Origin of the sequence: Actimicrobium antarcticum (genome assembly GCF_039536745.1) — a bacterium.
Taxonomy (GTDB): Bacteria; Pseudomonadota; Gammaproteobacteria; order Burkholderiales; family Burkholderiaceae_D; genus Actimicrobium; species Actimicrobium antarcticum.
In genome coordinates, this window is the sequence record NZ_BAAAZE010000001.1 from 1 (window position 1) to 230,686 (window position 230,686).

A 230,686-nucleotide genomic window follows, 5' to 3' on the forward strand; every position below is an offset into this window, starting at 1 on the left:
CGAATCTGTTTACAACCGGATCGCGCATAAAAAATGCCGTTCAGGGCTTATCTGAACGGCATTACGCTCCGAGCGGCTTTTTTTACGTCTGGTGCAACGTCACCATCAATGCCGATAGGCAGCCCGGAAAAACTCCTTGAATGCCGACACCGTCAATGCCACATCGGCACGTGATACATCCAGATGCGTGACCAGTCGCATGTGCGGCGAAACACTGGCAAGGATGCCGCGATTTTGCAAATGTTTTGCCAGTGCCACGCAGTGGATTTCCGCCATGTCGGCATACAGGATGTTGGTTTGCGGATCCGTCACAACGAGTTTGTCGATGTCCGCCAGGCCGGTTGCCAGCAAGATTGCGTTCTCGTGATCTTCTGCCAGTCGTTCGATATTATGGTCGAGGGCATACAGTCCGGCGGCTGCCAGTATGCCGGCCTGGCGCAGGCCACCACCCAGCATCTTGCGCCAGCGCAGCCCGCGCTGGATCATGTCGCGGCTGCCACACAGCACCGAACCGACAGGAGCTCCCAGACCTTTTGACAGGCAGACAGAGACCGAATCGAAACCGGCGGTGGCAGCCCGCAAGCTGATGCCCTGTTTGACTGCCGCATTGAAAATACGCGCACCATCCAGGTGGGTGATCATGCCACGCTCATGCGCCAGCGCGGTGGCGGCGTCCAGGTAGTCGCGGGGAAGTACTTTCCCGCCGATGGTGTTTTCCAGCGCCAGCAAACGTGTTTTTGCAAAATGAATATCATCCGGCTTGATCGCTGCCGCGATATCCGCCAGCGCCAGCGAGCCGTTTGGCTGATGCGGCAATGGTTGCGGCTGGATGCTGCCAAGGACAGCGGCGCCACCAGCTTCGTATTTGTAGGTATGGGCCTGCTGGCCGACCAGGTATTCATCGCCGCGGTCGCAGTGCGCCATCATCCCGATTAGATTGCTCTGGGTGCCCGAGGGCGCAAACAGCGCGGCTTCAAAACCGAATAGTTCTGCCGTGACCAGTTGCAGTCGGTTGACGGTCGGATCGTCACCGTAGACGTCGTCACCGACCTCTGCATTCGCCATGGCGGCACGCATGGCGTCGCTGGGACGGGTTACGGTATCGCTGCGCAGATCAATAGTTTTGTTCATGAGGCTCCTTGTTGTCGCGTCGGCGACGAAATTCGTATTGGGTCTACGTGTGTCATCAAGTTGAGTACGGCGTGCTGTTCCATCACCCGTCGGCGGGCTTCCAGCGCGATATCGTGACCCTGTTCGACGGTCATGTCGGCGTCGATTTCGAGGTGGACATCGGCCAGGATCAGGTCGCCGGCCTTGCGGGTTTTTAACTCATGCCAGCCCAGCACGCCGGGTGTTTCGGTCAGCGTCTGGCGAATTGCCTGCATGGTTTTTTCGTCGACGGCGCGGTCCATCAGGTCATGTAGCGCATCCCACGCAAACCCCCAGCCCATCCGCGTGACCATGAATCCCACGATCATCGCAGCAAGCGGGTCCAGCATCGGATACCCGAGCAGGCTGCCCCCGATCCCGATCGCCACGACCAGCGACGCCGCCGCATCCGAGCGGGCATGCCACGCATTGGCAATGAGCATGCTGGAGCGCACTTTCTGCGCAATATTGAGCATGTAGCGAAACAGTGTTTCCTTGGCGGCCAGCGCACCCAGTGCAACCCAGATTGCAATGCTCTTGACGGGCTGGATGGCATCGGGCTGTTGCACTTTCATGAACGCGCCCCAGAGCATGCCGACACCGACCGCCAGCAGTAATATGCCTAGCGTCAACGAGGCGGCATTTTCGTAACGCTGATGGCCGTAATGATGGTCGTCATCGGGGGCTTTCTGGCTGTGATGGTTGGCAAACAGAACCACAAAATCTGCCACCAGATCCGACAGCGAATGGATGCCATCAGCAATCAGGCCAGCCGATCCGGCCAGGATACCGACGCTGACCTGCGTGATGGTCAGGCCGATATTGACAGTCACGCTCACCAGCGTGCTGCGCTTTGCTGCCTCCTGCCGCGATGGTGTATCGATATCACCGTGTTCATCCTGGTCATCCATTGATTGCATGCTTCATTCCTGTTTTTTTATTCCTGCCGTTCGAGCGCGATGCCGATGCTGGCCAGTACGCGTTCTGCCAGCGAGCGACGCGACCAATCTTCCAGCGAGACAGTATGACTTTGCCCGAGATAGCTGCCGATCACCAGTTCCAGCTGGTGTGCGAGAGTCACATCCCGCTGTGCCAGATTGACTTCATTGTTCAGCCCGAACGAGCGGTTGTCGAAGTTGGTCGAACCGATCACCGACCAGAGCCCATCGACCAGCATCACTTTTGTATGTGTCATGCCGGGCTGATATTCGTGAATCGCGATACCGCCGGCAATGAGTTCGCCATAATGCCGGCGGCTCGCGAGGCGGGCAATCGGGTGGTTGTTGTGCACGCCGTTGGTGATGATGCGCACCCGCACGCCGCGTGCCGCTGCCGCCAGCAGGGCCTGACGCATGGACAGATCGGGAACGAAATACGGCGAGGCTATCAGCAAGTCCTTGCGCGCTGCACCAACCATCAGCTGAAACAGCACCCGCGCGCGGGTCGAGCGGCCGCCGGTCGGGGTGCTGCCCACCGTCATGGCGACCGGCGTGTCGACTGGCAGTCTGGCAAGCTGCACGAGTGGCAAATCGGCCACCGGAACATTGGATGCGATCTCACTATCGATCAGGATTTCGCCGTGACTCTCCAGCCAGCTTTGGGCAAAGACCGACTGCAAGCCGCGCGCCGTTGCACCATCGACCTGCACCATCACATCGCGCCACGGTGGCAACGGCGCGTCGCCCGTATCCCAGGCCGAACCGATTCCGGCGCCGCCAACGAATGCGGTATGGCCATCGATGATCAGCAATTCGCGATGGGTGCGATTGTTCCAGCGCTTTAGTGTGTACCAGCGAAATGGCTGATACCACGCAACCTGTCCACCGGCGGCGCGCAATCCATCAAAAAAATGATCCGGAGTCGGCAGGCTACCGACGGCATCGACCACCACGCGCACCCTGATGCCGGCTTTGGCGCGCTCGGTCAGCGCCGCCAGAAAACGCCGGCCGACCGGCGTGTCATGAAAAATGAAGGCTTCCAGATCGATCACGGAGCGTGCCGACCGGATCTGCGCCAGTTCGGCGTTATAGAACTGGGCACCCTGTGCAAAAACCGTGCTCTGACCAGGTTGCAGCGGCGCCTGTTCAAGCGCGCTACCCAGCACATTCAGAAAGTCGCGCGTGTCGGATGCGGGCACCGGACCTTGCGTTTTATAGGCCAATCCCGGCTCGAACAGAACAACGAACAGCAGGGCCATGGTCAACGTCGCGGCGAGTGTCATCACGATGCGCAGCACGACGCTCAGCCGCAGGATGCGCTGCATGTCAGGTGCTCACTTGGGCTGGATGACACATGGATTTTTGGCGTGGAGTGATGGTTGCAAGGTCACTGTGGAAGCGCAGACGGATGGTAGCACTGTCCCATCGAACTGATTGATGCATTGCCGGATAACAACCGACACGCTGAAGCACATGAAGTCACACCAGGATCTGCTGGCTGCGACAGCAATTGCCGCCGCAGCCATGGCGTTCAACGATGACCTGGCATTACATCAACCGACCAGTCGCGCATTTTGCGGAAACATCTGCGCACGGGCCGCGTCATCCATCTCTGCCTTGAACGTGAACTGTGACTTCAACGCTTCAGCGCGTTGCGCTGCCGGCCGCGCATTGATTTCATCGAAGTGACGCTTCAGATTCGGCAACGTTGCCCAGGCATCGGCACCGAGGATGAAGGGCAGCGCACGCGCCCAGCCCCAGACTGCCATGTCGACCAGCGTGTAGGTATCGCCCAGCATGTAGCGATGCTTGCCCAGCTGTGCTTCGAGGATGGCGAAATGGCGCTCGGCTTCGAACAGGTAACGGTTGACCGCGTACTCTTTCGGCTCCGGTGCAAAGTGTTTGAAATGGACTGCCTGGCCCGAATACGGACCGATTCCACTGGCCACGAACATCAGCCAGGAATACATCTGTGCACGCGCAGCTGGCGTGTTTTCGGGCAGGAACTGGCCGGTTTTTTCGGCGAGGTACAGCAGGATGGCATTGCTGTCGAAGACGATCGCATCGCCATCGACTAGTGCCGGAGTCTTGGCATTCGGATTGATTGCCAGGAATGCCGGCAGGTGTTGCTCACCTTTACGGGTGTCGACAGGGATCGTTTCGTAGGGCAGGCCGGCTTCTTCCAGAAACAGCGCAACCTTGAGCGGATTTGGCGATGGATGGAAATAGAATTTGATCATGGAGGATTCCTTTTCATGGCGAGTGCTGGGGATTATCGGGAGCTTGATGCACTCACGGCTGGCCGATGGTACAGGCATCTCTGAAACATGTCAGGCGACCTGCTTGCTGACACGACATGAGCGTATTCAGGCACACTTGGCGTCCCCATTTATCGAGTTCAAAAACAGGAGACGCAAGATGATCAAAGTCAGTGTGATGTACCCGAACACCCCCGGCGCGCGATTCAACCATGAGTACTACCGTGACAATCACATGCCGCTGGTGAAAGCGCGCATGGGCGACGCCTGCAAGTTCTACACCGTCGACAAGGGGCTGTCGGGCGGCGCACCAGGAACACCGCCCACCTACATCGGCATGTGCCACATCTTCAGTGTATCGGTCGAGGCGTTCCAGGCTGGCTTTGGTCCGCATGTCGCCGAAATCATGGGTGACATTCCGAACTACACCGACCTGGCACCCGTGATGCAGATCAGCGAAGTCATGGTTGGCTAGGCAGCCTGCTGCGAGACGTCGTCGAGATCGTCAGTCGGGTGGATATTGACTGACCGGATCGGCAGCATCGATCCCGTCTCGCGATACCGCGTGTGCCACGAAAACGCTTTTTCGAGCACATGCGGCGTATGTCCGCCGCGTTCGCCGGCTTCGGTCACATATTCCTGCAACAGGCCGCGGTACGGTTGCGCCACACAGTTCCGGATGATGGCTTGCGCACGTTCGCGCGGTGCCAGTCCGCGCAGGTCGGCCAGGCCGACTTCCGTGACGAGGATATCGACGTCATGCTCGTTGTGATCCACATGCGACACCATCGGCACGATGCTGGAAATCTTGCCATCCTTGGCAAGCGACTTGGTTGCAAAGACGGCCAGATACGCATTGCGCGCAAAATCACCTGAACCACCGATGCCATTCATGATGTGCGTGCCCAGCACATGGGTCGAATTGACGTTGCCGTAAATGTCCGCTTCCAGCGCGGTATTGATCGCGATGATGCCCAGACGCCGAATGATTTCGGGATGGTTGCTGACCTCTTGCGGGCGCAATACCAGACGTTCTTTGTAACGCGTCAGTTCGCGAAACACCTGCGCGCCTTTCTGCGACGACAGCGTGATCGATGAGCCGGAGGCAAAATCCAGTTTGCCTGCGTCGAACAGATCGAAGGTCGAGTCCTGCAGCACTTCGGAATACATCGACAGATGCGCGAACGGGCTATTGATGAAGCCGGTCATCACTGCATTGGCAATCGTGCCGATGCCAGCCTGTAGCGGCAGCAGGCTGTTGGTCAACCGGCCACAACGCACTTCTTCCTCGAAAAATTCCACCAGGTGCGCCGCGATCGCATCGGTCTCGGCATCCGGTGGCAGGATGGTGGACGAGCTGTCCTGCTTCTCGGTGATGACGATGGCGACGATTTTTTCCGGCGCAATGTTGATGGTCGTCGTGCCGACACGGTCGCTCGGCGTCATCAGCGGCATTGGCTCGCGCTGCGGCCGGTGCTTCGGAATGAAGATGTCGTGCAAGCCTTCCAGTGCGAGTGACTGGCTCAGGTTGATTTCGACGATCACCTTGTCGGCCAGAATGGCGAAGCTGGCGCTGTTGCCGACCGATGTCGATGGAATGATCGCACCGGTTTCGGTAATCGCGATGGCTTCGATGATTGCAATGTCGATCGGTGCCAGCTGTCTGGTGCGTAGCATTTCCACGGTTTCGGACAGGTGCTGGTCGACGTACATGACCTCACCGCGGTTGATGGCCGCGCGCAATACCGGATCGGCCTGAAAAGGCATCCGACGTGCCAGCACGCCAGCTTCGGTAAGTAGTTTGTCGACATCATTGCCCAGCGATGCGCCGGTGATCAGCGTGATCTGGAAAGGGGTATGACGGGCCCGTTCGGCCATGGCCAGCGGAACCATTTTGGCATCGCCCGACTTGGTAAAACCGCTCATGCCGACGGTCATGCCATCTTTGATCCACTCGGCGGCCGCAGCGGCGGTGGTGATGCGTTCGCGCAGCGCTGGCAGGCGAATGCGGTCCAGATGGTCATCGTGATGCGGTTGCGACATGGTGATTCCTTTGCAATTTATGTCAGGCAAAAATTGACCGGCACAACCGGTGGCGGCACGAAGTCGTCCTGCAGTGATGCACGCAGGTCAATTTCAATGGCGCGGCAGATCGCGTCGAGCGGCAGGTCATTCGATGCGGTACCGAATGGTTCTTCGATTTCGTCGCCCAGTGCATCCAGCCCGAAAAACGTATAGGCCACGACCGCCACCACGAACGGCGTCATGAAGCCGATCGAATCGACCAGTCCGAACGGCAGCAGAAAGCAGTAAATGTAGGCGGTACGGTGCAGCAACAGCGTGTACGAAAACGGGATCGGCGTATTGCGGATGCGTTCGCACGAGGCGGCGGCGGCCGTCATTGCCGACAGCGTGGTATCGATCGCGACGACCAGGCACGGGTCGATGCGGCCTTCCTTCATGCACTGGCGTAAATCGTCGCCCATGCGCAGCATCAGGAAATCCGGTTTGTTGGAATAGCTGGCCAGTTGCTGCCATTCGGCGTCGGTCAGTAGCGCTTGCAATTCGTTCGTCATTGGCTGCTGACGCAGCAGGTCGCGCAACGCATGGGCAAAGACGATGGCGCGATAGATCATCCGTACCCGCAGATCGGTCAGGCCAAGACGGGCGGTCGCCGGTTCGGGATACTCGATCAGACTCTGGCACTGGCGTGAGAAATTACGGCTGCGCAGAACCAGTTCGCCCCATAGCTTGCGACCTTCCCAGAAGCGGTCATAGGCGGCGTTATTCCGGAACCCGAGGAAAATCGCAATCGGCAGTCCGATCAGCGTGAACGGAATCGTGGTCAGCGTGATCTTCAGGGTGTAGAGGTCGCCGTGCGACCACGTCACCAGCGTGGCAATCACGATATTGATAATCAGCGTTGGCAGAATGCGCGGTAGCACCGAGCCGCGTAGCAGGAGGAACAGCCTGAATCCGGAAGGGCGATCCCTGATGATCATGGATGGTTCCCGGGATGGAGGTTGAAGGCAGGATAGTTTGCTAACATGTGAGTGATATTAATTGCTAATATGTAAGCGAGTCAAGCGCCTGGTGGTCGTGAGTCAGTGCGCAATAGTGTTCCTGTCATCAATCGTGTGATGGCTGCAAGTCGGTGTACTTACAATGAAATCGGACGACCCCATGAAAAAACGCATTGCCCACCGCAACTTACCCCAGGTCTTCCTGCGCGCCCGCGAGTGCCTGATGTCGCATTTCAGACCTATCCTCAACCACTTCGGCCTGACCGAGCAGCAGTGGCGGATCCTGCGGGTACTGGATGAGAACGAGCAACTCGAACCACGCGAAATGTGCCAACTGTGTCAGATCACCAGCCCGAGCATGACCGGTGTGCTGGCACGGATGGAAGAGATGCAACTGATCTTGCGCAGCCGGGTGTCGGAGGATCAGCGCCGGATCATGGTCCGGCTGGCAAAAAAAGGCGATCGCCTGATGGCCGAACTGGCGCCGCTGATTGAAGCGCAGTACCAGCATATCGAGCAGGCATTAGGGACACAGATGTTCCGGGATTTGTCGACTGCGCTGGAGGCGTTTATTGCCGCAGAGAGTCATCCGGTCGAGCGGATTGCCTTGCCGGCAAAAGCGAAAGTGGTGGCCAAGCGACGTGCTGCCCGACTCTGAATCGGCAGGCACATGAAAAGCGATTTCCGGAAACTGTCCGGGCTGGCGCACCATTGAGTTCTAATAAAAATTCCGGCTTTCCACGGTCAGGCTTCCCAGCAATGCCGAATGGTCCAGCACCTGTTTCGCAATCAGGTGCCGCACCTCGCCGACGCGTTGCCAGACACCGTATACCGTCAACAGACTGGCCTGTAAAATTTCCCGGCGATGGCGTTCCTGCACGTCCTTCCAGACGATCACGTTAATCACCCCGGTCTCATCCTCCAGCGTGATGAACATCGTGCCTTTGGCCGTGCCCGGTCGTTGGCGCATGGTCACCAACCCGGTGGTGCGTACCAGCTTGCCGTTGGAAAAGCCTTTCAGTTCCAGTGCGGTCGACAGCTTCATCTGCTTGAACTTTGGCCGCAGTAGCGCCAGCGGATGGCGGTTCAAGGTCAGGCCAAGGCTGTGATAATCCGCCACGATCTCGTGACCCTCGGTGGCTGCCGGCAGCATCAATGCCGCTTCGGTGATGGGCGCATTGCGCAGCAGCGCAGTCACGGGCAAGAGCGCGGCTACTTCCCATTTGGCTTGCCGGCGATGGCCGGACAGTGCTGACAGCGCATTTGCATCGGCGAGTGCTTTCAGGTCCTGCTGGTCGAGTTCGGCGCGGCGCGCCATGTCGTCGACGCTGACAAACGGCATCATGGCCCGTACTTCGACCATCCGCCGTGCGCTGTCGCGCGCGAGTCCGCGTACCAGGCACAGACCGAGCCGGACATCGGGCTGGGTGGCATTGCGTTCATCGCCATGTTCTTCCAATGTGCAGTCAACGTCGCTGACCATCACGTCGACCGGTAGTACGCGCACTCCGTGGCGCCGGGCGTCCTGGACCAGTTGCGATGGTCCGTAAAATCCCATCGGTTGTGAATTGAGCAGCGCCGCCAGGAACGCCGCCGGTTCATGCCGCTTGATCCATGCAGAGACATACACCAGGAGCGCAAAACTGGCGGCGTGTGATTCGGGAAAACCGTATTCGCCGAAGCCTTCGATCTGGCTGAAAATGCTTTCGGCGAATTCCAGTGCATAGCCACGCGCCAGCATGCCGCTGATCACCGGCTCACGGAATTTCTGTATGCCGCCTTTGCGTTTCCATGCGGCCATCGATCGACGCAGGTCATCCGCCTGGCCCGGTGTGAAACCCGCTGCCAGCATCACCACCTGCATCACCTGCTCCTGAAAAATCGGTACTCCCAGCGTACGTTCCAGCGCGGTTTTCATGTCGGCGTTGGCGTAGACCGGTTGTTCCAGCCCTTGCCGGCGACGCAGGTACGGATGCACCATGCCGCCCTGAATGGGGCCCGGCCGCACGATCGCGACTTCGATCACCAGGTGGTAGAACTTGTCGGGACGCAGGCGCGGCAACATCGACATTTGCGCACGTGACTCGATCTGGAATACGCCCACGGTATCGGCGGCACAAATCATAGCGTAGGTCTCCGGGTCTTCGGCAGGTACATCCTGCATCGTGAAGACTTCGCCGCGCCGCAAGCCGACCATATCCAGCGCGCGCCGGATTGCCGACAGCATGCCCAGAGCCAGCACATCGATCTTCAGGATACCCAGTGCATCGAGATCATTCTTGTCCCATTCGATGACGCTGCGGTCCGGCATCGATGCATTTTCGATCGGGACCAGTCGGGCCAGATTGTCGCGTGCAATGACGAACCCGCCGGGATGCTGGGACAGATGGCGCGGAAAGCCGATCAGCGTTTGCGTCAGGACCATCAGTTTTTGCACCACCGGCGCATCCGGGTCGAAGCCGCATTCGCGCAATCGCTCACCCATGACTTCGCGCCCATCCCACCATTGATGCGAGCGCGATAGTCGATTGATCTGTTCAAAGTCGATGCCAAGCGCCTTGCCTACATCTTTGAGTGCCGAGCGTGGCCGGTAAGTAATGTGCACACCAGTCAGTGCAGCGCGATGGCGGCCGTATTTCTGGTAGATGTACTGGATCACTTCTTCGCGCCGCTGATGTTCGAAATCGACATCGATATCCGGCGGCTCGTTGCGCTCTTTCGAAATGAAGCGCTCGAACAGCACCGACATCCGGTCGGGATCGACTTCGGTAATGCCGAGGCAATAACAGACCGCCGAATTGGCCGCAGAGCCGCGGCCCTGGCACAGGATGTCCTGACTGCGCGCAAAACGCACGATGTCGTACACCGTCAGGAAATACGGCGCATAGACCAGGTCCCGGATCAGTGCGAGTTCATGTTCGATCTGTTCCTGTACCTTGGCCGGCATGCCGCCGGGGAAGCGCCGCATCGCGCCTTCATAGGTCAACCGCCGCAGGTAGCCGTCTTCGGTTTCACCGTCAGGGACGATTTCAAGGGGATATTCATAGCGCAATTCATCCAGTGAAAACGTGCAGCGTTGCGCGATCACGAGTGTTTGTTCCAGCAATGCGCGTGGATACAGCTGGCCCAGGCGCACGCGCGAGCGCAAGTGCTGTTCGGCGTTCGGTTGCAGGTCGAGGCCGCATTCGGCGATCGACTTGCCCAGCCGGATGGCGGTCACCGTGTCCTGCAAAGGCTTGCGCGAACGCACATGCATGTGGACATCACCGCTGGCCACCAGCGGCAAGTCGCTGGAGTGCGACAAGCGGGTCAGGCGTTGCAACCACACATCATCCTCAATGTGGTGCAACAGCTCTACGCCGATCCAGCTGCGGGCAGGGAAAACACGTCCCAGCCAACCCGCCTGTTGCTGCATCAGTGCGTCGGAATGGGTGTGTTGCGGCAGCCAGATCGCCAGGCAGTCCGGCAAACCATTGAGCTCCCCAGTCATGAAATCAGGCATGTCCAGCTGATAAAAGCCCTTGCCGGAACGCCGCCGTCCGTCGGTAATCAGTTGGGACAGATTGCCATAGCCGTCGCGACTGGTTGCCAGCAGTAGCAACCTGATGCCGCAGTCGAGCGTGACTTCGGTACCGATGATCAGGGGCAGGGCGCATTTTTTTGCGGCGATATGGGCCCGCACGACACCTGCCAACGAACATTCATCGGTCATGGCGAGTCCGGCATAGCCAAGGTCGCAGGCTCGCTCGACTAGTTCTTCGGGATGCGAGGCACCGCGCAGGAAGGTGTAGTTCGACAGGCAGTGCAGCTCGGCATAAAGAGGGAGGAGAAGTGGCATGACATGAATAATACTGTATATAAACACAGTTAAGTTGCGATGATTTTTCTCAATCTCTCCCTACTTTTTTCAGTGGCGGCATGGTTTTACCGAGTGGCTGGAGCTTTCCGGCGTGCACCATGCACGATACTTTGATGCACCGCTTCAGGGCGTCGACCGCACCAGCGCAAGTCATTTCTTTTTGGAAGCTTCATTGCTTGCGCAAGAGTATTTAGTTGCCCTATAGTCATAAATGACGAATACCAAAAGTAGTTATTTGTTCCAATAGTTGGTCATGCCTTGCGCCCCGTCGCACATTGAACACCGACTTGTTACCCGTTCCGAGCAGCCCGATGTCAACTTGTGCGAGCCCCCCATGCCTACGCGTGATTCTTTTCCCATAGAGCCGTTTCTTCCCTACATGCGTGATGTCGCCAAATGCGAACAGGCCTTGCATGAAGTAAATCTGATGTGGCACATGATCGAATCCTCGGCGCGGATGAATTGTCCGCGCGAGGCGGGCACGATTTTGCCGACGATGGCCGCGACCCGTGCCCGCTTTCGCCAGCTGGAAGAAGAACTGGTCATCAATCTGGCCCGTGAAAAGCTGCGCAATGCCCACGCCGCACTGGCCACGACTGCGGGTTATATCATCGAGATCGTGGTACGCAACCTGTTCGAGCGCACCGCCGATGTCGGCTTCCTGGCCACCGATCGCGAGCTCTGCCTGTTCGTGGCCGGCATCACCAGTGATACCGATGCAGTGCGGCGCCGATTGTGCGCTTACCGCGACAAATACACGGTCTATGACGAGATCATCCTGCTCGACACCAGTGGTCGTGTGCTGGTGCAACTGGACCCGCAATCCGCACTCGATAGTAGTCGTGACGCACTGATTGCCCGGACACTTGTTTGCGATACCTATGTCGAAACCTTTCGCGCCAGCGACCTGTGTCCGGACAAGCGCAATGCGCTCATCTATTCGCGTCGGCTGTGTCATCCCGATACCGGGGCGGTGATTGGTGTGCTGTGCCTGAGCTTTGCCTTCGAGGAAGAGATGGGACGGATTTTTTCGACGCATGGCGACCCCGGCGATCGCTCGAACATGCTGTTGCTCGATGGTGATAATCGTGTCATCGCCAGTGCCGATACGTACTGGATGCCACTGGGAACGCTGGTGCCGGTCAATGCCAGTGACGTGCCGGGGTTGATGATGTTCGGCGGCCGCGAGTATCTGGTGTGCACGATCAGCTCGCAAGGCTACCAGGGTTACCCGGGGCCAGCCGGCTGGCAGGGCCAGGTCATGATTCCTGTCGATATCGCTTTCGGTGGCAAGCAGGCAACGTTGCTTGACCAGCTTGCGCCGGCGCTGGCAAATGGCGTGCTGTCGCATGCCCATGCATTCTGCCCGCCGCTGTTCGGCATCATGCGTGCCGCCGATAGTGCGTCCGAAACCATCCGGCGGGTGGTATGGAACGGTCAGGTCATGACCACCGGACAGGATGCAGGTCTGGGCCGTCTCAAGACCATCCTCGAGCAGATCAGTGAGACAGGAGCGCGCAGCAATGCGCTGTTTGCGGAATCGATCCGTGATCTGTTCGATACGGTACTGGCATCGGGTCTGCGTGATACAGAGTTCGTCACGCACCTGTTGGTCGATCTGCTGGACCGCAATCTGTATGAGCGTGCCAACGATTGCCGCTGGTGGGCGCTGACGCCTGAACTGCGCCGCTTGCTGGCAGTCACGCAGCGCAGTGCCGGGGATATCGACAACATGACGCGCATCCTGGCGACCATCAACGGGTTGTACTCGGTCTACACGTGCCTGTTCGTGTATGACCGAAATGGGATGATCATTGCCAGCACCGGGGAGGGTATCGGTACGACCATCGATGCGGTATCGCTGGGCCAGGTGACGGCGTTGCGCACCGGTCAGGATTATTACGTATCGCCATTCGAGCCGTCGACCTTGTATGGCGACATGCCGACGTATGTGTATCACGCGGCGATTCGGCATCCGGATCGCGATACCGAGGTTATTGGTGGCATTGGCATCGTGTTCGATGCAGGACCGGAATTCTCGGCGATGTTGTGCGGCGGCCTGGGTGGCAAGACTGAAACCCAGGCCGATACCCGGGCGTTTTTCGTGGATCGGCGCGGCGTGATTATTGCCAGTACCGATCCGTCTCGCCCGGTGGGCGGCACGCTGGATGTCGATAGCAGTTTTCTGGCGCCGGGCAGCGGTTGCAGCACGTCGCGGATCGTGACACACGATGGCAGCTATGCACTGGTGGGATGCACGGCGTCGCATGGTTATCGCGAATTCAAGGTCTCCGATGCGTATTCCGGGGATGCGAGTGCCGATGTCATTGCTGTCGTGATTGCCGCGGTTGGGCCTGTCGCCCAGGGCAGCGTCGGGAACACTGAACCAGTAGCGCGCTTCACGTCGGTGCCGGGGATGCTGGATGGTCTGGAATTCGCCACCTTCTATCTGGACAATGCGTTACTCGCGATACCTGCTGAACACGTGCGTGAGGCATTGCCCGCCGCGGGTGTGTCACCGATGTCGATCGGCGCTGGCGCTGGCTGCCTGGGTATTCTTCCGGTGGTGGGTAGTCAACCCGGCATGTCGGACGACTTTGTCTGGGTCTTCGATCTGGGTGCATTTTTGTCGGGCAAGCCGACCGTGCAGGACAGCCGAAGCCAGATTATTGTCGTGCGCTTAGGCCAGCGCTCGATCGGTTTGCTGGTGACGCAATTGCACGGCGTCGGCAGGTTCGATCCGGCACAACTGGTGGCTACGCCCATGGGTGGCCAGGCCACTGGCAATGGCATGCTGGTCCGGCAGGTTATTCAGGCCGAGGAAGATAACTTGCTGATACAGGTGGTCGATCTTGCCTATCTGTTTGGGGTGCTGATGGCACCGGCGAACGCCGCGCCAGAGTTGCCGGACAATGTGTACGCGCTGCAGCCGGCAGGGTATTCATCGACCGGCGGCAACGCCCAGAAGGCCGGATCGCATTGACATCGACATGTCGGGCAGGTGTTGCGGGCTAACCGGCGCTTCTGCCGGATAGTCCGGGCACTGCTATAGTCGGGCGCAGTGCGGCGCAACCCTGCCGTGTACGCACTGCGGCAGCCGTTCGCATTCCCACTTCTCCCACCCTTGCAGTCAGGATCGACATGGCGAACTCCATCGGAATACGTTCTGCAGTGCTTGTTTTTGCGTTACTTGCCTCGCATGGGCCGCTAGTTCATGCCGACGAAATCGACCTGGTTGAGATCGTGCGCAATCCGGTAATCGGCAACTACAAGGGCTACGCCGAGTTCAAAATGGCGCATTACGATAACGCACGCATGATCTGGGAAGCGCTGGCGCAGCGTGGTAATGCCGATGCGAGTTTCAATCTGGGCATCCTCAGCGAAGACGGACTGGGCGAACCCCAGAGCATGCCGGAGGCGCTTCGCCATTACGAACAAGCCGCCGAGGCCGGTAGTCCTCGCGCCCAATATCGGCTCGGCCTGCTGTATTCGGCCGGAGTAAAAATTCCGAAAGACGATGCGCGTGCAGATCGCTGGCTGACTGCGGCAGCTGCGCAGGGAGATACCGATGCGGCAGCGCGTCTTGCGCTAAGGAATGCTGCACACAGAACGCCGCGCGACCAGGCTTTTTATGATGCAGAGACCTTGCATGCAGCCGGACAATACAGCGAGGCGGCGGCAATTTTTCAGCGTCTGGCGCAGGCCGGCGACACCCGTTCGCAATCCCGGCTGGGCTGGATGTTCGAGGTAGGTCAGGGTGTGCCGCGTGATCTTGACCAGGCTGCAGTACTGTTCCGTCAGGCAGCTGAAAGTGGCGATGCCGACGCGCAGTACGCCCTTGCCGTGATGCTGCAGACCGGGAAGGGGCAAACACGCAATCCCGAAGAGGCAGACGCGTGGTTGCACCGCGCTGCGGCGCAGGGGCACGTATTGGCTACCAGTGCGCTGAAAAAAGGCGTCGCCCGCTGATTCTGCCGGCGAGCGGCTTGCGTCGCTATTCTGCGCGTTACGGGTTGAACTTTTCCCGCGCGGTGTCTGTTTGCACACAATTGATTTCTGGTCCCATTGGCCAGATTGTCCGGCTGGCAAGATCATTGCCAGCCGAATCCGACTACAACCACAGCGGTCAGGCAGCGTCTCACAGCGTCATCAGCTTTCGCACTGCCTGGCGCGCCTGCGCCCTCAATTCCATGACGTCAACGTTGTTGAGTGCATCGCTATCCACCACCTGCCGACCGTTCACCCACAGGCCTTTTAACATTGGCCGTCCCCCACTTGCGACCGGCCCCACTGCCACATCGTGCAAGCCGAAGTAGCGCGGGTCTTCCAGCGCGTAGAGCGCAATGTCTGCCGACATGCCCGGTTCCAGCGTACCGATCGCGTCCAGTCCCAGCACTTTCGCACCGCCCGAAGTGCCCCAGGACACCACGTCGTCGGCGCTGACTGCGGTGCGGTCGTCTTCGCCCTGGCCACCGCGGTATGTCGGCAAGCTGCGTTCGCCCGCAGCGGCGCGCTGCATCAGCCATGCGGCGTGCACTTCCGAGATCATGTCGGCGGCCTCGTTGGACGCGGCACCGTCCACGCCGATGGAGATCGGTACGCCCGCCGCCTGCAGCGCCATGATGGGTGCGATGCCGCTACCCAGGCGGCCGTTGCTCTGGGGGCAGTGGGCGATGCCGGTGCCGGTGCTGCCCAGCAGGGCAATCTCTTCCGCATCCAGCTTCACCAAATGGGCAAACCAGACATCGCTGCCCAGCCACTCGTGCTCGGCCACGAAGCGCACGGGGCTCATGCCGTGCATGGAATGGGTGGTGTCCTGGTAGCTCACGGTTTCCGACAGGTGCGAGTGCAGGCGGATGCCCAGGCTGCGCGCGGTGCGGGCGCACTCCACCAACTCGGCGGGTGCCATCGAGTAGGGTGGTGTGGTGGGGGCCATCACCACGCGGCGCATGGCGTTGGGGGAGGTGTCGTGATAGCGCGCAGTGAGACGCTGCACATCGCCCAGGAATGCATCGAGTGTTTCGGGGCGCAGCGCCTGGGGCAGCTCGGACTCCAGCTGGCGGACCTTGGTCGCGCCACCGCGGCACAGCACCATGCGCAGGCCCATGCGCTCGGCCTCGTCAAACAGAATGGCCGAGCTGTCGAACGGCATGCCGGGGTAGTAAAGGTAGTTGTGGTCGGCCACGGTGCCGCAGCCCGACAGCGCCAGCTCCAGCAGGCCAACGCGTACGGCGGTGCGAAACATTCCTTCATCGAACGCGGCGCGAAAACGGTAGGGCGTGGCCGCCAGCCAGGCCGTCAGTGGCAGGTCCAGACCGTGCGCGTCGCCCTTGAGGAGCGACTGGAACAGGTGGTGGTGGGTATTGATCCAGGCGGGGTAGACCACGCAGTCGGTGGCGTCCACCACGCGCTCGCCGGGCTCGGGCGTGAGCCGGCCAATGGCGTCGATCAGGTTGCCACGAATGCGGATGTCGGGCCCGGCGGTGCGGGATGTAGCGCCGCGCTGGCCGGTGACGATAGCGGCGGCGTTGCGGATGAGGGTCGAGGTCATGGGTAGTTTTCGCGTGATGTTGATGATGTTGGTTAGGCGCCTTGCGCGCTCTCATGCCAATGGCCCAGCGCTTTTCTTGAAAGCCAATCCATGCTGACAAACAGCGCCACGCCGGTGAGCGAGATCAGGGCCAGCGCGGCAAACAGGCGGGGAATGTTGATCTGGAAGCCTGCCTGCAGGATTTCGTAGGCCAGGCCGGTACCCGTGCCACCGGTGCCGGCCACAAACTCGGCCACCACTGCACCAATCAGCGCCAACCCGCTGGAGATGCGCATCCCGCCAAAAAAGAACGGGAGTGCACTGGGAATGCGCAGGCGCACCAGCGTTTGCCAGCGACTGGCGCGGTTGAGTTTGAACAGGTTCAGCAGCCCGGGATTCACACTGCGCAAGCCCAGCACTGTGTTGGAGATGATGGGAAATACGGTCACCAGCGTGGCGCAAATCACCAGCGCCAGGGTAGGTTGCTTGACCCAAATGATGATGAGCGGTGCCACTGCCACCACGGGGGTGACCTGCAACAGGATGGCGTAGGGGAACAGGCTGGCCTCGATGAGCCGGTTCTGTACAAACAGAAACGCCGCCACCACGCCCAGCACCGTGGCCAGCGTAAACGCCAGCACGGTGATCTTGAGCGTGGTGGCCAGCGCCAGCAGCAGCGACGGGCCATCGGTCACCAGCGTGCGGGCAATGTCGCTGGGCTTGGGCACCAGATACACCGGTACCTGCCAAGCCGTGCAAAGTCCTTGCCAGAGCAGCAGAAACACGGCACCCACGATGAGCGGCGCCAGCCAGTTGAGAGTGGAAGCGTGGTGATCGGAAAGCGTTTGCATGGTGGTGGCTCCTCAGTGCAAATCGATGGTGTCGCTGGCGGCCATCAGCAGGCCGGACAGCGTGCGGCAGTGCTCGGAAAACGGCGGGGATAGGCGGTACGCCTCGGAGCGGTCGGTCTCCTCCAGCGGCACATCAGCAACGATGCGGCCGGGGCGCGCAGCCATCATCACCACCCGACTGGACAGAAACACCGCTTCGTAGATGCTATGCGTAACAAACACCACCGTCAGCCCGGTGGACTGCCAGAGGGCGCGCAGGTCGGTGTCGAGCCTGTTGCGGGTGAACTCGTCCAGCGCGCCAAAGGGTTCGTCCATTAGCAGCACATCGGGCTGCGTGACCAGGGCACGGGCAATCGAGGTACGCATTTGCATGCCACCCGACAGCTCACGCGGATAGGCGTGGCCAAACTTTGCCAGACCGACCTGCGCCAGGGCTTTCCCGACCCGTGCGTCGGATTCGACGCGCGGCACTTTTTGCAGGTCCAGCGGCAGGCGCACATTGGCCGCCACGGTGGCCCAGGGCATGAGCGTGGCCTCCTGGAACACCATGGCCGAGGTCAGGCCCGACTTGGCAGGCGTATCCGCCCCGGCCCAGCGGATGTGACCATGGCTGGGCTCCTCCAGCCCGGCAAACATCTTGAGCAGGGTGCTCTTGCCGCAGCCCGAGGGGCCGAGCAGCGAGACAAAGTCGCCGCGCTGAATGCGCAGGCTCATGCGCGCCAGCGCGTGGGTACCGTTGCCATATGTCTTCTCGACCTTGTTAGCGTGCAGCACGGTTTTGGCATCGGGCATCTGCAGGGCCGGGACCTGTTCGTCCACGGCAAGCGTATCGGTGCTGGTTTTCATGAGCATGCTCACTCCTTCACGAGGGCTTCGGGGTAAATCGGCACCACGGTGCGGCTGTTGCCTGCGTGTATTTCCACTTCGCCATGCGCGGTCAATACGTCCATCAGCATGCGCCGGATCAGCAGGCCGGGCTTGTCGGAGGGCATGTGGAATTCCTGGCGGCGACGCGTGTCGATGCAGGTGTCGAAATCGGTGGCTTCGAGGATGTCGCGGTCTTCGGCGGTGATTGCCGCGTCCCAGTCAATCAGCTCCTGCGCGCTGCACTGTTCTTCGGTGTCGCTGCGGTACAGCCACTGCACCAGCATCAGGCGGTCGTCGCTGATGGGGGTGGCGCAGTTGTAGATGATGTGGTCGATGCCGCTGTCGGGATAGCGGCAGCCAAAGCGGCGCGAAAACGGCAGGTAGTACTTGTTGGTCAGGTGGCGCGTGGTGGTGGGCGTGGTGGCACCAGTGACGCGGTGACCTGCGGGCGGATTGTTGATGGGGATCAGCGTTTCGCCCTCAAAGCCGAAGTCGGTTTCCACCAGTTCGTATTTTTGCGGTACGGGCTGGTTCAGGATGCCGAAGTTAGCCTTGTGCACAAAGCTGAAGTGCGAGTTGTCGAACGAGTTTTCCATCACGCGTACCGGGCTGGTTTTCCACTCTTCGTAAAACTGGAAGATGCGGCGGTAGCCGGGGGCACCGTCTTCCGGAAAGTGCGGGATCGGGCGCAGCGGGTCTTCCAGCGCAACCCACACGTAGCCGTATTTTTCCTGGCAATGGAAGGACGGCACCTTGGCACCGGCGGGGATGGCGGCGTCGGGGTTTTGCGGTATCCGCACGCAGCTTCCGCTGCAGTCATAGGTCCAGCCGTGGTAGCCGCAGACGATGTTGTCGCCTTCGACAACACCTTTGGAGAGCCTGGCCGTGCGGTGGCAGCAGCGGTCGCGCAGGGCGGCCGGTTCGCCATTGGTTTTTTTCCACAGCACCAGGTTTTCACCCAGCAGCGTGAAGGGCTTCGGGCCATCGTCGAGATGGCTGATGGGCATGAGTGCGTACCAGAAGCGGCGCAGAACGGGTTGTTGAGTGACCAGCATGGTTCTCTCCAGATTGGCTGCTTCGCTTTTTTGCGCAGCGGAGCAGCACTGGCCGGCGCGCCACTATGGTCGCCTTCGCCAGCAGGAACAACGATCAGACGGGTTCAGTGTTCAGTGTTCAGGGCATGACCTTGAGGTCTTTGACGAACTGCGTGGTGTAGGCTTTCTTCCAGTCGGTGTCGGCCTTCAGCAAGCCGGCACCCACCATGAAGTCATACGTCTGCTTCCAGCGCGCATCGGTCATGACACCGGCGCCCAGTTTGGTGGCGTCGCCACCGTCAAACACCTTGAGTTCTTTCATGCGCTGGATGGCAAAGGTGATTTGCTCATCATCCATTTTGGGGTTGTCCTGCTTGATGAGCACATTGCCTGCTGCCGGGTTGGCCAGATAGGCTTTCCAGCCTTCGATGCTGGCGCGTACGAAGCGTTGCACCAGATCGGGTTTCTCTGCCACCAGTTTGGTGGTGGCCACGATGGTGGTGCCGTAGGGCGGGTAACCTTCATCGGCAAACAGGAAAAACTTTGTTTTTACGCCCGCCTTGTTGGCCTGGTAGGGCTCGGACGAGGGATAGGCCTGTTGTACCGTATTGGGATCGGCAAAGAAAGGCTGCAGGTTGAAGGTGTAGGGGCGTGCCTGTGCTTCGGCGTAGCCGTATTTGGCTTTCATCCACGGCCACCAGGTGGGGCGACCCGAGGTGGACACCAATATGGTCTTGGTCTTCAGATCGCCCAGGCCGTTGACGTTCTCGTGTGTCATCAGGCCTTGCAGATCTTTCTGGAAGGACGTGGCTACCGTCGTCACTGGCAAGCCCTGTTCCAGAGACTTGAGCACCTGCAAGTCGTAACCCATGATGAAGTCGGCCTGGCCTGCGGTCAGCAGTTGCATGCCATTGACCTGGGGGCCGCCCATTTTGATGGTGACATCCAGACCATGCTTTTTGTAGATGCCTGCGGCCACTGCCTGATAGAAGCCTCCGTGTTCGGCTTGCGCGTACCAGGAGGTGAGGAAAGTCACCTTGTCCTGCGCCAGGCTAGCGGTCGACAGGGTCACCAGTGCGATAGCGCAGGTGAGGCGGGTGAGCTGTTGTGTCAGTTTGCGTTGCATTGTCAATTTCTCCAGAGTTGATATGGAAAGACGACAGTGCCGGGCCAGAGACAGCCGGAAGGCTGCCAGTCTCTGCTGTACTCGCACCATCAAACGGCGCAAACACAAATGCTGAAGGACCGAACCTCAGCATGCGACGGCACTAGCGTCACCAGAGCAATGACCGATAACCTGGGACGGGTGCCCGGCGGTTACTGACAGCTTCTACTCTTGAAGATTACTATGCAAAGTTTGTGCCAGGCAATTTACGGGGTATCCAGCCTGCGGTTCACCAAAATGAGGATGAATGGCCGGATGACCATCGCCTCAAAGCGAGGCGGTTCGCCCCAGGAATTGGCGGACACGCTGAGTGTTGCGGTTCTTGGCACGGATGCAAAGGTCGCTACCTAGCGTGATCATCGGCAGATAAAAAGAAATGCTGTTCAGGTTGCACTGAACGGCATTACCGAATGTCGGGATGACCATACCGTTCCCCAAAAAAAAGCGCTCCGAAGAGCGCTCTCTGTTGCTGGCTGAACGACGACTTATTGAACTTTGGCCTTGGCGCGCAGTTCCTGCTGATATTCCTGCAGTTTTTTCTGTTGCAGGCTTTCGCTGATCTGTGGCTTGACTTCTTCCAGCGCCGGCACTTTTGCTGCGCGGGTGTCTTCAAGCTTGATGACGTGGTAACCGAACTGGGTTTTGACCGGGGTTTCCGTGTACGAACCTTTTGCCAGGCCGACCATCGCATCCGAGAACGGCTTCACGAACGAAGCAGGGGAGGCCCAGTCCAGATCGCCACCATTGGCAGCCGAACCTGGATCTTTTGATGCCTTGGCCAGCTCTTCGAACTTGGCGCCGCCTTTGAGCTTGACGATGATGGCTTTTGCTTCGTCTTCTTTTTCTACAAGGATATGGCGGGCGCGGTATTCCTTGTCGCCAGCGGTTGCCTTGAACTTGTCGTATTCGGCTTTGATCTCGGCGTCGCTGACTGGATGCTTTTTAACGTAGTCGGCGACCAGTGCGCGGATGACCAGTGACTGGCGGGCGATTTCGAGTTGGGTTTTGACGTCGGCTGAATTACCCAGGCCAAGTTTGTCGGCTTCCTGAACCAGTACTTCGCGATTGATCAGTTCTTCCTTGACCATCTTGCGCAGTTCTGGTGTATCGGCTTGTCCCTGGGTAGCCGCTTGTTTGGCCATCAGGTCAGCACGGCTGGATGGAATGGCTTTGCCATTCACGACGGCGATGTTCTGTGCCATCGCCGGGAGTGCGGCTACAGCGAGAAGCAGTACAAGCAAACGGGCAGGTTTCAAAGTCATTATCAGTTCCTAAAATGGAAAATAAAAAGTGGATGTTAAGGTGTGTTGCGGAAGTCGATACCGCCATCAAATTCAGGTCGCGTGGATTGCCTCGGAAGGGGTTTCGACGCTCAGTGCGAGTGCGTGGATTTCGTGCTGCATCATATCGCGAAGGCAATCATACACGAGCCGGTGGCGGTTCACGCGTGACTCGTTCTCAAAACGCGACGACACCAGATGCAATCGGTAATGGCTCCCGCCGGAGGCTGCGCCGGCATGCCCGGCATGCGCAGCAGATTCATCCACCAGTTGACAAACCGTTGGTGAAAAGGTTTCAAGCAGACGTGCCTTGATGCGGGTTTCGCGGTCGCTCATTTTGGCTCCTGCATGTGTTTGGACAAGAACAGGCTCTGCGCCAGGATGAACAGGAACATCAATCCCATGCCGCCAAACAACTTGAAATTAACCCAGGTCGCGGTCGAAAAAGTGAACGCCACATACAGGTTCAGGAATCCCATGACGACAAAGAATATCGCCCATGAGACACCCAGTCGTGTCCACACCGCAGCGGGCAAGTCGACCTGCTCGCCCATCATGGTCTTGATGAGGTTTTTCTTCATCACGAACTGGCTGACCAGGAAGACGGCAGCAAATGCCCAGTACAGCACCGTGGGTTTCCATTTGATGAAAGTTTCGTTATGAAAATAAATGGTCGCGCCACCAAACACGCCGACGATCAACAGCGAGACCCAGAGCATGACATCGATCTTTTTGCGACGCGCCAGCAGCCAGCCGATCTGGGCGAGCGTGGCAACAATGACCACCGTCGTGGCGAGCAGGATAGGCGCCTGGGCTGCGGTCACCACGCCGCCAGAAACCAGTCCCGACAGATACTGGCTTGCCAGTTCTTGCGCGGCGACCACGTTGCTCTCGCCCCATTTGAACATGGCGAAGAAAAGGATTACCGGGAACAGGTCAAACAGAAACTTCATGCTGGCTTCTCGTGGTGGGTATCGGCAAGGGTATCCGGAGTGGACTCGAAACTGAGCGAGGCGGAGTTGATGCAGTAACGCAAACCGGTAGGCTTTGGCCCATCCGGAAACACATGTCCGAGGTGCGCATCGCAAACATTGCAGATGATCTCGGTACGCGCCATGCCGTGGCTGCGGTCCACCACTTCCTTGACATTGTCCGGATTGAGCGCCTTGAAATAGCTGGGCCAGCCACAGCCCGAATCGAACTTGGCATCGGATTCGAACAGCGGTGTCTTGCAGCACACGCACGTATAGATGCCCTGTTCGTGGTGATCCCAGAAGCGGCCGGTAAAGGCGCGCTCGGTGGCAGCATGGCGGGTTACTTCATAGTCCATTGGCGCCAGCGCGGCACGCCATTCGGCATCGGTTTTTACGACTTTGTTTGTCATGATGAGCAACTCACTTCCAGTTGGCTGGCCCAGTCGGGTGGCAGGGCCGCGTAGGCTTCGTGTTCCGGTTGGTCGTCAAACGGCTTTTCCAGAATGGCGAGCAGTTTGGCAATTTCCGAAAAATCCTTTGCCTCGGCTTTTTCGATCGCCACTTGCGCAAGATAATTCCGGAGTACGTATTTGGGGTTGACTGCGTGCATTGCAAGACGGCGATCTGCATCGGTCCGGTCTTCAGTCTGCAGTCTTGTGCGGTACTGGAGTGCCCAGGCATCAAAGGCGGTGCGGTCGATGAACAGATCGCGCAACGGTGCGTCGGTGGCCGGGTTGTTCATCTGCAGTTCGCCGAGCCTGCGGAAAAATAACGTGAAATCGACGTGACTGGCTTGCAGTATCGCAAACAGGCTATCGATCAACAAGCTGTCGTCAGCCTGTTGCGTGGTCAGTCCCAACTTGGCGTGCAGCAGCGCGGCCATTTTGGCGTCGTATTCCGGTTTGAAGCCTGCCAGCGCGGCTTCGGTATCCTCGACCGTGCCGATCAATGGCAGCATGGCCTGGCCGAGCGCAAAGCAATTCCAGTGGGCGATCTGTGGCTGCATGCTGTACGCGTAGCGTCCTTGCTGGTCGGTGTGATTGCAGATATGGCCAGCATCGAAGGCTTCCATGAAGCCGAACGGACCGTAATCCAGTGTCAGTCCAAGGATCGACATATTGTCCGTATTCATCACGCCATGCATGAAGCCAACCGCCTGCCAGTGCGCCACCATGTGGGCGGTGCGGCGCGTGACTTCGGCGAGCAAGGCGGCGTAGGGATTGGCTGCGTCGCGCAAGTCCGGGTACAGCTGGTCGATGACGTAATCACCGAGGATGCGCAACTGCTCCGGTTTTTTGTTGTAGAACCAATGTTCGAAGGAGCCAAAGCGAATGAAGCTCGGTGCCATGCGGGTTGCGACCGCAGTCGATTCCGGGGTTTCGCGCATGACCAGTTGGTCGGAGCCGGTCACGCACAACGCCCGCGTGGTCGGGATGCCGAGTCCGGCCATCGCTTCCGAACACAGGAACTCCCGAATCGAGGAGCGCAAGACGGCGCGGCCATCCCCCATGCGCGAGTACGGCGTCGGTCCGGCACCTTTGAGTTGCAGCTCCATGCGGGCTGGTGCCGGCTGGCCGGCCGCCGGCACATCGCCCAGCAGGATGGCGCGACCATCGCCCAGTTGACCAGCCCAGACGCCGAACTGATGCCCCGAATAAACGGCGGCAAGGGGTTGGGCATGGTCCGGTATCCGGTTGCCGGTGAAGGTCTCGATGAACTCGTCGGTGGAAAATTGGGCCGGGTCCAGATCAATCAATGCCGCTGCCGACGCGCTGGCACAGACCAGATACGGTTGCGGCAAGGCGGTCGGCTGCAAACGCATAAAAAACGGCGGCGGCAGCGCGGTGAACGCTGTGCTGAATGGCAGCGAGTCAACGCTGTGGTGCTGCAGGGGAAGCGGAGAATTCATGGTTGTCGTGTGGATGCGGTTAGCCTGCATGGTAATGCAATCATTGCCATGCCGTTCAGGCCAGGCTGGCATGAACCAGATTGCGTACCAGCTGGCGATAGCGGTCGCGCTGCTCCGGCGCCTGCATCAGCCAGATCGCGATCAGGTCCTCTTTCGGGTCGATCCAGAAGTAAGTGCCAGCCAGTCCGCTCCAGTGAAAGTCGCCCACCGAACCGGGTGTATAAGCTGCGCCGGTTGCGGTGCGCACGGCAAAGCCGAGTCCGAATCCGTAACCCGGCCCCGGCAAATACATCGCTGCGCTGCTGGCCTGATCCATCCCGACCAAGTGATCGCTGGTCATGAATTCCACCGTCTTGCGCGACAGCAGACGCACACCCTCCAGTTCGCCGCCATTGCGCATCATCCGCGCAAAGCGCAGGTAGTCGCGCGCGGTCGATACCAGGCCACCGCCACCAGACAGGAAGTCCGGTCGGCTGCGCACATCGATCAGGCGTACCGGCTGGCTGGTCACGGGATCAATCGCAAAGGGTTCGGCGATGCGGTGGTGCTGTTCCGGTGGCACCCAGAAACCGGTGTCGTGCATCTGCAGTGGCTGGAAAATCTGCTCCTCCAGATACACATCCAGCGTCTGTCCCGAAATCCGTTCGAGCAGTGCGCCCAGCAAATCGGTCGCACGGCTGTACTCCCAGGTCGTGCCGGGCTGAAACGCCAGCGGCAATGTAGCCAGGCACGCGATCAGTTTGGCATTGGTGACGTGGCGGCTTTCGATGCCACTGGCGGTGTAGGCCGACTTCACCAGTGTTGGCGCGCCAAATATCCCGTAGGTCAGTCCGGCGGTATGGCGCAGCAGATCCTGTATCGTCATTTCGCGCTCGCAGGGCACAAGTTGCATGGTGCGACTGCCATCTGCGGCGACGGTTTCCTGCGCGACCTGCAGGTTGGCAAGCTCCGGCAGATAGTGCGAGACCGGCTCAGAAATCAGCAAGCGGCCTTGTTCGGCCAGCATCATGATGGCCACCGAGACGATCGGTTTGGTCATCGAATAAATCCGGAAAATCGCGTCGGTGGTCATCGCCACAGTGCCGTCAGGCCGCAAGCTGCCATAGGCTTTATCGAGACCGACCTTGCCGCCGCGTTCGACCAGCAATGTGGCGCCGGGGATGCGTCCGGCTGTGATTTCAGATTGAATCACGCGGTCGATGCGCGCCAGTGCGGCGTCGTTGAAAGCAGGTTGTTGAAGGTCATTGTCAGCGGGCATGGTCATCCTTGGCAGAGGTGCATTGATCGACTTGGTTCGTGTACATTGCATTGCAAGCGGCGTACGGATCAGGAGACCCAGCAGCAGGCACATCCCGATTGCGGAAACTACTTAGCCATCACAATAAATGGGCAACGCATGCTATGTTGCCTTAAAAATAGAGGAGACACGAATGAACGCACCTGACAAGTTAGGGATCCCTTCGCTGCAAAACAAAGTTTCACCGGAAGAATGGCAGACCCGCGTAGACCTCGCCGCCTGCTACCGGCTGGTCGCGGATTATGGCTGGAGCGACCTGGTGTTTACCCATATCACCGCCCGTGTTCCCGGTATCCACGATCAGTTCCTGATTAACCCGTACGGCATGATGTTCGACGAGATCACCGCGTCATCGCTGGTGAAGATCGATCTCGATGGCAACAAGCTCGACGACTCGCCGTTTCCGGTCAATCCGGCCGGCTTCACGATCCATAGCGCAGTCCACGCTGCACGTCACGACGCCCAATGTGTGCTGCATGTGCACAGCGTGAATGGCGTAGCGGTATCGGCGCAGAAAAAAGGCCTGCTGGCGCTGTCTCAGCAATCCATTTTTATTCTGTCGAGTCTGGCCTATCACGACTACGAAGGCGTGGCGTTGCGTGACGACGAGAAAGCGCGCCTGGTCGCCGACCTGGGTCGCAATCAGTATTTCATGCTGCGCAATCACGGCTTGCTGACGCTGGGGTCGACCATCGCGGATGCATTCCTGAACATGTACACCTTCGATACCGCCTGCAACATCCAGATCCGCGCCCAGTCCGGCGGCGGGGAGTTGATCACGATTCCGGATGCCATCATCAGTACCGCGCAGGAGCAGGCGCGTGCTGCGACGAAGTCGCTGGGCGGCATGCTCGCTTGGCCGGGCTTGCTGCGTCGACTGGATCGCGCCGATCCGTCTTACCGGAATTAAATTTTTAATGGAAGCAGCGCGCACTTTGTGCCGCACTGCAGCATCGAAAGGCGTTGACGGTTTCCGCACGGTCGTACGAAAATCGCCCGCATCAGATAAAAAGCAACCCAGGAGAACAGATGTCGCCGTATCCAAAGAGCCCGTTGATGGGTCAGATGATGGACCAGCCATTGCTGATTTCCAGCATCATTCAACACGCCGACCGCCATTTCGGGGATAACGAAATCGTCTCTCGCCGGGTTGAGGGTGATATCCACCGTTACACCTATCACGACTGCCATACCCGCTCACGCCAGCTGGCCAACGCGCTCGGCACCCTCGGCGTCAAGATGGGTGACCGCGTCGCCACGCTGGCTTGGAACGGCTACCGTCATCTGGAAGCCTATTACGGCGTGTCCGGTTCCGGTGCCGTGCTGCATACGGTCAATCCGCGCCTGCATCCGGAACAGATCGCTTACATCGTCAACCACGCCGAAGACCAGTACCTGATGTTCGACATGACCTTCCTGCCAGTGGTGGAAGCGTTTGCCGCGCATTGCACGACGGTCAAGGGTTTCATCGCGCTGTGCGACCGTGATCGCATGCCGGCCGACAGCAAGATTCCGAACCTGTTGTGCTACGAAGAGTTGATTGCCGCCGCTTCGACCGACTACGAATGGCCGCTGTTCGATGAAAATTCCGCGTCCAGCCTGTGCTACACCTCGGGCACCACCGGCAACCCGAAAGGCGCGCTGTATTCGCACCGTTCCACCATCCTCCATTCCTTCGCATCGACCATGCCGGACAGCTTGAACGTTTCGGGCCGTGACTCGGTCCTGCCAGTCGTGCCGATGTTCCATGTGAACGCCTGGGGCCTGCCATATTCGGTACCGCTGACCGGCGCCAAGATGGTATTCCCCGGACCTGCACTGGACGGCAAATCGCTGTATGAGCTGTTCGAGCAGGAACAAGTCACCTTCTCGGCTGGCGTACCGACCGTCTGGCTCGGCCTGCTGAATTACGTGGCCGACAACAATCTGACCTTCTCCAGTTTCAAACGCACCGTCATCGGTGGCTCGGCCTGTCCGCCGGCGATGATGAAAACCCTGCGTCATCGCTATGGCATCGAAGTGGTCCATGCCTGGGGCATGACAGAGATGTCGCCATTGGGTACCTCCTGTACGCTGCAATCGAAGCACATGGGCTTATCGGAAGATGACAAGCAGGCGAAGCTCGAAAAGCAGGGTCACGCCATTTACGGTGTCGATATCAAGATCGTTGACGATGCCGGACTGGAGCTGCCATGGGATGGCAAAACCTACGGCAATTTGCTGGTCAAGGGACCGTGGATCATCAGCAGTTATTACAAACAGGAAGGTGGCAGCGTCCTCGAAGACGGCTGGTTCCCGACCGGCGATGTGGCCACCATCGATGGCGATGGTTACATGCAGATTACTGATCGCAGCAAGGACGTCATCAAGTCCGGCGGCGAATGGATCGGCACCATCGACCTCGAAAATATCGCGATGGCACATCCGGCCGTGTTACAGGCAGCCTGCATCGGCGTATTTCATCCGAAATGGGATGAGCGGCCACTGCTGATCGTGGTCAAGCGGGCATCTTTTGACGTGACACGGGAAGAATTGCTGGCGTTTTATGAAGGCAAGATCGCCAAGTGGTGGACGCCCGACGATGTCGCTTTCGTCGATGCGTTGCCGATAGGCGCAACCGGGAAATTCCTGAAAAACAAGATGCGTGAACAGTTCAAGGAGTACAAATTACCGACCGCATAAATCATAAAGGCATTGAAGCAGCATCACCGTTCAACGTAGTTAGCACCGTAGTCAGATCGCAGTCATACCTATAAAACCCTTAGAGGAAGAGACAAATGACAATCCAGTTCCGCCCGCTCGTACTTGCCCTGTCCGTCGCCGCAGCCTGCGCGACACCAGTTGCCTTTGCCGAAAACGTCAAGGTCGCTTTTATTGATACCTTGTCCGGCGCCTTCGCACCGATCGGCCAGAATCAGCTGAAAAGTTATCAGATGTTTGCAGAAACCGCCAACCAGCAAAAGCTGGCCGGCGCCAATACGCTGGAATTCGTCGGCTTCGATAACAAGGGTAGTCCGCAAGAATCGCTGACCCAGCTAAAAACCGTGATTGACCAGGGTTATCGGTACATCACCCAGGGCAATGGTTCAGGGGTGGCACTGGCGCTGATCGATGCGATCAACAAACACAACGAACGCAATCCCGGCAAGGAAATCGTTTTCCTGAACCATGCCGCGATCGATCCAGACCTGACCAACAGCAAGTGCAGTTTCTGGCACTTCCGCTTTGATGCCAATTCCGACATGAAGATGGAAGCGTTGACCAGCTTCATGGCCAAGGATCCGTCGATCAAAAAGGTCTACATCATCGGCCAGAACTACGCCCATGGTCAGCAAGTCACTCGCGCTGCCAAGGAATACCTCAAGCGCAAGCGTCCGGATATCCAGATCGTCGGCGACGATTTGCATCCGATCGGACAGGTCAAGGACTTCTCGCCGTACGTGGCGAAGATTAAGGCTTCCGGCGCCGACACTGTTATCACCGGAAACTGGGGTGCCGACCTGGCGTTGCTGATCAAGGCCGGCAAGGATGCGGACCTGAAAGCCAACTTCTATACGTATTACGCAGGTACCACTGGTGTGCCGACAGCGATGGGTGCGGCAGGCGCCGACCATGTCAAGCAGGTCAGCTACTGGCATCCAAACAACGAGACCTTCTCCGGCAAGGAAATCGTCGAAGCGTACAAGAAGAAGTACAACGATGACTTCTACACGCTGGCGACTTACAACATCGTGCAGATGCTGTCCAAGGCCATCAAGGAAGCCAAATCCACCGATCCAACCAAAGTGGCCTTTGCGCTTGAAGGCATGAAGTTCAACAGTCTCAATGGCGAAGACGAGATGCGCAAGGCGGATCACCAGTTGCAGCAGCCGCTGTATATCGCAACCTGGTCCAAGGTCGATGGAAAAACCGTCAAGTACGATCAGGAAAACACCGGCTACGGCTGGAAGACGGATCAGAAAGTCGATACCTATATCGCTGCACAGCCAACATCGTGTGTGATGAAACGGCCTGAAAAGTCGTAATTGTCGTGTAGTTGAAATGGGTCGCTGAAGTGTGCACCTGAGCTTCGCACCCGCACCATCATCGCCGGCCGCCGTGACATTCCCGACGGCCGGTTTTTTATGGCGGGTCCGGAACGGGCATCACGCCGCAACCGGCTGTTCCGGTTCAGCGTTTGTGCGAACTTATTGCCGCTTGTCGACTCTGTAAAAATCCATCAAATAAAGGTTTCCCCCCGTGGAGTTCACGCTAATCACTTTGCTAAACGGCTTGAGCTACGGGCTCTTGCTGTTCATGCTGTCGTCGGGCCTGACCCTGATCTTCAGCATGATGGGTGTGCTTAATTTTGCACACGCCAGCTTTTACATGCTCGGTGCGTATCTTGCGTACACGATTTCAACCATGTTCGGTTTTTGGCCGGCACTGATTCTGGCCCCACTGTTGGTCGGCGTGCTGGGTGCGATGGTCGAGCGCTACGGCCTGCGTTCGGTACATAAGTACGGTCACATTCCGGAGCTGTTATTCACCTTCGGCCTGTCCTACGTGATCGTCGAACTGGTGCAGCTGATCTGGGGTCGCAGCACGGTTCCCTACAAAATTCCGGCGGAGCTGGATGGCCCGCTGTTCACGCTCTACACCACCACATTCCCGATCTATCGCGGCTTCATGATGCTCATTGCGCTCCTGATGCTGCTGGCGATTTACCTGGTACTGACCCGTACCCGTATCGGTCTGGTGATTCAGGCTGCGTTAACCCATCCCGACACCGTCGAAGCACTGGGCCACAACGTGCCGCGCGTGCTGATGCTGGTGTTTGGTGGCGGCTGTGCACTGGCCGGTCTGGCCGGTGTGATTGGTGGCAATGCGTTCGTGACCGAGCCCAGTATGGCCGGTACCGTGGGCAGCATCATTTTCGTGGTGGTCGTAGTTGGTGGCATGGGGTCGCTGGTGGGTGCGTTGATGGCGTCGTTGCTGATCGGTGTACTGCAGACGTTTGCGGTGGCGATCGACTATTCCTTCATTAGTCTGCTGTCGCAGTTCGGGGCGCAAATCACCTCCATGACGCCGGGGTATGCGGTACTGAAGTTGACCGTGTCGCAGGTGGCACCGATCATGCCGTACCTGTTGCTGGTATTGATACTGATCTTCAGGCCCAAGGGCTTGATGGGTACACGAGAGGGATGACGCCATGACCTACCAACCTCTTAATTTGTCACGCTGGCTGATCTGGTCCGGGTTTGCCTTGATGCTGATCGTCGCCCCGCTGGTGTTCACCAAGGGTGCATCGCTGTCGTTGCTATCGCAAATCGGCACGGTGATGATCTTTTCGTTGTCGTTCAACATGCTGCTGGGGCAGGGCGGCATGCTGTCGTTCGGCCATGCCGTGTATTCCGGCCTGGGTGCTTTTTTCGCCATCCATGCGATGAACATTGCGGCTGCCGGTGCGCCCATTCCCGTGGTGCTGATCCCGCTGATCGGTGGCATTGCCGGGATGGGTTTCGGTATCCTGTTCGGTTACGTCACGACCAAGAAATCCGGCACCACGTTTTCCATGATCACCCTCGGGCTGGTCGAGCTGGTGTTTGCAGCGTCGCTGATGTTTCCGGAGTTTTTCGGCGGCGAAGGCGGTGTCTCGACCAACCGCGTGATCGGCGAGCCGTTCATGGGCATCACGTTTGGCCCGCAAATCCAGGTGTATTACCTGATTGCGTTCTGGCTGTTCATCAGCACCATCGGCATGTATGCGTTCACGCAAACGCCACTGGGCCGACTGGCCAATGCAGTACGCGACAACCCGGAGCGGGTCGAATTCATTGGCTACGATACGCAATGGGTGCGCTACATGACATTGATCCTGTCGGCTTTTTTCGCAGGTATTTCAGGTGGTCTGGCAGCGATCAATTTCGAAATCGTCAGTGCTGAAAATGTCAGCGCCCTGCGTTCCGGCGGCGTGCTGCTGTTCACGTTCATCGGTGGAATCGGCTTTTTCTTCGGTCCGATACTTGGTGCCGTGGTCGGTATTTTCATGACGGTGATGCTGTCCGATTTCACCAAGGCATGGCAGTTGTACCTTGGCGTTTTCTTCATCCTGATCGTGATGTACGCACCGGGTGGGCTGGCCAGTCTGCTGATGATAAATGTGCGGATGGTTGCCTACGGCATGTTCCGGCGCATCGCACCCATGTTGGCGGCAATCTGTGGTGCTGCTACGGTCATGTTTTTCGGTGCAGTGAGCTTGATCGAATTGCTCTACCACGTCACTCTCGGCGCCGGTGCCGGTCCCATGATGCGGTTGTTCGGTTTCGATGTCGATACCGGTGCACCGACCGCATGGATCGTTGGTGCCGTGTTGCTGGTCGCAGGCGGTATCGCGTTCTATCGCGTCAAGGCGCCTTTCCAGCACGTCTGGGGCGAAGCCAATACCGACATCGAAGCAATTACCAGGAAGGTGCAAGCATGAGTGCGTTTTCCCTCGAATTGAAAGATGTGCGCAAGAGTTTCGGCAAATCCGAGATCATTCGCGGCACCAATCTGCAAGTGCCGACAGGCGAACGCTTCGCAGTGATCGGCCCGAACGGCGCCGGCAAATCCACCTTGTTCAACCTGATCTCGGGACGCTTCGGCATCAGCAGTGGCGACATCCTGCTCAATGGCGCCAGCACGGTCGGATTGCGGCCGTTTGAAATCAACCGGCTTGGACTGTCGCGCAGCTTTCAGATCACCAATATTTTCCATCGCCTGACGGTGTATGAAAACCTGCGTTGCGCGGTGCTCTGGTCGCTCGGCTACAAGTACTCGTTCTGGCATCGGCTCAATGGCCTGAAGGATGCGCATGAACGGGCCGAGGCGGTACTCGAACAGATCGGCCTTCAGCGTCGCCGTTCGGTGGCAGCCGGTTTGCTGACTTATGCAGAACAGCGCGCACTGGAGATCGGCATCACTATCGCCGGTGGCGCCGACGTGATTCTGCTCGATGAACCCACTGCCGGCATGAGCCGCTCCGAATCCGACGCGGCGGTCGAACTGATCCGCAAGGTCACGGTCGGCAAGACGCTGCTGATGGTCGAGCACGACATGAGCGTGGTGTTCGGTCTGGCCGACAAAATTGCGGTGCTGGTGTATGGCGAGATGATCGCCTGCGACACGCCGGCCAATATTCGCGGTAATGCGAAAGTACAGGAAGCCTATCTGGGCAGCCACGCGCCAGAGGAGGCGGCATCATGACAGCACTGCTGGAACTCAAAAATCTGCATGCGTACTATGGCAAGAGCCATGTACTGCATGGCGTCGACCTGGTGGTCAATGAGGGCGAAATCGTCAGCCTGCTGGGGCGTAACGGCGTCGGTCGGTCGACTACCGTGAAAGCCGCCATGGGACAGGTCGATGCAACCGGATCGATCCTCTTCAAAGGCGAAGAAATGATCGGCTTGAAGGCCTTCCAGATCGCCCACAAAGGGCTAGGCTACGTGCCCGAAAACCGCGACATTTTTCCGTCGCTGACGGTCGAGCAAAATCTGATCCTCGGTGAAAAGAAAGGCCGAAAGTCACGCTGGACGCTCGATGACATGTACACCATGTTTCCGCGCTTGCGTGAGCGGCAGCACACCGCCGCTGGCGTGATGTCGGGTGGCGAACAGCAAATGCTGACGCTGTGCCGCACCCTGATGGGCGACCCGGATCTGATCATGATCGACGAGCCGACCGAAGGCCTGGCACCGAAGATTGTCGATCTGGTGGCCGAGTATCTGAATGCGCTGAAGAATCGGGGTATTTCGATTTTATTGGTCGAGCAAAAACTCGCCATTGCGCTGGAGATTTCCCAGCGGGTCTATGTCATGGGGCACGGCTCGATCGTGTTCGAGGGGACGCCGGCGGATTTGCGGGCGAATGACGCGATACGCAAGGAGTGGCTGGAGGTGTGATCGGCGTCGGGGTTCGGGTGCCTGTGGTCGGGTGCCGGTTCGCCGGATTGCTTGCCTGTGCTGTGTCTGCAGTGTGTTTGCGGTGTAAATCGGCTTTGCATCCCGATGCGTGGCGAACAGGCCGACTGGCGTGGAAAACCAACATTGTTCTCTCTTTTTCTATTGCTGTACCGGAGTCACTTTAGAATCTGGACAATAGCGATAACAACGGAGATACCGGCGATGAAGCTTTCCAGACTACTAGGCGCAGCCTTGCTGTCAGCCTCCACGGTAATGCCCGCACGGGCACAGATCGGTCCGTCGCCGACGATCCGCATCGGGGTCTCCGGTCCTTTTTCCGGTGGCTCCGGTCCGCTAGGCGAGAGCATGCGCAACGGCATCCGGCTGGCAGTCGACGAAATCAACAATATCGGCGGTATCAATGGCCAGAAGTTTGAACTGATCGAGCGTGATGATGAAGCTAGAGTCGATCTCGGTGCAAAGATCGCCGATGAACTGGTTCGTCAGCGTGTCACTGCAACCATCGGCATCGCCAATACCGGCGTCGGCCTGGCCTCGATCGACGCTTACCAGAAAGCCGCCATTCCGCTCCTGATCGCCGTCTCTACCGGCACCACCCTCACCAAAAAATACGCACCCCCGGCGACACCCGCCAATTATATTTTCCGCATTTCGCCAACGCTGGACCTGGAGGCACGAGCTCTGGTGATGGAGCTCAAGCGCCGCAAGCTCACCGCGGTATCGTGGCTGGCCGACGCGACCGCCTACGGCGACGCCGGTACTGCAGCGTTCACACAGGAAAGCCTCAGTGGCGGGATCACGCTGAGTTCGCACGAGCGCTTCAAGGTTGGCGATACCGACATGAGTGCCCAGGTTGGACGTGCCATGCAGAGCGGCTCGCAGGCGCTCGTAGTGTGGGGCATCGGGCCTGAACTGGCCGTGATTGCCAGGAATCGGGAGGCGCTCAAATGGAAGGCGCCAATGATGGGCAGCTGGACTTTTTCCAGCCGTAATTTTATTGATGGGGCCGGCAAGGCAGGCGAGGGCGTGCTGATGCCACAGACGTTCATTCAGGATCTGGGCTCGTCCAGCAAGAACAGCTTTTTGCTCGCGTACAAGCGCATGTTCAAGACCGACCTGATTGCCTCGCCAATGAGTGCAGCCCAGGGGTATGACGGCATGCACTTGCTGTATCGCGCCATCCGTCAGGCCAATTCTGGCGACGGCAGCAAGATCCGCGCAGCAATGGAAAACCTGGAGACCCGCTATCAGGGTGTCATCACCAGCTACAGTCACCCGTTCACGGCCTTGGACCATGACGCCATCACGTTGAACATGCTGTGGATCGGCAAGATCGCCGGTGGTCGTATCGACTACGCTGATAGCGAGGACCAGCGCCGCGGTGCGGTGTTGCGTTTCAAGGGGAAGTAATGTGTTGCCATCGGGCCATCGCTCTTCGACTTGCCCGGATGTTTCGCTGTTTGTTTGATCGATGACGTGCTATGACGGCTGCAAAAACTGTCTTGCAAACATATCAGCGGTCAACGCTTTGCTGGAGTAGTAGCCCTGATATTCGTCACAGCCATGCGCCTGCAGAAAACGATATTGTTCCTGCGTCTCGACGCCTTCCGCAATCACGGTCAGATTCAGGCTCTTTGCCATCACGATGATGGCATTGATGATGACGGCGTCTTCCGGATCGACGGTGATGTCACGCACGAACGATTGATCGATCTTGAGTTTGTTGATGGGAATGCGCTTGAGATAGCTGAGGCTGGAAAAGCCGGTACCAAAATCATCGATGGCCAGTCGGATGCCAATATTGCGCAGCACCCGCAAGGTGTCGATGCCACCCTTGGCTTCATCCATCAGAATACTCTCGGTGATTTCCAGTTCCAGGAATTGCGGTGCCAACTGTGCCTGCTGCAAGGCGTCAACGATACTTTTTAGCAGGCTTTTTTGATGAAATTGTGCCACTGAAAGATTCACGGATACCACTAGCGGATGCCCATTGTCCTGCCATGCCTTCGCCTGCAGACAGGCAGTGCGCATGACCCAGTCACCGATGGGCACGATCAGGCCGCATTCCTCGGCCACGGCGATGAACCGGCTTGGCAGCATCAGACCCAGCGCCGGATGGGCCCAGCGTATCAGTGCCTCGACGCCAACGATCTGGCCGGTTCGCATGTCCATCTGCGGCTGATATTCCAGCACGAACTCACTACTCTTGAGCGCGCTGCGCAAACTGTTTTCCAGCAAGGTGCGTTCCACGACCCGCCGGTTCATCTCGTCGTCAAAAAACTGGTAGCGGTTGGTACCATTTCCCTTGGCGTGGTACATCGCGGTATCGGCATTCTTGATCAGCGTATCCATATCGGTGCCATCGTTCGGATAGGTACTGATACCGATGCAGGTGGTAATAATGAAATCGTTACCGTCAATCGAGTACGGCATGCTGACCGCATTGAGCACGTTGTCCGCGATATGGGAAATCGGTTCGCCTCGGCCCACATCGACCAGCATGATCACGAATTCGTCGCCACCGAGCCTGCTGACGGTATCGATGGCGCGAACGCACTTGGTAAGTCGTTCGGCGATGGCCTGCAGCAATTTGTCGCCCACATGATGGCCAAACGAATCGTTGATATGTTTGAACCGGTCGAGGTCAAGGAACAACAGGGCCAGTTTTATTGCGTTGCGCTCGGCCACGGCGATGGCCTGCTGCAATCTGTCCAGCAACAGCACCCTGTTAGGCAGGCCGGTCAGGAAGTCGTGTTCAGCCATGTGCCGCATCTGCTCTTCCGACGCTTTGCGGTCCGAAATGTCGGTCATGATCGCGATGTAATTAACGACGTTCCTGTGGCTGTCGCGTACTACTGAAATGGATAGCCAGAGCGGGAAGCCGCGACCGTTGCAATGGCGGCCCCACAGTTCGCCTTGCCAGCGGTCGTGCGCATGGACTTCATCGGATATGGTCTTGAACTGCGCCTTGTCACGCATGGCCACACACAGACTTTGCGGCTCCTTCCCGACGACCTCGTCGATCGTGTACCCGGTGATGTCGGAGAGTGCCCGATTGATGGACACGATGCGCTGGTTCATGTCTGCAATCAGGATGCCCTCCTGACTGTTTTCAAATACTTGTGCAGCCAGTTGCAAGGATTGTTCCGCGTGTTTGCGTTCGCGGATGTCACGCACCACGATGTAGAGCAAGGCCTTGCTGTCGATCGGAATTTCGGTACACAGTACCTCCGTCCAGAAGGTCTCTCCTGATGCATTGACGTGCAACCAGTCGAAGCGATAATTGCCGTTTTGATGGGCCAGTTCAAGCATCTGGCTGAATTTTTCTGACGATGGCTTGCCATCCGGTTGCGTCGTTGGCGAAATATCGTTGCTGTTGCGACCGACCAGATCGGATTTTCTGGCGTAGCCAAACAGCGTCAGCGCAGCCGGGTTGACCTCCAGAAAGTAGTTGTCTTCGATAAGCAGGATGGCGTCGGCGGATCGGTCGAAAAGTGTTCTGAAATTGGCGCCCAGTGCCAGCAGCGCCTGTTCTTCACGCTTGCGCAGGGTGATGTCGATATCCATGCAAAAGATCTGATGGATTTTTTTCTCCCGGAAGACCGGGAACATGGTCGAGTACACCCAGAGATTGGCGCCAGCAGAGGTGGTGATTTGCCAGTCCCGTGGCAACACGGCTTGCCCGGTTTGCCAGATATGGTCAATGGTATCGGCGAACTCCGGTTCTTTATCCTGATGCTGCAGCAAATCCGACAAGCGCCTGCCGATCGCCTCTCTGGCCGGAATTCCGTAAATGGTCGTACTCATGCTGTTCCAGAACCGGACGATACCCGTGCGGTCTATGCTCTGGATGGCCACCAATGGCGTGTATTCGATGGCCGAAACAAAGCGGGACAAGACATCGATGGCTTCGTTACCGGAAGCGATGCGCCTGGTGCTGTTCTCGTGAACGAGGGCATTGGATAAATTTCCCGACAAGGCCCGCTCGTCGTGACGCTGTGACTCGGGATGCTGTGACCCGAGCTCTGACTCTGGCGTTGAACCGGGCTTTGGAGTATCGGCCATTGCAGACTGTTTTCCGCTGATTGAATTGCACTCTGCGCCGTGCGTGCGCAGCGAAACTAAATCATGAACGTGAACAGAGGCGGGGTATTGATGTGGCGCATGGCAGATCAAACAACGACACCGTGATTCAGCGTCGAACTGCTCCGATGACGCGGCAAAGCGGAGTCAGAAAAATGCCGGCCATAGCTGGCCCGGCGGAGGTTGCGGGCTGACTCTCGCGGGTTGCCGGTCGAACCCGGCCGCGTTCTACAACCAGTATTCCAGCGAACGCGCAGCGAATTCCTTGATCCGGCTGACCAGTGGCCGCTCGCTCCAGCTGGCCCGGGTAATCTCGGTCGAATCGCGTAAATCTTCGTTGAAGGCACTTTCCATGCTGGCACCAAAGGCTTCGCCCAGCACAATCACGTTGACCTCGTTGTTGTGCAGGAAGCTGCGGGTGTCCAGATTGGTCGACCCCACGGTCGACCAGACGCCATCGATCACTGCAGTTTTAGCATGCAGAACTGATACGTTCAGCTGGAAAATTTTCACGCCGCTGGCCAGCAAGTCGTCGTAGTAGGATTCGCCGGCATGCTTGACCAGTCCGCTGTCGGTGACGCCCGACAGCACCAGCCGCACATCGACACCGCGCGCGGCGGACTGTTTGAGCGCATTGACGATCTGGATATCCGGCACAAAATACGCCGCGGTCAGATAGATCGATTTGGTTGCCTGCTGCATTGCCAGCACGTAAGCGCGGTAGATTTCGTGATCGCTCTCGGGACTACTGGCCAGTACCCGCAGGATGCGGTCACCTGCGTTGGACAGCGGTGGAAAATAATCGCCTTCGGCCATGTCGCCGGCTTTCTGGCTTTCCCACCCATCAATAAAAATCGCCTGCAATGCGGCGACGGCCGGACCTTCGATCTGGATGTGCGTGTCGCGCCAGCCAGTTTTCTGGCCTGGCCGTGATTTCGAGCGGAACAGCGAACTACGTGAATAGGTGTCGCTGATATTGACGCCACCAGTGAACGCAACCTTGCCATCAACAACAAGGATCTTGCGATGGTCGCGGCTGTTCAATTCCCAGCTGCCGAAGCGTTTGGTCGGGTTGATCGGATTGAATGGCATCAGATGAATGCCGGCCTGTTTCATCCGATCGAAAAAGGCGTCGGGCGTGCCGATCGTGCCAACGCTGTCGTACATGATGTTGACGGCGACCCCTTCGCGTTGCCGTTCGATGAGCAGGTCGGCAAACTTCAGGCCCAGCTCGTCCTGGTCGAAGATATAGGTTTCGAGATTGATGTGGCTTTTTGCTGCACGGATCGTCGCCATCATCGCGTTCATGGTTTGCGGTCCGTCGTACAGTAGCGTGACACTATTGCCGGCGATGAGCGGACTCCCAGTGACGGCTTCTTCCAGGGCGGCCCGGGCGCGCAGGTCGATGGTCGAATTGCGCAGGCGTCGGTCCAGCATGGCCTTCACACGGGCCTGTGACAGTTTGTTGCCGCGGGCGTTTTCAATGCTGACCTGGGCGGCAGGCGTGAGTGGCTTGTCGACATACTGCACGTTCGGCAGGTTTGCACAGGCAGGAAGGCATAACGGACCAAGCAGCGCCAGCAGGCGAAGCATCTTGAAGATGTTGGGGCAGGCAGCGTGCATGATGATCAATTCCGTGGGGGGGGTGGCAGGTGCAGGAACCGAGATTGTACAACTGGGCAATATCCGCTGTATGTGATCCCGGTCACAAATAGTCGTTAAAAGTTGCTTTTATTAAAGATTTGATTTGAGATAGCGTCTTGATCATGTTGAATCAACACATCACGGAAAACCATGCTGACAGAACGTGAAGTCGAAAGCTCCTACCTGGGGCAATTCATTCCTCTGCACTATCACCACAACATGCTGATGGATCAGCGCCGCATGAAAAGCTTCAAGGCGGCTATTCAGCAGGTCGTGTTCCCGGGCGCAAAGGTTCTTGAGCTCGGCGGTGGTACCGGTGTGCTGTCATTTTTTGCTGCGGCTGTTGCCGACAAGGTCTGGTGTGTCGAATTTAATCCGGACATGGTGACCGAGGCACGCCGTTTGCTGGACCTGAATGCCAACGGCCACAAGGTTGACGTGATCCAGGCTGACGCATTCGACTACCTGCCGCCAGAACCAGTCGATGTGGTGATCTGCGAAATGATTCACGTCGGGATGCTGCGCGAGAAACAAGTGGACGTGATCACCGCATTCAAGCGCCGCTATCTGGAAAAATTTGGTGGACCTTTGCCGGTGTTCGTGCCGGACGCTGTCATCATGGCGGTGCAACCGCTGCAGGTGGAGTACGACTTCGAGGGCTTCATTGCGCCGATTGTCCAGTTTCGCGATCTGGCAATCGCCGCGGAAGACACGCGCGAGATGGCGCCACCGGCGGTCTACAGCGTGCTGGATTTCCAGCGCGACATCGATCCGGAAATCGACTGGCGCGGCAACTTTACGATGGCGCATAGCGGCACCGTGACGTCGCTGCGTTTCGTGACGAAGAACATACTCGCCGTCCTGATGCAAACAGGCACCACCATCGACTGGCTCAACAACTACATGATCCTGCCGCTCAACGAACCGGTTACAGTGCTGGCGGGGGAGGTGTTGCAGGTCAGTTTTCGGTATCGGGCCGGCGGTTCGCTGCCGTCGTTGCAGGTGACGATGAAGGCTTGTTTGCTTGCTGGTGGGGTAAGTGCCGGTGTCGGGTCGCGGCTGGCAGGCAGCCCTCGCAAGGGGGTATAGGGTTAAAAACACAACCTGATTTTCGTTACCGGGTCGTAGGTTGAGCTGCGCAGCCAGCCCTTTCATGGTGTACGTCGGACAGCCAACACAGTGACGGTGACGTTGCCGAATCGTTGGGCTGCGAAGCCCAACATGCGTCAGGTTGCTTTGCGGGTCGCCGTGACGCGCGGTCGGCGGGCTGCGGTCTGCGGTAGCTAAAACGGGTTGCGCTCCGTTGAGGCAAGCCGGGGGCGGCCCGGCAGCCGGTCACTTCTTTTTGCTTCGCCAAAAAGCAGTAACCAAGAAAAAGGCGACCGCAAGACCGCTGCCCTGCGGGTTCCCAAAAACCGGGTACGGCAAGAGGGAAGCCCGCAAACTCGCTACCCTTGCAGGGCGCAGATCCGCTTGCAAGCGGATCCCGTTCCGCAGGCGGATCGCATGCGATCCGAAACCCCTGCTACACCTCAGACAGTGCGGGCTTCTGATCCTCTTGCCGCACCCGGTTTTTGGCAGCGGCCTTTTTATGCGGAATTCAAGGTCAAGACCAAGCCCAGCCTTGGTGATTGGTTGATGGTCAGGCTCGCTTTGCGCGAGAAAACTTCCTCGTCGTGATCGACATCGACTTCAAAACCAACGTCAAAACCAACGTCAAAACCAACATCAAAACCAACGTCAAAACCAGTTTCAAATTCAGTATCAAAATCAACGCCAAACTCAAAATCTACAAGGCTTTTACAAGCCATCTTTCTCGCGCAAAGCGAGCACGACCATCAACCAATCACCAAGGCTGGGCTTGGTCTTGACCTTGAATTCCGCATAAAAGGCCGCTGCCAAATACCGTGTCCGGGCAGGGGATAAGAGGGCCGTACTGTCTGAGCGTAGCGAGTTTGCGGCCCTCCCCCTGACCGGGCACGGTATTTGGGAACCCGCAGGGCAGCGGTCTAGCGGTCGCCTTTTTCTTGGTTACTGCTTTTTGGCGAAGCAAAAAGAAGTGACCGGCTGCCGGGCCGCACCCGGCTTGCATCAACGGAGAGCAACCCGTTTTAGCTACCGACGACCGCGCGCAGTGGCGACCCGCAACGCAACCTGACGCATGTTGGGTTTCGCAGCCCAACGGACGGTGGCGTAGCGAGTTTGCGGCCCTCCCCCTGACCGGGCACGGTATTTGGGAACCCGCAGGGCAGCGGTCTAGCGGTCGCCTTTTTCTTGGTTACTGCTTTTTGGCGAAGCAAAAAAAGTGAGCGGCTGCCGGGCCGCACCCGGCTTGGCTCCACGGAGCAGCAACCGTTTTAGCTACCGCAAAACTCACTGCGCAGGAAGCTTGACGCATGTTGGGCTTCGCAGCCCAACCTACGATTCGGCAACGTCACCGTCACTGTGTTTGCTGTTCGATGCCCACCTTGCGAGGGCTGGCTTCGCAGCCCAACAGTCATGCAGCGCACCTTGCGGCGCCCTGAACAATGAAAGAAACTGGCGGTACGAGACGCCGTAATGCAGGGATGTCATTCGAATGGCAGTGTCGACCTGCAAAGCGCTCAATTCGTTTTACTTCACATCAACCCACCGCATCGCTGTCGGGCGACGGGAGTGCGCGGCCGAACGGCTGATATCTTTCACGGCAACCTACGATTCTGAAGTGTGAAGGTGCCGCGCCCTCATGCCGGATGCAATTGCCTCGCGGCTGCCTCAAAAGAGCCTGTCGAAATATCCGGCAAGTCGATGACCAGCGCCTGTCCATACTGCCCGAAATTACGCTCGATCGATTTGAGGTAAGCCGGGTCATAGTGCTGGACCAGCAATTCATCCACCAGCGTCGCCAGATCGCCGTTACGCGCCTGCTCTTGCCACAGCCCGATACGTTCCTTGCCATACATCGTCACCAGGCACTCCAGTTGTTCGACCAGCGTGGCGGGATCACGGACGAAGTTGTCATATTCCTGCATCAGCAAGGCGACGCGATGAGTTTGCGACAAACCGAGTGCGATACACGGAGAGGCCCGTACCCGTTCCATCAATTCTTCCGGCACGCGCACGTTGCCGACCTTCTTGCTTTCGGATTCGACGAAGACTTCGCGTTCCGGATCGAACTGGCGCAGAGCTTGCCAGAGCCGCGTTTCAAACATTTTCTGGCTCGGTTGCGGTGCACTGGGCCAGCCACCTAATACCGAACCGCGATGTTCGGCGAGCTGTTCGAGGTCGAGTACCTGCGCGCCTTGCGCGGCCAGTGTCTGCAACAAGCGGCTTTTGCCGCTACCGGTGGTGCCGCACACCACGCGGTAGTGCAACCGTGCAGCGAGTTCCGGCAAGCTGGTATTGACGTGGCGGCGGAATTCCTTGTAGCCGCCGTCGAGCTGTATCGCGGGCCAGCCGATCTTCGCCAGAATATGCGCCAGCGCGCCGCTGCGGTTGCCGCCGCGCCAGCAGTACACCAGCGGTTGCCAGTCTTTCGGCTTGTCGATGAAGAGGGTCTCGATGTGGCGGGCGATGTTATGTGCGACCAGTACCGCGCCGGTTTTCTTGGCTTCGAAGGCATTGACTTGCTTGTACATCGTACCGACGCGCACGCGCTCGGCGTCGTCCAGTACCGGGCAGTTGATGGCGCCGGGCAAATGGTCTTCGGCAAATTCGCCGGGGCTGCGTACGTCGATGATGGCGTCGAAGTCAGCCAGGCGTGGCAGCAGGTCCGGAAAAGCGAGCAGGGCGGGATACTTCATGAGCTCACTTGGTTAAGAGGGGTTTGAGATGCGGCCAGATATTGTCGAGAATAATCGGGTGCGCGGCGGCGGTCGGATGAATCCGGTCGGCCTGGAATAACTGCGGTTGCGTCACAACGCCTTCCAGCATGAACGGCACTAGTGCGGAGCGGGTCTCTTTGGCCAGCGCCGGAAACTGCGCGGCAAACCGCTTCGTGTAATCAGTGCCGTAATTGGGCGGCAATTGCATGCCCACCAGGACGACGCGGGCATGGGCTTTTTTGGACGTGTTGATGATCTCGCGCAGATTCTTCTGGGTGTCCGACAATGCCAGCCCGCGCAAGCCGTCATTGGCACCCAGTTCGACCACCACGACCGCCGGCCGGTTTTTTGCCAGCAGTGCCGACAAGCGACTTTTTCCGCCGCTGGTGGTCTCGCCGCTAATGCTGGCGTTGACTACCGTGGCGTCGATTTTTGCTTCGGCCAGGCGTTTTTCAAGTAGCGCGACCCAGCCATCGCCACGTGATAAACCGTATTCGGCCGACAGGCTGTCGCCGAGCACGAGCACTGCTTTTGATGCAGAATAGGCGCTCGTTGTACACACCGCCAACGCGATGACCATTGCCGCGCGCGCCGCTCCGATCATACTGATCCACTTTCCTGACTTATTGCGCATGCCTGACTCTTCCACTGCGATTACTCCTTCATTTCCTGCCGCTGCGGCTGTACCAGCCGCTATCGAAGCAAGACAATTAACCAAACGGGTTGCCGATGCAACCGGGGAACTGACCATACTGGACGGCGTCGATTTTACCGTGCCGGCCGGGGCGACGCTGGCAATTGTCGGTGCATCCGGATCAGGCAAATCGACCTTGCTGGGCCTGATGGCCGGGCTGGATACACCCACCAGTGGCACCGTACTGATCGACGGAATTGATCTGTTCGCCCTTGATGAAGATGGCCGTGCCGGATTGCGCATGGCCAAATTGGGTTTCGTATTCCAGTCATTCCAGTTGCTTGCGCATTTGACCGCACTTGAAAACGTGATGTTGCCTCTTGAGTTACGTGGTGACGATAACGCGCGGGACAAGGCCGAAGCCATGCTGGGCCGCGTTGGTTTGTCGAGCCGCCTGAAGCATTATCCAAAATTTTTGTCCGGCGGCGAGCAGCAGCGCGTGGCATTGGCACGTGCCTTCGTGACCGAGCCACCGCTGCTGTTTGCCGACGAACCCACCGGCAGCCTCGATGCCGCCACCGGCGACGCCGTGATCGGCCTGATGTTCGAACTCAATCGCGAGCGCAAGTCGACACTGGTGCTGGTCACGCATGATCCGTCGATCGCGGCCCGTTGCGCCAGTACTATTACGATTTCAGCCGGGCGCCTCGTTTGAGCTGAGCTCTGTGGCCGGCACCAACCGGTTCAATTCACGCCGCACCTGCAACAACAATTCGCTGGCTGTCAGACCGACCGGTCCGTGACCGTTTTTTACCAGCACATCGGCAGCATGCCCGTGCAGCCACACCGCACCGGTTGCGGCTTCCCAGGCCGGCCATCCCTGCGCCAGCAAGGCGCCGCACAAACCCGCCAGGACATCGCCGGTACCGCCGCTGGCCAATGCCGGATTGCCGGTCGGATTGATGGCGAGCTGGCCGTCGGGGCGGGCGATGATGGTGCCAGACCCTTTCAGTACGACGATGGCATTGCAGTCGCGTGCCAAGGTCATCGCCGCGTGGAGCCGGTCGGCTTGCACGGTGCCTGCAGTGCTACCCATCAGGCGTGCCGCTTCGAGCGGATGCGGTGTCAGGATGACCGGAGCGGGGTGGCGTGCAACGCGCGCTTTCAGGTCCGGTTCGGCGGCGATGAGGTTGAGTGCGTCGGCGTCCAGTACCAGTGGTCGATCCGTGTTCAGGGCTTGCAGCAAATGGCCCCGTGCCGGGTCAGATTGCCCGAGTCCCGGTCCGGCCACGATGACCGATGTTCCGTAGTCGACCGTTGCGGCGCTACGGCACATCAGCTCGGGATGCAGTGCATCGTGACTAGGCACTGTGCCGACGAATGCGGCAAAGGTTTTGCCAGCGCCAGCAAGCAATGCGGCCCGTGCTGCCAGCAGCACCGCGCCGGTCATTCCGTCTCCGCCACCGAGCACCACGACTTCACCGTAGGTTCCCTTGTGCGAGGCCTGCGAACGACGCCGGATCGCATTGGTGAACAAGGTGGGTGCGGACAGCTGCATTGTCGTTGGCGGGAACCGATCCGGGCCGATGTCCAGATCGGCAACGTCGACGGTGCCGGCCTGTTCTTGTCCGAACCCGGTATGCAGCCCGGGCTTGTCGGCAATGAAGGTGATGGTGCGGGTGGCGCGGATGGCGATGCTGTTGATGCCGTCGCCACCAACAATGACGCCGGTATCGGCATCCAGTCCGCTCGGTACATCAATGGCCAGTAACGGACCACCATGCTCATTGACACGCGTGATCAAAGTACGCATTGCGCCTTCGATGGGTCGCATCAGGCCAATGCCGAACAGGCCATCGATGATCAGCGACCAGTGTGCGGGAGGCAGTGTCGTGATGAAGTTCATCGGTGCCAGGCGCGCGCGTTGCAAGGCCTGTTGGGCATCCTGTGGCAAGCGATCCGGCTCGGCGCACAACAAGACACTCACCCTGGCACCGGCATCGGCCAATCGCGCTGCTGCATCGAGCGCGTCACCACCATTGTTGCCCGGACCTGCCAGCACCAGGATCGTCGCCGCGGCCGGTTTGTGGGCCAGCATCCGCAGTGCGGCCTGGGCCGTCGCCGCGCCAGCGCGCTGCATCAGGGTGCCGGCTGGCAGCGTCGCCATTTCAGCCTGTTCGATGGCGCGGATCGTGGCGACCTTGTAAAGAGCGTGCATCGACCTCATCCGAAACGTGACAGGGTCAAGCCATCCAGATCGATGTCTGGCGCGCGGCCAGAGACCAGGTCGGACAAAATCTTGCCGATGCCCAGCGATGCGGTCCAGCCGTTGGCGCCGTCATCGAGCCCGACATAGACATTGCGCATCGGGGTCGCGCCCATCACCGGCACGCCGTCCGGCAGCATCGGCCGTATCCCGCTCCAGAGCGTGGCATTGTTGTAATTGCTGGCATTCGGAAACCAGTCGGTGGCGACTTTACGCAGCGTGCGTTGCGCCGCTTCCGGCACTTCCGGCGTACGTGCCCGCGGGTCCGCGACACCGGCGATGCGGACCCGGTTGCCAAAGCGCGTGATGGTGGCTTTGTAACGGGTGTCGCTCAGCGATGCCAGCGGCGCTTCCTCAAAATCTCGGATGGTACAAGTGGCCGAATAGCCCTGTACTGGCAGCACCGGAATGCGTACGCCGATGCTGGCCAGCAAGCGCGGGTTGTCGTTGCCGGCTGCCAGCACCACCGCATCTGCCGAAAAAGGCATGTCGGCGATCTGCAGCGCAACGCGGTTGTCGATGCGGTCGACGCGGGCCACCTGTCCGCCAAAATGAAAGGTGACACCGATGGATTGCGCAATGGTTTTAAGATGCTTGGTGAACAAGGCGCAGTTGCCTGCCTCATCCAGCGGCAACTGCAACGCCGCTGTCATGGGCGTTGTGGCGGCCAGTGCCGGTTCGATCTCGCGTGCGGCAGCCGGCTCCAGCAGCGCATGCGCGACCTCGGTTTCTGCCAGCAGCGCCAGCAGCGGTTGTGCCATCAGCAGGTCGCGCTCGGTGCGCAGCAGTTGCAGGTGCCCGCCGGTTTGTTCGTAGTCGATGTGGTAATGCAGTCTGAGGTTTTGCAACAGATCACGGCTGTAAAAGCCGAGCCGCTGCAAACGCAGTTTGTTGGTGTGAAAGCGTGTCTGGTCGCACTCCGAAATCCAGCGTCGGGCCCAGCCCCACAGCGCCGGATCGAACCGGTGTCGCAGCAATACCGCTGCTTCATCCTTGAACAATTGCGACATGATCCTGCGCGGCATGCCAGGCATCGCCCACGGCGCCGCGACTGCCGGTGCAACCAGTCCGGAGTTACCGAAGCTGTTCTCTTCGGCGACATTGCTGCGCCGTTCAATGACGACCACTTCATGACCGGCTGCAGCCAGAAAATAGGCCGTACTCACGCCCAGGATGCCTCCGCCTACGACCGCTACTTGCATGCACTCAATCCTCTGATTGGTCGACCCGTTCGGGTGGCTGTTGACGCGATGCTGGTCATTCCGGCTTTACTCCGATTTTTGGGGCAATGAAAAAGTCCAGTGGCCGATGCACCAGCCGTGACAGCAACGCCCTGACCAATGTCCAGCCTTTGGTAAAGCGCACCTGCCGCGAGCGCAATGCGACGAACAATGCCAGTCCAAAGCTTACCAGCAGATTTGCGATGCCAATACAGAGAATGCCCACCACCGACGTCAGCATGGTTTGCCAGCTCACCAGAAAATCGAGACCGACCCAGGCGATCGCCAGATTCGTTGCCGAAAAGGTGATGTGCCGGATATCCAGAGGCAGCCCGACCAGCTGGCCGAAGGTGCCTATCGTCCCGAGCAGGATGCCGAAGAACAAATTTCCCATCAGGCCGCCGAGATTTTTTTCGATGTAATGGGCGATGCGCGCATGCCGTCGTTCGCCGAACAGGCGACGCAATCCGTGCAGCCGAAGCACGCGCTGCGCCATTTTGGTATAGACCGCACGGTTATCGAAATAACCCGAAATCATCCCCGCCAGGAACAGGCAGACACCGGCAATCGCGGCGTAGAAAATTGCCAGGCTACTCAGCGGGTCGATATCCGCCAGCATGTGGCGGGCCTTGTCGGGCGACACCAGATGGTGACCCTTGATGCTGATCCAGACACTGGCGATGGCCAGTGCGGTCGGAAAAGCCGTCACCAGGTTGCCAAAGACGGCAACGAATTGGGTGCGCAGCACCTTGACGATCAGGTCCGCCAGACTCTCGATGTTGATGTTGCGGCTATCCGGTGTTTGCAGGTCGGTGGCGATGCGCGCTGCAGTCATCGCCGGTTGCTTGGTGGCGACCGTGAAATGCAGCAGATGGATCAGCATGAAGCCGAGCGAATAGTTCAAACTAAAAAGGAATGCCTCGACCAGTGGTGCGGCGCGCAGGTAGGACGCCAGGATTTTCAGCATCGCCATGAAGCCAATGATGAAGCCTGCACCGGCCGATGAGCGGAACATCGCGCCATATTCCCTGCGGTTTTCGGCGATGTAATGTTCGCCGGTGTGGCTGGCATTTTCGGTGACGTTGCGGGCCAGCAGATTGATGTTGGCCGTGAACAGTTCGCGGATGGCGTATTTGCGGTTGTGCGCTTTCGCCAGGTCCATGGCCAGTTCCAGCGTCTGCTGCCGCCGCACCTCGGTCCAGGGTTGCGCCACGGCAGAGGGTGTGACGTCGACCAGCAACAGCAGACGACGCAGGCGTTCGATGTTCTGGGTCAGGCGTACCAGCAGATAGGTCAATGCGACTGTGGTCCCAAGGAGCAATGACTTTTTACGGATGCGGGCAATCACGCTGTCGCACTGGTCCAGCATCACCAGCAAATGGTCGGCATCGACGGGCGGTGTCGTGGCCTCGTTCTCTGGCGGCGCAGCGGTGGTCGCTCTGGCGTCGGCCGCGTCGCGTCGGCGCAGCGCGCTATCCAGGAATCGATGTGCTTCGACGTTCTGGACCAGGAATGGCGATTCGAATTTTTCGAGATCGGGATGAATGCGCACCAGGTCGGGTTCCAGGCCCATGGCGCTGATGCGATGCGACAGCGTTTGTATCGCCTCCAGCAATTCCATGTTGGCCAGCCGGTGCGCTGCCTGATCGGTGCGCAGGGCTTCGCCTGTTCGCAGGTGCGTGGCACCACTGGCAATCACATCCAGCAGCGCTTGCCAGTCGCGCGCGTCGATCGCCTGCAGCCATTGGTAATCGGTATCGACACTCAGGATGCGGTCGAGGCAATCGCTGAGGTACAGCTTGTCGATTGCTGGCGGCAATATCCGGTAAGACAAGCGGCGAAACAGTTCGCTAAAAAAGCCATAGCTGGGCAGGATGCCGATGTCCGTGTACACGGTGGTGTGCCGCCGGATCGACAGCACGTGCAGCAGGTAATGGCGCAACGCGGCAGCATGTGCCGGATTGCCTTTCAGGAGTTGCACCAGCATGCGCACATTGGCGGCGGCGAGTTTGCCCTGTGCCGGACTGGATGGACGAATCAATGCAACAAGGTCGACCAGCGCATCAATGTCGTCGTTGACAGGATCGGCAGTAATACGTTCTAGGAGAGTCAGCATGCGGTCAGATGATTGTTCAGGGGATAAGCACGAGGCGGAGTCTGGCCGCGCAGTGTAACTCCTCGGGCAATTGCGCTCGGGATCAGTATTCAGGTATCGGTAATGAAGAGTGGGCGGATGTCTGCAGCGTTGTGCGGTACGCCGTTGGCCGGTACGTCACCAGGTCGCCCGATCTTCGCAGTGACGACACTGCCAAGATCGGGCGATCCCCATTGAATCCTGCCCAAGTCTGACCCGTCACGCAAGGCTTACCGGCTCGTTACCTGACGACTCGCAAGCCAGGCAATAGCCGACACCATCAATGACTTAGCGTTGCTGCTGTTCCGCGACGTAAATTTCAACACGGCGGTTGCGGGCACGGCCGTTGCTATCGTTGTTTGAGGCAATCGGGTCGTTTTCGCCCCGGCCTTCAATCGTAAAGCGGTTCGGCGAGATGCCGCGGCTGGTCAGGTAATCGCGCGTGCGGGCTGCGCGGTCGACCGATAGCGGATTGTTGATCGCCGGGCTGCCAGTATTGTCGGTGTGGCCGATGATGGTCACCGCGGTGGCGGGATTGTCATTCAGGCTGGCTGCAAACCGGTCCAGCACGGGCCGGAAATTACCCTTGATATCCGACCGGTTGGTATCGAACGAGATATCGCTGGGGATTTCCAGCTTGAGCCGGTTGTCGGACGTTTGTGTGACCTGGATACCCGTGCCCTGGGTGGCCTGTTCCATCGTGCGTTTCTGGTTCTCCATGCGGGTAGACCAGATGTTGCCGATGGCGGCGCCTGCGGCGCCGCCAAGCAGGGCACCGCCAGCCGCGCGGCCACCGCCGCCGCCGCCGGTGGAGGCACCCAGAATGGCGCCGAGGCCGGCACCGATACCTGCACCGGTGGCCGTGCCACGCTGCGTGCCGGACATGTCGGCACAACCGCTGATGCCCAGAATGGCGGCGGTCGCAATGATTGCAAATGTGCGCATAATTTTGTCGCTTTCATCAGTTGTTCGTGAGTGGATGATTATTTGCTTGAACAGCAGTGTGCTTACTTTTTAAGCACCGCGTGCTCGCCCAATTCGTCTTTGTCGACTTTGATGCCGACGGCGGCTTTGGCCATGGTGACCATGCGTTCCATGGCAGATTTGTCGGAATCCCAGATGTCGGCCTTTGCGATCTGTACACGCAACAGGCACAGCGCAGGGTCATCCACGCCTGCAGGGAAAAAAGTGGTGTACGCCGGTTTCCATAGTTCGCTGATCAGCGCCTTGTCATGGGACAGAGTGGCTGTTCCTGATGATGAAATAAACCGGTTTTTTGACGAGTCAGCATAACAAAGCAGGACGTTCTCATCTCTGCGAATGTCGGCGACGACGTCGGAATCGGTTCGGGTAAAAAACCAGACGGCACCTTCGCGCCCTGCTACCTGCGTTGTAAATGGCCGTGCCTGCATCAGGCCGGCTTCGTCGTGCGTTACCAGCATCGTGAACTTGATCTCGTTGATCGCTTCGTAAAAACTTGGCCAGTCAGTCATCGTTCTCTCCTAGTTCGAGCGTAGTGTGGATTGCGCGCAAGCCGCGCTGGCAATCCGGTGAATTCAGTACAGATTACTGCTTCATGCCACGATGCAGCGAGGCCAGTTCGTCGGCGTGTTCTTCCTCGACTTCGAGGATTTCGGCCAGCATACGGCGGGTGGTCGGGTCGGTGTCACCGATGAATTCGATCATTTCGCGGTAGCTATCGATGGCAATGCGTTCGGCCACCAGGTTTTCCTTGATCATTTCTTCGAGGTTGCTGCCTTCGACATACTCGGCATGGCTGCGCGCTGTCAGAGTCGATGGCGAAAAATCCGGCTCGCCGCCGAGCTGCACGATCCGTTTGGCGATCATGTCGCCGTGTCCGGCTTCTTCATTGGCGTGCGCGAGAAATTCGGCGGCCACTGCGGATGCATGAATGCCGTCTGCCATGAAGTGATGCCGCTTGTAGCGCAACACGCAGACCAGTTCAGTTGCCAATGCTTCATTGAGCATTGCCAGAACAGCAGTGCGGTCGCCCGCGTAGCCGTCGGTTACTGCACCGTCATCGATGTGCTGGCGTGCGCGTTGGCGCAGCGTCGCAGTGTCAGTGAGTTTGGTGCGGGTGGTGGTGGTTTTTGCAGGGAGAGTGACGCTCATGCTGGATTCCTTGATTGGGGTGGAAAGAGCCTATGTCGCTGGGAATAATGCGGATCACGGTTGTTGGGCAACCGGCTTCAGAATGCTGATTCGCAGGGAAATAGGTTCGGAGACGCGCGCGACCGCGCTCAGCAGAGCGCGGTCGTTGAGTACATTTAGAGCGGCTTGCGGCCGGAAATGATGCGAAGCAAAATCACCACAACAGCGATCACCAGCAAAATATGGACGAAGCCGCCCAGCGTGTACGAAGTGACCATGCCCAGCAGCCACAGAATGATCAATACAACTGCGATTGTGTACAACATGATGGATATTCCTTTTATTGATTGATAGGGGCGCTCCCGGCGGGACGTGGTGCTTGTCTCACCCGGCCGGGGCTGCTGCTTCTGCTTCTGTAATTCAGGTGCGGACGGTGCCTTCCGGGCCAGGCTGGCCGTGCCACGCGACTTGCGTTTGTTCTGATTGCATGTCGTGCTGCTGGTGAGTCAGTTATGATGATTCTGTTTCAACATCACGACGGCAATTGTGCCCTCGGGGGTGGCTGAACTTCTGTGCGTCAGCGTACATACCCTGGCAAGTTTGTTGCGTAGCCTGTGCAACATCTGACCACGTCGTCGCACGGGGATCCAGAGTGACCGAGGCCAAGTTGAAAACTGTACCAACAGCTGAATTGACAGCACGAATACCTAACCACCTGCTTGCTGCGCTTCCTGCCGCCGACTACGCCGAAATCGCACATGATCTCCATCCCGTCATCGTGTGCATGGGGCAGGTCGTGCAACATCCGCATCAACCGGTCAAAACAATCTGGTTTCCGGTCGACTGTCTGATGTCCCTGCGCGCGGTCAATGAGTCCGGTGCGGCACTGGAAATCGCTCAGGCCGGAAACGACAGCGTGATTGGTCTGATGGGCATGGGCATGGGCAACGTCGGCACCAAGAACGAGCCGGGATTGATCGCGGTGGTGGAAATTGGCGGAAGCGCGATGCAGATCGATGTCGTGATCCTGAAAAAAATCCTCGCACATAGTTTTGCGCTGCAAACGGTGCTCTATGACGCTTTGCGTGACCTGATGCTGCAGGCCAGTCGTAATGCCTTGTGTACGCATTACCATTTTGTCGAGCCACGCGTGGCGCGGGCGCTGCTGCGCATGCGTGACCGCATGCACATGAATAAATTCCAGATGACCCAGGGCTTTCTCGCACAGGCGCTCGGAGTGCGCCGGGCTGGCGTGACCAAGGCGGCGAGCGCGTTGCAGTTGCAAGGACTGATCCGTTACTCGCGCGGTGCTATCACAATCCTCGACGGTGCGGGGCTGGAACGAGCTGCTTGTGCCTGCTATGCGACAGATCGCCGACTTCAAACAAGCTCACGCCAGAAATTGTCTGAATAGACAGAGCTATGTACGGTGCCGCACAGAGCATTGATTGCCGTGCCGCTACAGTCCGGCTACGACTGGGGTGTAACCAGGAAGACAGTAAGCCCATGAGGCAAACTGATTCGACGGTATACCGCATCACTGTGAGTCGCAGCGCCACAGAGCAACGGGCCTGTGTTTTTTTTACAGATTCTTCGATCGACCACTTTTTACAGGGATATACACCATGATTTTTTCCAAACGCATCAGCACATTTTTCCTCGCCGCTTCATTGATCGCTGTAGCAGGTTGCGCGTCGACATCGACCAAAGAAGGCACAGGCGAATACATCGATGACAGCGTCATCACCACCAAAGTCAAGGCGGCCTTCGTCAATGAGCCAACGTTGAAAGCAACAGAAATCAACGTCGAAACGTTCAAGGGCGTGGTTCAACTGAGCGGTTTCGTCAAAGACCAGAATGACGCCACCAAGGCAGCGCAAATTGCGCGCGGCGTCAAAGGCGTAATGTCAGTCAAGAACGACATCCGCATGAAGTAAGACTGGCTCCTGCCGCGTTCGGCAGCGGAATCACCGAACGCGGCACAGGATTGGACTTAGCGGCACCGCGATGTCCGATGACAGACGGTCAAACGGCCCGGCATTGATTGCCGGGCCGTTTTGCGTGTGTTACGTGTAATGGCTAATTTGACAAATCAATTCAACCGTTTTCAGTGAGATCGTGATGACGACTTCCCCACCCGTTGCTGCGCCCAAGCCACTTCCTGACGCTGTTTCCGCCGTCATGTCCCCGCCCGAAAAAATACCGTTCGCCCCGCGCGTGCATGTGGATGCGCGCGGGCTGTCGCTGGGTATCATCGCCATCGTGGCAACCTTGTTTGCCTTGCAGGCGGCACAAAAATTCCTGATCCCGCTGCTCTGCGGCATCTTCATTGCGTACACACTGAATCCGCTGGTGGCATGGCTGGAGCGCGTACGTATTCCGCGCATGGTGGGCACCGTGCTGGTTATGCTCGCGCTGACAGGCGGCATGGCCGCTGCGGCAAACACGCTTACCGATGAGTTCCAGTCGATCGTGCAAAGTTTGCCGGAGGCCTCGCACAAGGTGTCGCGCGCGCTGCAGCGCAGCCAGACCGGACAGCCCAGCGCTTTACAACGGATGCAAGCCGCCGCCAGCGAAATCGAATCGGCCACGTCGGGCAACAAATCCGGACCGCGTGCCTTTCCGTCCGGTCCGCCGTCGGTGCGGGTCAGCGACCTGCTGCTGGCGGGCTCGATGGGTGCCGCCGGCTTGCTGGGCGAAGCAGTGGTTGTGTTGTTCCTGGTGTTCTTCCTGTTGCTGTCGGGCGATACCTTCAAGCGCAAGCTCGTCAAGCTGACCGGGCCGTCGATTTCCAGCAAAAAAATTACCATCCACATCCTCAATGACATCAACTCGTCGATTCAGAAATACATGTCGATGCTGCTGGTGACCAACTCGTTGCTGGCCTTCCTGATGTGGATCGCATTTCGGGCGATCGGCCTGGAAAACGCGGGGGCCTGGGCCGTGGCAGCCGGGCTGCTGCATGTCATCCCGTACTTCGGGCCGCTGCTCATTACCGTTGCCACGGGCTTGATGGCGTTCCTGCAGTTCGGGACCTTGCCATCGGTATTTCTGGTGGCCGGTGCATCGCTGGGGATTTCGACGCTGGTCGGGACGCTGGTAACGACCTGGATGACCGGCCGGATTGCCCGCATGAACGCCGCGGCCGTCTTCATTGCCTTGTTGTTCTGGGGCTGGCTCTGGGGAATCTGGGGCATGCTGCTGGGCGTGCCGGTGGTTGTCATTATCCGGGTAGCGGCGGAACACATCGAGGGCATGCAGGCGGTGGCGGAGTTGCTGGGCGAGTAGCGCTAAAAAAAAGGGGAGGCGACGACCAGCGTCGGTGCGTGAGCCGAGGTGGGCTGTTGATGTTTTTAAGACTTTCTATGTTGCAATGCAGTATAGTTCCTCTCGCGGAACTTTTTTAACAAGCGCGAGCGCCAGTCCGCGGGTAGCTCAGGCACATGTCCCAATGTGTCGCACGCAACCCAGGACGGCCGTATTATGTGGCGCAAACTCCCCCGCCTGATTGGCAGCCTGACCGTCGGCCGCAAGCTGGCGCTGATCTATTTTCTTGACCTGGTCACGGTGATTTTTATCTCCGGCATCCTGATCCACGAAAAATACATTGCGATCGATTTTGCCCGCAAGGAAATTATCGGAAACAACTACATCAGTACCGTGCGCGAAGCCTTGCTGGGCGTGGTCGAGCAGGGCATGCTGGCGCCGCTGCAACCCGCGGTTGGCGCACGACAGGAGGCCAACCTGGTACCCGCGGCTCAGGCAATCAACACAGCAGAAGTCCGCTTTGGCCTGCAAATGGGCAGCGACGTACTGAGTCGTCAGTTCAGCGACGCGCTGGCGGCATCAGGTCAGATAACGGTCGGGCAGGCACGCACGGTGACGTTGGGACGCGACTTGCTCACACGAATCGGAAACCAGTCCAACCTGATTCTTGATCCCGATCTCGATAGCTATTACACGATGTCGCTGGTGGTTCTGCGCTTTCCGGAATTGCTGGAGGTGATCGCCAAAATGCAGCAATTGGCAACTGTCATGGCACGATCGCCGGAACCGCTGCGCGCGATCGAACAGACGCAATTCCTGATTCTGGAGGGCCGTATCGATGCCATCGAGGCCGGCATCGATAGCGACTACCGCGAAGCTTACACGGCCAGCAGTCCGCAACTTCAGACTGCGTTATTGCAAAGTCAGCAGACATTGGCACAGGCGCTTACACGCTTTCGCTCTAACAGCAAATATCTTGCCGGCATGGCCGAAGCCAATTCCGCGCACACGGCCAACACCGAAGTCAATGCCAATGCTGCTGCACCTGTTCTGGTAATCAGTGCACTGCGCAACGCCTGGTCGCTGACCCATCAGCAACTCCAGCGTCTGCTGCAAGAACGTATCGACGAGGCGTTTCAGCGGATGTGGCTGCACCTCGGCACCGCACTGTTATTGATGACAATCATCCTGACGCTGGTGTTTTTCGTGGCACGCCAGATCGCGTTGCCGATCAGTCAGCTGGCAGGCGTAGCAGACCGGGTGCGCCGGTCCGGCGACTACGCGCTGCGCGCCGACTGGCACAGCAATGACGAAATCGGTCGGCTGGTTGTCGCGTTCAACGGCATGCTGCTGCAACTGAACCAGCAACGTCTCGAACAGCAGGACCTGATTGCCCAGGCCAGTGCCGCGCTTGCCCAGCGTGCGCTGATCGAAGCCATTCCAATTCCGTTGATGGTGACCTCGATTCCCGACCATCGCATTTTGCATGCCAACGAGGCCGCGCGCGATTGGCTGGATGGTCGCGAGCGCGACCCGTGGCAAAGCGGGATGACCTCGGAATCGCGCGCGCGCTTTTTTCAATTGCTCAGCGATACCGGTGCCGTTGATGAATTCGAAGTCAGCTGGACTGCCGGCGTAGTGCCATCCTGGGCACTGGTATCGGCCCGCTGCCTGGACTACCAGGGGCAGCCTGCGGTGCTAACGACCTTCACGCCGATGAATCGCATCAAGCAAATGGAGTCCGGCCTGGCACTGTGGGCCAAGGTGTTCGAGGCATCTTCCGAAAGCATTGTCGTGATGGATCAACACGGTTTTGTCGTGACCGTGAACCGGGCATTCCAGCGCGGCAGCGCGTTCGAGATGCATGAGCTGATCGGCAAGCTGGCCGATGGATTTCTGTCGGACCGCAATCCACCCGACCTGTTTGAGACCGTGCGCCACACCACGTCGTCGAAAGGTTCGTGGCAGGGGGAAGTCTGGCTTAACCGCAAGAACGGTGGCGCCTATCCTTCCTGGCTGGTCATGAATGCAGTGCGCGACAGCAGCGCCGTCATTACCCATTTTATTGCGATGTCCCTTGATATCAGTGAGCGCAAGGCCAGCGAACAACGGATTCATTACCTTGCCCATCACGACGCGCTGACCGGCTTGCCGAACCGGTTTTCCTGTGACGAGCGACTGACGCTATCGATCCAGCAGGCCCGTCGCCAGCACGGCAAGGTGGCGGTGCTGTTTGTCGATCTGGACCGTTTCAAGAACATTAACGATTCGCTGGGACACCATGTTGGTGACCAGTTACTGTGTTCGGTGGCCGGCCGGCTGAGCGCGGCGATTCGCGATGGTGATACGGTCAGCCGGCTGGGCGGCGACGAGTTCATCATCATCCTCAACAATGTGGACACTGTCGAAGAGATCGGCAAGATCGTCGAGCATCGCCTGATTCCTGCCGTGCGCCTGCCGCATCTGGTCGACGCGGTCGAACTCTACATCTCGTGCAGCATCGGCGTGGCGGTCTATCCGGATGATAGCGACGACATCGACGGTCTGAAGCGGCATGCCGATTCCGCCATGTACCAGGCCAAGAAGCTGGGCCGTAACAATGCCCAGTTCTTCACGCCGGCACTCAACGAACGCGTCACCCTCCGCCTGCATCTGGAAAGCGACCTGCGCCACGCCACCGAGCGCAATGAACTGGTACTGCATTTCCAGCCCCGTATCGACGCGCGCAGCGGACGCATCGCCGGGGTCGAAAGTCTGGTGCGCTGGCAGCACCCCACCGAGGGGATGATTCCGCCAGTGCAATTCATACCGCTGGCCGAAGAGTCCGGCCTGATCATCGAAATCGGCGCCTGGATCATCGACGCAGCTTGCGCGCAGCATCAGCACTGGCGCAAGCAGGGCGTGGGACCGATGCCGATTTCGATCAATCTGTCGGCCCTGCAATTGCGGGATGCCAATTTGCCGACCATCCTGAGCCAGGCGATTGCGCGCCATGCGGTACCGGCTGCCCAGATCGAACTGGAACTGACGGAGTCACTGCTGATGGATAACGTCGATGACATCTTGCTGGTACTGAACAGTCTCAAGGCGCTCGGTTTTTCGTTATCGATCGATGACTTCGGCACGGGGTATTCCAGTCTGAATTACCTGTACCGCTTCCCGATCGATAAGCTCAAGATCGACCGCTCGTTCATCCAGAACATCCACACGTCCGCCGACAACCTGGCCGTTACCCGCGCCATCATCGGCCTGGGCCATACGCTGGGGCTGGAAGTGGTGGCGGAAGGGGTCGAGCTGGCCAGCGACGTGCAGGTGCTGCAGGACGCAGGTTGCGACGAATTGCAGGGCTACCATTTTTCGCGGCCGTTGCCAGCGGCGCAGTTTGCGGAGTGGCTGGTGGCGCATCGGGAAACGGTGGGGTAGGGGAGGTGGTGTGGTGGGCACACCATCGTTGGCAATTGAAACGGTTTTTGCTTCGTCGCGACCGAGCAGGGGAGGCCCGGCAGCCGGTCTGTACATCCAAGAACGACATGGAGATCAATCAGGTCAGGTCAGGCCAGGCTAAAAATGGTCGAACCACATGTACAGCAGTTGCAGAAATAAAAACTCGACTTGTTGATGGCATTGAAGTGCACCGAGGTTCCGCCAACGTGTTTTTTGACCATGGCCTGCCTGATCCAGACGAGCTCAAGATGAAGCGGGTTTGGTGATCGACATCAGAAAAGCCGTGCGCAGACTTGGTCTGACACAACCGGAAGCCGCCAAACACATGGGTATCACACAATCTAAAGTGTCCGAGCTGCCAACTCCAAAATCGGGCATGTGATGTTCACGGTTTCGCGACCTCAGGCAAAGGAAAAAGCGGACTTCCGATACGTCGCAGGGCACGGCACAACAGCGGGTGTTTATCGTCCGTTTATCGTCCATGAATTTGCGCTTCGTCTCTGAAATGCATTTGTTCATCAATTAACAGCGCCCGAATTCATGCAGCGTCACGAGTTACGCCAAGAACGCTGCTGGTGGACCGCTCAAGGCTGAACCAGCTATTGGATGGCGGCAAATCCGTGGTCGAGGACCAGCAAGTCCCGCTCCAGCACAGAGGCGCGGAACAACACATCCGTATCCTGCCGCCAAATTTCGGTCCTGATGGTTTCGCCAGGAAAAACCGGCGCCGAAAACCGTGCATTGATCACACGAAGTCGCGCCGCCTCGTAATCGCAGCACGTCTTCAAAATCGCATGGCCCACCACGCCGAACGTTGCGAGTCCGTGAAGGAGGGGGCGCGGAAAACCAGCCGCCTGAGCAATCGCCGGATCGGCGTGCAAAGGATTCATGTCGGACGATAGTCGATATATCAGGGCCATGTCAGGCCGGGTCGGTAGATCGCAAATGATGTCTGCCGGCGTCGACGGCATTATCGGCATCGCCGATGCAATCAGATCGCTGGGCTGACCATGTTCACTGTAACCGCCATTGCCGCGACAGAAGTAACTCACCGTCACGGTGGCCAGCAGCGTGCCGGATGGCAGGTCCGCTACCTGCGTTTCAAACACGATCAATGCACCCTTGCCGGCACCCTTGTCGGTAATGCTCTTCACACGGGTGCGTCCGATGATGGTCGCCGCGATGGGCAGGGGTTGGTGCAACGTCAGATACTGCTCCCCGTGTAGTGCTTGTAGCCAGTCAATACCGGTACCGGAATCCCGAATCCAGAAACCCGGAGTTCCCAGGATCACGGCCATGGTCGGCAACGCTTGCAGATTTTTTTCGTAGACAAACTTCAACCGTGCAGGATCCAGCGGGTCCGCACCCACGCCAAGGCTGAGCGCGTAGCGCATCGTGTCTTGCACGGAATACGCATGCCGGACCTCCGGGAACGGCCAGTGCATGAGCCTGTGATAATTAAATTGCATGGCGCGTTCCCTGAGTGCGGGGCAGCGCTGCGTCGACGCACTCGCCACCCCGTCATTCATCGGCTTGAACCTACAGCTGCACCAGCTTGCACTTCGACTCCGACAGGGGCAGGGCGGCGTCGGCGGTCGGGATCACTTTCCGAACGTGATAGTAGTCCCATGGCTCGGTCGACTCGCTCGGCTTCTTCACTTCGAGCAACAGCATTTCATGCGCAAACTTGCCGTCGGCCCGGATGCTGCCTTTGAATAAACCATCATCGATCGGAGTCGACTTGAGATATTTCATGACGGTGGCCATGTCGTCCGTGCCGGTATTGGCGACGGCGTGGAGATAGTTCAGCACGGACGAATAGACCCCGGCTTGCGCCATGCTCGGCATTTTCTTTGACTTTTCAAAAAACCGTCGCGACCAGGCCCGACTCTTCTCATCGCGATTCCAGTAAAACGACTCGGTCAGCGTCAAGCCTTGCGCAACCTTCAAGCCCATCGCGTGTACGTCATTGATGAATAACACGATCGGCACGATGCTCTGGGTTTTCGAGATGCCATATTCGGCGGCCTGCTTGATCGCCAGAATGGTGTCCTGGCCGCCATTGGCCAGCGCAATGACATCGGCTTTGGATGCCTGTGCCGTCAGCAGGAATGATGAGAAATCGGAGGCAGGGAAGGGGTGCTTCGTCACCCCCACTACCTTGCCGCCGTTGGCAACGACAACCTGGCTGGCGCTATTGGTCATCGCCACGCCTGCGGCATAATCGGTGGCGATGAAATACCAGTTTTTCTTACCTGATTGCACGATCGCCTTTGCCGTACCGGAAGCTAGCCCGTAACTATCGTAGACCCAGTGCACGGTGTTGGCGTTACAGCGCTCGTTGGTAATCGGCAGGGAGGCGGCGCCCGAGATCAGGACGATTTTTTTCTTTTGCTCTGCCACGTCCATGACCGCCAACGCGACATTGGTCGTGACCAGTTCGACGATGACATCCACCTGTTCCTGATCGAACCACTGACGGGCACGCGAGGCACCGATATCGGGTTTGTTCTGGTGGTCGGAATAGACGACTTCGATCTTTTTGCCGAGTACCATGCCGTTTTTTGAAAAATCCTCTACCGCCATTTTGGCAGCGGTGACCGCACCGGTGCCGGTGAAATCCGAATAGGCACCCGACATGTCGGTGAGCACGCCAATCTTGACCACGTCATCGCTGATTTTTTGCTGTGCAGTCGCACTGCCGGCAAGCAGGACGGCGCTGGCGAGGATGCCGGCTTGCACCAGATTTTTTCTGGTCGTATTTCGTGCTGGATTTTTCATGCTTGTCTCCATGATTTGCCGTTGTTCCACGGCGGTTGCCTGTAAGAGAATTTTCCCTTACGGTTTTTATAAAGTCGTACGCGTTGCAGCAGCACCGCAAGGCCTGTCGTTGTCAAAGAACAGGCGAGTCGTGGATTGCGGCCAACCTCAGATTTCGCCATCGGCCAGCATCTGGCGCAGCCGGAATTTCTGGATTTTTCCGGTCGGCGTGGTGGGCATTGCGTCGCGTACGATCAGCTTCTCGGGGATGTACTGGACCGCGATCTTCTGTTCTTTCATGAACGCCACAATAGAAGGCAGGTCGATGCGATGGCCCGGCTTGGTCACGACGATCGCGCAGGCGCGTTCGCCGAGCCGCTCGTCGGGATACGCGACGACGACCGCAACCGCAATGTCCGGATGGCGGTACAGCATGGTTTCAACTTCCACGACCGGATGTTTTCGCCGCCGCGGATGATCACATCCTTGCTGCGTCCGGTGATGCGGACATAGCCCTGCGCATCGATACGCGCCTGGTCGCCGGTATCGAACCAGCCGTCGGCATCGGTTGCATTGAACTGCGGCCGATGCAGGTAGCCGCCGAAATTGGAGCAGGCCTGCAACAACAACTGGCCGGGCATACCCGCTGGCAGCTCTGCACCATCGGCATCCACCACTTTCAGTGCAACGCCAGGCAGCGGCAATCCGTCGCTGTTGACCGAGCGCTCGTCGTCGTCATCGCATCGTGTCAGCGTGACCGCGCCGTTTTCGCTCATGCCCCAGGCCGAAATGATCTTGGTGCCCATCGCCATCCGCGCTTTTTCTACCAGCGGCCCCGGAATTGGCGCGCCGGCGCAAAGGAAGGTACGCAAGGTCGGAACGGTATTGCCGGTGTCGGCAACGGTACGGGCCAGGTCACTGAGAAAGGGCGTCGACGCCATCGAAAAGCTGACGCCGTATTCACGGATCACGGCGACTGCCTTGACTGGATCCCAAATATCTTGCACCACCACGCTGGCCTTGAGCATGATCGGCATCAGCAGCCCGTACATGAATCCGGTCTGGTGCGCCATCGGCGAAGCCATCAACACGACGTCATCAGCATTCAGCGCCAGCCGTTCGGCATAGGGCACGATGTTGGACATCAGCGTGTTAGCCGAATGCATCACTCCCTTTGGTTCACCCGTTGTGCCGGAGGTATAAATCAATTGCGTGACGTCATCCGGCCCCGGTCGTTGCCGGTTCAGGATGTCTGATGCATCAGGCGCCTGCTCCCATGCCGGCTCGCTGAGGAGAACCTCGAAGCTGTTGTTACCACTGCCGCCCACCACGACGACATGCTGCAGATCCGGCAAGGACGGTTGCAAAGCAGTCAGCATCACGTCGAAGTCGCAGCCGCGAAATGTTTTGGGAACGATGATGAGCTTCGCTGCCGCATGCTTGAGCATGAACGACAGCTCGCGTTCGCGAAAAATATGCATCAGCGGATTGATCACTGCTCCGATGCGCGAACAGGCGAGGTAGGTCAGCGTAAATTGCCACGAGTTGGGTAACTGGCAAGCCACCACGTCATTGCGGCCCACGCCCAACCGGGTCAGGCCGACGGCAATGCGATCTGCCATCGCCGCCATGTCGCGGTAGGTAAAACTGATCGGTGCTGCACCCTCGACGTGGATGGCAGTGAGGGCGATTTTCTCGGGGAAGCTGGCGACGCACTCATCGAGGTAATCGTTGATCGTTTTGTCGTGCCAGAGTCCCCGGGCAATGCAGGCAGCGCGCCGCGGCGGAATCAGGACAGTATCGAATTCCATGACTTGTCTCCTCTAGTTTTCGTGATTGTCTGTCGTGCCAGTACTAAATCGGAACGGCCGCCCGTCCGGCGCGGGTCCGGGCAACGATCGTTTTCATGATCTGTGCCGTACCATCGCCGATCTGGAAGCCCAGTACGTCGCGCAAACGCTGCTCCATCAGGCCATGGTCGTAGCCGCCATGGCCAAACATCAGCAGGCACTGATGAATCACGTCGTACGCCAGCTTCGGACCCCACCATTTGCACATGGCCGCTTCGGCGGTATGCGGTGCACCCTTGTCCTTGAGCCACAGGGTTTGCAGGCACAGCAGGCGTGCGGCCACGACCTGGGTATCCCATTCCGCGAGAGGATGCGAGACGCCCTGAAAGGCCGATAGGGGTTGGCCAAAAGAGTGTCTTTGTGCGACGTATTCCCAGGTTTCTTCGAGTGCCACGCGCGCCACGGCGAGCACCTGCAGTCCGATCAACGCACGAGAGAAGTCGAATCCCTGCATCACCTGAACGAAGCCTTTTCCCTCCTGGCCCAGCAAGTGGTCGACAGGCACTTTCACGTTTTCAAAGAACAGGGAGCCGCGACCAATGGCGCGCTGGCCATGGCAGTCGAAGCGGTTACGCGTGATGCCGGGCAAATCCATCGGCACCAGCACGGCTGATACGCCATGTGCGCCGGATTCCACGGTGCCGGTACGGGCGAACACGACAGCAGCATCGGCCTGGTCGGCCGCAGAAATCGAGGTCTTTTCGCCGTTTAGCACGTAGTGGTCCCCGACGCGTTCCATTTTCAGGCGCAGGCTGCCTGCATCCGACCCCCCGCGTGGCTCGGTCAGCGCGATGGCGATCAGTGCCTCGCCTTGTGTCAGCTTTTTCAGCCAGTGCTGGACCACTTCCGGTTTGCCATGGTGCGCCAGGATTTGCCCATTGAGAGACGCCAGCAGGTTGATGTACGACAGGCTTAGGTCGGCGCGCGCAATTTCTTCATGGATCACCCCCGCAGCCAGGCAGCCCAGCCCCTGTCCGCCTGACTGCTCCGGTAACTCCGGTGCGATAAAGCCCATCTGGCCCATCTCGCGCATCAGGGTGCGGTCCAGAACGCGGGTGGTATCGCGTTCGAGGAAGCCGGGCGCCACGCGTCCGACGGCAAAGCGACGTACGTGCTCTGCCAGCGTCGCGAGATCATCGTCAATGTAGGGATTCATGTTGTCTCCTGTCTGACACCGCGCTGCATGGGCGGGTGCGGATTTTATGGGCGTGTTATTTCGCAAACTTGCGGAAGTCGGGTTTGCGCTTTTCCTTGAGGGCATTGACACCTTCGCGCGACTCTTCGGTGTCGTAATACAGTTTGAGTGCGTACATGCCCAACCCGGCAATGCCGGCCTGGTGTGCGGTGTCGGCGTTGAAGCTGCGCTTGGCAATGGCCAGCGCGGTCGGACTGCGTTCGCAGATTTCTTCGGCCCACTTCTGCACTTCGGCATCGAGCTGGTCATGCGGTACGCAGATGTTGGCCAGGCCCATGGCAACCGCTTCGGCTCCAGAGTAACGACGATTCAGGTACCAGATCTCGCGCGCCTTTTTTTCGCCGACCACGCGGGCCAGGAAAGCAGTGCCGTAGCCCGGATCGACCGAACCCATCTTCGGGCCAACCTGACCGAACTGGGCCTTGTCGGAACAGATCGTCAGGTCGCAAATCGTGCAGATGACGTTGCCGCCACCGATGGCAAAGCCCTGGACGCGGGCGATCACCGGCTTGGGTACATCACGGATTGCGTTGTGTAATTCTTCCATCGGCAACCCGATGGTGCCGCGACCGTCGTAATTGCCGTTGTGGGCAGACTGGTCGCCACCGGTACAAAACGCCCGGTCGCCGGCACCGGCCAGTACGATCGCACCGACGCTGCGGTCGTAGCCGGCCTTGTTCAACGCCCTGATGATCTCATCGCAGGTCTGGCCGCGGAACGAGTTCATCTTCTCCGGGCGGTTGATGGTGATCCAGGCGGCGCCATTGCGTACTTCGTAAAGAATGTCTTCGTATTCCATGGTGATCTCCGATGATTTGTTGAAAGTATTGGGGCGGCGAACCTAGCCGTTCATCGTCAGGCCGCCGGACACGCTCAGGACCTGGCCGGTGATGAATGCCGCGTCGTCGCTGGCGAAGAACGCAATCGCGCCGGGCAAGTCGTCGGGCTGGCCGATGCGGCCCAGCGGAATAGCGCGGGTGAAGGCTTCCATCAACTTCTCCGGGTTGCCGGCGCCTTCCTTGTAGTCGGCAAACAGTGCGGTATCGGTCGGACCCGGACACACGACGTTGACGGTGATTCCGTGCCGCGCATGTTCGCGGGCGATGGTCTTGGAAAACGAAACCAGGCCACCCTTGCACGCCGCGTACACCGCTTCGCCGGAAGAGCCGACCCGCGCCGCATCCGACGCGATGTTCACGATGCGCCCCTTTTTGCGCGCGGCCATGCCGGGCAAGACTGCGTGATGCATGTGCAGTGCGCCGGTCAAATTAATCGCGATCAGCCTGGCCCATTGCGCCGGCTCGGTCTTGGTAAACGGTTTGAACACGTCCCATCCGGCGTTGTTGATCAGGATGTCGATGGGCCCGAGCTGGCTCTCGGCTGCGGCGACGGCTTCATCGACTTCGGCCCGCTCGGTGATATCGCATTTGAACGCCATTGCCACGCCACCCGTTTCGACGATGCCTGCGGCAACGCGCTGCGCCGCTTCGATGTTCATGTCGAACACGGCTACACGGGCACCTTCCTGCGCAAAGCGCCGGCACGTCGCGCCACCGATACCGCCGCCGCCGCCAGTGACGATTGCCGTCTTTCCATCGAGTCGTTGCATCGTTTTCTCCACCAAAGTTATCGAGGTTGACATGCTGAGGCACTGCGTAATAGTTGCGTCAAAAATACGTCAATACCTTGACGTATATTAGGTGACCGTATTTGTTTAGGCAAGAGGTGCGATAGAATTAACGTAAACATATTGACTAATTAAATCGCGCAGCCAATTTCGCAGGAACAACCCAATGAAGATGCCATGAAGCCAGTCAACACCAGCGTTTCAAACAATGCCACCCGCAACGAACTGGCCAATCGTCTGTTCTTCCGTTTATACCAATGTGCAAATATGTTGCATAAAACAGGCACCCGTGCCGTTGAGGATCTCGGTCTGACGACGCAGCAATGGGCCGTGCTCGGCGCGTTGTCGCGTCCCGATGTGGCGGACGGAATGAGCGTGGGTGATCTCGCCCGCTACCTGCTCGTGAGTCGTCAGAACTTGTCAGGCTTGATCAGCCGGATGGAGCGCGACGGCCATCTCAGCAGTGATCAGGACGGACGCGACAAACGCTCACGACTGATCACCATGACCGCATCCGGACACGATGTCTGGAACAACAAAGCGATACCGAGAATCAACACCTACTACGAGCAAGCGCTGGCGGACTTTTCGGTGAGCGATATGACCCACACCTTGCACTACATGCTCAAGATGCTGGACAACATGAAGCGAGTAGATGAGGAGGGGCCGGCGGGAGACGCAGGGTAGCTTTACCGCACCTGCACCTGCATTGCCTTTCACGACCTGAGACCGGAACAAGGCAGGCAATCTCATGCAATCCCAAACGCTCGGTTATACTTGCCGCCCCTTGAAGTCCGTAGTGAACCGCAATGAAGTGAGGCAAGTGCAGTGACGTACAGCGTGAAAGAAATTTTCTATACCTTGCAGGGCGAGGGCACGCACGCCGGTCGGCCTGCCGTGTTTTGCCGCTTTGCCGGGTGCAATCTCTGGACCGGCCGCGAGAGTGATCGCGCCACGGCGGTCTGCCAGTTTTGCGATACCGATTTCGTCGGCACCGATGGCGTCATGGGTGGAAAATTTGCCGATGCAGCATCGCTGGCCGCCACCGTCAACAGCTTGTGGCCGGCAGATTATCCGGCCAGCAAATTCATCGTCATCACCGGCGGCGAACCGATGCTGCAACTCGATAGTGCCTTGATCGACGCCTTGCACGCGCAGGGATTCATGATCGCCATCGAAACCAACGGCACCTTGCCGGTGCCCGCCGAGGTCGACTGGATTTGCGTCAGCCCGAAAATGGGCAGCAAGCTGGTTCAGCGCAGCGGCAACGAATTGAAGGTCGTCATTCCGCAGCTCGGGCAGGATTTGCTGATGTATGAATCGCTGGACTTCGAACACTTTTATCTGCAGCCGATGGATAGCCCGACGGCGGCCCGCAATACCGAACGCGCAATCGATCATTGCAAGCGCCACCCGAAGTGGAAGCTGAGTGTGCAAACCCATAAAATCTTACAGATACCGTAACGCCATGCTGACTATTACCCGCAAACTCGAATTCGACGCCGGTCACCGGATTCCCGACCACAAGAGCCAGTGCCGCAATCTGCATGGCCATCGCTACACACTCGAAATCACACTTACTGGCGGTGTGGTTGCCGCCGATGGCGCTTCCGATAACGGCATGATCATGGATTTTTCCGATGTCAAGACACTGGCCAAGCAAGCGCTGGTCGATGTCTGGGATCATGCCTTCCTGGTCTATGAAAAAGACGACGCGGTACGCGCGTTCCTTGACAGCCTGCCAGATCACAAAACCGTGGTGCTGCCGCTCGTGCCCACGGTTGAAAACCTGGCCCGGATTGCCTTCGATATATTGAAGGCGACCTACACCGACAACTTCGGTACCGGCCTCACGCTGCACAAGATCAAGCTCTACGAAACACCGAACTGCTGGGCCGAAGTCGTCCATGGATGATGCGGTTTACATGCGCCTGGCCATGGATCAGGCCCACAATGCCTGGGCGTTGGGCGAGGTGCCAGTCGGTGCGGTGCTGGTGAAAGACGGGCAAGTGGTGGCGACCGGCTTCAACCAGTCGATCGGCACCCATGACCCGACCGCGCATGCCGAGATCATGGCCTTGCGCGCCGGCGCTGCATTGCTGGGCAATTACCGGTTGCCGGGCTGCGAATTGTTTGTCACGCTGGAGCCCTGTGCGATGTGCGCCGGTGCCATGATGCATGCGCGCCTGGCGCGGGTGGTCTACGGCGCCAGCGATCCGAAAACCGGTTGTTGCGGTTCGGTCACCGACCTGTTCGCGCAGCAACAACTGAATCACCATACCGGCCTCGTCGGCGGCGTACTGGCCGACGCCTGCAGCAAGCTGCTGAAGGACTTTTTTGCCGAACGGCGACTGGCGCAAAAACCGGCTGCCACAGGAGTTGCCAGTGACTGAATCGATCGGCATTGCGCTGGTTGCACCAAGCGGTTACGCGCCTGATGCCGAGTCTGTCGAGCGCGCCATCGTGCGTTTGCAGGTGGCAGGTTTTCGCGTGATTCGCCATTTCGCGGCGGCTGAAAAAAGCGAGCGCTTCGGCGCTACCGATGTGCAGCGGGTGGCGCACCTGCATGCGGCAGCCAGCGACCCGGCGGTCGATCTCGTGCTGGCCCTGCGCGGAGGGTACGGACTGTCGCGCATTTTGCCGCAACTTGATTGGCCATTGCTGGCAGCGAGCGGCAAACTCTTCGTTGGCCATAGCGATTTCACCGCGTTCCAGATGGGTTTGCTGGCACAGACCGGCGCGATCAGTTTTGCCGGGCCGATGTTGTGCGATGACTTCACGCGTGCGCCGGCCAGCCAATTCACGCAGGAGCATTGCTGGCAATGTCTGACCAGCCCGCGCACTGTGGTGCAGGTCGATCAAGACGATAGTCCTCCTGTCAATGCCAGCGGCACCCTGTTTGGCGGCAATCTGGCGATGGTCGCCCACCTGGTCGGCACGCCGTACCTGCCACGGATTGATGGCGGCATCCTGTTTCTCGAAGACATCAACGAGCATCCGTTCCGGGTCGAGCGCATGCTGCTGCAACTGCTGCATGCGGGGGTGCTGGCGAACCAGAGTGCCATCGTGCTGGGCGACTTTTCCGGCTACAAGCTGAGCGAGATCGACAATGGTTTTTGCTTCGAATCGATGTTGGCGCGCCTGCGCGCAATCTTGCCCGTGCCGGTCCTGACCGGCCTGCCATTCGGGCACATCGTCGACAAGGTGACCTTGCCGGTCGGCGCACCGGCCACGCTGGTGGGCAACGCCCGCGGCTGGACGCTATCGGTCTCCGGCTATCCCACCTTGGCGCCGCAATAGCCCGGATTGCGGCGGCCGGCGATGGTAAAATGCGCCCTAAATTTCAAATACGTTCGTAAGGATTTCTTCAGTGCTCTCTACCGCTAACATCACCATGCAGTTCGGCGCCAAGCCGTTGTTTGAAAACATTTCCGTCAAGTTTGGCGATGGTAATCGCTACGGTTTGATCGGCGCCAATGGCTGCGGCAAATCGACCTTCATGAAAATCCTCGGTGGCGATCTGGATTCATCGGCCGGCAACGTCATGCTTGACACCAACGAACGCCTCGGTAAATTGCGCCAGGACCAGTTTGCCTTTGAAGAAATGCGCGTGCTGGATGTGGTCATGATGGGCCACACCGAGATGTGGGCAGCGATGGCCGAGCGTGACGCGATCTACGCGAATCCTGACGCCACCGATGACGATTACATGAAAGCCGCCGACCTCGAAGCGCGCTTTGCCGAATACGACGGTTACACCGCCGAAGCCCGTGCCGGCGAACTGCTGCTCGGCGTGGGCGTTGCGATCGAACAGCATCAGGGTCCGATGAGCAACGTCGCTCCAGGCTGGAAATTGCGCGTGCTGCTGGCGCAGGCGCTGTTCTCGAATCCGGACATCCTGCTGCTCGATGAGCCGACCAACAACCTCGACATCAACACGATTCGCTGGCTCGAAGATGTGCTCAACGAGCGCAACTCCACCATGATCATCATTTCGCATGATCGTCACTTTTTGAACCAGGTCTGCACGCACGTGGCCGACATGGACTACGGCACGCTGAAGGTGTATCCGGGCAATTACGACGACTACATGTTCGCGTCGTCGCAAGCGCGCGCGCAGCAGTTGTCCGTCAATGCCAAGGCCAAGGACAAGGTCGCCGAACTGCAGGAATTCGTGCGCCGTTTCTCGGCCAACAAATCGAAAGCGCGTCAGGCCACATCGCGCGCCAAGATGATCGACAAAATCAAGGTCGAGGATCTGAAACCATCGAGCCGCGCCAACCCGTTCGTGCGCTTCGATGGCGAAAAGAAACTGCATCGTCAGGCCGTCGAGATCCAGGGCCTGTCCAAGACCTACGACCGCACGCTGTTCAAGAACTTCGACATCATGGTCGAAGCCGGTGAGCGCATCGCCATCATTGGTGCCAACGGTATCGGCAAAACCACGCTGCTGCGCTGCATGGGTGGCATGGCGCTGTGCGGACTTGAAGGCGATACCGGCAAAGTGAAATGGGCCGAGCACGCCAATGTCGGCTACATGCCACAAGACCCCACCGAAGATTTTGCGACCGACAAGACCCTGACCGAATGGATCGACCAGTGGACCAAGGAAGGCGATGACGACCAGGCAGTGCGGTCGATTCTGGGTCGCTTGCTGTTCGGTGGCGATGACGTCAAGAAGCCAGTCAAGGTGCTGTCCGGCGGTGAGAAGGGACGCATGATGTACGGCAAGCTGATGCTCGGCCGTCACAATGTGATGCTGATGGATGAACCGACCAACCACATGGACATGGAGTCGATCGAATCGCTGAATATCGCGCTGGAAAAATATGCCGGCACGTTGATTTTCGTGTCGCATGACCGCGAGTTCGTATCGTCGCTGGCCACGCGTATTCTTGAAGTCAAGGAAAACGAAATCATCGACTATCCGGGTTCGTACGAGAACTATCTGAGCAGCCAGGGTATTGATTAATTCCTGAGCAGTCAGGGTTGTGACTAACCCGGAACGACTTCAGCCGATCGACTTGCAGGGCCCCGCTCAAGGCTTGCAATTCGATCGGCTGATTTATTTCTTGCATCCAGTTTGAGAATAACCAGGCTTCCATTCGATGGATCTGCGCACAGTCCACCGCGATATGTTGTCATGACTGTACGTGCGCATGCCAGAAATAGCCACCCTTGATACCTGCTATTGATCGGTATATATTCAGGATAGATATCAAATAGGAGGTGCACATGTCATCCACTGCCAAGCTGTTCACCACAGGACGTAGCCAAGCTGTGCGGTTGCCAAAGGAGTTCCGGTTTCAAGGAACGGAAGTCTTCATTCGGCGGAATCTGGCAACCGGCGAAGTCGTTCTTTCGCCTAAACCAACATCGTGGCAAGAGTTCTTTGCACTCGCCGACCATACCGTTATTCCATCCGATTTTCTGGCGGATCGTGACGATTTGCCGGCTGAAGAAAGGGATCTTTTTTGAGCCGCTTCATGCTCGACACCAACATGGCGAGCTATGTCATCAAGGGCCAGCCGCCGGAAGCGCGTCATCGACTGGCTGAGCTGCCGATGGAAAGCGTCGTCATCTCTGTCGTAACACAAGCCGAACTGTTTTACGGCTTGGCTCGCAAGGGGCATCCGGCGGCCTTTACAAACCTTATCCGTGAATTTTTGCTTCGGGTTGAAGTACTACCTTGGGATGAGGCGGCCGCGATCGTCTACGGCGACTTGCGATCCTCCTGTGCGGCTTCCGGCATTACGCTTGGTGCGCTCGACATGATGATTGCTGCGCATGCGGTTGCGGCTAAAGCGACGCTCGTGACGCACGACAAGGCTTTTTTTCTGATTCCCAACGGTATCATTGCCATTGAGGACTGGATTATCCCGGTGCGTTGAAGTGGGATTTAGCCGGATTTGCCTTTGCTCCCGGATTGATCGCTGCTGGATTTCTTCCGCTCCAGCGCAATCGTGAATCGTTGCAGGCGAGGCCGCAACCGCAGGAAAAAGCGGTACATCAACTCCAGCACGGGCGTCACGCCGGGCAATCTGCCGAAGCGACCGAGCCAGCGCCATCCCGGCAAGGCCGACCACAATGCGACGAACGCTGCCGCCCCGCTGAGCATCGTGCCGTCCGCTTGCCGGACATGGAAACGCGCCATGTAGGTCGCGCGGTCGGCTCCCTCCGGAAGTTGTGCATCGAGTGCGCTGACATCAAGCCAGCGCAACGGCTCCAATGGGTCGAGATCGCGGTACACGCCAACCTCGCGGCGGCATAGCGGACAAGCGCCGTCATACAGGACAGTCAGCGCATCGCAGGAATCGGGTGGGGGAGTTTTCATGGGGTCGATCATGACAGACTCGACCGGATGTTGCTGGCACCCAAAACAGTTGATGCCATCCTACGAGTGCAGTGGCGCCCGTCGATGCGGAGACTGATTTTTCAGCAGCCGGATCATCATTGTCGCAAGTGCACAAAAGCCCATTAAAATGACGGAACTCCTTGTTGACGGCTTTCGCCGCAACATGCTTACCGATTTTTCTGACGCCTCCGACCATCATGCCAAATCCAGCCATCAAGACCATCGAATTCGAACGCCCGCAAATGCAGGTCGGCACCAGTTGCAGTGCGCAAGCGTGGGCCCGTGTGCCGGCCACGCCAACCGCTGCCGAAAAAGTCGCGCTGAAAGAGCGCATCAAACGTCTGCTGATTGAAAAACAAGCGGTACTGGTTGCGCACTATTACGTGGATGCCGACCTGCAGGACCTGGCCGAAGAAACCGGCGGCTGCGTCTCCGATTCCCTCGAAATGGCGCGCTTTGGCCGCGATCATCCTGCCAGGACGCTGGTGGTCGCCGGCGTGAAATTCATGGGCGAAACCGCCAAGATCCTCAGCCCGGAAAAGACCGTACTCATGCCTGACCTCGACGCGACCTGTTCGCTCGATCTGGGTTGCCCGGCCGATGAATTTGCCGCTTTTTGCGACGCCCATCCGGATCGCACCGTGGTGGTCTACGCCAATACCAGCGCAGCCGTCAAAGCCCGCGCTGACTGGATGGTAACTTCGTCAATCGGGCTCGACATCGTCGCTCACCTGCATGCCCAAGGCAAAAAAATCCTGTGGGCGCCTGACAAGCACCTCGGCGGCTACATCCAGAAAAAAACCGGTGCCGACATGCTGCTGTGGCAGGGTTCCTGCCTGGTCCATGACGAATTCAAGGGTGTCGAACTGGAACTGCTGAAGCAGGAACATCCGAATGCGATGGTGCTGGTGCATCCCGAATCGCCTGCTGCAGTGGTGGCGCTGGCCGATGTGGTCGGCTCGACGTCGCAACTGATCGCTGCGACCCTGACTCCGGATGTACAGGAGTTCATCGTCGCCACCGACAACGGCATCCTGCACAAGATGCGCCTGGCCGCACCCGGCAAGCGCTTCATCGAAGCGCCGACTGCCGGCAACAGCGCCACCTGCAAAAGCTGCGCACATTGCCCGTGGATGGCGATGAACGGTTTGCAGAATCTGGCGGATGTGCTGGAGTCCGGCCGCAATGCCATCGAGATCGATGCCGAGACTAGCCAGAAGGCCAAGGTCTGTATCGATCGCATGCTCGATTTTGCGGCGCAAAAAAACGCCAACGTACGACCGTCATCAGATCTAGCGCAGGAACAAACGCTGTTTTCGGGGATCGGACCAGCATGAGCAATCTCATCAATCCTTTCGGCCCCTTCGACCCTGCATTGGCAGCCGCATTACAGGCCAACGTCGCACTGGCACTGACGGAGGACGTCGGCACAGGTGACGTCACTGGCAAACTGGTTCCGGAAAACGAGCTGGTACAAGCGCGGGTAATCGTGCGCGAAGCTGCCGTACTGGCAGGTGCGCCCTGGTTCGAGGCCGTCATGCTGCAGCTCGATGGCCGTATCCAGATCACCTGGCAGTATGCCGAAGGCGAACTGATGCGCGCCGATAGCGAAGTCTGCAGCATCATGGCGCCGGCCCGCGCGTTGCTCACTGGCGAGCGCAGCGCATTGAATTTCTTGCAGCTGCTGTCGGGCGTGGCGACCGAGACGCGCCGCTATGTTGACCTGATCGCCGGCACTTCAGCGAAAATCCTGGATACGCGCAAGACCATGCCCGGACTGCGACTGGCGCAGAAATACGCAGTGCGGGTGGGTGGTGGCGCGAACCAGCGGCTGGCGCTGTACGACGGCATCCTGATCAAGGAAAACCATATCGCCGCTGCCGGTGGCGTACGACCAGCCATGCAAAAGGCATTCGCGTTGGAGACGGGCGTGACGATCCAGATTGAAGTCGAATCGATCGACCAGTTGAAAGAGGCATTGGCGGCAGGCGCGGTGTCGGTGCTGCTGGATAATTTTTCGCTGGAACAGATGCGCGAGGCGGTGGCCTTGACTGCCGGCACGGCCTTGCTGGAAGCCTCCGGGGGCGTGAATTTCAGTACCGTGCGAGCGATCAGTGAGACAGGTGTGGATCGGATTTCGATTGGTAGTCTGACCAAGGATGTGCGGGCTACGGATTATTCGTTGCGGGTTGTTGGGCAATTGGTGTAGGCGTCGATGAGATCCGAAAAGGGCAGTTGCATGGGCCTGCTTGGGCGAATCGACCGCACCACCGAGAAAGCCGTTCGGCGCTTTCTCTCCATGATCGTCAATCGCTACGCGATAGCGGGTTCACTTATTTACGGCAGCCGCGCACGTGGTACGCATCGTCCCGACAGCGATGCCGATGTCGCCGTGCTACTAACCGGCGAGCACAAAAGGTTGCTGCCAACGACGCTGGCGATGGCCGATGCGGCGTATGACGTTCTTCTGGAAACGGGCATCACTATTTCTCCGCTGCCCGTTTGGATGGATGAATGGGAGCACCCGGAGCGTTTTTCAAATCCGGCTCTGCTGCTCAACATCGCCCGCGAAGGGATCAGGTTGTGAAAGCGCAAGGTCAGTTGCGCTGCATTCAACAACACGGACAAGAACCATGGCGCGCCTATCCCCGGCCGGATCCTTTGGTGCCGACCACTGCACACGCCATGTGAACGATTTTGCTGTTTCCTTTGACGCCTTAATAAACGACCTGCATCCATTGCGTTGAATCCATTTCAATTCATCTGGCGAATATCGTAAGACAAAACTACAATTCGTCCTACGATTGGTGTCTGTCCGGCGCCACCCTCCATCAGTTCATTTCATGAGCACAATCACCATGCGCAGATCGCCACGCCCGAAGCTTCGTCTAGTACCCCGAACACTCTTGGCGTCGGCCGTCCTCGGCAGCCTGTTTGCAGGCACGACAGCGCAGGCTCAGCAAGAAAAGAAAGAGCCACAAGAACAGGCAGTCCAATCGGTCGTAGTCGAAGCGTCCCGCGTAAGCCAGATCGGTATCGCCGACACCGCTAGTGCCGGCGTGATCACGCAAAAGCAGCTTGAGGCCCGCACGGTGTATCGCGCCGGCGAGTTGCTCGAAGCCGCCCCCGGCCTGATCGTCAGCCAGCACAGCGGCGAGGGCAAGGCCAACCAGTTTTATTTGCGCGGATTCAACCTCGATCACGGCACCGACTTGCGCACCACGGTCGATGGCATGCTGGTCAATCAGCGTAGTCATGCGCACGGGCAGGGCTGGACCGATCTGAACTTCATGATTCCCGAACTCGCGACGCGGCTGGAATACCGCAAGGGACCGTACTTTGCCGACGAAGGGGATTTCTCGTCAGCCGGTGCCGTCAGCGTGCGTTACGCGAATGTCCTGCCGGAAGGCATCGCCAGCGTCGGCATCGGCAGTAACGGCTTTCGTCGCACCTTGCTGGCGAATTCGCCGGTAGTCGGCAATGGTCATCTTTTGTATGCGCTGGAACTGTTTCGCAACGATGGCCCGTTTCTGGTGGGTGACGACTATCGCAAGATCAATGGCGTGCTGCGCTACAGCGAAGGCAATGCTGCCAGCGGTTTCAATCTGAGCGCGATGGGATACCACGGCAGCTGGCATTCGACCGATCAGGTGCCGTCGCGGGCGGTGGCCGATGGTAGCCTCGGCCGCTACGCTGCGGTCGACCAGACCGATGGTGGCAGTGCGTATCGCTACAGCCTGTCGGGAGAATGGCATCGCAATAGCGAGACCACGTCGACGCTGGTGAATGCCTACATGATCCATAACCGGCTCGACCTGTTTTCCAATTTCACGTACTTCCTCGATGACCCGGTCAATGGCGACCAGTTTGGCCAGCCGGACCGGCGCGTCACCACTGGCATCAACGCCAGCCAGCTTTGGCGCACGACGCTGCTCGGACGCGAGTCCGAGAACAAGGTCGGCGTGCAGCTGCAAAACGACAATATTTTCAACGGGCTGTACAGCACTGTGGCGCAGCAGCGCATCTCCGGCACGCGCGACGATCACATCGTTGAAAGCAGCGCAGCCCTGTTCGTCGAAAACACGACCCGCTGGACCGACACCTTCCGCACCATCGCCGGATTGCGTGCGGATTATTTCCGCTTCGATGTCAATAGCAAGCTCACGCCCGCCAACTCCGGCAGTGCCAACGACAGCAAACTCAACCCGAAACTGAACCTGGTCTTCGGGCCATGGAACAAGACCGAATATTATTTCAATGTCGGCGGTGGTTTTCATAGCAACGATGCGCGTGGTGCCACCATCAGCGTCGATCCGAAAACCGGGGACGCGGCCGATAAAGTGTCACCGCTGGTGCGCTCGAAAGGCATCGAAGTCGGCTTGCGCACCGAGATCATACCGGGCCTGCAAAGCTCGCTGTCGCTCTATCGGCTCGATTTCGATTCCGAGCTGACCTTCGCCGGCGATGCTGGTACTACCGAGGCGGGTCGTCCCAGCCGTCGCACCGGGTTTGAATTCTCCAACTATTACAAGCCGACCAACTGGCTGACGATCGATGCCGATGTCGCCTTTGCACGAGCGCGCTTTCGTGATGTGGATGTGGTGGGGCAGCGGATTCCGGGTGCGGTCGAGGGCGTTGCTTCGCTGGCACTGGCGGTCGATAACCTGGGCCCGTATTTTGGCGCGCTGCAGTTGCGGTACTTCGGACCGCGTCCGCTGCTCGAAGACAATTCGGTGCGCTCCCAGGGCACCGCCACGCTCAACGGCCGCTTCGGTTACAAGCTCAATGCCTCCACCAAAATCGAGCTGGAAGGCTACAACCTGACCAACCGGCGTGACGCCGCCATCGATTACTACTACGCGTCGCGCCTGCCCGGCGAACCGGCTGCTGGCGTCAACGACATTCACTTCCATCCGATCGAATCGCGCTCGTTTCGTGTGAGCCTGAACACCACCTTCTGATCAGGAGCCCGGCAGCAGGTGTACGTGCCGGGTGCGTGATGGCATGTCGACCTGTACCGGCACGATGTGGATATTGCCGTGCCGCACGCCGCTCTGCGCAATCAGGCTGTTTGCAAATGGGCTGACTTCCTTGAACTTGCCGCGCAGGACCAGCGTTTCGAGACAGTTGTCGTGATCCAGATGGACGCGCGTGGAACTGATGCACAGATCATGGTGATCGTGCTGGGCCGATGCCAGCCGGCTGGCCAGTTCGCGTTCGTGATGGTTGTAGATGTAGGTGACCGTGGCCACGCAATACAGCGTCGTGTAGCTGACCTTGCGTTCGCTTTCGATGTGCTCGCGCAGCAAATCCCGAAAGGCTTCGGAGCGGTTTTGGTAGCCGCGTCGCTCGATCAGGTGATCGAACTGGTCGGCCAGCGATTCTTCGATGGAGATGGTGATGCGGCGCATGGGGCAACGTCCCTGTTGAATGATGAAACGGACAGGGAATCTGCATTCCCTGTCCGCCATTGAACACGACTTGCCTTCAAAAATCTAGCGCCAGTCAGGCGACAGCACCGTCGGCAATGCCTTGGGCAGCGTGTCCGGAAAATCCCGGCTGAAATGCAGGCCACGGCTTTCGCGTCGTGACAGCGCGCTATGCACGATCAGTGACGCCACCTCAACCAGATTGCGTAACTCCAGCAAGTCGCGGGTGATGCGAAAGTGCGCGTAATACTCGTCGATCTCTTCCTTGAGCAGGCGAATCCGGTGCTGGGCCCGTTCCAGCCGTTTGGTGGTGCGCACGATGCCGACGTAATTCCACATGAAGCGCCGCAGTTCATCCCAGTTATGCGAGAGCACGACTTCTTCATCGGCATTGCTGACGCGGCTTTCATCCCAGGCGGGCAACTGGGGCGATTTCTGGCTTGGTTGCTTTTCGATGAACTGGGCCGCAGCGCGACCCAGTACCAGGCATTCGAGCAGCGAATTGCTGGCCAGCCGGTTGGCACCATGCAAGCCGGTGTACGAGGTCTCGCCGACCGCATACAGGCCCGGCAGGTCGGTGCGACCGGACAGGTCGGTGACGATGCCACCGCAGGTGTAATGAGCCGCCGGCACTACCGGAATGGGCTGTTTGGTGATGTCGATGCCGAGTTCGAGACAGCGCGCAAGAATGGTCGGAAAATGTTCCTGCAAAAATTCCGGTGACTTGTGGCTGATGTCGAGATCGACGTAATCGAGACCGCGCTTTTTCATTTCCGCATCGATGGCCCGGGCCACGATATCGCGCGGCGCGAGTTCGGCCCGTTCGTCCTGTTCCAGCATGAAGCGGGTGCCCGCGGCGGCACCGGCCGCTGCCGGTAATTTCAGCATGCCGCCTTCGCCACGTACCGCTTCCGTGATCAGGAATGACTTGGCATACGGGTGATACAAACAGGTCGGATGGAACTGGATGAATTCCATGTTGGCGACGCGGCAGCCAGCGCGCCACGCCATGGCGATGCCGTCGCCGGTAGCGGTGTCCGGATTGGTGGTGTACAGATAGACCTTGCCGGCACCGCCGGTGGCCAGCACGGTGTGATCGGCGTCGATGGTGATGACCTTGCCGGATTTCACGTCCTGCACGTACAGGCCGAGGCAACGTGGCTCGGCGGTGCCGCCGGGAAGTTTGTTGGACTTGATCACATCGATGGCGTAGTGATGTTCCAGCAGCGTGATGTTCGGATTGCTGCGCACGATCTGTTCCAGCGTGACCTGGACTGCGTGGCCGGTGGCGTCCGCCGCATGGATGATGCGCCGCTGACTGTGGCCGCCTTCGCGGGTCAGGTGAAAACCCAGTTCGGCCGAGTCGTCGCGGGTAAATGGCACGCCTTGTTCGATCAGCCATTCGATGGCTTCGCGACCATGTTCGACGATAAAGCGGGTCGCGCTTTCGTCGCACAGGCCGGCACCGGCAACCAGCGTATCGGCGATATGTTCGGCGTAGCTGTCGCCGGAATCCAGCACGGCAGCGATACCGCCTTGCGCCCAGTTGCTGGCGCCGTCGAGCAGTTCGCGTTTGGAGATGATGACGACTTTGCGGGTTTTGGCGAGATGCAGGGCGACGGAGAGTCCAGCCAGTCCGCTGCCAACGATGGCGACATCAAATTTCATGGTGTGTGTTTTTATTTTTGAAGGGAACAACGACTATAAGCCTTTTTCGATTTGCAAGCCGGTAACTATCCAGCCGCAAATCGATGAGGATCTCGTTCAGTCGGTGATGACCGGAATGACTTTCGATGCGGCCAGTTTCGCATTGCTGCGGGCGGTCTCGATGTCGGCCGCCACGGCCAGCGCGACACCCATGCGGCGGCGGGCAAATGACTCCGGTTTGCCAAACAGGCGAATGTCCACGCCGGGAACGCGCAAGGCATCGGCGACACCATCGAAGGCGATGCCTTTTGCATCGTGCTGTCCGTAAATGACGGCTGAGGCACCCGGGGCTTTCAGGGACACATCGACCGGCAGGCCGAGGATGGCTTTGGCATGGATTTCGAATTCGCTTTGCACCTGGCTGGCCATCGTCACCATGCCGGTGTCATGTGGGCGCGGACTGACTTCCGAGAACCAGACCATGTCACCCTTGACGAACAGTTCAACGCCAAACAAACCGCGTCCGCCGAGGTTGTCGGTGACGTCTTTGGCGATCTTGCGGGCGTTCTCCAGCGCGATCGGTTGCATCGGATGTGGCTGCCAGCTTTCGACGTAATCGCCATTGACCTGGATGTGGCCGATCGGCTCGCAAAACGAGGTCACGACGGCGCCGGAGGCATCCATCGAGCGTACGGTCAGCAGTGTAATTTCATACTCGAAATCAATGAACCCTTCGACGATCACGCGACCGGCATCGACCCGGCTCCCGGCGGCTGCGTAATCCCAGGCGGCATCAACGTCGGCGGCGCTGTCGAGTTTCGATTGGCCTTTGCCTGACGACGACATGACCGGCTTGACGATGCACGGAAAACCGATCTCGCCACAGGCGGCCTGCAGTTCGGCCTTGCTATCGGCAAAGCGGTACGGCGAGGTGGGCAATTGCAGTTCTTCCGCGACCAGCCTGCGGATGCCTTCGCGGTTCATCGTCAGCCAGGTAGCGCGCGCGGTAGGAATCACGGTGACGATGCCGGCCTGTTCCAGTTCCATCAACCGAGTGGTGGCGATGGCTTCGATTTCCGGCACGACCAGGTCCGGTTTTTCAAGGGCGATCAGCGCTTCCAGTGCATCGCCGTCCGCCATGTTGATGACGTGGGCGCGATGCGCGACTTGCTGGCCGGGTGCATCGGCATAGCGATCGACGGCGATCACTTCCACACCGAGGCGCTGCAGTGAAATGATGACCTCCTTGCCCAGTTCGCCGGAGCCGAGCAGCATGACACGGGTAGCGTTGGGGGACAGCGGGGTGCCGAAGCGGACGGGAGTTTTCATGGATCGATGGCGCGAGGCGTTGAGAATAAAGGTGACCCGAATGATACCGCTTGCGGCGAATCATTCCTGAAAAACACATCAGGTCCTACTTGAAAATGCATGAAAAAAGCCGCCGGGGTGAGCCGGCGGCTTTGCGGGTTAGTGCGTGTTTCGGTTAAAAGTCAGCTGCGTAAATATCGTTGTCCTTGGTTTCCTTGACGAACAACATACCGATGACGAAGCAGACTGCAGCGATCACGATCGGGTACCAGAGACCGTAGTAGATGTCGCCCTTGTAAGCCACCAGTGCAAACGCCGTGGTTGGCAACAAGCCGCCGAACCAGCCGTTACCGATGTGATACGGCAGCGACATCGAGGTGTAACGAATACGAGTTGGGAACATTTCGACCAGCATTGCCGCGATCGGGCCGTAGACCATCGTCACATACAGCACAAGGATGGTCAACATCAGCAAGACCATTGGCTTGTTCATCTGGTCAGGATCGGCTTTGGATGGATATCCTGCGGCCTTGATCGCATCGCTCATTTCTTTTTTGAATGCTTTGTCCTTGGCAGCGGCATCGTCTTTCGAGAGACCGTTGGCATCATAGCTCTGGATGACTTTGTCACCAATTTTCACGGTGGCGACCGAGCCGGCCGGACCTTCGACGTTGGTGTAGTTGACCGATGCATTGGCCAGTACGGTGCGTGAGACGTCACAGGAAGACGTGAACTTCTTGGTGCCGGTCGGATTGAACAGGAACTGGCATTGTGCCGGATCGGCCGTGACGACGACTGGCGCATTGGTCAGTGCCGTTTCGAGAGCCGGATTGGCGTAGTGGGTCAGCGCAGAAAAAATCGGGAAGTAGGTCAGTGCAGCAATCAGCATGCCGCCCATGATGATTGGCTTGCGGCCAATCTTGTCCGACAGCGAACCGAAGATCAGGAAGAACGGTGTACCGATCAGCAGTGATGCGGCGATCAGCAGGTTGGCGGTGGAGCCGTCGACCTTCAGGGTTTGCGTCATGAAGAACAGCGCATAGAACTGACCGGTGTACCAGACCACTGCCTGGCCGGCGGTCAGGCCGATCAGTGCCAGGATCACGATTTTCAGGTTTTTCCATTGGCCGAAGGCTTCGGACAATGGTGCTTTGGAGGTCTTGCCTTCGGCCTTCATTTTGGCAAAGGCAGGCGACTCGCTCATCGACAAGCGAATCCAGACTGACACGGCCAGCAGGAACACTGACAACAGGAACGGAATGCGCCAGCCCCAATCGGCAAATGCGGCTTCGCCCATCGCGGTCCGTGTACCCAGAATCACCAGCAGCGACAGGAACAGGCCCAGTGTTGCCGTGGTCTGGATCCACGCCGTGAAGGCGCCGCGCTTGTGGTCCGGAGCGTGCTCGGCGACATAGGTCGCTGCGCCGCCATACTCGCCGCCGAGCGCCAGGCCCTGCAGAATGCGCAAGGTCACGAGGATGATCGGTGCAGCAATGCCGATCGATGCATAGCTTGGCAGGATACCCACCAGGAACGTCGAGCCGCCCATCAGCAGGATGGTCACCAGGAAAGTGTATTTGCGGCCGATCATGTCGCCGAGGCGACCGAACACCAGCGCGCCAAACGGGCGCACGATGAAACCTGCAGCAAATGCCAGCAGGGCAAAAATGAACGCAGTATTGGGGTCGGTGCCGGCAAAGAACTGCTTGGCAATGATGGATGCGAGCGAGCCGTACAAATAAAAGTCATACCATTCAAAGACGGTACCCAATGAGGATGCAAAAATAACCTTGCGTTCCTCTGGTGTGATCTTGTGGGGGATCGGTGTTGCAGTAGCCATGCTTGTCTCCAGATTTCTAGTTTGTTTGTCGTTACGCTTTGGCAGGTGCGTACGGGTTTGGTACCGGTGTGGAGTGTGCAGGCCAAAACTTACGGGATTCTTGCGAAAAGCGGAAGAAACCTCACTGCTTTGCGAATTGTCGAAAATACCTTTAAACGCGACTTTCAAGATTTGCGAACGACCGTACTAAATCATGCTATTCTCGAATCCCGCTGCCGCAGGAAGCTGGAGCAGCCCGGCGCGTGGTATCGGCATCACGCTTGTCCGCGCAATTAGCCAGGTTCGTTGTCAATACTATTTACTTGCTTACCTATTTACCCATTTACTCAACCACGCAGCCCACCCATTTCAGGAGACTCACATGACCGACGCAGTCATCGTATCTACCGCACGCACCGCATTAGCCAAGTCCTGGAAGGGCGCCTTCAACTTGACCCACGGCGCTACGCTGGGGGGCCATGCACTGCAACACGCGATCGAGCGTGCGCAGATCGAATCCGGCGAGGTCGAGGATGTCATCATCGGTTGCGCCACGCCTGAAGGCGCAACCGGCAGCAACATTGCGCGCCAGATTGCTCTGCGCGCAGGCTGCCCGGTCACCACCGGCGGCATGACCATCAACCGCTTCTGTTCTTCCGGACTGCAAACCATCGCCACCGCGGCACAGCGCATCATTGCCGGCGAAGGTGACATCTACGCTGCCGGCGGCGTCGAGTCGATTTCGTGTGTTCAGCAAGAAGCCAACACCCACATGCTGATGGAAGTCTGGCTCAAGCAAAACAAGCCGGAACTGTATTGGCCGATGCTGCAAACCGCCGAGACCGTGGCCAAGCGCTACAACATCAGCCGCGAGCGCCAGGACGCTTACGGCGTGCAAAGCCAGCAGCGCGCTTTCGCAGCCCAGCAAGCCGGTAAATTCGATGCAGAAATTGCGCCGATGACCACCATCATGGGTGTTGCCGACAAGGCCACCGGCATGCTGGTCAGCCGCGAAGTCACGATCTCTGCCGATGAAGGTATCCGTGCCGACACCACTCTCGAAGCCGTCTCGAAAATCCGCAGCGCAGTGCCGGGTGGCGTCATCACCGCCGGTAACGCCAGCCAGTTTTCGGATGGTGCTTCGGTCGCCATCGTCATGAGCAGCAAGGTTGCCGAAGCCAAGGGATTAAAGCCGCTGGGTATTTATCGCGGCTTTGCCGTGGCCGGTTGCGAGCCGGATGAAATGGGGATTGGCCCGGTCTATGCGATTCCGAAACTGCTGAAAAAAGCCGGTCTGAAAGTCGAAGACATCGGTCTGTGGGAACTCAACGAAGCCTTTGCCGTGCAAGTGCTGTATTGCGCCGATACGCTGGGCATCCCGCTGGACCGCCTCAATGTCAACGGCGGCGCGATTGCAGTTGGCCATCCGTATGGTGTGTCCGGTGCGCGCCTGACCGGTCATGCGCTGATCGAAGGCAAGCGTCGTGGCGTCAAGTACGTGGTCGTGACGATGTGTATCGGTGGCGGTCAGGGTGCGGCAGGCTTGTTCGAAGTCCTGTAACAGCCGGCACCTGGCGGGTCACGCATGCGTGACCGCGCTGTAGTTTCCGAGGCTTCCTGCTCGCGCAGGAAGCACAGCCCCTTCGTTGCCCATCATCGGAGCCATCGATGCAATCCAAAATCCTGTCACGTCGTGATCTCGACTTCCTGCTGTACGAATGGCTGCATGTCGAAACACTGGCCTCCCGCGAACGCTTCGCGGATCACTCGGCCGAAACCTTCAACGCCGCACTCGACACCTGCGAGCAGATCGCTACCGAACTGTTCGCCCCGCACAATAAAAAGAACGACCAGAACGAACCGCATTTCGACGGCAATCACGTACACATGATTCCCGAAGTGCAGGTCGCGCTGGATGCCTTTTGCGCAGCCGGCCTGATGGCAGCCGGCCAGGACTTCGACAACGGCGGCATGCAGTTGCCGTGTGTGGTCGAGAAAGCCGGCTTTGCGTATTTCAAGGGCGCCAATGTCGGCACCTCGTCGTATCCGTTCCTGACCATCGGCAATGCCAATACGCTGATGAAATGCGGCACGCCGGAACAGATCGACACCTACGTCAAGCCGATGCTGACCGGTCGCTTCTTCGGCACCATGTGCTTGTCCGAACCGCAGGCCGGTTCCAGCTTGTCCGACATCGTCACCCGTGCCGAAGCACAGGCCGATGGCAGTTATCGCATCACCGGCAACAAGATGTGGATATCGGCCGGTGAACATGAACTGGCAGAAAACATCGTCCATCTGGTGCTGGCCAAAGTTCCCGGCCCGGATGGCAAACTGATTCCGGGCGTGAAGGGCATCTCGCTGTTCATCGTCCCGAAAAAGCTGGTCAATGCCGATGGCTCGACGGGCGAGCGCAATGACGTCGTGCTGGCCGGCCTGAATCACAAGATGGGCTATCGCGGCACCACCAATTGCCTGCTCAATTTTGGCGAAGGCAAGTTCACGCCGCAAGGCAAGCCGGGTGCGATCGGCTATCTGGTCGGCGAGGTCCACAAGGGTCTGGCCAACATGTTCCACATGATGAACGAGGCCCGTATCGGGGTCGGACTTGGCGCCGTCATGCTGGGATATACCGGCTACCTGCATGCGCTCGATTACGCCCGCAACCGTCCGCAGGGACGCGCGCCACAGGCCAAGGACCCGGCCATGCCGCAGTTGCCGATCATTGCGCATACCGATGTCCGGCGCATGCTGCTGGCACAAAAATCGTATGTCGAAGGTGGTTTGGCGCTGGCGCTGTATTGCTCGAAACTGGTCGATGACGAGCGCACCGCGCCGGCATCCGAACAACGCGCGCACGCCACCTTGTTGCTCGATATCCTCACGCCGATTGCCAAGTCGTGGCCGTCGCAGTGGTGCCTCGAAGCCAACAACCTGGCAATTCAGGTGCATGGCGGCTATGGCTACACGCGTGAGTACAACGTCGAGCAGTTCTATCGCGACAACCGCCTCAATCCGATTCATGAAGGCACCCACGGCATTCAGGGTCTGGACCTGCTCGGACGCAAGGTGGCCATGCAACATGGCGCAGCGTTCGCGGCACTGGCAGCCGAGGTTGGCAAGACCGTCGAACGCGCCATGGCTACCCCGGAACTGGCGGCCAATGCCACCGATCTGGCAGCGGCCTGGCAGCGCATCGCCGTGGTGACGCAAACCCTGCACGCCGCTGGCGACCTGAACAAGACACTAGCCAATGCCTCGCTGTATCTGGAAGCATTCGGCCATGCCGTGGTGGCCTGGATCTGGCTGGAACAGGCGCTGCTGGCAACCGGCAAATCGGCCTCGCACGATGCCGATTTCTATCGTGGCAAACTGCAGGCCTGCACGTACTTTTTTCAATGGGAACTGCCGAAGATCCAGCCGCAACTGGACCTGCTGGCACGCCTCGATACCACCACGCTCGACATGCAGGATGCGTGGTTCTAAGTAAAGACAAGATGATCAAACATATCGTGATGTGGACCCTGAAAGACCAGGCCGAAGGCAACGACAAAGCGACCAATCTGCTGCAGATGAAAGTCCTGCTGGAAAGTTGCAGGGACATCGTGCCGGGGATGCGGAAGTTCGAAGTGTCTCTGGCCCAGCCCGGCCTTGAATGTACCTGCGACATTTTGCTGGATTCGGAATTCGATACGGCGCATGCGCTCGACGATTACCAGTCCCATCCGGTCCATCTCGCCACCAAACCATTTATCGGTGCAGTACGCGAAACGCGTCACTGCATGGATGTGCTGTCCGAAGCGCCAGTGAGCGCTGCACCGTAACAAGTTCTTCCCAAAACATAACAAGCACCTAACCCGCAAGGAGACCGCATGCGCACCATCCAGCAACTCTTCAATCTCGACGGCAAGACCGCACTGGTCACCGGCAGCTCACGCGGCCTCGGCCTGCAAATCGCCGAAGCGCTGGGCGAGCAGGGCGCCACCGTCGTGCTGTCGTCACGCAAGCAGTCCGAACTCGACGAAGCCATCGCACATCTGAAAAGCCGCGGCATCACGGCCACCGCAATTGTCGCGGACCTGTCCAAAGATGCAGCGGTTGACGAGCTGGTGACCGAGGCCCTGAAGCGTCTTGGTCACATCGATATTCTGGTCAACAACGCCGGCGCGACCTGGGGCGCACCGGCCGAAGACCATCCGGTGGCGGCATGGGACAAGGTCATGAACCTGAACATACGCAGCATCTTTCTGCTCTCGCAGGCAGTCGGCAAGCGCTCGATGATCCCGCGCAAATATGGCCGCATCATCAACGTCGCCTCGATCGCCGGCCTGTCCGGCAATGCGCCGGGCACGATGCAAACCATTGCGTACAACACCTCCAAAGGCGCGGTGGTCAATTTCACTCGTACGCTGGCGGGCGAGTGGGGCCCGCATGGCATCACCGTGAATGCGCTGGCACCAGGATTTTTTCCGTCCAAGATGACCAATGGCTTGCTGGCCATCCTCGGCAAGGACGAACTGGCGACCCACGCTCCATTGCAACGCATCGGCGACGATGAAGACCTGAAAGGCGCCGCGCTGCTGTTCGCATCGGATGCCGGCAAGCACATCACCGGCCAGATCCTGGCGGTGGATGGCGGTGTCTCGGCGGTCTGATGGACTGGACCACTGCCAAGCCTTTTCCGGTCGAGATTCCATTTTTGCAGGAGCTCGGGGTCGAGTTCCTGGGCATGGAAGACGGCCAGGCGCAGGTTGCGCTGACACTCGCCGAACGCCACATGAATAGCTGGCACGTCGGCCATGGCGGCGTCACGATGACGTTGCTCGATGTCGCCATGGCGATGGCGGGCAGGTCGCTGGAACCAAGCGCCATCGGTGCCGTCACAGTCGACATGAACACCACGTTCATGCGTCCGGCCGGCCAGCCCGGCACCCGTCTCGTTGCCAAGGGCCGGGCTTACCATCGCGCCACCACGCTGGTGTTTTGCGAAGGCGAAGTCTGGAGCGGCCAGCAACTGGTGGCCAAAGCCATGGGCACCTTCAAATTTTTGAAGCGGGCGGACGCCGCCCGCAAGATCGACCACACATCCACCCCCTGACTCTGGAGACCCAATGACTACTTACCAAAAAATCGTCCTCGCGTCGCGCCCGAAAGGCGCTGTCTCTGCCGACAACTTCCGTCTCGAAACAGCACCCGTGCCGACCATCACGGATGGTCAGGTATTGATCCGTAACCATTACCTGTCGCTTGATCCGTACATGCGCGGCCGCATGGAAGACACCAAGAGCTACGCCGCGCCACAAGCCATCGGCGAAGTGATGATCGGCGGCACCGTTGGTGAAGTCATCGACAGCAAGAATACAAAATTTTCGGTCGGCGACAAGGTCGTCGGCGGTTCGGGCTGGGCCGAGATGTGTGTTTCCGACGGTCAGATGCTGCGCAAGGTCGACACCGCGCATATCCCGTTGTCGGCCTATCTGGGTTCGGTCGGGATGCCCGGCATGACCGCCTGGTATGGCCTGACCCAGATCATGCAGCCAAAAGCCGGCGAAACCATCGTCGTCTCGGCCGCCAGCGGTGCGGTTGGCAGCGTGGTCGGCCAGCTCGCCAGGATACGCGGCTGCCGCGCCGTCGGCATCGCCGGTGGCCCGGAAAAATGCGCCTACGTGGTTGATGAACTCGGCTTCGATGCCTGCGTCGATTACAAGTCGCCAACCTTCCTCGCCGACCTCGCTGCTGCGACGCCGGATGGCATCGACGCGATTTTTGAAAACGTCGGTGGCGTGGTGTTCGATGCCGCACTGGCACGCATGAATCCGTTTGGCCGGATTGCCATGTGCGGCCTGATCGCCGGCTACAACGGCGAGCCGATGGTGATGAACAATGTGCGCATGATCCTGACGATGCGCCTGACGATACGTGGCTTCATCGTCGCCGAGCACCTCGAATTCTGGCCAGAAGGCCTGAAGGAACTCGGCACGCTGGTCGCCACCGGAAAACTGAAGTTCCGCGAGTCGGTGGCCGAGGGACTGGCCGCTGCACCGGAAGCCTTCATGGGTCTGCTGAAAGGCAAGAATTTCGGCAAGCAGCTGGTGAAGCTGGTCTAGCGCTCCGAATCTTAGGCAGGGAAGCGCAGGCACATCATGCTGCCTGTGCTTCCGATTGAATGAACGTCAACGCAACAGCCAACCTGGAGCCATGAATGCCAGACCTGATCCTGCACCACTACCCCAATTCTCCGTTCGCGGAAAAAGCCCGACTGCTGCTGGGCTACAAACAGCTCGCCTGGAAGTCGGTGATGATTCCGGCCATCATGCCAAAACCGGATGTGGTCGCGCTGACCGGTGGCTATCGGCGTACGCCGGTGCTGCAAATCGGCGCGGATATTTATTGCGATACCGCGTTGATTGCCGACGTGCTGGAACGTCTGGCACCGACACCGTCGCTGACTCCGCCAGCCAGCGCCGGGGTGGCCCGCACACTCGCGCAATGGGCCGACACCACCTTGTTCTGGACCGCGATTGCGTATGCGTTCCAGCCCGCCGGACTGCAGGCAATGTTCGGCAGTCTGCCACCCGAACACCTGCAAGCCTTCGGCGCAGACCGCGCTGCCATGCGCGGCAATGCACCGCGCATGCCGGTCCAGGAAGCCACGGCCAGCCTGATCGATTATCTTGATCGGATCGAGGCGATGCTGGCCGACGGCAAGCTCTATCTGCTTGGTGCGCAGCCGACGATAGCTGACTTTTCTGTGTACCACCCGATCTGGTACGTGCGTCGCATCGCCGGCCTGTCGGCGATCCTTGAGCGCGCGCCGCGCTTGCTGGCATGGGCCGACAGGATGGCCGCCATCGGCCATCATCAGTACGACAAGATGACCAGCACCGAAGCGCTGGAGATTTCGCGCAATAGCACGCCGATGGCCGTTGAAGCCGCAGGCGAAGCTACGCTGTTGCACCTGCACGGGATCGCACTGGGCGATCGCGTAACGATCACGCCCACCGACTATGCGTTTGATCCGGTCGAAGGCGAACTGGTCTTCGCCAGTGCCACCGAACTGGCGCTGCGTCGCGTCGATGAACGGGCCGGACTGGTGGTTGTCCACTTTCCGCGCATCGGGTATCAACTCAAATCGGCGCTTGAAAAAGCCGCAGCCTAAAACAACAAACAACAAACAACAACAAGCAATAACAATCCATCAGGAGACAGCATGAAAAATTTCAACGGTAAGGTCGCCGTCATCACCGGCGGCGCCAGCGGCTTCGGTCGGGAGTTTGCCTTGATCGGCGCAGGTCTGGGCATGAAACTGGTGCTGGCCGATGTGCAGCAGGATGCGCTGGACCGTGTCAAGACCGAACTCGAAGCGCTGGGTGCCGAGGTGCTGGCGCTGCGCTGCGACGTGCGTCACGCCGAAGAAGTCCAGGCGCTGGCCGATGCCACCATGGCCCGCTTCGGTGCGGTACATCTGCTGTTCAACAATGCCGGCGTCGGCTCCGGCGGACTGGTCTGGGAAAACACCCAGGCCGACTGGGAGTGGGTGCTGGGCGTGAACCTGTGGGGCGTGATTCACGGCGTGCGCATCTTCACGCCGCTGATGCTGGCCTGCGCCAGACAGGACCCCGATTACGAAGGCCACATCGTCAATACTGCCTCGATGGCCGGCTTGCTCAATGCGCCGACGATGGGTGTCTACAACGTCTCCAAGCATGCGGTGGTGTCGCTGACCGAGTCGCTGTATCAGGACCTGAAACTGGTCGAGGCACCGATCAGTGCCTCGGTGCTGTGCCCGTATTTTGTGCCGACCGGGATTTCGCAATCGCATCGCAATCGTCCGGAAGATGTCGCCAATGCGGCACGTCCGACCACCAGCCAGCTGGCCGCGCAAGCGATGTCCGACAAGGCGGTCAGTTCCGGCAAGGTCACGGCGGCTGCGGTCGGGGCGATGACCTTCGAGGCGATTGCCGATGGTCAGTTCTACATCTATTCGCATCCGCAGGCGCTCGGTCATGTGCAGAAGCGGATGGAAGAAATCATCTCGCAAACCAATCCCGGTGACCCGTATGCCGGCGCCGAGCATGTCCGAGAGATGCTGCAAGCCAAGCTCAAAGCCGGAGCCTGACGCGATGACCGCCACCGTCAGGTCGGGGCAGTTTGCCGCATTGTCGAACGGAACCCGGCTGCATTACGCCAGCGCCGGCGAGCCGGGCCAGCCACTGGTGCTGTTCGTGCATGGGTTTCCGGAATGCTGGTTCGAGTGGGAAGCGCAATTGCAGGAGTTTGGCAGCACGCATTTTGCGGTTGCGCCGGACTTGCGTGGCTTTAATCTGTCCGACATGCCGCCGAATCTGGCGGACTACAAGGCGCGTCACATCGTCGATGATCTGCGTCTGCTGATTGCACAATTAGGTTACGAGCAATGCATTCTGGTGGCGCATGACTGGGGTGGTGCAATCGCCTGGAATCTGGCGATCGCGATGCCGCAGTTGCTGCACCAGCTGATCATCGTCAACTCGCCGCATCCCTACCTGTTCATGCAGGCGCTGGCCACCGATCCGCATCAGAAAGCCTCCAGCGACTACATGAACTGGCTGCGCGCGGAGGGCTCCGAAGCGGCGCTGGAAAAGAACGATTTCCTGTTGCTCGACGGCTTCTTCAATGGCATGGGACAACCGCCTGCGGCGTGGTTCACCGATGCAGTGAGGGAGCGCTATCACGCCTGCTGGCGGCGCGGCTTGCGTGGCGGTGTCAATTACTATCGCGCGTCGCCGCTGCATCCGCCGACCGAGGCGCACCCCGGGCCGCTGAAGCTGACCATGAATCCGGCCGACTTCCGGATCACGGTGCCCACCCGGGTGATCTGGGGCGAGACCGACTTCGCGTTGCCAAAAACTTTGCTCGATGGACTGGATCAGTTTTGCGATGATCTCCGGATTGAACGCGTAGCCGATGCATCGCACTGGATCATCCATGAGCAACCGGCGCTGGTGAATCGCCTGCTACGCGGCTTCATTGATGAAAAAGCAAACGGTGCTTGAGCGCAAGTCCTCTATGACTGCGCGCCAAGCTTGTTATCATTCGTCACCCCAACGGCAAACAGGATCAGGTAAGCGCCATGTTAAAAAAAATCCAGGTGGAAGAGCTCAGGCCTGGCATGTATATTCAGGAATTGTGCATCGCCTGGCTGGATGCGCCGTTCTGGAAAAAATCCTTCCTGCTGGAAGATGCAGAAACACTCTCGAAAATCCATGGCAGCCTTGCCGAGGAAGTCTGGATAGACACGAGCAAAGGACTGGATGTTCTCGCGCCCGCCAGCGACGACCCCGACGCTGAATCACCTGCGGTGGCAGTTGTCGCGCCGCCCCGGCTCGCCTACCGCGAAATCAGACGGGTCTCCATGGCCGACGAAATCGGCAATGCCACCACCATCGTCAACAAGTCCCGCGCAGCAGTCGTGTCCATGTTCAGCGAAGCCCGCATGGGCAAAGCCATCGACGCCCGGAATGCCATGCCGCTGGTCGAAGAAATCGCGGCCTCGGTCATGCGTAACCCCGGTGCGCTGATTGGTCTGGCGCGACTGAAGACGGCAGACGATTACACCTACATGCATTCGGTGGCGGTCTGCGCGCTGATGATTGCATTGGCGAACCAGCTCGGTCTGGATGACAACACGACCCGTGAACTCGGCCTGGCCGGTTTGCTGCATGACATCGGCAAGATGGCCGTGCCATCGACCATCCTGAACAAGCCTGGCAAACTGACTGATGAAGAATTCGTGTCAGTCAAACAGCACCCTGCAGCCGGCCACAAAATGCTGCTTGACGCCACCGGCATCAGCGACATCGCGCTCGATGTATGCCTGCATCATCATGAAAAAATGAACGGCAGTGGCTACCCGGACCGGTTGGCCGGGGAGCAGATCAGTCTGTTTGCGCGCATGGGAGCGGTCTGCGATGTGTACGACGCGATTACCTCGAACCGTCCGTACAAGCAGGGCTGGTGCCCATCCGAGTCGCTGAGCAAGATGGCGGAATGGAGCAAGGGACATTTTGACGAGGTGGTGTTCCAGGCGTTCGTGCGCAGCATCGGAATTTATCCGGTCGGCACGCTGGTGCGGCTGGAGTCGGGACGGTTAGGCGTGGTGGTCGAGCAGCAGGAAAGCAAGTCGCTGCTCAAGCCGAAAGTGCGGGTGTTTTTTTCATCGAAGGCCATGAGTCACATCAAGCCGGAATTGCTCGACCTGGCCAACCCCGCCACCAACGACAAAATTGTCTCGCGCGAAGAGGCCGGCAAATGGGGGCTCACTGACATCAATCGCTATTGGCTGGATGACGGTAGGGGTAGCGCCTGAACTGGGTTCAGTGCACGTTATAGTCCCGGCATGCGCAGCAGGGCCACGACAGGATCGCTGGTTTCGGTCTGATAAGTTGACGCGTCGGTCATGTCCCATTCGTCATTCTGGCGATTCAGCAGCCCGGCAATGATCATGTCCCGTGCAAACTTGCGCCGCGCCAGCGCGGCTTCGGTGGATTGCCGGGATGAGGTTGCCAATGCGCGTACATTGACGACACTATTGGCACCCAGTGTCGGACGCAATGGCTCGGCGACACCGAGTGCAAGGATCAGGTCGGCAACCGCCTGGTCGAGCAAGGCATGGGCTTCGTTCTGGATGTTGCGCAGTGCCTCGGTGTGGGCCGGATCGGCAACCAGGCTGGAGAAAGCGGCGGGGTCGAACGGAGTGTCGGCGGACTGGTCCTGGACGACCAGGGTGTTCGTCTGGGGTGCGGAATATAGGTGCATTGGGGTATTCCCGTGCTGGTTAATGTCGATAGATTTCAGCAAATCACGTCAATAAGTCGATGGGAGATGCGGTCATATAGTCGGATATCCCGCTGGCTTCGGACCGTGATACTTTCCCGCCGGATATCCTATTGCCGGCTGTACGTGCGGAGCTTCATAGGGCTCGCCTTCTCCGGGACCGGACATTTCCTGGTCGACGTTGTCCTCTGCTTCAGTTGCATGAGCATTAGCGAACTGCATCAATTTCTGCGTTGTTGCCATGCCGGCACCAATGCCGAGCAGTGAGCCTAGCAAGGGTCCCAGAAAAACTGTCGCCAGTCCGGCAACCACGTGCCCGACTACAAATCCTGCAATCATCGATCCACCAATAATGGCAATTTTCGGAAACGCTTTTCGGATTGCGCTGAACATTTTCTTTTCCGGGCCAGGGGACGCCGGGATAGTTTGCTGCGAAGGCACCGTGTAATCTTGAGAGGGAAACTGGCCAGGACCCCCAACAGCAATGCCAGGCACTTGACCATGATTTGCCTTGCCGTTTGCCGGTCCGGCAGGATAGCCAATCGATTCGTGCTGCTGGCCCTTTTCAGGCAGGGCCACATGGCCAGTCGATGTCTGCTTCGGGCCAAGCTGGATGACTTTGTTGACCAGGCTGGCGAACTTGTTCGCATAGACACCCGATACATTTGATACGGCTGCCTTGCCATCTTCAGGCAAGGCTGCCGCCTGTGTGGATACTTTTGCCTGGTCTTCTGGACTTGCAGTGAGAATTGGCTGCGGTGTGTCGGCAGCTTTGACGTGAAGGGCGGAGGCATTGTTTGTTTTGGCAGCGGAGGCAGATCCTGTTGCCTCCTTCTCTTCCTGTATCGATGGTAATGTCGGCGTAAATAGATTTCGGGAGATTGGTGGTGCCATGATGGTTTTCTCTAATGAGTACTGTGCCAAGTATCCAGACAAACGGGCAAACCGCTAACCAAAGCCAGACCACCCCCCTTTTCTTTCAGTCGCTCTACAAGAAGCCTGGTTCCATTGTGCGTGCCGGATGCCGACCCCTTCAGTCTCCATCCCTGCCTCAGCAAATCACCACACGGCTACTTCCCCCCGTCAGCCGTTCAACCAGTATCGTCGTCGCAATCCGCTCTGTCATCTCCTGCACATGCGAGATCACGCCTACCTTGCGGCCCATCGATTGCAAGCCATCCAGCGCCGCCATCGCCACACTCAGCGTATCGGCATCCAGACTGCCGAAGCCTTCATCGATGAACAGCGATTCCACCCGTACCCGGTTTGATGACAGCGAGGCCAGACCGAGTGCCAGCGCCAGCGATACCAGAAACGACTCGCCACCGGAGAGCGAATGGACCGAACGCATTTCGTCGCCCATGTCCTGGTCGATTACCACCATTCCCAGCATCTCGGGGATACGCTGCAACCGGTATCGGCGCGACAGGGCATTGAGGTGATGGTTGGCGTAACCGAGCAGTACGTCGAGCGTGAATTGCTGGGCGTAGTTGCGGAATTTTTTGCCGTCTGCCGCGCCGATCAGGTCGTTGAGTTGCGCCCAGACGCGGGTAACCGCTTTTTGTCGGGTCAGCGCATCGAGCAGGTCCGCGGCGTGGACGCGCCGTGCCTGGTCCTGTCGCAGTGCCAGCTGGAATTCGGTGACTCGGACCTGCGCTGCTTCGCGCTCGGTGGCGGCCGCTTGCAGTGCTTGTCGAAGTGCATCGATGGTCGTCGCGTCAGTGCCTTCCTCGGACGGTTTCTGCTGCTGGTGCGCTTGTCGCTGGCTGCTGCGTTCCTGGTGTACCGAGTTTGCTTGCTGGACCGCGACGTCGATGGCGTGCAGTGCTGCGCGCTCGGTAGAAATTTCAGCCATCGAACGGGCCAGCAAGGCATGCAGCGTGGCGGTGCTTAACGCCGCACCATCAGAGGCTTGCGGGAACCGGGTGATCCAGTCGGCAAGCGTGTCCGACGCCGCCCGTGCCTCGCCCGCATGGTCTGCCTGACGCGTTGTTGCCTGGTCGAGGGCTTCAGCATGGCGCGCCTGTAACTGGCTGCTGTTGTTGCTGAGCTGGGTCAGCTGTGCCAGCGTGGTTTTGGCGGTAGCGAGCTGGCTGGCCAATTGGCTTTCGACCTGTTGCACCGGGTCGCCACTGAACAGCTGCTGGCGTTCCGCCTTGAGCGCATCGAGTGCATTGTCGCCCGCCGTAAAAATACGGGTCGCGCTGGTTTCTTCGATCCCGGCCTTGGCGACTGCAGCGAGCAGGTCGGTGGTTTCTTTGGTCAGCGTGGCGCAGTTCTGGTGCGACAGGTCGAGTGCGCCATGACGGGTTTGCCATTGCCCGACCCGATCGGCGCACTGTGCATGAAAGGCTTGCGGATCGGTGTGCCAGTCGCGCCGCCAGTCGGCGGTGGCTGCGGTGGTTGATGTGGCAAATCCGGCATCGAGCTGATTCAGGCTGGCGGCCAGCCGTTCTCTGCATTGCGCCAGTTGCGCTGCCATCGCCTGATGCGCCGATTCGATACCGGTCAGCGCGGTCTGAATAGTCTGTACCGAGTCCTTGCAGATGACATGCCGGCTGGTTGCGACATCGAAGGCAGCTTGCGCTTCGTCGCGTAGTGTCACGGATTGCTGCCAGGCCGTTTCTTGCTGGCGGTAGTCCAGCAAGGTTGTGTCCAGCGTGGCGCGCTGGCTTGTGAACCAGTCGGCCCGCTCGCTCGCCGCCATCTCTGTCAGTTCCACCGAGATGGCGTGCTCCTGCCATTGCCTGACGAACCCGTCCAGCCCGGCCCGGACTTGCTGCTGTTCCAGCGCGAGCGCCGTGTGGCGTGCCTGATGACTGGCCGCAAGGGCGATCTGGATACCGTGCTGCTGTTGCGCGTGCTGGTGCTGCTGCCGACAGTCGGCGACATCCTTGTGCAGGCTGGCGAGCAGTGCATGCAGTTGCGCGCTGGTGTTGGCGTAAGGGTGTTCGGTGGCACCGCAGACCGGGCAGGGCGCCTGGTCGTCGAGCGCGTCGCGCAAGGTTTCGACGCTGGCAGCGCAGGCGGCTTCGGCGTTCCGGAGCGCGCGTTCGGCTTGTGCCAGTGCGGCGGCAAGCGGGATGATTTGCGCGCTGATCTGTCCGCACGCGGTGTCCGCCGCAGTCGCCGCTTGCTGGCTGGCGCGGGACTGTTGGTCCAGTTCTTGTGCCCTTAGCTGTCGTTCGACCAGGTTGCGCCAGAGCTGTTCGCCGTCGGTCAGCTGGTCGCGGCGTCGCTCTGCCAGCATTTTGCGTGCGGTGATGCTGGCAATGTCGATGCCGGCGTGCTGCCGCAGGATTTGCTGGCGCTGCTGATCGGTGCGGGCCAATACGTTGCCGGCGTCAGTCAGCGTCTGGTTGGCGACGCTGAGCAGTCCACGCTGTTGCACGGCCTCGCCGGAGAGCGTCACCAGTGCCGCCTCGGCCTTGCCGATATCGTCACGGCTGGCAGCCGATTGCGTCAGCAGCACGTCCCAGCGTGGCCAGTCGTGGGCCAATGGCTGCAGCGCCGTGTGCAGCGCCAGCCACTGTTCGGTGTCATGCCGCAGGTGCAGCGCGTTGTCCAATGCGCACTGGCGTTCCTGATGCTGATGGCGTAACAGTGCGGTGGCATTCTCGGTATTGGTCTTTGCCTGCAATGCCTGCCGGCGTACTGGCAGAAGCGCATCGATGCGGGCGTCGAGTGCCTTGGCGCGATCGAGCTGCGGGGCTGCGGCGAATTGCGCTTGCTCGGTGTCCAGCAACTTGCGCCGGGCAAGCTCGGCGGCCAAGTCCGCTTCAACACGCGCAATGCCGGCGCTCTCCAGCGCAGTGCGGCAGGCGGTCAATGCCAGCTGGTTTGCGGCAATGCTGCGCGTCAGGCGATCGACGTCAGTGACCAGCGCACGCGCCGGCTGGACCGCATCGATCCGTTCCAATTCCGTGCGTCGAGATTGCGCAGTGTCGTGCTGTTCCCGGGCCAGGCGCAGTTGTTCGTGCGCGCTCTGCTCGTTCTGGCACAGTTTGTCATCGTCCAGATGCCAACGCAGCCGCACGTCAAGCTGATGATGTTGCACACCGAGATTTGCCAGCACGCTATCGGCAGCAGCGGATTGCTGCTCAAGCTGGCTGCGGGCCTCGTCATCCAGCGGAGACTGGTCGGCCAGACGGTCGTTGAGCCGCTGCAGTCCGTCCTGTTCCAGTCGCGCGCGTGCAAAGGCGCGTTGCGACAGCGTGCTGTAAATAGTGCTGCCAGTGAGGGTTTCGAGCAGCTCGCCACGGTCGTTGTCATCGGCTTTCAGGAATGCGGAAAACTCGTTTTGCGCCAGCAGCACGGCACGCGTGAACTGCTCGAACGTCAACCCGATACGCTGGACGATTTCTGCCAGAACTTCCTTGCTGGTGCCGCCTATCGGTTGCAGTCCGGGCAGGCGGTGGAGGCTCATGATGGTCTTTTGCAGACCGCCATCGACCTTGCCGCGCGCGCGCCGCACGCTCCAGCGCGCACGATAGGCGTGATCGTCATTGCCCACAAAATCGACCTCGGCATAGCCTTCGGCGGTGCCGCGTCGCAGCAGGTTGCGGGGGTCTTGTTGCGTGACGGTCGTGTTGCCGACATCCGGCAGATTCTTGTTGCCGGCCTTGATCAGGCGCGGCGTATTTTCGTACAGTGCCATGCAGAGCGCATCGAGCAGGGTACTTTTGCCGGCCCCAGTGGGGCCGGAGATGGCGAACAGGCCGGCCGACTTCAGCGGCTCCTGCTCGAAGTCGACTGCAAAATCGCCCGCCAGCGAGGCCAGGTTGCAACCGCGAATTGCCAGGATTTTCATGCGATGCCTTCGGCAGGATTGAGTACCAGTTCGGCAAAGACGGCCCGCAGTTCGCTCGGCGCATCGTCATTGAACTTGCTGCGATAAAGCTGGTTGAAGATGTCTTCCGGTTGCAGCCGATCGAACTCGTCGAGCGACAGCGTGACGGTTTCGGTGGCGCTGCGTGCGGCAAAGCGGGTGTCTATTCTGGCGAGCCGGACCGGCTTGCCTAGCAGTGCGGCCTCGATGCGGGACCGCAGTCCGGGTTCGGGCGCATCCAGGCTTATCCGCACTTCCAGATACGGATGGCGCCGGACATCGTCGGTGGCGGGCAGGGCGAGTGTGGCCAGTGCTGCCAGTACGACGTCGATCGACGCAGGCTGCTTTGGTACGCGCAGCAGGTCAACTGCGCGTGGCACCTGCAGCGGCGTGATTGCAGCCAGCAGTTCGCCGTCGAGGTCAACCCGCAATACCTGATGCGGATAGTCCACTTCGGCAAACGACATCGGAATCGGACTGCCGCAATAGCGCAGACGGTCCTGCTTGCCGACGCGCTGGGCCAGATGCAGGTGTCCGAGCGCGGCATAGGCAATGTCGGGACCAAACAGACCCGCTGGCAGTGCCTCCGTGCCACCGATGACAATGCGCCGTTCGGAATCCTCGGAGGTTTCGCCACCGACCATGTGGCAGTGGCCCAGCGCAATGATGGCCTGACCGGGCTGGCGCAGGGTCAGCGCATGGTCCAGCGCCTGCCGGTACAGCAGCGCGATACCGGCCATGTACGGATCAGCGACGCCGTCATCGGCAACGCGCGGCACATCACCCGGTCGCAGGAATGGCACCGCCAGGCACCATGCGGCAACCTCGCCGTGACGGTTCTTCAGCGGCACGACCAGGCGTGCAAGATCGATCGTCCCATCGACCAGTCTGGGGACGAAGCCGATGACGTGGGCATCCAGGGTTTCCAGCAATGGGCCCGGTGCCTCCAGTCGTCCGGGAGAGTCATGGTTGCCCGCGATGATGACGATATCGAGATGCGGGACGCGTGCTTTGGCTTGCTGCAGGAAGCGGTAAAACTGTTTTTGCGAAGCTGCAGACGGATTGGCGTTATCAAAAATATCCCCGGAAATCAGCAACGCCTCGGCTTGCTCGGCGGTCAGGGTGTCGAGCAGCCAGTCGAGAAATTGCTGATGTTCGTAACCACGTTCAAAATTATGCAAGGTCTGGCCCAGGTGCCAGTCCGAGGTATGGATGAAGCGCAAGTTGGTGTCCTTTGGGTGCGTTCGATGGGCAATGCAGGTATTGTCGTCAGCCGGAGAATTTGTGGCTGGTGTGGAGTATACCGGGCTACGTGATGGCCGATGTCGGGGAGCGCGGACTAATTGGAGTAGAAGCGGTACACGAGCGTGGTCGGACGTGTTTCAGCTAATGCGACGTCAACATGCGGAAAGAGACCCGAAACGGCGTTGTGAAAAGGTCGCGAGCGGCGCCTTCAGATTCTATCAAAGTTGCGCTGGGGTACGGCGGTGCGGAGATTCGAAAGACTCCCCCTCAATGTTGTCGGGTGGCGGTTACGTTGACAGCGCGTGTTTTCCTTGCGGATAACCGGTGACGATTTTTTTGGGCTGTATCGGTTTCGTATCTGGCTCGAACTCCTCCAATGGTGGTTCGAGCTCATCTTCTTTGGTTTTATCTTCCGGATCGTTGAGCTCATCCGGTTCATGCGGACGGACTTCCTGATCTGCAGGATTATTAGTCTGGTCGTTCGCATAGATCGAGTGAATGAGGCCAGCGCCAAGCGCAAACCCGACGAGGATCGGTACTGCTGCTTGCAATAACGTCCCAAGAACAAGCAGCGCTGGCAGTCCGACCGGAGTGACCATCAGTGCCAGAGCACCAACGGCCAGACCGGCGCAAACAAGCCCGGCTACCGGTTTAACGAAACAGTTTTTGACGGCCCAGCTGAGTTTTTTCATGATACCGGGCGAATCCCCGTCCGCTGTCCTGTTGCTTGAGGTTTCTGACTGCAACTGTCCAATATGCTGATGCTGAGCCGCAATGTGATGTTGAAGTTCGTCTATCTGCTGACTGAGGTGATCAATGGCTTCATGGAAGGGAATGGCAGCCCGGGCCACCTCCTGCTGTACTGCCTCGGAAAACTTCAGATCGTCTGGCGGTTGCGGGTAGCCGATAGGCTTAATTACCGGCTGCGACAAGTCGCAGTCTGGCTGCTGATAGTGGTTCGGCGCTGGTTCGCCCTCAACCGCTCCAAGTCCGGTCCGTATCTGTTTAGCGCCAGATGTTCCGCCTACTGGATCGGGCATGCGATGTAACTCCTCTAATAATTAAACCCTTGGCACAATCGCCAAACCTGGATGAACTCGACGGCTGGGCTGTTGTCATCGCACAGGAACCGACCATCATTGAGTCGTCGTCACGCCATGTCAGGTTCCACAAATAAATTTGTCAAAAAAAATCCGGCTGCCTCGCGTGTAGCGAGGCAGCCGGATCAGTGTTGCGCGTTAGTGAAAGTTATTTCGGTGCTTCCGCAGGAGCGGCCGGAGTAGCCGGGGCAGGTTCGGCCGGCATTGGTGTTGCTGCTGGCGGAACAATTACTGTCGTGCTGCCGGATGGGCCCATCGCACCGGTGTCACCCTTCGGTCCCGGGGTCGACATTGGTGTCTCGGTGCTTGGAACAACAACGGTTTCCTTGCGTTCGCAACCGGCAAAAATAACGGTCGAGGTCAATGCGGCGAGTATGAGAAATTTTTTCATGAGAGTGCTCCCGGTGAAGTCAGTCGGATTTGGGGAAAAAGAATTCTTTGGCAGTGTCGTGCGGTGCTAGCGGTGTTACGGAATCAGGAGATTATTACTGGTCGCCTCTGGCTGGAACTTTATCGACTTTCGGATCGCCAGCCCGCTCGAGGTCGGCGGTCGCCGACTTGGTTGACGTGGCCGGGGCCCGCGAGGTCGGAGGGACCGGACTGCGCATTGAATGCTGCTGTAACGTCGCGCTTGGAAGATGCATTGCTGCTCCCGAAAGTTGACAAGACGCTAATGCTACTTCCGGCCTTGGCGACCTCACTATCGGACATTGACGCATCTTTACGTAGGAAATGCGGAAGCGGTGCGGTGGAGTAACTGCGTCCGGGAAATGTCGTGTTCAAGCGAGATGTCATTGCCAGACGCGATGCTGGCAAATTAGGCTGACAACGAATGCTGGCACCTAGTGCTGAAGAATAATGCGCTCATTCAATGACGCATTGTCGGCAGTGTCCAGCCGCACGATGGTCGAGGCCCGGGTGCCATAGCCCGGCGTGTGGATGCACACTGCCGAGAGTGCACGTTCCAGTTCAATTGACAGTCCGGTTTTGGGTAAGCGGCAATCCGTCGCGAGCCGGGTATCGGTCAACATTTCAAAAAATGCTTCATCGCTGGCGCCCTGGCAGAGCAGGCTGGCAAATTCGGCTTTTGAACGCACCACTTTCGGCCACGGTGAGTCCAGTTTTGCGTTGGACAGGCCATAGATACCGGGCAAAATAGGCTGCCCATTACGGGCATCGTCGGCCGCGCGGTTGGAAAACCAGCGTAGCTGATGGCAATCGCCCACGAGCAGATTGAAGCCATTGTAGTCATCGGCTTGCGCGGCTAACCGAGCGACGTATTCCTCCGACGAGATCGTTCCGGTCAAAAAATCGGACACCAGCTCACCGCGCGAACGGACGTCGGTACGCTGTTCATCGGGCGCTCGTACGTTGGTAATGGCCGCAAAGCGTCCGTCCCGCGTGATGCCCATCCAGGTGCCGCCACCCTGCAGGTCCCGCCCGGCAAAGACTTGCGGGAAGTCGCTCCACCAGCCGGCGGCCGCGGTTGGCCGGTCCAGAAATTCATCGCGGTTAGCCACGGCGATCAACGGCCTTCCGGGGATAACTTGCCACGCAAAGGTAATCAGGCACATGGCGCGAGGTCCTCGAAATGTTCGATGTGGCGGTAGCCCTGACTCAGCATGGCCAGTCCTTCCTCGGCGGCGACATGTTCGATCACGGTGTCGAAGCCGGGGGGCACATCCTGATAAATTTCCATCCAGGTTTGCAGTCCCTCTTTTTCTTCCGGACGTCGCTTCAGCTGCACCGCGATGTCGTACCCCGCAGCCATGCGTTGCCGGAGCGCGGCAGCACGTTGCCGTGCCAGTGCTGCATCCTGTGAGCGGATCGTGTAATAGACAAAAATATCCATGGATCAGCGCACTCCTGTAGTCGTCAGACGGTGTCGGGCAGGGCGTAAGGCAGCGCAGAAAAATGCAGTACCGCGCCGTTCAAGCCGAGGCGAATATTGTCGCCGTCCAGAGCCGCTGTCTTGATTTCAATTAGGCAATGATAGACGCCATCGTGATCGCGCGCTGCATTGACGATCATCCCGCACGGTTGTTCGGCATCTTTATCGGCATATACCTCCATGCCGGCGACCGCCTCGGCGGCCGAAACAGACGCTGGCAGCATGCGCCGCTTGAGTTTGCCGAGGTACTGGCTGCGGGCGACGATTTCCTGGCCGGGATAACAGCCTTTCTTGAAATTCACGCCGCCGATTGCCTCGAAATTGATCATCTGCGGAACGAATTTTTCCTGGGTCGGCAAGGTAATGTGGGGAATGGCTGCCGTGATCTCCGACAGTCGCCAGGCCTCGGGACTGGCAAATTCGAGGCCAGCGTCCAGTGCAGGCCATGCGCTCAGTGCAATCGCCGGGCTGGTGATCCACTGGTAACGAGGCACTCCGGCGGCATCGGCCACGCGCACCAGCGTGCCTGCGTCAGTGTCCACTTTGCCAAAAGGCACAGCAGGTACGACCGGGAACCATTGCGCCAGAACGGGCGCCACTGCAGCGCCGCCCAAACCGAGGATGACGAACGCATCTGTTGCATCGGTGATCTTTGCCTTGGCGCGCATGACGAACATTTGCAGGCGCTTCTGGACCGTGGCCTGGATGTCGCGGGATACCTCCAGCATCACCGAGTCGGCTGAACGCCACATCAGGAACGAGGCCAGCAATCTGCCTTTGGGCGTGCAGTAACCGGCAAGTCGGGCCTCATCCAGAGTCAGATGTTCCACATCGTTAGTGAGCTGGTTGTGCAAAAAATTGGCCGCATCGTCACCGCTGCAGGCCATCAGGCCGAGGTCGGTCAACGCAGAAAAGAACCCTTTGCCGGAGACGCCGGTGGCGTTGGAAGTGGTGGTTTGTGATGCAATGAATTGGTGCCAGTCAGTCATGGTGTTCCGGAGAAAGTCAGGAGAAGATCGGGTTATCCGTTTATCATTCCGAGCTGATTATAGATGCGTGCCCGAGATCGCGTCGGAACCCGAGGACTGATGAGATTTTTCAAACAACTTTTTCTGTGGCTGGTTGCGCCGGCACTGTGCGTAGCCGCAGGCATGCTGTACTGGGCAAAGCAGCCGATCCTGACGCCGGGCGCCGGACCGGTCGACTTTACGATCCAGCCTGGCAGCAGCGTACGCAGCGTGACAGAACAACTCGCTGCCCAGCGTATTCCGGTGCAACCGGTTGCCCTGGAGTGGCTGGCGCGCCTGAGTGGCAAAAGCAGCCGGATCAAGGCCGGTAGTTATGAACTGAAACCGGGTACGACGCCGTTGCGACTGATCGATCAGCTTGCCCGCGGCGAGTTTGCACAGGAGTCGCTATCGATTATCGAAGGCTGGACTTTCCGCCAGATGCGCCAGGCGATCGCGCTGCATCCGGCGCTCAAGCACGACACAGTGGCGCTGTCCGATACCGAACTGCTGGCCAAGATATCGACGGACTTCATTTTGCCGGAAGGTCTGTTTTTTCCTGATACTTATTTGTTCGCCAAAGGCGTCAGCGATTTGCAAGTCTATCGGCAAGCCCATATCGCCATGCTCAAACGACTTGCCGCCGCCTGGGATAAACGCGATCCGTCGCTACCCTACAAAAAGCCCTACGAGGCATTGACGATGGCATCGATCATCGAAAAAGAGACCGGCCAGAAATCCGAGCGCAGCATGATCGCGGGGGTCTTCGTGAACCGTCTCAAGACCGGCATGCTGCTGCAAACAGACCCGACCGTCATTTATGGCATGGGTGAAAAATTCCAGGGCAATATTCGCAAGAGCGACTTGCTGGCCGATAACCCGTTCAATACGTACACCCGCGCAGGCTTGCCACCGTCGCCCATCGCCTTGCCCGGAAACGCCGCGATCACCGCCGCACTCAATCCCGCGCGCACCGAGGCGCTGTACTTTGTCGCGCGCGGGGATGGCAGCAGCGTATTTTCCAGCAACCTGACCGACCATATTCGGGCAGTCAACAAATATCAGCGGTAAAGATCCATCATGAAAAAATCCTCATGAACAGCGGCAAATTCATTACCTTTGAAGGCATTGATGGCGCCGGCAAATCCAGTCATATCGGCTTCGTGGCCGACTTGCTGGCGGCGCGCGGACATACCGTCGTGACTACCCGTGAGCCGGGTGGTACTGCACTCGGCGAGCAACTGCGCGAAGTGTTGTTGCATCAGAAAATGCACCTCGAAACCGAAGCCTTGCTGATGTTTGCCAGCCGCCGCGAACATCTGGCGCAAGTGATCGAACCGGCCCTGGCGCGGGGTGACTGGGTCATCTCGGACCGCTTCACCGATGCCACGTTTGCCTATCAGGGTGGCGGTCGGCATTTGTCGATCGACAAGCTGGGTCAACTGGAAACCTGGGTGCATCCGCATCTGCAACCCGACCTGACCCTGCTGTTTGATGTGCCGCTAGAAGTGGCACGGGCAAGGCTCGATAGCGCCGGGTCGCATGACAAGTTCGAGCGGGAACAGGCGGATTTCTTTGCCGACGTACGTGCAGAATACCGGCGACGCGCGACGCAATTCCCGGCGCGCTTCAGGATCATTGATTCGACAAAGCCGATGGACGAAGTTCGCAATGCACTTGAGGTTATTCTTTCAAGTATATGAAAAATATGGATAAACTAACTCTTAATGTTTTACATTTAAGATTTTACTTCAAGAGTAAAAGCGCCTGATGGCTACCGCGATCTATCCGTGGCATCACGCCGCCTGGCAGCAACTGCAGGACTTGCGTGCACGATTGCCGCACGCGATTCTTTTCCATGGCAATGCCGGCACAGGCAAGACTGCTTTTGCCGAGGCTTTCGCGGAATCACTGCTCTGTGAAACGCCGAAGCCGGACGGACATGCGTGTGGGGTCTGCCTGTCGTGCGGCTGGTTCGCGCAGTACAGTCATCCGGATTACCGTCGCGTCAGGCCAGAAATGCTGGACGACGATGGTGCGGAGGAGGATGACTCCGGCGACACAAAAAAAAGTGCGAAGGCCAGCAAAACGCCATCGAAAGAAATCCGTATCGAGCAAATTCGGGCGCTGGCGGATTTCATGAATATCTCGACCCACCGCAATGGCAAGCGCGTGGTGTTGCTGTACCCGGCCGAGGCCTTGAATACGCCGTCGGCCAATGCGCTGCTGAAGACGCTGGAAGAGCCGCCTCCGGAGACGGTTTTTTTACTGGTATCGAATAGCCTGGATCAGCTCCTGCCCACCATCCTGTCCCGCTGCCGCCAATTTGCGCTGCCGACGCCATCAGCGCCGGACGCGCTTTCCTGGCTGGCCGGCCAGCAGGTCAAGGATGCTGATATCTGGCTGGCCGAACAGGGTGGTGCGCCGTTAGCCGCGCTGGAGGTATCGCGCGCCGGTTCGCACGACTTGCAGGACGAGTTGCTGGGGATGCTCGCGCGGCCGTCCGTCGAGGCGGCGTTGAAGTCCGCAGACAAGTTGCAGAAGGCAGGAAATCGTGACTTGGTGGTATGGACACAACGCTGGCTGTACGACATGTTCTCGTACAAGCTTTCTGGCAACATCCGGTATTATCCTCGCAGACACAACGAACTCGCGCTGCTGGCTGGCCGCGTCCGGATCGATCAGTTGTTGGTTGCACTGCGCCAGGCCAACGAGCGGCGAGCGATCGCGGAACATCCGTTATCGGCCAAGCTGTTCATCGAGGATATGCTGCTCGATTACTCACTTCTTTTTCAATAGGATTCAACGGTTATGGCCGAATTACCCGCATCAGGCAGCGCCAGCGTGGCAAGACCGTCGGTATTGTCATTGGCCATCAAGGAAAAATCGGCACTGTATGCGGCCTACATGCCGTTCCTGAAGAATGCGGGAATTTTTGTTCCGACCAGCAAGGCATACCGGATGGGTGACGAAATTTATCTGATCCTCAGCCTGATGGACGATGCCAACAAGTATCCGATTGCCGGCAAGGTTGCCTGGATCACGCCGGCAGGCGCCAACAATAACAAGGCGCAAGGCATTGGTGTTCATTTGCCTGACGACGAAAGCGGCCAGCGCGTACGTGCCCGGATTGAAGAGCTGCTGGGCGCGGCATTAGGCTCGTCACGCGCCACCCATACGCTGTAGTCATCACCACGATCAATCCTGAAAGACCTGCTCAGGTTCATCCTCAATCCCGTTTCTGTCGGACTCTCTCCATGTCATTTACCCATCGTCTCGCCCGCATCGACGACTTGCCGGCCATCGTCGCCATCTATAACAGTACGGTTGCGTCACGTGAAGTGACGGCCGACACCACGCCAATTTCAGTGGAGTCGCGCCTGGCCTGGTTTGCCGAGCACAATCCTGCGCTGCGTCCATTGTGGGTGGTGGAAGGTGCCGGCCAGCATGTCATCGGCTGGCTGTCGTATTCGAATTTTTATGGTCGCCCGGCGTATTCCGGCACGGCCGAGCTGTCGATCTATATTGATGAAGCAGTACGTGGCAAAGGACTGGGACGCTATCTGCTGACCGAGGCGATTGCGTTTGCACCCAGCATTGCCGTACATACCCTGCTGGGATTCATCTTTGGTCATAACCGTGCCAGCCTGGCGTTGTTCGATAAATTCGGATTCTCGCGCTGGGCCGAGATGCCGCGCGTGGCGACCCTCGATGGCATCGAACGTGACTTGATCATCGTCGGCAAGCGGGTCGCCTGAGGCAGGTACAATCGTGGCATGTATATCGATTCCCACTGCCACATCAATTTCCCTGAACTCGCGGCCCGCTTGCCGGAGATTTTCGACAAGATGGCCGAGAACAAGGTCACCCATGCGCTATGCGTGTCGGTCGACCTGCCGGACTTTCCGCAAGTGCTGGCACTGGCGCAGCAATACAATCACATCTATGCGTCGGTTGGCGTGCATCCGGATTATGTCGACACGCCCGAACCCAGCGTCGAGCAACTGGTACGCTTGTCGCAGCATCCGAAGATCGTTGCCATCGGCGAAACCGGGCTGGATTACTTTCGTCTGACCGGTGATCTGGACTGGCAGCGAGAACGGTTTCGGGTGCATATCCGCGCGTCGCGCGCGACCGGCAAGCCATTGATCATCCATACCCGCGCAGCGTCGTCCGACACTATTCGCATCATGCAGGAAGAGGGCGCCGGGATACACGACGGCGGCGCTGGCGGCGTGATGCATTGTTTTACCGAATCACTTGCGGTGGCCGAGGCGGCGATTGCGATGGGATTTTATATTTCGTTTTCCGGCATAGTTACTTTCAAAAGTGCGAAAGACCTGCAAGCGGTGGCGCTTGCCGTCCCGATGGAAAACATGCTGATCGAAACCGACTCGCCGTATCTGGCGCCGATGCCACATCGCGGCAAAATGAATGAACCGGGTCTGGTACGACACGTGGCCGAATACATCGCCAGCCTGAAGGGCTTACCGGTAGAACGGGTGGCGCAACAGACCACGGATAATTTTTTCAAGTTGTTCAGGATTGCACGATGAACGGACCTCAGTTCGGCAACGGCAAGCGCTGGCGGCAGCTGGTTTTGGCAATCGCCTTGCTCGCGGCAAGCGCAACCTTGCCCGGTGGTGCGGTCGCTGGCGCTTACGACGATTATTTTTTTGCGGTGCGCTCTGACAATGCCTATCAGGTCAAGCAATGGCTGCAGCGCGGTGTCGATCCGAACACGATTGATGCCGAGCGTGGTGAAACCGGCCTGATGCTGGCATTGCGTGAAAAAAAATCGGACGTCGTCGAGGTCCTGCTGAAAGCACCCACGCTGGACGTTGAAGCGCGTTCGCGCAATGGCGATACAGCCTTGATGGTGGCCGCCTACACATCGAACAAGCCGGTAGTGCAGGCGCTGCTTGCGCGAAAAGCCGAGGTCAATCGTCCCGGCTGGACAGCGCTGCATTACGCGGCAACGGCAGGTGCCAACGAGATCGTGCAATTGCTGCTCGATCACTACGCCTACATCGACGCCGAATCACCCAACAAGACCACGCCGATCATGATGGCGGCGCGTGGCGGGCACATCCTGACCGTGAAACTGCTGCTCGATGAAGGTGCTGATGCCACCCTGAAAAACGAGCAAGGCATGACGGCCATCGATCTGGCCAAAAAATTCGACCATAAAGATATTGCCGAAGGTCTGGCGTGGCGCATACAGCGGGCTGCGCCTCGCTAGGCATTGCAGCCAGCCCTTTCAAGGTGGTGCATGGGCTGCGAACAAAGCGTCGAATTCGTTGCAGAATCGTCGGCTGGGCTGCGAAGCCCGACTTGCGTCAAGCTGCCTTGTAGGTCGCCACGACGCGCGGTCTGCGGTAGCTAAAACGGTTGCGCTCCGTTGATGCAAGCCGGGGGCGGCCCGGCAGCCGGTCACTTCTTTTTGCTTCGCCAAAAAGCAGTAACCAAGAAAAAGGCGACCGCAAGACCGCTGCCCTGCGGGTTCCCAAAAACCGGGTACGGCAAGAGGGAAGCCCGCAAACTCGCTACCCTTGCAGGGCGCAGATCCGCTTGCAAGCGGATCCCGTTCCGCAGGCGGATCGCATGCGATCCGAAACCCCTGCTACACCTCAGACAGTGCGGGCTTCTTCTCCTCTTGCCGCACCCGGTTTTTGGCAGCGATCTTTTTATGCGGAATTCAAGGTCAAAACCAAGCCCAGCCTTGGAACCAGCGAGATGGTCGTGCTCGCTTTGCGCGAGAAAACTTCCTCGTCGTGATCGACATCGAGTTCAAAACCAACGTCAAAACCGACGTCAAAACCAACGTCAAAACCCAAAACCTACAAGGCTTTTACAAGTCATCTTTCTCGCGCAAAGCGAGCCTGACCATCAATCAATCACCAAGGCTGGGCTTGGTTTTGACCTTGAATTCCGCATAAAAGGCCGCTGCCAAATACCGTGTCCGGGCAGGGGATAAGAGGGCCGCACTGTCTGAGCGTAGCGAGTTTGCGGCCCTCCCCCTGACCGGGCGCGGTATTTGGGAACCCGCAGGGCAGCGGTCTAGCGGTCGCCTTTTTTTGCTTACTTTATTTGGCGAAGCAAAAAAAGTGAGCGGCTGCCGGGCCGCACCCGGCTTGGCTCCACGGAGCGCAACCCGTTTTAGCTACCGCAGACCGCAGCCCGCAGACCGCGCGTCGTGGCAACCCGCAAAGCAACCTGACGCATGTTGGGCTTCGCAGCCCAACCTACGATTCGGCAACGTCACCGTCACTGTGTTTGCTGTTCGACGCCCACCTTGCGAGGGCTGACTTCGCAGCCCAATAGTCGGTGGTTTGCCTGGTGAAATTTGCAGGCAACGCCCACCTTTAAAGGGCGGGCCCGATTCAATTGCGTCCGATCGAATTGTTCATGCCTTCGCCATCATGCTCAACGCAACCGCTTCCGCAACCTTGATGCCATCCACCGCGGCCGACAAAATCCCGCCCGCATAGCCCGCGCCTTCACCGGCCGGAAACAGACCGATCGTATTCAGGCTCTGGCAGTCGTCATTGCGATTGATGCGGATCGGCGACGAGGTCCGGGTTTCGACGCCGGTCAGTACCGCATCCTGCATCGCAAAGCCATGGATCTGTTTGTCGAACTCTGGCAGGGCTTCACGAATCGCATCGATTGCATAGCGCGGTAACGCTGTATTCAGGTCACCGAGTTGCACGCCGGGCGTGTACGACGGCGTTACGGCGCCGAGCTCGACCGACGGACGGTCGGCAATGAAGTCCCCGACCAGCTGTCCCGGCGCGCTGTAATTGCAGCCGCCCAGCTCGTAGGCTCGGGATTCCCACTGACGCTGGAATTCGAGGCCGGCGAGCGGACCACCCGGATAATCTGCCGGTGTGATACCCACCACGATACCGCTGTTGGCATTGCGTTCATTGCGCGAATACTGACTCATGCCGTTGGTGACGACCCGGCCCGGCTCAGACGCCGCAGCGACCACGGTGCCACCCGGGCACATGCAGAAGCTGTAGACCGAACGGCCATTGCTGGCGTGATGCACCAGTTTGTAATCTGCCGCACCCAGCACCGGATGACCGGCGTTCGGACCGAGCCGGCTGCGGTCGATGACCGACTGCGGATGCTCTATGCGAAAGCCGACCGAAAACGGTTTTGCTTCGATATACACGCCGCGCCGGTGCAGCATCTCGAAGGTGTCGCGCGCGCTGTGGCCGATGGCCAGCACGATATGGTCACTGAGCAGTTCGGTGCCGTCAGACAGGGTCAATCCGCGCACCTGACCTTTTTCGATCAGCAAGTCGTCGACACGACTCTGAAAACGGAATTCTCCGCCTAGACCTTCGATCGTTGCGCGCATTTCCTCGACCATTTTGACCAGCCGGAACGTACCGATATGCGGTTTGCTGACATACATGATTTCTGGCGGCGCGCCGGCCTTGACAAACTCCACCAGGACCTTGCGGCCGTAATGCTTGGGGTCCTTGATCTGGCTATACAGCTTGCCATCCGAAAACGTACCCGCGCCGCCCTCGCCAAATTGCACATTCGATTCCGGATGCAGTTCACGCTTGCGCCACAGACCGAAGGTGTCCTTGGTCCGTTCCCGCACCGACTTGCCGCGTTCCAGAATGATCGGTTTGAATCCCATCTGCGCCAGGATCAGGCCGGCGAAGAGCCCGCATGGCCCGGTGCCGATGACCAGCGGACGCGACCGCAAATGCGCCGGTGCGGTGGCCACGAAGTGATACCCGGTATCCGGCGCAGGCATGACGAGCCGATTGCCACCCACGCGCTTGAGCACGTCCGCTTCATCGCTGACGACAACATCGAGCGAATAAATCATCAGGATGGCGTTTTTTTTGCGCGCGTCGTAGCTGCGCTTGAAGATCGTAAAACTGATCAACTCCGCTGCGGTAATCCCCAGACGCGCGATGATCGCATCAGGCAGAGCCGTCTCGACATGGTCGAGCGGTAGTTGAACATCGGTCAATCGCAACATGGATAATATTTTTCGAGTGCGTCCGCAGGGCACCAGCGTGCAGCGGACAGGGTTGAGGCGGGAACGGCCGCCATTTTACCGCAGGCGAACCGGTGATGAAGGCATCGCCAAGCAGGTAAATTTTTTAAGGTGCTGGCGGTTTTTACCCTCGTTAGAGGCCTGCAGAACGCCAACGCGCAAGAGGGCAGCACCTGTTGCCGGCGCCACGGCGTTGACCAGTCGATTGCGTCTCTGGAGTATCGTCATTCACCGGCCCTCAAACGCAGGATGGATACGCGGTGGTTTTCTCGTTAAGCTGATCCGGGTCGACCTCGCTGCCAGGGCGGACATTTCGTTTTACTGCGGGACCATGCGGTTGATGACAATCTGACCGCTGACGTTGTCATAAAAAATAATACGACCGTTCTTTTCAGGTTATAGTGCAGGTCGAAAAAGACGGATCGTTACGCTGCAAATACCCGCTACCCATACCGGGTTCACCCATTCAAAAGGAAGAGACATGACTGCCGAATATCAGGTCAATGGCGCTGTTGCCATCATTACGCTCAACAATCCACCGGTCAACGGACTGGGCCTGTCGACCCGTACTGCGGTCGTCGAGGGTGTCCGCAAAGCACTGGCCGACGATGCCGTGAAAGCCATCGTGCTGACCGGCGCCGGCAAGGCATTTTCAGGTGGCGCAGATATCAAGGAGTTCAATTCGCCGAGCGCGTTCGCCGAGCCATCGCTGCACACGCTGATCAACGTGGTCGAGGGTGCCAGCAAGCCGGTGATCGCCGCGATCCACACGGTATGCATGGGTGGTGGACTGGAACTGGCATTGGGTTGTCACTACCGCGTTGCGGCAATCGGCGCGCAGATCGCGCTGCCGGAAGTCAAACTCGGGATCTTGCCGGGTGCTGGCGGTACGCAGCGTTTGCCACGTGTGGTCGGCCTGGAACTGGCGCTGAACATGATTGTGTCTGGTACGCCGGTTGCGTCCGAAAAGCTGGCAAAAACCGCACTGTTCAACAAGATCATCGAGGGCGACCTGATGGAGGGTGCACTGGCTTTTGCGGCCAGCATCGCCGACGCACGACCACTGCCAAAAGTGCGTGACATCAAGGTTGACTACCCGAATTACGAAGCCTTCCTGCAGTTTTCGCGCAATACCGTCAAGGCGATGTCGGGTCCGTATCCTGCTCCGCTGAAATGTGTCGAGGCCGTCGCCGCATCGGTCACGAAAAAGTTTGACGATGGTATCAAGTTCGAACGTGACCTGTTTATCGAACTGGTCCAGACCACGGAATCGAAAGCATTGCGTCACGCCTTTTTTGGCGAACGCGCTGCCAGCAAGATTCCTGATGTACCGGCCGATACCCCGGTGCGCTCCATCAAGTCGGCCGCCGTGATCGGTGCTGGCACCATGGGTGGCGGGATTGCGATGAACTTCGTCAATGCCGGCATCCCCGTGATGCTGCTGGAGACCAAACAGGAAGCGCTCGACAAGGGCATCGCGACCATCCGCAAGAACTACGAAAACACGATGAAGAAGGGCAAGCTCACGCAAGAGAAGTTCGACCAGCGCGTCGGCATGATCAGCGGCACCCTGAACTACGCGGATATCGGCCAGGCCGACATCGTCGTTGAAGCCGTATTCGAAGACATGGGCGTCAAGGAAACCGTGTTCAAGAAGCTCGATGAAGTCATGAAGCAGGGCGCGATCCTGGCATCGAATACCTCGACGCTGGACGTCGACCAGATCGCCTCGTTCACGAAGCGGCCGCAAGACGTGATCGGGACGCACTTCTTCAGCCCGGCCAACGTTATGAAGCTGCTGGAAATCGTGCGCGGCAAAGCCACTGCCAAGGATGTCCTGGCAACCACCCTGGCGCTGTCGAAAAAAATCAAGAAGACCGGTGTCGTATCGGGTGTGTGCGACGGCTTCATTGGTAACCGCATGATCGAACAGTACAGCCGTCAGGCTGGTTTCCTGATCGAAGAAGGCGCGTTGCCGGAGCAGGTCGACAAGGCAGTCGAGAAATTCGGCTTTGCGATGGGACCGTTCCGCATGGGTGACCTGGCCGGTAATGACATCGGCTGGTATATCCGCAAACGCCGCTATCTGGAAAAGCCGGAAATCACGTATTCGAAAACTGCCGATCTGCTGTGCGAACTGGGCCGCTACGGCCAGAAGACCGGCGCCGGCTGGTACGACTACAAGGCGGGTGACCGCAAGGCGTATCCATCGGCACTCGTCAACGACATGATCATCAAGCACTCGGCCGATATCGGGGTCGAGCGACGCAAGATCAGTGATCAGGAAATCATCGAACGACTGGTGTACTCGCTGGTCAATGAAGCCGCACATATCCTCGAAGAGGGCATCGCAATGCGTGCTTCGGATATCGACATGGTCTACCTCACGGGCTATGGCTTTCCGGTGTTCCGTGGCGGACCGATGTTCTATGCCGATACGGTCGGTTTGCCGAATGTGCTGATGACGATGGAAAAGCTGGCAAAAGGCCGTCACGGCGACGCCTGGAAACCGGCACCGTTGCTGGTGAAGCTGGCTGCCGAGGGCAAGACCTTTAACTGAAGTTGCTGAGGTTTTGTACGACGAATAAAAAAGCCCCATGACGTCATGGGGCTTTTTTTACGGCGATCGAATTAACTGGTGTGTCACGTTCGAGTTCCGTAGGCCGCGCTAGCGCACGCATTTGTAGAACCGCCAACTCAACGTAGTCAACACCTGGCAGCGCGAGCAAATCCACACTCTTTCGATGCGCGCCAGAGGGCTGATGATTGCCCCACCAACGCCATTTACAGAATAAATTTTCGGCAATCCGCTAAAGTCGGTGACTTCGCGAACCGATAACTAGCTACAGATGAATGGATCGACCAAATGAAAGACCCGACCGGAGAGCATCATGAGTGTGAGTTCCATTGCCAGCCTTGTCAGCAATGCATCCGCGACACGGACCGACCAGGCTATCAGTATCGCGGTGCTGAAAAAGGCACTGGATGCCGAAACCTCGACCGCCAGCGCGCTGCTTGACGCACTGCCTGCAGTCCCAACCACCAGCAGCTTGCCACCAAATCTGGGCAGGACCATCAACACGACTGCCTGAATTACGCCACCGATCGTGACGCTAGCGTGATCTTTCCGATGACTCTCCGCAAAGTGACGACGATGACGATCCTGACGGCGACGCTGTGAGAGACGCAGGCACGGAGACGGCATGCGCAGTCAGAATAGTGCCGACTTCCGATCGATGGCTATTGAGGTTGAACATCGCGCGGGCAATGCTCATCTCAGATCCCTCGCTTTCGCGCGGAGAAAAAAGACCGGGTAAGCTCGCCAGGCCTGGCGCCACCACAGGATTGGGGGGCATCGGCTCAAACTGAACGAATGCCGACGATATCTGGGTAGGAATCGATGTCAGCGATGACTGCGGTGAGTGAGATTCGACGTGGATGCTCTCCCGTATTGATGAGAGTCCGCCAATAGAGGCCGCTGCTGTTTGGGAATGTGATCCAGCACTGGTTTCCGCTGCCGGGAGTGCGGCCCGTGCATGGGACTCGCTGCGATTTCCCAGGGATCGTCGAGGCGTTCGACCGGCTAGAGAACCTGACTGCGGTTGTCCGCCCGTTTGCTGTTGCGCACTGCGCGGACGATCCGCTGTTGCATGCCGTTCGACGACGCCCTCGTCTGGCTCACTGGTGGCCGGCCAGGCAAAACATCCGCCACATTTTGATACGGAAATGCCCATTCGATACTCCTTGTTTGATTGATGGAAGCGTGGCGATGCCATGCGAGCTCATGAGTGACCGTCAATCGATCCGGGTTCCATTGAACCCGTGCCATCCAGCTCTTGGGTAAGCCAGATTGCAGGTACATCAATGGATGAACCTGCTGGCGCGCAGCAGATCCAGCTTGATTCGCCTTTGAAAAAAACTCGTCTATACTTTCGCCTTCAAAAGCACGTTTGACCTCCGACGTGCGCTTCTTCCACTTGTTTGATTACCTGACCGGCATCACCACCGTGTCCACACCAACTTGAATCGTTCCGCATCCCGCCGCCTGAAACAACGTGTCCTGATTGCCTTCCTGGGCCTGTGTGCCGTTGGCGCTTTTTTTGTCATGCTGCTGCTCGGTTATGCGTTCCTGATCGTCGCGCCGAATATGCCTGCGCTGGATGCGCTGACCGATTACAAGCCCAAGATTCCGCTGCGTGTGCTTACCGCGGACAATGTGCTGATCGGCGAGTTTGGCGAGGAACACCGTAACTTCGTGCCGATCAAGCAGGTTCCGGCACAAATGAAGAACGCCGTTCTGGCCATCGAAGACAGCCGTTTCTATGAGCATGGTGGCGTCGATTTTGTCGGCCTGTTGCGGGCCATCGTCAAGGACCTCGGCGGCGGATCAGCGCAAGGTGCCTCGACCATCACGATGCAGGTTGCCCGTAATTTTTTTCTGACGCGGGATAAAACGCTGTCGCGTAAGGTCAACGAGATCATGCTGGCGTACAAAATTGAACGCGCCTTGTCGAAAGACCAGATTCTGGAGCTGTACCTGAACCAGATTTATCTGGGGCAGCGCGCTTATGGTTTCGGCAATGCAGCACAAACCTATTTCGGCCGGCCATTGAACCAGCTCAGCATTGCCCAGTTTGCGATGCTGGCCGGTTTGCCAAAAGCGCCGTCTGCCTATAACCCGATCGTCAATCCGAAGCGTGCTCACATTCGCCAGCAATACATCCTGCAGCGCATGCGCGACCTTGGTTTCATCACGCCAGTCGAGTACCAGCAGGCAGTCGATGAAGACATCAAGGTGCGTACAAGCGGGCGCGGGCCGTATGCGGTCCATGCCGAGTACGCCGCCGAGATGGTGCGCAAGGCGATGTACGCGCAATACAAGGAAGAGGTCTATACGCGCGGGTTCACTGTCGTCACGACCCTGCGTTCGAGGGATCAGCAGGCCGCCTATGCAGCGCTGCGGCGTGGCGTGATGGATTACGAGCGACGTCATGGCTATCGCGGTCCGGAAGCACTCATCGATCTGCCGTCCGATGCCGAAGATCGACAGGATGCGATCGATGCGGTCCTCGAAAAACATCCCGACAGCGATGAACTTCAGGCCGCCGTGGTCACGTCGGCATCCGCCAAACTGGTGCGCGCCACGCTGCAGTCCGGTGATGATATCGAGATCAGCGGCGACGGATTGCGCTTTGCAGCAGCTGGCCTGAATGCGAAGTCGGCGGCCGCGTTACGCATTGCGCCGGGAGCAGTCATCCGCGTCAGCGCCGATGTAAAAAATCGCTGGTCGATCACGCAGCTGCCGAGTGTGGCGGCGGCCTTTGTGTCGCTGGACCCGCAAACCGGTGGTTATCGGGCGCTGGTGGGTGGCTTCGATTTCAACCTGAGCAAATTCGATCACGTCACGCAGGCATGGCGCCAGCCGGGCTCCAGCATCAAGCCGTTCATTTATTCGGCGGCGCTTGAAAAGGGATTCAGTCCCGGCAGCCTGATCAACGATGCGCCATTGTCGATTGGTGGCGAGGCGGGAGTTGCGTTATGGCAGCCCAAGAACGATGACAATGTGTACGACGGCCCGATCAGCATGCGTACCGCGCTGGTGAAATCAAAGAACGTTGCCTCGATCCGTGTTCTGCGCGCGATCACGCCAGAAGCTGCGCGCGATCACTTGTCCCGTTTCGGTTTTGATGTTGCCAAGCAGCCGGCCAACCTGACGCTGGCACTTGGTACCGGTTCCGTGACGCCGGCACAGATGGTCGGCGCTTACGCCGTGTTTGCCAATGGCGGTTATCAGGTCACGCCGTACCTGATCCAGTCGGTCACCGATGCCCGTGGCACGCTGCTGGCGGAAGCCCGGCCGGTACTGATCGGAGAAGAGTCGGTCCGTGTCCTGGATGTGCGCAATGCCTTTGTGATGGACTCCATGTTGCGTGACGTGACGCGCTTCGGCACTGCGGCAGCGGCATCGCGTCTGGGTCGCACCGATCTGGCCGGAAAAACCGGTACCACGAATGATTCGGTCGATGGCTGGTTTGCGGGCTATGGCGGCGACGTCGTGGCGGTGGCATGGATGGGATACGACGACCCGAAGTCGCTCGGCAGTCGCGAGTTCGGCGCCACGCTGGCGTTGCCGGTCTGGATGAACTACATGCAGGCGGTACTCAAGGGAAAACCCCTGATGCAGCATTCGGCGCCAGACGGATTGAACCGGGATTTTGGTGACTGGGCCTACAACGAATTTTCCAGGGACGGCGGTATCCGTTCGGTCGGCATGGATGAACCGGGTGCTGTTCGCGCACCGGAAGAAACCGGCTTTTTTGGTGAACGGCTGACACCACCAGACCCCGAAGCCGCCCGTCTCAAGGAACTTTACGGCAGTGGTAACTGATCCAGCCAGCTGATGGCACCGAGCGCCGCATGGCGTCCGGTGGCAAAGCAGGCCGTCAGCAAATAACCGCCGGTGGGCGCTTCCCAGTCCAGCATTTCACCGGCGCAGAACACGCCGGGCACTGCTGCTGCCATGAGTTGAGCATCCAGTGCGCTAAAACGGACCCCGCCGGCGCTACTGATGGCTTCATCGATCGGACGGGTCGACGTCAATGTCACTGGCAAGGCCTTGATCGCCACTGCCAGTTTGGCGGGATGATGGATGTCTTCTTTCGACACCAGTTCGCGTAGCAAACCCATCTTCACACCGGCCAGCCCGACCCGACTTTGCAAATGGCTGGCGAGCGAGCGCGACCCACGCGGATGCGCCACTTCCGCCAGCACCCGTTCGGCATCCTTGCCTGGTGCGAGATCGAGTTCAATCGTGACCGAGCCGTGTGCCGCAATCTGGTCGCGCAAGGTCGCCGACAACGCGTAGATCAGGCTGCCTTCGATACCGTCGGCACTGATCACGCATTCGCCGATGCGGATATGCGCAACGCCGTCGCCGTCGTGCCAGCGGATGGCGATCGTTTTCAACGGCAGGCCGGCAAATTTTTCCTGGAAAAACGGACTCCAGCCGACATTGAAACCGCAATTGGCAGGCTTCAGGTCAGCGACATCAATACCGCGCTGCGACAACCACGGCACCCAAGCGCCATTCGATCCCAGTCGCGCCCAGCTGGCCCCACCCAATGCCAGCACCACGGCATCCGCCCTGGCCGCAAGGCGTTCGCCGGCGTGCTCGAAGACCAGCGCACCGCTGTCATCCCAACCTTGCCATGCGTGCCGCATGTGAAACCGCACACCGGCGGCACGCAAGCGATGCAGCCATGCACGCAGCAACGGCGCTGCTTTCATATCTGCCGGGAAAACCCGTCCGGACGAACCGACAAACGTTGCGATGCCAAGTCCGTTGCACCAGGCCCGCAAGGCCGTCGCATCGAAGGCATCGATCACCGGTTGCAGCGTGGATTGGCGGCTGGCGTAACGTGACAGGAATGCCGGCGATGGCTCGTTGTGGGTCAGGTTCATGCCGCCTTTGCCGGCCAGCAGGAACTTGCGTCCGACCGATGGCATGGCGTCGTACAGATCGACCTGTACGCCGGCGTTGGCGAGTACTTCAGCCGCCATCAGTCCTGCGGGGCCACCGCCAATGACGATGGCGTGGCGTGGGTGAGTCGATGTCATGTCAGCTTTCGTTGATTGCGGGTGCGGCCGGTCGATTGAGCTCGCGATTTTTCCAGACCCGCAAGATACCTTCACCGGAATACACCACCAGCGCCGACCAGATCGCTATGAAACCGATCAGGCGATCCTGGCCAAATGGTTCGTTGTAGAGCAGCACACCCAGCAGCAGTTGCAGGGTAGGGCCCAGATACTGCAGCAGGCCGAGCGTCGACATCGGGATGCGTCGCGCGCCGGCCGCAAACAGCAGCAGTGGAATGGCCGTGATCGGCCCCGCAGCAACCAGCAGCCATTGCGACGTTGCCGATGCAGACAGGAAGGCATTCTGATGATGCAGCGTCAGCCATCCCAGATACCCCAACGCAAACGGAAACAGCAGTAGCGTCTCCAGCGACAGACCCTCCAGTGGTCCCAGTTTTGCGGTCTTGCGCATCAATCCATAGACACCGAACGACAGCGCCAGTGCCAGACCGATCCATGGCGGATGACCGCTTTGCCAGGTCAGCCACGCGACGCCGCAGGCAGCCAGTGCCACCGCGATCCATTGGCCGAAGCGCAGTCGCTCGCCCAGCAACAGGTAACCCAGCAAGACATTCACCAGCGGATTGATGAAGTAGCCCAGGCTGGAATCAATGATCCTGCCGTTATTGACGGCCCAGATATAGATAAACCAGTTGGTCGACAACAGCACTGCACTGAGCGCAAAGCTGGCCAGTACTTTGGGTTGGCGGGCCACGTCGCGTAGCCAGCCCCATTGCCTGCGCCACGCCAGCACGCACAGCATTAAGAGCAGCGACCAGACCATCCGGTGCAGCAGAATCTGCGTCGGTGCGATGGCTTGCAGTGCCTTGAAATAGAGCGGAAACAGACCCCAGATGATGTAAGCGGTCGCGGCGAAGAGCATGCCTGTGCGCATGGATGGAAATCTCGGTAAGGGAAGCGCGCCAGTCGGCGTGCGGGGGCGCAATTATGCCACTGCGCAGGCAGCGTCGCGGTTTTCGTTGGCAAATCTAAATGCTGATCCTGTCTTGAAATGCCAGCTTGGCGGTTCCGCAGTGACCCTATCGAACATCGAGGTAGAACCAGAGATTTGAGGTTGATGGGGGTTGGTTATGGTTTTACTGCTTCGTGGTCACGATCTTCATTGCCGGCATCCCGGCGTAATGCAGGAAGTTGTTTGAGTAACGCCGGCAGCCATTCTTGTACTGTCTCCCACACCACATTGAGGTCGACGTCGAAGTAGCCGTGAGCCATGCGATTGCGCATGCCGCGCATATGGTGCCACGGCACCTCGGCGTGCTCCTCGCTAAACGCGGCATAGCGGGACAGCACGTTCGTGGCTGTCTCGCCGATGATGATGATGCTCATGATGACGGCTTGTTGGGTGCGCTTATCGACCAGGAAGTCATCCTTGACCATCCCTTCCACGAAACTGCATGCATTGGATGCGGCTTGCTGTATGTGATCGAGATAATCCGGCAGTCGGTTCTCGCTCATACCGGTTGCGCTTCCGCGAGTACCCTGGCTCGGAATTTTGGCGATAGATCGCCAGGGGTTAGCAAATCAACATGGACACCTAGCAGTGATTCCAATTCGTAATGCAGGCCACCGAGATCTATCAGTGTGGCGCCCGGCAGCGCATCGACCAATAGATCAAGATCGCTGCCTTCCCGATCAGTGCCATGCAGCACCGAACCAAAAACGCGCGGGTTCGCCGTGCGAAATCGGCTCACTGCTTCCCGCACTGCAATTCGCTTCATGTCGAGCGCAACGGACGGTCGCATGGGTATCCTTTCTTGTCTGACTTGCTTCCAATATCAATAGCCCGAGAATAGCACTTCAAGTCCTGTTTTCAAGAACCGCAACGACTTGACCTTGCGTGCTGCACTCGATATGCCGGCTGACGTCTCGCAAATCTGCATTCTCAAAAAAGCAGGAGGCTGCCTACCGTGAAGTTCCATTCCGTCTGCATGCCCAGAATGGGCGTTTGTCCTTCTGCCAGCTACTATCGTCGCTATCCGTGCAGGAAGTCCTGAGCCAGCGTTGAACCAATGCGGATCGGCACCGGTACAATGCGCCCTTGATTTTTCCATCCATTTAAGTTGATCCACACATGACAGACACAATCCGCCTCGCCAAGCGCGTGGCCGAAGAACTTGGCTGTTCGCGCACTGAAGCCGAACAATTCATTGAAGGTGGATGGATTACGGTGGATGGCGTACTGACCGAGGAGTCGGGAGCGCGTGTCGGCGCAGGACAAGAGATCGCATTGCTACCCGATGCCGTGCTGGCACCGATCGAGCCGGTCACCATCCTGCTGCATAAACCGGCAGGGATGCGTACCGTCGATGCGATCGATCCTGACCTGCACTGGATCACGGCGGAAACCCTGATGCCGAACGACCGCTCGGGGCTGCGCTTCCTGCGCCGTCACACGCGTGGCCTGACCCTCACCAATCCGCTCGAAGACAGTGCCAGCGGCTTGCTGGTGCTGACGCAGGACTGGCGCGTCGTGCGCAAGCTGGTGGACGAAGCCAATCGCATCGAACAGGAATTTGTCGTCGACGTCATCGGCTCGCTGGACGCCGCCGGCCTGGATCACCTGCAGCACGGCATCAAATGGAATGGCAAGCTGATGGCACAGATGAAGGTCAGCTGGCAGAGCGAGCAACGCCTGCGCTTTGCGATGAAAGCGGCAGAGCGCGGTCAGATCGCTTATCTGTGCGAGAAGGTCGGTTTGCAGGTGGTGTCGATCAAGCGCCTGCGCATCGGGCGTATGCCGATGGCGTCACTGGCCGCAGGGCAGTGGCGGTATTTGCTGGGGTATGAGCAATTCTGACGGAAGTTTTGCGCGGGTTTGTTCCGCAGGTTAACTAACCTGCCAGAGCAAACCCGCACGATCTACTACTTATTTACGACCAGTTCGCGCAACCACGCCAGGACCCTTGCGTACCGGTGATGCCATTGCGCTTGGTGTACGTGATACCGCGCCACCGGCACGCGGTTTGTTTTGACCGAACTTCTTTGCCAGCTTTTCCGGACTCGGTGTTTCGCGCCGCCGTTCGATCGCCATCAGGCTCGCTGTCGGGGCTGAATGGCGCGGCACCAGATGCTTCTCGCCGCTGCCAATCAGGTCGGAGCGTCCCATCCGCTGCAAGGCCTCACGGATAATTTCCCAGTTATCGGGATCGTGATAGCGCAGGAACGCCTTGTGCAATTTACGGATTTTGCCGGTGCGGACGGTTTCTACGGCTTCCGAGTCCGCAGTCACTTTGCGCAGCGGATTTTTACGGGTGTGGTACATCGTCGTGGCCAGTGCCATCGGCGTTGGCATGAAGGTTTGCACCTGATCCAGCCGGAAGTTGTTTTTCTTCAGCCAGAGCGACAGGTTCAGCATGTCTTCATCGGTCGTGCCCGGATGCGCGGCAATGAAGTACGGAATCAGGTATTGCTCCTTGCCGGCTTCCTTCGAATACTTCTCGAACAGCTCCTTGAACTTGTCGTAGGCACCCATGCCCGGCTTCATCATTTTCGACAGCGGACCTTCTTCGGAATGCTCGGGCGCGATTTTCAGCAGGCCGCCAACGTGGTGGCTGACCAGTTCCTTGACATACTCCGGTGAGCGCACTGCGAGGTCGTACCGTACGCCCGAGCTGATCAGGATTTTTTTCACGCCGGGAATGGCGCGCGCCTTGCGATACAGCTGGATCAGCTTGCTATGGTCGGTGCCAAGGTTCGAGCAAATGGTCGGATAGACGCAGGACAGACGGCGGCAGGATTCCTCAATGGACTTTTCCTTGCAGGCCAGCCGATACATGTTGGCGGTCGGTCCGCCCATATCCGAAATGGTGCCGGTGAAACCCTTGGTCTTGTCGCGGATCAGTTCGATCTCGCGCAGGATGGACGGCTCGGAACGGCTCTGGATAATGCGGCCTTCGTGCTCGGTAATCGAACAGAACGTACAACCGCCAAAACAGCCGCGCATGATGTTGACCGAAAAACGGATCATGTCCCAGGCCGGAATCTTGGCCTTGCCGTAACTCGGATGCGGCGCGCGTGCATAGTTCATGTCGTACACGCCGTCCATTTCATCCATCGCCAGTGGCAGCGGCGGCGGATTGAGCCAGACATCGCGCTCGCCGTGGCCCTGCACCATGGCGCGGGCGTTGCCCGGATTGGATTCCAGATGGAAGACGCGCGACGCGTGTGCATACAGAACGGCGTCATCCTTGATGGCTTCGTAACTGGGCAGGCGGATCACGGTCTTGCCACGGATTTCCTTGAGCGCGGCCTGACGTTCTTCGCGACTGAGGATCAGGATGGGCTTGGCGACGACTTCGGTCGGCTCGGCATTGGCGGTGCCGCAACTGGTCGGTTCCTTGGTCTTCATTTCATACGGATCAGGGTGCGGTTCGATGCGGCCTGGCGTATCTACCCGTGTCGAATTCGATTCGGTCCAGTCGTCGGCCGGCAGCCAGCCGCGCGCGGCCATGAAGGCGGTGCCGCGCAGGTCGCGGATTTCCTTGATCGGCTCGCCTGCTGCGAGCCGGTGCGTGAGGGCCACCAGCGCGCGTTCGGCATTGCCGAACAACAGGATGTCGGCTTTTGAATCCGGCAGCACTGAACGGCGCACCTTGTCGGACCAGTAATCGTAATGGGCGATGCGCCGGAGGCTGGCTTCGATACTGCCAATGACGACGTTGACATCGGGATAGGCCTCACGCACACGCTGGGCATACACGACCAATGCACGGTCGGGGCGCTTGTTGGCTTCGCCGTTTGGCGTGTAGGCATCATCGGAACGAATCTTGCGGTCAGACGTGTAACGGTTGACCATCGAATCCATATTGCCAGCGGTGACGCCAAAATACAGGTTCGGTTTGCCCAGTGCCCGGAACGCTTCTGCGGACAACCAGTCGGGCTGCGCAATGATGCCGACGCGGAATCCCTGTGCTTCGAGCAGGCGACCAATCAATGCCATGCCAAAGCTCGGATGGTCGATGTAGGCGTCACCCGTGACCAGGATCACGTCACAGGTGTCCCATCCAAGGACATCCATTTCAGCGCGCGACATCGGCAAAAATGGAGCGGGCTTGCCGAGCGCAGGGCGGTGGGCAGTGCGGTGGACAGGATAAGCGAACAGGTTTTTGGGCGATTCCATAATCAATGCGTCCGCAAGCGAATGCGGTGTGGGTACCAGGTTGGGAAGCGCGCAGTATGACAGCTTTAGCGATGACCGCGTGACCGGCGTGAAACAATGAATGGGGCCTGCGACTTGTCCGCTGAGCAGTAAACTACCGGCTAAATTTTGCAATTGGTTTGTAGTATGTTGCTTGACGGTTAGTGTTGTGTGAGTTCTACTTGCGTTGCGTTGCGTTGCGTTGGGCGAAGATGGCTTTTTTGTTCCTATTGCCGTGCACGATCAACCGAAAACCGTATTCGCAAGGATTGATTACGATGAGCGCCCGATCTTTTGCTATCCCTGCATCAATGACTATCTGCAAGCGCCTCCTGCTGACAGGGCTGCTGCTGCTAATGATTTTTTCCGGCATGGCGCAGGCAGAGCAGTTATTGCGGGTTCTGGCTTGGCCGGGATATGCGGATCCCGATATGGTGGCCAATTTTGAGAAAAATACCGGTAGCCGTGTCGAAGTCACCTATATCAACACTGACGACGAACTCTGGAACAAGGTCTTGCGCAATGACGGTAGCGATTTCGACGTCTTCGCAGTCAACACCGCAGAATTGCAGCGCTACATCAACAAGGGCTTGAGTGCGCCGCTGGATGTGTCAGCCATCCCGAATCAGGCGAACCAGTTGGCGCGTTTTCGCAGTACTGGTGCCATTTCCGGCCTAATGCGTGGCAAGCATTTGTATGCGTTGCCGTATACGTATGCAGAGATGGGCCTGATCTATAACCGCAAACTGGTCAAAATACCGCCGGAGTCAATGGCTGCCATGTGGGACCCGCAATATCGTGGCCGGGTACTCGCTTACAGCGGGAGCGTGCATAATTTTTCGATTGCGGGTCTGCTCAACGGCAGCAAAAATCCGTTCCGGCTCTCTGACTCGGAGTTGCAATCTGCCACCATGCGGCTGGTGCAATTGCGTCGCAACGTGCTCGGTTTCTATTCTTCACCGGAAGAAGCGGTTCGTTTGTACCAGTCAAATGACGTCGCTCTGGTGTTCGCCAATTTTGGTACGCAGCAACTCGAAGCGCTACGCGCAGCGGGCGCTGATGTTGGTTATGTTGTCCCCAAAGAAGGCGCATTGGCATGGCTGGATTGCTGGGCGATATCCAGTAAGTCTAAGGCGCCGCAACTTGCTCTGAAATGGATTAACTATACGTTGCAGGCGGATGTCAGCATCCTCCTGAGCAAGCGCCACGGACTGGCCAATACGGTAACTGCGACTTCGTTCAGCAATAGCAAGGACAAGCTGATCTGGCTTGAACCGGCCGAAGACCAGGACAAGCGACTCGCCCTATGGACCCGCATCCTGTCGGGTGACACTTTGCAGAAGTTTTGAGCATGCGACTTGGCGTTGGTTTCAAACTGGGTATATGGATGGCATTGTTCGGCATATTGTCGACGTCGCTGATCGGGTATTACGCTTATTCCAAAAGTCGTGAACTGTTAATTGCGGCCTCGGAAGACAAACTGCTGACCGCCACACAGGTGGTGGGCCAGCGATTTACGGATTCACTGGCTCCGGCGACCGACGATTTGCTTCTGATTACCTCGACACCGGCACTCAGAATGGTGATGGAGGAGGCAGCCAATCCGGTTGACTTCGCGCACAACAAAGCCATCATCGCCGATCTGTTTGCTGCCATGTTGAAGTCTCATAAAGACTATTTGCAGGTTCGTCTGATCGGTGTCGGTGAACACGGTCGCGAGCTGATCAGAGCCGATCGAACCGTAACCGGCATCCGGCTTGTGCATGACGACGACCTGCAGGAAAAGGGCTTCCTGCCGTATTTCTTCGAGTCGATCAAGCTGGCTCCGGGCACAATTTATTTCTCGACGATTAACCTGAACCGGGAGCAGGGCAAGCCGTCTGATCGCGGCGTGCCGACGCTGCGCATCGCAACGCCGTTGCATACATCCGCCGGGAATGTATTTGGCATCGTGGTGATCAATCTTGACCTCAACCGGATGTTCAATCGCATACGCAGCAACCTGCCTCAGAGCATCGACGTTATCCTCACCAATAAAAGCGGCGATTATCTGATCCATCCGGATGACAGCAAGACCTTCGGTTTTGACATGGGACGACGCGTCCTGATCCAGGATGACATACCGGAAACGCTGCCGTTGATGGAACAAACAATGACCAGGTCCGTCGTAACCCGGGTTGATACGAATACATTCAATAGCGCACACGCTGCTGCTTTCGTGCGAATTCCGTTCGGGGCCGCAGAGCAGCAGCGTGCGGTTATCCTGGGTTTGCAGACGCCACTCAGATCAGTCTTGCATGACAGCAAAATCCTTGGATTTACCATCATTCAGATCACCCTACTCTGCAGTCTGGTGGCGGCCTGTCTGGCCTTCCTGCTGTCCTTTGTCCTGGCAAAGCCGCTCAATGCGATGGCGGCTGCGGTCAAGCAATTCGATGCGGGCAAGCCAATCGTCAATTTGCCAACCGAACGGGATGACGAAGTCGGAACGCTGGCGCGCAGCTTCCTGCAGATGAGCAACCGGTTGAGTGTCCAGATGGCCGATCTGAAAACGCGCGAGCGGCATCTGAATCATCTGGCCCATCATGACCTGCTCACGGAGCTGCCGAACCGGGCCATGTTCCAGCAGTCACTGGAAGCCGCGATAACAACTGCGCGGATGCACAACGCCAGCTTCTGCCTGATGTTCGTCGACCTGGACCAGTTCAAAGCCGTCAACGACGAGCTGGGGCATTCCGTGGGTGACCAGGCTCTGCAACTGGCCGCAATGCGGATGCGTGGTGCCGTGCGTGGCAACGACCTGATTTCACGGCTGGGCGGTGATGAGTTCACCATCCTGATCGAAGGCTGCAAGCAATCTGCCGAAGTGGAGATCATCGGACACAAGCTTATCAAGGTGTTTTCGGAACCATTTGTCGTGGATGGTCATACCTTTGATTTGACCTGCAGTATCGGCATCAGCATCTATCCCGGGGATGGACAAAATGCCGATCAGATGCTGATGCATGCCGACTCTGCAATGTATGCAGCCAAGCAAGCTGGGCGCAACACGTTTGCGTGGTATCGGCAGCCGGTAGCGCAATCGACGTAAAAAAGCCGCTCGAACAACAAGCGGCTTCATCGTCAATGTAACGGAATCAGGACAGTTGCTGGATACCGGCAAGTACCCAACCACCCTGGCCAGCGACTGGCTTCGAGAGATTCCAGACTTCGTTGAACGGCTCTGCCGGCGCAGCGTCGGACTCCTTGATCATTCCCGAAAACTTGACGCTGGCAAGGTGGTCGCCATCGACGATTTCCATGCCCAGCATGTCGGCATCCAGCTGCACGACATCGGTATGGTTCGCCGACGCGCCGCGTTCCTGAATTTGCAACCGCAGTTCCGCGAACATTTCTGGCGTGGTGAACTCGCGGATATCAGCGATATTTGCACTATCCCAGGCTGACTGCAGGCGCACAAAATAGGTTTTTGTGTGGCGCAGGAAACCGGTCGTATCAAAATCCGCTGGCACGCCCCATGGCGCGTTGCTGGTTGAACCCTCTGCCATCGATGCTGCACTGCCGCTTGCTACCGGATCAATACGGGCACCGATTTCTGGCGAGTAGCCGGATTTTGCAGCACCTGCAAATGCCGGCTGCCTGACAGCATCAGACTGACCTGACTTGCGACGCATCATCCGGTAAATGAAATAGCCGGCTGCTGCAAGCAATCCCACCATCAGCATCGTGCTGATCATGCTGGCCATTGCGCCACCGAGACCCATGCTCGACAGCAGTGCTCCCAGGCCAAGACCCAGTAACGCGCCCCCTAACATGCCTTTCCATGCACTAGCCGGTTTTGGCGGAATCGCTGCCGCGCCTGGTTTCGCGGCGCTGGTCGCCTGAGATGACTGGGCCGGCGCCTGGCGACTGACACCTTGCGATTGCTTGCCAAACGAGCCACCGCCACCCATACGCTTGGCTTGCGCTTCTGTGACCGAAACAGCCATTGATGTCATGACGATCATCATGGCAACAAAAAATTTCTTCATGAATTCCTCCAAAGATGATTGCGGTGTGAAGTGCGGTCCCACCGGCCGTTTTTTGACTACCGACGCAGTGTAGGGTGCACGCTGATATTGAAAAAGCGAAGAATATCGAAACAGTTATTCTGAAAAACAGATGCCTTCCAGTTCTGAACGCTCGGGAGCGAGACCACCATCACTTTGCGGTCTTTGGCATGGTCGGGATGCGCTGATATTGGCACCCGCGACGCAATGCATCGGCTTTCTGGCAGCTAGCGGATTGATGCCGATCAGATAAATCAACTTGCTCAATAACGAGTAGCCACAGCAACGGAAATTTCGGTTAAAGTTCTGCCGGCTTGCAGTAAAGCAAATACTTTGATCAACAACCTTCACCCACTCAAACGGCCCAAAGCGCACCCGCTGCGCTAAACATTCCATGTCGATCCGCCTGCCAATCCAGCCCGCACCACGGTCCTTTGCTCCCCTGGACGCACGGAACACGACAGCCTCATCACGAGCGCTTGTTCGTATTGGCGAATTCACGCCGTATCTTGTGTTGATGGCTGTCTTTGTCTTTTTCGGTCTGACCGGGCACGACCCCTGGAAGGCTGACGAGGCCTATGTGTTTGGCGTAATCCACAGCATGCTCGACAGCGGAAACTGGCTGGTGCCGACCATCGCCGGAGAACCCTTCATGGAAAAACCGCCACTCTACTATTGGGTAGCCGGCGGCTTCGTGCATGTGCTGGGCGGCTGGATGGACGAGCCCGATGCAGCACGCATGGCATCCGGATTTTTCATGGCGATCACCTGCTGGGCAGTTGGAAGCGCAGCGCACAACTGGTGGGGCAGGGGCACAGGTCGCTACGCACCGTTGCTACTGCTTGGTTGTCTCGGTGTGCTGACGCAAACCCACATGATGATGCCGGATGTACCGTTGCTGACCGGATTCGCGTTATCGGCCTGGGGCTTCTCGATCATGCTGTCAAGGTCGGTCATCGGAGGCTTGTTGCTCGGAGTCGGTGCTGGTGTCAGCTTTCTTTCCAAGGGCATTCTCGGGCCCGCAGTCATCGGCATCACGGCATTGTTGTTGCCGATCTGTTTTTCTGAATGGCGCACCCGATCATTTTTTCGTGGACTGGCAATCTCGCTGGCGGCCGCGTTACCGTTTGTCCTGATCTGGCCGCTTGCCCTGTACGCCCGATCGCCATCCTTGTTCATGACCTGGTTCTGGGATAACAACTTCGGCCGGTTTTTTGGATTTTCAGCGGTGCACAGCGGAACCGAGCATGTCGACGGATTCTGGCTGCAGACCTTGCCCTGGTTTACGTTTCCGGTATTCCCGCTGGCGCTGCTGGCCGTATGGCACAACCGTCGGGTCCTGTTGACCCATCCTGGCATGCAATATGGCGTGATTGCGGCGACCGTGATTTCGCTGGTGCTGGCGACGTCCGAGTCGGTCCGCGCCATTTATGCCTTGCCGCTGCTGGTACCTTTGGCCATCCTTGCCACGCCATCGGTGTATCTCATCAACCGCTTGCCGGACTTGCTGTGGGCACGCGGCAGCCAGATCCTGTTCGCGTCGCTGGCCGGACTGATCTGGCTAGGCTGGCTGATCATGATGTCGACGCAGGCAGTGCCGCAATGGCCGCGGTTGTTGCGGGTGTTGCCTGCTGACTTTGCACCGGAATTTGATGCACCCACATTCGGGCTGGCCATCACGCTGACGATCGCGGCAGGGTTCGCGCTGCGGATTTTTGCAAAACTGCCGGCGCGCGGCCTGACTTCATGGTTGACGGGGCTGACGCTGTCCTGGGCGTTGCTATCGACCTTGTGGATGCCATGGCTGGACTATGGCAAGAGTTATCGAACAGTGTTTTCCGAGATCACGTGGCCCACCGACACCAACTGCATCGCCAGCATCGGGCTAGGCGAGAGTGAACGTGCCATGCTGGATTACATCGCCAATCGCACCACCGTCCGGCGTGAAATCCAGCCTGTAGCAAGCTGCAACACGCTGCTGCTGCAGGGTTACACGCCGACCGGAAACGGTGCCGTCGACCAGTCGGCCTGGGAGCCGGTCTGGGAAGGCTCCCGTCCCGGCGACAGCTGGCAACGGTTCTGGTTGTTCCGCGCACGCAGTCCGGTGGCGATGCTGCCCGGCCAGGTTGTCCAAGTAAATTAACGGACTGTCAGTATTGCAGGTCGACGTCGTGCCGTGATTTGCCCACGGTGCAGTGCAATGTTGCACGAGCCAATGCGACGCAGTAGCTGGTAGCGTTCGGCAAGAACATCTTTTCCTGCTTCACTGGAGCCGTCATGTCATCCTGGCCCCGCGATGGGATGAAGCCGTTATCATCAACGGCCGTGTAATCCAGCACTCCCATCGAAAGGAATTCCATGTCCGATCCTCTGCACATCGTTTGCCCCCATTGCGACGCGGTCAACCGCGTGCCTTCGCAGCGCCTGGCGACCCAGCCCATCTGCGGAAAATGCCAGCAACTGCTGTTCGTCGGGCAGCCACTGGAGCTCGATAGCGCGCGCTTCAACAAGCATATTGTCAACAGCCAGATTCCGGTACTGGTCGATTTCTGGGCACCCTGGTGTGGTCCTTGTCGCTCGATGGCACCGGCGTATGCGCAAGCCGCACTGCGACTTGAGCCGGCGTTCCGGGTCGCCAAACTCGATACCGAACAGGCGCAGGAGCTGGCGACCCGTTATGCCATACGCAGCATTCCGACGCTGGCGCTGTTCAAGGATGGCCGGGAAGTGGCGCGCCAGGCTGGTGCGATGGATGCGGCCGGCATCGTGGCGTGGGCGCAGGCGCATGCCTGAATAAAAAGCCGGCGTCCTGGGGCGCATGCCGCTCAAAAATCCTTGTCATGCAAGCGCTGCAGTTTGCTCGACAGCGACGCCGCTGACAGGGCGCCCAGATGGGTATCGACGAGACGTCCGCTGGCATCGTAAAACAGCGTGGTCGGCAACGCCGACGAACCGATCGCCTTGCCCAGCAACGTGCCGCCATCGAGCACGACATTGGCCAGCACGAAGGATTCCGCTGCCAGGTAATTGGCGGCCACCGCAGCACTTTCGCCCTGGTTGACGAAGACAAACGTCACGCCGGCATCGCGCTGCTGGGCCGCCGACAGCACCGGCATTTCACGCCGGCATGGCGGACACCAGCTGGCCCACAAATTGACCACCATCGGCTTGCCAGCGGACAGCCGGGCCAGCGTGGTGGCGGTGCCGCCTAGTGTGGTCAGTGGCACGGTGGGCAGCGGCGCCTGGCTGGTCATGCCTAACATGCCCGGCGCACCGGACATGCTCCAGGCCAACACGCCAGCCAGCATTCCGAGTGCCAGCGGTCGGCGCAAAAGTGGCACGCGCCAGCTGCGCCACAGAACGACCAACACAGCGACACCGACGCCGGTCCAGCGCTCGAATCCGCCATCGCGAATATCCAGGATCGACCACGGCGCTTGCCGGTACTGGTCGAACCAGATCAGCACGAACACCAGTCGTGCCGCCAGCAGCGCGACCAGCAACATTCCGCTCAGCGTATCGACGATGCCGACGCGCTCGGTACGCCCGACCAGATGACCGACGCCGGCAGCGACCAGCAGCGACAGTCCCAGCAAGAGATGGCTGACCTGTATCGTCAGCGGGCCGATGCTGACGTTTAGCACGGGATGGTCAGCGGTTTCCTGGCGATCATTCCGATCAGCGCGGAGGGGCCGTGGTGGGCTGCGCCTTCGACCAACTCGGCGTCATAGTCGACCAGCTCCTCGATCGTCCAGCCGGTGAATGCGGCTTGCAGCAGCGCCGGCGTGTACAGGTTTTCGAGTGCCGACGGGCCGCCGGTACGATACTCGAGCTGCTTCGGCGTATAGCCCTGCAACAGGATGCGGCCGCCCGGACGGGTCAGTTGCTGCATCGCTGCAAACTGGCGCGCGCGCATCTCGGCACCCGTAAACTGGATAAAGATACCGATGACCCAGTCGAAAGTGCCATGCAGGCTGGCCGGTGGCCAGTCGGGCGCGAGCATGTCGCCCACGATCAAATTGAGTGCAACCTGATTGCGTGCCGCCAGTTGCGCTGCCTTCCCGACCGCAATCGGCGCAATATCGAGCGCGGTCACAGTCAGCCCGCGCTGCGCCAGCCAGACCGAGTTACGGCCCTCGCCATCGGCCACCAGCAGGGCGCTGCTGTCTGCATCGAACAGCGCGGCCCGCTCCGCCAGGAAACGATTCGGTTCGGTGCCGAACAGATAGCTTGCTCCGGCATCGCGGTAGCGCTCGTTCCACGGGTTGCCCGGCGTGTTGGGCGTGCTCATGCCGGCATCGCGATCCCGAAGCTGTCGGGCATCTGCACGGCCACGACTTCGCCGCGCGCCGTGATGACGCCATCAGCCGTCACGGTGGTGGTGACGATGACTTTGCGGCCCTTGATTTCCTTGACGGTGCCGCGTATTTCCAGCAGTGCCGCCAGCGGAGTCGGCTTCAGATAATCGACCCGCAACGAACCGGTGACAAAGCGAAACGGCGGCAAGGTGTCCATGGCACGGTCTTCGCTGCGATACATGGCAGCGGCGGCCGTGCCGGTGCTGTGGCAATCGATCAGCGAGGCAATCAAGCCACCGTAGGTAAAGCCGGGCATCGCCATATGGAACGGCAGCGGCTGGAAATGGGTGACCGTCTCGTCGCCATCCCAGAATGTCTTGATCTGATGACCATCGCTATTGAGGCGGCCACAACCGAAGCAGTGGGCGACGTTTTCTGGATAGTATTCCTGGAAGGCATTCATGCGGTCTCCGAAACAGTGTGTGGTGGATGCAGTCGCTGGCCGGCAAGGCTGGCATTGCCTAGGGATTTTTGCATGGCGGTCGCGCTGGATTGCATGTTGCGCGTCACCATAACACGGGTGGGGGCGCCCGCCGGACAAGCCAGTTTTTGTTTTTTATGGCACTGAGACACGGTCCTTTCACGCAGCCCATGCTAACTAATAACTGGATGCTTATTCCGCTGAGTGACTAGCGCTAGCGTCGCTCACAAAGATTATCGGTTGGACTAACATCAACGGTCGGAATCGCCTATGATCCCCATTGGATTTTGCCGTAGAAAATAAGTACCAGTATCCAGCCAGTGGAACCAAACAAGCCTGTCGATTGCATGCCGATGGGCGCGATTGTCCACTAGCCAAACTTCAACAAAGCAACTCGAACCGGAAAAGATGACCATGGATTTCACCGTCAGCGTTCTGCTGGGCACCTTCCTGCTGTCGATCGCAGCACTCTTCATATTTATCTGGTCGATGTCGAAAGGCTTGTTCGGCGACGGTGTTGCCGCCGCGACCGAAATTTTTGGCAAGAACGAACTTGGCACGGTGGAAGATCCGGCCGCCACCAGGACCCAGATGGGCGGCTTGCAACAAGCCATGGGCAATGTCGCCGAGCGCATGACCGAGGAGGAGGAAGAGTCCCGCGCCCGTGCCGACAAGTCGACCTCGCTGGTGGTGGGCGTCTGCCTGACACTGGCCGTGGTCTGGCTGGTGCTGGCATCCCTTGCCGGCCTGATTTCCTCGATCAAATTACATGCGCCGGACTGGCTGGTGCAGTACGAATGGCTGACCTTCGGACGCATCCGGCCGATCCATTTGAACCTGGTGGCGTATGGCTGGTGTTCACTGGCCGGTGTGGGCGTCGCGATCTGGCTGATTCCGCGCTTGCTCAAGACCGAACTGGTCGGCGCCAAGTACGCCCTGATCGGTGGCGCGTTATGGAGCATTGGCGTATTTGCCGGTACGGTGGCGATTGGCATGGGGTATTCCGATGGACTCGAATGGCTGGAATATCCGTGGAAGATCGATATCCTGTTGGTGGTTGGCGGAGCGCTGGTCGGTTTCCCGTTATGGCTGACCCTGCTGCAACGCAAGGTCGAACATCTGTATGTTTCGGTCTGGTACATCGGCGCCGGCTTGCTGTGGTTCCCGATCCTGTTCCTGATTGCTAACTGGCCGGGCCTGCATTTTGGCGTGCAGCAAGCGACCATGAACTGGTGGTTCGGGCACAACGTGCTGGGACTGTGGTTCACGCCGATTGGTCTGGCGGCATCGTATTACTTCATCCCGAAAGTTCTCGGCAAGCCGATTCATTCGTACAACCTGTCGCTGCTGGGTTTCTGGTCGCTGGCGTTTTTCTACAGCCAGGTCGGCGGACACCATCTGATCGGTGGGCCGATACCGTCGTGGCTGGTCACGATTTCGATCGTGCAAAGCATGATGATGGCGATCCCGGTGTTCGCGGTGGCGGTCAATCAGCACATGACGGTGCTGGGTAATTTCAGGGCACTGGCGTATTCGCCAACGCTGCGCTTCATCGTGCTGGGCGCGATGATGTACACCGCCGCATCGATCCAGGGTTCGCTGGAAGCGCTGCGTGCGGTCAACACCGTGACCCACTTCACGCATTACACGATTGCCCATGCTCACCTCGGGCTGTACGGATTTTTCTCGATGGTCATGTTTGGCTCGATCTATTTCATCATGCCGCGCGTGATGAACTGGGAATGGCCGTATCCGAAACTGATCTCGCTGCATTTCTGGCTGGTGCTGATCGGTTTTGCGATCTACTTCATCTGGCTCTCCATCGGTGGCTGGTTGCAGGGACTGGCCATGCTGGACGAGAACACGACCTTCATGCAATCGGTCGCCATCACGTTACCGTATCTGGAAGCACGTTCGATCGGTGGCGGACTGATGACGCTGGGGCATCTGGTGTTTGCGGCCCACTTCTTTGCGATGGGCTGGAAGTTCGGTCCGAAGCGCCTTGGTGCTGCATTGCTGAGTAATTCGCTGTTGTCACGTCTGACCGGCAAAGGAGTCACAGCATGAGCGCCGGAAAAAGTTTCTGGGAAATGGACGAGCTGCGCCTGATCGTGGGCGCGATGGTGATCCTTGGTGGTGCTACCGGCATCCTGGTGGTGCTGCCCTACCTGCTGCTGGAAAATGTCAAACCGCCAGCCGGTCTCAAACCGTATACCGACCAGCAATGGCTGGGTCGTCAGACCTACATCGCCAACGGATGCGTGTATTGCCATTCGCAGCAACCACGCGATATCAAGCAGGCGCCGGACGCCAAGCGCGGCTGGGGCAGGGCGTCGGTGGCGGGCGATTACGCCTACGACACACCGCATCTGCTGGGCACCATGCGTACCGGCCCGGACCTGCTCAATATCGGCGCACGCCAGCCCAGCAAGGACTGGCATCTCGGTCATCTGTACCAGCCACGCGCCTACACACCGGGCTCGATCATGCCGTCATATCCGTTTCTGTTCGAGGTCCGTCAGGGTGCGGCAAAGGCGGGAGAAACCGTGGTGAATCTGCCGCCGAGCTTCGCCAAGGCAGGCCAGGTTGTCGTCGCCAAACCTGAAGCGCTGGCTCTGGTCGACTATCTGGTGTCGCTGGATCGGACCTATCCGGCCTTGCCGCCGCTACCCGTTGCAGTTGCGCCTTCTGCGAAGGAAAAGCCATGAGCAAACCAAAACGCCCGGTGTCGAGTGCACAGCGCGGCCGTGAAAATGCCGATCCGGACGAGGGCGTACGGCCACTTCCCTGGTTTCTGGTGATGTTCCTCGGTGCCATGGCGATGTGGGGGGCGTTCTACATTTACAGCACGCCGTCCGGTGAGGATTCGGCCTATGGCGATCAGCGCACGGTCGAGACCTTGCGGCCACCGGTTCTGACTGCCGGTGCGGTGTCGCAGGTCGATGGCAAGCAGATATATGGCAGCAAGTGCGCTGCCTGCCACCAGGCCACCGGATTGGGTGTGGCGGGCGTGTTCCCGCCGCTGGTCGCCTCCGAATGGGTGGTCGAGGATGAAAAAATCCTGACCCATATCCTGCTGCATGGCATCAACGGCGAGATCACGGTCAAGGGTGTCGTCTACAAGGGCGCGATGCCGGCATGGCAATCCATGAGTGATGCCGAACTGGCGGCGGTAATGACGTACATACGCGCCGAATGGGGTAACAAGGCCCCACCGATCACGGCAGAGACCGTCAAGGCCCAGCGCGAAGCGACCAAAGACCGTACCGAGCCGTACAAAGGTGGCGCAGAACTCAAATCGGCGTCCTGAGACGCCAGCCCCGGGCTTGCTGCACACCTTCGCGGCCAGTCTCGCGGCACTGCTGATCGGGATCACCGTGATCCTGCTGGCGACCGATAGCGGGCATGCGTTCACGACCGAAGCGCTGCGGCGCGGGCAGGTCGCCCGCACGCCGCAGCCGCTGCCGGATTTTGCGCTGCGTGACCAATTCGGGCGTACGGGGTCGCTAAACCAGTTGCTGGTCAGCGACGGCCGGGTCCGCATCGTCGACTTTATCTATACCCGTTGCCAGACGGTGTGCAGCTCGCTCGGCGCGGTCTATCAGCGCCTGCAGCAGCAGATCATTGAGCGCGGCTTGCAGGGACAAATCGGTTTGCTGTCGGTCAGTTTTGATCCGGCCAATGACGACACGGCCGCCTTGCAAGCGTATGCGACGCGCATGCGCATGAACCCGGTTGCCTGGGATGTCGTCACGCTGGCTGCCGCGCAGGACCGGCGCGGTTTGCTGGATGCGTTCGGCATCATGGTCGTACCGGCGCCGCTGGGCGAGTTCGAACACAACGCCGCGCTGCACATCATCGACCGGCGCGGACGGCTGGTGCGCATCGTCGGCTATGACGCGATCGATCAGGTACTCGACATCGCGCTGGACGCAGCACGGTGAGGGCTATCCTGTTCGCCATCAGCATCACCGTCACGGCCATCGCGCTGTCGTTTGCACCACTGCGTTTCCTGATCGAGCAAAGCATGGTCTGGCATATGGCTGTACAGATGCCGCTGCTAGTACTTGCCGGCTGGTTGGTGATGCGGGCGATGTCGCGCTGGCGCACGTTGCACTGGCTGGCACCGTGGAATCGCTATGGCCTGACCGGCTTCATCACGGCGCTGGTGATCCTCGCCTACTGGATGTTGCCGCTGGCGATAGACCGTGCAGTCGTGTTGCCATCGGCCGACCTGTTGAAATTGCTCACGCTGTTTCTGGCCGGCCTGCTGTTGCAGCATTCATTCGCCTGTTCGCCGGCGGCGCTGCAATTGTTTTTCGTAGGCTATCTGGTCTCGATGATGACCTGGCTCGGCAGCTATTTCGTCACCACGGATCTGCGCCTTTGCAATGCCTATTCGCTGGCAACACAGGTACGGACCGGATGGGGGATCGCCGCGATCGGAATCGGACTGGGGGCATTGTGGGTCGGGTATGCGGTAAGGCAGATTCGGACAATTAACTGAGCGTTGTTGCGGCACCATCGCAGTCACCCACCTCAGCCGCGCGCATACCAGTCCCTGGAATTGTTGACGACAAACACCACCAGCAGCATCACCGGCACCTCGATCAGAACCCCGACCACGGTCGCCAGCGCCGCACCGGACTCGAAGCCAAAAATGCTGATCGCCGCCGCGACCGCCAGCTCGAAAAAGTTCGATGCCCCGATCAGCGCCGACGGGCCTGCCACCGAATGCTTTTCACCGAGCTTGCGGTTGAGCCAGTACGCCAGCGATGACGTGAACAAAACCTGAATCAGGATCGGCACGGCCAGCAACAGGATCACCAGTGGCTGGCGCAGGATGGCATCGCCCTGGAACGCAAACAGCAACACCAGCGTCGCCAGCAACGCAGCGATCGAGAGCGGCTGGATCTTGTCCATCACCGTATCGAAGCTGGCCTGTCCGCGCGCCAGCAACAGCTTGCGCAGCACTTGCGCAATGATTACCGGCACCACGATGTAAAGCACCACCGACGTGACCAGCGTATCCCACGGCACAGTGATGCTCGACACGCCCAGCAAAAACGCCACCAGCGGCGCGAATGCAAACACCATGATCAGGTCATTCATTGCCACTTGCGACAGCGTGAAATACGGGTCGCCGCCGGTCAACCGGCTCCAGACAAACACCATGGCCGTACAGGGTGCAGCCGCCAGCAAAATCAGGCCGCCGATGTAGCTGTCGAGCTGATCGGCAGGCAGTAGCGGCGCAAACAGAACCCGGATGAAGATGTAGCCCAGCAGCGCCATCGAAAACGGCTTGACCAGCCAGTTGATGAACAGCGTTACGCCGATGCCACGCATGTGGCCACGGATCTGGCTCATCGCACTGAAGTCGATTTTCAGCAGCATCGGAATGATCATCACCCAAATCAGCAACCCGACCGGCAAGTTGACTTTGGCCACCTCCATCGCGCCGATGCTCTTGAAGAGTGCTGGCAACCACTGGCCCAGTACGATGCCGACCACGATACAAAGTGCCACCCAGGCAGTGAGATAACGTTCGAAAAAAGACATGGGCGCACGGGCGGTAACGTTGGGTTGGACGGACATGGGGTTTCCTGAGGGTGGATTGGATGGTTGTCAGTGGTAGCGCAATGGAAGCGATAAAACCGACACTGAATTCGATGCTTCGATAATAGTCGAATTATGGGTGGGCGCGCCATGGCTTGATGAAGAATTTCCTGCTGCGGTGATCCGTATTAGGGATTGCGGATTGCGGGGAGGTGATCGCTGGTAACCCGGGCCTCTGGCCAGACCCGAAACGCATTCCGGAAAGCCTGTCAAACTAGGCACCCGATTTTAGTACAGGAAGCGAACGATGGCACCCAGCCTGGTCTGGTTCAAGCGCGATTTGCGGCTGCATGACCATGCCGCGCTGACTCAGGCTGCCGCGATGGGTCCGGTCCTGTGCCTGTACGTCATCGAACCGGAAGTCTGGGCCGCAGACGATGCCGCCAACCAGCATTACCAGTTTTTGCTGGAGAGCCTGGCCGAACTGGCCGTCGCGCTGCAGCGTCGCGGCGGGCACCTGCATGTCGCCAGCGGCGACCTCACGGCGATCCTCAGCGACCTGTACGCACAAGTGCCGTTTGCCCACCTGTACTCCCACGAAGAAACCGGTAACGGCGTGACCTATCGTCGTGATCAGGCGGTGGCGTGCTGGTGTGGCGAGCACGGCGTCGCATGGCACGAGACACCGCAATTCGGCGTGGTGCGGCGGCTGTCGGGTCGCGACAAGTGGCAGCGCAAATGGGAAGAGCATGTGCGCTTGCCGTGCCTGCCGGTACCGCATCTGGAATTTTCCGCATGGCCCTTGCCGCAATCCCGCGCACCCGTATCGGAGCAACTGGGACTTGACCCGCACGATCCCCCACAACGCCAGCGAGGTGGACGCCGACAGGGCATCGCGGTGCTGCAGAGTTTTTTGTTCGATCGCAGTGGTCAGTATCGCGGCGGGATTTCATCGCCGCTGTCTGCACCGACCGCTTGCTCGCGGCTCTCGCCGTATCTGGCATTGGGCGCGCTGAGCCTGCGTGAAATCGTCCATGCCACGCGCAAGCAACTGGCAGCGCTACCGGCCGACGCCAGCCGTCGCAAGGCCGGCCTGACCGGCTTTACCAGTCGCCTGTACTGGCACTGCCACTTCATCCAGAAACTCGAAAGCGAACCTGAACTGGAGTTTCGCAATCTGCATCAGGGCTATGACGGACTGCGTGAAAACGACTGGAACCAGCGCCATTTCGACGCGCTGATGGCCGGCCGCACTGGCTGGCCGCTGGTCGATGCCTGCGTCGAAATGCTGCGCCAGACTGGCTGGCTCAATTTCAGGATGCGCGCCATGCTGGTCTCGGTGGCTGCGTATCCGCTCTGGCTGCACTGGCGTCCGGTCGGACTGTGGCTGGCGCGGCAATTCCTGGACTACGAACCCGGCATTCACTGGAGCCAGATGCAAATGCAATCCGGCACCACCGGCATCAATGTGCCGCGTATCTACAACCCGATCAAGCAGGCCCATGACCACGACCCGCATGGACATTTTGTGCGGCGCTGGTTGCCGGCGATGCGCAAGGTACCAGATGCGTGGCTGTTCGAACCATGGCGCATGCCGGCCGATTTGCAGGCGCGCTATGGGGTGGTGGTGGGGGAGGATATTGCGATGCCGCTGGTGGATCTGGAGCTGGCGACGCGTCAGGCCAAGGAGAAGTTGTTTGGCTTGCGCAAGCTGCCCGAGATTCGTGCCGGACAGGCGGCGATCGTCGAGAAGCATGGGTCGCGGGGGCGGCATCGGGATCGGTTATCGAATGCACCTGCGGTGGATTCGGGGCAGTTGACGTTGGGGTTTTGAATGTGTTTTAACGGCGCCGCAACGGCTAGTAATATGGCGCTTGGCGGCCTAGCCTGCGGACTACGTTCTGCGACAGTTACGTTGGGCTGCTACGCCTGACAGTCATACCGCACCCGGCGCGCTAGCCTGCCGCGCTGCCTGTAAAACCCGTGCCTGCAACTCAGCACGCTCCTGGATCAGCGTCAGTCGGGACTGGTCCAGTTCCTTCAAATCCCGGTCTGCCTGTGTCACCTGCTGCGCCATCAATACGAGTTCTCTGGCCTGTATTGCCACTTGAATGCGCGCTGCAATCGCTGCCTCCTGTGCCGTATCCAGCTGCTGCGCAGTCGTCTGTGCCGTCGACGACAATTGGGCATGCTGGTAAGTCAGCTGATCGCGTTCCGCCCGGCACGATTCCAGTGCGCTCTGCAGCGTCTGCGCGGTGTTCTGCAGTCCTGCGACTTGTTCCTGCAACTGTGCCGTCTGCGTATGCTGTTGTACGACGCTGGCTTGCTGTTGCAGCAAGCGCTGCTGCGCGGCGGCGAGGTTCTGTTCCAGGCGCATCGAGTGCTGGTCGGTTGCTTGTCGTTCCTGGGTGCGTTGTTCCACGCTGGCCGCGACGAAATGATCGAACTGTGCGCGTGACTGGGTCAATTGCCTGTTCAGCGCAGTCACTTCGGCAGCGCGATCGGTCAGGCGTTGCAGCAATCCGGCGTTATCGCTCTGCAAGCTGGCTTGCCTGACAACTAGCATCTGGTGATCCGTTCGCAAGGTTGACAGCTCTGCCTTCAGTTGAACGACTTCTTCCCGCAGGGCGGCCTTGTCATTGAGCAGGATGCGGCTCTCGTCCTCGGCCTGGCGGGTGGCTTCGGCGGCCAGCTGCAGCGCGACATGGTGGGCATCGTGTGCCTGCTCCAGTTGCAGCTGTACATCGCCCTGCAATTTGTCATGTACGCCTTTCATGGCTTGGAGTAATGCGCTCGGCAGGCCGGATTCGGCTGCGCTCACGGTGTCCTGATGCTCGTCTTTCCAGCGTTTCAACAGCGGTGCAATGGTGGTCTTGCTGCCGGTATTGCCGAGCGCCGCGCGAACGGTATCCACGGTGGGATTCCTGCCGTCAGCAGCTAACTGGGCTGCTGCATTGGCAACATGGGAATAAACGATGCCTGCGCGTGCCATACGATCCCCTGAATTACATAACGTATTACATGATACGTAATAATACGAAATACTACGATAAAAAATTATTTGAAATTACCGTGAATAGACGACGATAAGATTGCTTATCGTGGGTCAAGATCCAATCTGCGATGGTATTCTGCCTAATTCCGGTACACCGTCGACTGACTGCATGAATGATTTGATTTCTGCCAAACCCGCTACATCCCATCCTGCTGACGTGCTCCTCGATGGCATCGACCCGCTTTCCGCTCCGCTCATCACCGATGCCGAACTGGCCGCCCGGCACCGACTCTTCCTGGCCGCTGCCACATCGGACAATACCCGCCGCGCCTATCGTTCGGCGATCCGGCATTTTCTGACATGGGGCGGGGCGCTGCCAGCTGACGAGACGATGGTGATCCGCTATCTGCTGGCCTACGCCGGACTGCTCAATCCACGCACGCTGGCCTTGCGGATCACGGCGTTATCGCAGTGGCATCGTCACCAGGGCTTTCCGGATACGCCGTCCAGCCTGACCGTGCGCAAGACGCTGGTCGGTATCGAACGCGTCCACGGCAAGCCGAAAGAAAAAGCCAAAGCGCTGCCGCTGGAGGACCTGGAACGTATCGTCATCCATCTGACCGGACTCGATACGCTCACGGCGGTGCGGGATAACGCGTTGCTGCAACTGGGTTTTTTCGGTGGCTATCGTCGCAGCGAACTGGTCGCTCTGCGGATTGCGCATCTTGCGTGGGAGCCCGAAGGACTGGTGATCACCTTGCCACGCTCAAAGACCGACCAGCAAGGGCAGGGCATCATCAAGGCGATTCCGTACGGCGACAGCACATGCTGTCCGGCCAGCGCGCTGCGGAAATGGCTGGCGCACGCCGATATCACCGCCGGTCCGTTGTTCCGTTCGATCAGCAAGTGGCATGCCGTTGGCACCGGCGCCATGCACCCGGGCAGCGTCAACACCATCCTGGAACGCTGTGCCAGGCTGGTCGGACTGGGCTATTTGCCGGAGTTGAGCAGCCATAGCCTGCGCCGTGGCATGGCCACCAGTGCCCATCGGGCCGGCGCCAATTTCCAGGATATCAAGCGTCAGGGTGGCTGGCGCCATGATGGCACCGTGCAGGGTTATATCGAAGAGGCCGGGCGCTTTGTGGGCAATGCGGCGGGCAGTCTGTTGCGCAAGTAGCGGTGGAGGGTAAAGGGTGATTGGTCAACGAATCCGGGCTGACAATCGCACCGATTGCAAGCGGACGGTTTCGTTTGCATGCCATTTCTGGCGATGTATATCCGTGCTCAATAGCAGGAAGCACAAGCTATTCGCAACGCAAAATCTGATACCCGCGACGGTCCAGTTTCTTTTGCAAAAGAGCACCCAGCCTTGCACCCTGCTCCGTTACGCCACGGTAAAAAATGGGCGCAGGCAAACCGAGAAAAGGGCCAACGGTGTTCTTCAGCAAACGCTCCGGGCTGACCACGCCGCGTAGTTCTGGAAAGATATACACAGACATGACGTAGACGGCGCCGACGTCGCCCGCAGTGGTTTGATCAAACAGCGACCGTTCGCTTATCGCCCCATCAAGAAACCTGTGCATCAACGAGATCGTCGTCGGAAAGACGGTGCACCACGCCACGATCTGCCCATCGTTGGTTTTTTGAACGCCGATGGCGTATCGGCTGAGCTGCTGCAGTTTTTCGACAGTGGCAAGCTCTGCCGGAATCTGCGACGCTTCCTGCACCGTGCCGAATATGTCGGCAGCGGTGGTCAGCAGGGTTTGCAGTTGTGGCATGTCCTCGGCGGCAAAATGGGAAAAATGCGTTTCGGGCAACGCATCACAGGGTGCTTTGGGCGTCATGGTCATTGGCCTACTTGAAATCTGCTGCCATTTGCATTGACATCGGAATCCCATCGCAGCTACGCGCGCAGACGTTTGCATAATCGGAAAAACGCGGTGGCAAGCCCATGCCTTCACCGAGGAGTCGGCCGTTATCAAAGACCATTTTGAGTTCGGCAAACGCACCGTAGAGACGAATCGCCTTCAGGAGCAGGCGTTTCTCTCCGGGATTGAACGCACCCTCGATGTGTAAGACACGACGGGTTATCTGCTCAAGAGAGGCACGGCGATAGCGGTCGCCCAGCGGCGCAACGGCGAACCCGTCGGCGAGTGCACGATCGATTTCACGAAACGTCGAGGCACATTGTTTGCCTGCTGAAATATGATAAAAATCATGCCGCAGTACCGGCTTCTGCATCAGATGAACGACTGCCTCTGCCACGTAATCGACGGGAATGACGTCGATCGGATCGTCGAGGTCGTAGGTGAACTGCTCCAGAATTTGGGCCAGGCGAAAAACCCAGAAAATACTGTACGACGGACCACATCCGAAGCGAGAATCGCCGACAACGATGGAGGGGCGAAGCACGACCAGCGGTAGCGATGGCAGCTGTTCACGTAGCAGGCGTTCGATCTCCATCTTGGTTCGGGTGTAGGGAACGATGTGGGTGACTTCGTCAGGCGGAACATAGTCCTCGGCAACAAATGGACCCGCTTGCGGGCCGCAAGCCATTGCAGTACCAACATGCAGGAACCGCTTCAGGTCTGCAGTGCGTTGCAGGTGCCGGGCGAAAGCAAGTGTGCCTGCCACATTGACGTGCCACAAATCCGGGTGGTCGGAGAAACTCGTGATGGCCGCACAGTTGATCACATATTCAACGGCGGCCAGGCGCGAGTCGGACGCAAAGGCAGCGATATCGCTAATATCGCCCGAGAGAATGTGCGCGTCATTCAAACGGCACAAGCGCGTTTCGTCGATGCCAAATCGCAGAAGATTGCTGCGCACACGCTGCAGGCCAGTTGACGCGCAATCACCTCGCACCAGTAGCAGGGGAAGCTGCGGAGCATCCGCCATCATGAGCTTCGCGAGTATCGCTCCGCCAAGAAATCCTGTTGCTCCGGTAAGCAGCGTAGTGAGGGCCATGGATGATGGTGAATCGACAGGTGCATCGAGAAATTTCCGAGGAGACTCAGCTTGCGCCCACAGGCGAGCAAGGAGCTTGATGGCGGTCATCAGAAAGCATTTTTGCTCAACGTCGACGGGTCAGAAAAATCAACGAGGTGCCGACAACAGGTCGCCCCAGAAAGCAGAAATAAAGCACGCCATGCCGGTTGCATCGGTCTATGCGGCCCGCTATAGGTAGACCGTATTCCCTGGCACGATGGCTGCCGTCACCAAGTTGAGGCCGCTGGCCCGGTAGCGTTGCTGCCCAAGGCTGCGGTCGCTTACTGTCGTGGCATAGCGCCGTTGCGGGCGATCTTGCGCAGACGGGTTGGATGCATCAGCGGCGCGATGTCTGCAGACAGATCAAGGATCAGGCCAGCGGCTCGGACAAAGTTTCGTCGATGCGCCGGTTGGCGTGGGGCAGTCTTCGCCGATCGACTAAAATAGCAGCAGCTAAATTCAGTTCAGAGCGCCATCGGAGTTTTTAACCGTGTAAGCCGCTTTCTCGCTGCGAGCCAATTTGTAATCACACACCACGCCCGCGCGAGGCCGCACTTCCGACCCATTGCGTCTTGCTGGCCCCGGATCATTCGGGGTTCGTGCTCTTTTCCGCTGGTCGGAAAGACGCAGTTGCGCTTGCACCAACTACCGCCACTGGCTGGCATCCACCACGGAATAGATCAATGATGAAATCCTTACGCCAGGAATGGCTATCCAATGTCCGAAACGATTTATTAGCGGGGATCGTCGTCGCGCTAGCCCTCATTCCCGAAGCCATCGCTTTCTCGATCATCGCGGGCGTTGATCCGAAGGTCGGGCTGTATGCTTCCTTTTGTATCGCGACCGTCATTGCCTTTGCTGGTGGTCGCCCCGGCATGGTGTCAGCCGCGACAGGCGCGATGGCACTGGTGATGGTCACGCTGGTCAAAGACCACGGCCTGCAATACTTGCTGGCGGCGACCTTGCTGACCGGTGTGCTGCAAATTCTTGCGGGCTGGCTCAAGCTTGGCGCACTTATGCGCTTCGTCTCGCGCTCGGTCATCACCGGCTTCGTCAATGCACTGGCGATCCTGATTTTCATGGCCCAATTGCCGGAACTGACGAATGTGAGCTGGCACGTCTACGCCATGACGGCAGCCGGTCTGGGCATCATCTATGGCTTCCCCTACATCACCAAAGCCGTACCGTCACCACTGGTGACCATCGTGGTGCTGACGGGTGTCGCCATCTTTCTTGGCCTCGACGTGCGCACTGTGGGCGATATGGGGAAACTGCCTGACAGTCTGCCGCTGTTCCTGTTGCCGGATGTGCCGCTCAATCTGGAAACGCTGGCGATCATTTTCCCGATATCGGCCACTTTGGCTGTGGTGGGCTTGCTCGAATCCATGATGACGGCTTCCATTGTTGATGACCTGACCGACACCAACAGCAACAAGAACCGGGAATGCGTCGGCCAGGGCATCGCCAATATCGTGTCCGGATTTCTTGGCGGCATGGCGGGCTGCGCAATGATCGGCCAGTCGGTCATCAACGTGAAATCGGGTGGCCGTGGCCGACTCTCGACATTGACTGCTGGCGTGTTTCTCCTGCTGATGGTGGTATTCATGGGTAACTGGGTGGCCCGCATCCCGATGGCCGCGCTGGTCGCCGTCATGATCATGGTATCGATAGGCACCTTCAACTGGGCCTCGATCCGCAACCTGCGCGATCACCCGAAAAGCTCCAGTGTGGTGATGGTCGCTACGGTGGTTGTGGTGGTCGCCACGCATGATCTGGCCAAGGGTGTGCTGGTCGGCGTTCTGCTCTCCGGTTTCTTCTTCGCCCACAAGGTCGGGCAAATCCTGCGTGTCAAATCAGTCACCGCAGAGGAAGGACGTGTACGCATCTACACCATCACGGGCCAAGTGTTTTTTGCTTCGGCTGAACGTTTCGTCTATGCCTTCGACTACAAGGAAGTGATCGAGAAAGTACGCATCGACGTGAGCCGCGCCCACTTCTGGGACATCACTGCCGTCAGCGCCCTGGACAAGGTTGTCATCAAGTTTCGGCGTGAGGGTAGCGCGGTGGAAGTCATCGGGTTGAACGAGGCCAGCGCCACGATAGTGGACAAGTTTGCCGTACATGACAAAGAGGGTGCCGAAGACATCTTGATGGGTCACTGAGAGGAGACAAGATCATGAAAAACGAAAACAAAGTATTGGCCTGCGTCGATCGATCCCGCTTCGCCGACTACGTGGCCCGCACCAGGCATTCGCGCGAACAAGGCCGACTCTAAACTTATTACTTCGCTGACACGATGACCTGAACGGTCAGTTGCAACGCCGATTCATACACCTGGTCGATGGCCATCGATGGCGATGGTGGCGCGGGGTTCACTCTGCCGAGACGGGTGCCCGCGCCTTGTTGCAAACGCGAGGCCGTCACCAGTTGATCCTGGCTGCCGCTGCCACGTATGGCGATGCCGATGAACCGACCGGCCGCATCGAATACCGGACCACCGCGTGGTCCCGGCGGCAAGTCGAACCCCAAATGCCGCTGCACGCCATTGCCCATCGTTGCACCGGAAAATCCGACATGCATCACTGGCCAGGCCGGATTCGCATTGCCGGATGGAGAATATTCAGCGGTGTAGGCCACGCTCCCCGGAAACGGGTCTTTCGGGGCGATTGCCAACTCGGTATTGCGCGACAGCGGGCTGGCCAGACGCAGGATCGCCACTCCCTCGGCAGCGTTGTACCGTTCGACTGTGGCGCGCGTCGTTATTCCCACGCCATTACGGAGCCATACTCGCGCCGATCGCGGCACTGCAGACATGGGTACCAATGCCCGCGTGCCTTGATCGATCAGCACGCCGCTACCCACCACGCGTGCGGTAGCAGGCAAATTCGGTGCACTGGCATAGGGAGCAAAGCGCGTCGGCGGCGCCATCAACTGCGACGATGCGATCGGCAACGCGGCACGTAGTTGCCGGCGCGTTGCCTCGACGACCGGATTGCGGGTGACAGGCGCGTCGGTCTCCGCCAGCAGCCGCGCAGCAATCGCGCGTTGCCCGCCCAGGTGCAATAGCCAGGCGTACAGGGCCGCGCCCTCGGGTTCGTCGAGATGTGCGCCCGCCGTATGCGCCGCAAATACCAGCGCGCGGCGGTACTCGCCGGCCTGCATGGTAGTGCGCACCAGTCCCATCTCCGCGTCGGACGCGTGCAGGATCAGCGCGGCACGCTCGAACGCCTGCGCGGCATCGTCGGTCTTGCCGAGGGCGAGGGCGGCCTCGCCACGCTTGAGCAACGCGGTGCGCTCTTGTTGTCGTGGTGCCGGTGCGACTGCGCCTGCAACAGAAACATGCCGGTCTGCCAGAAGCGCTGTGCCTGGCGGCGTGCTGCGGTGGTCGGCTGCCATTGTGCTGCTGGCGATTGCAGCGATGATGAAAAAAGCCGGTAGTACACGGCCAGAAACTGGATGCATGATGTCGTCAACTACAAAAAGCCCCATGACGCAGCGTCAGAGGACTGTCGGAAAACGCCGGTGATCCGGCTAGTCGTCGACGTGTATCGCGCAGTGCGTCGGTGCGGACCACGTCGACGGTGGCTGACTTACGGGTTGACTGCGGCACCGGTCGGGCAGGTCGTGCTGCTGCCGACCCGGCTGATGCGTGGCGTGCCGCCGTCATTGGCCACGGTCGCCGGGTTGTACGGCGATTTCGGTGCCTTGTACTGGGACATCAGCGCCACCAGCGCGTCGATATCCTGAGAGCCACCGAGCCGGCTCGACCCTTTCAGGAACGTCGAATAACCGTCGCCGCCATCGGCCATGAAGTTATTGACCGTCACGCGATAGGTCTTGGCCGGATTGACGACCACGCCGTTGGTGTCGACGATGGTGTCGGTGCTGCCGGCAGCCGTCAGCGTGACGGAACTGATGCGCGAATCGCAGGCTTTGGCGCCGTCCCACAGGTATTTGAAACCAGCCGACGGCAGCATGAACCGGGTAGCTGTCGCAGACTGTCCGCGACAACCGGCAAACTGCTCTTCCAGTACGTTCTTCAAGTCTTGCGCGGTCAGGGTCAAGGTCACCAGGCTGTTGCCGAATGGCTGGACAGTAAAGCCTTCGCCGTAGGTGACATTGCCGTCGCCTTCATTGACGCTGCTTTGTGCAAACAGAAAGCCCGGACTGCGCACGCCGCCACCGTTCATGAACGCCACGCTGGCCTGCGTCGCTGCGAGTTCGGCGTCGGCGATGAGATTGCCGGCCGGCATATTGCAGGCACCATCGGTCCGGCTATTGGGAAGTTGCGTCGAAATCGAACCGATTACCGTATTGGCCACCGGCGACACCAATCCCTTGTAAGCGCTGACGATTTTTGCAACGACTTCGTCAGCTTTGACCGCGGGGTCGTCACGCACCACCAGACGGTTGGTGGCCGTTACTGCCGTGATGTTACGGGCGACCGGGTCGATGGTCACGTCGATGTCGGTCAGCACCCGGCCAAATGCGCTCGAACTGGTCACCGAAATAGCGCGCCCTTTGGCGTTCGGCAATTTGCAGTTGTATGCCGCATGGGTATGGCCGCTGATCACCAGCGCAACGGCATCGTCCAGCTGCGCGACGATGGCCGCGATGGGAGAGCCGGCAAGATTGCCATCGCAGCCATTGATGTCGGCCAGTGCCCCGGTCTGAAACCCGCCTTCATGCACCAGCACCACGATCGATGCGATGCCCTGCGCACGCAGTTCCGGAATCAACGCATTCACGGTTTGCGCCTCGTCCCTGAACTCCAGACCCGCCACGCCAGTCGGCGTGACAATTGTGGGCGTGGCTTTCAGGGTCATGCCGATGAAGGCGACCTTCACATTGTTGAAAGTCTTGATGCCGTAGGCCGGCAGCAGCGGTTTGCCGGTGGCAGTGGTAATCACGTTGGCCGACAGCCACTTGAATTTCGCACCTTCGAACGGCACCGGCGTGCCGACCGCCGCACCTTTGCAGCTGTTGGGATCGGGCTGGCCATTGGTGATCTTGCAACCGCCATTTTGCAGGCGCAGCAACTCGGCAGACCCCTTGTCAAATTCGTGATTGCCGACTGCGTTGAACTCGACGCCGATACGGTTGAGCGTTTCGATCGAGGGCTCGTCGAAAAACGATGCCGAGATCAATGGGCTTGCACCGATAAAGTCACCGGCACCGACCACGATATTGCGGGCATTCTGGCTCTTGAGCCTGGCCACATGTGCGGCGAGGAATTCAGCGCCGCCAACGGGTGGTCGGCTTGCTGCGGGTACGGCCAGATTGACGCCGAAGGTGCCGGGCGATTCGAGGTTGCCATGGTAGTCGTTGAGGGCAATGATCTTGGCAGTGAACGGCTCGGCCGACACGCCGACATTGCTGCTGCAGGCGGCCAGTGCTACAACCGACAGGGAAACACAAAGGGGCAGATAGATTTTCATGCGATGTCTTTCTCGGGAGACCGGAGGGAACCTCCGTTGGACTGTGCCTCAACATAGCGAAAAAACATGACGCGGCGATGACGATGCCATCAGGGGCTGCACGACAAAGTAAAGACGGCATGCCTTTCGGGCGTGTCCTGAACCGGATGGGGCAACGGAGCCGGGACCGGCAAGCGCATGCTGTGCCAATCCCGACTTAGCCTCACTCTGCAATATGTAAAACCGGCACCGCTCCCGTCAACCAGACGCCGTTGTCCGCCTGAAAAAATCGGAAGCCCTGTTCGTGCATCAGCATGGCCTTCACCCTCAGCACAACCGCTTTCCCATGTCGCTGCCCGACAGCCAGCGCAGTGGATTCGTCCTGCGACAAATGCACATAGTGCCGCGCGCCGGGCCGCAATCCGTCCTTGCGTATGGCATCGAGGAAACGCGTCGCCGTGCCGTGGTAAAGAAATTCTGGCGGTACTTGCTCAATGAAGTCGATATCCACGCTCACGGCGGAATGCCCCTGCACGGCACGTATGCGCAGCCCGTCAGGAGAAATGGCGAAGCGCTTCTTGTCGCTGGTTGCCACGACCGCCTGTATCACATCGCGGTCGAGACGCTGGCCATCCCTTGCTGCAGCGAGGAGTAACGCGTCGATATCGGTCCATCCCTCAAGGTCGAGTGTGATGCCGATAGCGTCGGGCTGATGGCGCAAGACAAAGCTTAAGAATTTACTGATCGCGGTGTGTTTTTTATGCATGATGGCGTGATTTGAACATCCTGTCGGGCGCGCACGTCCCGGAAAAATAGTGTTTGTCCGGCACCGTTTGTAACGCGCCAGTCGATGCCATTTATTGCGTCACCGCAAACATTGATCACATGATGGAAATACTTTTTACCCGGCTTTCCAGCGCATCAAGCGCAGCCAGCGCGTCGGCCGTCAGATCCATTCCGGCTGCGGCGGCCACCACCATGGGCGCACTGACACACACACGCAACGCCATCACCGGCAGGCCATCCCGCGCGCCACAGGCGACCGCTTGCCCCAACTGAAAACGGCGCTGCCCGGAATCGCCTGCCATCAACTGCTGGTGAATGGTGCGGGTTTGCGCCGCCGTCAGGTAGCGTCCGTCGAGGCATTTCAACAGCAGCGGAAACACCGTTTGTTCGCGATCCCACACTGGCGCTGTTAGCACTCCGCGCGCGACAGGTGTCACTGGCAACGCCTCCAGATACGAGCTCGCTGCCACACGCCGTCGAATTGCCGCGCCGAACTCACGCAGAATCGCGGTCACCTGCTCATCAGGCAGGGCATGAAACCGGGTCAGTTCCACCATCGCCGCCTGCCAGCGCAACAGCAATCCGAAGTTGGTTGCCACTGGCAGCGACTGACCGCAGCGCCAGGATGAAGGCCAGTCCGCCGCACAGGAATAGGCGCCGACACTCTCCGCAAAGTCGACGTCCCGATAGCGCAAGGCGAGCTCCGACGGCACCAGCAGCGCACCGCAAAACGTCGGTCCGCCAACAAATTTCGAACCGGTGATCGCCACCAGAAAACCCTGCGCCAGATACGCGCGCACTGTTGCTGCCGCCAGCCTGAACTGGCAGGCATCCACCAGTACCGTCACTTGCTGCGGCCAGCGCTGCTGCAATGCCAGTACGGTATCGACACCCGGCACCAGCAGCCCGGTTTTGCTGAGGTCGGTCAGCACCAGCAGCACCGAGCGACCTGCGGCAACGACCTCGCTGACGTGAGCAATGCACTCGGCATCGACCAGCACAGGATCGCGCAACGACCCGTCGGCGGCACGCGCAGACAACGTGATCAGCGCGGGTCGCCATTCATCGAGCGGTACGCCAGCCGGCACCAGCGTGCTGTGGGCGGCGCAGCTGGCGGGGTGTTTTCCTTGCAGCGCAGCGGGCAAACCGCTGCCGGTTTCGGCGGGGGCAATCATGATGATGCAGTCTGGCCGCAACCACTGACCCGCCAGCAAATGCAGGTCGGTGCCGGAGGCTGCCAGCACGACGCTGGCGTCGGGCGTGCCGCACAGGGCGAGCAAATCCCGGCGCAGCCGTTCGGCTTGCGTCGCATACACGAAGGCGGGTGAATGCTGCTGCAGTTGTCTGGCGCACTCGGCATGTAGTGCCTGCGCGGCAGCATGGCCAGCACCGGAAATGATCGATGCCGTCGATGACCCCAGCGCGACCAGTTCGGGGTCCGGAAAAGGCCGGCTGCCGTAGCGCGACCTGCCAGTTTCCGGATCGAGCATCAGCCTGTCATCGCCACCGGCGAGCAGCAGCGACTGTAACGATGGCCAATGCGCGCCCGCCATGGTTCAGTCGCGCAACGTGGTCGTGCGGCTTGTATCGAGCAGCTGGCGGAAGGCATCGAAGACCTTGCGCATCACCGGTTTCTTGTACGGGAACATGCCTTCCGGATCCATGTCATGCACGATCATGGCGTTGTCGACTTCGAAGATCAGCAAGTCGCCGTTGCTGGTTTCGGCGCAATCCATGCCGAGGTAGGGCAAGCCCAGCCGACCGTAAATGTCCTGCATCGCGCTGGCATGACGCACCGCAAATTGCTGGTCGAAGCTGGCCATGCAGGCGGCTTCTTCATCGCGCTTGGGCTGGCTGTCGGTCATCCCGGCATTGAGGTAATGAATCATCCAGTGCGATGAAATCGCGTAGTGGCAAATGAACGGAATGCCATCGATGATGATGATCCGGTATTTGCGGAACTGGCCATCGGCGCTGCGATAGTCGACGAAGCGCGACAGGTAGAAGCGCGCGGCATCGACCTTGTCCAGATAGCTGGCGACCTCGGCGGGCGAACTCAGTTTGTCGAGATTCTGGCCGGCATGCGAGCCGGTCGGACGCACGATGATCGGGAAATCGCCGTCCGGCAGCAGCGGCGTCACGGCAAGGGTGCCATCCGCAATCGCCTGCAACTGCGTTCGGTCGACGCGCACCGTGGCCGGCATTTCCACGCCGGCGATGTCTTGCAGTGCCGCGCAGGCGCCATCGCGTGACAGCACGGCGATGCGCTCGGGGCGATTGATGATCGGGCGCGGCCAATTGGCCAGATCGGTGGTCAGGCGTTTTAGCAGCGGCTGGTTGCGGTCCGATTCGGCGACTGCCACCAGCAGGACATCGTGATCCGGCACGACCGTGGGCCAACCGGAATCGGCCGTCAGGTACAGCAGGTCGAGCGAGACATCCGAATTTTCGATCAGGAATTCCACTGGCGTATTCGCCATCAGGTCGCCCGGACCCATGATGGCCAGCAGGCGTACTCCCGGTCCGGCTTGCCGCGCAGGCAGCGAGTACACCGACTGGATCGCAATCGCTTCGGCCTGGACCGCCAGCGCGTCATTGCGGTCACCGGTCAGTTGCAGCACCGTCGAAAAGTCGAGGTAGGCATGCGCATCGGCCGGATTATCCTGGGCGCGCTGCAATAAATCCTGGCCCTGATGCACCAGGTTTTCGCCAGCGAAGGCACGGCGCATCAGGGGCGCGACGCCGATCAGGGCAGGCAGGAGGAGGGTGTCGGTCATGGTGGAATCAGTCATGGGAAGTGGCACAGCGCGATGCGCCGAACATCAGGGTGGCACGGATCAGCGCATCGACGTCAGCTTCTGTGGTGCGGTGGTTGACGATCGCCGCGCGCAAGACCAGCTGGCCATGGATCGTGGTAACCGACGGCGCTGCGATGCCGGACTCTTGCAGGTCGGCGGCAATATCGGCGTTGACACGGCCAGCGTCGTCACTGCCGCAACGGTAGCGGAAGCAGACGATGTTGAGCGCAACCGGTGCCATGAGTTCCAGCTCCGGTCGTGCTGCGATCTGTTGTTCCAGATAGCGTGCCAGCCGGCAGGTATCCGAAATCATCTGGCCGAGTCGTTCGGCGCCGTATACCGTCAGCGTGAACCAGGTCTTGAGGGCACGGAATCCGCGCGACAGATCGGGACCGAAATCACAGGGCCAAGGCGAAGCCGCCGCCATGCCGCGTTCATCGCGTCGCAAGTAGGCTGCCGGTGACGCAAAGGTGGCGAAATGCTGCGCGCCATCGCGTACCAGAATGAAGCCGGCGTCATACGGCACCTGGCCCCATTTGTGGAAATCGAACGCAATCGAATCGGCCCGCTCGATACCAGCGAGCTGCGGCGCGACATCCTGCGCCAGCATGCCCAGTGCACCGTAAGCGCCATCGACATGAAACCACAGGCGCTCGCGTGCGGCGATATCGGCAATCGCCTCCAGGTCATCGACTGCGCCGACATCGACGGTGCCGGCCGTGCCGGTGATGAAGAACGGTTGCAGTCCTGCCGCGCGGTCGGCCGCAATGGTCTGTTCCAGTACGGCGATGTCCATGGCGAACGAGGCGGTGACCGGGATGCTGCGCAGCGCACTAAAGCCCAGCCCGGCCAGATCCATCGCTTGCGCCACGCAACCATGCGCGGCCTGCGAGGTATAGGCCACCAGCCGGTTGCCGGCTACACCCTGTTCGCGCACGGACGGTCCAAGCGCCCGGGTGCGCGCCACCAGCAGCGCAATCAGGTTCGCCATCGAGGTGCCGGTGACGAACAGGCCGGACGCCGTGTCGGGGAAGCGGAACAGTTCGCGGACCCACTGCAAGACCTGGCGCTCGACCACGATCGGCATCTGGTCGCGTCCGCCCAGATTGGGGTTCAGGCCGGCTGCCAGCAGCTCGGCCATCATCCCCACCGGCGTGCCACCGCCCTGTACCCAGCCAAAAAATCCGGGATGCGTATTGCCCGGACCGTAGGGCAGGACCGATTCCATGAAGCGGGCATGCGCCTGTGCCATCGTGCTTTCGGTCTGCGGTAACGGTACCGTGAAGTGCTCGCGCTGGGCTTGCGGTATCGGTTGCCAGACCGGGCGCTCACGCAAATGTTGCTGATAGTCGAGCATGTCATCGAGCATGCGATGGCTTTGCTGGCGGAAGTCTGTCCAGTTGTCGGGGTCGAGGGTCATGGGGCGCAAGTCAGGATGCAAAGGTGATCGGTAAGATTTTTTAATATGATGCGGCTAGCGCGCGGCGGCGCACCAGCGGAGTAGCTGGCGTTTTCCGGCACTGTTCGTTGATTCGCGCCGGCCCGCCACGGGACGAACCAGCGGGACCAGCGGGACCAACCATCGTCATCAAAGCGGATCGACTGCCACCAGCAGTTTGCCGCGATGGTCGCCGGTAAACAGGCTGTTGAGTGTGGCCGGCAGTTGGTCGAAACCATGCACGATGGTTTCCTCGAACACCAGGCTGCCCGCTTTGACCCACGGTCCCACGATCTTCAGCATCTCGTCCATCCGGTGCGCATAGTCACGTGCCAGCATGCCCTGGATGGTGGCGCGCTGGTACAGCATGTGATGCAGGAAGCGCGGGCCCGATTCGGGTTGATCGAGGCCGCCCGAGTATTGGCTGATGGTGCCGCAAATGATGATGCGGGCACGCAGGTTGATCAGCGGGATCACCGCATCGGTGACCATGCCACCGACATTGTCGAAGTACACATCCACGCCACCAGTCAATGCCTTGATGGTCGCTGCGAGCGCATCGGCGTCGGCATGCGCCTTGTAATCGACAGCCCAGTCCAGCCCGAGCGTGGTGCGCAACCAGTCGCATTTGCTGGCCCCTCCGGCGATACCGAGGACCTTGCAGCCATGCCGCTTGGCGAACTGTGCAACCAGCGAACCCACCGCACCGGCGGCGCCCGAGACCACCACGACTTCACCGGCATGCGGGCGTCCGGATTCGGTCAGGCCAAACCAGGCAGTGCGGCCGGGCATGCCCAGCGCGCCCAGTGCGGTACTCACGGGTGCCAGCGCCGGGTCGAGTTTGCGCAAGACGCTGTGGTGCACCCGCGCATGCGTCTGCCAGCCGAGCATGCCCTCGACCCAGTCGCCGGGTGCCAGGTGCGGTACGCCCGATGCCATGACGCGTCCCACCACACCCGCGGTCTGCACCGTATCGAGTGCATGCGGCAGGGCGTTGTAGGTGGGCCGGGACGACTGATTGATGCGCATGTACGGATCGACACTGAGATAACGCGCCTCCACCAGCACTTCGCCCGCCGACAGGACCGTCGACAGGGACTGCGTACGCAGTGCGTAATGTTCGGGCCCGACGACGCCATCAGGATGGCGCAGATAAATCCATTGCTGGTTGTCGATCGTGGCGGGCAAGACGTGCGTCGCGGCGGTAGGGTGGATGGAGGTGGGCATGAGAAATCTCGGCTAAGGGGAGTTGGAGTTTAGCCGGATATTGCTGGAACACAAATAATCGTCGCCGCACGATGATTCACGACCATGCGATGACGACAGCACCATTCGTCATAGTCGCAGGGAAAATGGCTGTACCGCCGACGGCTCGAACACCACAGCGACAAATTCCAAAGCAGATGAATTGCCGATGATGCGATTGCACGCAATTTTCCGGACGTGCGCGTTGTGGTACGGTTGGCCATTCCGCTAGCTAGCGCAGCGCTTCACTAAAAGGCTTCACGATGGCAATTGGATGGTTATCCGTTTTAAAAATGGTTCCGTGGGTCGATGTCATCAGCAATGCACCCAAGGTGGCGGAGGGTGCAAAAAAGCTGTGGGACTCGGTCGGCAGAAAACAGCATTTACCGAAAGCCGCCAGCACCGCCAAGACCGGCGCCGACGTGGTGGTACCGATTGACAGTCGACTGATGGCGGCCGAGAGTACGCTCGCGTTGCTGCAGGAACAGATGCTGGCCTCGGCCGAACTGATCAAGGAATTGGCCGAGCAAAATCGCCAGTTGGTAGCGCGCGTCGATCTGATGCGTCGGCGCATGGCATGGATCGGTCTGGTGACAGCGCTGCTGGTGGTCGGACTGATCGTGTCGTCAGCGGCCATGCGCGGCGTGGTCGCCTGACGCCTTCGGTGCATCGCCGGTAGCAACCGTGCAGGACATCCCGGTCGGGCAATTCCGACACCGCGCAATGTGCTGAAAATACAGAACCTTCATCAGTGATAGTCCACGACATCACGCGTCGAATTCTTGCTAAAAAAATTACTTAAGAGAAATAGAACGTGATACCTTCAGCTACCGACTGGAGGTAGCTCGCAATAGTTGACCGACCCGTCGCAGATACGCGCATTCGCGCCTTGGCGGGATCGGGTTTCGCCGGGGTTTCAAATACGTGCCACATGGCCTGCAGCGGCCCGAACGTCATCGGGTCGCCGGTTACAATACATGGTGCGATTATGTCCAAACCGAACGACGCAAGACCAGGTTCAGTCGATTCGGATGCCCCGTTCCCGACGAACAAATCACTCCTTCAAAGCCAGATTCTGAAAGCAGATGCGCTGCAACACGCGATCTTCAACAGCGCGCATTTTTCCAGCATCGCCACCGATGAACATGGCGTCATCCAGATTTTCAATGTCGGTGCCGAGCGCATGCTGGGGTATGTGGCCGAGGATGTTGTCAATCGCGTTACACCTGCAGACATATCCGATCCGGATGAACTGATTTGCCGCGCATCCGGCTTGAGCCTGGAGTTTCACACCACCATTGCGCCAGGGTTCGAAGCGCTGGTGTTCAAGGCATCGCGCGGTATCGAGGATATTTACGAACTCACCTACATCCGCAGAGATGGATCGCGCTTTCCCGCTGTCGTTTCGGTGACCGGACTTAGGGATGCGCAGGGAATGTTAATCGGCTACCTGCTCATCGGAACCGACAACACGGCACGCAAGCAGGTCGACGAAGCGCTGTCGGCGAAAAATCTGGAACTCGCGGCCCGTACCGCTGACCTGCAATTTTTTCGCACGGCCATGGATGCCACCGCCGACGCCATCGTACTGATTAGCCGCAACACCATGCGGTTCGTGGAACTCAATGCGACTACCTGCGCGCTGTTGGGTTACTCACGTGCGGAATTGCTGTGTATGGGACCCAACGATATTGTTGTGGGAGCATCTGACGAAATCCAGATCGAATGCGATGCCGTCATCGCCGGCCACGCCGTCTTTGCAGACAAACAAGCCAGTTTGCGTTGCAAGAATGGCGAAAAAATCGATGTGGAGATCTTTCGTCAGACACTGCCATCGGGTGATGACTGGATCATCGTCTGTGTCATGCGTGACATCAGCGAGCGCAAGGCAGCAGAAGAACGCATGTATCGCCTGGCGCATTTTGATCCGCTGACCGGGCTCCCGAACCGGACACTTTTTTACGAGAGCCTGAAACGTACGTTGGCCAGAGCGGCCAAATCCGACTGGATGATTGCCGTGTTTTTCATCGATCTGGATAACTTTAAAAACGTCAATGACACCATGGGACACGATGTCGGCGATGAGCTGCTGCATCAGGTCAGCAACCGGTTGACTGCAAGCATTCGCATCCGGGACACGGTCGGCCGGCTGGGCGGCGACGAATTTGCTTTAATACTGATCATGAAAAAGGGTCAAAACACCGCAGCGCAGGTCGCTACAAAAATCGAGAACACCTTACGTACGCCGTTTCGTTTGAACGGCCATGACGTGCTCGTGTCAGCCAGTATCGGCATCACGCTGTATCCGGACGACGCAACCGATCCGCAGATCCTTCTGCAATACGCCGACACGGCGATGTATCAGGCCAAACAAAGCGGCCGTAATACCTATCGATTTTTTACGGCACAGATGAACGTGGATGCGATTGCACGGCGCGAACTTGAGGTCGCTTTGCGATTCGCTCTCGAACACGACGAATTTGTGCTGCATTACCAGCCAAAAGTCGATCTGGTGTCCGGCAAAATTGAGGGCTTTGAAGCGTTGCTACGCTGGGAGCGGCCAGGGCATGGACTGTTATTCCCGGGCGCTTTTATTCCGGCACTGGAAGAAACCGGACTCATCGTTCTGGTCGGAAAGTGGGTGATTGGAGAGGCATGCCGACAGATAGGGGTCTGGATGCGCGGCGGAATCGGGCCGGTCAGAGTCGCCGTCAATGTCTCTGGACGACAGTTCGTTGAAGGCGACCTCTACGGCAACGTCACCCAGGCGATTCATCGGAATGCAATTCGGTCCGACCTGCTGGAACTGGAGATTACCGAGAGTTCGTTGATGGAGAACACCGAGCTTACTGTCGCAATCCTTCAAAATCTGCGCAAGGCGGGTGTTACGGTCTCGATCGACGACTTCGGGACGGGCTATTCCAGCCTTGCCTATCTGCGCCGCTTTCCCATCAATAAACTCAAGATTGACATGTCATTCATTCGCGATGTGACGAGCAACGTTGATGATGCATCAATCGTGCTGGCAATCATCAGCATGGCGCACAGCCTGCATTTGCAGGTCGTGGCCGAAGGTGTCGAAACGGCCGAGCAGCTACGGTATTTGCGGGAACACGAATGCGATCAGATGCAGGGGTACTACTTCAGCCGACCCGTGCCCGCGACGGGCGTTGAACAAATGCTGTATGACGGCAAGCAATTGCCAGAGCAAGACGAATGCACTCCGGCAGTCTAAGAACAACTTTTAGGCCGATCGGTGCCGATGGCTACCGGCCTGAACCAAGTGCGGAGTCGAGGCGCAGACCGGTGGTCAGGCGCAGGTCGATATGACCCACCGGCAAAGAAGCGGCGATGTGTTGCGCTTGCGCTGGCCCCATTATGCCCAGTGAAATGTAATCGAACCCCTGCACTCGAAACCCGAGGGATGAAGGGTAAAATGTTGCACGCTCTCCTGGCCTGGCTGAGCCCGCGCTTCCGAATGATTCACATCCGGAGCGCACGATGCGTCACGGGGAGTGCACTTTGCCATTGACTGACCGACCACCAGGTCGCCGCGACAAAGAAAACGACAAGCGACGCAGCTTCGACAGAGCGGTCGTGATCGGCATCGCGCTGTTGGTGGCATTGATGCTCTTCACCATCGGGCTTCCTTACCGGAGCACGCGCGCCTTCGAGGAGCAAGCCAATTCGATTTCCCGTACGCACGAAGTCATGGCCCTGACCTCCGGCGTCATGCTGGCGTTATTGGACGCCGAGACCGGACAACGCGGCTTTCTTCTCACCGGCAATGATGAATTCTTGCGACCCTACGACGCTGCCGTCCTTCGGCTGGACGCCATCCTGGCGAAGTTGAAGGAAAAAACCAAAGACAATCCCGCCCAACTTTCCCGTAGCAAGACGTTGGTAGCACTGAGCGCGGCGCGATTGGCCAGCTTGAACCAGGGCGTCGTTCTGCGCCGCCAAAATCCGCAAGAAGCATCAGCGTTCATCGCTGCTGGCAGCGGCAAGCTACAGATGGACGCAATTCGCCAGCATGCGGCCGACATGGAAAAAGTGGAACGCGACTTGCTCGATCTGCGCGAGCGCACCTTTGCCGCAAGCTATCAGGGTATCGTCACGATGACCCTGGCTGCCGGTGCCCTGAGTTTGCTGACGGTTGGGGTGTTGGTGTGGGTGCTGCGGCGTCGCACCTTGCGTCTGCGACTAAGCGAACAATTCAACCGCAGTCTGATGGACGGCACCACCGATTGCGTCAAGGTCCTGGATCTGGATGGACGGCTTCTATACATGAATAATCCGGGCCTTTCTGCAATGGAGATAGGCGACTTCACGTCCATGTACAAGCGCGAGTGGGAGGCACTCTGGCCTGCGGAAGCACAAGCCGATATAGAGCGCTCCGTGACCAGGGCGGCTGGCGGCGAGGTGTCTTCATTTGATGCCTATTGCCCAACCGATAGCGGAACGCCGAAGTGGTGGGCAGTCACTGTGAGCCCTGTCCAGGATGGCGAAGGCGGGCGGGTCGTGCGCGTTCTGTCGGTATCCCGTGACGTTACCGAGCGCAGGCGGGCGGAGGACGCGGTACGCGATAACCAGCTGTTCGCCCGTCAGGTCCTGGACAATCTGATTGCCTTTGTCGGCGTGTTGACGGTGGACGGCACGTTGATCGACCTGAATCGCGCACCATTGGAGGTCGCAGGTATTTCGGCCAGCGATGTGCTCGGGAAAAATTTCTGGGACTGCTACTGGTGGAGTTATTCCACGGATGTGCAGTTGCAACTGCGCGGCGCGTGCGAACGTGCTGCTGCCGGGGAGGTCGTGCGCTACGATGTCCCCGTGCGCATGGCAGCGGAAGCACCACTGTGGATCGATTTTCAGCTGTCACCACTGCGTGATACCGAAGGGCGCATCACGCATCTCATTGCCTCGGGGATGGATATCAGCGAACGTCGTGCCGCGACGACGAAACTGCTGGAAAGCGAAGAGCGCCTGCGCGCAGCGACCGCTGCCGTGAGTGAGCTGATCTGGACCAACAGCTCCGACGGGCTAATGAATGCTGACCAGCCGGGATGGAGTGAGTTCACAGGGCAATCGCCGCAGGAATATCGTGGCTATGGCTGGTCGAACGCTGTTCACCCCGACGATGCTCCGCAGACGATCGTTGCCTGGAATCTGGCGGTGGCCGAGAAGCGTCCCTTCGTGTTCGAGCATCGCGTCCGTCGCCGTGATGGTGCATGGCGGCTCTGTTCGGTCCGTGCGTTGCCGATTTTTAATCCCGACGGCGGCATACGCGAATGGGTCGGTGTCCACGCCGACATCACAGACCGGAAGCGCGACGAAGAAAAGTTACGCCAACTTGCTGCCGATTTGTCCGAAGCTGGACATCGCAAGGACGAGTTCCTGGCGACGCTGGCCCACGAATTGCGCAACCCGATGGCGCCTCTGCTCAACGGCCTGCAACTCATCAAGCTGGCGGGCGGCAACCTCGCGACCATCGAGCGCGTCCGTTCTTTGATGGAACGCCAATTGACACAGATGGTTCGTCTGGTCGATGACTTGATGGACGTCAATCGCATCAGTCAGGGCAAGCTTGAACTGCGCAAGGAACGACTCTCTCTGGCAACAGCACTCGACAGTGCCCTCGAAGCGACCCGCCCGCTGATCGGGCAGATGGATCAGACACTCACGGTCATTTTTCCCGAGGAGCCGCTCATCTTGGATGCCGACATGACCCGTCTGGCACAAGTATTTTTGAACCTGTTGAACAATGCTGCCAAGTACACCGAACGGGGTGGACATATCCAGCTGAACGTCGAGCGTGATGGCAGCGATGCGGTCGTTGTGGTGAAGGACAGCGGCATCGGGATCGCCGCCGAGCAGTTGCCCCGGATTTTCAGGATGTTCGCGCAGGTAGATCAATCGTTGGGCAAGTCGCAGGGCGGCCTGGGCATCGGACTGTCGCTGGTCAAGCGTCTGGTTGACATGCACGGCGGCAGCGTCGAGGCGCGCAGTGATGGGCTGGGGCAGGGCAGCGAGTTCATCGTGCGTTTGCCGCTCATGACCGATGCACAACGACCGCAACTCGCGCGCGCCAGCGACGCGCCGGCAGCCGCGATGCCGTCGCTGCGTATTCTTGTCGTGGACGACAACCGGGATTCTGCGAATAGCATGACGGCGCTGCTGGAGATCATGGGCAATGACATCCGCACGGCTTACGACGGACAAGAGGGTGTGGATATGGCAGAAGCGTATCGGCCAGACGCGATCTTGCTCGATATCGGCTTGCCGAAATTGAACGGCTACGAAGCTTGCCGCCGCATCCGGGAACAGCCCTGGGGCAAGCGCGCCATGCTGATTGCGTTGACCGGATGGGGGCAGGACGAAGATCGCCAACTCAGCCATGAAGCCGGCTTCGATCACCACCTGGTCAAGCCGGTGGATCTGCAGGCACTGATCACCATCCTGGCCGGGGTGAATGCGGCTCCTGCTACCAGTTAATCAGTCCGGACTGACTGGATCAAAAGGCTGACCCATGCTCGCTCCTGCGAACAACTGAAAACCCCCTGACGCCGTTTGCCGACAATCGCGATACTCAGCAGGCGCTCTGCCGTACCTCGACTGGCAAGCGAAAGAACGGTCGAATGAACAGTGCCAGCCAGTTTCCCATCAGCGCAAACACGAACCACATCCAGCCATGCACACTGCCCGAGGCGATACCGCTGAAAAATGCACCGATGTTGCACCCATACGCAAGTCGCGCGCCGTAGCCCAGCAGTAGTCCACCAATGATCGCCGATACATGGTGAACCCCGCGAACGCATTGAAAGGGAGGGAGCGTATCGCTCTATGCCGGGCTGCACTGGCGTGTAGGCACGAGCCGCACTGAAGGACTCGACCATCATCGTGGCGTGCTTTGCTGCGCCACGTGCAACCTGGCGTAGCAAAGCCCGACAGTGGCAGTTTTTTATTCGTTGACGTTGTCCAGCTCGTAGCTGCTACTGCGCCCGCCCGCATCGGACTTCCGCAACACACCGCGCACCAGCAAGTCGCTGATGTCGCGCAATGCCGTGTCCGGCGAGCATTTGGCGATTGCCGCCCACTTGCTGCTGGTGAGCTTGCCGTCGAATCCATCCAGCATCCGGTTGACCAGTTTTATCTGGCGCGTATTGAGTGGCGCAGTGGACCAGCGATGCCAGAAGCGTGTTCTGGCCAGCACGGTATCCAGCGTCTGCTGGGCCTGATCAACGGACCGGTGCAAGGTGGCAAGGAACCAGACCAGCCAGTCGTTAACATCGAGGTTGCCCTTCTGGGTTTTTTCGAGGATGTCGTAATACGCTTTACGTTCACGCTGGATCTGCGCGGATAAGCTGTAGAAACGCTGCGGACTGCCGTCGACACGGGCGAGGAACAGGTCGCCGATTGCACGCGCAATGCGGCCGTTGCCATCGTCGAACGGATGCAGCGTGACAAACCATAAATGCGCAAGGCCGGCCTTGATCAGTGGTGGCAGGGTTGATGTGCTGTTGGCCCAGTCGATGAAACGCTGGGTCTCGACCTCCAGTCGCGCCGAGGGCGGCGCTTCGTAATGCACGCGTTGTCGTCCGACCGGGCCCGAAATGACCTGCATCGCACCGGCCGTATCGTCACGCCAGCCGCCGACCTTGATGCGTGCCAACCCGGAGTATCCAGCCGGAAAAAGCGCTGCGTGCCAGCCGAACAATCGATCGCGGGTGAGCGGTGCGTTGCAGTTCGTGGTCGCATCCAGCACCATGTCCACCACGCCCTCGACATGTCGGTCAAGCGGCGCCAGTGCCCCGATGTCAACGCCAAGGCGACGTGCGATGGATGAGCGCACCGAGGCAACATTGAGCTGCTCGCCTTCGATTTCGCTGGTCTTGACCACGTCGTCGGTCAACGCCAACAAGCTGGCCTCAACCCGTAGCGTCACGCCAACATCGGCAAGTCGACCTGCCAGCCGGCCCTGGGCGTGGCTCACGGCGGCCAATGGCTGCACCAGCGTTGCCAGGTCGTAGCGCCAGGCTGGCCAGTCGCGGGCTTGCCAGATATAAAGGTAATCGTCGCTTTTCATGCGGAGATTATGGGTGGTAATCTCCGCATCGGCAAGACATTCACCGCAGATGTTACGGTGAATGGACCTCTTGTTCGCCGCAGGCTGACGCGTAATCAGCACCAATGACCTCGCCTCGGCTACAGAAGATCTTGCTCAACGATGGCGACAGGGACTTTGTCCATTGCGCAAGCAAACCCCATCTGAAACGGCACCTACCAGCAGATACGGCCCAGTTCCATTATCGTGGCGTTGGACAACTCCGCCGATCGAGAAACAAGTGGTTGCCTTGAACCTTCTTTGCCTGCGTCTTTGCACTGGCTGCAGCAGCAGCGATCTCGTAGTGCGAACTGTAGCGACCAGGCAGTGCCTGTACAGCGCCGAGCGACAGACTGACTAGTTGGAAGAACATGGCGTGGCCCTGACGGTCTTCGCTTGGATATCCTCCGCGTTCTACATCTGCAGGTGAAAAAAACGCAGCAATGGCCTGACTGAATTGAGTCAATATGGCGCCGCACCGCAACTCCCAATCCTCGCTCTGAAACAGAATCATGAAGTCATCGCCGCCAATATGGCCCAAAAAATCGCGATTTGGATCGACGTTATTTTTCAGAATCGCGGCAGTCATCCCGATCACATCATCGCCTTTGCGATAGCCGTACACGTCGTTGAAAGGCTTGAAGTGATCGAGATCGCAATAGCACGCCCAAAATGTGGCGCCACCTTGAATCAGTCGGTCGACGTGCTCGTTGATCGGCACATTTCCTGGTAATTGGGTTAGCGGATTCGCGTAGCGCGCAGCGTTTATCTGCAGCAGCGTCATTTCGCGCATCAGATCATGGCCAGTTCCCATGCCGAGATACCTGCCATGTTCGGTGATGATGAAACCGTTCAGCAAGTGGTGTGGGTCTGCCTGCGCGAGGTTGTAACCCAGTTCCTGCAGCGACGTGCCGCGGTCGACGATGATCGGCGCAGGGTCCATGAACACGGTACAGGATTTTTTTCCATACAGCTCACGCTGAAATGGGCGCGCAAGATGGTCGATCATGTTTAGGCGGGTGACCAGACCAAGCGGCCTGCCGTCATCGACAACCGGGACGATGAGCAAACTTGGCGTCGCCATGAAGATCTCGTACAACGCGTTGTTACAAAGACCAGAGGAGACCGGAGCGACCAGACGCAGCAGCTTGTAGATACTGCTTTTGTCGTCCTGCACTTGCTGCGGATACACCGATACGCCATTGCCACCAAGGGCCTTGATGACTTCGGCCGACAGCGCCACTGCAGGGTTCGCCATTGGCCGGCCCAGATGATAGCCCTGGCCGTATCCTATTTTCAGGTCGCGCAGAACCAGCAACTCGGCTTGCGTTTCTATCCCTTCGCCGATCACCAGCGTACCTGTCTGTTCCGCAATTTGCTGTATCGACCGAACGAACTGAAGCTTCACCGGGTCCTGATTGATTCCCTGAACGAAGTGCATGTCGATCTTGACGTAGTCAGGCCGCAGTTCGGACCACAGCCGCAAGCTGGAAAAACCTTCGCCCAAATCATCAATCGCGATCTGGAATCCCATCTTGCGGTAGTGATTTACCGCTTCGCGCATCAGGTCGTAGTCATAGGTGGGCTGATTCTCTGTCAGCTCGATGATCACGCGGTCCGGCTGGATACCGATATCGCTGATCAGCTGGAGGGTTTCGCCATGACGCACATTGTTGAGTAGCAGGCATTCGGGACTGACATTCAAAAAGAGTTTCCCGGCTAGTTTCAATGCAGCAAACCGCTCAAGAACCACGCGGCGGCACAAGTGTTCGATCTGCAGAGTGAGGTCGTTCGCGCGTGCCACTTTGAACAACGCCAACGGTGAATGAAGCGGACTATCCGATGGGCCACGGATCAGCCCTTCATATCCCATGATTGTCCCGGTGGACAAATTGACGATGGGTTGAAGCAGGGCACTCAGGTGCACATTCGCGATGATGTCGAGCAAATGCGCGCGCATGTCGTCTTCAACGACCGGCATCATCGTAATCGTCGATGCCAATGAGAGCGTTGGGACGGACGTTACCGTCATTTTTGTCGCAGGCTGAGGCATGATTTCTTTCTTGTCGCGGCAATGAAGGCACGTTCATGCGATGCGTCCCGTCGCAGGGTTGCCATGACAAGCTTTGCGTGAATGCTGCACCTAGGAAAGTTTCCGTATTCTAGTTATGCGAGCCATAAAAACATAGTGACAATTTTATTACATGGGTACGCCGGCGTGTCCTGTTGGCGAGATTGCTCGCCAATGTGCTGCTGTCCATGCAGGCTGGGGGGCGGTAGCGATACCGGGAAGTTGGATATAGCGTGTCCGGCGGTTTGACGGGCTACTGATCGTAGAGGACAACCTGTGTAACGAGGGTGCGGCAGGTCACCGAACCGTTCGGTGGAAGGCATGTCGTGTAGTCAGGCGGCATCGCTGATTTCCACAGCACTAGTCATTTTTCTGGTTGGTTGAATGATAAAAGTAGCGAGATAAATCTCAATGCTGTTTATATGCAATTAACGAACAGTCGTGAGTTTTCCAGACGTGTAATTCCACCGTAGCCAATACTTGAACCGCAGCGGTGCTTGCAGATGGAGGGAGGATGAATTTGACCAGCCATCATTACACCAGCCATTTTCAGACCCGCGCGCATTCATCCATCCAGCTTCGATTCCGCTATTTCAACCAGCAACGCCATCAATGCCGGCGCGTCTACAGGCTTTGTAAAATGGTGATCAAATCCGGCCGCGAACGCGGCTTCCTTGTCCTGCGTTTGTCCGTATCCGCTGATCGCGATCAATAAACTCCTTTGCATACTGGGAAGTAATGCCAGCTGCAGGGCCAGCGCGTTTCCATCCATCTCAGGCAGGCCCAAATCCAGCAGGCAGACATCGGGCGCTAAACGGCGCACCTGCTCCAGTGCTTTGCGCGACGAGTATTCGACGACGACCACATGGCCTGCCGCCTCCAGGAACATGGCCAGCATGTCGGCCGCCTCGACGTTATCGTCCACCACCATGATGCGTAGTGCCGTCGTGTTTTCGGCAGGGACGATGGCATCGCTGGAAGAGGCAGATGCCCTATCCGTGTGGAGGCGCGGCAGACTCACCGAAAACGTGCTGCCGGCATTGGCGCCATCACTGCGGGCAGAGACACTGCCGCCATGCAGTTCGACCAGGCTTTTGACTAGCGACAGGCCAATCCCGAGCCCACCCTGATTGCGGTCGGAGGTTCGCTCAGCCTGCGCAAACAGGTCAAATGCCCTGGCAACCAGTGCCGGTGACATGCCGATGCCGTTGTCAATCACGGAAAGGGTGATGTGGTGTTCGGTTGCCGCCAGGTCGAGTTCGATATGTCCGTTATCTGGCGTGTACTTGGCGGCGTTGCTGAGAACATTTGCCAGTACCTGCACCATCCGGTCTTTGTCGGCGATCACCCAGATCGGTTCGGCTGGCAAGTGCATGTCAAATTGATGTTCGCGTGATTCGAAAATGGGACGTATCTGTTCCACCGCATCGATCACGACAGTCTTGATGTCGATCGATATCTTGTCGAGAGTGACCAGTCCTTGCGTGACGCGCGACATATCCAGCAGGTCGCTAATGAGGCTGGTCATGTGCGCCGCTTGCCTTTTGATGACACCGCCGATCTGACGCATGCGCGCCTGGTCGAGCGGTGCCGCCACCAGTAATTCGGCTGCCGTGGAAATCGGCGCGAGCGGGTTTCTGAGTTCATGTGCCAGCATCGCCAGAAATTCGTCTTTTTGGCGTGACGATTCTTGCAAGGTCGTTTCGACCGCTTTGCGGTCAGTGATGTTGTTATAAAATATCGCCAGCTCACCACCGAGCGAACGATGCACACGCACTTCCAGCCACACTGCCGAGTCGGGTGACAGCGCAACGCATCGCTCGAAGGTTTCCGATTTGCCGGTTTCCCTTACCCGTTTGTAGACCGTTTCGACGACGGTGCCGCGGACTTCCGGCCAGATATCCCAGTGATTTTTTCCGATGACCTCGACTGCGCTGCGCTGGCCTAAACGTAGTCCTTCCGCATTCATCTGGACGACCTGCCAGTTCTGGTCGATCATGCCGAATCCTTCGGTCATGTTCGAAAAAATGTACTGGGACTTGTCGCGCTCTTCCCGTAACTCGGCTTGCGCCCGCGCGCTTTCTGCCGCTGACCAGACCCGTTCGGCCGTATCCCGAGTCAGCGCAATATCTTCATCAGTCCAATGATAGGGCACGACATGATGCACATTCAGGACGATAGTGAGCTTGCCGGCCTTGACCAGCGGGATCGACAGACTGGCTTGCGCATTGAACGTTGCGTAGGCTGCGGCATGGGGCGCGGTACGCGGGTCAGTCGCGGTATCGTCACATGCAAACACCTGCCCCGACCGTAATAACGCGACGTTGTCCATGCCGAAATCGGCGAGCGATCGATCTCGCCCTGGCACGCTCGACAAGCCATCGCGGAGCCATTCGTACCGAACAAAAAAAGTGCCATTCTCTTCATTGATCTCGCAAAACATCACCCGCGATACATCGAGATGCCGACCCAGCAGATCGCAGGCAGCGCTCACCACATCCGACGGATCCAATCCGGCTTGCAGGCAGTCCGCCAAGGCAAGCTGGAAGTTCTGTCGTCGCTCGGCCTTTTCCAGCTGTTCCACCTGATTTTGCAAGGCCGCATTGAGTCGCACGAGTTCCAGTCGCTCGTGATGCTGCGTTGTGACATCGTTACCTTCAACAAAAATCGCGACCACATTGCCGTCGGTGTCGCGAATCGGTTGATAGACAAAATCGAGGTAGCGCTGATCAACCGTGCCATCTGACGTGTTGTGAAAAGCGATCGGCTTTGCCGATGCCAGATAGGGCTCGCCGGTGGAATACGCCTGGTCAAGCAGCGCAACGAAGCCCTGGCTTTCTGCCTCCGGAATGGCTTGCGCGACGGTTTTGCCAATCAGATCCTGTCGACCCGCAAGGCGGGTATACGCCGCGTTGGTGATCTCGAAAATATGCGTTGGTCCGTTCAACAGAGCCATAAAGCTTGGTGCCTGATCGAACATGGTCTGCAACTGGTGTGCCGCGAAGCGCATTTCCTTCAGCAAGGCATTTTTGTCACGCTCGGCGAGCACACGTCGGGTGGTTTCGATAACGGCGACGAGTACACCGCAAACGGTGCCAGATTCATCGCGCACGGGGGAGTAAGTCACCGTGAAATAGTGCGGTACGTGGACACCGGACTGCGCGAGGATATATTCCTGATCCTCAAGATGAACGCTTTTTCCGCTGGCGAAGATACTGCTGTAAATGGGGCCGTTGAAATCCCAGACTTCGGGCCAGCAATCCCGTGTTGGCTGTCCCATTGCCGTCGGGTGACGGTCGCCGACAATCTGACGATAGGTGTCGTTATAAATCTGGATCAGATCGCGCCCCCACAGAACAATCGTGGGTAGTGGCGCGTCGAGCACGGTGGTCACTGTCGTTTTCAGACTGGCAGTCCAGTCCTTGATCGGTCCCAGCGAAGTACTTTCCCACTGGGTGTGACGGATGACGTTTGCCATCGCGCTGCCTGCAGGGGGCCATTGCTTAGAAGGATGATTCATGTTCGTAGTACGCCGCGCACTCGCGGTCGCCAAATCGATAATTCGCTGAATGTATCAGAGGTGTCGAGATTCAGGTGTAACGGGCGGGCAGGGCGGAACGGTTCTGGTCAAGTGGCTCAGCTTCCAGCGTGTGCCGGGCCGCTGTTGGTCGGCAACAAGTTTCCTCGCCGTGGTTTATGCCGGGGTGGCCAGAATCACGCTGGAGGCTTTGAACATGCCCGTTGCGTGCAAGCCGACCACCAGTCCGAGCGCCGTTGCACTCTCGTTGGTGATGACGGCGGCAATCGATGCACCGTGGTTCATGGCGATCACCACCTCCGTGTTGATCGCACCTGGCTGCAGTCTGGAAATGGTGCCGCGAAGCAGATTGCGTGCCGAAAACTTTGCACCCTGGTCATCTGTCATCACGATGATCGACGACGAATTAATCAGTGCAAAAGCTTCCACGCCTATGCACAGGCCCAGTTTTTCGGCGCTCTCGTGCGTGACGATGGCCACAATCTTTTCGCCGCCAGCGAGTTCCAGTTCGACCTCGTCATTGACGGACCCACGCGTGATACCAGAAACTTTTCCGGAAAATTCGTTGCGGGCGCTGGTATTCATACTCAGTCTCCGGACCAATAAAAAATCATCAGCAATGCCCTCTGCCTGCCGACCAAGTTGCGCCAGAAAGCGCGTGTGCTCAAGCTCGATGATCCTGAAATTGCGCACCAGCTTTTCACCGCGCGAAGTCAACCGGGTACCACCACCGCCTTTGCCTCCGGTGGAACGCTTGACCAGCGGCTCACCGGCCAGATTGTTCATGTTGTCGATGGCATCCCAGGCCGCCTTGTAACTCATCCCGATGGCCTTGGCTGCCCGGGTGATCGAACCGCATTCCGCGATGCTGGTCAGCAGCGCAATGCGACCGGCACCGCCGAAACTCTGATCGCCAACCGTCATCCACACCGCGCCCTGCAATGCGATCGGATTGTCGTTGGGGCCGTCTTCGGATCCGTGGTGACTCTGGCTCATGCCTCGCGCCCCCGGGCGATCCCGCTTCCTGCATCCGTGACTATCGATCCTTCACGCAGTTGCAGGACTACTCCGCCAAATACGCGGGCATCCTCGGGATCGTGGGTGATCAGGATCATCGGCACCTGCAAGCGTGTCTGGAGCGCATCGAGCTCTGCGCGCATGTCGATGCGCAGTACCGGATCGAGCGCCGCGAACGGCTCATCCAGTAACAGCGCTTGGGGTCGCGCCACCAGTGCGCGTGCCAACGCCACTCGCTGACGCTGGCCACCAGAAAGTTCATCCGGAAACTGCTCGGCCATCGGCATCAAATGAAACGCGTCCAGCCACTGGTCAACGGTCGCCTGTGCTGCACGCGCATCGGGATTACGCCAGCCGCGCTGCAAGCCAAAACCGACGTTCTGGCGGACATTCAAATGCGGGAACAAGGCATAGTCCTGAAACAAGTAGGCCACCTTGCGCTGTTGCGGCACCAGATCGATGCCGGCCTGCGCATCGAAGAACGTACTGCCGTTGAGCCTGATGTGACCGCTGTCGGGCGTGATCAAGCCGGCGATTGCCTTGAGCGTGAGGCTCTTGCCGGAACCGGATGGGCCGATGATGACGAGGCGTGGGTTGTCCGAGTGCAGTCGTGCATGCAGATGAAAGGTGCGCTTTCCCGATCTGAGCGTCTTGTGGATATCGATATCGATGTGCATGAATACCCCTGCTAACGGTTGCCGATGCGGCCGGGGGCGAAGTGACCCGCTGCGAGCAACACCAGAATACACACGGCCGACGTCAGCAGCACCAGCGTGTTGGCGACGTCATCCTGCCCGGCTTGCACCGCCTCGTAGACGGCGATCGACAAGGTTTGCGTCTTGCCGGGAATGCTGCCGGCAACCATCAGCGTCGCGCCAAATTCGCCCAGTGCGCGGGCAAATGCCAGCAACAGGCCGGCGAGAATGCCGCGCCATGCCAGCGGCAGCGTGACCCGGAAAAAAATACTCAGGTTGCCTGTCCCCAGCACCCGCGCTGCATCCTCCAGTTGTCCATCGACCGACTCGAAGGCGGCGCGGGCAGGTTTGAACACCAGCGGGAAAGACACGATCGCGGCGGCAATCACCGCGGCTTGCCAGGTAAAAATCAGGGTGATCCCGAAATGATCATCGAGCCATGCACCCAGCCAGCTGCGACGCCCCATCAGCACCAGCAGGTAATAACCCAGCACGGTCGGCGGCATCACCATCGGCAGCGTCAGCACCGTATCGAGCAAATTACGCCCCGGAAACCGCAGTCGTGCCAGTGCATACCCGATGGCGATGCCCAGCACCAGATTGATTGCGGTTGCCAGACCTGCGACTTTTAATGACAGTAGCAATGCGGTCCAGATCGGATCGATGTCGGGCATCACAGTTTTCGGAAGCCGAATTTGGCCAGAATTTCCTGCGCTGCAGGAGCGAGAACGAAGTCGATAAACCGTCTGGCTTCGGCGTCATTGGCATTGCCTACGGTTTTCGCAATCGGATAGCGGATATCGGTCGCGGCAGGAATTTCAGCGACCACCCTGACCTTGTCCGCCATCAGGGCCGCATCCGTGGCATAGACGAATCCCGCATCGACTTCGCCGCGTGCCACATAGTCCAGTGCCTGCCGCACATTCTGCGTGCGGATCATCCTGCCTTCGACGGTCTTCCATAGACTGGCTGCTTCCAGCGCGTGGCGGGTGTAGCGCCCGACCGGCACGCTGGCGGGATTGCCGATGGCGATACGCCTGATGCCGGGTTGATCCAGATCCTGCAGGCGTTTGATGGCGACACTGCTGTCGTTCGGCACGATCAGCACGAGTCTGTTGCGGACAAAATCGTGTCGGTCGGCAGGCGCTATCAGCCCTTGTTTCCGGGCGATGTCCATCGTCTCCTGATCTGCAGAAGCAAAAACATCGACCGGTGCGCCTTTCGCCAGTTGCTGCAACAGCGCGCCGGACGCACCAAAATTCAACGCGATTTTTGCATCGGGGTAGCGCTGCTGGTAGCTTTGTGCAATTTCTTTGAAGGCATTAGTCAGGCTGGACGCTGCCGAAACGGTGAGTTCGCCCGCAAACACGAGGCCGGATGAGGTCAATAGCGCGGTAGCGAACAGTAGCCGTTTGAACAGGGTGGGTTGCATCGACTTGCCTTGGAATGAGAAAAGTGCGTTCGTCGTATACAAAATTATATAACGCTTGCATGATGCTTCAGTGCATTTGGCTGACGCTGACACTGCGGTTTCAACACCCGGCAAGCTGCGCGACGCTGGTGCATCCTTCTGATGGCAAGCATCGTCTATGTGGTCGTCGATAAAAATCGCACGGTATTTTGTTTGGTAGCGCGTGCGAACAATTGCCAGCAGGTATATGGTGCAGGGCTTCGACAGCGCAACGTTGCGAAAGACAATGATGTATTTTGGCTTGCGGCGCACTTTCCGCGACATCGCGTTCACGCTAAAAAAGGACACGCCCCGCAAAGAGGACGCCTGATCATCTCTCATCCGTTATTCGACCCATTGGAGACACCATGAAACTGTATCTTTCCCCACGGGCACCCAACCCGCGCCGCGTGACGATGTTCATCGCTGAAAAAAACCTGACCGGTATTGAAGAAGTGGTCGTCGATCTCGGCACCAACGAACACAAGGGCGACGCCTATCTGGCCAGAAATCCTTTTGCCGGTGTGCCGGCGCTGGAGCTGGACGACGGCCGTGTCCTCAGCGAAAGCAGGGCGATCTGCACCTACCTTGAAGGCTTGCAGCCGGAACCCAACCTGATGGGAACCACGTCGGACGAGCGGGCTTTCATCGAGATGGCCGACCGGCGCATGGAACTGTCGCTGTTCGGCAGTATCGCCAATTGCATCCGCCACACCCACCCTGGACTGGCCGCGCTGGAGCAACCGCAATTCCACGACTTCGGTCACGCCCAGGGCAAAAAAATGCTGGTGGTTGCGCGCTGGCTGGACCAGCATCTGGCGCAGACGCCATTCGTTGCCGCCGGGCGTTTTACCATCGCTGACATTACTGCATTTTGTGCGCTGGAATTCGCCCGTGGCTTGATGAAATTTCATCCTGCAGAAATGGGGCTGACGCATTTGCAAGCTTATCGCGACCGGATTGCGGAACGGCCTGGCGCCTGAATATTGCCCGCATTATCATGTCCGATCATCGCAGGGCAGGGGATCGCCTTGCGTTGCTTTGCCCTGTCCATCGTCGGTGAAACAGCCGCGCCATTCACAATTTATCACCACTACCGAATAAGCCTGCCGCCGGGCCAACATCCAATGAATCACTCTCCCTTCAAACGCATTGATATGGTCGCTGCGCTGTGCGTGGTTTTCATATGGGGTACCAATTTCGTTGCAATGAAATTGGCACTCCACGATTTCACCCCGTTCCAGCTCGGTGCCGCACGTTACGTGCTGGCGGTATTGCCATTGATTCTGATCGTCCGGCCACCGCGCCTGCATTGGAAATGGGTGGTGCTCTATGGATTGATTCAGGGCGTGGGGCAATTTGGCTTGTTGTTCCTGGCTTTGCATGTGGGAATGACGGCCGCGCTGGCGTCGGTACTTTTACAAACCCAGGTCTTTTTCACGGCATTACTCGGATTTGTGCTGCTGCGTGAACGCATCGGGAAAGCCCTGCAAGTGGGTTTGGTGCTGGCTGCGCTGGGGCTGGGCTGTTTCGTGATGAACTATGTGACGCCGGGGGCGGGGTCATCATCGGCCAGTTCGCCTCTGGGATTTGTATTGTGCCTCGGCGCTGCGGCGATGTGGGCAGCCTCGAATATCGTGGTGCGACGTGCCCGGCAATCGACGCCCGACTTTGACGTGGTAGGGTTTCTGGTATGGAGCAGCGCGGTACCGATCCTGCCATTCATCGGATTATCGCTGGCCTTCGATGCACCATCAACGCGCTGGCACTGGACCGGTGCGTCACTTGCCAGCTGGGTATCGATCGCCTATCTGGGCTGGGTCGCGACGATTTTTGCTTACACGATGTGGACCGGGCTGCTGACAAGACACGCCGTCAACCGGGTTGCGCCATTTAGTCTGGGGGTGCCCATCGTCGGGCTGGCGGCTGGGATGATCGCCTTGAACGAAGTGGTCACGGCCTGGCAATGGGCCGGTATTGCTTTGCTGGTGGGTGCGTTGTTGCGGGTGTTTTTGAAGCCGGGGGCTCTATCGGGGTTGTATCGACGGGTGCTGAAGGATCGTGAAGCCAGGCAGCGGTAGCAGGGGTTGGTGTGGCGGTGGCACATTCTGAAAGTTCGGAGGTCGGGTTGTTGCAGTTTGCCGCTCGATTGATTTAGGATTTAACATAATATAAATTATGCGTCATTTGACTGACATTTGAATTTGGGTTTGACATTGACTGGAGCGACAAAGTTGTAATGTCCGGTTTGGCTCTGATGCTTTTTCCTGAAGGGCCAATTCGCATTTTTGTACGGCTAATCGGTCAGCATGCGCCTGTCGTTCGTTGGCCGGTACGCACGGGCCCGTCATGGCCTGCTTCATGTCGACGTATTCGCGGAGTAGCCTGTGCGAACGTCAATCCACGACGAAGAACTACTACTGAATCCTCTGTTTTGTTGCCAAAAAGAAATATTCCGCGCGTGGTTGCGCCCGGTGTCAACGCCGTGCGCAGGCGCCTTTGATGCAGAAAGAAAACTCAGCAACGGAAAGAAGTGCAACCAATCAAAGCAAGCTCGCAAAAATGCCCCCTCCCGTTTTCTCTGCGTTCCAGACTTCCCGCTTGCATCCTGTAATTGGGAAGAATACTATTGTTGAAAATATTATCAATAATTTTTTTTCGGAATGGCCATGACCAAAACCAGCGATCAAGACAAGAAAAACAACCCCGAAGCAACCGGGTTACGTAAAGGATTGACCAGTTACGGCGACAGCGGCTTTTCTCTATTTCTGCGCAAGGCCTTCATCAAGGGTGCCGGATACAGTGACATCGCGCTTGATCGCCCCGTGATCGGTATTGCCAACACGGGCAGTGCATTCAATCCATGTCATGGAAACATGCCGCAATTGATCGAGGCAGTAAAACGGGGCGTGATGCTGGCGGGAGGATTGCCGATGGACTTCCCGACTATCTCTATTCATGAAAGCTTTGCCTCACCGACCTCGATGTATCTGCGTAACCTGATGTCCATGGATACCGAGGAAATGATCCGCGCGCAGCCGATGGATGCCGTGATCCTGATTGGCGGGTGTGACAAGACCGTCCCGGCGCAATTGATGGGCGCTGCATCGGCAGGCATTCCCGCTATCCAGTTGGTAACCGGATCGATGCTGACAGGTTCCCATCGCTCCGAAAGGGTTGGCGCATGTACCGACTGCCGCCGCTTCTGGGGAAAATATCGCGCAGATGAAATCGACCACGACGAGATCAATGCGGTCAATAGCCAGTTAGTGGCCAGCGTCGGGACGTGTTCGGTAATGGGCACCGCAAGCACAATGGCATGCGTGACCGAAGCCTTGGGAATGATGCTGCCGGGTGGTGCCTCGCCGCCAGCCGTCACCGCCGACCGCATCCGCATCGCAGAGCGTACCGGTGCGACGGCCGTGGCGATGGCAATCAATGGACTAACGCCCGACAAGATCATGACGCCAAAAGCGTTCGAAAACGCACTGCGTGTCTTGCTGGCGATTGGCGGTTCGACCAATGGCATCATTCATTTGACCGCGATCGCCGGACGGATGGGCATTGTTCTTGAACTCGACCGGCTCGATGCGATTGGCCGCGAGACGCCCGTGCTCATCGACTTGAAGCCATCGGGTCAGTATTACATGGAAGATTTTCATGCATCGGGCGGCATGCATGCGCTGCTGCGTGAACTCAAACCGCTGATGCACATGGATACGCTGACCGTGACCGGCCGCACGCTAGGCGAAGAACTGGACATCGCCGGACCGGGATTCCCGCAATCCGTCATCCGGCCCTTCACGAGCCCGATCTACCCGCAGGGTGGCATCGCCGTGTTGCGCGGCAATCTTGCGCCAAGCGGCGCAATCATCAAGCAATCTGCCGCCGATGCCAATTTAATGGAGCACGAGGGCCGCGCAGTGGTCTTCGAAAACATTGAAGACATGGCGCTGCGGATCGACGATGACGCGCTAGATGTCAATGCCGACGATGTACTTGTGCTCAAGAATATCGGTCCGACCGGCGCCAGCATGCCCGAGGCGGGTTACCTGCCCATTCCTAAAAAGCTGGCACGCGCCGGCGTCAAGGATATGGTGCGGATTTCTGACGGGCGCATGAGTGGCACCGCCGGCGGCACGATCGTGCTGCACGTCACCCCGGAATCAGCGATTGGCGGGCCGCTGGCGTACGTTAAAAATGGCGATCGTATCCGCCTGTCAGTCAAGGAGCGTTCGATCAACTTGCTTGTTTCTGACGCAGAGTTGGTACAGCGCATCAGAGAAAACCCGATTGTCCGGCCGACGGCAGAGCGTGGTTACCGCCATTTATTTCTGAAAACGGTTACTCAAGCGGACAAAGGAGTTGACTTCGACTTTTTACGACCGGTTGATGCCAAGCCGGAAAATAAACCTGAAGAATAAGCCAGCGGCAAAGTTCAATCCTGTATCCCACTGAAATTTATAGAATATGCAAAATAGACTTAAACCAGAATCCCTCGACATCAAGGATATCGATACCGCATCACAAGTACGCAAAACGGTCGAAACACTGGAAGAAGATATTGCATTCGGTTATATGCATCCGCGTGAACGCTTGGTCGAAGACGAACTGCTTGAACGATTCGGTTTAAAACGTCATGTCGTACGCCAAGTACTCGCTGAGTTGGAACAGATGGGACTGGTCGAACGGAAAAAGAACGTTGGTGCTTTGGTCAAGTCATACACCGTCAAGGAAGTGGTAGATCTCTATATCGTGCGCGATATCCTGGAAACTAACTGCGCCCGACAAATCACCCTGCCAGTTCCACCGGAAAAACTGGTAGTACTGGAGGATATTCAACGACAGCATGACGCCGCAGTCATCGCATCAAATCTTCATGTCGCATTCCGGATGAATCTCGCTTTTCACAAAGCCTTATTCGCCTTATCTAATAATGCGGCATTAACCGAACTTATTGAACTGGCGGCACAACGTACGCACGTTATTCGTTCGTTGACAATAGTCGTTCCACAGATTCTGGAACAGTCGCGTCAGGATCATCATCAGATGATTGATGCATTACGAAACGGTAATCAGGATCGCTTGATGGAATTATGTCGTGGCCATCTTTTACCTTCACGTGATGCTTATATCGAACAGCATCGTCGGTTGGCTTATTTCGACGAACGTGCCGGCTTGAAACCGCAACCGGACAATTCACCCCGAAGCTGATAGTACCGAGCTAATCTTAACTTTTATCCCTGTTTCATTCACGCCATCCGAACAACGACTTTTTGCAAATTAGCACTAATTGGCATTCTGGAGAATTAGATGATCAACAGTATTGACAGACCAAACGTATTAACTCAATTTTCAGAAACTGCGGATAATAATGAGCGCTGTCTCGCGCCCTTACCAACTATTGAATCACCGTTATTTGATGTACCAATTGGATCTTGCGATACGCATGCGCATGTTGTTATCCACGACCCCGCTCATCCCATGGCGCCTAATCGCAGTTACACGCCACCATCCGCCCCTGAAGCAAGCTATCTGGCAATGTTGAATGCCATGCAGATATCACGAGGCGTGTTAATTCAGATAAGCGTCATGGGTACTGACAATAGTTATATGTTGGCAGTATTGCGTAATAATCCCGATCGACTCCGCGGGGTTGCGGTAGTTGATACCGGTATTACCGATAAAGAATTACTTGAAATGCACGAAGCTGGTGTGCGTGGTTTACGTATCAATACACTCTTCGGTGGTGGCATCAATTTCGATGCACTGGAAAAACTTGCCCCCAGAGTGGAAGAACTTGGATGGAATATGCAGTTTCTGATGGATGCGCGTCAGTTACCGGAATTGATGCCCCGAATGCGTGCCCTGTCATGTACATGTGTAATCGACCATATGGGACATATGCCCATGCCCGTTAGTTTGAATGCGCCTGGAACTCAGGCACTTTTCAGCTTGATAAAAGACAATGGCTTTTGGGTAAAATTATCCGGCGCTTATCGAATGTCAGAACATTATCCTGAATTTTCGGATGTCACGCCATTGGCCAAGGCATTGATTGATCTTGCACCGGATCGCATGGTGTGGGGAAGTGATTGGCCACACGTTGCCATCAAACGCATGCCAAATACCGGAGATATGCTGAACCTCTTGCAAACATGGGCCCCAGATGAAAAAGTGAGAAATAAAATTTTAGTAGACAACCCCGCATCTTTATATGGATTTTAATTATTAAATCACTTTAAAAATTAAACCCATACCTCTCCTTTTGAATATTTATTGAATGTTTCAGACATTAATAAATATTTAGATGCTTGCAATTAAATAAAGAAATATACAATTAAAATAATATACTGGAGATAATATGAGTTGGTATTCAGATCTAAATCGTACGGAAAAACGGACTTTTATTGCAGCCTTCGGAGGATGGGCATTAGATGCACTAGACTTCATGGTATTCACTTTTGTAATTGCCACATTGATGCACCTGTGGGGAATTAGCAAAGCAGAGGCCGGAATGCTTGGCACCGTGACGCTATTATTTTCAGCGATTGGCGGCTGGTGCGCAGGGATACTTGCAGATCGTTATGGCCGCGTAAAAGTCTTACAGATCACCATTATCTGGTTCACGGTCTGTACCGTATTAATCGGATTTGCACAAAATGTTGAACAAATCTTTGTGTTGCGTGCTCTTCAAGGATTAGGTTTTGGCGGTGAATGGGCAGTCGGTTCTGTATTGATGGGAGAAATAATCCGCTCCGAGCATCGCGGAAAAGCCGTCGGTACCGTGCAAAGCGGATGGGCCGTTGGCTGGGGAATTGCGGCCTTGCTGTACACGGCGGCATTTTCATTTTTGCCCGAAAATTACGCATGGCGCGCTATGTTCTGGGTAGGTGTCATTCCTGCGCTGTTGGTCGTCTATATTCGAAAGCATGTTCCGGAGCCTGAAGTATTCAAGAAAACTCAGGCAAGCCAGGCCAAATCTGCTAACAAAATATCAGCATGGGCAATATTTTCTCCAAAAATGATAAAAACCACCCTACTGGCCGCCATTTTATGTAGCGGTATTCAAGGTGGCTATTATGCAATTACCACTTGGCTTCCCACTTTCTTGAAAACAGAACGCCATTTATCAGTGATCGGCACTGGGGGATATTTGATTGTCATTATTACAGGCTCCTTCATTGGTTACCTGATCGGCGCGTATCTGACGGATCGTATTGGCCGGAGAGCTAATATTCTGGTATTTACTTTACTTTCAGGTATCAGTGTCTATCTCTACACGCAGATTGAATTAACAAATACCCAGATGTTGTTTATGGGTTTTCCACTTGGCATTGCTGCGTCTGGGATTTTTAGCGGCGTTGGCGCCTATCTGACCGAATTATTCCCGACAGCGATTCGCGCCACAGGACAAGGATTTGCCTATAATTTTGGACGAGGGGTTGGCGCTTTATTTCCCACCTTGGTCGGATATATCAGCCAATCGCATAACCTTGCTTATGCGATCGGATTATTCGCCGGCAGTGCCTATATCGTTGTTTTCTTTACTGCACTTTTATTGCCGGAAACGAAAGGGCGACATCTGGATTGGGGCGATGACTTGTTTAAAAAGGAATAATTTTAAATTCTATACGCAATTGTTATTTTTACGTAATTGAACTTCAATAAGCTGCCCGTCAATCCGCACGATGGCAGCTTATTGATATATTGATATAGCGGTCTCGCTGCGTGTTACACGAACTATTCAATACCGGATTTTGGAGAAGTCATGGATCGTGTCGACTGTATCGTCATCGGTGCCGGCGTAATTGGACTGGCCATTGCGCGTGCAATGGCCATGGCCGGACGCGATGTCATCATTATTGAAGCCGAGAACGACATTGGCAGCGGTACCAGTTCTCGCAACAGCGAAGTCGTTCATGCAGGTATTTATTACCCGCCCACATCGTTAAAAGCGCGATTTTGTGTGGAAGGTCGCGAGCGTCTTTATCGCTACTGTGAACAGCATGCGATTGCCCACCAGCGCTGCGGCAAACTCATCGTTGCCACAAATAGCGCACAGCATGCAGGCCTTGCTCGCATCGCCGCGCGTGCTCAGGCCAACGGCGTCGGGGAGGTGCAGCACTTGAGCGGCGCAGAGGCACAAAGCATGGAACCGCAACTTCACTGCACCGCAGCACTATTCTCCCCTTCGACCGGCATCATCGACAGCCACGGATTAATGACGCAGCTATTAGCGGATGCCGAAGCAGCAGGCGCATCGATTGCCTTTCAAAGCGAAGTCGTTGCTGCCCGTGTCGGTGCCGGTGAACTTGTTCTGGACGTGGTGACACGTGACGGCGAAGCCTTGAGCCTGCTAGCCAGCCTGGTCATCAACGCGGCAGGATTGGCCGCGCCACGCATCGCGCGCCATTTCGAGGGACTGCCGGAACACTTTGTCCCGACGGCTTTTTACTCCAAGGGCAATTATTTTTCGCTTGCGGCCAAAGCGCCCTTTTCGACGTTGATCTATCCGCTGCCGGAAGCCGGTGGCTTGGGCGTACATCTGACGCTCGACATGGCCGGTCAGGCACGCTTCGGGCCGGATGTCGAATGGCTGGATATTGCCGACGACAGGGAAATTGATTTTTCGGTCGACAGTCATCGTGCCGACGGTTTCTATGCCTCGATCCGGCATTACTGGCCAGCCTTGGCGGATGGCACGCTGCAGCCGAGTTATGCCGGCGTACGTCCGAAGCTGACGAACGGAAAAGATGACGTGGATTTTTGCATTCAAGGCCCGGGCACGCACGGTGTTTCCGGCTTGATCAATCTGTTTGGCATCGAATCCCCCGGACTGACCGCATCGCTGGCCATCGCCGCGCATGTGTGCAATCTGTCTGGCGTGGTCTGAACCCGACCGGCAAGGGAGCGCGGCAGGCCGGAGGTAAAATCGTCGCGCGCGCAAACAGGCCTACCGACTGGCTGCAGATTGCTATTCACAGACCAGGTGATAGCCGTTACTTCGACGATTCACACCATGCAGGTACTCATTGCCGGCGGCGGTCTAGCCGGCATTCCCTACTTGTTGCTGGAGACGCAGGCGCGTTTAGGTGGCCGCATTTTCTCGCAGCCAGTGGCGGCCGATGCCGGATTCGGCGTCGATCTGTGGCCGACATGGTTCTGGCCACATCAGCAGCGCATGCTACGGCTGTGCGCCGAACTGTGGGGGGGCGGCGCAAAACTTGGACTGGTTATACCCAAATAGCAATGTCTGGCTGGACATTTGAATCTCGCCCTAACAGTATCGGGGCCGGAGTGCACCAATGCAAATGATCAGGCATGTAAGGCTTGTGCCACCCGCTACACTTAAACGACGTCCAGCTAGAGACTTTAGCAGTCTTGGGAGTTTCCCCAGAGACTCCATTAGTCTTGGTGATTGATGTGATTGTCGTTATTTGCCCTGATCGGCCAGAGTGTGGTGACGGTTCATCATCGTGAAAATCAGACTGCGTACCGCGTCATTGATCATTTCATTGCAGCAGGAAAAAGACATGGGCTTGTCTGCGGTTGAAATTGTCGTTGAGTCGGCGCTTAGTCACCACTTAATCATAGGCCGTGACCCGTTAAAACGTGTGCTCGGCTAGCTCGCCACAAGGCGAGCAGCGGGACGACGATCCACTGCGCCAACGGTGCCAGTCCCACATCGATCCATCCAACGATCGGCATCCAGTAGGAGTAATTCCAACTTCCCTGCGCCAAATTGATGCGTTCACTGAACACGGTGTAGGCCAGCGTGAGTAGCACCGTGATGATGGCGATCGTCGTCTGCGGCCAATTGGCAGGTTTGCCCGCTCGCACCAACATCAAGGAGATGACCATGGCTGCCATTCCAATCATGGCATCGCCCACGGTGCAGTGCGCCACAGCGAAAACAATCGATTGCCACGGAGAGGTCGTCCAAATGGTGTACAGAGGCAATTGCAGTATTTCCCACGCTAAACTAAACAATGCCAGGCGCGGCAGATATTGACGAAAAATGACTGTCCAGGATTCTCGATGCGCGGCCCAGTTCATGCTGTTTCCTGTTTTCTATTTTGACTGCCAGAAAAAACGAATTGAATAGACGTTGAACAGCTCAGTACCCCAGCCCTTTCGGCTGCTCGTCGCCGACCCGCGGCTGACTCAGACGCACCATGCGCTACAGCGCCTTGTGCCGCAGTCGTAGTGCATTGAGAATCACAGACACCGAACTCAAACTCATTGCGGCACTCGCAATCATGGGACTGAGCAAAATCCCAAACCAGGGATAAAGAATGCCGGCGGCAATCGGCACGCCGAGAAAATTGTAGATGAAGGCAAAAAACAGGTTTTGCCGAATATTTTTCATCGTATGCGCACTAAGCAAGCGCGCTTTGGCAATGCCGCGTAAATCACCCTTGACCAGCACGACACGCGCACTGTTCATCGCGACGTCGGTGCCGGTTCCCATGGCAATGCCAACGTTCGCTTGTGCCAGCGCCGGTGCATCGTTGACGCCATCGCCTGCCATTGCCACGATGCGGCCTTGCTGTTGCAACTCTTTGAGATAGTTGAGCTTGTCTTCCGGCATGACATCGGCCTTGAAATCGTCCAATCCAAGCTGTTTTGCTACTGCCGCGGCTGTAGTCGCATTATCTCCAGTCAAAACAACTATTTTCAAGCCTGCGGCGTGCAATTGCTCAATGGCTTCCTTGGTAGTGGACTTGATCGGATCTGCGACGCTGACGGTGCCAGCCAACTGCCCGTCCACGGCAAGAAACATGACAGTTTGGCCTAACTCTTGCAGTGCTTTTACATCTGCCTGTAAAGCCGATATGTCAATTTTTTGCGCCTCCATCAACCGACTATTTCCCAGGAAAACAAGTTTGCCTTCGACTTGGCCGCGTACGCCTTGACCGGTAATCGATTCAAATTCTGAAACAGCTTTTGGCGACAACCTTTTTTCAGTAGCGTGCTTGACGATGGCGACAGCCAACGGATGTTCGCTCAAGGCATCCAGACTGGCAGCGTTATGTAATACGTCGTCCTCGTTGAAGCCTGCCGCCGCTATCACGCGCTGCACGGCAGGCTTGCCTTCGGTCAGGGTGCCAGTCTTATCGATCACCAGGGTGTCGACTTTTTCCATCAACTCCAGAGCTTCTGCATCCTTAATCAGCACCCCATCCTGAGCACCGCGTCCGACGCCGACCATGATGGAAATCGGTGTGGCAAGTCCCAAGGCGCAAGGACAGGCAATGATCAAGACAGAAACCGCCGCTACCAAGCCATTTGCCAGAGCCGGCGAAGGTCCGAATATCGCCCAGATCGCAAAAGACAGAACGGCAATGCCGATAACCGCCGGCACGAACCAACCGGAGACTTGATCGGCCAATTTCTGAATCGGTGCCCGCGAACGCCCTGCTTCATTGACCATTTGCACTATGCGTGCCAGCAGCGTATCGGTGCCAATCTTGTCGGCGCGCAGTAGAAACGAGCCGGTTTGATTGACCGTACCGGCGGTGACTTTGCTTCCGGCATTTTTTTCAACCGGAACTGGTTCTCCGGTAATCATCGACTCGTCCACATACGAATGGCCATCGACGATTTCGCCATCCACCGGCACCTTGCCGCCTGGCTTGACACGCAACTGATCGCCAACGTTGACTTGATCGAGGTGAATTTCTTCTTCCGAGCCATCGGGCTTGACGCGCACTGCGGTATTGGGTGCCAGTTCCAGCAAGGATTTGATCGCGCTATTGGTTTTTGAGCGGGCCCGCAATTCCAACACCTGTCCCATCAACACGAGCGTAATAATGACGGCCGCCGCTTCAAAGTAAAGCGGGATCATGCCATTCATCTTGAATGCTTCCGGCAGCATTGATGGGAACAATAATGCAAACACACTGAATAGAAATGCCGCCGAAGTGCCCAGCCCAATCAGGCTGAACATATTGAGATTCCAGGTTGCAAAGGAGGCCCAGGCACGCACAAAAAATGGCCAGCCGCCCCAAAGCACAACCGGTGTGCCAAGGATTGCTTGCAACCAGTTGGAAGTATTGATGCCCATCCAGTGATGCAGATTCACACCTGGAATCAATTCACTCATCGTCACAATCAGCAGCGGCAAGCTCAGCACCAGGCTGACCCAGAAGCGGCGCGTCATGTCGTCGAGTTCGCTGCTATCTTCAGCAGCGCTCGCTTCCATTGGCTCCAGATTCATTCCGCACTTGGGGCATGTTCCTGGGCCGACTTGTTGCACTTCCGGATGCATCGGGCAGGTGCAGATCACATCCTTGGCGGGCGCCGTTTGTGCAGGCGTCACGCCGGTTTTCGGCTGGATATATTGCTGCGGATCGGCGTGAAATTTTTCGATGCAGCGGTGACTGCAAAAAAAGTATGTCTTGCCGACATAGTCGACCGACTTGGCCGGATCAGGCGTAACCTTCATGCCGCACACAGGGTCAAGCAGTACGGACTCGGATGACGGTGCCCCGGATGAAGATGCCGCGTGGCTTGCGCAGCCTTCATGTTGATGCGACTTGTCCATGTGTCCCATCCTTTGCGTGATTGTGCGGCCTCAACTTTTGTATCCCCATTTACAGTTGACGCCAAAGTTACCTTGTTATCTATGTGTTGCCGAATAATCTAAAAAAATGCATGCATCCCTTGCATAATCGGTCGGTATGCGTCGCCAAATGGCGCGATTGATTCATACTTTCCAAGGTGACAATCTACGATTCGAAAAAAACTCATATCGCCGTTGGCGGTTGTTGTGAGGTCAAAATGGCGGCAGCGGCGAGTGCGCCCAATAGAAGTACGCTTTCAATTTGGAGTACGCGCCGAACCACGGCAACTCCCCGCGCGGAGCGACCTGCAGCAGGCAAGCCGAAGAACTTGTTATAGCCGCCCAATCCAATCGCGCAGGCAACCAGGGCAATTTTTACCAGCAAGGTGAGCCCGTAGCTGCTGCGGGTCAATTGTTCGACGGTGCCGATCCGATGCCATGCGTTGTAGAGGCCAGTGCCGATGATGAGGATTACTGCCAGCATGACACCGCGCGACATTACATTCAGATAACGGTCTGTCACCGCGAGCGCGAGGGTGGCCACGCGTTGTGGGGTGAGAACGAAGTAGGCCGATACGATGACCGCGCCGGTCCACAATCCGATGCTGAAAAAATGTACGACCTCCGCCGCCAATGAGACGCTCAAAATGCCGTTTTCGCCGGCATGCCCCATCGAGGCACGTGTGATGGCAAATGCCACTATGGTCAAAAGCGATGCAGTGTCGCTAGCACCGCTGGTGCCGCCGCGTACTCGAATGGCAAACAGGATCATCATCGCTAAGATGGTGAGACATCCGATATGTCCATAGTGCGTTGTTGAAAGCATCATCCAGAACATGGGACCGGCCTCCTGCAGGCTGATACCACCCATCACCGCAGTAGCCGCGTACAGCGCAACGACGCTTGCTACTGCGCTAACTCCCGCTGCGACCAAATCAAGCTTGCGCAGTGCAGGTTCGACATCATTGCGTTTGACGCCACTTGAACCCAACCAGCGGCGCGCGAACCAAGATCCAACTAGCCAAATGAAGCCGACATTGAGCAACAACGCTGAGCTGATTTGAAGCAACGCAACTTGATCCATTTATTTCACCGAAAACTTGAAATTTCCCTTGCGACGGTGACCGTCGTGGCCCGCGACTGCCCACGTCACGGTGTATGCACCAGCCGACAACGTGGGCACTTCCAGGCGCAGAATGGCAGGGTTACTCGCATCCAAAGTCATCTTGCCTGGCGCGACGGCTTTTCCGCCAGCGTCAGCCAAGCCGATTTTGCTAAAAACTGGCTCCACCTCCTCGTTGAAGGTTAGTGCAATTTCCCTGGGTGCTGCAGATAGCGTTGCGCCCGCTTCCGGGTTGGAAGTCTTCAGACTCGCGTGGGCAGACGCAAATGGGCTAGCCAAGACTCCTGTCGCCATCGCGAATGCCACAATTGTCGTGTGCAGTGTTTTCATCTTCAGTTTTCCTTGATTGATTACTTGGGTGCTTCCATTGAGGTGATTATCAGGATGTCATCGTTTTTTCTTCGACGGAAAAACTTTTTCCACCTTGGTGCACATTTTTGCGTATGGCCGGATCAGATACTTTCACACCAATGCTGGGCATCGACATTAGCGGCGCTGTCTTTTGTGCATGAAAAAGTGAGGAACTAGCGCTAAACTTATTTTCATTGAAATTTTGATGTAAGAAGTTTATTTGTACGCATCCGACAAAAGAGTGACGCTGAGATTACATTTTTGTAATGTTCGATTTGTCACGTTCAGATACGGGCAACGTAATGTCTTTTAAGATCATCCTAAGGCGTGGTTCAAAAATCGGCTTTTTGGGGTGACAAGGGCGAGCGGTTTACTTCCACATGAGTTGTGCCTCCGGATCGTGGTGCTGCAATCATTGCGTTGCAGTTCGATGTCATTGAACACCCCATCATGCTGCCGTGCATCGTCCACATACCAATTGCAACAACGACAGTCAGTGCGCCTATGACAGCCAAGACAAGTACGACGGCTTTCATGACAGTGGATTGGTTAGCCATTTCTTTCTCCAAAATGAATCTCTCATTTACAGACGCAGGCCTGATTCAGGTTACAGTTTTTGTAATGAAGTCCGAAAATTCCGCAGATGTTTTCAGATCGAATCCCAATCGTTTTGCTTCGCAAAACGTCTGCTCGGTAGCCCAGCCATGCTGTTTGGCTTTCCTCAGTGACAGCAGCAGCGCAGCACGCGCACCGGTTGCGCAATGCAGGAGAAACGGGCCGGCGTGGTCTTTGATCGCACGATCCAGATCGTCAATCTGGTCGGTCGACAGTGCTGCCTTGTTGGTGGGGATGTTCACGTAAGCGAGCCCCTGACTTGCTGTTAAAGCTGCGTTGGACGTTGCCATCTCGTGCGGCAATCGGAAATCAATGACTGTCTTGATCCCTCGCTGTTTTGCTGCCGCCAAATCTTCGTCGGTTGGTTGCGGACCTATAAAAAATTCGTCATCGATACGTTTGAATGAACTCATGAAATGACTCCCTGGTGATATAACGGCTAGGCCCGTCTGTTTGCGTTGGCTCTTGATTAAGCCAGACCAGCGACATCCGTTGACCCACGCAAATTGCCATAATTGTGCAAAATGCGGGGGTTTCGGAGCCAAAGACGGGATCAGGCAAAGTGGGTGGTCGGCGTCAACAATCCGCCCCATTGCGACGAGACTGCATCTTGCTGTCTTTTAGTACCAGAGACGCAGACCAGCAACGACGCGCGTTTCCTGCGCAGATGCGCCGGCATCGCGAGCATATTGCGCAGTGCCGGATAATTTACGGTCCCACACCACGCCGACGTAAGGTTCTATCTTGCGCGAGGCGATATAACGCAGGCGCAAGCCGGCACCGACAGACGAGAAACCGGCACCGATACCACGCGCCGGATCGCTCTTGCCATACGCATCAACTTTCACGTTAGGTTGCAGAACCACCCGCTTGGAGATGAAAATATCGTAGTCGGTGTCCACACGCAGGGCGGTGCGACCACCTGGACCAACATAGGCGCTGGCCTGGACGTCAAACCAGTACGGTGCCAGACCTTGCACGCCGATGACTGCCCAATTGCGTCCGGGTCCGTCGCCGAAGTCGTGACGCACCCCGGTTTGCAGGCTCCAGTACGGCGCAATAACATGATCCCACAGCGCTTCCGTGCGGGTGGCACCGAGCTTGCCGGCACTACGTTCGCCGTCAACCTTAAGCCACAGTTTATTGATGTCGCCACCTGTCCATGCCTGTGCCTCGAGCACCTGTCCATGACTATCATTGCTGTTGAACGCCTCGAAGCGGTTGAGCATGATTTGCGTATAGTGCTGCTGGTCCTCGGCTTTCATGCCGCTTTGCGGTCCAGGGGCTAAACCGTCTGCGTACGCATCGGGGTCACGAGCGTCCGGCGGCGGGCTCCCGCCCTGCATCGGCTTCATCACGGCGCTGCTACCCATGCCCTTCATGCCGTCCATGCCGTCCATGCCCTTCATGTCCTTCATGTCCTTCATGTCCTTCATGTCCTTCATGTCCTTCATGTCCTTCATGTCCTTCATGCCGTCCATGCCCTTCATGCCGTCCATGCCCTTCAGCCCGTCCATGCCCTTCATGCCGTCCATGCTCTTCATGCCGTCCATGTCCTTCATGCCGTCCATGCCCTTCATGCCGTCCATGCCCTTCATGCCGTCCATGTCCTTCATGCCGGATTCTCCCGGCGCGCTGGTAGGCACTGCCTTTTGCATCGGCGCCATTGGCTGCATGGATTGCATTTGAGTCATGTCATGCGCGGGTGGTGTCTGCGCCTGCACATGGAAAGGCAGCAACAAGATAGCCAGTACAGACGAAATGATCGGTGCATGACGCCGACTGGTACCGCGAACAACTATCGATCGCTTCATGAAACCACCACCTTTCTAAACATTCCGGCATGCATGTGATATAGCAAATGACAGTGGTAAGCCCAGCTGCCTGGCGCATCCGCATTCACGAGATAGGTGATCCGCTGTGCTGGTTGCACCATGATCGTATGTTTGCGTACTTGGAATATGCCATCGGGACTTTCCAGTTCGCTCCACATCCCGTGCAGGTGAATCGGGTGCGGCATCATCGTGTCGTTGACGAGTACGATGCGCAACCGCTCCCCAAGTCGGAAATGCAGAGGCGAAGCCTCTGAAAACTTCTGCCCGTCGAATGACCACATGTAGCGTTCCATGTTTCCAGTCAAATGCAATTCCATCTCGCGCGTAGGCGGCCGCTTGTCGAGCGCCCCACCAATCGTGTGCAGATCGGCATAGGTGAGTACCCGCCGACCGTTGTTGCGTAGGCCGATGCCAGGGTCGTCGATATTCATGCGCGGCTGGTCGACGTGCTGGTCGACACCCGGGCCGTATTCGGTCCTGGCGTGCCGTACCGTTGGTATTTTTCGTGTTGGCATCGTCGCTGGGCCGGATTTATTTTTTCCGTCACCCATCGCCATGCCTTCGTGACCCTGCGCGTCGGCGCCCATCTTCATGCCGGCCATGTCGCCGCCCATTGCCATTGATCCCATCATGTCAATCATCGACAGCCACTGCGGCTTGTCAGGTGCGGGCACGTCGGCTTGCATGCCATCACGTGGCGACAGCGTGCCGCGCGCATATCCCATCCGGTCGATCGACTGTGCATACAGGGTATAAGCGCGTGCATCGTCTGGCTCGACGATGACGTCGTAGGTTTCGGCCGTAGCGATCCGGAATTCATCGACCGTGACTGGCTCGACATCCTGGCCATCGGTAGCAACCACGGTCATTTTCAGGCCCGGAATACGAAAGTCGAAAATCGTCTGGGCCGAGCCATTGATCACGCGCAGCCGGACTTTTTCGCCTTTGGAAAACAGACCAGTCCAGTTGCCGTCAGGTGCTGCCCCATTGACCAGATAGGTGTAGTGCGAGCCGGTCAGATCTGACAGGTCGGTCGGGCTCATGCGCATGCTGTTCCACATTTTGCGTTTTTCGAGCGCCTGTTTCAATCCCATGCGCGAGGCGTCCTGTGCGAACTCCACCGCCGTCGGCTCATTAAAATTATAGAAATTACTCATCTTCTTCAGATTCGCCATTACCTGCTCCGGGCTGTCGTCGGACCAATCGGAGAGCATGACGACGTAATCGCGGTCGGTGGGGAAGCGTTCGCCGTTACGTGGCGTGATGACGATCGGACCGTATAAACCGGTCTGTTCCTGAAATTGCGAATGGCTGTGATACCAGTAGGTACCGGCTTGCTGAATCGGAAACTGATAGGTAAACGTTTCGCCAGACGCAATGCCTGGGAAACTGATTCCCGGAACGCCGTCCATGTTAAAAGGCAGCAAGAGACCGTGCCAATGAATCGATGTTGGCGCCGACAGTCGGTTGGTGACCTGCATCGTGACCCTGTCGCCTTCGCGCCAGCGCAGCAGTGGCGCCGGAATGGTGCCATTGACGGTTGTGGCTGCTGTCGTGCGCCCGGTAATATCGACGGGTGTCTCGCCAATGTCGAGTTTGAACTGGGTGCCCGAGAGAACGTTGCGGTTACCCGCGGTCGATGCTGACGCAGCAAACGACGATAGTGGGAAGCCCTGGAGGCCTGCAATCGCACTGGCTGCAGCAATGCGGGTAACGAATTGACGGCGTGACGGCGAGAACAGAGCGTTCTTGCCGTCGCTAAAAGCGTTAGAAGACATGGTAAATCCTTGAAGTTTTTTTGGTTACCGGTCAAAAACCGACAGAAACCGGCTACTTAAGGCTGTGCGACCCTTAACGCCGAGGGTTAGATTGGCGAAGCGATCACGCAGAAGTGTCGATGAAAATCAGACGATAAGAACCCTGGGTGGGCGCTTGGGTCTTTCGAGAAAGATGCTCGCTAAAGTGGCGAGCGCCATCCCAATCGGAAGGGGGGCAATGGTGGAAGTGACGATCGTATTCACCGCAGGACGCACAGCTGGCGTACCATCACAGCAAGGGTGTTTGTGGGCATGATGATTATGCCGATAATCGGAAGCTGGCTGCGTCGACGCCATCGGGCCTTTAAATTTTGCCTCACCAACCACGTCCTTGGCATGTGCGTCGGCGTGAGTTGGATAACGCATTGCAGTCGCCACAACGCCTTGCAGTGGATTATGGTCTTGTTGTGATTGCTCGCCAAAGGACGGCGCATTCCATACGCCGTTCCGGGCGTCGCAGTGCAGCAAGCCGATGCCAGCAAAACTTTGCGCTGGAACCAGAAGCATCATGCACCACACAATCAAAACTCTAAATGACATGTCTTGTAAATAATCCGCAGAAAATTTATCACTTGGTTCGAAGAAGTTGGCTTTGAAACGATTCAAAACTAACTTTGATCGTACTCTGAACGCTTGAAAATATTTAGGTTGTGCATTGCCTTATGTGCGTTGGATCGCTTTAACATTTGTACGGTATCGTGGACTCACGATTTGAGTCAGCCATTTAGGCAATTTTCGTTACGAGTCATGCGAGAAACGAAGCCGTGTTTATCCAGTAATACCTGATAGGTAGCACTGGCCTGCGATATCTGGTCATGTGGATAGCCGCGCTTAGCAAGGAAGTGCGGCATCTGACAATTAGGCACTCAAGGGTGTGTGCGCAATCGAGCCACCCGGATTGGTCCACTTTAGATACCTGCCCGACTGAATTTCCGATTTTATCGCTTGCTGTACTCAAGCCCACCTACCGTATCTCTTCGGCGCCGGTCTTTACGCTCAGTGCCTCGAGCTGCTTCGTACCAGGCGCATCGTCGTTTGAGTCCACAACCTGGTCAAGAAGCGCGATCTTAAGCTTTGGCGCTCAGCCGCCGATATACAGGGCGCTGGAAGCCGAATGTGCCGCCTGAACCGCTTCAGCGTGGACTTCGGCACGGGAACGGACGCTGCTAGTGACTGTTTTTGGATACATCGGTTCGTCACCACTCTTAATTTCGCCGCGGCGAGCCGCTGCAATGGTTGCGTTTTGGACTTGCTCGCGCGTTAGGCTCGACTTTGATTGGCGTACATGTTCCTGCCAGTTGCTGCCCTCGTCGCCGATCCATTTGTCGTTTGCAAAGGCGCCTGATGCGGTCGTCAACACAAACGCACTAAGTAATCCTGTAGAAATATATTTGGTGATATTCATTGTATTCTCCGTCATGTTTAACTTCGGTGGCGTCCGGCAAAGCGATTTGTTTGTCGAACCATGGGAGTTAGTTTAGACAGCGGAGGCGCTCAGGAAGATGGCCGTCAGATTACAAAAATGTAATGGATTTTACGTCTGGAGATTCACAGCGGTTCTGACATTATCTGCGACTGGTCCCGGATGAAATGCCGGTGCTGTGGACGCCGCCAGGTGGAGTTCACAGGCGCAGTTGAGTTGGCACGGGTCATCGATCGGACAGGAATTCCGGCGGTCTGCTTACTTGAGCAGAGTGAGCCGCGATGCGCGCCCGTTTTGGTCGGGCGCGATCGCTGAATTATTTTGCGGGCTGTATCGTGGTTACGGTGAGTGCACCACCGACCTTTTCGGCGACAAATTTGACCTTGTCCCCACTCTTGACCGTATCGAGCATCGCGCTGTCTTTGACCCGGAACACCATCGTCATCCCTGGCATGTCCAAATTAGCAAGCGGTCCATGTTTGATCGTGATTTTACCCGCCTCTATATCGACCTTTTTCACTTCGCCATCGGACATGGCGTCGTTGGACGCAACAGTCGCGACTGCAGCAGCAGGCGCCGTTTTGACGGTCGAATTATCGGCTGCGAATGCTGCAAGCGGAAGTGCAGCGACGACGACAAGTGAAGCGATAAGTTTGTTGAGTTTTTTCATATGAACTCCTGTAAAAGTTTGAGAACGGATGCGACAGACATGACGACTGAACATTTCAGAGCTTGGGCCGAACGCCGGCAATTCCAGCTTTCGGGGCAGACTGTTACACGTTACTTGACAGCGATTTTGCCGCGCATGCCGGCCTCAAAATGACCAGGTTGCAGACATGCAAAATCTAATGTGCCAGCTTTTGTGAATTTCCACACCAGCTCACCCGTCTTGCCTGGCTCAACTGAAACCTGATTGGGATCGAGGTGTTCCATCCCCGGGAATTTGACCATCAGGGCGGCGTGTTTCTTGAGCTCGGCGATGGACCCAAGAACCATCTCGTGCTTGATTTTTCCGCTGTTCCTGACCACAAACTTGATGGTCTCACCACGCTTGATCGACATCGAAGCCGATGTGAATCGCATGGCGTCGTTCATGTCGACTTCCATCGTCCGTGTCGCTTCTGCAGGGTTGCCGGACTCGCCGAGTGCCGCTGCGTGATCGTTCTCATCACTTGCTTTGCTGCCCGAGTGCTCGTGGCCATCCTTGTGGTGTTTTTCGCCGGAATGCGCCATCACGCTTCCCGACAAGAGCCCAAAAAATAAGGCGGATGCAACCAGAATCGATTTCGTCATGTTCATATTCTCCAAAAATCACTGAGGACAAAAAGTCATCTTGTTTCCAGTTCACTGGTGAACCGATTGCAAAAGGGTTTGCATGGACTGAAGTAGCGACTTACCCAGGCGCGACGATGCAGTACCGGGTATGTCCGGTGGCACGATGAATAAAATTCTGCACATCATGCTACCGCGCCAATTCTGACAAGCCGGTGTTCCCGACATTACAAATTTGTAATGTCGGGGACATCGGAAATCCGGCGACAATGGCGGTTTAAATGCACTTGGAATTTTTTATGCGGTTACTCATTGTCGAGGACGAACCCAAGGCCGGTGACTACCTGCGAAAGGGATTGATGGAATCGGGGTTCGTCACGGACCTTGCGCGGACGGGGCCTGACGGACTCAATCTTGCAATTGAGCAGAACTACGATCTGATCCTGCTAGATGTGATGTTGCCCGGGATCGACGGATGGGAAGTGCTGCGTCAGTTGCGTGAAAAAAAAGAAACGCCGGTCCTGTTTCTTACTTCGCGCGATGAAGTCTCTGACCGCGTCAAAGGCCTCGAGCTGGGTGCCGACGATTATCTGATCAAACCCTTCGCGTTCATGGAGTTGCTGGCGCGCGTACGGACTTTGCTCAGACGCAGCCCTCTGCGAGAGGCCGACACGATGTCAGTCGGCGAACTGGAAATCGACGTACTCAAGCGTCGCGTGATACGGCAAGGCGAGCGGATCGAACTGACGGCGAAAGAGTTTGCCTTGCTCCATCTTCTGGTACGAAGAAAAGGCGAGGTTCTGTCGCGGTCACTGATCGCATCCCAGGTGTGGGATATGAATTTTGATTCTGACACCAATGTCGTCGACGTCGCCATGCGCCGTCTGCGCGCCAAGGTGGATGACCGATTCGATAAAAAACTGGTGCACACGGTGCGCGGCATGGGCTACGTATTTGAAGAGCGCGACTAATGCGTAACCGAAGCATCTCGATCACGAGCCGGCTGGCGATATTGTTTGCCTCTGTCACCATGGTGACGTTCGCCGCTGTTGGCATCTATCTATACGACGTGCTTGCCCAGCAGTTGGAGCGCGGGGACGACGTGGAACTGATCGGTAAAACCAGTCTGGTGCGGCACTTGCTATTGGAGGCCGGATCGATCGCTGCGATCGGAGGCGAGCCACATCCGTTTGTGGATGCGGTGTTCGGACACGAGGGCTTGATACTGTCGCTCAAGGACAAGGATGGCCGGCTACTGGTGATGAGCCGGCAACCGTCAAAAGAGATTCCTGAAATGATACCGGTGCCCGCATCGCGTAATGCCGAAGCGTCTGACGTGCATGACTGGAGGACTGCGGTCGGTACCGGGAGGTTCGTCAGTATTCTTGGTGCCGTTGGTGATCCAGGTCATACGCCGGTGACGATCACGATTGCGCGCGAGGGTTCTGACCGTTCGGCGATGTTAGCCGAGTATGCGGAGAACCTGTTTTTTGCCGTAATGGCCGGCAGCACGCTGGCTGCCGTGCTGGGGTTTTTTATTGTTCGCGTCGGCATGCGACCGCTACGGCAAGTCATTATCAAAGCTAACGAAATCAGTACCCACCAACTCAACACACGACTGTCGACTGACGATACGCCGCTCGAATTGCGCGAGCTGGGATTGGCGTTCAATGCGATGCTGAATCGTCTCGAGGACGGCGTGCGACGTCTGTCGCAATTTGCCGCCGATATCGCCCACGATCTACGTACCCCCATCAACACCTTGTTGGTCGAGACGCAGGTGATCCTGTCCGGTCTGCGTACACCCGATGAATACCAGGCAGTGCTGGTGTCGAATATCGAGGAATATGAACGGCTCGCCCGCCTCGTTGAAAACACGCTTTTTCTGGCGCGGGCGGACAACGCGCAACTCGCCTTGCGGCCCGAAGTGCTGGATATGCCGACTGAGCTGGGCAAGATTTGTGACTATTTCGAAGGGATTGCCGACGAAGCGGATGTGCGACTAGATGTCGCATCGAATGACGTGCAACTGCAGGCTGATCGGGTGCTATTTCGGCGTGCCGTCAGCAATCTGGTATCGAATGCGATTTCCCATTCCCCGCGTGGTTCAGCGATCAACATTCGTGCGGTTTGGCGTAGGGAGTACGTCGAGATTTCAGTCAGCAACAACGGGTCGCCAATACCGGCGGTGCATCTGCCGCACATTTTTGAACGGTTTTATCGCGTAGATCCCGCTCGTTCCTTTTCTACACATTCGTCTGGTCTGGGCCTTGCGATCGTGCGGGCAATCATGGTTCTTCATGGTGGAGATGCCCTGGTCGAAAGCAAGCCCGGAGCCAGTACCGTGTTTCGGCTGCGTTTCATGATTTCTCCCGATACGCCATGATCAAGTCGGACCCTATTCCAGCTCTAAATTAAAGTCCGCAGCCAGACGATCAAGAATGTCAACGAAAAGCGACCTCTGCGCGCCATTCTCGACGAACAGGAACATGCCAAAGCGAGTATCCGGGTAAAGGTTATGCATCCGTTTCATTTGGTCAAAAATCTCTTTCGTCAACGCAAAAAACAAGCTGTTGAACTGGCAGGCCCCTGCTCCGTCTGTAGTGTAAAAACAGGATGAAACGGACATCTTTTATTCGTTTCTTAGCCCGTATCATCGGCTTTTCATCCACTTTTTCGAGAATAAAATCTGCTGGTGGTGCAATAAGCCAGTTGTATTCTTGGATTTGGATTTATTCAGCGGTTCCCTTAGTCGATAGCTCAAAGGTCACAATAATCAGCATGCGAGTCTTTACTCATTCACCGTTTTGATCCCACGCACTGCCTCAAGACCGACCGTCCCCTTGAACTCCGCGCTGTGCACTTTCCGCTTCTTTATTTCCGCCATTCGCCGCTACCTTCATGTGAGGAACATAGCTTAAAGCGCTGTCTCAAATCATGGGTCGACAAATATCTATGTGATTCTTTAAAAAATAGCCGGGTTGTCCCGGCTATTTTACGTCTGCAAATAACAAAAATCATTTGGGGACGAACTGCGTCGTGGAATCGTCATTCTTAGAAAGATCATTCCACGGCTCCCATTCCTCGACGAATCGGTCGGCATTCCTGACAATGGCGGACTGACGGACTGACGGTCTTTCGCGACCGCGCCGGGACTGTGCCGAATTACTACCTCGATCACGTCCTGCGGCGATTGGCGATTTTCGCCAATACTCCGCTCTATCGTCTTTCGACCCTAGGAGGACCTTCAATACGCTTACCGGCACATCGAGAAGCTTTGGCCAATGCAGTATTGAAGCCGCCTTAATGTTTTATCGGCGAAGCTTGGCGATATAGTGCTCACGCCACCACTCGACGAGAGACGGTGTCGGTCATGTCCACGAAATAACAACCACGCCCGTTTTGCTTCGACCGGTACAAAGCGGCATCTGCACGCAGTATGAAGTCCGCCATCGGTATGCTTTCTGTGAGGCCGGCGCAGATGCCAATGCTGGCTCCGACCTGTAATTCATGGCGCTCGATAGTCATAGGCGAAGCCATCGCATCAACAATCTTGCGCCCCAGTGCATCAGAGTCGCTATGATCGGTAAATGTTTCGAAGATCACGGTGAACTCGTCGCCCGCGATGCGCACGACTGTGTCGGTTATCCTGACCGCACTACGTAGACGGCGGGCAAATTCGATCAGTACAAGGTCGCCGGCGGCGTGGCCAAGGGAATCATTGATCGCTTTGAAATGGTCGATGTCGATGTAAGCAACCGCCAGCATACCCTTGCTGCGCTCCGCCCGGGCGTAGGCAAGTATCATGGCGGAGTCGAACATTCGGCGGTTCGACAATCCGGTTAGTGGATCTGTCATCGCAAGCATCTCCAACGCGGCTTCAGCTGATGCGCGTTTTTTCGATACTTCGAAAAAGGCGCGGCTTAAGTTTCCGAACTCGTCTTGACGCTGTACGTTGAACGCCTCGATGTCGCCGCTGTCATCGGAAAGGTTGGCGACGTGCCGCTGAAGCGCGGAGAGGGGGCGAAGAAGGCGGGCTACGCCGAGCCATCCCATAACGCCCGCAAACACCGCTACAGCGAGTGCGGTTGCGAACGCTTGACCGCGGACCTGGTCAAATGGTTCGAATGCTTCATTGACCGGATATACAGAAGCGATAATCCAATCATTCGTACGGGTGCGGCGATAAGTTAACAAGGCTTCGACGCCGGATTTCGTCATTCCTTGCGTCCAGCCCTCGAAGCCGCCAAGTGCATTAGCAGTGGACTCCGTGGCCCCTCCCTGCTCACGATCGACGCGCCTCAAAATGCGATTTGTATCTGGATGGAGGATGATTGTTCCGTCGCCAGCTAGCAGCCATATATACCCAGTTTTGCCAGGGTGAAGCGCCTGCAGCTGCCCAAATATACGCGTACTTGACAGATCAAGCGAGCCGGCAAGTATAAAACGCAGACGACCGGAAGCATCGATAACTGGCTGTGTCATCAGAACGACCGGTTTTCCAGTTAATTTACTTTTAAATGGGGCCGATACCACGCCCTCATGGTACGACACCGTATCCCGGAAATAGTCTCGTTCGCTGACGTTGACCGTGTCACCAGATTTGATTGCGTTAACGCTGGCGATAATGTTTCCGCTCGGGTCTATCGCGATAACGTTTGAAAAGGCTTCGCGCAAACCAGTTCGGCTGGAAATGAACTGCTGGGCGCGCGACGTATCTGCGATTACGTCGGCGGGGATTTCCTCAGCAATCGACTGAAGCAAGACCTTTCTGCCATCAATATCCCGGTCGATATAGGCAGCCGCTCCAGTCAAAGTGGCATACTGCTCAGCACCTAAAATGTCGCGCATTTTCCCTCGAGCCAGCACCAAGGAAGTAGCAGTGATGACGACAATGGACAACAGTACCAATGTCGCACCGACAATGGCGATACGCGTCTTTAGACTGGTGAACTTTCTAATCGAACTCATCGTCTACATTGGCCCAATTTATTTGTGACATGCCTCAATCTAGGACCGCCGTGTAGCAACGGCGTCTCGTTTTACCTCACCAGAATACCAACTGATAAGCGCCGGTAACAGCGCAAACTTGGTTGTTGTAACCCGGCAGCGCTAAAAGCGCACTGGATCTTTTGACTGAATGCGTACGCAGGTCACGTGAAGTCAGCTTGTGCGCCAACTGGCCGCTTCTGGCCGACAGCAGTTTACCACTTAGGCGTTTGCTTTTTACGATGGACGACTGCGCGTGGAAATCAGCCGTCCCGACGAGGACGACGGCAATACGCCCGCCTCTCGCTAAGTGACGTGGTTACGCCAATGACTGAAAAAATGCATTGGCTTTAATCGGTGCCGCCACCAACACCCCCTCCCCCGCAGCTTCAACCATTCATGCTTCCCGAGGCAGTTGATGCACCTGCATTGATCGCCATCCGGCGATTCTTTGCGCAGGGTCGTCATGGCGTGATCAGCATCAAGGGTCAGTGTGGCACCAGGGGTGCGCGGCTTGCAATCCTTCAACAACTGTTCAGTGGAAACAAAACACCCAACATGGTTGCGACTCGATATACACTGTATATAAACACAGTATATTGATGGAAACTTGCGATGCCCACCCTTCTCACCCTGCCCGATCTGTCGCTGACAACAGACGCAGCCTGCTGCCTTATTCCCGTGAGCACCTGCGCGCCCGTTTGCCTGCGCCCGCTGTTTGGCCAGCGCGTCTCCGCCGGCGTCCCCTCCCCGGCCGAGGAATACCTCGAAAAGGGCCTCGACCTCAACACCTACCTGGTACGCAACAAAACGGCAACGTTCTACTTCCGCGTCCAGGGCGACAGCATGGTCGGCGCGCGCATTTTTGACGGTGACATGGTGGTGGTCGACCGCTCGATCTCTCCCAAACATCGCAACATCGTGCTAGCGGTGGTCAATGCCGATTACACGATCAAGCGCCTGCACAAACGTGCTGGCGTCATTGAGCTCCGAGCAGAAAATCCGCGCTATGCGCCGATCCAGTTTGGCGATGGCGAGACGCTGGAAATCTGGGGCGTCGTGGTCGGCGTGGTGTGCCGTTTCGATGCCTGATCCGGAACTATCGGCGACCACCAGGCTCTTCGCGCTGGTCGATGTCAACAACTGCTACGTCAGTTGCGAGCGGGTCTTCAATCCCTCGCTGGAGGGAAAGCCCGTTGTCATTCTCTCGAACAATGACGGATGCGCCGTCGCCCGTTCGGCAGAGGTGAAGGCGCTGGGCGTCAAGATGGGCGAACCCTGGTTCAAGCTCAAGGACCTGGCGAAGCAGCACGGCATCATCGCCCTGAGCAGCAATTACGCCCTCTACGGCGACATGAGCAACCGGATCATGACCGTCCTGCGCGATTTCAGCCCCGATGTGGAGGTCTACAGCATCGATGAATCCTTCCTCGGACTCAACGGCCTGGGGAGCCTGTGGGACTCGCCGACGGCCATGGGCCAATCGATCCGGCAGCGCATCAGGCAATGGGTCGGTGTGCCAGTGTGCGTCGGTATCGGCAACAGCAAAACGCTCGCGAAACTGGCCAACCACATTGCGAAGAAACGACCGGACTTCGATAGCGTCTGCGACCTGTCCTCGATGACCAGGCAGGAGCGCGACGCCCTTTTTTCAACAATCGATGTCGGCGAGGTCTGGGGCATAGGAAGGCGACTTTCCGAGCACTTGAGAGCGTCCGGCATCGACACGGTGGCACAACTGCGCGATGCGTCGCCGGCATGGCTGCGCTCACGCTTCGGCGTTGTCATCGAACGTACCGTCAACGAACTCAACGGACTCTCGTGCCTTGCCCTCGAAGAGGTCGCGCCGGCGAAAAAACAGATCATTGCCTCCAGATCGTTTGGGCAGCCCGTACTCACCATCGACGAACTCGGGGAATCGGTCTCGAACTACATGACGCGCGCAGCTGAAAAATTGCGCCGCCAGAATGGCGTCTGCGAAGCGATTCAGGTATTCGTGCAGACAAACCCCTTCAAGGCATCGGATCGGCAGTACAGCAACGGTGTCGTGGTACCGCTCCCCAATGCCTCGTGCGACACCAGATTACTCATCCGCGCAGCGCTGTTCGGACTGGCACAGATCTACCGGCCAGGGTACTACTACAAAAAAGCCGGCGTGATCCTGCAGGGTATCTCTGGCGCCTGCGCACAGCAGCAATCGCTGTTCACCACGTACGGCGACGGTGCCGCCTCGGAGGCCATGATGCGCACGCTCGACAGCCTTAATCAGCGATTTGGCAAGGGCGCGGTCAGCATCGCGTCGGCCGGCACCCGCAACGACTGGGCCATGAAGCGCGAAAGGAAGACGCCCGATTACACGACCAATTGGAACGAATTGCCAGTCGCAAGGGCGAACTGACGCGGCAAAGTTGGTGTGGCAGTGCTTGTGCCTTGTCATTTTTTTTCGGCGCACATCCGACTGCCATGCCGACTACCAGTGAGGTGGTTTTAAATTTGACTTTTTGCTGATCGGCACTTTGGCGGGCAGTTGCGCCGCATGCAGTTGCTTGTCAGTCAGATGTGCCAAGGTCCAATCGGCCAACTTGGTGAGGGATCCCCTGGCGCGCCGGTGCGAGCCAGTTCCCGGCGCAGGTGGATGGATCGGCATCACGAAGCCAATCATAGTGTGCGGAAAGTCCTGGCGAATGGCAGCAAGCGCAGGTTCGGCATCACTGTCGTTCGAGACCATAATGCGGTCGCCCATATGTCATAAAAGACGTGACAAAGACAATGAGAATGTAGCTGTTGTCACTCCCTTCGCCCACTGAATGCAGAACTGACACGCGATGAATCGGATGCTGGCATCGTAAGTCATGTTGCACGAAGCTGACGAAAGTGTTGGCGCGCTCAACATTGCTTCACCTGTCCGGCAGGGTAAGCGATGAACAGCACGTGATCCTCAACAGTCATTCGCTGATCGGCGAATTTGATACCTTCTGATAAGTACTTTGCTTTAGGCAACTAGCCATATAAATGCGAAGAATGTGTGTGTCAGCAGGCACGCACTGAAGCAAATCTATACGCTATCAGAACTCGAGATCAAACTTGGCTTTGCCCGCAGCTCTTGTTTTTATCACCGAGTCTGTCTCCGAAAGCCTGATAAATATGCAGCTGAGCTCCTTGCCATCAAAGATGTCTTCGATAGTAATCATCGTTGCTACGGATATCGGCGGATGCGGGCGGCGCTTGGCAAGCAACAGGTGTGTGTCTCTGAAAAAGTCGTGCAGCGCTTGATGAAGCAGGAATGCCTGATCGTTGCCGCTACCATGAGGCGTCGGTACGGATCCTACCTTGGAGAAATCAGTCCTGCACCAGAGAATCTTATCAACCGCGAATTTCAGGCTTCGGCCCCGAATGAGAAGTGGCTCACCGACATCACGGAATTCCATATTCCAGCTGGGAAAGTGTATCTATCACCCATGATCGACTGCTTCGATGGCCTGGTTGTCAGTTGGACGATCGGCACGCGTCCAGACGCCGAACTGGTGAACACGATGTTGGATGCGGCCATCGAGACGGTGGCCAACGGCGGTGCTCGGCCTGTCGTTCACTCCGATCGTGGCGCCCACTATCGATGGCCTGGGTGGCTCTCACGGATGAACAACGCGACGCTGATTCATTCGATGTCGCGCAAGGGGTGCTCACCTGACAATGCGGCATGTGAAGGCTTCTTTGGACGACTGAAAACAGAGTTGTTCTATCCTCGGAAATGGACTGCCATCACTGTTGAGCAGTTCATCCAGATAGTCAATTCCTACATCCATTGGTATAACGAAAAGCGTATCAAGATTTCTATTGGCTCACTCAGTCCCCGAGAATATCGGGAGAGCCTTGGCATCGCAGCATAAACCAGTCCAACTTTTGCGCCGCACCCCCCAGCCGGACATTTGAATTTGAATTTGGGTTTGACATTGACATTGACATTGATATGACATTTGGTTGTAGGGTCTTTCAGTCACTGCACTGACCATCGAGGGATACAGCCGAACGCATCACAGCGCTCGCCTGCCTACATCGGATCGACAATTGGTTCGCAAGCACGTTCTTGATTCACGACCGCACTGCGACCTTCTTCTTGAGCGCTGCTGCCTCCTGATAATACAAAGTCGAGCGTTCCTGGCGATGTCCCATCAACTCGCCAACCAGTTCGGTCGACCCGGTTTCCTCCAGCTCGCGCACCGCAAATGCATTACGCAAAGTTCGACCACCCCAGCGTTCCGCATTGATTCCCGCTCGCTTGAAGGTCGCCTTGACCTGACGATAGACGGTCGCCAGGTCCAGTGGTGCATTGATGCCGCGTTTTGCCGGAAACAGCAACTGGCTGGCATCTTTGTCCGAGCGTCGTACTGCCAGCCAATCGGTGACTTCGGTTACCGCAAATGGCCGCAACTGCGATCGATGGTCACGCGTCGTGTGGTTGGCTGCGCCTGAGTCGAGGCTCACCGGCAAGCTGCCGGTGGTATCGACATTACCAATCTGGTTCATGCGCAGCGTCAGCACTTCCGACACTTTCAAGCCGGCGCCCAACATCAGCGCCTGCATCGCCCTGCTGCGCTGCCCCTTCCAGCGGCGCATTTCGTTGCCCTGCGTGGCTTCTGGCAATGCGGGTAGCGCCTGCATGAAGGCATGTTGGTCGGCGGGTTCCAGAATGACCTTCGGGGCATCTTGCCCGGCCAACTTGCTGCGTCGTTCGCGGTAAATATCAAAGCAGGCATGCTGTGCCGGATTGGGGCTGACTTTCATGTGCGTCAGGATACGTTCGAGCAGACGTATATACCGAATCCGGATGGCGCTATTAAGGCGCTTGACGAATACACCGTTGATCATTTCACCGTGTTCAAGAAAGTGCATCATGTCTTCAACTGTCAGGTCGAAAAGTGTTTTATGTTGCAGACCTAACCATTGCATGAACGTGCCACACATATTCAGATATATCCTGGCTGAACTGGTTGATAGCGCTTTTACTGCCTGGCGCTTTCCTCCCACTGATTTTGGTTGCCGCATACCAAGCTCGACAAATTCAGTACTACGCAAGAATGTAGCGCAAGCAATTAATGGCTGCTCGCGCCAGTCGTTAGCTTCATCGAATAATGTTTTAGACTCGTACATATAGACGCCTCATTCATTTAAATTCATAACCGTTATGTTAACCTGATTATTTTTAATATGAATAATTAATTTAGAATATTTTTAATATCGGCAGCTACCTCCGCTGCTTTTGTAGACCGGGTTTAGATTTGCCGGCATTTATCCACCTGTTCGTTAATTGCATAATTAAAATTTCGATAAATTATGCATTCAACCCCAAGAACATTGCACGTCAAAACTTTAGCGCATCGCTGCATTGAGGAAAGATTGAGTTGGCCGAAGTATTTTCGATGTCAAAAATCAATCTCTCATTGAGTATTATTCAACAGATAAATTAATCTTCAATTATGTACTCATCGCAAGATTCGACTTTTTCAGTGACCTTCTCGAATGACCAGGCCTGGCAGCAAGCGATAACTCGCAAAGGCGATTTTTCAGGGGATTTAAGTGTAGGACTATGGCTAACTGAGTAGCATCGCCATGCAATATCAGCGTTCATGTAGCCGCATAAAGAATTGGCGCAGCACTTCGCCAACCTCAGTCAAATCGGATCGGCGAACGCGATCACGGATATCTTATTAAAACCGAGTAAAGCCGAAATGCGTCCCCGCAAGAGAACGCTGGATGATGATTTAATCAGTTCGGGAATGCCAACTTAGCGCCCTGTTTCTTTGAGATAAATGACGCGTGCCGCAAACGCAGTATTCGCGAAATCTGAAAACACGCCGTCTATGCCAAGCCGGAAAAACTTCAGGTACTCCGCAATCGGATCGCCTGCGTAATTGGCAGCGAGATATTTTTTCTCGTTTCTGAATGTGTAGGCATGGACAAACAAACCCGCCTTGTGCGCGTCGGCAATGAGGCTCGTCGGGGTTTGGGTCGTCGCTTCAGCGGTCGAACCGGAGTAGATGGTACCGTCGGTGTTTTTGTCTTTGAACGGAACGACCTTGAGCGGAACGATCATCGGCTTCCATGGACCGATACCGTCGGCGTAGGTCTTGATTTCTGCCAGCCCGGCGGATGTCAGCATCGCGCTGAAATACCGCGCGTCGCCTCGTAATGTCCAGCTGTAGGGACGACCATCGACAAAGGTATAAACGTCGTTGCTGTTATAAATCATGGCACCAGTTTTAAAATCAACGTCGCTTGCGTCGATCAGTTGTACGGATTTCGTTTGCAATCCGGCTGATCGCAGGTATTTCAGACTATCCGGATCGAAACTCTGTACAAAAATGGGGGCTGTTTTGCTGTTCAGATTATTGAGTTTGAGAATATTGATGAGCGCGTCTTCTAATGGATGGCTACCTGGTTTGCCGCATCCATTGGCAATTGCCTGCGCATTATTCCAGTAAGGATTTTTCGTTTCCGGATAAATCGACAAGGTACGCCCGGTGCTAATGCTCTTCGCTTTCGCGATGTCAATGATTTCCTGAAAACTCAATACCGGGACTTTGCCATTGAGCGCCGTTGGGCGCTCGGTACGCGCGTCGTAGGTGGTTCCGCCTATGAACTGCTTCAATTCCGCCAGCGTAAAGTCAGTGATCGACCAGTCATTGGTGTGGTCCTCGCCGTCCACCACCAGCGACTTCAGCACTGAACCGGGGTCGTTCGGATTGGTCAGGTCGCTCAGGTACTGTACGGGGCCGTTTTCGGGCGCTGCCGGGTAGGCGACGTTGACCAGGACGCCGGCAACGGTGCGCTTGCGGGCAGCGACTACCGGATTGGTTTTAGCAACGTCTGCAATGTTCGTGTTGTCGCTAAGCCATGGATTGTGACGAGCCACCAGAATGCAGTCCTTGGTGAGATGCAAATCTTCTTCCAGTGAATCTGCCCCTGCGTCTGCTGCGGCTTCGTACGACGGCCGTGTCTCTTCCGGATACAAGCCCGGCAGGCCGCGATGACCTATCACCAGCGGTGCATTGGCATCCAGAGTCAGGAAGGGTGCGGGTTGACTGCTTCCGCCGCATGCGCCGAGCAGACTGGTGACGCCGATCACTGCCAGTGTTTGAAGGCGGATTCGAACAATTTTTTTGGACATTTTGAAATGTGAGCATCAAGGAAAAGCCAGACGCTATCAATCTCTTATGACGTCATTGTGACTGGATGAGCGCCGCACTACGTCATGGCTTGTTTTGCCTCCGGATTCAGGGCGGACACGCCGATCGACGCTTGCCTGGCTAGCCCCCGCGTCAAAACAGGCGACGTACCGTGCTCGGTAGGTCGCCTGTCTCTTTGCGTCGCCATGGCGATGCCGGCCTCGCTGGCCGGGTACCGGTCAAAGAATCTTGGTCCCGATCCACCATGCGATCGCGGCCATGAAGGCCGATGCAGGGATCGTGAATATCCATGCCCAGACAATATTTCCCGCAACGCCCCAGCGCACCGCCGACATCTTTTGCGCGGAGCCGACCCCGACAATTGCTCCGGTAATCGTGTGGGTCGTGGAGACCGGAATTCCGAGCGCCGTCGCCGTGAACAGCGTGATTGCACCACCTGTTTCGGCGCAGAATCCGCCGACCGGCTTGAGCTTGGTAATACGCTGGCCCATCGTCTTGACGATGCGCCAGCCGCCAAACAGCGTACCGAAACTGATCGCGCAATAACAACTGATCACGACCCACCAGGGCAGCGGATCGCTGCTGGTGGAATAGCCTGCGGCAATGAGCAGCATCCAGATGATGCCCATGGTTTTTTGCGCATCATTGCCACCGTGGCCCAGGCTGTACATGGATGCTGACACCAGCTGCAGTCGCCGAAACCATTTGTCCACTTTGCGTGGCGTCGAGCGGACGAACAGCCATGACACCAGCAACATGATGAGTGAGCCGAAGATGAATCCCAGCAGTGGCGACAGTACGATAAAGGCAATCGTCTTGAGCAGGCCCGCTTCGATCAACGCGCCAGTACCGGCTTTGGCGACCGCTGCTCCGACCAGTCCACCGATCAGCGCGTGGGACGACGACGACGGAATACCGTAATACCAGGTGATGAAATTCCAGGCAATTGCCCCCATCAACGCACCGAACACGACGTAGTGATCGATCACCGCAGGATCGATGGTGCCCTTTCCTATCGTCGTGGCGACCTTCAGCTGGAACACGAGGATGGCGACAAAATTGAAGGTGGCCGCCATCGCTACCGCCTGCTGGGGTTTCAATACGCCGGTCGACACGACCGTTGCGATGGCATTCGCAGCATCATGAAAACCATTCATGAAATCGAAAACGAGTGCCAGGGCAATCAGGAATGCGAGGGTATAAATACTGATCTGAAGGGTATGCATGAAGTCTTTTCTGAACGCGACGAATTGACGAATGGACGAAGTGCTGGCTACACGAGCACTGGCGCAGGTCAGGCGTTTTCGACAATGATGCCTTCGATGATATTGGCAACGTCCTCGCAGCGATCAGTGACCGTTTCCAGTATTTCGTATATCGCTTTCAGCTTGATCAGGTTGCGCACATCCGGCTCATCCCGAAACAGCTTCGACATCGCCGCACGCATGACGTGGTCAGCATCGGACTCAAGGCGATCAATCTCGGTACACAAGGTCAGGATCTCGCGCGAATTGTCCATGTTATGCAGCAGTCCGACCGCCGCCTGGACTTTTTCGGCGCACATCAGGCACAGCTCGGCCAGACGTTTGGCTTCCGGCGTGATGGCCTTGATGTCGTACAGCGAAATCGTTTGTGCAGCGTCTTCTAGCAGATCGAGAATGTCATCCATGCGCACAATCAGCTTGTGAATATCGTCGCGATCGAGCGGCGTGATGAAGGTCTTGTGCAACATCTCGATCGTGTTGTGAGTAACCTTGTCGGCTTCCTTTTCGATCCCCTCGATGGCATGCACGCGCATTTCGAGGTCGTCGAAGTTGGTCATCAATGCGACCATTTCCTTCGCACCCTTGACGCATAAATCGGCATGCTGGTTGAACAATTCGAAAAATTTTCCCTCTGTGGGCATCAGTCGTCCGAACATGGTGTCTCTCTCAATTTTCTTGGGGGGGTAAAGAAGGGTTTTAGTCGCCGCCGTACAGGGGCGCGTTACCCGTATAGTTATCGAACTTGGTGTATTGCCCCATGAAGGTCAGGCGGATGCTGCCGATGGGTCCGTTACGCTGTTTGCCGATAATGATTTCGGCAGTGCCCTTATCGGGAGAATCGGGGTTGTAGACTTCGTCGCGGTAGATGAACAGGATCACGTCGGCATCCTGCTCGATTGCGCCCGATTCGCGCAAGTCGGACATCACCGGACGCTTGTTGGGACGTTGTTCGAGCGAGCGATTGAGCTGCGACAAGGCGATCACCGGACAATTCAATTCCTTGGCCAGCCCTTTCAGATTCCGAGAAATTTCGGAAATTTCGGTCGCGCGATTTTCGCCGGCGCCGTTTCCAGACATCAGTTGCAAGTAGTCGATGATGATCAGGCCGAGCTTGCCGCACTGGCGCGACAGACGCCGGGAGCGGGCCCGCAATTCGATCGAATTGAGCGCCGGCGTTTCATCGATATACAGCTGGGCATCGTTCATTTTCTGGATCGCATGGGTCAGGCGTGGCCAGTCTTCGTCGGCCAGCTTGCCGGTGCGCAGCCGATGTTGATCCAGCCGCCCGACCGAACCCAGCATCCGCATGGCCAGCTGGGTACCACCCATCTCCATGGAAAACACCGCGACCGGCAAACCCGTATCGATCGCGACGTTCTCGCCGATGTTGATCGAGAACGCGGTCTTTCCCATCGATGGCCGTCCGGCCACGATGATCAGGTCGCCGGGTTGCAGGCCGGACGTCATCTTGTCGAGATCGGCAAAACCGGTGGGCACTCCGGTGATGTCGCTTTGATTGTCGCGGTTGTAGAGTTCATCGATCCGTTCGACGACTTGCGTCAGCAGTGGCTGGATTTCCTGAAAACCCTGGGCGCCACGCGAGCCCTCTTCCGCGATTGCAAAGATCTTCGATTCGGCTTCATCAAGCATCTGCTTGACTTCCTTGCCCTGCGGATTGAATGCCTGGCCCGAGATTTCATCGGCCACGGTAATCAGTTTGCGCAGCACGCCACGGTCACGCACGATTTCGGCATAGCGCCGGATATTTGCGGCCGACGGCGTGTTCTGGGCCAGTGCATTCAGGTAGGACAGACCACCGACCTCCTCGCCTTTGCCGGTGCTGGTCAGGGACTCGAACACCGTGATCACGTCGGCTGGTTTGGAGCCGTTAATCAATTTGACGATGTGCTGGAAAATCAGGCGATGGTCGTAGCGATAGAAGTCATCCTGGTGGACGAAATCGGCAATACGATCCCAGGCGGCGTTATCGAGCAGCAAACCGCCAAGGACGGATTGCTCGGCTTCGATCGAATGCGGGGGCACGCGCAGCGCATCTACCTGATCGTCCGGGCGCGAGTCGGAGCGGGAATCGAAGCGGGAGTCAGAGCGTGAATCGGGTCGGTCGCGTTTGTTCATGGCGCGAATTATACCTGCTGAACCCGACTGATTTGGGCTGCATCACAGCAATTTTAGTATCGCAACAATGCGTTTTTCATGCATCGCCCGCACACAGGACAAGGTCGCGCCGGACGTAAAAAAGCCGGACGAATCCGGCTTTTTCAGAACAGGCAGGCTAAGACTTAAGCGTGCTGACCCAGTACGGCAACAGTGACTTCAACAACCACGTCGGTATGCAGGGCAACCGATACGGGATGATCACCAGTCGTCTTCAACGGACCTTGTGGCAAGCGGACTTGCGCTTTCTCAACCGCGAAGCCTTGCTTGCTCAATGCGTCAGCGATATCGGCATTGGTGACTGAACCGAACAGGCGGCCGTCGACGCCTGATTTCTGCGTGATCTGAACGGTCATGCCGGCCAGCTTCTCGCCTTGCGCCTGGCAAGCAACCAGCTTCTCTTCAGCGATCTTTTCCAGTTCTGCGCGCTTGACTTCGAACTCGGCAACAGCGCTGGTCGTAGCACGACGTGCCATGCGTTGCGGGATCAGGAAGTTACGTGCGTAACCGTCCTTGACCTTGACGACTTCGCCAAGATTGCCAAGGTTAATGACTTTTTCTAACAAAATGATTTGCATGTTTTTCTCCGAATTGAGTAATTGAAGTTGACGTCAATTACGCGTGGTGCAGATCGGTGTACGGCAGCAGCGCGAGGAAACGAGCGCGCTTGATTGCCGTGTCGACCTGGCGTTGATAGTGAGCGCGGGTACCGGTCAGGCGGGCTGGCATGATCTTGCCGTTTTCCTGAACGAAATCCTTCAGCGTATCGACGTCTTTGTAGTCGACTTGTTCAACGTGTGCTGCGGTGAAGCGGCAGAACTTCTTGCGCTTGAACAATGGATTCTGTTGCTTGCGTTTTTCTTTGAGCTTGAGCTTGTTCTTGTCGAATTTTTTACCGAATGCCATTTGAGGCTCCTGTATCTAGGGTGGGTTCGAAATCAATGATGTGAAACACGAGACTTCTGCTATTGCGGTTCTTGCGTGCCAGGAAACCGGTGAACTGAAACGCCTGACCCAATTGGGCCTGATTGAATCGACCTGAAATTTCACCTGCTGCTATGGCAGAAATTTCAAACTCGACCAGCCGTTCGACGCGTGCTTCGGTTTGTTGCGACGTGTGCTGCAATTTCGCGGACACGATCGGGATGCCTGCCGGTGTGTAGCGCATGATTTCACGCTCGGCAATGCTGCCAACAAACTGAAGCTGATTCACTCTTCCTGGTAACAATTACGCTGCAGGTGCCTCGGAACGATGGCTCTTGGCCGCATCTTCCTTTTGCACTGCCTTCATCATTGGCGAAGGCGTGGTTTCCGCTTTCTTCAACTTGACGGTCAGGTGACGCAGGACTGCATCATTGAATTTGAAACCGGTTTCGATTTCGACGAGGGTCTCGTTGTCGCATTCGATGTTCATGCAAACATAGTGTGCCTTGGCGAGCTTCTGGATCAGGTAAGCCATCTGACGACGACCCCAATCTTCCACACGGTGGACAACACCGCTATGGGCCGCAACGATGGCCTTGTAGCGTTCGATCATCGCGGGCACTTGCTCGCTTTGATCCGGATGGACGATAAATACTATTTCATAATGACGCATGCAATCTCCTGTTGGACGGATTGAAAAAATCGCCCACCTCGGCGTCAAGACGAGTGTGGGAAGAGGAAAGTCGGCAAGAGTAACCGCAAACCTGACAAAACTCAACGTCTACAGACACTTATCGCCGAAAAGACCTGGTTTTCATTGATAAATCTCCTTGCGTTCGAGGTCGCACTGTATAAAACTACAGGCTGTTCACCTAAACAGCAAAGCCACCTCCATGATCAAGCTCACCGCGCGCCAGGAACAAATCCTTGGTCTCATCAAGGATGCAATCGACAACACGGGCTTTCCGCCGACAAGGGCCGAAATCGCCAAAGAACTGGGCTTTCGTTCCGCCAATGCGGCCGAAGAGCATTTGCAGGCTCTGGCCCGCAAAGGTGCCATCGAAATTTCACCCGGCACGTCACGCGGCATTCGGCTGCTGAAGAACGATACCGAACGCGCGCCACGCCAGTTGGTCTTGCCGCACCCTGCCCTGCTCCAGCTCAGCCTGCCGCTGATCGGTCGGGTCGCTGCCGGCTCCCCTATCCTCGCGCAGGAGCACGTCGAAGCCACCTACCAGGTAGACCCGGCCCTGTTCTCGGCAAAGCCCGACTACTTACTGAAGGTGCGTGGGATGTCGATGCGCGACGCTGGCATTTTTGATGGCGACCTGATTGCCGTCAAAAAATCCGACAGCGCGCGCAATGGCCAGATCGTGGTTGCGCGACTGGGTGACGATGTCACCGTCAAGCGGTATCGCAAAACCGATACGATGATCGAACTGCTTCCCGAAAACCCCGACTTCCAACCTATTCGGGTGGACCCGGAGCGCGATGAATTTTCGCTGGAAGGACTGGCGGTGGGATTGCTGCGATCGTGGAACTGATTTGACAGTCGATCACGACCACATCATTTTTTAACCGGCAGCGAGGACAAAATCTTTTTGGCGATGCCGCGCAGGATATTGACCTCCTCGACTTCCAGACCAGTCCGTGAAAACATCCGCTTCAACCGCGGCATCAGTTTTTTCGGGCTGTCCGGATTCAGGAAATCAATTGCCACCAGCGCTTCTTCCAGATGCTGGTACATCCCGTCGACCTGGATCAAACTTGCCGCATCACCGTGAAAGCCGACCGGGCTATCGATGTGGCCATCGCCCAAAGCGGCCACCCGGCATTCGTAAGCCAGCACCTGCACGGCCTGTCCCAGATTCAGTGATGAATACGCCGGATTGGCGGGGATGTTAATCAGCACATTGCACTTTTCGACGATCTCATTGGGCAGGCCGAAGCGTTCGTTACCAAACACAAGAGCAGCTTTCAAGCTCACGTTGCCGGCCAGTTCGGCAGCCAGTTCGCGCGGTGCCGTTACGGGCGGCGAGAACTCCCGCAATCTGGCGCTGACCGCTGCCGCAAAATTGCAATCCATCAGCGCTTCCTCGATCGAGCCAACGATCCGGGCACCGGACAATACATCCTGCGCGCCACTGGCAAAGGCAACCGCTTCCTCCTGGCTGGCAGCATCCGGAAACCGTGGATTGACCAGCACCAGATCGGAAAATCCCATGGTTTTCATGGCACGCGCCGCGGCGCCAATATTGCCTGGTCGGCTGGTTTCCACCAGCACGAATCGCAGGCGGGTAAAAAGAGACGTGTCGAATTGGTCTGGGTTCATTTAAAATGGCGCCATTGCGCGGCACGTTGGAGGATTAAACGATGTCGCATCGCTCATTAATTTCAATTTAGGTGGCCCGTCCGATTGCGACGGCGCCGCCATTTTAACGGAACCGCTATGAATCCCATGCTCAACACAGCGATCAAGGCTGCGCGTCGCGCCGCCGCGATCATCAACCGTGCTTCATTCGACATCGACAAGGTCAAGTATGTCGAGAAGTCACCGAATGACTTCGTGACCGATGTCGACCAGGCTGCCGAGCAGGCGATCATAGAGATTCTGACCAACGCCTATCCGACCCATGCCATCCTCGCCGAAGAATCCGGCGCATCGGAGAACCTGCACGACGACAACGAGAATGTCTGGATCATCGATCCGCTCGATGGCACCACGAACTTCATCCACGGCTTTCCGCAGTACTGCGTGTCGATCGCATTGCAGCAGCGCGGCATCATCACCCAGGCCGTCATTTACGACCCGACCCGCAACGACTTGTTTACCGCATCGAAAGGTGCTGGCGCGTTCCTCAACGACAAGCGTTTGCGCGTCACCAAACGTGATCGCATGCAAGACTCGCTGATCGGCACCGGCTTCCCGTTCCGTAACATGCAAGGCCTGGAAGAATATATCGACATGTTCCGGATCATGACGCAAAAATGCGCCGGCCTGCGTCGTCCGGGCGCTGCCGCACTGGATCTGGCGTATGTCGCTGCTGGTCGTCTGGATGGCTTTTTTGAAAAAGGCCTGAAGCCGTGGGACATGGCTGCAGGATCGCTGATGGTGACCGAAGCGGGCGGCATCGTCGGCACGTTTGCCGGCGAATCGGACTATCTGTACAAGGACGAAGTCATTGCGGGCACCCCAAAAATCTTTGCCCAGATGGTCGCCGCGCTGTCACCGTTCGCAAAGAAGTAAGTCTTCAGGGGCACGTGGTCGTGCCCTTCCCACGCTCGCCATCCGGATGTGCAATCCGGGGCGCGCCACGCCGGTTTATCCCTTCCCTGCAAGCAAGCGCTGCTATACTTCGCCTACGCGGCAAATCGTCCAGTCACCTTGCCGCTGTCTACTGACCTCAGCATCCTAATCCGTTTGCCTGCGACTGGCGCCCATCATGGCGACAGGCCAATATTTCTATAAAGTCCCTATGTCATTTGCTCAACTCGGCTTGTCTGCCGATATCGTGCGCGCCGTCACCGAACACGGCTACACCGTCCCTACCCCGATTCAGGCACAGGCGATTCCTGCCGTCCTGCTGGGTGGCGATTTGCTGGCGGGTGCACAGACCGGTACAGGAAAAACCGCCGGCTTCACGCTGCCGATCCTGCATCGCCTGTCCACCGGCGCCGCTGCACCAACCACCAATACCGCAACCCGCCCGATCCGCGCACTGATCCTGACCCCGACACGCGAACTCGCTGCGCAGGTTGAAGAAAGTGTCCGTACCTACGGCAAATATCTGAAACTGACCTCGGCCGTGATCTTCGGTGGCGTCGGTATCAATCCGCAAATCAAGCTGTTGAAGCACGGCGTCGATATCCTGGTAGCGACCCCTGGCCGTCTGCTCGATCACATGCAGCAAGGCACCGTGAATCTGTCGCAGGTCGAGATCCTGATCCTCGACGAAGCCGACCGCATGCTGGACATGGGCTTCATCAAGGACATCAAGAAAATCCTGGCCGTACTGCCCAAGAAACGCCAGAACCTGCTGTTCTCGGCCACCTTCTCGGAAGAGATCAAGACTCTCGCCGATGGCCTGCTCAACGCACCTGCGATGATCGAAGTGGCTCGCCGCAATTCGACCGTCGAAATCATCGCCCAGAAAATTTATCCGGTCGATCGTGACAAAAAGCATCCATTGCTTGCGCACCTGATCAAGACCAACAACTGGCCGCAAGTACTGGTCTTCACACGCACCAAGCATGGTGCCAACAAGCTTGTCGAGCAACTTGAAAAAGACGGCATCAGCGGCATGGCGATCCACGGCAACAAGAGCCAGTCTGCCCGCACCAAGGCACTGGCCGAGTTCAAGGATGGCAAGCTGCAAGTGCTGGTCGCCACCGACATCGCCGCCCGCGGTATCGACATCGATCAATTGCCACACGTGGTCAACTACGACCTGCCCAACATCCCGGAAGATTATGTCCATCGCATCGGCCGTACCGGTCGCGCCGGCGCGACCGGTGAAGCGGTCTCGCTGGTTTGCGTCGACGAGCACGAAATGCTGCGTGACATCGAAAAGCTGATCAAGCGTGAATTGCCAAAAGAAATCGTGCCGGGCTTCGAACCCGACCCGCATGCCCGCGCCCAGCCGATCCAGCTGCGCAGTGGCGGTGGCGGTGGCGGCCGTGGTCAGCCGCAAGGACGTACGGCGGTCGTCAAGACCCGTGTTTCGCCAACCGCCAAGCCACAAGGCGGCGGTCCGTCGAAGAGCTTTGGTGGCGTCAAGTCATCGGCCCCACGCCGCTCCGGTGGCCGCGGCCGTTGATTCAGTGACATCACAGGCGCTGCAACCGACTGCGGTTGCAGCGCCGGCAGGAACCATGAGCGGGAGATCCCGCTCTTTTCACATGGATCGTCGGCATTCCTGTTGCGGGCAACTGCTTACATTTGCCTGCTGCGGTGAGCGGCACGATCGGATACCATCCGATTTTTACGTATTCACACCTTACACTCCCTTGATTTCGTCGACCAATATCTCTGCATTGTCGAACCGGCAATTACGTCAGAGGCTTTCTGCCCGCACCCCGGAGACCAACCCATGATCGCCCATCCAGGTCGCTTTTCCCGCCTGCTGGCCCGCGCGCATTTCCTGATTTTGCTGCCTAGCCTGGGCGTGCTGATGGCGACGCTGCTGTGGACGGTCATTTATTTTCAACTGGTCGATACCCGAGTGGCAGTTCTCGATGCCGCAACCACCAAAGCCGAAACACTCAGTCGTGACTATGCGGACCGCAGCGCCCGCCTGCTTCGACAAGTCGACCAGGCTACGCAATTCGTTAAATTTGCCTTCGAACAGCAGCAGCAGGCGTTTTACCTCGATGAATTGCTGCGCCGAAAAGGTGTGCTGCCACCCGAGCTATCGCTGGGTGTGACTATCTCCGACAGCAACGGAAATGGCATCGCCGGCGTACGCTCACGCAGCCTGGACAACATTGCCGATCGCGACTACTTCCGACGCCATGTAACTCAGGACAACGGCGAACTGTTCATCAGCAAGCCGCTGCTGGAGCCCAACTCAACGCAATGGTCGATCATCGTGAGCCGGCGGCTCAACCGCGCCGACGGCAGCTTTGCCGGTGTGGTGGCGATTGCGTTGAAACAGGCCGCGCTGACGCAATTGTCGTCCGGACAAATCGGTGCAACCACCTTTGTCGGACTGCTAGGCACCGATGGAACATTTCGCGCCAATCGTATTGGCAGCACCGACTACAGGGGTGAAGATGGCGGTTTTTCAGCATGGGTCAAACCTGGCCCGGACAGCACTGCGGTGACTGTCCTCCGCGACAACCCGCGTGACCACCTGAGTCGTATTTTCAGCTTTCAGAAACTGGATGACTTCCCGCTGCAGGCGGTCGTCGGCATCGATGAACAGGCCGCGCTGGCGGCGTACTACCGCCAGCGCAATCAGTATGTCTGGTCCGGTCTCGCCGGCACCGCAGCAATCCTGTTCATCCTCGCTATCCTGATGCTGCAAGGCGCACGCCTGCGCAAGAGCGAGCAAATTGCGCTCGCTGCACAAGCTGCGTTCAAAGCTGCCGCCGAGGGCAGCCTGGATGCGCTAACGATCCTGCAATGTCACTACGACGCGTATCACCAGATCGTTGATTTCGTGATTACCGAGATCAACGACCGTGGCGCAGATCTGCTCGACAAGGAAAAATTCGAACTCATCGGGACGTCACTGACAGGCATTGTGTCACCGGGATACGGCAGCGGTTTTTTTGAAAAATACCGGCAAGTCGTCAGTAGCGGACAAGTGCTGGAAGAAGAATTCCAGCTGGTGACCTCCGCCGGCAAACATCTCTGGTTGCGCCAGCAAATCGTTCCGATCGCGGATGGTCTGGCGGTCACGACCCGGGATATTTCTGCCCGCAAGGAAGCTGAACTGGAGACCCGCAACAGCCGTAACTTCCTGCAATCACTGATCGACAATTTGCCGCTCATCGTCTATGCCCGCGACCTGCGCAACGGCGCTGGCAAGACCATCGTCTGGAATCAGACGGCTGAAATCATCACCGGTTACACCAGCGACGTCGTGCTCGGCGTATCAGGTCCAACCGACTTGCCAGCGGCGATCAGCGAAATTTTCCAGGGCGTCGAAACGCTGATGCGCGACGATCCGCTGGTCATCAACTTGCCCGATGTCCCGTTTCAAACCCGCAGCGGCGCGATCCACCATTTACGGGTGGTGTCAGTCCCGTTGCTCGATGACGATGGCAAACTCGAATACATCCTCGGCATCGCCGAAGACATTACCGTCAGCCGACGCCAGGAACTGGCCCTGCGCAGCAAGCAGGCCGAACTGGTTGCTGCCAACGATGCCTCGCCGCTAGGCTTGTTCCGCACCGACCAGAACGGCAATTGCACCTACGTTAATCGCACCTACGAAGAGATGTCGGGCCTGTCGGGTGACCAGGCGCTCGGGGCTGGATGGGTACAAGCGATTCATCCCGAGGATCGATTGAAGGTGTTTCAGACCTGGGGCCAGACCAGCGGCGAACATGCGGCGTATCAGGGTGCCTATCGATTCCTGCATGCCACGGGCAAGATCGTTTGGGTCTCGACCAAGACCGCACCAATCGTCGTTGATGGTGTCGTCGAAGGTTACGTTGGCAGCGTCGACGACATCACTGCGCGACGTGAATCCGAACAGGCATTGTCGAAAAGCGAGCAGCGCCTGCGCACCATCACCGACACGCTGCCCGCACTGGTTGCCTTCGTCGATGCCGACCTGCGGTTCCGCTTCAACAACCTCGCGTATGAACGTGCCTTCAACATCAGTCGCGACGACATGAAATACAAGTCCGTGCGCGAATTCGTTGGCGACGCGCAGTACAGCTTCATGGAGCCGTATCTGCAGCGCGCGATGCAAGGCGAAACGGTCACCTTCGAACACGAAGACGACAGCGGTGGCAGCGGTGGCAATAACGGCAACGGCGGCAACGGCGGCAACGGCGGCAACGGCGGCGACGATGACCGCTGGTCCGAAGCGACCTATATTCCCCAATTGGCAGATGATGGCAAGGAAGTGGTCGGCATCCACATGATGATTCACGACATCACGGCAAAAAAACGCGAAGAACGCCGCCTGTTGCAACTGGCGCAGATCGATAGCCTGACCGGCCTGCTTAATCGTGCCGGCTTCGAGAAAAAGCTGGACGACGCGATGGCATTTTCCAAACGGAACGAGAGGCTGATGGCGCTGCTGTACCTCGACATCGACCACTTCAAAAACATCAACGATACCCACGGCCACCCGGTTGGCGATGCCCTGTTGCGGGCTTTTTCGGGACGATTACTGCGTGCATTGCGCGTGGGCGATACCATCGCCCGCCTCGGTGGCGACGAATTTACCGTCATCATGGCGAACCTCACCAACGTTGCCGATGCCGAAAAGATCGCCGGAAAAATCATCGATTCGATGCGTGCCCTGTTCAAGCTCGACGGCGTATCGCTGTCGATCACGGCCAGCATTGGCATCGCCTTTTACAACGGAACAACGATGGACGCCAAAGACCTGATACGCCAGTCCGACGAAATGCTGTATCAGGCCAAAGAGAGCGGACGCAACCAGTATTGCCTGCGCCAGCCGGATCAGCCGACTGTCTGATCCACCGGCAATGGCAATGGCGCCAGCACCTCGGCGTGCCAGCCGAATTTTTTCACGTAAGCGGTATTGAGCCCGAGACATTGCGTCGAGCCACACTTGGCACGATGGACGCATTGATAAAACCCGTTGCGCATGAACTCGGTCCAGAACGCGTCGTCGATATACAGTTCCGGCTGGTCGTTGTAGAGCGCGCCGCGATCACTGCCAAGCAGGCATTCCGGAAAATTCTTGACCTCGACGCCGCGGCCGATCGCCTGTGCCGCATCGATCGCCTGGCGCAGCAGCGGCAAGGCATCGAGGTGCGAGGCGATCAGGTTCTTGTCGTCCTGTTCGCTCATCGGAAAATAAAACCAGAACTCCATTTGCGCCAGCCGCGTCAGATGGCGCAAGCGCTCGACGAGTTGCGGCAGTTGCCGGTAGCTGCGCTCGGTCACGACCGTGTTGGTGATCGTGACCACGTTCGGCGACTGGTCCAGTATCTCCAGCCCGCGCAGTGTCTTGTCGAAGGAGCCCGGCACGGTCGTGATGCCATCATGCGTGGCCGCGTCAGCCCCGGCCACGCTGATGAAAAATTCATTCACGCCCGCATCGATCAGTTCGGCGCAATAGCTTTCGCTGCCAAGTCGCATGCCGTGGGTCTGAATGCGGACCTTGTCGAAGCCGGACAGGCGCGCCATCCGCACCCATTCCGGCAAGTCGCGATGCAGGGTGATTTCGGAGCCGGTCAGGATCAGCCCGCGCCATTTGCGATGCATGCCGTTGTGCGCCAGCAGCGCGTGTAATTGCTCTTCGGTTTGCGGCTTGAGCCGGTCCATCGTGTCTTCGATCATGCAATGGACGCACTTCAGGTTGCACCTGAATTCCATCGTCATCGAAACATATTCTCTGTGATCGAAGCAGCCCATGCCGGCTCCCGGTTAGTTGTTCGACAAATTAAAACACGCCGTAATAGGCGCTCTTGAGTATCCGCAGCACGCCATCTTCCATGCGGTAATCGAAGCCCACGTCATACAGCAAATGGTCGAGCTGCGCGCGCTGCTGGACGATTGTTGCAATCAGTGTCGCCGGATACGCCAGCTTGTGCATAAAAAACAGCAACTGGTCGATCGTGATCCGCGAAAAATACACACCATCATGATGGCGCTTGTTGGCCACCACGATGGTCTGGCATTCGCGCAATTCGGGCCACAACACACTGTCGAGATCGAAGCACGACAAATCCAGATAGGCCGACGAACGCACCTTGTCGACGATCTGCCGGATCTGCGTGCGGGCATCGAAAAAAAAGTAGAAATTCTTCAGCGTCATCGCCTGGCGCGTCACGTCGTAACAGATGCCCGACGACACCGTACTGCCGACATTGCCGATATACAGCTGCAGCGATTCCAATGACTGACGCAGCTCCAGAGCGCCGCGGTCAAGGTCGATGGAAAACATGAAATAGTCACGCGCTTCATTGACCTGCAGCGGCGACGCAATCCAGGGCCGGATCACCTCCAGCAGTCGCGTCACCGAGCGCGTGCGTTGCTGCCGATCGTAGTCATAAAAGTAGAGTTCCCAGCTGATCCGCCCCGCCGAAAACTTGATACCCCAGACCGTACGCGACGGTCCGAACGCCTGCCGGATCGCATCGACCATATCGAAAGCCGGGGCAGTCAGTCCTGCGTGCACGAAGCTGTCGCGTAGCAGGTTGACCGAGCGCCATTTGCCGATGGCTGAAGCCACCGGTGTGTAATCCCACAGGCAGTAATCCACATGCCGATCGTCCGTGGTGGTCAGCTCGGGAATGAAGGCAGGCGTACTCATGCGCGCTTGACCGCAGTAATCAGAATGAAGGGCATATCCAGCTGCACTTGCCGCACCGTGATGTCGTCGAACTCGAGCGACTGCAACTGGGCGCAATACGCCTGCGGTGCACGGTACGAACGAAAGAACAGCATCAACGGCAACTGCCCGTAACCGAGCTGGCCGGCATCGATCTGCAACTGGCCTCGCTCGAAAATCATCAGCGTGCCGCCCGGGGTCAGCGCCGCATGCGCCCTACGCAGGAAGGTGGCCATCTCGGCATCCGGCCAATCGTGCAGCATCGACTTGAACGTCACCAGATCATGCCCGGCGGGCAGCGCCACGGGCTCTATCGGTGCCTTGACGAAGCTGATCCGTGCGGCCTCCGGCGCGCTGGCCAGATGAGCGCGGCCGATGTCGCAGACCAGCGGCAGATCGAACACGGTCGCCTGCAAACCGGGATGCGCACGGCAGGCCCGCAACGCAAACTCACCGCTGTTGCCGCCAACATCCAGCATGCGCCGATACCCCGAAAAGTCATGTTCGGACAGGCAAGCCTGCGCTTCATACTTGGTCAGCGCCGTGGTCAGACGCATCCAGCGTGCCGTCTGTGCCAGATTGTCCGGCGTCGCCTCGAAACAGCGCTGGTACGAAAACAAGTTGAACAACCGTGCCTGTTCCTTAAACTGCTGCGGCGCCATCAGCAAGGCCGTGAACAGATGCAGGAAGTCCGGCGCCACCAGATTGGCAAATTGCAGTTTGGCTTCCAGCAAATCCCGATATGCCAACGCCGCCATAAAGTCCGCACTCAGGCGCAAGTCGTCGCCATCCAGTACACGATGCGCGCGCAACATGCCCAGCAGCAGATCCAGTCCGGCAGCATCGATCTGCACATCTGCCTGCACTGCCGCCAGATCAGAAGGAGCCTCCAGCATCCGGTCGATCAGCCCGATTTCAAAGGCACTGGCCAGCGCACGGGCACCGACCATGTCTCCCAGATAGGCATCGATGCAAAGATAGTCGCGCGTCGTCATGGTGTTTTTCCGAGGAACGCCAGCACTTGCCGTACCAGCTCGGCAGGCTCGGCGCGACCATCGAGGATCAGGTCGGCACGCGGTCGCACCACCCGCAACTGCTCGGCCAGCACGGCATGGATGGTGTCGATGTAATGCGCCAGATAGTCATTGAGCCAGGCCAGCGTCCGGGCAGGATGTTGCGCACCGGCAGACGCCGTGATGTCGCGCAGTCGCCTCGCCAGTGCCAGGTCAGGCGGTACATCGATCCAGATCAGTACATCGATTTGACTCGCGGTGGCTGACCAGGCGCGTCCGAGCGGCATTTCGAAAATCAGTTCCGGGGTCGTGGCCAGCGTGCGCAAACGGGTTAGTTCAGCAGCCAGTCCCGGCGCATCCAGTTGATCAATATCCGCACCAGCAGCCAGCCATGCCGCGAGTTGTTCAACCGATTGCCGTGTCGCGGTTTCATAATCATCAAAGTGCAGCATCGCGCTGCCCAGCGCACGCGTTAAGCCCTCGGCCAGCGCCGATTTTCCACCGCCGATCGGCGCCGCAATTGCGATGACGCGCGTCGCTACCACTAGCCGACGAACTTGACGTTGCAACGTATGCCGGCCGGTATTTTGTTACCGGGGTTGCGTAATTCCAGCCGTATGCCAAAGGTGCCGCTGGCCGCATCGATCACGCGATCCACCACCGTCACTTTGGCGTTGTAGCTGCCGCTCATCATCGGGTCCAGACGTACCTGGCCGGTCATGCCGAGCCGGATCGCGCCGAACATCTCGACCGGTGCGATCACTTCGACATACAGCGGATCGATCTGCACCAGTTTGAGGATTTTTTCCTGCGCGATATGGTCGCCCGGTGCCAGATAGCGTTCGACCACCACGCCATTGATCGGGCTGGTGATGGTGCGCAGGGCGAGCACTTCCTGCTGTTGCTTGCGCTCCAGTCCGGCCAGCCGGGTTTGCGTTTCCAGTTCATCCTTGTCGCTGGCCGAGATCAGGTCTTTTTTGAACAGCTCTTCATTGCGCGTGACCTTGCGCTGGCCATAGGCTTCCTGCGCCTGGCGCAAGGTCACGGTGGCGGCTTCCACCGAGGAATTCAAACGCGCCACGACTTGTCCACGGCGCACATCGGCACCGCGATCCACCAGTACCTGCGCCAGCGTGCCTTCGACCGGACTGCCGACATTGGCCACCAGCGACGGCTCCAGCAGGCACTCCATGTCTTCGCCAAATTTTTTGGTGCGATTGCCGCTTTGGGCCGCGACTGGTTTTGTGGCGGGCCGGACGGCACCTGCCGGCGCCAGGTTCGGCAATGGCGCAGGTTGCGGCGGCACAAAAGCGGGTTTGTCGGCGGCTGTCGCGGTCAGGCTGATCAGTAGTAGCACAGCGCAGTAGCGGGTTTTCATGGTGTTCCTTTTGGTGACCTGGATTAAATGTTCTGTACTGCAGCGGCTATTCGGCCCGTCCCGAAAACGACAGGATGCTACCCATCTGCCGGTCGGCTTTCAGCAAGCCGTGGCGCATGATCGACTGACTGCGTTCGGTGCGGCGCTGCGCATGGTGCATCCAGCGGCTGCGCCAGCGTTCCGACCGCAAAAAGCGCGCCGCGAACCATCCCGACAGGCCGTCAGTGTACGGCGCAAGCAACGCATCCTGCAGCGATAAAATCGTCTCGACATGGCCGGGGTCGCCCTGGCGCGCACAGCGACCTGCAATCTGGCGATCAATGCGACCGGCTTCATGGCGCTCCGACAAAATCACGTGCAAGCCACCCGCTGCCAGCGCTGCGCCAGCGAGCTTGATATCGGTGCCGCGACCGGCCATGTTGGTGGCGATCGTGATGCAGCCGGGCTGACCGGCGCCAGCCACGATGGCGGCTTCGGCATCATCCTGCTTGGCATTGAGGACTTTGTGCGCGACACCGCGTGCCTGCAGCAGATCGCTGAGTAATTCCGATGCCGCCACCGAGCGTGTACCCACCAGCACCGGCGCACCACGCACGTGATGGCGCTGGATCGCCGCGACCACTTCCTGCCATTTTTCGGTGTCGGTTGCGAATACGCGGTCGGCCTGTTGGACGCGCTGGTTGGGCCGGTTGGTCGGCACCCGCACCACCGCCAATCCATAAATGCTGCCCAGCTCGCCGGCCACTTCCGCGGCGGTTCCGCTCATGCCCGACAAATGCTGGTAGCGCCGGAAAAATCGCTGGTAACTGATGCGCGCCAGCGGTTCCTTGCGCGGCGTGATGTCGCAGCCTTCCTTCAGTTCTATCAGCTGATGCAAGCCTTGTCCCCACGAGCGGTCGGCCATGACGCGCCCGGTGAATTCATCGATGACCTGAATCGTGCCATCGCGCACCAGATAGTGTTCGTCGCGGCGAAACAGGTGCAGCGCGGTGAGTGCCTGCAACATCAATTCTTCGCGTCGCAAGGTCATGGCCCAGACCCCGCCGAGCGAACTGCACAGGTCCAGCACATGCTGGTGCCCCGACTCGGTCATCTCGACCCGACGTTCGCCGGTCAGCAGCCGGTAGTGCTCTCCCTCGGCCAGTTGCCGTGCCAGCGTGATGGCCTGCAGCGCCAGTTCGGCTTCGCCCGCCGAGAACACTTCGGCCGAGATGATCAGCGGCGTACCGGCTTCATCTGCCAGCACGCTGTCGGCCTCATCGACAATGGCAAAGCCGAGCCCGCGCAGCAGCAGGCGATCGGTACGGCTATTGCCGCCAGCGAGTTTTTCCAGCCGCAGATGCAGCGTATCGGCCTGGCTGCCGAGCACGATACGGTCGCGCAGATAATCGAAGACCACGGTCTTGTTGGTGCAATACACGACGTCGCAGGCGTAGGCCAGCTGGCGCTGTTCGTGGGTCATGTCGGACGTGACTGCCGCCGACGTGATGCCCAGCGCGGCATACACCGGCTGCATCAACGCATGGTCGCGCGTCACCAGATAATCATTGACAGTGATGATGTGGACGATCTGCCCGGCCAGTGCGGCGGTGCAGGCCGGCAGCGTGGCGGTGAGGGTCTTGCCTTCGCCGGTTTCCATTTCGGCGACCATGCCATCGAGCAGGATGCGACCACCGATCAACTGGACATCGAAATGACGCATCCCGAGTATCCGGTCGGCGGCTTCGCGCACCAGCGCAAAAGCCTGCCCGACCAGCGCATCACGCAAGCCTTCACGGCGCAATTGCCGCGCCAGTTCCCGCGCCAGCTCCTGCATGCCATCGGCATCGAGGTCGCGCACCGCTGCCGCGAACGGAGCCACCTGCTGCACGATCGCCCGCACCCGGGACGGCCGCGTGCGCCAGCTGCGGTCGAGCCAGCCACTGGCAGTAGTGCCGCAGCGGTCGAGCAGGCTGTCATCCTGCACTTCCTCGCGCTCGGGATAGAGCTGATCAAAGCGGACCGGCTTGGTGATGAAGAAATCAGACATTGAATTTTTTCAGGAAAACGCGGCGTACCGCATGGAACCACTGCCATCCCAATGGCTCGGACGGATGCTCGAAGCGCACGTAGACCCGACTGTTAAGTTTGTCGAGCCGCGTCCCGGGTGGCAGTTGCAGGTCCAGCACGAACAGCTTTTGCAACGTGCGCGCTTCGCCCGACTTGTTCGGATCGAGGCCGATCTTGCCGCCGCCCTGAAAGCTCAGCGTCATGCTTGGTAGCTGGTCGGTGGCGCCCGGCACTTCGCGCAGGACCCGGGCGGTGATCACGTCGGAGGGCCGGTCGACAGCGCGAACTTCGATGGCGCGCATGCCCTGCCGGACCTTGTCGGCATCGGCTTGCGGAATCACCACGCGTACGGTACCAAGTGCATCGCTGGTCACGTAACCGAGCAATTCGCCACGCTGAACGAAGCGCCCCGGCAGGTTCTGCGCATCGGCCACGACGAAGGTGCCATTGCCTGGACTGCGTACGTTGATCGAGGCCAGTCGCTGCTGCGCCAGTTCCAGTGCCACGCGGGCGTGGGCAGTTTGCTGCTGCAGGATATCGGCCTGCACGCGGTTGCTGGCGAGCGCTGCAATGTAGCGCGCTTCCAGTCCGGCCAGTTCGGCCGCCTGCACGGCCACGCGCGCCACCAGTTCCGGATCTTCGCAGCGAATCAGCAGATCGCCCTTGCGCACCAGTTGTCCCGGCTGGGCGATCACCTTTGTGACAAAACCATCGACGCTGGCGCGCACCTGCGCTTCGTCGGGCGCCCAGACCACGCCTTCGCTGCGCGTGAACGACGGCGCCGGTAACCAGAACAGCACCAGCAGCACCAGCAGCACGAACGCGCTACTGAGGCCAACCGCACGCGTGCGATGGCGCCGCAGCACCGGGCTGGTAACGACGTAGCTGATCTTTTTCAGTACCGGTTGCACCAGCATATTGAAGAACGACCAGAGCGCCATCAGGATGCCGAAAATGAAAAATTTGCTCGATACCAGCAGCACGATGGTGATCATCATCAGCATCCGGTAGACGAACGACGTGATGCTGTAAAACACGAACCAGCGCCCTTCCCCGCGCGCCACCACCGGCGAGCGCGCATCGTCCAGCGCGAACAGGTAACGGTTCACCAGGTAGCCCAAATGCTCGTTGGCGCGCTGCCCGAGATTCGGAATTTCAAGGTAATCCGACAGGATGTAATAGCCGTCGTAACGCAGGAACGGATTGCCATTGAACAGCAGCGTCGAGACGCCCGTGATCAGGATGATGTTGTAGGCAATCGCGCGGTCGGTACCCGGCTCCAGCCAGACCCACAGAATCATCGCGATGGCGGCGATGAACAGTTCGGTCAGCATGCCGGCGGCACCGACCAGCATGCGCCAGCGCTTGTCCTCGAACGCCGAGGCCGACGACGCATCGACATACGGAATCGGCATCAGCAGCAACAGCATCACGCCCATTTCATGGACCTCGCCGCCGCGTGCCTTGACCGCAAAACCGTGGCCCAGCTCATGCAGGATTTTCACCAGCGGGAACAGGATCCAGATCAGCAGCAGGTTATCGACCGAGAACACCCGGTCCAGCATGCCATCCGAAAATTCGCGCCAGTGCAAACCGGCCAGCAGGATCGCCGACAGCACCGTCAGGCACCACAGCGTCGCACCGAATGTGCCGAACAGCGGACGCACCAGCGGCATGGCTTTTTGCAGCAGGCGGTCGGGATCGAACAACGGAAAGCGCAACGACATCGGATTGCCGACGTACTGCTTGAACTTCATGCGCACATGCTTGCCGCGCCGCTCGTGCTGTTCGCGGATATCGGGCGGCGCATCGCTTTGCAGCACGTCGGCGCGGTGCAGGTCCGACATCAGCTTGATCATTTCGGATTGCGACGGCACCTCGTCGCCGAGGCGCGCGCAGGCGATGTCCCAGATCTGCTGCATGCTGCGCTCGCCATCCATCAGGCCGATGACCAGATTGGCGACCGGCGTGAAGCGATGGAAGCGGCCGCTGGCGTGATCCTGCAGCACATACCAGACACCACCGCGATAGACATGCCGGTGGATTTGCGCGTGGTTGCGCAGGCGCGGCCGCACGCTGGCAACGCGGTACCACGATTCGCTGAACAGCGATTCGCTCATCGCTGCGGCCGCATGCGCATTGTCATTGTCAGACCCATGACCACACGCTTAGTCGCAGCCAGTCCACCAGTTTGTGGGTCCACTGCCAGACCAGCTTGCGCTGGCCGATCGCGATCTTTCCGACGCCTTCCATGCCCGGGCGAAGCTTGTCGCTGACCTGCCCGACGCTGGCTTCGACCCGAAAAAAACTGCGCCCTTCGCGGGACGTGGTCACCGGCGTCAGGTGCAGGATCACCAGCGGAAAAACCTGTCCCGGCAAGGCCGTCAGCATCAGTTCGCCGTGCTGTCCTTCGCGGATGCCGGTGATGTCGCTTTCATCGACGTCGAGGATCACCCGATAGGCGTTCAACGGCGCGACTTCAAACAGCGTCTGGCCACGCTTGACGGCACTGCCCAGCCCTTGTGACAGGTCGCCGCTGACGACGATGCCATCAAACGGCGCGGTGATGCTGGCACGCGCCAGCTGTTCGGCCAACAATTCCATTTGTGCGCGTGCCTGCTGCACCTGGGCCAGCGAAATATTGACCTGCACCCGGTCGGACTTGGCCATCGCTTCCTGGTATTGCTTGCCGTATTGCTCGGCCTGGCTGGCCCAGCGCAGATATTCCAGTTGCAGATCGCGCTGATCGAGCGTGGCCAGCACGGTCCCGGCCTTGATGACATCACCGGCGCGCTGGCTGGCACTGTCGACATAGCCATCGTATGGCGCCACCAGTACGCGCCGGATCGCGCCTTCCAGTGCGGCGTTCGCACCCACCGTGTAGGTGCTGCTGGCGACACTGAAAAACAGCACGGCCAGCATCAGCAAGGCCGCCGCCAGCTTGCGTCCATAGTGACGCGGCCCCGTGAGTCTGATCAGCTGGTCGCGTGCAATGTCCTTGATGCGGGCCACCAGCAGACGGTCGTTGAGGCGCTTTTCTTCCAGCACCCGGCTGCACAGCGCCACCACCGCCTGGCACAGTTCGATGTCGTCCTGCGTGAACGGACGCGTACCGGAACGCTCGAACGTGAAGCCGCCGGCGATCAGGTCGCCGGTGACAAACGGCACCGTCAGCAAGCTGTCGCTGCCATGCTGGCGCGCCAGCGCGGCATGGTCGCGCGTGACCAGCAACTGGGTTGCGGGCGCGGGTAACTGCAACAGGGATTTCTGGTCGATGGCTTCATCGATGGCGCTGCCGATGGCGCGGATCAGGTTCATGCGCTTGCCGATCTGGGCGCTGTGCGAGACCGCGTCGACGCTGGTGCTGGCATCGCGCCGGAATCCGACGCTGACGCGGTCGCAATCGAAACGGATCGCCAGGTCCGTCACCAGCGCATGCGCCGCTGGCGCAAAGCGTTGTTCGGTCATGGCAGAGGCGACCAGGTCCAGCGTCGTCATCAGGCGCTCGCGGGTGGCTTGCTCGTGGCCGGATTGCTGGCGCAGCAAGGCCGCGTCGATACCCTGCAAACCCCATTGCAACTGACGCGTCAGGTCCTGCATCGCGGCGTCGCTACGCGGCAGGGTTTGCAGTGCCACCAGCCCGTGCAGATGGCCATCGAGAATGACCGGATATGCCAGCGCCGCATGGGTCGCGTCGGCCAGCAAGGTCGGCTGGCGGGATTGCAGGGCCAGTCCGGCGACCTCGGCCAGCAAGGCGCTGGCAGCTTGCTGCTGCGGCCAGAAAGCGACCGGCAAAAACGGTCCGGTGTCGGGCGGGCCGAGCACCATCACGGCACCCGTTACACCCTCGATCATCGCGCACTGCAGGGCCAGCCAGGCGCTGCCAAACTGGCGTGTGTCGGTTGGTTCGGCAAAGGATTGCCAGAGCGATTGCGGCGTGCCGGCCAGGTCTGCGGATTCGGACAAATGCGGTCTCTCGGAAAACAATTAAAAAACCGGTCAGACCGGTCCGTAGCGCCGGGTATGTTCCTGCATGCCCCGTTCGACCAACTGCGCCAGACGCTTCGCAGTATAGGGCGTGAGGATCACCGTCGGGACAGCTTCACTGTCGAACTTCAGCGTGATGGTATCGCCTGTACGGAGCACCGCGCACGAGGTCGCCATCGGACCCGGTAACGCGCGCTCGTCCCACTGCGGGGCGAGCGCGATGCTCATGGCCGGATTTGCAGCGCTGCGGTTCATTGCGGCGTTTCCGCGGGTTCCAGCGCGCTGTCGTCCAGGCTGGTGCCCCAGTCGATCGACACCGCGCGGCGGACAGTCGGCGTTGCCTGCAGCTCGACGATGGCGATACCTGCCAGGTCGTGGCTTGCCGCACTGGTTTGCACTGGCGCGGTCACCCGCTCCGGCTGCGCCTGCAGCAAGTCGAGCAGCATGCCAGGTCGGCCTGCACTCATTGTCGCCAGCCATTTGCCAGTGCACGGGTCGAACTGGCGCGGCGCGCCGGATCGGGCCTGCAGCGCTTGCACGCCAACCAGCCCGGCGACGGCGATGGTGAGTTCTCCGGTGCCTGCTTGTGCGACCACCTTGACCTCGGGTCCCGCCGGATCGGCCGGAACAACCGGCACCGGCGCAGCACAAGGCAAGGCTTGTTCGTCGACCGGAGCATTCAACTCGGCCGGCAGGCATTCAGGAAGCGCCGGCGGTTTTGCAGGACCCGCGCCCGGTGCCGGTCCTGTATCGAAATCATCGGGTCGCGCGGCACCGGACGATTCCGCCACCGCCACCGTATCACCACGACTGTGCGTAACCACGGTGACCGGCTGCGTGCTCGCATCGACTGCAACGACCCGTGGCCCCGGTGCAGCGATGCTGGCCAGCAGCTGTTCCATGCGCCGCACCGCAGCTTGTCTTCCCACTGCAGTCGACTGATGCGCGTCGCTGGTTTGCGGCACCCCGGCAAACACCACATCCTGCGAACTGGCGATCAGGTCGGGCGAATTGGTGGCCGAACCAAAACGCACCAGCGATACCGCCTTGCCATCGTTGAAGGTGATTGCGCCGTAATCGCCGACCATCACATCTTGCGTGAACAGGCCATACAGCAGGTCGTTACCAAACCCGCCGAACAGCACGCTCAAGCCACTGCCGCCATGCAGGATGTCGTCGCCACCTTCGTACAGATCGATGGTCTGGGCCAGACGCAGCACGCCAGCGACATAGGTCACCTGCGCGTTGTCGCCGATGACGATGTTGGTGCCATCGCTGCCGAACAATTCATCGTTGCCATTGCCGCCCAACAGGACATCATCACCAATGCCGCTGCGCCCGATGTCGTTACCGCCGATGGTCGGGCTGATGGTAATGATCTCGACCAGGGCACCATTGGCGGCCAGCGTGACCTGGCCATT

Annotated in this window: 198 protein-coding genes and 4 pseudogenes (1 of these 202 cut by a window edge); 87 read left to right on the forward strand and 115 right to left on the reverse strand. The window is 58.2% G+C overall.

Annotation, left to right across the window (positions count from 1 at the left end; translation table 11 throughout):
• Nucleotides 1–105 precede the first annotated feature (105 nt).
• The 4 genes from ltaE to ABD720_RS00020 form a co-directional block, all read right to left on the reverse strand.
• Entirely contained in the window at nucleotides 106–1,131 is a 1,026-nt protein-coding gene (gene ltaE, locus ABD720_RS00005; protein WP_344761119.1) for a low-specificity L-threonine aldolase, read from the reverse strand.
• The gene (locus ABD720_RS00010) at nucleotides 1,128–2,069 is read right to left on the reverse strand and encodes a cation diffusion facilitator family transporter (RefSeq protein WP_344761120.1); all 942 of its coding nucleotides are present in this window, start codon (nucleotides 2,067–2,069) and stop codon (nucleotides 1,128–1,130) included. Before ABD720_RS00010 ends, ltaE begins: the two co-directional genes overlap by 4 nt.
• Nucleotides 2,070–2,086: 17 nt before the next feature.
• Nucleotides 2,087–3,412, reverse strand: a complete 1,326-nt coding sequence (locus ABD720_RS00015; RefSeq protein ID WP_344761121.1) for a phospholipase D-like domain-containing protein — start codon at nucleotides 3,410–3,412, stop codon at nucleotides 2,087–2,089.
• A 228-nt stretch (nucleotides 3,413–3,640) separates the two neighbouring features.
• Nucleotides 3,641–4,327 (reverse strand): glutathione S-transferase family protein, encoded by a 687-nt coding sequence (locus tag ABD720_RS00020; protein ID WP_344761122.1) that lies wholly within the window; start codon nucleotides 4,325–4,327, stop codon nucleotides 3,641–3,643.
• 178 nt (nucleotides 4,328–4,505) lie between these two features.
• Here ABD720_RS00020 and ABD720_RS00025 point away from each other — a divergent pair, with 178 nt between their 5' ends.
• Nucleotides 4,506–4,820, forward strand: coding sequence for an EthD family reductase (locus ABD720_RS00025; protein ID WP_344761123.1), 315 nt, complete (start codon nucleotides 4,506–4,508; stop codon nucleotides 4,818–4,820).
• On the opposite strand, the gene scpC is transcribed toward ABD720_RS00025, so the two are convergent.
• Nucleotides 4,817–6,388, reverse strand: a complete 1,572-nt coding sequence (gene scpC, locus ABD720_RS00030) for a succinyl-CoA:acetate CoA-transferase ScpC (RefSeq protein ID WP_344761124.1) — start codon at nucleotides 6,386–6,388, stop codon at nucleotides 4,817–4,819. The two genes, ABD720_RS00025 and scpC, sit on opposite strands and share 4 nt — an antisense overlap.
• Before the next feature lie 17 nt (nucleotides 6,389–6,405).
• Nucleotides 6,406–7,347 (reverse strand): bestrophin family protein, encoded by a 942-nt coding sequence (locus ABD720_RS00035; protein WP_344761126.1) that lies wholly within the window; start codon nucleotides 7,345–7,347, stop codon nucleotides 6,406–6,408.
• A gap of 181 nt (nucleotides 7,348–7,528) precedes the next feature.
• Between ABD720_RS00035 and hpaR the strand changes: the two genes are divergently transcribed.
• Nucleotides 7,529–8,026 carry a homoprotocatechuate degradation operon regulator HpaR gene (hpaR, locus tag ABD720_RS00040; RefSeq protein ID WP_344761127.1) on the forward strand — a complete coding sequence of 166 codons (498 nt, stop codon included), beginning with the start codon at nucleotides 7,529–7,531 and terminating at the stop codon, nucleotides 8,024–8,026.
• 60 nt (nucleotides 8,027–8,086) lie between these two features.
• On the opposite strand, the gene ABD720_RS00045 is transcribed toward hpaR, so the two are convergent.
• The gene (locus tag ABD720_RS00045; RefSeq protein WP_344761128.1) at nucleotides 8,087–11,206 is read right to left on the reverse strand and encodes an error-prone DNA polymerase; all 3,120 of its coding nucleotides are present in this window, start codon (nucleotides 11,204–11,206) and stop codon (nucleotides 8,087–8,089) included.
• 355 nt (nucleotides 11,207–11,561) lie between these two features.
• Between ABD720_RS00045 and ABD720_RS00050 the strand changes: the two genes are divergently transcribed.
• Together ABD720_RS00050 and ABD720_RS00055 are read left to right on the forward strand one after the other, a co-directional pair.
• On the forward strand, nucleotides 11,562–14,210 hold the full coding sequence (locus tag ABD720_RS00050) for a chemotaxis protein CheW (protein ID WP_344761129.1): 2,649 nt from the start codon (nucleotides 11,562–11,564) through the stop codon (nucleotides 14,208–14,210).
• Between the two features lie 158 nt (nucleotides 14,211–14,368).
• Entirely contained in the window at nucleotides 14,369–15,196 is an 828-nt protein-coding gene (locus tag ABD720_RS00055; protein WP_344761130.1) for a tetratricopeptide repeat protein, read from the forward strand.
• A 169-nt stretch (nucleotides 15,197–15,365) separates the two neighbouring features.
• Here the strand turns inward: ABD720_RS00055 and ABD720_RS00060 are convergent, their stop codons facing one another.
• The 11 genes from ABD720_RS00060 to ABD720_RS00110 form a co-directional block, all read right to left on the reverse strand.
• Nucleotides 15,366–16,778, reverse strand: coding sequence for an amidohydrolase family protein (locus ABD720_RS00060; RefSeq protein ID WP_344761131.1), 1,413 nt, complete (start codon nucleotides 16,776–16,778; stop codon nucleotides 15,366–15,368).
• Between the two features lie 32 nt (nucleotides 16,779–16,810).
• Complete coding sequence (locus ABD720_RS00065; protein WP_344761132.1) at nucleotides 16,811–17,608, reverse strand: ABC transporter permease; 798 nt, start codon at nucleotides 17,606–17,608, stop codon at nucleotides 16,811–16,813.
• A 12-nt stretch (nucleotides 17,609–17,620) separates the two neighbouring features.
• Complete coding sequence (locus ABD720_RS00070; protein WP_344761405.1) at nucleotides 17,621–18,400, reverse strand: ABC transporter ATP-binding protein; 780 nt, start codon at nucleotides 18,398–18,400, stop codon at nucleotides 17,621–17,623.
• Between the two features lie 62 nt (nucleotides 18,401–18,462).
• Nucleotides 18,463–19,530 carry an aromatic ring-hydroxylating dioxygenase subunit alpha gene (locus tag ABD720_RS00075; RefSeq protein ID WP_344761133.1) on the reverse strand — a complete coding sequence of 356 codons (1,068 nt, stop codon included), beginning with the start codon at nucleotides 19,528–19,530 and terminating at the stop codon, nucleotides 18,463–18,465.
• Nucleotides 19,531–19,648: 118 nt separating this feature from the next.
• On the reverse strand, nucleotides 19,649–20,635 hold the full coding sequence (locus ABD720_RS00080) for an ABC transporter substrate-binding protein (protein ID WP_344761134.1): 987 nt from the start codon (nucleotides 20,633–20,635) through the stop codon (nucleotides 19,649–19,651).
• Nucleotides 20,636–21,159: 524 nt separating this feature from the next.
• Nucleotides 21,160–21,936, reverse strand: coding sequence for a peptidylprolyl isomerase (locus ABD720_RS00085; RefSeq protein WP_344761135.1), 777 nt, complete (start codon nucleotides 21,934–21,936; stop codon nucleotides 21,160–21,162).
• A gap of 72 nt (nucleotides 21,937–22,008) precedes the next feature.
• Nucleotides 22,009–22,290, reverse strand: a complete 282-nt coding sequence (locus ABD720_RS00090) for a BolA family protein (RefSeq protein WP_344761136.1) — start codon at nucleotides 22,288–22,290, stop codon at nucleotides 22,009–22,011.
• Entirely contained in the window at nucleotides 22,287–22,907 is a 621-nt protein-coding gene (locus ABD720_RS00095) for a septation protein A (RefSeq protein ID WP_344761137.1), read from the reverse strand. The genes ABD720_RS00090 and ABD720_RS00095 overlap by 4 nt, the downstream gene beginning before the upstream one ends.
• On the reverse strand, nucleotides 22,904–23,338 hold the full coding sequence (gene msrB, locus ABD720_RS00100; RefSeq protein ID WP_344761138.1) for a peptide-methionine (R)-S-oxide reductase MsrB: 435 nt from the start codon (nucleotides 23,336–23,338) through the stop codon (nucleotides 22,904–22,906). The genes ABD720_RS00095 and msrB overlap by 4 nt, the downstream gene beginning before the upstream one ends.
• Nucleotides 23,335–24,837 (reverse strand): protein adenylyltransferase SelO, encoded by a 1,503-nt coding sequence (locus ABD720_RS00105; RefSeq protein ID WP_344761139.1) that lies wholly within the window; start codon nucleotides 24,835–24,837, stop codon nucleotides 23,335–23,337. The genes msrB and ABD720_RS00105 overlap by 4 nt, the downstream gene beginning before the upstream one ends.
• A 55-nt stretch (nucleotides 24,838–24,892) precedes the next feature.
• Nucleotides 24,893–26,095 carry a serine hydrolase domain-containing protein gene (locus ABD720_RS00110; RefSeq protein WP_344761140.1) on the reverse strand — a complete coding sequence of 401 codons (1,203 nt, stop codon included), beginning with the start codon at nucleotides 26,093–26,095 and terminating at the stop codon, nucleotides 24,893–24,895.
• Between the two features lie 172 nt (nucleotides 26,096–26,267).
• Between ABD720_RS00110 and ABD720_RS00115 the strand changes: the two genes are divergently transcribed.
• From ABD720_RS00115 to ABD720_RS00150, 8 genes are all read left to right on the forward strand, one after another.
• Entirely contained in the window at nucleotides 26,268–27,044 is a 777-nt protein-coding gene (locus tag ABD720_RS00115; protein ID WP_344761141.1) for a class II aldolase/adducin family protein, read from the forward strand.
• A 119-nt stretch (nucleotides 27,045–27,163) separates the two neighbouring features.
• Nucleotides 27,164–28,816 carry a 3-(methylthio)propionyl-CoA ligase gene (locus ABD720_RS00120; protein WP_344761142.1) on the forward strand — a complete coding sequence of 551 codons (1,653 nt, stop codon included), beginning with the start codon at nucleotides 27,164–27,166 and terminating at the stop codon, nucleotides 28,814–28,816.
• A gap of 95 nt (nucleotides 28,817–28,911) precedes the next feature.
• Nucleotides 28,912–30,159 (forward strand): branched-chain amino acid ABC transporter substrate-binding protein, encoded by a 1,248-nt coding sequence (locus ABD720_RS00125; protein WP_344761143.1) that lies wholly within the window; start codon nucleotides 28,912–28,914, stop codon nucleotides 30,157–30,159.
• A gap of 214 nt (nucleotides 30,160–30,373) precedes the next feature.
• Nucleotides 30,374–31,321, forward strand: coding sequence for a branched-chain amino acid ABC transporter permease (locus tag ABD720_RS00130; RefSeq protein WP_344761144.1), 948 nt, complete (start codon nucleotides 30,374–30,376; stop codon nucleotides 31,319–31,321).
• Nucleotides 31,322–31,325: 4 nt separating this feature from the next.
• A complete protein-coding gene (locus ABD720_RS00135; protein WP_344761145.1) occupies nucleotides 31,326–32,597 on the forward strand; it encodes a branched-chain amino acid ABC transporter permease in 1,272 nt (423 codons plus the stop codon).
• A complete protein-coding gene (locus ABD720_RS00140; protein ID WP_344761146.1) occupies nucleotides 32,594–33,361 on the forward strand; it encodes an ABC transporter ATP-binding protein in 768 nt (255 codons plus the stop codon). The genes ABD720_RS00135 and ABD720_RS00140 overlap by 4 nt, the downstream gene beginning before the upstream one ends.
• Nucleotides 33,358–34,059 carry an ABC transporter ATP-binding protein gene (locus tag ABD720_RS00145; RefSeq protein ID WP_344761147.1) on the forward strand — a complete coding sequence of 234 codons (702 nt, stop codon included), beginning with the start codon at nucleotides 33,358–33,360 and terminating at the stop codon, nucleotides 34,057–34,059. The genes ABD720_RS00140 and ABD720_RS00145 overlap by 4 nt, the downstream gene beginning before the upstream one ends.
• A gap of 222 nt (nucleotides 34,060–34,281) precedes the next feature.
• Nucleotides 34,282–35,490 carry an ABC transporter substrate-binding protein gene (locus ABD720_RS00150; protein ID WP_344761148.1) on the forward strand — a complete coding sequence of 403 codons (1,209 nt, stop codon included), beginning with the start codon at nucleotides 34,282–34,284 and terminating at the stop codon, nucleotides 35,488–35,490.
• Between the two features lie 69 nt (nucleotides 35,491–35,559).
• Here the strand turns inward: ABD720_RS00150 and ABD720_RS00155 are convergent, their stop codons facing one another.
• Both ABD720_RS00155 and cls read right to left on the reverse strand, forming a co-directional pair.
• Complete coding sequence (locus ABD720_RS00155) at nucleotides 35,560–38,058, reverse strand: sensor domain-containing protein (RefSeq protein ID WP_344761406.1); 2,499 nt, start codon at nucleotides 38,056–38,058, stop codon at nucleotides 35,560–35,562.
• Between the two features lie 333 nt (nucleotides 38,059–38,391).
• Nucleotides 38,392–39,786, reverse strand: a complete 1,395-nt coding sequence (cls, locus tag ABD720_RS00160) for a cardiolipin synthase (RefSeq protein WP_344761149.1) — start codon at nucleotides 39,784–39,786, stop codon at nucleotides 38,392–38,394.
• A 171-nt stretch (nucleotides 39,787–39,957) separates the two neighbouring features.
• Here cls and ABD720_RS00165 point away from each other — a divergent pair, with 171 nt between their 5' ends.
• Nucleotides 39,958–40,896: a class I SAM-dependent methyltransferase gene (locus tag ABD720_RS00165; protein ID WP_344761150.1), complete on the forward strand. Its 939-nt coding sequence runs from the start codon at nucleotides 39,958–39,960 to the stop codon at nucleotides 40,894–40,896.
• Between the two features lie 500 nt (nucleotides 40,897–41,396).
• Here ABD720_RS00165 and ABD720_RS00170 read toward each other — a convergent pair whose 3' ends face one another.
• From ABD720_RS00170 to ABD720_RS00180, 3 genes are all read right to left on the reverse strand, one after another.
• A complete protein-coding gene (locus ABD720_RS00170; protein WP_344761151.1) occupies nucleotides 41,397–41,618 on the reverse strand; it encodes a hypothetical protein in 222 nt (73 codons plus the stop codon).
• Nucleotides 41,619–42,530: 912 nt separating this feature from the next.
• The gene (gene mnmH / locus ABD720_RS00175) at nucleotides 42,531–43,589 is read right to left on the reverse strand and encodes a tRNA 2-selenouridine(34) synthase MnmH (protein ID WP_344761152.1); all 1,059 of its coding nucleotides are present in this window, start codon (nucleotides 43,587–43,589) and stop codon (nucleotides 42,531–42,533) included.
• A 4-nt stretch (nucleotides 43,590–43,593) separates the two neighbouring features.
• Nucleotides 43,594–44,244 (reverse strand): arylesterase, encoded by a 651-nt coding sequence (locus tag ABD720_RS00180; protein ID WP_344761153.1) that lies wholly within the window; start codon nucleotides 44,242–44,244, stop codon nucleotides 43,594–43,596.
• Between ABD720_RS00180 and ABD720_RS00185 the strand changes: the two genes are divergently transcribed.
• Nucleotides 44,243–44,959, forward strand: coding sequence for an ABC transporter ATP-binding protein (locus ABD720_RS00185; RefSeq protein WP_344761154.1), 717 nt, complete (start codon nucleotides 44,243–44,245; stop codon nucleotides 44,957–44,959). The two genes, ABD720_RS00180 and ABD720_RS00185, sit on opposite strands and share 2 nt — an antisense overlap.
• Here ABD720_RS00185 and ABD720_RS00190 read toward each other — a convergent pair.
• The 7 genes from ABD720_RS00190 to ABD720_RS00220 form a co-directional block, all read right to left on the reverse strand.
• A complete protein-coding gene (locus ABD720_RS00190) occupies nucleotides 44,939–46,462 on the reverse strand; it encodes an NAD(P)H-hydrate dehydratase (protein WP_344761155.1) in 1,524 nt (507 codons plus the stop codon). The two genes, ABD720_RS00185 and ABD720_RS00190, sit on opposite strands and share 21 nt — an antisense overlap.
• A 5-nt stretch (nucleotides 46,463–46,467) precedes the next feature.
• Nucleotides 46,468–47,712 (reverse strand): D-amino acid dehydrogenase, encoded by a 1,245-nt coding sequence (locus tag ABD720_RS00195; RefSeq protein ID WP_344761156.1) that lies wholly within the window; start codon nucleotides 47,710–47,712, stop codon nucleotides 46,468–46,470.
• A gap of 55 nt (nucleotides 47,713–47,767) precedes the next feature.
• Complete coding sequence (locus ABD720_RS00200; protein WP_344761157.1) at nucleotides 47,768–49,846, reverse strand: site-specific recombinase; 2,079 nt, start codon at nucleotides 49,844–49,846, stop codon at nucleotides 47,768–47,770.
• Between the two features lie 306 nt (nucleotides 49,847–50,152).
• Nucleotides 50,153–50,809, reverse strand: a complete 657-nt coding sequence (locus tag ABD720_RS00205) for a YiaD family glycine zipper/OmpA-like lipoprotein (RefSeq protein WP_344761158.1) — start codon at nucleotides 50,807–50,809, stop codon at nucleotides 50,153–50,155.
• A 62-nt stretch (nucleotides 50,810–50,871) separates the two neighbouring features.
• Complete coding sequence (locus ABD720_RS00210) at nucleotides 50,872–51,357, reverse strand: pyridoxamine 5'-phosphate oxidase family protein (protein ID WP_344761160.1); 486 nt, start codon at nucleotides 51,355–51,357, stop codon at nucleotides 50,872–50,874.
• 73 nt (nucleotides 51,358–51,430) lie between these two features.
• On the reverse strand, nucleotides 51,431–51,997 hold the full coding sequence (locus ABD720_RS00215) for a ferritin-like domain-containing protein (RefSeq protein WP_344761161.1): 567 nt from the start codon (nucleotides 51,995–51,997) through the stop codon (nucleotides 51,431–51,433).
• A 155-nt stretch (nucleotides 51,998–52,152) separates the two neighbouring features.
• Entirely contained in the window at nucleotides 52,153–52,302 is a 150-nt protein-coding gene (locus ABD720_RS00220; RefSeq protein WP_344761162.1) for a lmo0937 family membrane protein, read from the reverse strand.
• A gap of 365 nt (nucleotides 52,303–52,667) precedes the next feature.
• Between ABD720_RS00220 and ABD720_RS00225 the strand changes: the two genes are divergently transcribed.
• The 5 genes from ABD720_RS00225 (at nucleotide 52,668) to ABD720_RS00245 (ending at nucleotide 58,953) form a co-directional block, all read left to right on the forward strand.
• Nucleotides 52,668–53,390 carry a Crp/Fnr family transcriptional regulator gene (locus tag ABD720_RS00225; RefSeq protein ID WP_344761163.1) on the forward strand — a complete coding sequence of 241 codons (723 nt, stop codon included), beginning with the start codon at nucleotides 52,668–52,670 and terminating at the stop codon, nucleotides 53,388–53,390.
• A gap of 211 nt (nucleotides 53,391–53,601) precedes the next feature.
• Nucleotides 53,602–53,913: a BON domain-containing protein gene (locus ABD720_RS00230; protein WP_344761164.1), complete on the forward strand. Its 312-nt coding sequence runs from the start codon at nucleotides 53,602–53,604 to the stop codon at nucleotides 53,911–53,913.
• Nucleotides 53,914–54,097: 184 nt separating this feature from the next.
• The gene (locus tag ABD720_RS00235) at nucleotides 54,098–55,264 is read left to right on the forward strand and encodes an AI-2E family transporter (protein WP_425547890.1); all 1,167 of its coding nucleotides are present in this window, start codon (nucleotides 54,098–54,100) and stop codon (nucleotides 55,262–55,264) included.
• A gap of 195 nt (nucleotides 55,265–55,459) precedes the next feature.
• Nucleotides 55,460–58,666 (forward strand): EAL domain-containing protein, encoded by a 3,207-nt coding sequence (locus ABD720_RS00240; RefSeq protein ID WP_344761165.1) that lies wholly within the window; start codon nucleotides 55,460–55,462, stop codon nucleotides 58,664–58,666.
• Between the two features lie 107 nt (nucleotides 58,667–58,773).
• Nucleotides 58,774–58,953 carry a hypothetical protein gene (locus tag ABD720_RS00245; protein WP_344761166.1) on the forward strand — a complete coding sequence of 60 codons (180 nt, stop codon included), beginning with the start codon at nucleotides 58,774–58,776 and terminating at the stop codon, nucleotides 58,951–58,953.
• A 333-nt stretch (nucleotides 58,954–59,286) separates the two neighbouring features.
• Here the strand turns inward: ABD720_RS00245 and ABD720_RS00255 are convergent, their stop codons facing one another.
• From ABD720_RS00255 to badH, 6 genes and pseudogenes are all read right to left on the reverse strand, one after another.
• The gene (locus ABD720_RS00255) at nucleotides 59,287–60,156 is read right to left on the reverse strand and encodes a MaoC/PaaZ C-terminal domain-containing protein (RefSeq protein ID WP_344761167.1); all 870 of its coding nucleotides are present in this window, start codon (nucleotides 60,154–60,156) and stop codon (nucleotides 59,287–59,289) included.
• 70 nt (nucleotides 60,157–60,226) lie between these two features.
• Nucleotides 60,227–61,468, reverse strand: a complete 1,242-nt coding sequence (locus ABD720_RS00260; RefSeq protein WP_344761168.1) for an ABC transporter substrate-binding protein — start codon at nucleotides 61,466–61,468, stop codon at nucleotides 60,227–60,229.
• A gap of 147 nt (nucleotides 61,469–61,615) precedes the next feature.
• Nucleotides 61,616–63,258 (reverse strand): annotated as a pseudogene (gene aliA / locus ABD720_RS00265) (cyclohexanecarboxylate-CoA ligase).
• 43 nt (nucleotides 63,259–63,301) lie between these two features.
• Nucleotides 63,302–64,453, reverse strand: a complete 1,152-nt coding sequence (aliB, locus tag ABD720_RS00270) for a cyclohexanecarboxyl-CoA dehydrogenase (protein WP_344761169.1) — start codon at nucleotides 64,451–64,453, stop codon at nucleotides 63,302–63,304.
• Nucleotides 64,454–64,508: 55 nt separating this feature from the next.
• Nucleotides 64,509–65,291, reverse strand: a complete 783-nt coding sequence (badI, locus tag ABD720_RS00275) for a 2-ketocyclohexanecarboxyl-CoA hydrolase (protein ID WP_344761171.1) — start codon at nucleotides 65,289–65,291, stop codon at nucleotides 64,509–64,511.
• A gap of 42 nt (nucleotides 65,292–65,333) precedes the next feature.
• Nucleotides 65,334–66,101 carry a 2-hydroxycyclohexanecarboxyl-CoA dehydrogenase gene (badH, locus tag ABD720_RS00280; protein ID WP_344761172.1) on the reverse strand — a complete coding sequence of 256 codons (768 nt, stop codon included), beginning with the start codon at nucleotides 66,099–66,101 and terminating at the stop codon, nucleotides 65,334–65,336.
• Between the two features lie 195 nt (nucleotides 66,102–66,296).
• On the opposite strand from badH, the gene ABD720_RS00285 reads away from it, so the two are divergent.
• The 8 genes from ABD720_RS00285 to ABD720_RS00320 all read left to right on the forward strand — a co-directional run bounded on the left by ABD720_RS00285 (nucleotide 66,297) and on the right by ABD720_RS00320 (nucleotide 72,010).
• On the forward strand, nucleotides 66,297–66,806 hold the full coding sequence (locus ABD720_RS00285; RefSeq protein WP_344761173.1) for a MarR family winged helix-turn-helix transcriptional regulator: 510 nt from the start codon (nucleotides 66,297–66,299) through the stop codon (nucleotides 66,804–66,806).
• Nucleotides 66,807–66,947: 141 nt separating this feature from the next.
• Entirely contained in the window at nucleotides 66,948–67,583 is a 636-nt protein-coding gene (gene queE, locus ABD720_RS00290) for a 7-carboxy-7-deazaguanine synthase (RefSeq protein WP_344761174.1), read from the forward strand.
• A 4-nt stretch (nucleotides 67,584–67,587) separates the two neighbouring features.
• Nucleotides 67,588–68,034 carry a 6-carboxytetrahydropterin synthase QueD gene (gene queD / locus ABD720_RS00295; RefSeq protein ID WP_344761175.1) on the forward strand — a complete coding sequence of 149 codons (447 nt, stop codon included), beginning with the start codon at nucleotides 67,588–67,590 and terminating at the stop codon, nucleotides 68,032–68,034.
• Nucleotides 68,027–68,512, forward strand: a complete 486-nt coding sequence (gene tadA, locus ABD720_RS00300; protein WP_344761176.1) for a tRNA adenosine(34) deaminase TadA — start codon at nucleotides 68,027–68,029, stop codon at nucleotides 68,510–68,512. Before queD ends, tadA begins: the two co-directional genes overlap by 8 nt.
• On the forward strand, nucleotides 68,505–69,419 hold the full coding sequence (ldcA, locus tag ABD720_RS00305) for a muramoyltetrapeptide carboxypeptidase (protein WP_344761177.1): 915 nt from the start codon (nucleotides 68,505–68,507) through the stop codon (nucleotides 69,417–69,419). Before tadA ends, ldcA begins: the two co-directional genes overlap by 8 nt.
• Nucleotides 69,420–69,489: 70 nt before the next feature.
• Nucleotides 69,490–71,091, forward strand: a complete 1,602-nt coding sequence (locus ABD720_RS00310) for an ABC-F family ATPase (protein ID WP_344761178.1) — start codon at nucleotides 69,490–69,492, stop codon at nucleotides 71,089–71,091.
• A 263-nt stretch (nucleotides 71,092–71,354) separates the two neighbouring features.
• Nucleotides 71,355–71,597, forward strand: coding sequence for an antitoxin (locus ABD720_RS00315; protein WP_344761179.1), 243 nt, complete (start codon nucleotides 71,355–71,357; stop codon nucleotides 71,595–71,597).
• Nucleotides 71,594–72,010: a type II toxin-antitoxin system VapC family toxin gene (locus tag ABD720_RS00320; protein ID WP_344761180.1), complete on the forward strand. Its 417-nt coding sequence runs from the start codon at nucleotides 71,594–71,596 to the stop codon at nucleotides 72,008–72,010. The genes ABD720_RS00315 and ABD720_RS00320 overlap by 4 nt, the downstream gene beginning before the upstream one ends.
• 8 nt (nucleotides 72,011–72,018) lie before the next feature.
• Here ABD720_RS00320 and ABD720_RS00325 read toward each other — a convergent pair whose 3' ends face one another.
• A complete protein-coding gene (locus tag ABD720_RS00325) occupies nucleotides 72,019–72,453 on the reverse strand; it encodes a thiol-disulfide oxidoreductase DCC family protein (RefSeq protein ID WP_344761181.1) in 435 nt (144 codons plus the stop codon).
• Between the two features lie 218 nt (nucleotides 72,454–72,671).
• On the opposite strand from ABD720_RS00325, the gene nadA reads away from it, so the two are divergent.
• The 4 genes from nadA (at nucleotide 72,672) to ABD720_RS00345 (ending at nucleotide 77,435) form a co-directional block, all read left to right on the forward strand.
• Nucleotides 72,672–73,811 (forward strand): quinolinate synthase NadA, encoded by a 1,140-nt coding sequence (gene nadA / locus ABD720_RS00330; protein ID WP_344761182.1) that lies wholly within the window; start codon nucleotides 72,672–72,674, stop codon nucleotides 73,809–73,811.
• Nucleotides 73,808–74,683 (forward strand): carboxylating nicotinate-nucleotide diphosphorylase, encoded by an 876-nt coding sequence (gene nadC, locus ABD720_RS00335; protein ID WP_344761183.1) that lies wholly within the window; start codon nucleotides 73,808–73,810, stop codon nucleotides 74,681–74,683. Before nadA ends, nadC begins: the two co-directional genes overlap by 4 nt.
• A 6-nt stretch (nucleotides 74,684–74,689) precedes the next feature.
• The gene (locus tag ABD720_RS00340) at nucleotides 74,690–75,061 is read left to right on the forward strand and encodes a nucleotidyltransferase domain-containing protein (protein ID WP_344761184.1); all 372 of its coding nucleotides are present in this window, start codon (nucleotides 74,690–74,692) and stop codon (nucleotides 75,059–75,061) included.
• A gap of 271 nt (nucleotides 75,062–75,332) precedes the next feature.
• Nucleotides 75,333–77,435, forward strand: a complete 2,103-nt coding sequence (locus ABD720_RS00345) for a TonB-dependent receptor (RefSeq protein WP_344761409.1) — start codon at nucleotides 75,333–75,335, stop codon at nucleotides 77,433–77,435.
• On the opposite strand, the gene nikR is transcribed toward ABD720_RS00345, so the two are convergent.
• The 4 genes from nikR to ABD720_RS00365 all read right to left on the reverse strand — a co-directional run bounded on the left by nikR (nucleotide 77,436) and on the right by ABD720_RS00365 (nucleotide 82,698).
• Entirely contained in the window at nucleotides 77,436–77,885 is a 450-nt protein-coding gene (gene nikR, locus ABD720_RS00350; RefSeq protein ID WP_344761186.1) for a nickel-responsive transcriptional regulator NikR, read from the reverse strand.
• An 84-nt stretch (nucleotides 77,886–77,969) separates the two neighbouring features.
• Nucleotides 77,970–79,571: an L-aspartate oxidase gene (gene nadB, locus ABD720_RS00355; protein WP_344761187.1), complete on the reverse strand. Its 1,602-nt coding sequence runs from the start codon at nucleotides 79,569–79,571 to the stop codon at nucleotides 77,970–77,972.
• Nucleotides 79,572–79,667: 96 nt separating this feature from the next.
• Nucleotides 79,668–80,879, reverse strand: coding sequence for a formate-dependent phosphoribosylglycinamide formyltransferase (purT, locus tag ABD720_RS00360; RefSeq protein WP_344761188.1), 1,212 nt, complete (start codon nucleotides 80,877–80,879; stop codon nucleotides 79,668–79,670).
• 154 nt (nucleotides 80,880–81,033) lie between these two features.
• Nucleotides 81,034–82,698 carry an MFS transporter gene (locus ABD720_RS00365; RefSeq protein WP_344761189.1) on the reverse strand — a complete coding sequence of 555 codons (1,665 nt, stop codon included), beginning with the start codon at nucleotides 82,696–82,698 and terminating at the stop codon, nucleotides 81,034–81,036.
• A 361-nt stretch (nucleotides 82,699–83,059) separates the two neighbouring features.
• On the opposite strand from ABD720_RS00365, the gene ABD720_RS00370 reads away from it, so the two are divergent.
• From ABD720_RS00370 to ABD720_RS00415, 10 genes are all read left to right on the forward strand, one after another.
• The gene (locus ABD720_RS00370; protein WP_344761190.1) at nucleotides 83,060–84,238 is read left to right on the forward strand and encodes an acetyl-CoA C-acyltransferase; all 1,179 of its coding nucleotides are present in this window, start codon (nucleotides 83,060–83,062) and stop codon (nucleotides 84,236–84,238) included.
• A gap of 107 nt (nucleotides 84,239–84,345) precedes the next feature.
• Nucleotides 84,346–86,163 (forward strand): acyl-CoA dehydrogenase, encoded by a 1,818-nt coding sequence (locus tag ABD720_RS00375; protein WP_344761191.1) that lies wholly within the window; start codon nucleotides 84,346–84,348, stop codon nucleotides 86,161–86,163.
• An 11-nt stretch (nucleotides 86,164–86,174) separates the two neighbouring features.
• Nucleotides 86,175–86,501: a Dabb family protein gene (locus tag ABD720_RS00380; protein ID WP_344761193.1), complete on the forward strand. Its 327-nt coding sequence runs from the start codon at nucleotides 86,175–86,177 to the stop codon at nucleotides 86,499–86,501.
• 48 nt (nucleotides 86,502–86,549) lie between these two features.
• Entirely contained in the window at nucleotides 86,550–87,332 is a 783-nt protein-coding gene (locus tag ABD720_RS00385) for an SDR family oxidoreductase (protein WP_344761195.1), read from the forward strand.
• A complete protein-coding gene (locus ABD720_RS00390; RefSeq protein ID WP_344761196.1) occupies nucleotides 87,332–87,775 on the forward strand; it encodes a PaaI family thioesterase in 444 nt (147 codons plus the stop codon). Before ABD720_RS00385 ends, ABD720_RS00390 begins: the two co-directional genes overlap by 1 nt.
• 13 nt (nucleotides 87,776–87,788) lie before the next feature.
• A complete protein-coding gene (locus ABD720_RS00395) occupies nucleotides 87,789–88,784 on the forward strand; it encodes an NADP-dependent oxidoreductase (protein ID WP_344761197.1) in 996 nt (331 codons plus the stop codon).
• A gap of 95 nt (nucleotides 88,785–88,879) precedes the next feature.
• Nucleotides 88,880–89,836, forward strand: a complete 957-nt coding sequence (locus ABD720_RS00400) for a glutathione S-transferase family protein (RefSeq protein ID WP_344761198.1) — start codon at nucleotides 88,880–88,882, stop codon at nucleotides 89,834–89,836.
• Nucleotides 89,837–89,887: 51 nt separating this feature from the next.
• The gene (locus tag ABD720_RS00405) at nucleotides 89,888–90,796 is read left to right on the forward strand and encodes an SDR family oxidoreductase (RefSeq protein ID WP_344761199.1); all 909 of its coding nucleotides are present in this window, start codon (nucleotides 89,888–89,890) and stop codon (nucleotides 90,794–90,796) included.
• A gap of 4 nt (nucleotides 90,797–90,800) precedes the next feature.
• Nucleotides 90,801–91,712, forward strand: a complete 912-nt coding sequence (locus ABD720_RS00410; RefSeq protein ID WP_344761200.1) for an alpha/beta fold hydrolase — start codon at nucleotides 90,801–90,803, stop codon at nucleotides 91,710–91,712.
• Between the two features lie 77 nt (nucleotides 91,713–91,789).
• The gene (locus ABD720_RS00415; protein ID WP_344761201.1) at nucleotides 91,790–93,025 is read left to right on the forward strand and encodes a cyclic di-GMP phosphodiesterase; all 1,236 of its coding nucleotides are present in this window, start codon (nucleotides 91,790–91,792) and stop codon (nucleotides 93,023–93,025) included.
• 17 nt (nucleotides 93,026–93,042) lie between these two features.
• Here ABD720_RS00415 and ABD720_RS00420 read toward each other — a convergent pair whose 3' ends face one another.
• The 9 genes from ABD720_RS00420 to ygfZ all read right to left on the reverse strand — a co-directional run bounded on the left by ABD720_RS00420 (nucleotide 93,043) and on the right by ygfZ (nucleotide 103,545).
• Nucleotides 93,043–93,474 carry a hypothetical protein gene (locus ABD720_RS00420; RefSeq protein WP_344761202.1) on the reverse strand — a complete coding sequence of 144 codons (432 nt, stop codon included), beginning with the start codon at nucleotides 93,472–93,474 and terminating at the stop codon, nucleotides 93,043–93,045.
• 72 nt (nucleotides 93,475–93,546) lie between these two features.
• The gene (locus tag ABD720_RS00425) at nucleotides 93,547–94,386 is read right to left on the reverse strand and encodes a hypothetical protein (protein ID WP_344761203.1); all 840 of its coding nucleotides are present in this window, start codon (nucleotides 94,384–94,386) and stop codon (nucleotides 93,547–93,549) included.
• A gap of 157 nt (nucleotides 94,387–94,543) precedes the next feature.
• Entirely contained in the window at nucleotides 94,544–98,302 is a 3,759-nt protein-coding gene (locus ABD720_RS00430) for an AAA family ATPase (protein WP_344761204.1), read from the reverse strand.
• Nucleotides 98,299–99,543: an exonuclease SbcCD subunit D C-terminal domain-containing protein gene (locus ABD720_RS00435; protein WP_344761205.1), complete on the reverse strand. Its 1,245-nt coding sequence runs from the start codon at nucleotides 99,541–99,543 to the stop codon at nucleotides 98,299–98,301. The genes ABD720_RS00430 and ABD720_RS00435 overlap by 4 nt, the downstream gene beginning before the upstream one ends.
• A 309-nt stretch (nucleotides 99,544–99,852) precedes the next feature.
• Entirely contained in the window at nucleotides 99,853–100,605 is a 753-nt protein-coding gene (locus ABD720_RS00440; protein WP_344761206.1) for a hypothetical protein, read from the reverse strand.
• 208 nt (nucleotides 100,606–100,813) lie between these two features.
• Nucleotides 100,814–101,056, reverse strand: a complete 243-nt coding sequence (locus tag ABD720_RS00445) for a hypothetical protein (protein ID WP_344761207.1) — start codon at nucleotides 101,054–101,056, stop codon at nucleotides 100,814–100,816.
• A gap of 451 nt (nucleotides 101,057–101,507) precedes the next feature.
• A complete protein-coding gene (locus tag ABD720_RS00450; protein ID WP_344761208.1) occupies nucleotides 101,508–102,239 on the reverse strand; it encodes an NRDE family protein in 732 nt (243 codons plus the stop codon).
• Entirely contained in the window at nucleotides 102,230–102,517 is a 288-nt protein-coding gene (locus tag ABD720_RS00455; protein WP_344761209.1) for a DUF4936 family protein, read from the reverse strand. Before ABD720_RS00455 ends, ABD720_RS00450 begins: the two co-directional genes overlap by 10 nt.
• A 23-nt stretch (nucleotides 102,518–102,540) precedes the next feature.
• Nucleotides 102,541–103,545 carry a CAF17-like 4Fe-4S cluster assembly/insertion protein YgfZ gene (ygfZ, locus tag ABD720_RS00460; RefSeq protein WP_344761210.1) on the reverse strand — a complete coding sequence of 335 codons (1,005 nt, stop codon included), beginning with the start codon at nucleotides 103,543–103,545 and terminating at the stop codon, nucleotides 102,541–102,543.
• A 99-nt stretch (nucleotides 103,546–103,644) separates the two neighbouring features.
• On the opposite strand from ygfZ, the gene mltG reads away from it, so the two are divergent.
• The 8 genes from mltG to ABD720_RS00500 all read left to right on the forward strand — a co-directional run bounded on the left by mltG (nucleotide 103,645) and on the right by ABD720_RS00500 (nucleotide 109,502).
• Nucleotides 103,645–104,634 (forward strand): endolytic transglycosylase MltG, encoded by a 990-nt coding sequence (gene mltG / locus ABD720_RS00465; protein ID WP_344761212.1) that lies wholly within the window; start codon nucleotides 103,645–103,647, stop codon nucleotides 104,632–104,634.
• A 23-nt stretch (nucleotides 104,635–104,657) separates the two neighbouring features.
• Entirely contained in the window at nucleotides 104,658–105,266 is a 609-nt protein-coding gene (gene tmk / locus ABD720_RS00470) for a dTMP kinase (RefSeq protein WP_344761213.1), read from the forward strand.
• 67 nt (nucleotides 105,267–105,333) lie between these two features.
• Nucleotides 105,334–106,362: a DNA polymerase III subunit delta' gene (locus tag ABD720_RS00475; protein WP_344761214.1), complete on the forward strand. Its 1,029-nt coding sequence runs from the start codon at nucleotides 105,334–105,336 to the stop codon at nucleotides 106,360–106,362.
• Between the two features lie 12 nt (nucleotides 106,363–106,374).
• Nucleotides 106,375–106,749, forward strand: a complete 375-nt coding sequence (locus ABD720_RS00480) for a PilZ domain-containing protein (protein WP_344761215.1) — start codon at nucleotides 106,375–106,377, stop codon at nucleotides 106,747–106,749.
• A gap of 71 nt (nucleotides 106,750–106,820) precedes the next feature.
• The gene (locus ABD720_RS00485) at nucleotides 106,821–107,321 is read left to right on the forward strand and encodes a GNAT family N-acetyltransferase (RefSeq protein WP_344761216.1); all 501 of its coding nucleotides are present in this window, start codon (nucleotides 106,821–106,823) and stop codon (nucleotides 107,319–107,321) included.
• Between the two features lie 18 nt (nucleotides 107,322–107,339).
• Nucleotides 107,340–108,119 (forward strand): TatD family hydrolase, encoded by a 780-nt coding sequence (locus ABD720_RS00490; RefSeq protein WP_344761217.1) that lies wholly within the window; start codon nucleotides 107,340–107,342, stop codon nucleotides 108,117–108,119.
• Complete coding sequence (locus tag ABD720_RS00495) at nucleotides 108,116–108,805, forward strand: ankyrin repeat domain-containing protein (RefSeq protein WP_344761218.1); 690 nt, start codon at nucleotides 108,116–108,118, stop codon at nucleotides 108,803–108,805. Before ABD720_RS00490 ends, ABD720_RS00495 begins: the two co-directional genes overlap by 4 nt.
• 310 nt (nucleotides 108,806–109,115) lie before the next feature.
• On the forward strand, nucleotides 109,116–109,502 hold the full coding sequence (locus ABD720_RS00500; protein WP_344761219.1) for a hypothetical protein: 387 nt from the start codon (nucleotides 109,116–109,118) through the stop codon (nucleotides 109,500–109,502).
• 467 nt (nucleotides 109,503–109,969) lie between these two features.
• On the opposite strand, the gene ABD720_RS00505 is transcribed toward ABD720_RS00500, so the two are convergent.
• Nucleotides 109,970–111,574 (reverse strand): NAD(P)/FAD-dependent oxidoreductase, encoded by a 1,605-nt coding sequence (locus ABD720_RS00505; RefSeq protein WP_344761220.1) that lies wholly within the window; start codon nucleotides 111,572–111,574, stop codon nucleotides 109,970–109,972.
• A gap of 499 nt (nucleotides 111,575–112,073) precedes the next feature.
• Here ABD720_RS00505 and ABD720_RS00510 point away from each other — a divergent pair, with 499 nt between their 5' ends.
• The 3 genes from ABD720_RS00510 to ABD720_RS00520 all read left to right on the forward strand — a co-directional run bounded on the left by ABD720_RS00510 (nucleotide 112,074) and on the right by ABD720_RS00520 (nucleotide 117,980).
• Complete coding sequence (locus ABD720_RS00510) at nucleotides 112,074–114,152, forward strand: 3-hydroxyacyl-CoA dehydrogenase NAD-binding domain-containing protein (protein WP_344761221.1); 2,079 nt, start codon at nucleotides 112,074–112,076, stop codon at nucleotides 114,150–114,152.
• A gap of 331 nt (nucleotides 114,153–114,483) precedes the next feature.
• Nucleotides 114,484–114,684: a YjfB family protein gene (locus ABD720_RS00515; RefSeq protein WP_344761222.1), complete on the forward strand. Its 201-nt coding sequence runs from the start codon at nucleotides 114,484–114,486 to the stop codon at nucleotides 114,682–114,684.
• A 929-nt stretch (nucleotides 114,685–115,613) separates the two neighbouring features.
• The gene (locus ABD720_RS00520; protein WP_425547891.1) at nucleotides 115,614–117,980 is read left to right on the forward strand and encodes a penicillin-binding protein 1A; all 2,367 of its coding nucleotides are present in this window, start codon (nucleotides 115,614–115,616) and stop codon (nucleotides 117,978–117,980) included.
• On the opposite strand, the gene ABD720_RS00525 is transcribed toward ABD720_RS00520, so the two are convergent.
• The 4 genes from ABD720_RS00525 to ABD720_RS00540 all read right to left on the reverse strand — a co-directional run bounded on the left by ABD720_RS00525 (nucleotide 117,962) and on the right by ABD720_RS00540 (nucleotide 120,990).
• The gene (locus ABD720_RS00525; RefSeq protein WP_344761224.1) at nucleotides 117,962–119,209 is read right to left on the reverse strand and encodes a TIGR03862 family flavoprotein; all 1,248 of its coding nucleotides are present in this window, start codon (nucleotides 119,207–119,209) and stop codon (nucleotides 117,962–117,964) included. The two genes, ABD720_RS00520 and ABD720_RS00525, sit on opposite strands and share 19 nt — an antisense overlap.
• A gap of 1 nt (nucleotide 119,210) precedes the next feature.
• Complete coding sequence (gene rarD / locus ABD720_RS00530; RefSeq protein ID WP_344761225.1) at nucleotides 119,211–120,122, reverse strand: EamA family transporter RarD; 912 nt, start codon at nucleotides 120,120–120,122, stop codon at nucleotides 119,211–119,213.
• 194 nt (nucleotides 120,123–120,316) lie between these two features.
• Nucleotides 120,317–120,703, reverse strand: coding sequence for a HepT-like ribonuclease domain-containing protein (locus tag ABD720_RS00535; protein WP_344761226.1), 387 nt, complete (start codon nucleotides 120,701–120,703; stop codon nucleotides 120,317–120,319).
• On the reverse strand, nucleotides 120,700–120,990 hold the full coding sequence (locus ABD720_RS00540) for a nucleotidyltransferase family protein (protein ID WP_344761227.1): 291 nt from the start codon (nucleotides 120,988–120,990) through the stop codon (nucleotides 120,700–120,702). The genes ABD720_RS00535 and ABD720_RS00540 overlap by 4 nt, the downstream gene beginning before the upstream one ends.
• 329 nt (nucleotides 120,991–121,319) lie before the next feature.
• Here ABD720_RS00540 and ABD720_RS00545 point away from each other — a divergent pair, with 329 nt between their 5' ends.
• Nucleotides 121,320–122,045: an RNA pseudouridine synthase gene (locus ABD720_RS00545; RefSeq protein ID WP_344761229.1), complete on the forward strand. Its 726-nt coding sequence runs from the start codon at nucleotides 121,320–121,322 to the stop codon at nucleotides 122,043–122,045.
• 69 nt (nucleotides 122,046–122,114) lie between these two features.
• On the opposite strand, the gene ABD720_RS00550 is transcribed toward ABD720_RS00545, so the two are convergent.
• On the reverse strand, nucleotides 122,115–124,280 hold the full coding sequence (locus ABD720_RS00550; protein ID WP_425547894.1) for a YgiQ family radical SAM protein: 2,166 nt from the start codon (nucleotides 124,278–124,280) through the stop codon (nucleotides 122,115–122,117).
• A 383-nt stretch (nucleotides 124,281–124,663) separates the two neighbouring features.
• Between ABD720_RS00550 and ABD720_RS00555 the strand changes: the two genes are divergently transcribed.
• Together ABD720_RS00555 and ABD720_RS00560 are read left to right on the forward strand one after the other, a co-directional pair.
• Complete coding sequence (locus ABD720_RS00555) at nucleotides 124,664–125,734, forward strand: extracellular solute-binding protein (protein WP_344761231.1); 1,071 nt, start codon at nucleotides 124,664–124,666, stop codon at nucleotides 125,732–125,734.
• 2 nt (nucleotides 125,735–125,736) lie between these two features.
• Entirely contained in the window at nucleotides 125,737–127,476 is a 1,740-nt protein-coding gene (locus ABD720_RS00560) for a sensor domain-containing diguanylate cyclase (protein ID WP_344761232.1), read from the forward strand.
• A 46-nt stretch (nucleotides 127,477–127,522) separates the two neighbouring features.
• Here ABD720_RS00560 and ABD720_RS00565 read toward each other — a convergent pair whose 3' ends face one another.
• Nucleotides 127,523–128,416 (reverse strand): Tim44 domain-containing protein, encoded by an 894-nt coding sequence (locus ABD720_RS00565; RefSeq protein WP_344761233.1) that lies wholly within the window; start codon nucleotides 128,414–128,416, stop codon nucleotides 127,523–127,525.
• A gap of 114 nt (nucleotides 128,417–128,530) precedes the next feature.
• The gene (locus ABD720_RS00570) at nucleotides 128,531–128,830 is read right to left on the reverse strand and encodes a hypothetical protein (protein ID WP_344761234.1); all 300 of its coding nucleotides are present in this window, start codon (nucleotides 128,828–128,830) and stop codon (nucleotides 128,531–128,533) included.
• 121 nt (nucleotides 128,831–128,951) lie between these two features.
• On the opposite strand from ABD720_RS00570, the gene ABD720_RS00575 reads away from it, so the two are divergent.
• Complete coding sequence (locus ABD720_RS00575; protein WP_344761235.1) at nucleotides 128,952–130,577, forward strand: ArnT family glycosyltransferase; 1,626 nt, start codon at nucleotides 128,952–128,954, stop codon at nucleotides 130,575–130,577.
• Between the two features lie 7 nt (nucleotides 130,578–130,584).
• Here ABD720_RS00575 and ABD720_RS00580 read toward each other — a convergent pair whose 3' ends face one another.
• Nucleotides 130,585–130,794: a hypothetical protein gene (locus ABD720_RS00580; RefSeq protein ID WP_344761237.1), complete on the reverse strand. Its 210-nt coding sequence runs from the start codon at nucleotides 130,792–130,794 to the stop codon at nucleotides 130,585–130,587.
• Between ABD720_RS00580 and trxC the strand changes: the two genes are divergently transcribed.
• Nucleotides 130,793–131,227, forward strand: coding sequence for a thioredoxin TrxC (gene trxC / locus ABD720_RS00585; RefSeq protein WP_344761238.1), 435 nt, complete (start codon nucleotides 130,793–130,795; stop codon nucleotides 131,225–131,227). The two genes, ABD720_RS00580 and trxC, sit on opposite strands and share 2 nt — an antisense overlap.
• Nucleotides 131,228–131,259: 32 nt before the next feature.
• On the opposite strand, the gene ABD720_RS00590 is transcribed toward trxC, so the two are convergent.
• The 3 genes from ABD720_RS00590 to ABD720_RS00600 are packed head-to-tail and all read right to left on the reverse strand — an operon-like array spanning nucleotide 131,260 to nucleotide 133,195.
• The gene (locus ABD720_RS00590) at nucleotides 131,260–132,078 is read right to left on the reverse strand and encodes a TlpA family protein disulfide reductase (RefSeq protein ID WP_344761239.1); all 819 of its coding nucleotides are present in this window, start codon (nucleotides 132,076–132,078) and stop codon (nucleotides 131,260–131,262) included.
• The gene (locus ABD720_RS00595; RefSeq protein WP_344761240.1) at nucleotides 132,072–132,725 is read right to left on the reverse strand and encodes an SAM-dependent methyltransferase; all 654 of its coding nucleotides are present in this window, start codon (nucleotides 132,723–132,725) and stop codon (nucleotides 132,072–132,074) included. Before ABD720_RS00595 ends, ABD720_RS00590 begins: the two co-directional genes overlap by 7 nt.
• On the reverse strand, nucleotides 132,722–133,195 hold the full coding sequence (locus ABD720_RS00600; RefSeq protein WP_344761241.1) for a PaaI family thioesterase: 474 nt from the start codon (nucleotides 133,193–133,195) through the stop codon (nucleotides 132,722–132,724). Before ABD720_RS00600 ends, ABD720_RS00595 begins: the two co-directional genes overlap by 4 nt.
• A gap of 432 nt (nucleotides 133,196–133,627) precedes the next feature.
• Here ABD720_RS00600 and ABD720_RS00605 point away from each other — a divergent pair, with 432 nt between their 5' ends.
• Genes ABD720_RS00605 through ABD720_RS00625 form a run of 5 tightly spaced genes read left to right on the forward strand, consistent with a single transcriptional unit; the run spans nucleotide 133,628 to nucleotide 137,720 of the window.
• Entirely contained in the window at nucleotides 133,628–135,280 is a 1,653-nt protein-coding gene (locus tag ABD720_RS00605; protein WP_344761242.1) for a cbb3-type cytochrome c oxidase subunit I, read from the forward strand.
• Nucleotides 135,277–135,921: a cbb3-type cytochrome c oxidase subunit II gene (locus tag ABD720_RS00610; RefSeq protein ID WP_344761244.1), complete on the forward strand. Its 645-nt coding sequence runs from the start codon at nucleotides 135,277–135,279 to the stop codon at nucleotides 135,919–135,921. Before ABD720_RS00605 ends, ABD720_RS00610 begins: the two co-directional genes overlap by 4 nt.
• Nucleotides 135,918–136,523, forward strand: a complete 606-nt coding sequence (locus tag ABD720_RS00615) for a c-type cytochrome (RefSeq protein WP_344761246.1) — start codon at nucleotides 135,918–135,920, stop codon at nucleotides 136,521–136,523. Before ABD720_RS00610 ends, ABD720_RS00615 begins: the two co-directional genes overlap by 4 nt.
• Before the next feature lie 16 nt (nucleotides 136,524–136,539).
• Nucleotides 136,540–137,157 carry an SCO family protein gene (locus tag ABD720_RS00620; RefSeq protein ID WP_344761247.1) on the forward strand — a complete coding sequence of 206 codons (618 nt, stop codon included), beginning with the start codon at nucleotides 136,540–136,542 and terminating at the stop codon, nucleotides 137,155–137,157.
• Nucleotides 137,154–137,720, forward strand: a complete 567-nt coding sequence (locus tag ABD720_RS00625) for a hypothetical protein (protein ID WP_344761248.1) — start codon at nucleotides 137,154–137,156, stop codon at nucleotides 137,718–137,720. The genes ABD720_RS00620 and ABD720_RS00625 overlap by 4 nt, the downstream gene beginning before the upstream one ends.
• Before the next feature lie 32 nt (nucleotides 137,721–137,752).
• On the opposite strand, the gene arsB is transcribed toward ABD720_RS00625, so the two are convergent.
• Complete coding sequence (gene arsB, locus ABD720_RS00630) at nucleotides 137,753–138,808, reverse strand: ACR3 family arsenite efflux transporter (protein WP_344761249.1); 1,056 nt, start codon at nucleotides 138,806–138,808, stop codon at nucleotides 137,753–137,755.
• A 268-nt stretch (nucleotides 138,809–139,076) separates the two neighbouring features.
• Here arsB and ABD720_RS00635 point away from each other — a divergent pair, with 268 nt between their 5' ends.
• Nucleotides 139,077–140,603: an FAD-binding domain-containing protein gene (locus ABD720_RS00635; protein ID WP_344761251.1), complete on the forward strand. Its 1,527-nt coding sequence runs from the start codon at nucleotides 139,077–139,079 to the stop codon at nucleotides 140,601–140,603.
• A 102-nt stretch (nucleotides 140,604–140,705) separates the two neighbouring features.
• Here the strand turns inward: ABD720_RS00635 and ABD720_RS00640 are convergent, their stop codons facing one another.
• A complete protein-coding gene (locus ABD720_RS00640; RefSeq protein WP_344761252.1) occupies nucleotides 140,706–141,761 on the reverse strand; it encodes a DNA-binding protein in 1,056 nt (351 codons plus the stop codon).
• A 172-nt stretch (nucleotides 141,762–141,933) separates the two neighbouring features.
• Between ABD720_RS00640 and ABD720_RS00645 the strand changes: the two genes are divergently transcribed.
• Nucleotides 141,934–142,941: a tyrosine-type recombinase/integrase gene (locus ABD720_RS00645; RefSeq protein ID WP_344761253.1), complete on the forward strand. Its 1,008-nt coding sequence runs from the start codon at nucleotides 141,934–141,936 to the stop codon at nucleotides 142,939–142,941.
• Between the two features lie 127 nt (nucleotides 142,942–143,068).
• Here the strand turns inward: ABD720_RS00645 and ABD720_RS00650 are convergent, their stop codons facing one another.
• Nucleotides 143,069–143,581 (reverse strand): hypothetical protein, encoded by a 513-nt coding sequence (locus tag ABD720_RS00650; RefSeq protein WP_344761255.1) that lies wholly within the window; start codon nucleotides 143,579–143,581, stop codon nucleotides 143,069–143,071.
• A gap of 37 nt (nucleotides 143,582–143,618) precedes the next feature.
• Nucleotides 143,619–144,821 carry an SDR family oxidoreductase gene (locus ABD720_RS00655; protein ID WP_344761257.1) on the reverse strand — a complete coding sequence of 401 codons (1,203 nt, stop codon included), beginning with the start codon at nucleotides 144,819–144,821 and terminating at the stop codon, nucleotides 143,619–143,621.
• A 614-nt stretch (nucleotides 144,822–145,435) separates the two neighbouring features.
• Here ABD720_RS00655 and ABD720_RS00660 point away from each other — a divergent pair.
• Nucleotides 145,436–146,914: a SulP family inorganic anion transporter gene (locus ABD720_RS00660; RefSeq protein WP_344761259.1), complete on the forward strand. Its 1,479-nt coding sequence runs from the start codon at nucleotides 145,436–145,438 to the stop codon at nucleotides 146,912–146,914.
• Between the two features lie 118 nt (nucleotides 146,915–147,032).
• On the opposite strand, the gene ABD720_RS00665 is transcribed toward ABD720_RS00660, so the two are convergent.
• The 7 genes from ABD720_RS00665 to ABD720_RS00695 form a co-directional block, all read right to left on the reverse strand.
• The gene (locus ABD720_RS00665; protein ID WP_344761260.1) at nucleotides 147,033–148,214 is read right to left on the reverse strand and encodes a trypsin-like peptidase domain-containing protein; all 1,182 of its coding nucleotides are present in this window, start codon (nucleotides 148,212–148,214) and stop codon (nucleotides 147,033–147,035) included.
• Between the two features lie 128 nt (nucleotides 148,215–148,342).
• Nucleotides 148,343–150,190: a bifunctional metallophosphatase/5'-nucleotidase gene (locus tag ABD720_RS00670; RefSeq protein ID WP_344761262.1), complete on the reverse strand. Its 1,848-nt coding sequence runs from the start codon at nucleotides 150,188–150,190 to the stop codon at nucleotides 148,343–148,345.
• A gap of 202 nt (nucleotides 150,191–150,392) precedes the next feature.
• Nucleotides 150,393–150,935 (reverse strand): RNA 2'-phosphotransferase, encoded by a 543-nt coding sequence (locus tag ABD720_RS00675; RefSeq protein WP_344761264.1) that lies wholly within the window; start codon nucleotides 150,933–150,935, stop codon nucleotides 150,393–150,395.
• A 115-nt stretch (nucleotides 150,936–151,050) separates the two neighbouring features.
• Nucleotides 151,051–152,508, reverse strand: a complete 1,458-nt coding sequence (locus ABD720_RS00680) for a hypothetical protein (RefSeq protein WP_344761265.1) — start codon at nucleotides 152,506–152,508, stop codon at nucleotides 151,051–151,053.
• A 3-nt stretch (nucleotides 152,509–152,511) separates the two neighbouring features.
• Nucleotides 152,512–153,732: an ATP-grasp domain-containing protein gene (locus tag ABD720_RS00685; protein WP_344761267.1), complete on the reverse strand. Its 1,221-nt coding sequence runs from the start codon at nucleotides 153,730–153,732 to the stop codon at nucleotides 152,512–152,514.
• A 7-nt stretch (nucleotides 153,733–153,739) separates the two neighbouring features.
• The gene (locus ABD720_RS00690; protein ID WP_344761268.1) at nucleotides 153,740–155,173 is read right to left on the reverse strand and encodes a pyridoxal phosphate-dependent decarboxylase family protein; all 1,434 of its coding nucleotides are present in this window, start codon (nucleotides 155,171–155,173) and stop codon (nucleotides 153,740–153,742) included.
• 168 nt (nucleotides 155,174–155,341) lie between these two features.
• On the reverse strand, nucleotides 155,342–156,418 hold the full coding sequence (locus tag ABD720_RS00695) for an NADP-dependent oxidoreductase (RefSeq protein ID WP_344761269.1): 1,077 nt from the start codon (nucleotides 156,416–156,418) through the stop codon (nucleotides 155,342–155,344).
• A 281-nt stretch (nucleotides 156,419–156,699) separates the two neighbouring features.
• Between ABD720_RS00695 and ABD720_RS00700 the strand changes: the two genes are divergently transcribed.
• The 3 genes from ABD720_RS00700 (at nucleotide 156,700) to ABD720_RS00710 (ending at nucleotide 162,931) form a co-directional block, all read left to right on the forward strand.
• The gene (locus tag ABD720_RS00700; protein WP_344761270.1) at nucleotides 156,700–157,092 is read left to right on the forward strand and encodes a hypothetical protein; all 393 of its coding nucleotides are present in this window, start codon (nucleotides 156,700–156,702) and stop codon (nucleotides 157,090–157,092) included.
• 332 nt (nucleotides 157,093–157,424) lie between these two features.
• Nucleotides 157,425–159,671 (forward strand): putative bifunctional diguanylate cyclase/phosphodiesterase, encoded by a 2,247-nt coding sequence (locus tag ABD720_RS00705; RefSeq protein WP_344761272.1) that lies wholly within the window; start codon nucleotides 157,425–157,427, stop codon nucleotides 159,669–159,671.
• A 287-nt stretch (nucleotides 159,672–159,958) separates the two neighbouring features.
• The gene (locus tag ABD720_RS00710; protein ID WP_344761274.1) at nucleotides 159,959–162,931 is read left to right on the forward strand and encodes a PAS domain-containing protein; all 2,973 of its coding nucleotides are present in this window, start codon (nucleotides 159,959–159,961) and stop codon (nucleotides 162,929–162,931) included.
• A 94-nt stretch (nucleotides 162,932–163,025) separates the two neighbouring features.
• Here the strand turns inward: ABD720_RS00710 and ABD720_RS00715 are convergent.
• From ABD720_RS00715 to modA, 8 genes and pseudogenes are all read right to left on the reverse strand, one after another.
• Nucleotides 163,026–163,232, reverse strand: a pseudogene (locus tag ABD720_RS00715) (YeeE/YedE thiosulfate transporter family protein); the annotation flags it as partial.
• Nucleotides 163,233–163,397: 165 nt separating this feature from the next.
• On the reverse strand, nucleotides 163,398–164,522 hold the full coding sequence (locus tag ABD720_RS00720) for a Fic family protein (RefSeq protein ID WP_344761276.1): 1,125 nt from the start codon (nucleotides 164,520–164,522) through the stop codon (nucleotides 163,398–163,400).
• Between the two features lie 220 nt (nucleotides 164,523–164,742).
• Complete coding sequence (locus tag ABD720_RS00725) at nucleotides 164,743–166,500, reverse strand: GGDEF domain-containing protein (protein WP_344761411.1); 1,758 nt, start codon at nucleotides 166,498–166,500, stop codon at nucleotides 164,743–164,745.
• 676 nt (nucleotides 166,501–167,176) lie between these two features.
• Nucleotides 167,177–170,089: a hybrid sensor histidine kinase/response regulator gene (locus tag ABD720_RS00730; RefSeq protein WP_344761278.1), complete on the reverse strand. Its 2,913-nt coding sequence runs from the start codon at nucleotides 170,087–170,089 to the stop codon at nucleotides 167,177–167,179.
• A gap of 216 nt (nucleotides 170,090–170,305) precedes the next feature.
• Nucleotides 170,306–171,145, reverse strand: coding sequence for a TOBE domain-containing protein (locus tag ABD720_RS00735; protein WP_344761280.1), 840 nt, complete (start codon nucleotides 171,143–171,145; stop codon nucleotides 170,306–170,308).
• The gene (locus ABD720_RS00740; protein ID WP_344761282.1) at nucleotides 171,142–171,843 is read right to left on the reverse strand and encodes an ABC transporter ATP-binding protein; all 702 of its coding nucleotides are present in this window, start codon (nucleotides 171,841–171,843) and stop codon (nucleotides 171,142–171,144) included. The genes ABD720_RS00735 and ABD720_RS00740 overlap by 4 nt, the downstream gene beginning before the upstream one ends.
• A gap of 11 nt (nucleotides 171,844–171,854) precedes the next feature.
• Nucleotides 171,855–172,535, reverse strand: a complete 681-nt coding sequence (gene modB / locus ABD720_RS00745) for a molybdate ABC transporter permease subunit (RefSeq protein ID WP_425547892.1) — start codon at nucleotides 172,533–172,535, stop codon at nucleotides 171,855–171,857.
• Nucleotides 172,535–173,293: a molybdate ABC transporter substrate-binding protein gene (gene modA / locus ABD720_RS00750; protein WP_344761284.1), complete on the reverse strand. Its 759-nt coding sequence runs from the start codon at nucleotides 173,291–173,293 to the stop codon at nucleotides 172,535–172,537. Before modA ends, modB begins: the two co-directional genes overlap by 1 nt.
• Nucleotides 173,294–173,434: 141 nt before the next feature.
• Here modA and ABD720_RS00755 point away from each other — a divergent pair, with 141 nt between their 5' ends.
• The 9 genes from ABD720_RS00755 (at nucleotide 173,435) to ABD720_RS00795 (ending at nucleotide 182,561) form a co-directional block, all read left to right on the forward strand.
• Nucleotides 173,435–173,683 (forward strand): hypothetical protein, encoded by a 249-nt coding sequence (locus ABD720_RS00755; RefSeq protein ID WP_344761286.1) that lies wholly within the window; start codon nucleotides 173,435–173,437, stop codon nucleotides 173,681–173,683.
• Nucleotides 173,680–174,294 carry a glutathione S-transferase family protein gene (locus ABD720_RS00760; protein ID WP_344761288.1) on the forward strand — a complete coding sequence of 205 codons (615 nt, stop codon included), beginning with the start codon at nucleotides 173,680–173,682 and terminating at the stop codon, nucleotides 174,292–174,294. The genes ABD720_RS00755 and ABD720_RS00760 overlap by 4 nt, the downstream gene beginning before the upstream one ends.
• Nucleotides 174,295–174,438: 144 nt before the next feature.
• Nucleotides 174,439–175,392 carry an EamA family transporter gene (locus tag ABD720_RS00765; RefSeq protein ID WP_344761290.1) on the forward strand — a complete coding sequence of 318 codons (954 nt, stop codon included), beginning with the start codon at nucleotides 174,439–174,441 and terminating at the stop codon, nucleotides 175,390–175,392.
• A 588-nt stretch (nucleotides 175,393–175,980) separates the two neighbouring features.
• The gene (locus ABD720_RS00770; protein WP_344761291.1) at nucleotides 175,981–177,735 is read left to right on the forward strand and encodes an IlvD/Edd family dehydratase; all 1,755 of its coding nucleotides are present in this window, start codon (nucleotides 175,981–175,983) and stop codon (nucleotides 177,733–177,735) included.
• A gap of 46 nt (nucleotides 177,736–177,781) precedes the next feature.
• On the forward strand, nucleotides 177,782–178,525 hold the full coding sequence (locus ABD720_RS00775; RefSeq protein WP_344761293.1) for a GntR family transcriptional regulator: 744 nt from the start codon (nucleotides 177,782–177,784) through the stop codon (nucleotides 178,523–178,525).
• 99 nt (nucleotides 178,526–178,624) lie between these two features.
• Complete coding sequence (locus ABD720_RS00780) at nucleotides 178,625–179,539, forward strand: amidohydrolase family protein (protein WP_344761295.1); 915 nt, start codon at nucleotides 178,625–178,627, stop codon at nucleotides 179,537–179,539.
• A 136-nt stretch (nucleotides 179,540–179,675) separates the two neighbouring features.
• Nucleotides 179,676–180,932 (forward strand): MFS transporter, encoded by a 1,257-nt coding sequence (locus tag ABD720_RS00785; protein WP_344761297.1) that lies wholly within the window; start codon nucleotides 179,676–179,678, stop codon nucleotides 180,930–180,932.
• 150 nt (nucleotides 180,933–181,082) lie between these two features.
• Nucleotides 181,083–182,207: an NAD(P)/FAD-dependent oxidoreductase gene (locus ABD720_RS00790; protein ID WP_344761299.1), complete on the forward strand. Its 1,125-nt coding sequence runs from the start codon at nucleotides 181,083–181,085 to the stop codon at nucleotides 182,205–182,207.
• A 126-nt stretch (nucleotides 182,208–182,333) separates the two neighbouring features.
• Complete coding sequence (locus ABD720_RS00795) at nucleotides 182,334–182,561, forward strand: FAD-dependent oxidoreductase (RefSeq protein ID WP_344761301.1); 228 nt, start codon at nucleotides 182,334–182,336, stop codon at nucleotides 182,559–182,561.
• A 341-nt stretch (nucleotides 182,562–182,902) separates the two neighbouring features.
• Here the strand turns inward: ABD720_RS00795 and ABD720_RS00800 are convergent, their stop codons facing one another.
• The 12 genes from ABD720_RS00800 to ABD720_RS00855 all read right to left on the reverse strand — a co-directional run bounded on the left by ABD720_RS00800 (nucleotide 182,903) and on the right by ABD720_RS00855 (nucleotide 194,336).
• The gene (locus tag ABD720_RS00800) at nucleotides 182,903–183,370 is read right to left on the reverse strand and encodes a hypothetical protein (RefSeq protein ID WP_344761303.1); all 468 of its coding nucleotides are present in this window, start codon (nucleotides 183,368–183,370) and stop codon (nucleotides 182,903–182,905) included.
• A 124-nt stretch (nucleotides 183,371–183,494) separates the two neighbouring features.
• Nucleotides 183,495–185,870: a heavy metal translocating P-type ATPase gene (locus ABD720_RS00805; protein ID WP_425547893.1), complete on the reverse strand. Its 2,376-nt coding sequence runs from the start codon at nucleotides 185,868–185,870 to the stop codon at nucleotides 183,495–183,497.
• 193 nt (nucleotides 185,871–186,063) lie between these two features.
• Nucleotides 186,064–186,963 carry a copper resistance D family protein gene (locus tag ABD720_RS00810; protein ID WP_344761305.1) on the reverse strand — a complete coding sequence of 300 codons (900 nt, stop codon included), beginning with the start codon at nucleotides 186,961–186,963 and terminating at the stop codon, nucleotides 186,064–186,066.
• Nucleotides 186,964–187,332 (reverse strand): copper resistance CopC family protein, encoded by a 369-nt coding sequence (locus ABD720_RS00815; RefSeq protein ID WP_344761306.1) that lies wholly within the window; start codon nucleotides 187,330–187,332, stop codon nucleotides 186,964–186,966.
• 353 nt (nucleotides 187,333–187,685) lie between these two features.
• Nucleotides 187,686–187,910, reverse strand: a complete 225-nt coding sequence (locus ABD720_RS00820; protein WP_344761307.1) for a hypothetical protein — start codon at nucleotides 187,908–187,910, stop codon at nucleotides 187,686–187,688.
• A 45-nt stretch (nucleotides 187,911–187,955) separates the two neighbouring features.
• A complete protein-coding gene (locus tag ABD720_RS00825) occupies nucleotides 187,956–188,381 on the reverse strand; it encodes a protein tyrosine phosphatase family protein (RefSeq protein WP_344761308.1) in 426 nt (141 codons plus the stop codon).
• Nucleotides 188,382–188,588: 207 nt separating this feature from the next.
• Nucleotides 188,589–189,782: a copper resistance protein B gene (locus ABD720_RS00830; protein WP_344761309.1), complete on the reverse strand. Its 1,194-nt coding sequence runs from the start codon at nucleotides 189,780–189,782 to the stop codon at nucleotides 188,589–188,591.
• Nucleotides 189,779–191,581 (reverse strand): copper resistance system multicopper oxidase, encoded by a 1,803-nt coding sequence (locus tag ABD720_RS00835; RefSeq protein ID WP_344761310.1) that lies wholly within the window; start codon nucleotides 191,579–191,581, stop codon nucleotides 189,779–189,781. Before ABD720_RS00835 ends, ABD720_RS00830 begins: the two co-directional genes overlap by 4 nt.
• A 126-nt stretch (nucleotides 191,582–191,707) precedes the next feature.
• A complete protein-coding gene (locus ABD720_RS00840) occupies nucleotides 191,708–192,226 on the reverse strand; it encodes a hypothetical protein (RefSeq protein ID WP_344761311.1) in 519 nt (172 codons plus the stop codon).
• A 475-nt stretch (nucleotides 192,227–192,701) separates the two neighbouring features.
• A complete protein-coding gene (locus ABD720_RS00845) occupies nucleotides 192,702–193,025 on the reverse strand; it encodes a hypothetical protein (protein ID WP_344761312.1) in 324 nt (107 codons plus the stop codon).
• Between the two features lie 334 nt (nucleotides 193,026–193,359).
• Complete coding sequence (locus ABD720_RS00850) at nucleotides 193,360–193,713, reverse strand: copper-binding protein (protein WP_344761313.1); 354 nt, start codon at nucleotides 193,711–193,713, stop codon at nucleotides 193,360–193,362.
• A 110-nt stretch (nucleotides 193,714–193,823) separates the two neighbouring features.
• Nucleotides 193,824–194,336, reverse strand: a complete 513-nt coding sequence (locus tag ABD720_RS00855; RefSeq protein ID WP_344761314.1) for a cupredoxin domain-containing protein — start codon at nucleotides 194,334–194,336, stop codon at nucleotides 193,824–193,826.
• A gap of 278 nt (nucleotides 194,337–194,614) precedes the next feature.
• On the opposite strand from ABD720_RS00855, the gene ABD720_RS00860 reads away from it, so the two are divergent.
• The 3 genes and pseudogenes from ABD720_RS00860 to ABD720_RS19270 form a co-directional block, all read left to right on the forward strand.
• Nucleotides 194,615–195,286 (forward strand): heavy metal response regulator transcription factor, encoded by a 672-nt coding sequence (locus ABD720_RS00860; protein WP_344761413.1) that lies wholly within the window; start codon nucleotides 194,615–194,617, stop codon nucleotides 195,284–195,286.
• Nucleotides 195,286–196,701, forward strand: coding sequence for a heavy metal sensor histidine kinase (locus ABD720_RS00865; protein WP_344761315.1), 1,416 nt, complete (start codon nucleotides 195,286–195,288; stop codon nucleotides 196,699–196,701). Before ABD720_RS00860 ends, ABD720_RS00865 begins: the two co-directional genes overlap by 1 nt.
• A 99-nt stretch (nucleotides 196,702–196,800) precedes the next feature.
• Nucleotides 196,801–196,899, forward strand: a pseudogene (locus tag ABD720_RS19270) (IS5/IS1182 family transposase); the annotation flags it as partial.
• Between the two features lie 755 nt (nucleotides 196,900–197,654).
• On the opposite strand, the gene ABD720_RS00875 reads toward ABD720_RS19270, so the two are convergent.
• Nucleotides 197,655–199,286: a diguanylate cyclase domain-containing protein gene (locus ABD720_RS00875; RefSeq protein WP_344761317.1), complete on the reverse strand. Its 1,632-nt coding sequence runs from the start codon at nucleotides 199,284–199,286 to the stop codon at nucleotides 197,655–197,657.
• 633 nt (nucleotides 199,287–199,919) lie between these two features.
• Between ABD720_RS00875 and ABD720_RS00880 the strand changes: the two genes are divergently transcribed.
• Both ABD720_RS00880 and ABD720_RS00885 read left to right on the forward strand, forming a co-directional pair.
• Nucleotides 199,920–200,396, forward strand: coding sequence for a LexA family protein (locus ABD720_RS00880; protein ID WP_344761318.1), 477 nt, complete (start codon nucleotides 199,920–199,922; stop codon nucleotides 200,394–200,396).
• A complete protein-coding gene (locus ABD720_RS00885) occupies nucleotides 200,389–201,702 on the forward strand; it encodes a Y-family DNA polymerase (RefSeq protein WP_344761319.1) in 1,314 nt (437 codons plus the stop codon). Before ABD720_RS00880 ends, ABD720_RS00885 begins: the two co-directional genes overlap by 8 nt.
• A 72-nt stretch (nucleotides 201,703–201,774) precedes the next feature.
• On the opposite strand, the gene ABD720_RS00890 is transcribed toward ABD720_RS00885, so the two are convergent.
• Entirely contained in the window at nucleotides 201,775–202,047 is a 273-nt protein-coding gene (locus tag ABD720_RS00890) for a hypothetical protein (RefSeq protein WP_344761320.1), read from the reverse strand.
• 298 nt (nucleotides 202,048–202,345) lie between these two features.
• Here ABD720_RS00890 and ABD720_RS00895 point away from each other — a divergent pair.
• Nucleotides 202,346–203,191 (forward strand): annotated as a pseudogene (locus tag ABD720_RS00895) (IS3 family transposase); the annotation flags it as partial.
• Nucleotides 203,192–203,393: 202 nt separating this feature from the next.
• Here ABD720_RS00895 and ABD720_RS00900 read toward each other — a convergent pair.
• The 9 genes from ABD720_RS00900 to rpsF all read right to left on the reverse strand — a co-directional run bounded on the left by ABD720_RS00900 (nucleotide 203,394) and on the right by rpsF (nucleotide 211,525).
• A complete protein-coding gene (locus ABD720_RS00900) occupies nucleotides 203,394–204,197 on the reverse strand; it encodes a tyrosine-type recombinase/integrase (protein WP_344761321.1) in 804 nt (267 codons plus the stop codon).
• Between the two features lie 889 nt (nucleotides 204,198–205,086).
• Complete coding sequence (locus ABD720_RS00905) at nucleotides 205,087–206,469, reverse strand: glycerophosphodiester phosphodiesterase family protein (protein ID WP_344761322.1); 1,383 nt, start codon at nucleotides 206,467–206,469, stop codon at nucleotides 205,087–205,089.
• A 237-nt stretch (nucleotides 206,470–206,706) separates the two neighbouring features.
• Nucleotides 206,707–207,714 (reverse strand): inorganic phosphate transporter, encoded by a 1,008-nt coding sequence (locus ABD720_RS00910; protein WP_344761323.1) that lies wholly within the window; start codon nucleotides 207,712–207,714, stop codon nucleotides 206,707–206,709.
• 68 nt (nucleotides 207,715–207,782) lie between these two features.
• A complete protein-coding gene (locus tag ABD720_RS00915; protein ID WP_344761324.1) occupies nucleotides 207,783–208,409 on the reverse strand; it encodes a DUF47 domain-containing protein in 627 nt (208 codons plus the stop codon).
• Nucleotides 208,410–208,449: 40 nt separating this feature from the next.
• Nucleotides 208,450–209,889 (reverse strand): replicative DNA helicase, encoded by a 1,440-nt coding sequence (locus ABD720_RS00920; protein WP_344761325.1) that lies wholly within the window; start codon nucleotides 209,887–209,889, stop codon nucleotides 208,450–208,452.
• A gap of 164 nt (nucleotides 209,890–210,053) precedes the next feature.
• Complete coding sequence (gene rplI, locus ABD720_RS00925) at nucleotides 210,054–210,506, reverse strand: 50S ribosomal protein L9 (protein WP_344761326.1); 453 nt, start codon at nucleotides 210,504–210,506, stop codon at nucleotides 210,054–210,056.
• Between the two features lie 37 nt (nucleotides 210,507–210,543).
• A complete protein-coding gene (rpsR, locus tag ABD720_RS00930) occupies nucleotides 210,544–210,834 on the reverse strand; it encodes a 30S ribosomal protein S18 (RefSeq protein ID WP_009667708.1) in 291 nt (96 codons plus the stop codon).
• Entirely contained in the window at nucleotides 210,821–211,141 is a 321-nt protein-coding gene (gene priB, locus ABD720_RS00935) for a primosomal replication protein N (protein WP_344761327.1), read from the reverse strand. Before priB ends, rpsR begins: the two co-directional genes overlap by 14 nt.
• A gap of 15 nt (nucleotides 211,142–211,156) precedes the next feature.
• On the reverse strand, nucleotides 211,157–211,525 hold the full coding sequence (gene rpsF, locus ABD720_RS00940; protein ID WP_344761328.1) for a 30S ribosomal protein S6: 369 nt from the start codon (nucleotides 211,523–211,525) through the stop codon (nucleotides 211,157–211,159).
• A gap of 220 nt (nucleotides 211,526–211,745) precedes the next feature.
• Between rpsF and lexA the strand changes: the two genes are divergently transcribed.
• On the forward strand, nucleotides 211,746–212,396 hold the full coding sequence (gene lexA / locus ABD720_RS00945; protein ID WP_344761329.1) for a transcriptional repressor LexA: 651 nt from the start codon (nucleotides 211,746–211,748) through the stop codon (nucleotides 212,394–212,396).
• Nucleotides 212,397–212,419: 23 nt separating this feature from the next.
• Here the strand turns inward: lexA and ABD720_RS00950 are convergent, their stop codons facing one another.
• Nucleotides 212,420–213,184: an RNA methyltransferase gene (locus ABD720_RS00950; protein WP_344761330.1), complete on the reverse strand. Its 765-nt coding sequence runs from the start codon at nucleotides 213,182–213,184 to the stop codon at nucleotides 212,420–212,422.
• A gap of 117 nt (nucleotides 213,185–213,301) precedes the next feature.
• On the opposite strand from ABD720_RS00950, the gene ABD720_RS00955 reads away from it, so the two are divergent.
• The 3 genes from ABD720_RS00955 (at nucleotide 213,302) to ABD720_RS00965 (ending at nucleotide 219,014) form a co-directional block, all read left to right on the forward strand.
• Entirely contained in the window at nucleotides 213,302–214,099 is a 798-nt protein-coding gene (locus ABD720_RS00955; RefSeq protein WP_344761331.1) for an inositol monophosphatase family protein, read from the forward strand.
• A gap of 229 nt (nucleotides 214,100–214,328) precedes the next feature.
• Nucleotides 214,329–215,669 (forward strand): DEAD/DEAH box helicase, encoded by a 1,341-nt coding sequence (locus tag ABD720_RS00960; RefSeq protein WP_344761332.1) that lies wholly within the window; start codon nucleotides 214,329–214,331, stop codon nucleotides 215,667–215,669.
• A gap of 273 nt (nucleotides 215,670–215,942) precedes the next feature.
• Entirely contained in the window at nucleotides 215,943–219,014 is a 3,072-nt protein-coding gene (locus ABD720_RS00965) for a PAS domain S-box protein (protein WP_344761333.1), read from the forward strand.
• Here the strand turns inward: ABD720_RS00965 and ABD720_RS00970 are convergent.
• The 10 genes in view from ABD720_RS00970 to ABD720_RS01015 are tightly spaced (at most 46 nt apart) and all read right to left on the reverse strand, a layout consistent with a single transcriptional unit that may run on beyond the window.
• Nucleotides 218,999–219,919 carry a radical SAM protein gene (locus ABD720_RS00970; RefSeq protein WP_344761334.1) on the reverse strand — a complete coding sequence of 307 codons (921 nt, stop codon included), beginning with the start codon at nucleotides 219,917–219,919 and terminating at the stop codon, nucleotides 218,999–219,001. The genes ABD720_RS00965 and ABD720_RS00970 overlap by 16 nt on opposite strands.
• 28 nt (nucleotides 219,920–219,947) lie before the next feature.
• Nucleotides 219,948–220,820, reverse strand: a complete 873-nt coding sequence (locus tag ABD720_RS00975; protein WP_344761335.1) for a hypothetical protein — start codon at nucleotides 220,818–220,820, stop codon at nucleotides 219,948–219,950.
• Nucleotides 220,817–221,833, reverse strand: coding sequence for a methyltransferase (locus tag ABD720_RS00980; RefSeq protein WP_344761336.1), 1,017 nt, complete (start codon nucleotides 221,831–221,833; stop codon nucleotides 220,817–220,819). The genes ABD720_RS00975 and ABD720_RS00980 overlap by 4 nt, the downstream gene beginning before the upstream one ends.
• Nucleotides 221,830–222,420, reverse strand: a complete 591-nt coding sequence (locus tag ABD720_RS00985) for a nucleoside/nucleotide kinase family protein (RefSeq protein WP_344761337.1) — start codon at nucleotides 222,418–222,420, stop codon at nucleotides 221,830–221,832. Before ABD720_RS00985 ends, ABD720_RS00980 begins: the two co-directional genes overlap by 4 nt.
• Nucleotides 222,396–223,229, reverse strand: coding sequence for an efflux RND transporter periplasmic adaptor subunit (locus ABD720_RS00990; protein WP_344761338.1), 834 nt, complete (start codon nucleotides 223,227–223,229; stop codon nucleotides 222,396–222,398). The genes ABD720_RS00985 and ABD720_RS00990 overlap by 25 nt, the downstream gene beginning before the upstream one ends.
• 46 nt (nucleotides 223,230–223,275) lie before the next feature.
• A complete protein-coding gene (locus ABD720_RS00995) occupies nucleotides 223,276–225,258 on the reverse strand; it encodes a preprotein translocase subunit SecA (protein WP_344761339.1) in 1,983 nt (660 codons plus the stop codon).
• Nucleotides 225,251–227,398 (reverse strand): biotin/lipoyl-binding protein, encoded by a 2,148-nt coding sequence (locus tag ABD720_RS01000; RefSeq protein WP_344761340.1) that lies wholly within the window; start codon nucleotides 227,396–227,398, stop codon nucleotides 225,251–225,253. The genes ABD720_RS00995 and ABD720_RS01000 overlap by 8 nt, the downstream gene beginning before the upstream one ends.
• Before the next feature lie 28 nt (nucleotides 227,399–227,426).
• Complete coding sequence (locus ABD720_RS01005; protein WP_344761341.1) at nucleotides 227,427–229,244, reverse strand: efflux RND transporter periplasmic adaptor subunit; 1,818 nt, start codon at nucleotides 229,242–229,244, stop codon at nucleotides 227,427–227,429.
• A 33-nt stretch (nucleotides 229,245–229,277) separates the two neighbouring features.
• Nucleotides 229,278–229,520 (reverse strand): hypothetical protein, encoded by a 243-nt coding sequence (locus ABD720_RS01010; RefSeq protein WP_344761342.1) that lies wholly within the window; start codon nucleotides 229,518–229,520, stop codon nucleotides 229,278–229,280.
• Nucleotides 229,517–230,686: the end of a DUF4347 domain-containing protein gene (locus tag ABD720_RS01015; protein ID WP_344761343.1), read on the reverse strand. Its footprint extends 26,709 nt past the window's final position; 1,170 of the gene's 27,879 nt are visible here — the last part of the coding sequence; its start codon lies beyond the right edge, outside the window — the gene reads right to left on this strand; it ends in the stop codon at nucleotides 229,517–229,519. Before ABD720_RS01015 ends, ABD720_RS01010 begins: the two co-directional genes overlap by 4 nt.

Coding starts and splice junctions, on each gene's coding strand:
- ABD720_RS00955 (WP_344761331.1), top strand. CDS start 213,302: ATGAATCCCATGCTCAACACAGCGATCAAGGCTGCGCGTCGCGCCGCC.
- ABD720_RS01000 (WP_344761340.1), bottom strand. CDS start 227,398: ATGAGCGAATCGCTGTTCAGCGAATCGTGGTACCGCGTTGCCAGCGTG.
- ABD720_RS00725 (WP_344761411.1), bottom strand. CDS start 166,500: ATGCGCGCGCATTTGCTCGACATCATCGCGAATGTGCACCTGAGTGCC.
- ltaE (WP_344761119.1), bottom strand. CDS start 1,131: ATGAACAAAACTATTGATCTGCGCAGCGATACCGTAACCCGTCCCAGC.
- ABD720_RS00205 (WP_344761158.1), bottom strand. CDS start 50,809: ATGCGCACATTTGCAATCATTGCGACCGCCGCCATTCTGGGCATCAGC.
- ABD720_RS00950 (WP_344761330.1), bottom strand. CDS start 213,184: ATGAACCCAGACCAATTCGACACGTCTCTTTTTACCCGCCTGCGATTC.
- ABD720_RS00450 (WP_344761208.1), bottom strand. CDS start 102,239: ATGTGCCTGATTACCTTTGCGTGGCAAGTTATCCCCGGAAGGCCGTTG.
- rpsR (WP_009667708.1), bottom strand. CDS start 210,834: ATGGCATTCGGTAAAAAATTCGACAAGAACAAGCTCAAGCTCAAAGAA.
- ABD720_RS00015 (WP_344761121.1), bottom strand. CDS start 3,412: ATGCAGCGCATCCTGCGGCTGAGCGTCGTGCTGCGCATCGTGATGACA.
- ABD720_RS00220 (WP_344761162.1), bottom strand. CDS start 52,302: ATGTTGTACACAATCGCAGTTGTATTGATCATTCTGTGGCTGCTGGGC.
- ABD720_RS00670 (WP_344761262.1), bottom strand. CDS start 150,190: ATGAAAATCTATCTGCCCCTTTGTGTTTCCCTGTCGGTTGTAGCACTG.
- ABD720_RS00200 (WP_344761157.1), bottom strand. CDS start 49,846: ATGCTGACTCTCCTAGAACGTATTACTGCCGATCCTGTCAACGACGAC.
- ABD720_RS00900 (WP_344761321.1), bottom strand. CDS start 204,197: ATGATGCACTTTCTTGAACACGGTGAAATGATCAACGGTGTATTCGTC.
- ABD720_RS00600 (WP_344761241.1), bottom strand. CDS start 133,195: ATGAATGCCTTCCAGGAATACTATCCAGAAAACGTCGCCCACTGCTTC.
- ABD720_RS00915 (WP_344761324.1), bottom strand. CDS start 208,409: ATGTTCGGACGACTGATGCCCACAGAGGGAAAATTTTTCGAATTGTTC.
- ABD720_RS00235 (WP_425547890.1), top strand. CDS start 54,098: ATGACGACTTCCCCACCCGTTGCTGCGCCCAAGCCACTTCCTGACGCT.
- nadA (WP_344761182.1), top strand. CDS start 72,672: ATGCCAAATCCAGCCATCAAGACCATCGAATTCGAACGCCCGCAAATG.
- queD (WP_344761175.1), top strand. CDS start 67,588: ATGCTGACTATTACCCGCAAACTCGAATTCGACGCCGGTCACCGGATT.
- ABD720_RS00455 (WP_344761209.1), bottom strand. CDS start 102,517: ATGGATATTTTTGTCTATTACACGATCCGCTCACAGGATGCAGCACTG.
- ABD720_RS00805 (WP_425547893.1), bottom strand. CDS start 185,870: ATGGGACACATGGACAAGTCGCATCAACATGAAGGCTGCGCAAGCCAC.
- ABD720_RS00140 (WP_344761146.1), top strand. CDS start 32,594: ATGAGTGCGTTTTCCCTCGAATTGAAAGATGTGCGCAAGAGTTTCGGC.
- ABD720_RS00125 (WP_344761143.1), top strand. CDS start 28,912: ATGACAATCCAGTTCCGCCCGCTCGTACTTGCCCTGTCCGTCGCCGCA.
- ABD720_RS00070 (WP_344761405.1), bottom strand. CDS start 18,400: ATGCCCGATGCCAAAACCGTGCTGCACGCTAACAAGGTCGAGAAGACA.
- ABD720_RS00240 (WP_344761165.1), top strand. CDS start 55,460: ATGTGGCGCAAACTCCCCCGCCTGATTGGCAGCCTGACCGTCGGCCGC.
- ygfZ (WP_344761210.1), bottom strand. CDS start 103,545: ATGACTGACTGGCACCAATTCATTGCATCACAAACCACCACTTCCAAC.
- ABD720_RS00685 (WP_344761267.1), bottom strand. CDS start 153,732: ATGACCGACACCCTCCTCCTGCCTGCCCTGATCGGCGTCGCGCCCCTG.
- ABD720_RS00720 (WP_344761276.1), bottom strand. CDS start 164,522: ATGAAAAGCGACGATTACCTTTATATCTGGCAAGCCCGCGACTGGCCA.
- ABD720_RS00825 (WP_344761308.1), bottom strand. CDS start 188,381: ATGAGTTCATTCAAACGTATCGATGACGAATTTTTTATAGGTCCGCAA.
- badH (WP_344761172.1), bottom strand. CDS start 66,101: ATGCAACGACTCGATGGAAAGACGGCAATCGTCACTGGCGGCGGCGGC.
- ABD720_RS00075 (WP_344761133.1), bottom strand. CDS start 19,530: ATGCTGGTCACTCAACAACCCGTTCTGCGCCGCTTCTGGTACGCACTC.
- rpsF (WP_344761328.1), bottom strand. CDS start 211,525: ATGCGTCATTATGAAATAGTATTTATCGTCCATCCGGATCAAAGCGAG.
- ABD720_RS00555 (WP_344761231.1), top strand. CDS start 124,664: ATGAGCGCCCGATCTTTTGCTATCCCTGCATCAATGACTATCTGCAAG.
- ABD720_RS00610 (WP_344761244.1), top strand. CDS start 135,277: ATGAGCGCCGGAAAAAGTTTCTGGGAAATGGACGAGCTGCGCCTGATC.
- ABD720_RS00845 (WP_344761312.1), bottom strand. CDS start 193,025: ATGAATATCACCAAATATATTTCTACAGGATTACTTAGTGCGTTTGTG.
- ABD720_RS00485 (WP_344761216.1), top strand. CDS start 106,821: ATGTCATTTACCCATCGTCTCGCCCGCATCGACGACTTGCCGGCCATC.
- ABD720_RS00755 (WP_344761286.1), top strand. CDS start 173,435: ATGGCAAGCATCGTCTATGTGGTCGTCGATAAAAATCGCACGGTATTT.
- ABD720_RS00920 (WP_344761325.1), bottom strand. CDS start 209,889: ATGAACAAACGCGACCGACCCGATTCACGCTCTGACTCCCGCTTCGAT.
- arsB (WP_344761249.1), bottom strand. CDS start 138,808: ATGTCCGTCCAACCCAACGTTACCGCCCGTGCGCCCATGTCTTTTTTC.
- mltG (WP_344761212.1), top strand. CDS start 103,645: ATGAGATTTTTCAAACAACTTTTTCTGTGGCTGGTTGCGCCGGCACTG.
- ABD720_RS00730 (WP_344761278.1), bottom strand. CDS start 170,089: ATGGCAAACGTCATCCGTCACACCCAGTGGGAAAGTACTTCGCTGGGA.
- ABD720_RS00110 (WP_344761140.1), bottom strand. CDS start 26,095: ATGCCCGCTGACAATGACCTTCAACAACCTGCTTTCAACGACGCCGCA.
- scpC (WP_344761124.1), bottom strand. CDS start 6,388: ATGTCGCAACCGCATCACGATGACCATCTGGACCGCATTCGCCTGCCA.
- ABD720_RS00860 (WP_344761413.1), top strand. CDS start 194,615: ATGCGGTTACTCATTGTCGAGGACGAACCCAAGGCCGGTGACTACCTG.
- ABD720_RS00055 (WP_344761130.1), top strand. CDS start 14,369: ATGGCGAACTCCATCGGAATACGTTCTGCAGTGCTTGTTTTTGCGTTA.
- modB (WP_425547892.1), bottom strand. CDS start 172,535: ATGCCCGACATCGATCCGATCTGGACCGCATTGCTACTGTCATTAAAA.
- ABD720_RS00400 (WP_344761198.1), top strand. CDS start 88,880: ATGCCAGACCTGATCCTGCACCACTACCCCAATTCTCCGTTCGCGGAA.
- ABD720_RS00390 (WP_344761196.1), top strand. CDS start 87,332: ATGGACTGGACCACTGCCAAGCCTTTTCCGGTCGAGATTCCATTTTTG.
- ABD720_RS00675 (WP_344761264.1), bottom strand. CDS start 150,935: ATGCATAAAAAACACACCGCGATCAGTAAATTCTTAAGCTTTGTCTTG.
- ABD720_RS00090 (WP_344761136.1), bottom strand. CDS start 22,290: ATGAGCGACCGCGAAACCCGCATCAAGGCACGTCTGCTTGAAACCTTT.
- ABD720_RS00515 (WP_344761222.1), top strand. CDS start 114,484: ATGAGTGTGAGTTCCATTGCCAGCCTTGTCAGCAATGCATCCGCGACA.
- ABD720_RS00965 (WP_344761333.1), top strand. CDS start 215,943: ATGATCGCCCATCCAGGTCGCTTTTCCCGCCTGCTGGCCCGCGCGCAT.
- ABD720_RS00775 (WP_344761293.1), top strand. CDS start 177,782: ATGCAAAATAGACTTAAACCAGAATCCCTCGACATCAAGGATATCGAT.
- ABD720_RS00260 (WP_344761168.1), bottom strand. CDS start 61,468: ATGAAAAATCCAGCACGAAATACGACCAGAAAAAATCTGGTGCAAGCC.
- ABD720_RS00975 (WP_344761335.1), bottom strand. CDS start 220,820: ATGAGTACGCCTGCCTTCATTCCCGAGCTGACCACCACGGACGATCGG.
- ABD720_RS00420 (WP_344761202.1), bottom strand. CDS start 93,474: ATGCACCTATATTCCGCACCCCAGACGAACACCCTGGTCGTCCAGGAC.
- ABD720_RS00635 (WP_344761251.1), top strand. CDS start 139,077: ATGGCACCCAGCCTGGTCTGGTTCAAGCGCGATTTGCGGCTGCATGAC.
- ABD720_RS00820 (WP_344761307.1), bottom strand. CDS start 187,910: ATGGCTAACCAATCCACTGTCATGAAAGCCGTCGTACTTGTCTTGGCT.
- ABD720_RS00995 (WP_344761339.1), bottom strand. CDS start 225,258: ATGTCTGATTTCTTCATCACCAAGCCGGTCCGCTTTGATCAGCTCTAT.
- ABD720_RS00765 (WP_344761290.1), top strand. CDS start 174,439: ATGAATCACTCTCCCTTCAAACGCATTGATATGGTCGCTGCGCTGTGC.
- ABD720_RS00410 (WP_344761200.1), top strand. CDS start 90,801: ATGACCGCCACCGTCAGGTCGGGGCAGTTTGCCGCATTGTCGAACGGA.
- ABD720_RS00705 (WP_344761272.1), top strand. CDS start 157,425: ATGTCCAAACCGAACGACGCAAGACCAGGTTCAGTCGATTCGGATGCC.
- ABD720_RS00645 (WP_344761253.1), top strand. CDS start 141,934: ATGAATGATTTGATTTCTGCCAAACCCGCTACATCCCATCCTGCTGAC.
- rplI (WP_344761326.1), bottom strand. CDS start 210,506: ATGCAAATCATTTTGTTAGAAAAAGTCATTAACCTTGGCAATCTTGGC.
- ABD720_RS00770 (WP_344761291.1), top strand. CDS start 175,981: ATGACCAAAACCAGCGATCAAGACAAGAAAAACAACCCCGAAGCAACC.
- ABD720_RS00365 (WP_344761189.1), bottom strand. CDS start 82,698: ATGGCTACTGCAACACCGATCCCCCACAAGATCACACCAGAGGAACGC.
- ABD720_RS00665 (WP_344761260.1), bottom strand. CDS start 148,214: ATGCATCCAGTTTCTGGCCGTGTACTACCGGCTTTTTTCATCATCGCT.
- ABD720_RS00045 (WP_344761128.1), bottom strand. CDS start 11,206: ATGCCACTTCTCCTCCCTCTTTATGCCGAGCTGCACTGCCTGTCGAAC.
- ABD720_RS00325 (WP_344761181.1), bottom strand. CDS start 72,453: ATGAAAACTCCCCCACCCGATTCCTGCGATGCGCTGACTGTCCTGTAT.
- ABD720_RS00660 (WP_344761259.1), top strand. CDS start 145,436: ATGATGAAATCCTTACGCCAGGAATGGCTATCCAATGTCCGAAACGAT.
- ABD720_RS00380 (WP_344761193.1), top strand. CDS start 86,175: ATGATCAAACATATCGTGATGTGGACCCTGAAAGACCAGGCCGAAGGC.
- ABD720_RS00115 (WP_344761141.1), top strand. CDS start 26,268: ATGAACGCACCTGACAAGTTAGGGATCCCTTCGCTGCAAAACAAAGTT.
- ABD720_RS00215 (WP_344761161.1), bottom strand. CDS start 51,997: ATGAGCGTCACTCTCCCTGCAAAAACCACCACCACCCGCACCAAACTC.
- ABD720_RS00285 (WP_344761173.1), top strand. CDS start 66,297: ATGAAGCCAGTCAACACCAGCGTTTCAAACAATGCCACCCGCAACGAA.
- ABD720_RS00695 (WP_344761269.1), bottom strand. CDS start 156,418: ATGCCCACCTCCATCCACCCTACCGCCGCGACGCACGTCTTGCCCGCC.
- ABD720_RS00545 (WP_344761229.1), top strand. CDS start 121,320: ATGACAGACACAATCCGCCTCGCCAAGCGCGTGGCCGAAGAACTTGGC.
- ABD720_RS00910 (WP_344761323.1), bottom strand. CDS start 207,714: ATGCATACCCTTCAGATCAGTATTTATACCCTCGCATTCCTGATTGCC.
- ABD720_RS01010 (WP_344761342.1), bottom strand. CDS start 229,520: ATGAACCGCAGCGCTGCAAATCCGGCCATGAGCATCGCGCTCGCCCCG.
- lexA (WP_344761329.1), top strand. CDS start 211,746: ATGATCAAGCTCACCGCGCGCCAGGAACAAATCCTTGGTCTCATCAAG.
- ABD720_RS00060 (WP_344761131.1), bottom strand. CDS start 16,778: ATGACCTCGACCCTCATCCGCAACGCCGCCGCTATCGTCACCGGCCAG.
- ABD720_RS00050 (WP_344761129.1), top strand. CDS start 11,562: ATGCCTACGCGTGATTCTTTTCCCATAGAGCCGTTTCTTCCCTACATG.
- ABD720_RS00890 (WP_344761320.1), bottom strand. CDS start 202,047: ATGGGCGACCGCATTATGGTCTCGAACGACAGTGATGCCGAACCTGCG.
- ABD720_RS00490 (WP_344761217.1), top strand. CDS start 107,340: ATGTATATCGATTCCCACTGCCACATCAATTTCCCTGAACTCGCGGCC.
- ABD720_RS00990 (WP_344761338.1), bottom strand. CDS start 223,229: ATGAAAACCCGCTACTGCGCTGTGCTACTACTGATCAGCCTGACCGCG.
- ABD720_RS00375 (WP_344761191.1), top strand. CDS start 84,346: ATGCAATCCAAAATCCTGTCACGTCGTGATCTCGACTTCCTGCTGTAC.
- ABD720_RS00255 (WP_344761167.1), bottom strand. CDS start 60,156: ATGCAATTTAATTATCACAGGCTCATGCACTGGCCGTTCCCGGAGGTC.
- ABD720_RS00025 (WP_344761123.1), top strand. CDS start 4,506: ATGATCAAAGTCAGTGTGATGTACCCGAACACCCCCGGCGCGCGATTC.
- ABD720_RS00480 (WP_344761215.1), top strand. CDS start 106,375: ATGGCCGAATTACCCGCATCAGGCAGCGCCAGCGTGGCAAGACCGTCG.
- ABD720_RS00880 (WP_344761318.1), top strand. CDS start 199,920: ATGCCCACCCTTCTCACCCTGCCCGATCTGTCGCTGACAACAGACGCA.
- ABD720_RS00315 (WP_344761179.1), top strand. CDS start 71,355: ATGTCATCCACTGCCAAGCTGTTCACCACAGGACGTAGCCAAGCTGTG.
- ABD720_RS00605 (WP_344761242.1), top strand. CDS start 133,628: ATGGATTTCACCGTCAGCGTTCTGCTGGGCACCTTCCTGCTGTCGATC.
- ABD720_RS00830 (WP_344761309.1), bottom strand. CDS start 189,782: ATGAAGCGATCGATAGTTGTTCGCGGTACCAGTCGGCGTCATGCACCG.
- ABD720_RS00020 (WP_344761122.1), bottom strand. CDS start 4,327: ATGATCAAATTCTATTTCCATCCATCGCCAAATCCGCTCAAGGTTGCG.
- cls (WP_344761149.1), bottom strand. CDS start 39,786: ATGCACGCTGCCTGCCCCAACATCTTCAAGATGCTTCGCCTGCTGGCG.
- ABD720_RS00550 (WP_425547894.1), bottom strand. CDS start 124,280: ATGTCGCGCGCTGAAATGGATGTCCTTGGATGGGACACCTGTGACGTG.
- ABD720_RS00800 (WP_344761303.1), bottom strand. CDS start 183,370: ATGAACTGGGCCGCGCATCGAGAATCCTGGACAGTCATTTTTCGTCAA.
- ABD720_RS00405 (WP_344761199.1), top strand. CDS start 89,888: ATGAAAAATTTCAACGGTAAGGTCGCCGTCATCACCGGCGGCGCCAGC.
- ABD720_RS00120 (WP_344761142.1), top strand. CDS start 27,164: ATGTCGCCGTATCCAAAGAGCCCGTTGATGGGTCAGATGATGGACCAG.
- ABD720_RS00855 (WP_344761314.1), bottom strand. CDS start 194,336: ATGACGAAATCGATTCTGGTTGCATCCGCCTTATTTTTTGGGCTCTTG.
- ABD720_RS00580 (WP_344761237.1), bottom strand. CDS start 130,794: ATGGAATTCCTTTCGATGGGAGTGCTGGATTACACGGCCGTTGATGAT.
- ABD720_RS00760 (WP_344761288.1), top strand. CDS start 173,680: ATGAAACTGTATCTTTCCCCACGGGCACCCAACCCGCGCCGCGTGACG.
- ABD720_RS00165 (WP_344761150.1), top strand. CDS start 39,958: ATGCTGACAGAACGTGAAGTCGAAAGCTCCTACCTGGGGCAATTCATT.
- ABD720_RS00735 (WP_344761280.1), bottom strand. CDS start 171,145: ATGAGCCAGAGTCACCACGGATCCGAAGACGGCCCCAACGACAATCCG.
- aliB (WP_344761169.1), bottom strand. CDS start 64,453: ATGAATCCCTACATTGACGATGATCTCGCGACGCTGGCAGAGCACGTA.
- ABD720_RS00655 (WP_344761257.1), bottom strand. CDS start 144,821: ATGACCGCCATCAAGCTCCTTGCTCGCCTGTGGGCGCAAGCTGAGTCT.
- ABD720_RS00505 (WP_344761220.1), bottom strand. CDS start 111,574: ATGTTGCGATTGACCGATGTTCAACTACCGCTCGACCATGTCGAGACG.
- ABD720_RS00495 (WP_344761218.1), top strand. CDS start 108,116: ATGAACGGACCTCAGTTCGGCAACGGCAAGCGCTGGCGGCAGCTGGTT.
- ABD720_RS00180 (WP_344761153.1), bottom strand. CDS start 44,244: ATGCGCAATAAGTCAGGAAAGTGGATCAGTATGATCGGAGCGGCGCGC.
- ABD720_RS00135 (WP_344761145.1), top strand. CDS start 31,326: ATGACCTACCAACCTCTTAATTTGTCACGCTGGCTGATCTGGTCCGGG.
- ABD720_RS00525 (WP_344761224.1), bottom strand. CDS start 119,209: ATGACATCGACTCACCCACGCCACGCCATCGTCATTGGCGGTGGCCCC.
- tmk (WP_344761213.1), top strand. CDS start 104,658: ATGAACAGCGGCAAATTCATTACCTTTGAAGGCATTGATGGCGCCGGC.
- ABD720_RS00150 (WP_344761148.1), top strand. CDS start 34,282: ATGAAGCTTTCCAGACTACTAGGCGCAGCCTTGCTGTCAGCCTCCACG.
- ABD720_RS00795 (WP_344761301.1), top strand. CDS start 182,334: ATGCAGGTACTCATTGCCGGCGGCGGTCTAGCCGGCATTCCCTACTTG.
- ABD720_RS00570 (WP_344761234.1), bottom strand. CDS start 128,830: ATGGAATGTTTAGCGCAGCGGGTGCGCTTTGGGCCGTTTGAGTGGGTG.
- trxC (WP_344761238.1), top strand. CDS start 130,793: ATGTCCGATCCTCTGCACATCGTTTGCCCCCATTGCGACGCGGTCAAC.
- nadC (WP_344761183.1), top strand. CDS start 73,808: ATGAGCAATCTCATCAATCCTTTCGGCCCCTTCGACCCTGCATTGGCA.
- ABD720_RS00980 (WP_344761336.1), bottom strand. CDS start 221,833: ATGACGACGCGCGACTATCTTTGCATCGATGCCTATCTGGGAGACATG.
- ABD720_RS00535 (WP_344761226.1), bottom strand. CDS start 120,703: ATGAGCGAGAACCGACTGCCGGATTATCTCGATCACATACAGCAAGCC.
- ABD720_RS00210 (WP_344761160.1), bottom strand. CDS start 51,357: ATGACTGACTGGCCAAGTTTTTACGAAGCGATCAACGAGATCAAGTTC.
- badI (WP_344761171.1), bottom strand. CDS start 65,291: ATGGAATACGAAGACATTCTTTACGAAGTACGCAATGGCGCCGCCTGG.
- ABD720_RS00595 (WP_344761240.1), bottom strand. CDS start 132,725: ATGAGCACGCCCAACACGCCGGGCAACCCGTGGAACGAGCGCTACCGC.
- nikR (WP_344761186.1), bottom strand. CDS start 77,885: ATGCGCCGCATCACCATCTCCATCGAAGAATCGCTGGCCGACCAGTTC.
- ABD720_RS00970 (WP_344761334.1), bottom strand. CDS start 219,919: ATGGGCTGCTTCGATCACAGAGAATATGTTTCGATGACGATGGAATTC.
- ABD720_RS00780 (WP_344761295.1), top strand. CDS start 178,625: ATGATCAACAGTATTGACAGACCAAACGTATTAACTCAATTTTCAGAA.
- ABD720_RS00475 (WP_344761214.1), top strand. CDS start 105,334: ATGGCTACCGCGATCTATCCGTGGCATCACGCCGCCTGGCAGCAACTG.
- ABD720_RS00010 (WP_344761120.1), bottom strand. CDS start 2,069: ATGCAATCAATGGATGACCAGGATGAACACGGTGATATCGATACACCA.
- ABD720_RS00370 (WP_344761190.1), top strand. CDS start 83,060: ATGACCGACGCAGTCATCGTATCTACCGCACGCACCGCATTAGCCAAG.
- ABD720_RS00095 (WP_344761137.1), bottom strand. CDS start 22,907: ATGAAGTTTCTGTTTGACCTGTTCCCGGTAATCCTTTTCTTCGCCATG.
- ABD720_RS00415 (WP_344761201.1), top strand. CDS start 91,790: ATGTTAAAAAAAATCCAGGTGGAAGAGCTCAGGCCTGGCATGTATATT.
- ABD720_RS00035 (WP_344761126.1), bottom strand. CDS start 7,347: ATGATCATCAGGGATCGCCCTTCCGGATTCAGGCTGTTCCTCCTGCTA.
- ABD720_RS00640 (WP_344761252.1), bottom strand. CDS start 141,761: ATGGCACGCGCAGGCATCGTTTATTCCCATGTTGCCAATGCAGCAGCC.
- ABD720_RS00345 (WP_344761409.1), top strand. CDS start 75,333: ATGCGCAGATCGCCACGCCCGAAGCTTCGTCTAGTACCCCGAACACTC.
- ABD720_RS00385 (WP_344761195.1), top strand. CDS start 86,550: ATGCGCACCATCCAGCAACTCTTCAATCTCGACGGCAAGACCGCACTG.
- nadB (WP_344761187.1), bottom strand. CDS start 79,571: ATGAAATTTGATGTCGCCATCGTTGGCAGCGGACTGGCTGGACTCTCC.
- ABD720_RS00440 (WP_344761206.1), bottom strand. CDS start 100,605: ATGCCCGATCCAGTAGGCGGAACATCTGGCGCTAAACAGATACGGACC.
- ABD720_RS00395 (WP_344761197.1), top strand. CDS start 87,789: ATGACTACTTACCAAAAAATCGTCCTCGCGTCGCGCCCGAAAGGCGCT.
- mnmH (WP_344761152.1), bottom strand. CDS start 43,589: ATGAAGTATCCCGCCCTGCTCGCTTTTCCGGACCTGCTGCCACGCCTG.
- tadA (WP_344761176.1), top strand. CDS start 68,027: ATGGATGATGCGGTTTACATGCGCCTGGCCATGGATCAGGCCCACAAT.
- ABD720_RS00195 (WP_344761156.1), bottom strand. CDS start 47,712: ATGCAAGTAGCGGTCGTAGGCGGAGGCATCCTGGGCGTGAGTACGGCC.
- ABD720_RS00080 (WP_344761134.1), bottom strand. CDS start 20,635: ATGCAACGCAAACTGACACAACAGCTCACCCGCCTCACCTGCGCTATC.
- ABD720_RS00245 (WP_344761166.1), top strand. CDS start 58,774: ATGGAGATCAATCAGGTCAGGTCAGGCCAGGCTAAAAATGGTCGAACC.
- ABD720_RS00340 (WP_344761184.1), top strand. CDS start 74,690: ATGAGATCCGAAAAGGGCAGTTGCATGGGCCTGCTTGGGCGAATCGAC.
- ABD720_RS00835 (WP_344761310.1), bottom strand. CDS start 191,581: ATGTCTTCTAACGCTTTTAGCGACGGCAAGAACGCTCTGTTCTCGCCG.
- ABD720_RS00680 (WP_344761265.1), bottom strand. CDS start 152,508: ATGGCGGGCGCGCATTGGCCATCGTTACAGTCGCTGCTGCTCGCCGGT.
- ABD720_RS00690 (WP_344761268.1), bottom strand. CDS start 155,173: ATGACCCTCGACCCCGACAACTGGACAGACTTCCGCCAGCAAAGCCAT.
- hpaR (WP_344761127.1), top strand. CDS start 7,529: ATGAAAAAACGCATTGCCCACCGCAACTTACCCCAGGTCTTCCTGCGC.
- ABD720_RS00790 (WP_344761299.1), top strand. CDS start 181,083: ATGGATCGTGTCGACTGTATCGTCATCGGTGCCGGCGTAATTGGACTG.
- ABD720_RS00815 (WP_344761306.1), bottom strand. CDS start 187,332: ATGAAAACACTGCACACGACAATTGTGGCATTCGCGATGGCGACAGGA.
- ABD720_RS00105 (WP_344761139.1), bottom strand. CDS start 24,837: ATGAATTCTCCGCTTCCCCTGCAGCACCACAGCGTTGACTCGCTGCCA.
- ABD720_RS00885 (WP_344761319.1), top strand. CDS start 200,389: ATGCCTGATCCGGAACTATCGGCGACCACCAGGCTCTTCGCGCTGGTC.
- modA (WP_344761284.1), bottom strand. CDS start 173,293: ATGCAACCCACCCTGTTCAAACGGCTACTGTTCGCTACCGCGCTATTG.
- ABD720_RS00785 (WP_344761297.1), top strand. CDS start 179,676: ATGAGTTGGTATTCAGATCTAAATCGTACGGAAAAACGGACTTTTATT.
- ABD720_RS00575 (WP_344761235.1), top strand. CDS start 128,952: ATGGCTGTCTTTGTCTTTTTCGGTCTGACCGGGCACGACCCCTGGAAG.
- ABD720_RS00190 (WP_344761155.1), bottom strand. CDS start 46,462: ATGCACGCTCTTTACAAGGTCGCCACGATCCGCGCCATCGAACAGGCT.
- msrB (WP_344761138.1), bottom strand. CDS start 23,338: ATGACAAACAAAGTCGTAAAAACCGATGCCGAATGGCGTGCCGCGCTG.
- ABD720_RS00170 (WP_344761151.1), bottom strand. CDS start 41,618: ATGGCTTGTAAAAGCCTTGTAGATTTTGAGTTTGGCGTTGATTTTGAT.
- rarD (WP_344761225.1), bottom strand. CDS start 120,122: ATGCGCACAGGCATGCTCTTCGCCGCGACCGCTTACATCATCTGGGGT.
- ABD720_RS00850 (WP_344761313.1), bottom strand. CDS start 193,713: ATGAAAAAACTCAACAAACTTATCGCTTCACTTGTCGTCGTCGCTGCA.
- ABD720_RS00740 (WP_344761282.1), bottom strand. CDS start 171,843: ATGCACATCGATATCGATATCCACAAGACGCTCAGATCGGGAAAGCGC.
- ABD720_RS00230 (WP_344761164.1), top strand. CDS start 53,602: ATGATTTTTTCCAAACGCATCAGCACATTTTTCCTCGCCGCTTCATTG.
- purT (WP_344761188.1), bottom strand. CDS start 80,879: ATGAAAACTCCCGTCCGCTTCGGCACCCCGCTGTCCCCCAACGCTACC.
- ABD720_RS00065 (WP_344761132.1), bottom strand. CDS start 17,608: ATGCAAACGCTTTCCGATCACCACGCTTCCACTCTCAACTGGCTGGCG.
- ABD720_RS00560 (WP_344761232.1), top strand. CDS start 125,737: ATGCGACTTGGCGTTGGTTTCAAACTGGGTATATGGATGGCATTGTTC.
- ABD720_RS00185 (WP_344761154.1), top strand. CDS start 44,243: ATGCCTGACTCTTCCACTGCGATTACTCCTTCATTTCCTGCCGCTGCG.
- ABD720_RS00085 (WP_344761135.1), bottom strand. CDS start 21,936: ATGACTTTGAAACCTGCCCGTTTGCTTGTACTGCTTCTCGCTGTAGCC.
- ABD720_RS00700 (WP_344761270.1), top strand. CDS start 156,700: ATGGCAATTGGATGGTTATCCGTTTTAAAAATGGTTCCGTGGGTCGAT.
- ABD720_RS00145 (WP_344761147.1), top strand. CDS start 33,358: ATGACAGCACTGCTGGAACTCAAAAATCTGCATGCGTACTATGGCAAG.
- ABD720_RS00875 (WP_344761317.1), bottom strand. CDS start 199,286: ATGAGTTCGATTAGAAAGTTCACCAGTCTAAAGACGCGTATCGCCATT.
- ABD720_RS00445 (WP_344761207.1), bottom strand. CDS start 101,056: ATGAAAAAATTTCTCATACTCGCCGCATTGACCTCGACCGTTATTTTT.
- ABD720_RS00565 (WP_344761233.1), bottom strand. CDS start 128,416: ATGAAGAAATTTTTTGTTGCCATGATGATCGTCATGACATCAATGGCT.
- ABD720_RS00510 (WP_344761221.1), top strand. CDS start 112,074: ATGACTGCCGAATATCAGGTCAATGGCGCTGTTGCCATCATTACGCTC.
- ABD720_RS00430 (WP_344761204.1), bottom strand. CDS start 98,302: ATGAAAATCCTGGCAATTCGCGGTTGCAACCTGGCCTCGCTGGCGGGC.
- ABD720_RS00540 (WP_344761227.1), bottom strand. CDS start 120,990: ATGCGACCGTCCGTTGCGCTCGACATGAAGCGAATTGCAGTGCGGGAA.
- ABD720_RS00960 (WP_344761332.1), top strand. CDS start 214,329: ATGTCATTTGCTCAACTCGGCTTGTCTGCCGATATCGTGCGCGCCGTC.
- ABD720_RS00425 (WP_344761203.1), bottom strand. CDS start 94,386: ATGGCACCACCAATCTCCCGAAATCTATTTACGCCGACATTACCATCG.
- ABD720_RS00810 (WP_344761305.1), bottom strand. CDS start 186,963: ATGGATCAAGTTGCGTTGCTTCAAATCAGCTCAGCGTTGTTGCTCAAT.
- ABD720_RS00865 (WP_344761315.1), top strand. CDS start 195,286: ATGCGTAACCGAAGCATCTCGATCACGAGCCGGCTGGCGATATTGTTT.
- ABD720_RS00615 (WP_344761246.1), top strand. CDS start 135,918: ATGAGCAAACCAAAACGCCCGGTGTCGAGTGCACAGCGCGGCCGTGAA.
- ABD720_RS00905 (WP_344761322.1), bottom strand. CDS start 206,469: ATGTCCAAAAAAATTGTTCGAATCCGCCTTCAAACACTGGCAGTGATC.